At 71.0% G+C, this 230,686-nt stretch carries 180 protein-coding genes, 1 tRNA gene, 3 rRNA genes, 3 pseudogenes and 1 riboswitch (2 of these 188 cut by a window edge); of the genes and pseudogenes, 130 read left to right on the top strand and 57 right to left on the bottom strand.

The window, feature by feature from the left end; translation table 11 throughout:
• The 14 genes from rimM to OG521_10875 form a co-directional block, all read left to right on the top strand.
• A protein-coding gene (rimM, locus tag OG521_10940) for a ribosome maturation factor RimM (protein ID WUW21273.1) crosses the window boundary here: on the top strand, positions 1-344 show its 3' portion. 253 nt of this gene lie to the left of the window's left edge; the window shows 344 of its 597 coding nt (coding positions 254-597); its start codon lies off the left edge, out of view; its stop codon occupies positions 342-344.
• On the top strand, positions 344-1,165 hold the full coding sequence (trmD, locus tag OG521_10935) for a tRNA (guanosine(37)-N1)-methyltransferase TrmD (GenBank protein ID WUW21272.1): 822 nt from the start codon (positions 344-346) through the stop codon (positions 1,163-1,165). Before rimM ends, trmD begins: the two co-directional genes overlap by 1 nt.
• Before the next feature lie 126 nt (positions 1,166-1,291).
• Complete coding sequence (gene rplS / locus OG521_10930; GenBank protein WUW21271.1) at positions 1,292-1,642, top strand: 50S ribosomal protein L19; 351 nt, start codon at positions 1,292-1,294, stop codon at positions 1,640-1,642.
• 45 nt (positions 1,643-1,687) lie between these two features.
• Positions 1,688-2,458: a signal peptidase I gene (lepB, locus tag OG521_10925; protein ID WUW21270.1), complete on the top strand. Its 771-nt coding sequence runs from the start codon at positions 1,688-1,690 to the stop codon at positions 2,456-2,458.
• Positions 2,451-3,533, top strand: coding sequence for a signal peptidase I (lepB, locus tag OG521_10920; protein ID WUW21269.1), 1,083 nt, complete (start codon positions 2,451-2,453; stop codon positions 3,531-3,533). Before lepB (OG521_10925) ends, lepB (OG521_10920) begins: the two co-directional genes overlap by 8 nt.
• A complete protein-coding gene (lepB, locus tag OG521_10915; protein ID WUW26642.1) occupies positions 3,430-4,329 on the top strand; it encodes a signal peptidase I in 900 nt (299 codons plus the stop codon). The genes lepB (OG521_10920) and lepB (OG521_10915) overlap by 104 nt, the downstream gene beginning before the upstream one ends.
• A 49-nt stretch (positions 4,330-4,378) precedes the next feature.
• Positions 4,379-5,128 carry a signal peptidase I gene (gene lepB / locus OG521_10910; GenBank protein ID WUW21268.1) on the top strand — a complete coding sequence of 250 codons (750 nt, stop codon included), beginning with the start codon at positions 4,379-4,381 and terminating at the stop codon, positions 5,126-5,128.
• Positions 5,118-5,606: an NUDIX hydrolase gene (locus OG521_10905; protein ID WUW21267.1), complete on the top strand. Its 489-nt coding sequence runs from the start codon at positions 5,118-5,120 to the stop codon at positions 5,604-5,606. Before lepB (OG521_10910) ends, OG521_10905 begins: the two co-directional genes overlap by 11 nt.
• A gap of 63 nt (positions 5,607-5,669) precedes the next feature.
• Complete coding sequence (locus tag OG521_10900) at positions 5,670-5,978, top strand: DUF2469 domain-containing protein (GenBank protein WUW21266.1); 309 nt, start codon at positions 5,670-5,672, stop codon at positions 5,976-5,978.
• An 84-nt stretch (positions 5,979-6,062) separates the two neighbouring features.
• Positions 6,063-6,422, top strand: coding sequence for a YraN family protein (locus OG521_10895; protein WUW21265.1), 360 nt, complete (start codon positions 6,063-6,065; stop codon positions 6,420-6,422).
• Positions 6,422-8,047 (top strand): YifB family Mg chelatase-like AAA ATPase, encoded by a 1,626-nt coding sequence (locus OG521_10890; protein WUW21264.1) that lies wholly within the window; start codon positions 6,422-6,424, stop codon positions 8,045-8,047. The genes OG521_10895 and OG521_10890 overlap by 1 nt, the downstream gene beginning before the upstream one ends.
• Positions 8,044-9,321 carry a DNA-processing protein DprA gene (dprA, locus tag OG521_10885; GenBank protein ID WUW21263.1) on the top strand — a complete coding sequence of 426 codons (1,278 nt, stop codon included), beginning with the start codon at positions 8,044-8,046 and terminating at the stop codon, positions 9,319-9,321. The genes OG521_10890 and dprA overlap by 4 nt, the downstream gene beginning before the upstream one ends.
• A gap of 290 nt (positions 9,322-9,611) precedes the next feature.
• Complete coding sequence (whiG, locus tag OG521_10880) at positions 9,612-10,448, top strand: RNA polymerase sigma factor WhiG (GenBank protein WUW21262.1); 837 nt, start codon at positions 9,612-9,614, stop codon at positions 10,446-10,448.
• Between the two features lie 116 nt (positions 10,449-10,564).
• Positions 10,565-11,158: a TetR/AcrR family transcriptional regulator gene (locus OG521_10875; protein ID WUW26641.1), complete on the top strand. Its 594-nt coding sequence runs from the start codon at positions 10,565-10,567 to the stop codon at positions 11,156-11,158.
• A gap of 89 nt (positions 11,159-11,247) precedes the next feature.
• On the opposite strand, the pseudogene OG521_10870 reads toward OG521_10875, so the two are convergent.
• A pseudogene (locus OG521_10870) lies at positions 11,248-11,694 on the bottom strand (M23 family metallopeptidase).
• A gap of 570 nt (positions 11,695-12,264) precedes the next feature.
• Between OG521_10870 and rpsB the strand changes: the two are divergent.
• From rpsB to OG521_10845, 5 genes are all read left to right on the top strand, one after another.
• Positions 12,265-13,209, top strand: coding sequence for a 30S ribosomal protein S2 (rpsB, locus tag OG521_10865; protein WUW21261.1), 945 nt, complete (start codon positions 12,265-12,267; stop codon positions 13,207-13,209).
• A gap of 99 nt (positions 13,210-13,308) precedes the next feature.
• Entirely contained in the window at positions 13,309-14,145 is an 837-nt protein-coding gene (gene tsf, locus OG521_10860) for a translation elongation factor Ts (GenBank protein WUW21260.1), read from the top strand.
• A 158-nt stretch (positions 14,146-14,303) separates the two neighbouring features.
• On the top strand, positions 14,304-15,080 hold the full coding sequence (gene pyrH, locus OG521_10855; GenBank protein ID WUW21259.1) for a UMP kinase: 777 nt from the start codon (positions 14,304-14,306) through the stop codon (positions 15,078-15,080).
• Between the two features lie 168 nt (positions 15,081-15,248).
• Positions 15,249-15,806, top strand: a complete 558-nt coding sequence (gene frr / locus OG521_10850) for a ribosome recycling factor (protein WUW21258.1) — start codon at positions 15,249-15,251, stop codon at positions 15,804-15,806.
• A complete protein-coding gene (locus tag OG521_10845) occupies positions 15,806-16,891 on the top strand; it encodes a phosphatidate cytidylyltransferase (GenBank protein ID WUW21257.1) in 1,086 nt (361 codons plus the stop codon). The genes frr and OG521_10845 overlap by 1 nt, the downstream gene beginning before the upstream one ends.
• Before the next feature lie 104 nt (positions 16,892-16,995).
• On the opposite strand, the gene OG521_10840 is transcribed toward OG521_10845, so the two are convergent.
• The gene (locus tag OG521_10840; protein WUW21256.1) at positions 16,996-17,613 is read right to left on the bottom strand and encodes a hypothetical protein; all 618 of its coding nucleotides are present in this window, start codon (positions 17,611-17,613) and stop codon (positions 16,996-16,998) included.
• Positions 17,614-17,872: 259 nt separating this feature from the next.
• Here OG521_10840 and rlmN point away from each other — a divergent pair, with 259 nt between their 5' ends.
• The 4 genes from rlmN (at position 17,873) to OG521_10820 (ending at position 23,075) form a co-directional block, all read left to right on the top strand.
• Complete coding sequence (gene rlmN, locus OG521_10835; GenBank protein WUW21255.1) at positions 17,873-18,979, top strand: 23S rRNA (adenine(2503)-C(2))-methyltransferase RlmN; 1,107 nt, start codon at positions 17,873-17,875, stop codon at positions 18,977-18,979.
• A gap of 61 nt (positions 18,980-19,040) precedes the next feature.
• Positions 19,041-19,157: riboswitch (TPP riboswitch) on the top strand.
• Between the two features lie 80 nt (positions 19,158-19,237).
• Positions 19,238-20,347 (top strand): thiamine ABC transporter substrate-binding protein, encoded by a 1,110-nt coding sequence (locus OG521_10830; GenBank protein WUW21254.1) that lies wholly within the window; start codon positions 19,238-19,240, stop codon positions 20,345-20,347.
• A gap of 86 nt (positions 20,348-20,433) precedes the next feature.
• Positions 20,434-22,047: an iron ABC transporter permease gene (locus OG521_10825; protein WUW26640.1), complete on the top strand. Its 1,614-nt coding sequence runs from the start codon at positions 20,434-20,436 to the stop codon at positions 22,045-22,047.
• A 2-nt stretch (positions 22,048-22,049) separates the two neighbouring features.
• Positions 22,050-23,075, top strand: a complete 1,026-nt coding sequence (locus OG521_10820) for an ABC transporter ATP-binding protein (GenBank protein ID WUW21253.1) — start codon at positions 22,050-22,052, stop codon at positions 23,073-23,075.
• A 13-nt stretch (positions 23,076-23,088) separates the two neighbouring features.
• Here the strand turns inward: OG521_10820 and OG521_10815 are convergent, their stop codons facing one another.
• The 5 genes from OG521_10815 to OG521_10795 form a co-directional block, all read right to left on the bottom strand.
• The gene (locus OG521_10815; GenBank protein ID WUW21252.1) at positions 23,089-24,216 is read right to left on the bottom strand and encodes an LOG family protein; all 1,128 of its coding nucleotides are present in this window, start codon (positions 24,214-24,216) and stop codon (positions 23,089-23,091) included.
• A gap of 46 nt (positions 24,217-24,262) precedes the next feature.
• Positions 24,263-25,447, bottom strand: coding sequence for a hypothetical protein (locus tag OG521_10810; protein ID WUW21251.1), 1,185 nt, complete (start codon positions 25,445-25,447; stop codon positions 24,263-24,265).
• A complete protein-coding gene (locus OG521_10805) occupies positions 25,429-26,166 on the bottom strand; it encodes an ATP-binding cassette domain-containing protein (protein WUW21250.1) in 738 nt (245 codons plus the stop codon). Before OG521_10805 ends, OG521_10810 begins: the two co-directional genes overlap by 19 nt.
• 279 nt (positions 26,167-26,445) lie before the next feature.
• On the bottom strand, positions 26,446-27,825 hold the full coding sequence (locus OG521_10800) for an aspartate aminotransferase family protein (protein ID WUW21249.1): 1,380 nt from the start codon (positions 27,823-27,825) through the stop codon (positions 26,446-26,448).
• Complete coding sequence (locus tag OG521_10795) at positions 27,810-28,301, bottom strand: Lrp/AsnC family transcriptional regulator (protein ID WUW21248.1); 492 nt, start codon at positions 28,299-28,301, stop codon at positions 27,810-27,812. The genes OG521_10800 and OG521_10795 overlap by 16 nt, the downstream gene beginning before the upstream one ends.
• A 178-nt stretch (positions 28,302-28,479) precedes the next feature.
• Between OG521_10795 and OG521_10790 the strand changes: the two genes are divergently transcribed.
• From OG521_10790 to OG521_10770, 5 genes and pseudogenes are all read left to right on the top strand, one after another.
• Positions 28,480-29,919, top strand: coding sequence for a gamma-aminobutyraldehyde dehydrogenase (locus tag OG521_10790; protein WUW21247.1), 1,440 nt, complete (start codon positions 28,480-28,482; stop codon positions 29,917-29,919).
• Positions 29,920-30,149: 230 nt separating this feature from the next.
• On the top strand, positions 30,150-31,313 hold the full coding sequence (locus OG521_10785; protein ID WUW26639.1) for a spermidine/putrescine ABC transporter substrate-binding protein: 1,164 nt from the start codon (positions 30,150-30,152) through the stop codon (positions 31,311-31,313).
• A gap of 336 nt (positions 31,314-31,649) precedes the next feature.
• Positions 31,650-33,422: pseudogene (locus OG521_10780) on the top strand (mycodextranase).
• A gap of 488 nt (positions 33,423-33,910) precedes the next feature.
• Positions 33,911-35,668: pseudogene (locus OG521_10775) on the top strand (hypothetical protein).
• Positions 35,669-35,820: 152 nt separating this feature from the next.
• Positions 35,821-36,366 (top strand): hypothetical protein, encoded by a 546-nt coding sequence (locus tag OG521_10770; GenBank protein WUW21246.1) that lies wholly within the window; start codon positions 35,821-35,823, stop codon positions 36,364-36,366.
• A 20-nt stretch (positions 36,367-36,386) separates the two neighbouring features.
• Here the strand turns inward: OG521_10770 and OG521_10765 are convergent, their stop codons facing one another.
• From OG521_10765 to OG521_10740, 6 genes are all read right to left on the bottom strand, one after another.
• Positions 36,387-37,604: a beta-lactamase family protein gene (locus OG521_10765; GenBank protein ID WUW26638.1), complete on the bottom strand. Its 1,218-nt coding sequence runs from the start codon at positions 37,602-37,604 to the stop codon at positions 36,387-36,389.
• Positions 37,605-37,756: 152 nt separating this feature from the next.
• Positions 37,757-38,485 carry a response regulator transcription factor gene (locus OG521_10760; protein WUW21245.1) on the bottom strand — a complete coding sequence of 243 codons (729 nt, stop codon included), beginning with the start codon at positions 38,483-38,485 and terminating at the stop codon, positions 37,757-37,759.
• Positions 38,482-39,717, bottom strand: coding sequence for a histidine kinase (locus OG521_10755; GenBank protein WUW21244.1), 1,236 nt, complete (start codon positions 39,715-39,717; stop codon positions 38,482-38,484). The genes OG521_10760 and OG521_10755 overlap by 4 nt, the downstream gene beginning before the upstream one ends.
• Entirely contained in the window at positions 39,717-40,523 is an 807-nt protein-coding gene (locus OG521_10750) for an SAM-dependent methyltransferase (GenBank protein WUW21243.1), read from the bottom strand. The genes OG521_10755 and OG521_10750 overlap by 1 nt, the downstream gene beginning before the upstream one ends.
• A 63-nt stretch (positions 40,524-40,586) precedes the next feature.
• On the bottom strand, positions 40,587-41,291 hold the full coding sequence (locus tag OG521_10745; protein ID WUW21242.1) for a glycerophosphodiester phosphodiesterase: 705 nt from the start codon (positions 41,289-41,291) through the stop codon (positions 40,587-40,589).
• A 23-nt stretch (positions 41,292-41,314) separates the two neighbouring features.
• Positions 41,315-42,349 (bottom strand): adenosine deaminase, encoded by a 1,035-nt coding sequence (locus OG521_10740; GenBank protein ID WUW21241.1) that lies wholly within the window; start codon positions 42,347-42,349, stop codon positions 41,315-41,317.
• Between the two features lie 123 nt (positions 42,350-42,472).
• On the opposite strand from OG521_10740, the gene OG521_10735 reads away from it, so the two are divergent.
• Entirely contained in the window at positions 42,473-43,255 is a 783-nt protein-coding gene (locus OG521_10735; protein ID WUW21240.1) for a DUF4190 domain-containing protein, read from the top strand.
• Positions 43,256-43,357: 102 nt separating this feature from the next.
• Here the strand turns inward: OG521_10735 and OG521_10730 are convergent, their stop codons facing one another.
• The gene (locus tag OG521_10730) at positions 43,358-43,963 is read right to left on the bottom strand and encodes an NADAR family protein (protein ID WUW21239.1); all 606 of its coding nucleotides are present in this window, start codon (positions 43,961-43,963) and stop codon (positions 43,358-43,360) included.
• 207 nt (positions 43,964-44,170) lie between these two features.
• Here OG521_10730 and OG521_10725 point away from each other — a divergent pair, with 207 nt between their 5' ends.
• The 8 genes from OG521_10725 to OG521_10690 all read left to right on the top strand — a co-directional run bounded on the left by OG521_10725 (position 44,171) and on the right by OG521_10690 (position 53,850).
• Positions 44,171-45,685 (top strand): gamma-aminobutyraldehyde dehydrogenase, encoded by a 1,515-nt coding sequence (locus tag OG521_10725; protein WUW21238.1) that lies wholly within the window; start codon positions 44,171-44,173, stop codon positions 45,683-45,685.
• A gap of 43 nt (positions 45,686-45,728) precedes the next feature.
• On the top strand, positions 45,729-46,979 hold the full coding sequence (locus OG521_10720) for a spermidine/putrescine ABC transporter substrate-binding protein (GenBank protein WUW21237.1): 1,251 nt from the start codon (positions 45,729-45,731) through the stop codon (positions 46,977-46,979).
• Between the two features lie 57 nt (positions 46,980-47,036).
• Positions 47,037-48,185 (top strand): ABC transporter ATP-binding protein, encoded by a 1,149-nt coding sequence (locus OG521_10715; GenBank protein ID WUW21236.1) that lies wholly within the window; start codon positions 47,037-47,039, stop codon positions 48,183-48,185.
• A complete protein-coding gene (locus OG521_10710) occupies positions 48,182-49,108 on the top strand; it encodes an ABC transporter permease (protein WUW21235.1) in 927 nt (308 codons plus the stop codon). Before OG521_10715 ends, OG521_10710 begins: the two co-directional genes overlap by 4 nt.
• Positions 49,108-49,908, top strand: a complete 801-nt coding sequence (locus OG521_10705) for an ABC transporter permease (protein WUW21234.1) — start codon at positions 49,108-49,110, stop codon at positions 49,906-49,908. Before OG521_10710 ends, OG521_10705 begins: the two co-directional genes overlap by 1 nt.
• A 23-nt stretch (positions 49,909-49,931) precedes the next feature.
• A complete protein-coding gene (locus OG521_10700; GenBank protein ID WUW21233.1) occupies positions 49,932-51,347 on the top strand; it encodes an FAD-binding oxidoreductase in 1,416 nt (471 codons plus the stop codon).
• Between the two features lie 136 nt (positions 51,348-51,483).
• A complete protein-coding gene (locus tag OG521_10695) occupies positions 51,484-51,933 on the top strand; it encodes a hypothetical protein (protein ID WUW21232.1) in 450 nt (149 codons plus the stop codon).
• Between the two features lie 87 nt (positions 51,934-52,020).
• A complete protein-coding gene (locus tag OG521_10690) occupies positions 52,021-53,850 on the top strand; it encodes a glycoside hydrolase family 18 protein (GenBank protein WUW21231.1) in 1,830 nt (609 codons plus the stop codon).
• Here the strand turns inward: OG521_10690 and OG521_10685 are convergent.
• A complete protein-coding gene (locus OG521_10685) occupies positions 53,801-54,619 on the bottom strand; it encodes a phosphatase PAP2 family protein (GenBank protein WUW21230.1) in 819 nt (272 codons plus the stop codon). The genes OG521_10690 and OG521_10685 overlap by 50 nt on opposite strands.
• Before the next feature lie 148 nt (positions 54,620-54,767).
• A complete protein-coding gene (gene gabT / locus OG521_10680) occupies positions 54,768-56,108 on the bottom strand; it encodes a 4-aminobutyrate--2-oxoglutarate transaminase (protein ID WUW21229.1) in 1,341 nt (446 codons plus the stop codon).
• Positions 56,109-56,354: 246 nt separating this feature from the next.
• Between gabT and OG521_10675 the strand changes: the two genes are divergently transcribed.
• The 13 genes from OG521_10675 to OG521_10615 all read left to right on the top strand — a co-directional run bounded on the left by OG521_10675 (position 56,355) and on the right by OG521_10615 (position 74,371).
• Positions 56,355-58,814 (top strand): ATP/GTP-binding protein, encoded by a 2,460-nt coding sequence (locus OG521_10675; GenBank protein WUW21228.1) that lies wholly within the window; start codon positions 56,355-56,357, stop codon positions 58,812-58,814.
• 130 nt (positions 58,815-58,944) lie between these two features.
• Positions 58,945-60,513 (top strand): PucR family transcriptional regulator, encoded by a 1,569-nt coding sequence (locus OG521_10670; protein WUW21227.1) that lies wholly within the window; start codon positions 58,945-58,947, stop codon positions 60,511-60,513.
• Positions 60,514-60,656: 143 nt separating this feature from the next.
• Entirely contained in the window at positions 60,657-62,102 is a 1,446-nt protein-coding gene (locus OG521_10665) for an aldehyde dehydrogenase family protein (GenBank protein WUW21226.1), read from the top strand.
• Between the two features lie 232 nt (positions 62,103-62,334).
• On the top strand, positions 62,335-64,296 hold the full coding sequence (locus tag OG521_10660) for an acyl-CoA dehydrogenase family protein (protein ID WUW21225.1): 1,962 nt from the start codon (positions 62,335-62,337) through the stop codon (positions 64,294-64,296).
• Positions 64,297-64,380: 84 nt separating this feature from the next.
• Positions 64,381-65,652: a 3-phosphoshikimate 1-carboxyvinyltransferase gene (gene aroA / locus OG521_10655; GenBank protein ID WUW21224.1), complete on the top strand. Its 1,272-nt coding sequence runs from the start codon at positions 64,381-64,383 to the stop codon at positions 65,650-65,652.
• A 10-nt stretch (positions 65,653-65,662) separates the two neighbouring features.
• Positions 65,663-66,157 (top strand): nucleotidyltransferase family protein, encoded by a 495-nt coding sequence (locus OG521_10650; protein WUW21223.1) that lies wholly within the window; start codon positions 65,663-65,665, stop codon positions 66,155-66,157.
• Positions 66,158-66,196: 39 nt separating this feature from the next.
• The gene (locus OG521_10645; protein WUW21222.1) at positions 66,197-66,964 is read left to right on the top strand and encodes a hypothetical protein; all 768 of its coding nucleotides are present in this window, start codon (positions 66,197-66,199) and stop codon (positions 66,962-66,964) included.
• Positions 66,965-67,046: 82 nt separating this feature from the next.
• Complete coding sequence (gene dxr, locus OG521_10640; GenBank protein ID WUW21221.1) at positions 67,047-68,300, top strand: 1-deoxy-D-xylulose-5-phosphate reductoisomerase; 1,254 nt, start codon at positions 67,047-67,049, stop codon at positions 68,298-68,300.
• Positions 68,297-69,607, top strand: a complete 1,311-nt coding sequence (locus OG521_10635) for a site-2 protease family protein (GenBank protein WUW21220.1) — start codon at positions 68,297-68,299, stop codon at positions 69,605-69,607. Before dxr ends, OG521_10635 begins: the two co-directional genes overlap by 4 nt.
• 184 nt (positions 69,608-69,791) lie before the next feature.
• A complete protein-coding gene (ispG, locus tag OG521_10630) occupies positions 69,792-70,946 on the top strand; it encodes a flavodoxin-dependent (E)-4-hydroxy-3-methylbut-2-enyl-diphosphate synthase (protein WUW21219.1) in 1,155 nt (384 codons plus the stop codon).
• A gap of 171 nt (positions 70,947-71,117) precedes the next feature.
• The gene (locus tag OG521_10625) at positions 71,118-71,960 is read left to right on the top strand and encodes a GNAT family N-acetyltransferase (GenBank protein WUW26637.1); all 843 of its coding nucleotides are present in this window, start codon (positions 71,118-71,120) and stop codon (positions 71,958-71,960) included.
• Between the two features lie 61 nt (positions 71,961-72,021).
• The gene (locus tag OG521_10620; GenBank protein ID WUW21218.1) at positions 72,022-72,597 is read left to right on the top strand and encodes a GNAT family N-acetyltransferase; all 576 of its coding nucleotides are present in this window, start codon (positions 72,022-72,024) and stop codon (positions 72,595-72,597) included.
• Positions 72,598-72,670: 73 nt separating this feature from the next.
• Positions 72,671-74,371, top strand: a complete 1,701-nt coding sequence (locus OG521_10615; protein WUW21217.1) for a proline--tRNA ligase — start codon at positions 72,671-72,673, stop codon at positions 74,369-74,371.
• A gap of 67 nt (positions 74,372-74,438) precedes the next feature.
• Here the strand turns inward: OG521_10615 and OG521_10610 are convergent, their stop codons facing one another.
• The 3 genes from OG521_10610 to OG521_10600 are packed head-to-tail and all read right to left on the bottom strand — an operon-like array spanning position 74,439 to position 76,458.
• On the bottom strand, positions 74,439-75,359 hold the full coding sequence (locus OG521_10610) for an aminoglycoside phosphotransferase family protein (protein WUW21216.1): 921 nt from the start codon (positions 75,357-75,359) through the stop codon (positions 74,439-74,441).
• Between the two features lie 29 nt (positions 75,360-75,388).
• The gene (locus tag OG521_10605; GenBank protein WUW21215.1) at positions 75,389-75,916 is read right to left on the bottom strand and encodes a ferritin-like domain-containing protein; all 528 of its coding nucleotides are present in this window, start codon (positions 75,914-75,916) and stop codon (positions 75,389-75,391) included.
• Positions 75,913-76,458, bottom strand: a complete 546-nt coding sequence (locus OG521_10600) for a hypothetical protein (protein WUW21214.1) — start codon at positions 76,456-76,458, stop codon at positions 75,913-75,915. Before OG521_10600 ends, OG521_10605 begins: the two co-directional genes overlap by 4 nt.
• 177 nt (positions 76,459-76,635) lie before the next feature.
• On the opposite strand from OG521_10600, the gene rimP reads away from it, so the two are divergent.
• The 9 genes from rimP (at position 76,636) to OG521_10555 (ending at position 88,628) form a co-directional block, all read left to right on the top strand.
• Positions 76,636-77,133 carry a ribosome maturation factor RimP gene (rimP, locus tag OG521_10595; protein ID WUW21213.1) on the top strand — a complete coding sequence of 166 codons (498 nt, stop codon included), beginning with the start codon at positions 76,636-76,638 and terminating at the stop codon, positions 77,131-77,133.
• Between the two features lie 2 nt (positions 77,134-77,135).
• A complete protein-coding gene (gene nusA, locus OG521_10590; GenBank protein WUW21212.1) occupies positions 77,136-78,176 on the top strand; it encodes a transcription termination factor NusA in 1,041 nt (346 codons plus the stop codon).
• Positions 78,177-78,358: 182 nt separating this feature from the next.
• Positions 78,359-78,637, top strand: coding sequence for a YlxR family protein (locus OG521_10585; GenBank protein WUW21211.1), 279 nt, complete (start codon positions 78,359-78,361; stop codon positions 78,635-78,637).
• A gap of 147 nt (positions 78,638-78,784) precedes the next feature.
• A complete protein-coding gene (gene infB, locus OG521_10580) occupies positions 78,785-81,928 on the top strand; it encodes a translation initiation factor IF-2 (GenBank protein ID WUW21210.1) in 3,144 nt (1,047 codons plus the stop codon).
• Between the two features lie 137 nt (positions 81,929-82,065).
• Positions 82,066-82,362 (top strand): DUF503 domain-containing protein, encoded by a 297-nt coding sequence (locus OG521_10575; protein ID WUW21209.1) that lies wholly within the window; start codon positions 82,066-82,068, stop codon positions 82,360-82,362.
• Between the two features lie 78 nt (positions 82,363-82,440).
• Positions 82,441-82,890 carry a 30S ribosome-binding factor RbfA gene (rbfA, locus tag OG521_10570; protein WUW21208.1) on the top strand — a complete coding sequence of 150 codons (450 nt, stop codon included), beginning with the start codon at positions 82,441-82,443 and terminating at the stop codon, positions 82,888-82,890.
• A complete protein-coding gene (gene truB / locus OG521_10565; GenBank protein ID WUW21207.1) occupies positions 82,887-83,783 on the top strand; it encodes a tRNA pseudouridine(55) synthase TruB in 897 nt (298 codons plus the stop codon). Before rbfA ends, truB begins: the two co-directional genes overlap by 4 nt.
• 191 nt (positions 83,784-83,974) lie before the next feature.
• Positions 83,975-87,631: a serine protease gene (locus OG521_10560; GenBank protein ID WUW21206.1), complete on the top strand. Its 3,657-nt coding sequence runs from the start codon at positions 83,975-83,977 to the stop codon at positions 87,629-87,631.
• Positions 87,632-87,674: 43 nt separating this feature from the next.
• Positions 87,675-88,628, top strand: coding sequence for a bifunctional riboflavin kinase/FAD synthetase (locus OG521_10555; protein WUW21205.1), 954 nt, complete (start codon positions 87,675-87,677; stop codon positions 88,626-88,628).
• Between the two features lie 88 nt (positions 88,629-88,716).
• Here OG521_10555 and OG521_10550 read toward each other — a convergent pair whose 3' ends face one another.
• Entirely contained in the window at positions 88,717-90,081 is a 1,365-nt protein-coding gene (locus tag OG521_10550) for an MFS transporter (GenBank protein WUW21204.1), read from the bottom strand.
• A gap of 226 nt (positions 90,082-90,307) precedes the next feature.
• Between OG521_10550 and OG521_10545 the strand changes: the two genes are divergently transcribed.
• A complete protein-coding gene (locus OG521_10545) occupies positions 90,308-90,886 on the top strand; it encodes a MarR family transcriptional regulator (protein ID WUW21203.1) in 579 nt (192 codons plus the stop codon).
• Between the two features lie 81 nt (positions 90,887-90,967).
• A complete protein-coding gene (locus OG521_10540; protein WUW21202.1) occupies positions 90,968-92,080 on the top strand; it encodes an XdhC family protein in 1,113 nt (370 codons plus the stop codon).
• 41 nt (positions 92,081-92,121) lie between these two features.
• Here OG521_10540 and OG521_10535 read toward each other — a convergent pair whose 3' ends face one another.
• The 8 genes from OG521_10535 to eccE all read right to left on the bottom strand — a co-directional run bounded on the left by OG521_10535 (position 92,122) and on the right by eccE (position 103,762).
• Positions 92,122-93,117 carry an ABC transporter ATP-binding protein gene (locus tag OG521_10535; protein ID WUW21201.1) on the bottom strand — a complete coding sequence of 332 codons (996 nt, stop codon included), beginning with the start codon at positions 93,115-93,117 and terminating at the stop codon, positions 92,122-92,124.
• Positions 93,114-94,142, bottom strand: coding sequence for an ABC transporter ATP-binding protein (locus OG521_10530; GenBank protein WUW21200.1), 1,029 nt, complete (start codon positions 94,140-94,142; stop codon positions 93,114-93,116). Before OG521_10530 ends, OG521_10535 begins: the two co-directional genes overlap by 4 nt.
• The gene (locus OG521_10525) at positions 94,139-95,092 is read right to left on the bottom strand and encodes an ABC transporter permease (GenBank protein ID WUW26636.1); all 954 of its coding nucleotides are present in this window, start codon (positions 95,090-95,092) and stop codon (positions 94,139-94,141) included. The genes OG521_10530 and OG521_10525 overlap by 4 nt, the downstream gene beginning before the upstream one ends.
• Positions 95,093-95,103: 11 nt before the next feature.
• Entirely contained in the window at positions 95,104-96,189 is a 1,086-nt protein-coding gene (locus OG521_10520) for an ABC transporter permease (GenBank protein WUW21199.1), read from the bottom strand.
• A 117-nt stretch (positions 96,190-96,306) separates the two neighbouring features.
• Entirely contained in the window at positions 96,307-98,187 is a 1,881-nt protein-coding gene (locus OG521_10515; GenBank protein ID WUW21198.1) for an ABC transporter substrate-binding protein, read from the bottom strand.
• A gap of 197 nt (positions 98,188-98,384) precedes the next feature.
• Positions 98,385-101,438 (bottom strand): SCO5717 family growth-regulating ATPase, encoded by a 3,054-nt coding sequence (locus OG521_10510; GenBank protein ID WUW21197.1) that lies wholly within the window; start codon positions 101,436-101,438, stop codon positions 98,385-98,387.
• Positions 101,439-101,750: 312 nt separating this feature from the next.
• Positions 101,751-102,473, bottom strand: a complete 723-nt coding sequence (locus OG521_10505; protein ID WUW21196.1) for a hypothetical protein — start codon at positions 102,471-102,473, stop codon at positions 101,751-101,753.
• A complete protein-coding gene (gene eccE / locus OG521_10500; GenBank protein ID WUW21195.1) occupies positions 102,473-103,762 on the bottom strand; it encodes a type VII secretion protein EccE in 1,290 nt (429 codons plus the stop codon). The genes OG521_10505 and eccE overlap by 1 nt, the downstream gene beginning before the upstream one ends.
• 220 nt (positions 103,763-103,982) lie before the next feature.
• Here eccE and eccB point away from each other — a divergent pair, with 220 nt between their 5' ends.
• From eccB to OG521_10480, 4 genes are all read left to right on the top strand, one after another.
• Positions 103,983-105,533 (top strand): type VII secretion protein EccB, encoded by a 1,551-nt coding sequence (gene eccB / locus OG521_10495; protein WUW21194.1) that lies wholly within the window; start codon positions 103,983-103,985, stop codon positions 105,531-105,533.
• A 60-nt stretch (positions 105,534-105,593) separates the two neighbouring features.
• Entirely contained in the window at positions 105,594-106,811 is a 1,218-nt protein-coding gene (gene mycP / locus OG521_10490) for a type VII secretion-associated serine protease mycosin (protein WUW21193.1), read from the top strand.
• Positions 106,812-106,988: 177 nt separating this feature from the next.
• Positions 106,989-107,339 carry a hypothetical protein gene (locus OG521_10485; GenBank protein WUW21192.1) on the top strand — a complete coding sequence of 117 codons (351 nt, stop codon included), beginning with the start codon at positions 106,989-106,991 and terminating at the stop codon, positions 107,337-107,339.
• Between the two features lie 40 nt (positions 107,340-107,379).
• Positions 107,380-107,685 carry a WXG100 family type VII secretion target gene (locus OG521_10480; protein ID WUW21191.1) on the top strand — a complete coding sequence of 102 codons (306 nt, stop codon included), beginning with the start codon at positions 107,380-107,382 and terminating at the stop codon, positions 107,683-107,685.
• 77 nt (positions 107,686-107,762) lie between these two features.
• On the opposite strand, the gene OG521_10475 is transcribed toward OG521_10480, so the two are convergent.
• Positions 107,763-107,996 (bottom strand): DUF397 domain-containing protein, encoded by a 234-nt coding sequence (locus tag OG521_10475; protein ID WUW21190.1) that lies wholly within the window; start codon positions 107,994-107,996, stop codon positions 107,763-107,765.
• Between the two features lie 140 nt (positions 107,997-108,136).
• Positions 108,137-112,102: a type VII secretion protein EccCa gene (gene eccCa / locus OG521_10470; protein ID WUW21189.1), complete on the bottom strand. Its 3,966-nt coding sequence runs from the start codon at positions 112,100-112,102 to the stop codon at positions 108,137-108,139.
• Positions 112,103-112,306: 204 nt separating this feature from the next.
• Here eccCa and eccD point away from each other — a divergent pair, with 204 nt between their 5' ends.
• The 6 genes from eccD to OG521_10440 all read left to right on the top strand — a co-directional run bounded on the left by eccD (position 112,307) and on the right by OG521_10440 (position 119,365).
• Positions 112,307-113,773, top strand: a complete 1,467-nt coding sequence (gene eccD, locus OG521_10465) for a type VII secretion integral membrane protein EccD (GenBank protein ID WUW21188.1) — start codon at positions 112,307-112,309, stop codon at positions 113,771-113,773.
• 176 nt (positions 113,774-113,949) lie between these two features.
• Positions 113,950-114,240, top strand: a complete 291-nt coding sequence (gene rpsO, locus OG521_10460) for a 30S ribosomal protein S15 (GenBank protein ID WUW21187.1) — start codon at positions 113,950-113,952, stop codon at positions 114,238-114,240.
• Between the two features lie 269 nt (positions 114,241-114,509).
• Positions 114,510-116,723, top strand: a complete 2,214-nt coding sequence (locus tag OG521_10455) for a polyribonucleotide nucleotidyltransferase (GenBank protein ID WUW26635.1) — start codon at positions 114,510-114,512, stop codon at positions 116,721-116,723.
• Entirely contained in the window at positions 116,720-118,099 is a 1,380-nt protein-coding gene (locus OG521_10450) for an insulinase family protein (protein WUW21186.1), read from the top strand. The genes OG521_10455 and OG521_10450 overlap by 4 nt, the downstream gene beginning before the upstream one ends.
• 33 nt (positions 118,100-118,132) lie before the next feature.
• On the top strand, positions 118,133-118,885 hold the full coding sequence (gene dapB / locus OG521_10445) for a 4-hydroxy-tetrahydrodipicolinate reductase (GenBank protein WUW21185.1): 753 nt from the start codon (positions 118,133-118,135) through the stop codon (positions 118,883-118,885).
• Between the two features lie 12 nt (positions 118,886-118,897).
• Complete coding sequence (locus OG521_10440) at positions 118,898-119,365, top strand: tetratricopeptide repeat protein (GenBank protein WUW21184.1); 468 nt, start codon at positions 118,898-118,900, stop codon at positions 119,363-119,365.
• Positions 119,366-119,508: 143 nt separating this feature from the next.
• Here the strand turns inward: OG521_10440 and OG521_10435 are convergent, their stop codons facing one another.
• Together OG521_10435 and OG521_10430 are read right to left on the bottom strand one after the other, a co-directional pair.
• Entirely contained in the window at positions 119,509-120,060 is a 552-nt protein-coding gene (locus tag OG521_10435; GenBank protein WUW21183.1) for a hypothetical protein, read from the bottom strand.
• A 94-nt stretch (positions 120,061-120,154) separates the two neighbouring features.
• A complete protein-coding gene (locus tag OG521_10430) occupies positions 120,155-120,394 on the bottom strand; it encodes a hypothetical protein (protein ID WUW21182.1) in 240 nt (79 codons plus the stop codon).
• 187 nt (positions 120,395-120,581) lie between these two features.
• On the opposite strand from OG521_10430, the gene thyX reads away from it, so the two are divergent.
• From thyX to OG521_10395, 7 genes are all read left to right on the top strand, one after another.
• Positions 120,582-121,319 (top strand): FAD-dependent thymidylate synthase, encoded by a 738-nt coding sequence (thyX, locus tag OG521_10425; protein WUW21181.1) that lies wholly within the window; start codon positions 120,582-120,584, stop codon positions 121,317-121,319.
• Between the two features lie 152 nt (positions 121,320-121,471).
• Positions 121,472-122,371, top strand: coding sequence for a 4-hydroxy-tetrahydrodipicolinate synthase (gene dapA / locus OG521_10420; protein ID WUW21180.1), 900 nt, complete (start codon positions 121,472-121,474; stop codon positions 122,369-122,371).
• A gap of 130 nt (positions 122,372-122,501) precedes the next feature.
• Entirely contained in the window at positions 122,502-124,187 is a 1,686-nt protein-coding gene (locus OG521_10415) for a ribonuclease J (GenBank protein ID WUW21179.1), read from the top strand.
• Between the two features lie 638 nt (positions 124,188-124,825).
• Positions 124,826-126,351: ribosomal RNA gene (locus tag OG521_10410) — 16S ribosomal RNA — on the top strand.
• Positions 126,352-126,651: 300 nt separating this feature from the next.
• Positions 126,652-129,776: ribosomal RNA gene (locus tag OG521_10405) — 23S ribosomal RNA — on the top strand.
• A 79-nt stretch (positions 129,777-129,855) separates the two neighbouring features.
• Positions 129,856-129,972, top strand: a 5S ribosomal RNA gene (gene rrf, locus OG521_10400).
• Together the 16S, 23S and 5S rRNA genes with 1 tRNA gene alongside form the textbook arrangement of a ribosomal RNA operon.
• Positions 129,973-130,204: 232 nt before the next feature.
• Positions 130,205-130,277: transfer RNA gene (locus tag OG521_10395), tRNA-Thr, on the top strand.
• A gap of 83 nt (positions 130,278-130,360) precedes the next feature.
• Here the strand turns inward: OG521_10395 and OG521_10390 are convergent.
• Positions 130,361-132,979, bottom strand: coding sequence for a SpoIIE family protein phosphatase (locus OG521_10390; GenBank protein ID WUW21178.1), 2,619 nt, complete (start codon positions 132,977-132,979; stop codon positions 130,361-130,363).
• Positions 132,980-133,402: 423 nt separating this feature from the next.
• On the opposite strand from OG521_10390, the gene OG521_10385 reads away from it, so the two are divergent.
• The 11 genes from OG521_10385 to OG521_10335 all read left to right on the top strand — a co-directional run bounded on the left by OG521_10385 (position 133,403) and on the right by OG521_10335 (position 148,850).
• The gene (locus OG521_10385) at positions 133,403-138,874 is read left to right on the top strand and encodes a HAMP domain-containing protein (protein WUW21177.1); all 5,472 of its coding nucleotides are present in this window, start codon (positions 133,403-133,405) and stop codon (positions 138,872-138,874) included.
• Between the two features lie 245 nt (positions 138,875-139,119).
• Positions 139,120-139,797, top strand: a complete 678-nt coding sequence (locus OG521_10380) for a response regulator (GenBank protein ID WUW21176.1) — start codon at positions 139,120-139,122, stop codon at positions 139,795-139,797.
• Positions 139,798-140,058: 261 nt separating this feature from the next.
• On the top strand, positions 140,059-142,839 hold the full coding sequence (locus OG521_10375) for a DNA translocase FtsK (protein WUW21175.1): 2,781 nt from the start codon (positions 140,059-140,061) through the stop codon (positions 142,837-142,839).
• 204 nt (positions 142,840-143,043) lie between these two features.
• Positions 143,044-143,844 carry a helix-turn-helix domain-containing protein gene (locus tag OG521_10370; protein ID WUW21174.1) on the top strand — a complete coding sequence of 267 codons (801 nt, stop codon included), beginning with the start codon at positions 143,044-143,046 and terminating at the stop codon, positions 143,842-143,844.
• Between the two features lie 135 nt (positions 143,845-143,979).
• On the top strand, positions 143,980-145,458 hold the full coding sequence (gene rimO, locus OG521_10365) for a 30S ribosomal protein S12 methylthiotransferase RimO (protein WUW21173.1): 1,479 nt from the start codon (positions 143,980-143,982) through the stop codon (positions 145,456-145,458).
• A complete protein-coding gene (pgsA, locus tag OG521_10360) occupies positions 145,455-146,246 on the top strand; it encodes a CDP-diacylglycerol--glycerol-3-phosphate 3-phosphatidyltransferase (GenBank protein WUW21172.1) in 792 nt (263 codons plus the stop codon). The genes rimO and pgsA overlap by 4 nt, the downstream gene beginning before the upstream one ends.
• On the top strand, positions 146,243-146,752 hold the full coding sequence (locus OG521_10355; GenBank protein ID WUW21171.1) for a nicotinamide-nucleotide amidohydrolase family protein: 510 nt from the start codon (positions 146,243-146,245) through the stop codon (positions 146,750-146,752). The genes pgsA and OG521_10355 overlap by 4 nt, the downstream gene beginning before the upstream one ends.
• A gap of 109 nt (positions 146,753-146,861) precedes the next feature.
• Complete coding sequence (locus OG521_10350) at positions 146,862-147,245, top strand: helix-turn-helix transcriptional regulator (GenBank protein WUW21170.1); 384 nt, start codon at positions 146,862-146,864, stop codon at positions 147,243-147,245.
• Positions 147,246-147,517: 272 nt separating this feature from the next.
• Positions 147,518-147,988: a DNA starvation/stationary phase protection protein gene (locus OG521_10345; GenBank protein WUW21169.1), complete on the top strand. Its 471-nt coding sequence runs from the start codon at positions 147,518-147,520 to the stop codon at positions 147,986-147,988.
• A gap of 111 nt (positions 147,989-148,099) precedes the next feature.
• Positions 148,100-148,294 (top strand): CsbD family protein, encoded by a 195-nt coding sequence (locus tag OG521_10340; protein ID WUW21168.1) that lies wholly within the window; start codon positions 148,100-148,102, stop codon positions 148,292-148,294.
• 193 nt (positions 148,295-148,487) lie between these two features.
• Positions 148,488-148,850, top strand: coding sequence for a hypothetical protein (locus OG521_10335; GenBank protein WUW21167.1), 363 nt, complete (start codon positions 148,488-148,490; stop codon positions 148,848-148,850).
• Here OG521_10335 and OG521_10330 read toward each other — a convergent pair.
• From OG521_10330 to OG521_10320, 3 genes are all read right to left on the bottom strand, one after another.
• On the bottom strand, positions 148,798-149,562 hold the full coding sequence (locus OG521_10330; protein ID WUW21166.1) for an SDR family oxidoreductase: 765 nt from the start codon (positions 149,560-149,562) through the stop codon (positions 148,798-148,800). The two genes, OG521_10335 and OG521_10330, sit on opposite strands and share 53 nt — an antisense overlap.
• 36 nt (positions 149,563-149,598) lie before the next feature.
• The gene (locus tag OG521_10325; protein WUW21165.1) at positions 149,599-150,426 is read right to left on the bottom strand and encodes a DNA glycosylase; all 828 of its coding nucleotides are present in this window, start codon (positions 150,424-150,426) and stop codon (positions 149,599-149,601) included.
• A gap of 153 nt (positions 150,427-150,579) precedes the next feature.
• Positions 150,580-155,247 carry a DEAD/DEAH box helicase gene (locus OG521_10320; protein WUW21164.1) on the bottom strand — a complete coding sequence of 1,556 codons (4,668 nt, stop codon included), beginning with the start codon at positions 155,245-155,247 and terminating at the stop codon, positions 150,580-150,582.
• 100 nt (positions 155,248-155,347) lie between these two features.
• Here OG521_10320 and OG521_10315 point away from each other — a divergent pair, with 100 nt between their 5' ends.
• Genes OG521_10315 through OG521_10305 form a run of 3 tightly spaced genes read left to right on the top strand, consistent with a single transcriptional unit; the run spans position 155,348 to position 157,360 of the window.
• Positions 155,348-156,211, top strand: a complete 864-nt coding sequence (locus tag OG521_10315; protein WUW21163.1) for an AraC family transcriptional regulator — start codon at positions 155,348-155,350, stop codon at positions 156,209-156,211.
• 10 nt (positions 156,212-156,221) lie between these two features.
• The gene (locus tag OG521_10310) at positions 156,222-157,058 is read left to right on the top strand and encodes an AzlC family ABC transporter permease (GenBank protein WUW21162.1); all 837 of its coding nucleotides are present in this window, start codon (positions 156,222-156,224) and stop codon (positions 157,056-157,058) included.
• On the top strand, positions 157,055-157,360 hold the full coding sequence (locus OG521_10305) for an AzlD domain-containing protein (GenBank protein ID WUW21161.1): 306 nt from the start codon (positions 157,055-157,057) through the stop codon (positions 157,358-157,360). The genes OG521_10310 and OG521_10305 overlap by 4 nt, the downstream gene beginning before the upstream one ends.
• An 87-nt stretch (positions 157,361-157,447) precedes the next feature.
• Here the strand turns inward: OG521_10305 and OG521_10300 are convergent, their stop codons facing one another.
• A complete protein-coding gene (locus tag OG521_10300; protein ID WUW21160.1) occupies positions 157,448-158,791 on the bottom strand; it encodes an MFS transporter in 1,344 nt (447 codons plus the stop codon).
• The gene (locus tag OG521_10295) at positions 158,788-160,188 is read right to left on the bottom strand and encodes an MBL fold metallo-hydrolase (protein WUW21159.1); all 1,401 of its coding nucleotides are present in this window, start codon (positions 160,186-160,188) and stop codon (positions 158,788-158,790) included. Before OG521_10295 ends, OG521_10300 begins: the two co-directional genes overlap by 4 nt.
• 149 nt (positions 160,189-160,337) lie before the next feature.
• Here OG521_10295 and OG521_10290 point away from each other — a divergent pair, with 149 nt between their 5' ends.
• On the top strand, positions 160,338-161,570 hold the full coding sequence (locus tag OG521_10290) for a helix-turn-helix domain-containing protein (protein ID WUW21158.1): 1,233 nt from the start codon (positions 160,338-160,340) through the stop codon (positions 161,568-161,570).
• Between the two features lie 54 nt (positions 161,571-161,624).
• Here the strand turns inward: OG521_10290 and OG521_10285 are convergent, their stop codons facing one another.
• Positions 161,625-162,539, bottom strand: coding sequence for a hypothetical protein (locus tag OG521_10285; protein WUW21157.1), 915 nt, complete (start codon positions 162,537-162,539; stop codon positions 161,625-161,627).
• A gap of 79 nt (positions 162,540-162,618) precedes the next feature.
• On the opposite strand from OG521_10285, the gene OG521_10280 reads away from it, so the two are divergent.
• From OG521_10280 to recX, 4 genes are all read left to right on the top strand, one after another.
• Complete coding sequence (locus OG521_10280) at positions 162,619-162,813, top strand: DUF3046 domain-containing protein (GenBank protein ID WUW21156.1); 195 nt, start codon at positions 162,619-162,621, stop codon at positions 162,811-162,813.
• Between the two features lie 172 nt (positions 162,814-162,985).
• A complete protein-coding gene (locus tag OG521_10275; GenBank protein WUW26634.1) occupies positions 162,986-164,212 on the top strand; it encodes an AI-2E family transporter in 1,227 nt (408 codons plus the stop codon).
• 304 nt (positions 164,213-164,516) lie between these two features.
• Complete coding sequence (recA, locus tag OG521_10270; GenBank protein WUW21155.1) at positions 164,517-165,653, top strand: recombinase RecA; 1,137 nt, start codon at positions 164,517-164,519, stop codon at positions 165,651-165,653.
• Between the two features lie 3 nt (positions 165,654-165,656).
• On the top strand, positions 165,657-166,406 hold the full coding sequence (recX, locus tag OG521_10265) for a recombination regulator RecX (protein WUW21154.1): 750 nt from the start codon (positions 165,657-165,659) through the stop codon (positions 166,404-166,406).
• Between the two features lie 118 nt (positions 166,407-166,524).
• Here recX and OG521_10260 read toward each other — a convergent pair whose 3' ends face one another.
• Positions 166,525-167,160, bottom strand: a complete 636-nt coding sequence (locus OG521_10260) for a hypothetical protein (GenBank protein ID WUW21153.1) — start codon at positions 167,158-167,160, stop codon at positions 166,525-166,527.
• Between the two features lie 275 nt (positions 167,161-167,435).
• On the opposite strand from OG521_10260, the gene OG521_10255 reads away from it, so the two are divergent.
• A complete protein-coding gene (locus OG521_10255; GenBank protein WUW21152.1) occupies positions 167,436-168,179 on the top strand; it encodes a helix-turn-helix domain-containing protein in 744 nt (247 codons plus the stop codon).
• Complete coding sequence (locus OG521_10250) at positions 168,176-170,734, top strand: FtsX-like permease family protein (protein ID WUW21151.1); 2,559 nt, start codon at positions 168,176-168,178, stop codon at positions 170,732-170,734. Before OG521_10255 ends, OG521_10250 begins: the two co-directional genes overlap by 4 nt.
• Before the next feature lie 30 nt (positions 170,735-170,764).
• On the opposite strand, the gene OG521_10245 is transcribed toward OG521_10250, so the two are convergent.
• The 7 genes from OG521_10245 to OG521_10215 form a co-directional block, all read right to left on the bottom strand.
• Positions 170,765-171,187 carry a rhodanese-like domain-containing protein gene (locus OG521_10245; protein ID WUW21150.1) on the bottom strand — a complete coding sequence of 141 codons (423 nt, stop codon included), beginning with the start codon at positions 171,185-171,187 and terminating at the stop codon, positions 170,765-170,767.
• On the bottom strand, positions 171,184-171,717 hold the full coding sequence (locus OG521_10240) for a cysteine dioxygenase (protein WUW21149.1): 534 nt from the start codon (positions 171,715-171,717) through the stop codon (positions 171,184-171,186). Before OG521_10240 ends, OG521_10245 begins: the two co-directional genes overlap by 4 nt.
• Positions 171,718-171,910: 193 nt before the next feature.
• Entirely contained in the window at positions 171,911-173,524 is a 1,614-nt protein-coding gene (locus OG521_10235; GenBank protein WUW21148.1) for an FAD-dependent monooxygenase, read from the bottom strand.
• 239 nt (positions 173,525-173,763) lie between these two features.
• Positions 173,764-174,675, bottom strand: coding sequence for an amino acid ABC transporter permease (locus tag OG521_10230; GenBank protein ID WUW21147.1), 912 nt, complete (start codon positions 174,673-174,675; stop codon positions 173,764-173,766).
• Positions 174,672-175,337, bottom strand: coding sequence for an amino acid ABC transporter permease (locus OG521_10225; protein ID WUW21146.1), 666 nt, complete (start codon positions 175,335-175,337; stop codon positions 174,672-174,674). The genes OG521_10230 and OG521_10225 overlap by 4 nt, the downstream gene beginning before the upstream one ends.
• A gap of 74 nt (positions 175,338-175,411) precedes the next feature.
• Positions 175,412-176,254, bottom strand: coding sequence for a glutamate ABC transporter substrate-binding protein (locus OG521_10220; GenBank protein WUW21145.1), 843 nt, complete (start codon positions 176,252-176,254; stop codon positions 175,412-175,414).
• A gap of 69 nt (positions 176,255-176,323) precedes the next feature.
• Entirely contained in the window at positions 176,324-177,109 is a 786-nt protein-coding gene (locus OG521_10215; protein WUW21144.1) for an amino acid ABC transporter ATP-binding protein, read from the bottom strand.
• Positions 177,110-177,441: 332 nt separating this feature from the next.
• On the opposite strand from OG521_10215, the gene OG521_10210 reads away from it, so the two are divergent.
• Together OG521_10210 and OG521_10205 are read left to right on the top strand one after the other, a co-directional pair.
• Positions 177,442-178,134: a response regulator transcription factor gene (locus OG521_10210; protein ID WUW21143.1), complete on the top strand. Its 693-nt coding sequence runs from the start codon at positions 177,442-177,444 to the stop codon at positions 178,132-178,134.
• Positions 178,135-178,150: 16 nt separating this feature from the next.
• Positions 178,151-179,545, top strand: a complete 1,395-nt coding sequence (locus tag OG521_10205) for a HAMP domain-containing histidine kinase (GenBank protein ID WUW21142.1) — start codon at positions 178,151-178,153, stop codon at positions 179,543-179,545.
• Positions 179,546-179,570: 25 nt separating this feature from the next.
• Here the strand turns inward: OG521_10205 and OG521_10200 are convergent, their stop codons facing one another.
• On the bottom strand, positions 179,571-180,569 hold the full coding sequence (locus OG521_10200) for a TAXI family TRAP transporter solute-binding subunit (GenBank protein ID WUW21141.1): 999 nt from the start codon (positions 180,567-180,569) through the stop codon (positions 179,571-179,573).
• Positions 180,570-180,703: 134 nt separating this feature from the next.
• Between OG521_10200 and miaB the strand changes: the two genes are divergently transcribed.
• Together miaB and OG521_10190 are read left to right on the top strand one after the other, a co-directional pair.
• Positions 180,704-182,224: a tRNA (N6-isopentenyl adenosine(37)-C2)-methylthiotransferase MiaB gene (gene miaB / locus OG521_10195; GenBank protein ID WUW21140.1), complete on the top strand. Its 1,521-nt coding sequence runs from the start codon at positions 180,704-180,706 to the stop codon at positions 182,222-182,224.
• Positions 182,225-182,274: 50 nt separating this feature from the next.
• The gene (locus tag OG521_10190) at positions 182,275-182,988 is read left to right on the top strand and encodes a class III extradiol dioxygenase subunit B-like domain-containing protein (protein WUW21139.1); all 714 of its coding nucleotides are present in this window, start codon (positions 182,275-182,277) and stop codon (positions 182,986-182,988) included.
• A gap of 89 nt (positions 182,989-183,077) precedes the next feature.
• Here the strand turns inward: OG521_10190 and OG521_10185 are convergent, their stop codons facing one another.
• Positions 183,078-183,347, bottom strand: coding sequence for an antitoxin (locus tag OG521_10185; GenBank protein ID WUW21138.1), 270 nt, complete (start codon positions 183,345-183,347; stop codon positions 183,078-183,080).
• 280 nt (positions 183,348-183,627) lie between these two features.
• On the opposite strand from OG521_10185, the gene miaA reads away from it, so the two are divergent.
• The 6 genes from miaA (at position 183,628) to hflX (ending at position 191,613) form a co-directional block, all read left to right on the top strand.
• Complete coding sequence (gene miaA / locus OG521_10180; protein ID WUW21137.1) at positions 183,628-184,566, top strand: tRNA (adenosine(37)-N6)-dimethylallyltransferase MiaA; 939 nt, start codon at positions 183,628-183,630, stop codon at positions 184,564-184,566.
• A 107-nt stretch (positions 184,567-184,673) separates the two neighbouring features.
• Positions 184,674-185,114: a hypothetical protein gene (locus tag OG521_10175; GenBank protein ID WUW26633.1), complete on the top strand. Its 441-nt coding sequence runs from the start codon at positions 184,674-184,676 to the stop codon at positions 185,112-185,114.
• Positions 185,115-185,202: 88 nt separating this feature from the next.
• Positions 185,203-186,075, top strand: coding sequence for a diaminopimelate epimerase (gene dapF / locus OG521_10170; GenBank protein ID WUW21136.1), 873 nt, complete (start codon positions 185,203-185,205; stop codon positions 186,073-186,075).
• Between the two features lie 215 nt (positions 186,076-186,290).
• On the top strand, positions 186,291-188,402 hold the full coding sequence (locus tag OG521_10165; GenBank protein WUW21135.1) for an HD domain-containing protein: 2,112 nt from the start codon (positions 186,291-186,293) through the stop codon (positions 188,400-188,402).
• Between the two features lie 92 nt (positions 188,403-188,494).
• Positions 188,495-189,949: a M1 family metallopeptidase gene (locus OG521_10160; GenBank protein ID WUW21134.1), complete on the top strand. Its 1,455-nt coding sequence runs from the start codon at positions 188,495-188,497 to the stop codon at positions 189,947-189,949.
• Between the two features lie 143 nt (positions 189,950-190,092).
• Complete coding sequence (gene hflX, locus OG521_10155) at positions 190,093-191,613, top strand: GTPase HflX (GenBank protein WUW21133.1); 1,521 nt, start codon at positions 190,093-190,095, stop codon at positions 191,611-191,613.
• A 66-nt stretch (positions 191,614-191,679) separates the two neighbouring features.
• Here the strand turns inward: hflX and OG521_10150 are convergent, their stop codons facing one another.
• A complete protein-coding gene (locus OG521_10150; GenBank protein ID WUW21132.1) occupies positions 191,680-192,849 on the bottom strand; it encodes a hypothetical protein in 1,170 nt (389 codons plus the stop codon).
• 329 nt (positions 192,850-193,178) lie between these two features.
• On the bottom strand, positions 193,179-194,408 hold the full coding sequence (locus OG521_10145) for a hypothetical protein (protein ID WUW21131.1): 1,230 nt from the start codon (positions 194,406-194,408) through the stop codon (positions 193,179-193,181).
• Positions 194,409-194,767: 359 nt separating this feature from the next.
• Between OG521_10145 and OG521_10140 the strand changes: the two genes are divergently transcribed.
• The 5 genes from OG521_10140 to OG521_10120 are packed head-to-tail and all read left to right on the top strand — an operon-like array spanning position 194,768 to position 202,804.
• The gene (locus tag OG521_10140; GenBank protein ID WUW21130.1) at positions 194,768-196,147 is read left to right on the top strand and encodes a diaminobutyrate--2-oxoglutarate transaminase family protein; all 1,380 of its coding nucleotides are present in this window, start codon (positions 194,768-194,770) and stop codon (positions 196,145-196,147) included.
• Between the two features lie 29 nt (positions 196,148-196,176).
• Complete coding sequence (locus tag OG521_10135; GenBank protein ID WUW21129.1) at positions 196,177-198,087, top strand: iron transporter; 1,911 nt, start codon at positions 196,177-196,179, stop codon at positions 198,085-198,087.
• Positions 198,088-198,143: 56 nt separating this feature from the next.
• Positions 198,144-198,845, top strand: a complete 702-nt coding sequence (locus tag OG521_10130) for an acetyltransferase (GenBank protein WUW21128.1) — start codon at positions 198,144-198,146, stop codon at positions 198,843-198,845.
• Positions 198,846-198,905: 60 nt separating this feature from the next.
• Positions 198,906-200,783, top strand: a complete 1,878-nt coding sequence (locus tag OG521_10125; GenBank protein WUW21127.1) for an IucA/IucC family siderophore biosynthesis protein — start codon at positions 198,906-198,908, stop codon at positions 200,781-200,783.
• 50 nt (positions 200,784-200,833) lie between these two features.
• Positions 200,834-202,804, top strand: a complete 1,971-nt coding sequence (locus tag OG521_10120; protein WUW21126.1) for an ATP-dependent DNA helicase — start codon at positions 200,834-200,836, stop codon at positions 202,802-202,804.
• A gap of 104 nt (positions 202,805-202,908) precedes the next feature.
• Here OG521_10120 and lexA read toward each other — a convergent pair whose 3' ends face one another.
• Positions 202,909-203,703: a transcriptional repressor LexA gene (gene lexA, locus OG521_10115; GenBank protein ID WUW21125.1), complete on the bottom strand. Its 795-nt coding sequence runs from the start codon at positions 203,701-203,703 to the stop codon at positions 202,909-202,911.
• A 555-nt stretch (positions 203,704-204,258) separates the two neighbouring features.
• Between lexA and nrdR the strand changes: the two genes are divergently transcribed.
• Positions 204,259-204,771 carry a transcriptional regulator NrdR gene (nrdR, locus tag OG521_10110; protein WUW21124.1) on the top strand — a complete coding sequence of 171 codons (513 nt, stop codon included), beginning with the start codon at positions 204,259-204,261 and terminating at the stop codon, positions 204,769-204,771.
• Between the two features lie 158 nt (positions 204,772-204,929).
• The gene (locus tag OG521_10105) at positions 204,930-207,836 is read left to right on the top strand and encodes a vitamin B12-dependent ribonucleotide reductase (GenBank protein ID WUW21123.1); all 2,907 of its coding nucleotides are present in this window, start codon (positions 204,930-204,932) and stop codon (positions 207,834-207,836) included.
• A 196-nt stretch (positions 207,837-208,032) separates the two neighbouring features.
• Here the strand turns inward: OG521_10105 and OG521_10100 are convergent, their stop codons facing one another.
• The 3 genes from OG521_10100 to OG521_10090 form a co-directional block, all read right to left on the bottom strand.
• Positions 208,033-209,538: a serine/threonine protein kinase gene (locus OG521_10100; GenBank protein WUW21122.1), complete on the bottom strand. Its 1,506-nt coding sequence runs from the start codon at positions 209,536-209,538 to the stop codon at positions 208,033-208,035.
• Between the two features lie 67 nt (positions 209,539-209,605).
• Positions 209,606-210,142 (bottom strand): TerD family protein, encoded by a 537-nt coding sequence (locus OG521_10095; GenBank protein ID WUW21121.1) that lies wholly within the window; start codon positions 210,140-210,142, stop codon positions 209,606-209,608.
• 126 nt (positions 210,143-210,268) lie between these two features.
• Positions 210,269-211,225 (bottom strand): DUF1152 domain-containing protein, encoded by a 957-nt coding sequence (locus tag OG521_10090; protein ID WUW21120.1) that lies wholly within the window; start codon positions 211,223-211,225, stop codon positions 210,269-210,271.
• 90 nt (positions 211,226-211,315) lie between these two features.
• Between OG521_10090 and OG521_10085 the strand changes: the two genes are divergently transcribed.
• The 4 genes from OG521_10085 to OG521_10070 all read left to right on the top strand — a co-directional run bounded on the left by OG521_10085 (position 211,316) and on the right by OG521_10070 (position 215,512).
• Positions 211,316-211,921 carry a YdbC family protein gene (locus OG521_10085; protein ID WUW21119.1) on the top strand — a complete coding sequence of 202 codons (606 nt, stop codon included), beginning with the start codon at positions 211,316-211,318 and terminating at the stop codon, positions 211,919-211,921.
• Between the two features lie 83 nt (positions 211,922-212,004).
• The gene (locus OG521_10080) at positions 212,005-212,664 is read left to right on the top strand and encodes a histidine phosphatase family protein (protein ID WUW21118.1); all 660 of its coding nucleotides are present in this window, start codon (positions 212,005-212,007) and stop codon (positions 212,662-212,664) included.
• 10 nt (positions 212,665-212,674) lie between these two features.
• Positions 212,675-213,571 carry an ADP-ribosylglycohydrolase family protein gene (locus OG521_10075; GenBank protein ID WUW21117.1) on the top strand — a complete coding sequence of 299 codons (897 nt, stop codon included), beginning with the start codon at positions 212,675-212,677 and terminating at the stop codon, positions 213,569-213,571.
• A gap of 213 nt (positions 213,572-213,784) precedes the next feature.
• Positions 213,785-215,512, top strand: coding sequence for a DUF4173 domain-containing protein (locus OG521_10070; GenBank protein ID WUW21116.1), 1,728 nt, complete (start codon positions 213,785-213,787; stop codon positions 215,510-215,512).
• A gap of 83 nt (positions 215,513-215,595) precedes the next feature.
• On the opposite strand, the gene OG521_10065 is transcribed toward OG521_10070, so the two are convergent.
• Positions 215,596-217,149 carry an MFS transporter gene (locus OG521_10065; GenBank protein ID WUW26632.1) on the bottom strand — a complete coding sequence of 518 codons (1,554 nt, stop codon included), beginning with the start codon at positions 217,147-217,149 and terminating at the stop codon, positions 215,596-215,598.
• A gap of 204 nt (positions 217,150-217,353) precedes the next feature.
• Here OG521_10065 and OG521_10060 point away from each other — a divergent pair, with 204 nt between their 5' ends.
• From OG521_10060 to OG521_10050, 3 genes are all read left to right on the top strand, one after another.
• The gene (locus OG521_10060; GenBank protein ID WUW21115.1) at positions 217,354-217,992 is read left to right on the top strand and encodes a TetR/AcrR family transcriptional regulator; all 639 of its coding nucleotides are present in this window, start codon (positions 217,354-217,356) and stop codon (positions 217,990-217,992) included.
• A 140-nt stretch (positions 217,993-218,132) separates the two neighbouring features.
• Entirely contained in the window at positions 218,133-218,843 is a 711-nt protein-coding gene (locus OG521_10055; protein WUW21114.1) for a ribonuclease HII, read from the top strand.
• 60 nt (positions 218,844-218,903) lie between these two features.
• Positions 218,904-219,524 (top strand): hypothetical protein, encoded by a 621-nt coding sequence (locus tag OG521_10050; protein WUW21113.1) that lies wholly within the window; start codon positions 218,904-218,906, stop codon positions 219,522-219,524.
• A 69-nt stretch (positions 219,525-219,593) separates the two neighbouring features.
• Here OG521_10050 and OG521_10045 read toward each other — a convergent pair whose 3' ends face one another.
• Positions 219,594-220,223 (bottom strand): hypothetical protein, encoded by a 630-nt coding sequence (locus OG521_10045; protein WUW21112.1) that lies wholly within the window; start codon positions 220,221-220,223, stop codon positions 219,594-219,596.
• Between the two features lie 340 nt (positions 220,224-220,563).
• Here OG521_10045 and OG521_10040 point away from each other — a divergent pair, with 340 nt between their 5' ends.
• The 7 genes from OG521_10040 to OG521_10010 form a co-directional block, all read left to right on the top strand.
• On the top strand, positions 220,564-222,723 hold the full coding sequence (locus tag OG521_10040; GenBank protein ID WUW21111.1) for a RecQ family ATP-dependent DNA helicase: 2,160 nt from the start codon (positions 220,564-220,566) through the stop codon (positions 222,721-222,723).
• A 114-nt stretch (positions 222,724-222,837) separates the two neighbouring features.
• Positions 222,838-224,193, top strand: coding sequence for a DUF4192 domain-containing protein (locus tag OG521_10035; protein WUW21110.1), 1,356 nt, complete (start codon positions 222,838-222,840; stop codon positions 224,191-224,193).
• A gap of 177 nt (positions 224,194-224,370) precedes the next feature.
• A complete protein-coding gene (locus tag OG521_10030) occupies positions 224,371-225,135 on the top strand; it encodes an NUDIX hydrolase (protein WUW21109.1) in 765 nt (254 codons plus the stop codon).
• Positions 225,136-225,438: 303 nt separating this feature from the next.
• Positions 225,439-227,247, top strand: coding sequence for an ABC transporter ATP-binding protein (locus OG521_10025; GenBank protein ID WUW21108.1), 1,809 nt, complete (start codon positions 225,439-225,441; stop codon positions 227,245-227,247).
• Between the two features lie 160 nt (positions 227,248-227,407).
• Entirely contained in the window at positions 227,408-228,286 is an 879-nt protein-coding gene (locus OG521_10020; protein WUW21107.1) for a FadR family transcriptional regulator, read from the top strand.
• Positions 228,287-228,609: 323 nt separating this feature from the next.
• A complete protein-coding gene (locus tag OG521_10015; GenBank protein ID WUW21106.1) occupies positions 228,610-230,157 on the top strand; it encodes an RNA polymerase sigma factor in 1,548 nt (515 codons plus the stop codon).
• A 167-nt stretch (positions 230,158-230,324) separates the two neighbouring features.
• Positions 230,325-230,686, top strand: the 5' portion of a protein-coding gene (locus tag OG521_10010) for a serine protease (GenBank protein ID WUW21105.1). Its footprint extends 469 nt past the window's final position; only the first 362 of its 831 coding nucleotides appear in the window; its start codon is at positions 230,325-230,327; its stop codon lies beyond the right edge, outside the window.

Here is a 230,686-nt window from a genome sequence, read left to right as displayed (position 1 = left end):
ACCCGGCGGAGCTCCCGGAGGACCCCGAGGAGTTCTACGACCATCAGCTGATGGACCTCGACGTGGTGCTCGCCGACGGCACCGAGATCGGCCGGATCACCGAGATCACACATCTGCCGTCCCAGGACCTCTTCATCGTGGAGCGTCCCGACGGCACCGAGGTGATGATCCCGTTCGTCGAGGAGATCGTCACCGAGATCGACCTGGAGGAGCAGCGCGCGGTGATCAACCCGCCGCCGGGTCTGATCGACGAGAGCCAGGCGGTCGTGGTGTCCACGCGCGACGAGGAGGCCGCCGCCGGTTCCGCGCGGGACGGCTCCGACGAAGCCGGGAAAGACGCCTGATGCGCCTCGACGTCGTCACGATCTTCCCCGAGTACCTGGAACCGCTGAACGTCTCGCTCGTCGGCAAGGCCCGCGCCCGCGGCCGCCTCGGCGTGCATGTGCACGATCTGCGGGAGTGGACGTACGACCGCCACAACACGGTCGACGACACCCCCTACGGCGGCGGTCCCGGCATGGTCATGAAGACCGAGCCGTGGGGCGACGCGCTGGACGAGGCCCTGGCCGACGGATACGAGTCCGGGGCGCACTCCCCGGTGCTCGTGGTGCCCACGCCGAGCGGCCGGCCGTTCACCCAGGAGCTCGCCGTCGAGCTGTCCGAGCGGCCCTGGCTGATCTTCACCCCGGCCCGCTACGAGGGCATCGACCGGCGGGTGACGGAGGAGTACGCCACCCGGATGCCGGTCGTCGAGGTGTCCATCGGCGACTACGTGCTCGCCGGCGGCGAGGCCGCGGTGCTGGTGATCACGGAGGCGGTGGCACGGCTGCTGCCCGGCGTGCTCGGCAACGCCGAGTCGCACCGGGACGACTCCTTCGCCCCCGGCGCGATGGCCAACCTCCTGGAGGGCCCCGTCTACACCAAGCCGCCCGAGTGGCGCGGCCGGGGCATTCCTGACGTGCTGCTCAGCGGCCACCACGGCCGGATCGCACGCTGGCGCCGGGACGAGGCCTTCCGCCGCACCGCGCTCAACCGGCCCGATCTGATCGAGCGCTGCGAGGCGGCGGCCTTCGACAAGAAGGACCGCGAGATGCTCTCCATCCTGGGCTGGTCCCCGGAGCCCGGCGGCCGATTTTGGCGCAGGCCCCAGGCCGTGGAAGAATAGGCCGCTGCTGTACGTCCGCGTGCGCCCCTGCCACAGGGGGAACGACGCCCGTCCGACGCGATCAGCACCCCGAACTCATCACTCTCCCGTCGATGACCTGTGGCATCGGCGAAGAAAGCAGACACCATGGCTTCCCTGCTCGATGACGTCAACGCCGCATCGCTGCGTACCGACGTCCCGGCGTTCCGCCCCGGCGACACCGTCAACGTCCACGTCCGCGTGATCGAGGGCAACCGCTCCCGTATCCAGCAGTTCAAGGGCATTGTCATCCGCCGCCAGGGCGCGGGCATCAGCGAGACCTTCACGGTCCGCAAGGTCTCCTTCCAGGTCGGCGTCGAGCGCACCTTCCCGGTGCACAGCCCGATCTTCGAGAAGATCGAGGTCGTCACCCGCGGTGACGTGCGTCGCGCCAAGCTGTACTTCCTCCGTGAGCTGCGCGGCAAGGCCGCGAAGATCAAGGAGAAGCGCGACCGCTGAGCTGATTCCCTGGTCCACAGGACGGCCGGATAAGCTCTGGCCCCGATGGACACGGAACCACAGCACATGGAGCGCGACCGCTCCTCCGCACCCGCTACGGGTCCGGAGGAGGGGTCGCGCTTCTCGCGTATCCCGAGCCGGTTCGCCACCTCGATGTCATGGCGGCGCACGCTGGCGCTCGGTGCCGTCTGCGCGGCCGCCGTGCTGCTCTTCAGCAACTTCGTGGTGCAGCCCTTCCTGATCCCGAGTGGCTCGATGGAGTCCACGCTGCAGGTCGGGGACCGGGTGCTCGTCAACAAATTGGCGTACCGTTTCGGCTCCGTACCCCAGCGCGGCGACGTGGTGGTCTTCGACGGCACCGGCTCCTTCGTCCAGGAGAGCCCGCCGGAGAACCCCGTCACCGGGCTGCTGCACGGAGCGGCGGCTTCCCTGGGGCTCGCGGAGCCCGCCGAGACCGACTTCGTGAAGCGGGTGGTGGGCGTGGGGGGTGACCGGGTGGTCTGCTGCGACAAACGCGGGAGGGTCGAGGTGAACGGCCTGCCGGTGGACGAGGACTACCTGTTCGCGGGCGACGTGCCGTCCCGGGTCCCCTTCGACATCGTCGTCCCCGACGGCACGCTGTGGATGATGGGTGACCACCGCTCCAACTCCCGCGACTCCCGCGACCACCTGGGCGAACCGGGCGGCGGCATGGTGCCCGTCGACAAGGTGATCGGCCGGGCCGACTGGCTCGGCTGGCCCCTCGGCAGGCTGGGGTCGGTGCCGGGCACCGGGGCCTTCGACGGCATACCGGCGCCGGGCGCCACCCATGGGTAACCGGGGGCGCGGCCACGGCGCCGCGGATCCCGCGATTCCGCTGCCCACCGGCACCCGGCCGACGGCCGCGCGCTCGCTGCCCACCCGGGCGGAGCGGCGCAAGCTCGCGCGCAAGGTCAAGCGGCGGCGGCGCAGGTCGGCGGTGAAGGAGATCCCCGTCCTGATCACCGTGGCGCTGCTGATCGCCCTGGTCCTCAAGACCTTCCTGGTGCAGGCCTTCGTGATCCCGTCTGGGTCCATGGAACAGACCATCCGGATCGGTGACCGGGTCCTCGTGGACAAGCTGACGCCCTGGTTCGGCTCCAGGCCGCAGCGCGGCGACGTCGTCGTGTTCAAGAACCCCTCGGACTGGCCGCCGCCCAATCCGGTGGATGCCGGCGGGTCGGACTCACCGGTGGTCATCAAGCAGGTGAAGGAAGCACTGACCTTCATCGGGCTGCTGCCGTCGGACGACGAGCAGGACCTGATCAAGCGCGTGGTCGCCGTCGGCGGCGACACGGTGAAGTGCTGCGAGAAGGACGGCCGGCTCATCGTCAACGGGGTGGCCGTCGACGAGCCGTACATCTATCCCGGCGATTCGCCCTCCACGATCAAATTCGAGGTAAAGGTTCCGGCCGGGCGAATCTTCGTCATGGGGGACCATCGTTCCAATTCCGCTGATTCGCGGTTCCATCTGGACAAGACGGCCGACGGCACGGTTTCCGAAGACGCGGTAGTGGGACGGGCTGTGGTGATCGCCTGGCCCTTCGGACACTGGAGCCGGCTGGAGGAACGTTCGGCGTTCTCCTCGGTCCCGGACGCGCGCGCCGGGACGGCTGCCGCCCCCGGACCGTCGAATAGTGTGTCCCAGGATCCCAACGGAATGATCCGGCTCCCGACCCCTGCGGAACTCCCGCTCGTTATGGGAGTGGTGGGCCTGCACCGGCTAGGGCGCAGGCGGTGGCACGGAATAAGGAGTGGATGTGGGGGATTTGGCGGTCGGCGCGCGATCCGGACACGACGAACCCGAGGACCGGCCGGACACTGTGGGGAATGCCGAGCCCGCCGGCACGACGGCGGACTCGACGGAGAGTGACGGCGGCTCCCCGGGCAGTGGCAGTACGGCACAGAAGAAGCCCCGCTCCTTCTGGAAGGAACTGCCCCTGCTCATCGGCATCGCGCTCATTCTCGCGCTGCTGATCAAGACATTCCTGGTGCAGGCGTTCTCGATCCCGTCGGACTCGATGCAGAACACGCTCCAGCGGGGCGACCGGGTGCTGGTCGACAAGCTGACGCCGTGGTTCGGCTCCGAGCCCGAGCGCGGCGAAGTGGTCGTCTTCCACGACCCGGGCGGCTGGCTGGAGGACACTCAGGCACCCGACCCGAACGTGGTGCAGAAGTTCCTGAGCTTCATCGGGCTGATGCCGTCGGCCGAGGAGAAGGACCTGATCAAGCGCGTCATCGCGGTCGGCGGTGACACGGTGCAGTGCAAGAAGAACGGACCGGTCACGGTCAACGGCAAGGCGCTGGACGACAAGTCGTTCATCTTCGAGGGCAACACCGCCTGCAACGACGAGCCGTTCGGACCGATCAAGGTGCCCAAGGGCCGTATCTGGGTGATGGGCGACCACCGCCAGAACTCCCTCGACTCCCGCTACCACCAGGAGCTGCCGGGCGGCGGCACCGTCTCCAACGACGAGGTGGTCGGCCGGGCCGTGGTCATCGCGTGGCCGGTCAACCGCTGGGCGACACTGCCGGTCCCCAAGACGTTCGACCAGCCGGGGATCAACGCCGCGATGGGCCTGGCTCCGGGAGCACTCGGTGTAGCCGGAGCGCTGCCCCTCGTGTTCTGGCGCCGGCGGAGGCTGACCGGCGGGCGTACCGCCGGGTAGGGTGCCGACTCGGATCAGCGATTGTCGATCTCCGATGGGGGACGCTGCGATGAGTGGATCAGGACGTACGGGTGACGGCCACGGCCGGCTCGGCAGCAAGCTGTCGGGGCTGGCCGTGGCCGTCGGCTGTGTGCTCTTCCTCGGTGGCTTCGCCTGGGGGGCCGTGGTGTACCGGCCGTACACGGTGCCGACCGAGTCGATGACCCCGACGGTGAACGCGGGTGACCGGGTCCTCGCGCAGCGCGTGGACGGCGACGAGGTGCGCCGGGGTGACGTGGTGGTCTTCACCGATCACGCCTGGGGCGACATGCCGATGGTGAAGCGGGTCGTCGGGATCGGCGGCGACAAGATCGCCTGCTGCGACAAGGGCGGCCGGCTCAAGGTCAACGGCATACCCGTGGCGGAATCGTATCTTCAGGCGGGGGACCCCGCCTCGGCGACAAACTTCACGGCCGAGGTGCCGCAGGGCAAGCTCTTCCTCCTGGGCGACGACCGCAGGTCCTCGCTGGACTCCCGGGTCCACCTGGAGGAAGGCGGACAGGGCTCGGTGCCGCGCAGCGCCGTGCAGGCCCGCGTGGACGCCGTCGCCTGGCCGCTGGGCGGCATGATCGGACGGCCGCAGGCCTTCGCCGCACTGCCCGGCGGGGTGTCCTCCGAAGGGCCGCTGAAGCTCCAGCTCTGGGCCATGGCCGCGGGTGTGGTGCTCATTCTGGGCGGCGCCGTGTACGGGCCTCTCGCGGCCCGGTCCGGCAGGTCGAAGCGGAACAAGCAGGGGAAGGTGCCGGCCGGTGTCCGTTGAGAAGCGGAAGGTCTCCCGCCTGGTGCTCCTCGATCCGGACGACCGGATTCTGCTGATGCACGGCTTCGAACCGGAGGACCCGTCGAGCACCTGGTGGTTCACCCCGGGCGGCGGTCTGGAGGGCGACGAGACACGGGAACAGGCCGCCCTGCGCGAGCTGGCCGAGGAAACCGGGATCACGGACGTGGAACTCGGTCCCGTGCTGTGGCAGCGGATGTGCTCCTTCCCGTTCGACGGGCGGCGCTGGGAACAGGACGAGTGGTACTTCCTGGCCCGCACGACACAGACCGCGACGGACACCAGCGGTCTGACCGGACTGGAACGCCGCAGTGTCGCGGGTCTGAGGTGGTGGACCTCCGCCGAACTGTCGGCGGCGCGTGAGACGGTGTACCCGACCAGACTCGCCGGGCTGCTGCGCACGCTGCTCGACGAGGGTCCTCCGCGTACGCCGCTGGTTCTCGCCCCCGAAATCGCCTGAGCGACCGGGCCGCCGGAGCCTGGCGCACAATGGGGGAACGCACGGCTGAAGGGGAACATGCCAATGAGCGCCGAGGACCTCGAGAAGTACGAGACCGAGATGGAGCTGAAGCTCTACCGGGAGTACCGCGATGTCGTCGGTCTGTTCAAATATGTGATCGAGACCGAACGGCGCTTCTACCTCACCAACGACTACGAGATGCAGGTGCACTCGGTCCAGGGCGAGGTGTTTTTCGAGGTGTCCATGGCGGACGCCTGGGTCTGGGACATGTACCGGCCCGCACGGTTCGTCAAGCAGGTACGGGTCCTGACGTTCAAGGACGTCAACATCGAGGAACTCAACAAGAGCGATCTCGAACTTCCGGGTGGCTGAGTTCTCCACAACGGCCGAGTTGTCCACCAAGATCCACTAGGGGAGGGCGGACGCGGCAGAGTCGGTGCCGGAGGTGGTGCCGATATGAACGCACGGGGGGCACTCGGGCGGTACGGCGAGGATCTGGCGGCACGGTTGCTGACGGACGCCGGAATGTCCGTGCTGGAACGGAACTGGCGCTGTCGCGCCGGTGAGATCGACATCGTCGCGAGGGACGGTGACGCGCTCGTCATCTGCGAGGTGAAGACCCGCAGGGCGGGCGCGTTCGAGCACCCGATGGCCGCGGTCACCCCGGCCAAGGCGGACCGCCTGCGGCGGCTGGCCGCACTCTGGCTGTCCCGGCACGGCGACCCGCCGCCCGGCGGGGTGCGGATCGACCTGGTCGGCGTGGTGCTCCCCAGGCGCGGGGCACCCCTGGCCGAGCACGCCCGGGGGGTGGCCTGATGGGGTTCGCGCGTGCCTGCTCGGTGGCACTGGTGGGTGTCGAGGGCGTGGTGGTGGAGGTCCAGGCGGACCTGGAGGCCGGGGTCGCGGCGTTCACCCTGGTGGGTCTGCCGGACAAGAGCCTGGTGGAGAGCCGGGACCGGGTCAGGGCGGCCGTGGTCAACTCCGGGGCGGAGTGGCCGCAGAAGAAGCTCACGGTGGGGCTGTCACCGGCCTCGGTCCCCAAAGGAGGTTCGGGTTTCGATCTCGCCGTCGCGTGTGCGGTGCTCGGCGCCGCCGAGCGGATCGATCCCGCGTCCATCGCCGACGTGGTGATGATCGGGGAGCTGGGACTGGACGGCCGGGTGCGGCCGGTGCGCGGGATCCTGCCCGCCGTCCTGGCCGCGGCGGAGGCCGGGTACCGGCAGGTGGTCGTGCCCGAGCAGACCGCAAGCGAGGCCGCCCTGGTGCCCGGGGTCTCCGTGCTCGGGGTGCGCAGCCTGCGGCAGCTGATCGCCGTGCTCTGCGACGAACCGGTGCCCGAGGAGACGGCGCCCCACGACCATGGCCGCCCCGACACGATGCTGGCCGGGCTGATGGTGCCCGGTGCCGGAATGGGAACGGGGATCGCCCGGGGCTCGGCGCACGGCGAGGGCGGCTGGCCGGACCTGGCGGACGTCGCAGGTCAGGAGCGGCCGCGCAAGGCACTGGAGGTCGCCGCCGCGGGCGGCCACCACCTGCTGCTGTCGGGACCACCGGGAGCGGGCAAGACCATGCTCGCCGAACGGCTGCCCGCCATCCTGCCGCCGCTCACCCAGCCGGAGTCCCTCGAAGTGACCGCGGTCCACTCGGTCGCGGGCATCCTGCCGCCCGGCGAACCCCTCGTCTCCCGGCCGCCCTACTGCGCGCCGCACCATTCGGCGACCATGCAGTCGCTGGTCGGCGGGGGCAACGGGCTGCCGCGCCCCGGCGCGGTCTCGCTGGCTCATCGAGGAATCCTCTTTCTGGACGAGGCGCCGGAGTTCTCCGTAAGGGCGCTGGACGCCCTGCGTCAGCCGCTGGAATCGGGTCACGTGGTGGTGGCGCGCAGCGCCGGGGTGGTGCGGCTGCCGGCCCGGTTCCTGATGGTGCTCGCCGCCAACCCCTGCCCGTGCGGGCGGCACACCCTGAGCGGGGCCGGGTGCGAGTGCCCGCCCTCGGCGGTCCGGCGCTACCAGGCCAGGCTCTCCGGGCCGTTGCTGGACCGGGTGGACCTGCGGGTGGTCGTCGACCCGGTCCGGCGCGAGGACCTGATGGGGCAGGGAGGCCGGGGCGAGTCGACCGCGGAGGTCGCCGCCCGGGTGCTCCGGGCCCGGGCGCGGGCCGCGGAGCGGCTTGCGGGCACCCCGTGGACGACCAACAGCGAGGTGCCGGGGCACGAGTTGCGGACCCGGCTGGTCGCGGCGCCGGGTGCGCTGATGGCGGCCGAGCGGGACATGGAACGGGGCATGCTCACGGCGCGCGGTCTGGACCGGGTGCTGCGGGTGGCGTGGACCGTCGCGGATCTGCGGGGCGCGGACCGGCCGGACGGCTCGGACGTCGCGGTGGCCCTGGAGATGCGGACCGGAATTCCGCGCGGGGTCGCGATGGAGGCGGGGAGTTCATGACGGGGCACGGGGCCGAAGGACGGGCGAACGCCCCTGGGGGAGCGGGGCGGACGGGAGGCCTGCCCGGCCGGACCGCGGTCCAACGGGGAACGGGGGCCCGCTCCGGCACCTGCGGCGGTGTGAGCGACCGGGAGCGGCTGGCCCGGGCGGCCCTGACCCGGGTGCTGGAACCGGGGGACGTGCGCGGCGGGCGCTGGCTGCGGGAGTGCGGCGGTGCGGAGCTGATGCGACGGATCATGGTCCCGGACGGCTCGGCCGAGCGGCTGAGCGGGATGACGGCGAAACGGCTGGCCGGGTACCGGCTGCGGGCCGAAGGGACCGAGCCCGAGAAGGACCTGGCGGCGGTCGCCGCGGCCGGCGGGCGCTTCGTCTGCCCGGGCGACCGGGAGTGGCCGAGCCAGCTGGACGATCTGGGCGACGCCAGGCCGACGGGACTCTGGGTGCGGGGCAAGCCCGATCTGAGGCTCTGGGCGCTGCGCTCGGTGGCCGTGGTCGGGGCCCGCGCCTGCACACCGTACGGGGCGCACATGGCCGCGACGCTGGGCGCCGGGCTCGCCGAGCGGGGGTGGGTGGTCGTCTCGGGAGCCGCCTTCGGGGTCGACGGTGCGGCCCACCGCGGCGCCCTCGCGGCCGGCGGCGCCACGATGGCGGTGCTGGCCTGCGGAGTGGACGTCGCCTACCCCCGCGGTCATGCCGAACTCATCGGACGCATGGCCGAACAGGGGCTCGTCATCGGTGAACTGCCACCGGCCGAACACCCCACCCGCAGCAGATTCATCCTCCGGAACAGGGTGATCGCCGCGTTGACGCGCGGAACGGTCGTCGTGGAGGCCGAGTACCGCAGTGGCTCCCTGGTCACGGCGCGCGCCGCCCAACGGCTCGGCCGCTTCACCATGGGTGTACCGGGACCCGCCACCAGCGGACTGTCGGCAGGCGTCCACGAACTCCTCCGAGGCGAGGGCGTGCTGGTCACGGACGCCGCCGAAGTGGCCGAACTGGTGGGGGACATCGGCGACCTGGCCCCGCCCCGGCGCGGCCCGTTGCTGCCCCGCGACCAGCTGGATCCCCTCTGCGGAAGGGTCCTTGACGCACTGCCGGCCCGCGGCTGCGTCAACGGACGCGAGGTGGCACGCAGCGCCGGAACGACCTCCGACGAGGCGCTCGGCAAGCTGTACGAACTGCACTCACTGGGGTTCGTCGAACGCGATGGCGAGGGATGGCGGTTGACGCGGAGGCCGATATGCAATGGCGACGCGCGGCGAGGCGGTTCTTGACCTGGAGCATTCGGGTGAAAAGGTGATGCCGATGACCTCGGCGGATCCTTCAGCGGCCTCTCCGGGGCCGGCGCACGAGGCGACGGCCCCGGACATCCGTCATGTCCTCGCTCAGGTGCGCTGTCATGTCCGCCGCCGCAGCCGGCTCCATGCCCGTGCGCCCGGAAGCGTGCGGCATCGATCCCTTATCCTGCGCGCACCGCGACCCTTCAGTCACGCTACGCTCACAAGGATTCCGGCCCAGACACTCGTCCCCCGGCACTTCACGGCAGAACGGCTCAAGGCACCACATGCCCCAGCACACCTCCGGGTCTGACCGCGCGGCAGTACCACCGGCTGCGCGTGGCACTGTGCGCCCTCCCGCCCCCTCCTCGCTCGACGAGTTGTGGCGTTCGTACAAGACCACGGGCGACGAGCGGCTGCGGGAACAGCTGATCCTGCACTACTCGCCCCTGGTGAAGTACGTCGCGGGCCGGGTGAGCGTGGGTCTGCCGTCCAACGTCGAGCAGGCCGACTTCGTCTCCTCGGGCGTCTTCGGGCTGATCGACGCCATCGAGAAGTTCGACATCGAGCGCGCGATCAAGTTCGAGACATACGCGATCACCCGCATCCGGGGCGCGATGATCGACGAACTCCGTGCCCTGGACTGGATCCCGCGCTCCGTACGCCAGAAGGCTCGGGCGGTGGAACGCGCCTACGCCACCCTGGAGGCCAAACTGCGGCGCACCCCGTCGGAGGCGGAGGTCGCCGCCGAGATGGGCATCGCACTGGAGGAACTGCACGCGGTTTTCAGCCAGTTGTCGCTGGCCAACGTTGTCGCGCTGGAGGAGCTGCTCCATGTGGGCGGCGAGGGCGGCGACCGGCTCAGCCTGATGGACACGCTGGAGGACACCGCCGCCGACAACCCGGTGGAGGTGGCCGAGGGCCGCGAGCTCCGAAGACTGCTCGCCCGCGCGATCAACACCCTCCCGGACCGGGAGAAGACGGTCGTCACGCTCTACTACTACGAGGGCCTCACCCTCGCCGAGATCGGCAACGTCCTCGGGGTCACCGAGAGCCGGGTCAGCCAGATCCACACCAAGTCGGTGCTGCAACTCCGCGCCAAGCTGGCCGACGCCGGACGCTGAGACCGCCCGCAGGGGCCGCCGGCAGGAGCGCTTCGGCCAGTGATCCGGGCCGCCCGCCCCCTCGCGAACACCGGCCGCCGTAGAGTGGAGCCGTGCCCAGGATTCGAGCGGCCTCCGTGGCCGAGCACCGGACCATGCAGCGCGGCGCCCTCCTGGACGCAGCGCGCTCCCTGCTGTCCGAGGGAGGCACGGAGGCCCTGACCTTCCCCGCCCTCGCCGAACGCACGGGCCTCGCCCGGTCCTCCGTCTACGAGTACTTCCGCTCCCGCGCCGCCGTCGTCGAAGAACTCTGCGCCGTCGACTTCCCCGTGTGGGCGGCCGAGGTCGAGGGCGCGATGGAACGGGCGGGGACGCCCGAGGAGAAGATCGAGGCGTACGTCAGGCGGCAGCTCGATCTCGTCGGGGACCGGCGGCACCGGGCCGTCGTGGCGATCTCGGCGAGCGAGCTGGACGCCGGTGCGCGCGAGAAGATCCGGGCGGCGCACGGCGGTCTGATCGCCATGATCGTGGAGGCGCTCGCCGATCTCGGACACGAGCAGCCGCGACTGGCGGCCATGCTGCTCCAGGGCTCGGTGGACGCCGCGGTCCGGCGGATCGAACTGAGCGTGGCGGAGGAGCCCGGCGTGATCGCGGACACCGCCGTCGCCATGATTCTCAACGGGGTCCGGGACGTCCGGACTGACGGGGCGGATCCGGCCGACCCGGCCTGAAGCCCCCGCGCGCCCGGCTGCGCCCGCGCGCCCGTGATTACGGGGGCTGGGACGGATCCGGGATCGCGCTCGGGCTCGCTCCCTGGTTCCGGTTCGGGCACCCCGGACACCGGCAGCAGCCGGGACGGTCCGCGCCGCAGCATCGAGGGCGGCAGCAGGGACAACGGGTCCAGATACGCCTCCGCACGGCGCAGGCCCCAGTGCAGACAGCCGGACGCACAGTGGAACGGTCCCGCCGCCATGACCGCCACCACCTGGCCCGCCCTGACCTCGTCGCCCTTCGCGACCAGCGGGCGCACCGGCTCGTAGGTGGTCCGCAACGGCGGATCGCCCGTCCCCGACAGCTCGATGGCGACCACCCCGCGCCCCGCCACGGCGCCCGCGAAGGACACCCGGCCCGACGCGGCGGCGAGCACCCGCGCACCCGGCCCGGCGGCGAGGTCCACCCCGCGGTGCCCGCGCCCGTAATCGGTGGCGGGCGGCTCCCATCCCCGCAGGACCGCCGGCCGCCCCTCCAGCGGCCAGCCACGCTCCCCGTCCGGATTCGCCGGGGCGGGAGCCGGAGCAGGCGGCGGGGCCTGTGCGCGGGCAGCTGCACGTACGGGGGCAGGGGAGGCCCCGGCTCCCGCCCCGCCTCCCACGGCGTCCGGTGGCGGTCGCTGCGCGGCCAGGGCCCAGAGTCCGCCGCACGCCGTCGCGAGCAGCCCGGCAACCAGCCCCGCCGCCAGCCTTGTCACCAGCCCCGTCACCCACCCCGCGGTGGGCGCCGGCACGTCACCGGCGCGGTTGCGGCGGGTCGGGGAACAGCCCCGGTCAGAAGTGATTCGCATGGCACAACCGTCCCCCGCGGCGCCGCTCCGCGGGGATCATGGACCGGATCTGTGGACTACCGGCCGGTTGTGGACAGCGCCGTCACCCGGCACCCGGCGGGTCCCGTACACTTCTTTTGGCGATCCGGGTCACCGGGTCGACTTCGCACGCCCCGCCATCTCCCTCTCTTCGGAGGTGGCCGCGCTCCTCGGTCCCTCGTGGCACGGCGCGTCGGGGCGTCAGGCGCGACAGCAATCCTGCGGTCGCGATAACCGAGTACCTCAAGGAGTACGGCCATGGCCGTCGTCACGATGCGGGAGCTGCTGGAAAGCGGCGTCCACTTCGGTCACCAGACCCGTCGTTGGAACCCGAAGATGAAGCGCTTCATCTTCACGGAGCGCAACGGCATCTACATCATCGACCTGCTCCAGTCGCTGTCGTACATCGACCGCGCCTACGAGTTCGTCAAGGAGACCGTCGCCCACGGCGGCTCCATCATGTTCGTGGGTACGAAGAAGCAGGCGCAGGAGGCCATCGCCGAGCAGGCGACGCGCGTCGGCATGCCGTACGTCAACCAGCGTTGGCTCGGTGGCATGCTCACCAACTTCTCCACCGTCTACAAGCGCCTTCAGCGTCTGAAGGAGCTCGAGCTCATCGACTTCGAGGACGTGGCCGCCTCCGGCCTCACCAAGAAGGAGCTCCTGGTTCTCTCCCGCGAGAAGGCCAAGCTGGAGAAGACCCTCGGTGGTATCCGCGAGATGCAGAAGGTGCCGAGCGCCGTCTGGATCGTCGACACCAAGAAGGAGCACATCGCCGTCGGTGAGGCGCGCAAGCTCCACATCCCGGTCGTCGCGATCCTCGACACCAACTGCGACCCCGACGAGGTCGACTACAAGATTCCGGGCAACGACGACGCGATCCGCTCCGTCACCCTGCTCACCCGCGTGATCGCCGACGCCGTCGCCGAGGGCCTCATCGCCCGCTCCGGCGCTGCGACCGGCGACTCGAAGCCGGGCGAGAAGGCTGCCGGCGAGCCCCTCGCCGAGTGGGAGCGTGACCTGCTCGAGGGCGACAAGAAGGCCGACGCCGAGGTCCAGACCTCCGCCGAGACCGAGAAGGTCGCCGACGCGGAGGCCGCTGAGGCTCCCGCCGAGGCCGCTGCCGCTGAGGCCCCCGTTGCCGAGGTGCCCGCCGCCGAGGCCGAGGCTCCGGCCGCCGACGCGGACGCCGAGCAGGCCTGACACCCGTCACGGCTGAAGACGGCGGGGGCCGGTGCCACAGGCACCGCCCCCGCCGTTCACCCGTAGATCTTTCAGACTTCGAGAGAGAAATACAGACTCATGGCGAACTACACCGCCGCTGACGTCAAGAAGCTCCGTGAGCTCACCGGCGCCGGCATGATGGACTGCAAGAAGGCCCTCGACGAGGCCGACGGCAACGTCGACGGAGCCGTCGAAGCCCTCCGTATCAAGGGCCAGAAGGGCGTCGCCAAGCGCGAAGGCCGTTCTGCCGAGAACGGCGCGGTCGTCTCCGTCGTCTCCGAGGACAAGACGTCCGGCGTCCTGCTCGAGCTGAAGTGCGAGACCGACTTCGTCGCCAAGGGTGACAAGTTCCAGGCCGTCGCCAACACGCTCGCCGCTCACGTCGCCGCGACTTCCCCGGCCGACATCGAGGCGCTTCTCGCCTCCGAGATCGAGCCCGGCAAGACCGTCCAGGCGTATGTGGACGAGGCCAACGCCAACCTCGGCGAGAAGATCGTCCTGGACCGCTTCGCGCAGTTCCAGGGTGCCTTCGTCTCCGTGTACATGCACCGCACCATGCCCGACCTGCCCCCGCAGATCGGTGTCCTGGTCGAGCTGGACAAGGCCGACGCCGACCTGGCGAAGGGCATTGCCCAGCACATCGCCGCCTTCGCGCCGAAGTACCTGTCCCGCGAGGACGTCCCGGCCGAGGTCGTCGAGGCCGAGCGCCGCGTCGCCGAGGAGACCACGCGCGCCGAGGGCAAGCCCGAGGCCGCGCTCCCGAAGATCGTCGAGGGTCGCGTCAACGGCTTCTTCAAGGAGGCCACCCTTCTTGGCCAGCCGTACGCGCTGGACAACAAGAAGTCCGTCCAGAAGGTCCTGGACGAGGCCGGTGTCACCCTGAAGCGCTTCTCGCGCATCAAGGTCGGCATCTGAGTCCGTCCGCGAAAAACGGTGGACCCCGATAGGGTCTGGTGCAGTCGACGGCCGCACACCGCCGTACGACCGCAGATCTGACGAGGAGGCCATTGCCGCTGAGGGACACCAGACCCACCGGCAATGGCCTTCTTCGTATGTGCACGAGGAGAATCTCCATGAACAAGGGCGCGGACGCCGCAACAGGTGACCACAAGCGCGACGACGGCAAGGTTCCCGGACGCTTCATGCTGAAGCTGTCCGGAGAGGCGTTCGCCGGCGGCGGGGGTCTCGGAGTCGACCCCGACGTCGTACACGCCATCGCCCGCGAGATCGCGGCAGTCGTCCGCGGGGGCGCGGAGATCGCGATCGTCATCGGCGGCGGCAACTTCTTCCGCGGTGCCGAGCTCCAGCAGCGCGGCATGGACCGGGCCCGGTCCGACTACATGGGCATGCTCGGCACCGTCATGAACTGCCTCGCGCTCCAGGACTTCCTGGAGAAGGAAGGCATCGACTCCCGCGTCCAGACGGCCATCACCATGGGCCAGGTCGCGGAGCCGTACATTCCGCTGCGTGCCGTACGGCACCTGGAGAAGGGCCGCGTCGTCATCTTCGGCGCCGGCATGGGCATGCCCTACTTCTCCACCGACACCACCGCGGCACAGCGCGCCCTGGAGATCGACGCCGCGGGGCTGCTGATGGGCAAGAACGGCGTGGACGGGGTCTACGACTCCGACCCGAAGACCAACCCCGGCGCGGTGAAGTTCGACGCACTGGAGTACAGCGAGGTGCTCGCCCGCGACCTCAAGGTCGCCGACGCCACCGCCATCACGCTCTGCCGTGACAACCAGCTGCCGATCCTCGTCTTCGAGCTGACCACCGCGGGCAATATCGCCCGCGCGGTCAAGGGTGAGAAGATCGGCACGCTCGTGAGTGACCAGGGCACCCGGGCCTGACAACCGGGGGACACGGCCGGGGAAGCCCGGCTGTGTCCCGGGGCCCACGGGACGGCCCCGAAGGATGGACAACGGCCTGCCGGTCGGACACCGTGCAGGTGAGGACGCGACGCAGGACCCGCCGGGCCCGAGCACGCCGGGCCCACTCAAGACACGCAGGAGCACGTGGTGATCGAAGAAACCCTCCTCGAGGCCGAGGAGAAGATGGAGAAGGCCGTCGTGGTCGCGAAAGAGGACTTCGCCGCGATCCGCACCGGCCGTGCGCACCCGGCGATGTTCAACAAGATCGTCGCCGACTACTACGGCGCGCTGACCCCGATCAACCAGCTGGCCTCGTTCTCGGTGCCGGAGCCCCGTATGGCCGTCGTGACGCCGTTCGACAAGAGCGCGCTGCGCAACATCGAGCAGGCCATCCGCGACTCGGACCTCGGCGTCAACCCGAGCAACGACGGCAATATCATCCGGGTGACCTTCCCCGACCTCACCGAAGAGCGCCGTCGCGACTACATCAAGGTCGCGAAGACCAAGGCCGAGGACTCCAAGATCTCGATCCGGGCCGTCCGCCGCAAGGCCAAGGAGATCCTGGACAAGCTGGTCAAGGACAAGGAGTCGGGCGAGGACGAGGTGCGCCGCGCCGAGAAGGAGCTCGACGACACCACCGCGAAGTACGTCGCGCAGGTGGACGAGCTGCTGAAGCACAAGGAAGCCGAGCTGCTCGAAGTCTGATGAACGACTCCTCCTGGGGCGCCCCGCAGGGCGCAGGCCACCGGGCCGCGCCCGAGATGCGGGCCGTTCCGGCGGGTCCTGCATACGATGTGCATGGCGCCCAGCACACTCGGCCCATGCCCATCGTGCCGGACGTTCCCGACGCAGGTAGAGACGCTGACGACCGTGATGACCGGGACCAGGGGGCCGGACGCCTGAACGGCGGCCCCCTGTTCCGCGACGAGAAGCCGCAGGAGCCCATGTCCACCGCGCCGCCGCCCCCGCAGAAGAAACGTGCGGGCCGTGATCTGGGAGCCGCCATAGGGGTCGGCGTGGGGCTCGGTGCCGTCGTCGTCGCCTCGCTCTTCATCGTCCAGGCCGTCTTCGTCGGCGTGATCGTCGTCGCCGTCGTCGTGGGCCTGTGGGAGCTGACCTCCCGGCTGGAGGAGCGCAAGGGCATCAAGGCGCCCCTCGTACCGCTCGCGATCGGTGGCGCGGCCATGGTCGTGGCCGGTTACGCGCGGGGCGCCGAGGGCGCGTGGATCGCCATGGCGCTGACCGCCCTCGCGGTGCTCGTCTGGCGGATGACCGAACCGCCGGAGGACTACCTCAAGGACGTCACGGCCGGCGTCTTCGCCGCGTTCTACGTGCCGTTCCTGGCCACCTTCGTCGCCATGATGCTGAAGGCCGACGACGGGCCGCAGCGGGTCCTGACCTTCCTGCTGCTGACCGTGGTCAGCGACACGGGCGCGTACGCCGTCGGCTGGCGCTTCGGCAAGCACAAGCTCGCCCCGCGCATCAGCCCCGGAAAGACCCGCGAGGGCCTGTTCGGAGCCGTGGCCTTCGCGATGGTGGCCGGCGCGCTGTGCATGCAGTTCCTGATCGACGACGGCACCTGGTGGCAGGGCCTGCTGCTCGGCCTCGCGGTCGCCGCCAGCGCCACCCTCGGCGACCTGGGCGAGTCCATGATCAAGCGGGACCTCGGCATCAAGGACATGGGCACGCTGCTGCCCGGTCACGGCGGAATCATGGACCGGCTGGACTCCCTGCTGCCGACCGCGCCGGTGGCGTGGCTGCTGCTGGTGATCTTCGTCGGCTCCAGCTGAGACGTACGTTCCGGATCTTCGGGAGTGAGGGTCCGCTGCCCACGGGGCAGCGGGCCCTCATTGCTGTGTGCGGCGCCCGGCCCCGTGCTCGGTGACCGGCTCAGTCAGTCGAACCAGACGACCAGGCGGACACCCTCGTCGCCGTGCAGTCCCGCCAGCGTGCGCATGACCGACCACACGGCCCCCCAGTCGCTGTCCGGAACGGCATCCTTCCGCCGGAGACGGCCGATACGGAAGAGCCGGTCGCCGTCCGGCCACTCGGTGCCCTCGGGGTGGATGCTGCCCGCCCGGTACAGGGCATGGGGGTCGTTGATGCCGGCCAGCTCGGCGAATCGGGTGAGGTCGGTGTTCTGACCGTGCATCTCCCAGCTCCCGTCGGACCTCCGGCGGTACTCGTGAACGCATGCATCGACCTCGTTCGCGGCCTCCTCCCAGTCCGCCGTCAGCAGCTCCGCCCAGGTGATCCACGACGCGCCGTGCAGGTCGGACCAGGGTTCGAAATCGGCGCGGGCCTCCTGGGATGCGTCGGGAGGCAGGCCTCGGTGATCGGCCAACGGACGGAACGAGGTGGTATCCCGGACACCGAACAGGGCGCCGAAGCCGACGTAGGAGCGCCCGTTGTAGAGGTGCGAGAGGCTGACGGCCGCCGTCCAGCGGCGGTCCTCCTCGTCCAGCCAGCGATCCCAGCGGCACTCGATGAATCCGTACATGTCACTCCCCATGCCTGGATTGTTCTCCGTGGATGCGCCGAAGGCGACGGCATTTCCCACGCATCGCGGCCTGGTGGACGGCCCGGAATTTGGGTCCGTTTCGGTGTGATCCATCACGAAAGCGCGGCCTGCCTCGACGGCCCTCGAGCGCGTCGGGGCAGGCCCGCGCAGGGCACTGCCGGCCTGTGACGGTGCGCGGCAGCGGTAGGGGCTCCGGCGGAGCAGGCGACGGCCACGAGGACCGTGGCGTGTCTGCGACACTGGAGGAACCATGCCTAAGCCCGGAGAACTCACTTTCGTCGCGCCCCGCGGAGCCAAGAAGCCGCCGCGGCACCTCGCCGACCTCACGCCCGCCGAGCGCAAGGAAGCGGTCGCCGCGATCGGCGAGAAGCCGTTCCGCGCCCAGCAGCTCTCGCAGCACTACTTCGCGCGGTACGCGCACGACCCGGCGGAGTGGACCAACATTCCGGCCGGATCGCGGGACAAGCTCGCCGAGGCGATGTTCCCCGATCTGATGTCCGTGGTGCGGCACATCAGCTGTGACGAGGACACCACCCGCAAGACGCTGTGGAAGCTGCACGACGGGACGCTCGTCGAGTCCGTGCTGATGCGCTACCCCGAGCGCGTCACGATGTGCATCTCCTCGCAGGCCGGCTGCGGGATGAACTGTCCGTTCTGCGCCACCGGGCAGGCCGGGCTCGACCGGAACCTGTCCACCGCGGAGATCGTCCACCAGATCGTGGACGGCATGCGGGCGCTGCGTGACGGCGAGGTCCCGGGCGGGCCGGCGCGGCTGTCCAACATCGTCTTCATGGGCATGGGCGAACCGCTCGCCAACTACAACCGGGTGGTCGGCGCGATCCGCCGGCTGACCGACCCCGAGCCGGACGGGCTGGGGCTCTCGCAGCGCGGGATCACCGTCTCCACCGTCGGCCTCGTGCCCGCGATGCTCCGTTTCGCGGACGAGGGCTTCAAGTGCCGGCTCGCCGTCTCGCTGCACGCCCCGGACGACGAGCTGCGCGACACGCTCGTGCCCGTGAACACCCGGTGGAACGTCAACGAGGTCCTGGACGCCGCATGGGAGTACGCGGAGAAGTCCGGCCGCCGCATCTCCATCGAGTACGCGCTGATCCGCGACATCAACGACCAGGCCTGGCGGGGTGACCGGCTCGGCCGGCTCCTCAAGGGCAAGCGGGTCCACGTCAACCTCATCCCGCTGAACCCGACGCCCGGCTCGAAGTGGACCGCCTCGCGGCCCGAGGACGAGAAGGCGTTCGTCGAGGCGATCGCCGCCCACGGGGTGCCGGTGACCGTCCGGGACACCCGGGGCCAGGAGATCGACGGGGCCTGCGGACAGCTGGCGGCATCCGAGCGCTGAGGCCGAAATCGGGCGTGTAGCCTGGGCTGGAAAGACAGGTTCACCGCTCGAAACCAACTTCATATTCCGACAGGGGAGCGCCACAGCGCTGAGAGTGCGGCACCAAGGACAGGTTGGCCGCAGACCCTCTGAACCTCGCCCGGGTCATTCCGGGTAGGAAGTTCGGACCTTACTCAAGCTGTTGCGCCCTGCCCGCATCCGGTTTCCACCGGCGCGGGCAGGGCCGCGTCTCTTCCTGGTCATCCCAGGAGGAATCACATGAGCACCACCAGGAAGATCGCGGTGACGGCCGTCGCCGCCGCGCTCGGAGCCACCGCGCTCGCCGGATGCGGAAGCTCCGACGACTCGGCCGCCGGCACCGGCTCGGGCGGCACCAAGGGCTCCGGCTCCAAGACCGTCACCCTCGTCAGCCACGACTCCTTCAACGCCTCCAAGGGCGTACTGAAGGAGTTCACCCGGGAGACCGGCTACACCGTCAAGGTGCTGAAGAGCGGGGACGCCGGCGCCGCCCTCAACCAGGAGATCCTCACCAAGGGCTCGCCCCGCGGTGACGTGTTCTTCGGCGTCGACAACACCCTGCTCTCCCGCGCCCTCGACAACGGCCTGTTCACGCCGTACGCCGCCAAGGGCATCGGCCAGGTCGCGGCCGATGTGCAGCTGGACGCCGAGAAGCACCGGGTGACGCCCGTCGACACCGGCGACATCTGCGTCAACTACGACAAGAAGTACTTCGCCGACAAGAAGCTCGCGCCGCCGAAGACCTTCGACGACCTCGCGAAGCCCGCGTACAAGAACCTCCTCGTCACCGAGAACGCCGCGACCTCCTCGCCCGGCCTCGGCTTCCTCCTCGGCACCGTCGCCACCTACGGCGAGGACGGCTACCAGGACTACTGGAAGAAGCTGAAGGACAACGGCGTCAAGGTCGTCGACGGCTGGGAGCAGGCGTACAACGAGGAGTTCTCCGGCTCCGCGGGCGGCAAGAAGGCCAAGGCCGACCGGCCGCTCGTCGTCAGCTACGCGTCCAGCCCGCCCGTCGAGGTGCTGTACGCGGACCCGCAGCCGAAGACCGCCCCGACCGGCGTCGCGACCGGGACGTGCTTCCGGCAGATCGAGTTCGCCGGTCTGCTCGACGGGGCGAAGAACGAGGCGGGCGGCAAGGCCCTGCTGGACTTCCTGATCGGCAAGAAGTTCCAGGAGGACATGCCGCTCAACATGTTCGTCAGCCCGGTCACCAAGGGCGCGAAGGTGCCTGACCTCTTCACGGAGTTCGGCGCCACGGTCGACCGGCCGACGACCGTCGCCCCGGACACGATCGCCAAGAACCGTGAGCAGTGGGTCCAGTCATGGTCCTCGCTCGTAGTGAAGTAGCGAAGACTCCCGTACGCGGACCGGGCGCGCGCGGGAAGGCCGCGCGCGCCCGGTCGCTGCGCGGGGGCGCGCTGCGGCTCGGTCTCATGGCCGTGCCCGTCGCGTTCTTCGCGCTGTTCTTCGCCTACCCCGTCGTCGCGATCGTCGGACGCGGGCTCAAGGACGGCGGGGTGTGGCAGTTCGGACGGATCGGCGAGGTGCTGAGCCGGTCCGACATCCAGGACGTCCTCTGGTTCACCCTCTGGCAGGCGCTCGCCTCGACCGCGCTGACCCTGCTGATCGCCCTGCCGGGCGCGTACGTCTTCGCCCGGTTCGACTTCCCCGGGAAGCAGCTGCTCCGGGCCGTCGTCACCGTGCCGTTCGTCCTGCCGACCGTCGTCGTCGGCACCGCGTTCCTCGCGCTGCTGGGCCGTGGCGGCTTCCTCGACGAGCTGTGGGGGGTCCGGCTCGACACCACGGTGTGGGCGATCCTGCTGGCCCATGGCTTCTTCAACTACGCGGTCGTCGTCCGTACCGTCGGCGGCCTCTGGTCGCAGCTCGACCCGCGGCAGGAGGAGGCCGCGCGGGTCCTGGGCGCCGGACGGTTCGCCGCCTGGTGCCGGGTCACCCTCCCCGCGCTCGGCCCCGCCGTGGCCGCCGCCGCGCTGATGGTCTTCCTCTTCACCTTCACGTCCTTCGGAGTCGTACAGATCCTCGGCGGCCCCGGCTTCTCCACGCTGGAAGTGGAGATCTACCGGCAGACCGCGCAACTGCTCGCCCTGCCGACGGCCGCCGTGCTGACCCTGGTGCAGTTCGTCGCCGTGGGCGCCGTCCTCGCCGTGCACGCGTGGACCGTACGGCGCCGGGAGACCGCGCTGAAGCTCGTCGACCCGGCGCAGACCGCCCGCAGGCCCCGCGGCGCGGGCCAGTGGGCGCTGCTCGGCGGCGTCCTGCTGACCGTCCTGGTGCTGATCCTGCTGCCGCTCGCCGTCCTGGTGGAGCGGTCGCTCGACGTGTCCGGCGGCCACGGATTCGCGTACTACCGTGCGCTCGGATCGGCGGAGGCCAACAGCGGTACGTTCCTGGTCGCGCCCCTCGAAGCGATCGGGAACTCGCTGCGTTACGCCGTGGTCGCCACCCTCATCGCGCTGGTCGTCGGGGGACTGGCCGCGGCGGCCCTGACCCGGAAGGCGGGCCGGCTCGTCCGGGGCTTCGACGCACTGCTGATGCTGCCGCTCGGGGTCTCCGCCGTCACCGTCGGCTTCGGCTTCCTGATCACCCTCGACAAACCGCCGCTGGACCTGCGGACCTCCTGGATCCTGGTGCCGCTCGCCCAGGCGCTCGTCGGCGTGCCCTTCGTCGTACGCACCATGCTGCCGGTCCTCAGAGCGGTGGACGGCCGGCTGCGCGAGGCGGCCGCGGTCCTCGGCGCCTCGCCGCTGCGGGCCTGGCGCGAGGTGGACCTGCCGCTGGTGCGCCGGGCACTGCTGGTCGCGGCGGGCTTCGCGTTCGCCGTGTCACTCGGCGAGTTCGGCGCCACGGTGTTCATCGCACGGCCCGACAACCCCACGCTCCCGGTCGCCGTCGCCCGGCTGCTGGGACGGTCCGGGGAGCTCAACTACGGGCAGGCGATGGCCCTCAGCACCATTCTGATGCTCGTGTGCGCGGTGTCGCTGCTGCTGCTCGAACGTATCCGCACCGACCGATCCGGGGAGTTCTAGGGATGCTGACACTCGAATCGGTCACCGTGCGCTTCGGTGACCGCCCGGCGCTCGACGCGGTGGACCTGGAGGTCGCCGAGCACGAGATCGTCTGCGTGCTGGGGCCGAGCGGCAGTGGCAAGTCCACTCTGCTGAGGGCGGTCGCGGGCCTTCAGCAGACCGACGCCGGACGGGTGCTGCTCGACGGCGCCGACCAGGACGGGGTGCCGGTGCACCGGCGCGGACTCGGCCTGATGTTCCAGGACCACCAGCTGTTCCCGCACCGGGACGTCGGGGCCAACGTCGCCTTCGGGCTGCGGATGCACGGCGTGAGCCGGAGCGAGCAGCAGCACAAGGTCGCCGAACTCCTGGACCTGGTGGGACTTCCCGGCGCCGGACGCCGCGCCGTGGCCGCGCTCTCGGGCGGTGAGCAGCAGCGCGTCGCCCTCGCCCGGGCGCTGGCCCCCCGGCCCAAGCTGCTGATGCTGGACGAACCGCTCGGCCAGCTCGACCGCAGCCTGCGCGAACGCCTCGTCGTCGAACTGCGCACCCTCTTCGCCCGCCTGGGCACGACCGTGCTCGCCGTCACCCACGACCAGGGCGAGGCCTTCGCACTGGCCGACCGGGTCGTCGTGATGCGCGACGGACGCATCGCCCAGGTGGGCACCCCCCTGGAGGTCTGGCAGCGTCCCGCCTCGGCGTTCGTCGCCCGCTTCCTCGGCTTCGACAACGTGGTGGAGGCGACGGTCACCGGCGAGGCCGCCGACACGGACTGGGGCAAGGTGCCGGTACCCGCCGGATCGCCGCAGGGGGCCTGCGATCTGCTGGTGCGCCCGGTGGGCGTCCGGATCGGCGCCCCGGAGGACGGCCTGCGCTGCACCGTGGGCGCCCGGACCTTCCGCGGCAACCACGTCGCCGTGAAGCTCCACCCCGAGCACGGCCCGGTCCTGGACGCGGAGTGCCCGCTGAACGGCACGCCGGACGAGGGCGCGCGAGTCGGGGTCACCTTCGACGCGGCGGAGAGCGTCGTGCTGCCTGCCGTCTTCTGACGGGTCGAGGGCGCTACGCCCCCGACATCCGCGCGAGCGCCTCCGGCGCCTCCTCCACCGAGTCGACGAGCGCGATACGGGACTCCATCGGCCTGCCCGCGGCGAGTGCCCGGAGCAGGGGCCATGCGGGCAGCTCGTGTGTCCAGTGGTCGCGTCCCACCAGCACCATCGGGGACGGTTCGCCGCGCGATCCGTAGTAGTTCGGGGTGGTGCTGTCGAAGATCTCCTGCACCGTGCCGGCCGCTCCCGGCAGGAATATCACGCCCGCGGTCGAGCGGGCCAGCAGGCCGTCCTCCCGCAGGGCGTTGGCGAAGTACTTGGCGATGTGGTCGGCGAACGGGTTCGGCGGCTCGTGGCCGTAGAACCAGGTGGGGATCGCCACGGACCCGCCGCCGTCCGGCCACCGCTCGCGCACCGCGAACGCGGCCAGCGCCCAGTCGGAGACCGAAGGGGTGAACGAGGGGACCGCGGCCAGGAGTTCGCAGGCCTTGTCCAGCATCGGGTCGGGGTGCGGAGCCGCGTAGGCGCCCAGGTTGGCCGCCTCCATCGCGCCCGGGCCGCCGCCCGTGGCCACCGTCAGGCCGCTGCGGGCCAGGGTCCTGCCGAGGCGGGCAGCGGCGGCGTACGAGTCGCTGCCGCGGAGTGTCGCGTGGCCGCCCATGACGCCGACCACCCGGGCGCCGGTGAGGAGTTCGTCCAGCGCGTCCGAGACCGCGTCGTCGTGGAGTGCGCGCAGCATCGAGGCGAACGCGTCGCCGTCCGAGCGCGTCCGCTGGAACCAGCGGTAGGCGCGGGCGTCGGGCGTCGTCTCGTAACCGCCCCGCGTCAGCCCGTCGTAGAGCGTGTCGGGGGAGTAGAGCCGGCCGCGGTACGGGTCGAAGGGGAGACCCGGCACCGGGGGGAAGACGAACGCGCCTTCGGCCCGCACCTTCTCGGCCGCTGCGGGTTCCATCCGGCAGCCGAAGAAGACGGCGCCTGACGCGTCGGTGGCCAGCAGGGCCGCGCTGCGTTCCGTCAGGTCGACGGACTGGACGCGCTGTCCGGCCAGCGGACCGGCGGCGACCGCCGCGTCGAACTCGGCGAGCGACTCGATCTCGGTGCCGGGTGCGGGGGTGATGTCGGTGTCGTCGGAGGTCTCCACGCCGTCATGCTACGGACCGGCCGGGGACACCCCTCGGCCGGTCCGTTCAGGCGGTCAGCGGGAGTGCGGCCAGCTCGGCGATCACCCAGGTCAGCGGGGCGAACACGAGCAGCAGCGCGGCCGCGCGCAGGGCGGTCGCCGCACGCAGCGCCGAGGCCGGTGCGCCGAGCCGCAGCAGCGCCCGCGCCGTCTCGGCGCGGGCCTGCTTCGCCTCCAGGGCGGAGGTCAGCAGCGTCGCGGTGGTGCAGCCGATGACGAGCAGCGCGCCGAGTGCGGTGAGCGGGCCGAAGGGCCGCGGCCCGGTCCCGTACAGCGCGAAGACGGCGATGACCGCGGAGAGGACCGCGCAGACGACCCCCAGTGGGCGGCCGATCCGGCGTGCCTCGTCCATCAGGACCCGGCCCGCCAGCAGGCGTACGGCGCCGGGGCGCACCACCTGGAGCAGCCGTCCGGACAGGTGGGTCAGGCCGGGTCCTGCCATGGCCAGGCCGACCGCGGTCAGGGTCCATCCGACGAGCACCCAGGCGGGTGTGGAGTCGAGCTTGCCGGGGAGCGGGAAGGGGCTGCCGGGTGCGCCCCGACTGGCGTACGCCTCGACCGCGAGACCGGCGGCCGTCAGGGCGACGCCCCACGGCAGCCCGGTCGGCGGCGCCGCCGGGGCCGGGATCCGCTCCTCGGGCACCAGGTCGTCGGCGTCCTCCGAGGTGCCGGCGGCCCGCACCGGCCTGGTGCGCAGCGCCAGCGCGCTCGCGATCGCCGCGGCCGCGGGCACCAGGGTCAGCAGGACGAGGACGGCGGCCAGGGGCAGGGGTGCCTCGGCGCCCAGCAGCCCGGCCGCCGCGCCGTCGAACGGCATTCCGGACAGGTCGCCGCGCAGATGCAGGAAGAAGAGCAGCGCCACCATCGAGCCGAGCGTGCAGGACACGGCGGTGGAGACGGCGGCGAGCACACTGAGCCGCACCGGGCCGAGGCCCACGGCGGACAGCCCCGAGCGCGGCCGGGTGCTGGGGTCCGTACGCGCCACCGCGACCGCGAACTGCACGGTGGCGGCCAGCGGCACGAAGCACCACAGCAGCCGCAGCACGGAACCCGTGGAGTGCGCCGGGTGCCCCGAGGCGTAGCCGAGCGTGCAGAGCAGGAGGAAGCCGACCCCGGCGGATGCGGCCGCGACCAGCAGCCGCCGCATCAGGACCAGTGGATGGGAACCGCGGGCTAGACGGAGAGCGAGCACGCCGCGCGGCCCTCCGTATCGGCCTCGGCGGGCAGGGCGACGGTGGCGACCCGGCGTCCGTCCAGCAGCGGCACCACGCGGTCGGCGAGTGCGGCGATCTCCGCGTCGTGGGTGGCGAGCACCACCGTGATGCCGTGCGAGCGGGCCGCGCTGGTCAGGGTGCGCAGCACATGGGCGCGGTCGGTGCGGTGCAGTGTCGCGGTCGGCTCGTCGGCGAAGATCACCGCGGGGGCGGCTGCCAGGGCGCGGGCCACCGAGATCCGCTGCCGCTGGCTCTGCTGCAGGGTGTGCGGACGCTTGCGGGCGCACATGCCGATGTCGAGGCGCTCCAGCCACTCCATGGCGGCCTTCTTGGCCTCCCGGTGCGAGGAGCCGCGCAGCAGCAGCGGCAGGGCGGTGTTCTCCCAGGTGTTCAACTCGGGGACGAGCTGGGGCTCGGGGGCGATCCAGCCGAACTTGTCCCGGCGCAGCCGTTCGCGCAGCCGCGGGCCCATGGTGTGGACGGGGACGCTGTTGAACCACACCTCGCCCTGCTGGGGCACGAGCTGGCCGGAGAGGCAGTGCAGCAGGGTCGTCTTGCCACTGCCGCGGGGGCCGGTCACCGCGAGGATCTCGCCGTCGCGGATGCCCAGGGAGACCCCGCCGAGTGCGGGTGAGCCGTTGTGGGAGTGCTGCAGGGAACGCGCCCAGATCACGTCGTTGTCCGGCGGGGCCACCATGGCGTACACCTCGGTTCAGATCAGATATCCCGTTCCCCCGTACGGGGGAACGAAGGCGGGGCCGATCGGTCACTCGGCACCGTAAGGATTCCGGTCACGGTGTGCGCACAGCACGCGGCCCGGGTGCGCTTCTTCCCACTCGAATGGGCGCATCCGGGCCGCGTGGACCGTATGAAATGACCGCTGGAGGGGTCCCTCGGGATTCCTCCCGGGACGGTCAAGCGGTGGTCAAGCCTGGGCCGAACGGGCGTCCCGTTCGGAACCTGCCCGGGCCTGGGGTCAGAGCTTCGTCCAGGCCTCCGTGAGGACGGACCGCAGGATGCCCTCGATCTCGTCGAACGTGGACTGGTCGGAGACCAGCGGCGGGGCGAGCTGGACGACCGGGTCGCCGCGGTCGTCGGCCCGGCAGTACAGGCCGTTGTCGTACAGCGCCTTGGAGAGGAAGCCGTACAGGACGCGCTCGGTCTCCTCGTCGGTGAACGTCTCCTTGGTGACCTTGTCCTTCACCAGCTCGATGCCGTAGAAGAAGCCGTTGCCGCGGACGTCGCCGACGATCGGCAGGTCGTGGAGCTTCTGGAGTGTGGTGAAGAAGGCGTTCTCGTTGTCGAGCACGTGCTGGTTGAGGCCCTCGCGCTCGAAGATGTCGAGGTTGGCGAGGCCGACCGCCGCGGAGACCGGGTGGCCGCCGAAGGTGTAGCCGTGCAGGAAGGTGTTGTCGCCCTCGTAGAACGGCTCGGCGAGCCTGTCCGAGATGATGCAGGCACCGATGGGGGAGTAGCCCGAGGTCATGCCCTTGGCGCAGGTGATCATGTCCGGCACGTAGCCGAACTTGTCGCAGGCGAACATCGTGCCGAGGCGGCCGAAGGCGCAGATGACCTCGTCGGAGACGAGCAGCACGTCGTACTGGTCGCAGATCTCGCGGACCCGCTGGAAGTACCCGGGCGGCGGCGGGAAGCAGCCGCCGGCGTTCTGCACCGGCTCCAGGAAGACGGCGGCGACGGTGTCCGCGCCCTCGAAGAGGATCTCCTGCTCGATCTGGTCGGCGGCCCAGCGGCCGAAGGCCTCCGGGTCGTCGCCGTGGATCGGGGCGCGGTAGATGTTGGTGTTCGGCACCTTGTGCGCGCCGGGGACCAGCGGCTCGAAGGGGGCCTTGAGGGCCGGCAGGCCGGTGATGGACAGGGCGCCCTGCGGGGTGCCGTGGTAGGCGACCGCGCGCGAGATGACCTTGTACTTGGTCGGCTTGCCCTTGAGCTTGAAGTACTGCTTGGCCAGCTTCCAGGCGGTCTCGACGGCCTCGCCGCCACCGGTGGTGAAGAAGACCTTGTTGAGGTCGCCCGGGGCGTAGTCGGCGAGGCGCTCGGCCAGCTCGACGGCCTTCGGGTGGGCGTAGGACCACACCGGGAAGAAGGCGAGCTCCTGGGCCTGCTTGTAAGCGGCCTCGGCGAGCTCGTGGCGGCCGTGGCCGGCGTTGACCACGAACAGGCCGGACAGGCCGTCGAGGTAGCGCTTGCCCTGGTCGTCGTAGATGTAGGTGCCCTCGCCACGCACGATGGTGGGAACGGGCGCGTTCTCGTAGTCCGACATGCGGGTGAAATGCATCCACAGGTGGTCGTACGCGGTCCGGCTGAGGTCCTTGCTCACGGCTATCGGGTTCCCCACATATAGGTCTGCTTCTTGAGCTTGAGGTAGACGAAGCTCTCGGTGGAGCGCACACCGGGAATGGCCCGGATGCGTTTGTTGATCGTCTCCAGCAGGTGGTCGTCGTCCTCGCAGACGATCTCCACCATCAGGTCGAAGGAGCCCGCGGTCATCACCACGTACTCGCATTCGGCCATGGCCGACAGGGCTTCCGCGACGGGGTCGAGGTCGCCCTCGACGTTGATCCCGACCATCGCCTGCCGCCGGAACCCCACGGTGAGCGGGTCCGTGACGGCGACGATCTGCATCACGCCCTGGTCGAGCAGCTTCTGTACGCGCTGGCGCACGGCCGCCTCGGAGAGGCCCACGGCCTTGCCGATCGCGGCGTACGGACGGCGCCCGTCCTCCTGGAGCTGCTCGATGATTGCGAGGGACACGGCATCGACCGCTGGGGACGATCCGTTCCCGGTCCTGGAGTCTGCGCTGCGACTGGCCACGGAGCCACTCTGCACCGGGACTCGTCCGTCTCGCAACCCTCAATCGATGAAATTCGTTGTTGAAGGGCTCTAATCTCACCGAATCCGAAGTTGACGGCGGTTGGGTATGTCGAAACCGTTACCCATGCGACTAGGCTGGATGTCTCACCCATTGGACGTGTCGACAGGAGGGGTGGTTGTGACCACCGAGGTGCGCCGTCTGCGCAACTACATCAACGGAGAGTTCCGGGACGCCGCCGACGGGCGGACCATCGACGTGGTCAACCCGGTGACGGAGGAGGTCTACGCGACCTCGCCGCTCTCGGGCGAGGCCGATGTCGATGCCGCCATGGACGCCGCCGCCGCTGCCTTCCCCGCCTGGCGCGACGCCACGCCCGCCGAGCGGCAGCGCGCCCTGCTGAAGATCGCGGACGCCTTCGAGGAGCGCGCCGAGGACCTCATCGCGGCCGAGTCCGAGAACACCGGCAAACCGGTCGGGCTGACCCGCAGCGAAGAGCTTCCGCCGATGGTGGACCAGATCCGCTTCTTCGCGGGCGCCGCCCGGCTGCTGGAGGGCCGCTCGGCCGGCGAGTACATGGAGGGTCTGACCTCCATCGTCCGCCGCGAGCCGGTCGGGGTCTGCGCGCAGGTCGCGCCGTGGAACTACCCGATGATGATGGCCGTCTGGAAGTTCGCCCCGGCCCTCGCCGCGGGCAACACCGTCGTCATCAAGCCGTCCGACACCACCCCGGCGTCGACCGTGCTGATCGCCGAGATCATCGGGCAGATCCTGCCCAAGGGCGTCTTCAACGTCATCTGCGGCGACCGTGACACCGGCCGCGCGATGGTCGAGCACCGGACGCCGGCGATGGCCTCCATCACCGGTTCGGTCCGGGCGGGCATGCAGGTGGCCGAGTCCGCGGCCAAGGACGTCAAGCGGGTCCACCTGGAGCTCGGCGGCAAGGCGCCCGTCGTCGTCTTCGAGGACACCGACATCGCGAAGGCCGTCGAGGACATCTCGGTCGCCGGGTACTTCAACGCCGGACAGGACTGTACGGCCGCGACCCGCGTCCTGGTCCACGAGTCGATCCACGACGAGTTCGTCACCGCGCTCGCCAAGGCGGCGGCCGACACGAAGACCGGGCAGCCGGACGACGAGGACGTGCTCTACGGCCCGCTCAACAACGCGAACCAGCTCGCCCAGGTCAGCGGCTTCGTCGAGCGGCTCCCGGCCCACGCCAAGGTCGAGGCGGGCGGCCACCGGGTCGGTGACAAGGGCTACTTCTACGCCCCGACTGTCGTCTCCGGCCTCAAACAGGACGACGAGATCATCCAGAACGAGGTGTTCGGTCCGGTCATCACCGTCCAGTCGTTCACCGACGAGGCCCAGGCGCTGGAGTGGGCGAACGGCGTCGACTACGCCCTCGCCTCCTCGGTGTGGACCAAGGACCACGCACGCGCCATGCGGATGTCCAAGAACCTCGACTTCGGCTGCGTGTGGATCAACACCCACATCCCGCTCGTCGCCGAGATGCCGCACGGCGGATTCAAGAAGTCCGGCTACGGCAAGGACCTCTCCGCCTACGGCTTCGAGGACTACACCCGCATCAAGCACGTCATGACCTCGCTCGACGGCTGAAACCCGTCGGCGGAGCCTCGCTCCATGGACACGGATACGGCCCCCGGGCGCACTGTGCGAGTGCCCGGGGGCCGTATCCGTGTCTCCGGGAGCGGTGTCCGCGCCCGGAGGGTCCGTCCGCCCTCGACAGGGTGTGCGCGGCGGGCGGGCACCGCTGGACGGTTGGTCCATTGCCCGCCGCACCGGCGGACCGGCATCCTGCGCAGGTGCGAGCGATCCCGAACCACCCCATGTCCCGCCGGTCCCTGCTCCGCGCCCTCGGGGCGGGAGCGGCCGGTGCCACGCTGGCCGGCTGCGGAGTGCCCGCCGCCTTCGTGGAGCCGGGTGACCGGGCCGGACGCGACTACTCCGCCGGCGACCACACCCTGCACTTCGCCAACTGGCCGCTGTACATCGACACCGACGACGAGGACGAGTCGAAGCGGCCCACCCTCGACGCGTTCAGCAAGCGGACCGGGATCTCCGTCACGTACACCGAGGAGATCAACGACAACGACGAGTTCTTCGGGAAGATCAGCCCGGCCCTGATGAACCACCAGCAGACCGGCCGCGATCTGATCGTCATGAGCGACTGGATGGCGGCGCGGTTCGTCCGGCTCGGCTGGGTCCAGGAGATGGACCGGGCCAAGCAGCCCAACGTGGCGAAGTACCTCGACCCGCAACTGCGCTCGCCCGCCTTCGACAAGGGCCGGACGCACAGCGTGCCCTGGCAGTCCGGGATCACCGGCATCGCATACAACCGCAAGAGGCTCGGCCGCGAGATCAAGCACACGAGCGATCTGTGGGCGGACGATCTGCGCGGCAAGGTGACGCTGTTGTCGGGGCTCGACGAGTCGTTCGCGCTGCTGATGCAGGGCAACGGCGTCGACATCACCCGCTGGACGGCCGACGACTTCCACGAGATCTGCGACCAGGTGGAGAAGCTGGTGAGGTCGAAGCACATCCGCCGCTTCACCGGCAACGACTACATCAAGGACCTCTCCACCGGCGACGTGCTCGCCTGCCAGGCCTACTCCGGCGATGTCATCCAGCTCCAGGCGGACAACCCCGAGATCGAGTTCGTGGTGCCGGAGGAGGGTGCCGAGCTCTGGGCGGAATCGCTCATGATCCCCAACCTCGCCCGCCACAAGCGCAATGCGGAGAAGCTCGTCGACTTCTACTACGAGCCCGAGGTCGCCGCCGAGCTCGCCACCTGGGTCAACTACGTCTGCCCGGTGCCGGCCGCGCGCGAGGTGCTCGCCTCCTCCAAGGACGAGGAGACCGCCGCGCTCGCCGAGGACCCGCTGATCTTCCCCGACGACGCCATGCGCAAGCGGCTGGCGATCGCCCGTGACATCACCTCCGAGGAGCGCGCCGGGTTCGCCAAGAAGTGGAATTCCATCGTCGGACTGTGAGCACCTGCCCCTGTCGTCCGTGACGAGGGCTTTCGACGGAGACCGAAGAGGACAGCCGGCACCACGCGGAACGCGCGGGGTGCCGGTTTTTCGTGGCCGGTACGGCCCTTCCCGGCGCCGCCGCTGTCCTGAGTCCTCCGGTGCGGAGGGGTGCGGCGCCAGGTTCCGTTCGGCCTGCGTCTCCGCACCAGTTGGTTGTTTCACCTTGCTGTCGAAAATTTTCAATATCTGAGCGACATCTTGTGTTCATGTGTTCGTGATGCTTGAGTGTCAGGCGCTTCCCTCTCCCCCCACCTCCCCCACGAGGAAGCGCAGTCCCACAAGAATCGGAGTGTCATGCGCATGTCAGCCCCCACGCGTCATTCGTACGTCCTCGCCGTCGCGATCGCCCTCGTGGGCACGGTCGTCGGCGTCACCGGTCAGGCCTCCGCCCGGCCGGCTCCGGCCCCGGCAGCGGCCGAGGCGGCCGCCGTATCGGGCGCCACCCTTCCCTTCACCTCCGCCGAGGCGGAGTCCGCCGCCACCACCGGCCAGAAGATCGGCCCCGACCACACCCAGGGCACCCTCGCCTCCGAGGCGTCCGGCCGGCAGGCGGTACGCCTGAGCAGCGGGCAGAGCGTGGAGTTCACCCTCGACGGCGCGGCCAACGCCGTGAACGTCGCGTACAGCGTGCCCGACGGGCAGAGCGGTTCACTCGCCGTCTACGTCAACGGCACGAAGCTCGACGCGTCCCTGCCGGTCACCTCCAAGTACAGCTACGTCGACACCCCCTGGATCGTCGGCGCCAAGACGCACCACCTCTTCGACAACGCACGCCTCCTGCTGGGCCGCGACCTGGCGGCGGGTGACAAGGTGAGGCTGGAGGCCGCCGCCACCGAGGTCACCGTCGACGTCGCCGACTTCGAGCAGGTCGCCGCGCCCGCCGCCGCACCGTCCGGCGCGGTCTCCGTCGTCGACAAGGGCGCCGACGCCACCGGTCAGCAGGACTCCACGCAGGCCTTCCGCGAGGCGATCACCGAGGCGAAGGCGGCCGGCGGCACGGTGTGGATCCCGGCGGGTGACTTCAAACTGGACTCCGAGCTGAGCGGGGTCGAGAACGTCACGATCCAGGGCGCCGGCAGCTGGCACTCGGTCGTGCACGCCTCGCGGTTCATCAACCAGAGCAACTCCGCCGGCCAGGTCACCATCAAGGACTTCGCGGTCATCGGCGAGGTCACCGAGCGGGTCGACAGCAACCCGGACAACTTCGTCAACGGCTCCCTCGGACCCGGCTCCCTGGTCAGCGGCATGTGGCTGCAGCACCTCAAGGTCGGGCTCTGGCTGACCGGCAACAACGACAACCTGGTCGTCGAGAACAACCGGATCCTCGACACCACCGCCGACGGCCTCAACCTCAACGGCAACGCCCACGGCGTGCAGGTGCGCGGCAACTTCCTGCGCAACCAGGGCGACGACTCCCTCGCGATGTGGTCGCTGAACGCCGCCGACACCGGCTCCACCTTCGCGAACAACACCATCTCCCAGCCCAACCTGGCGAACGGCATCGCCATCTACGGCGGCAGCGACATCACCGTCAAGGACAACCTGATCAGCGACACCAACGCGCTGGGCAGCGGCATCGCCATCTCCAACCAGAAGTTCGCCGACCCGTTCTTCCCGCTGGGCGGCACCATCACGGTCTCCGGGAACACCCTCGTACGCACGGGAGCCCTCAACCCCAACTGGGGCCACCCGATGGGTGCGCTGCGCGTGGACGCCTACGACAGTGCCATCGAGGCGAACGTCAACATCACCGGCACCACCATCAAGGACAGCCCCTACGGCGCCTACGAGTTCGTCTCGGGCGGCGGTACGGGCAACGCCGTCAAGAACGTCACCGTCGACGGTTCGGCCGTGGACGGGGTCGGCACGGTCGTCGTCCAGGCCGAGACGCCCGGAGCCGTGACGATGTCGAACGTCACCGCTACCGGGGTCGGCGCGGCCGGTGTCTACAACTGCGCCTACCCCGAGGGCTCGGGCACCTTCACGCTCACCGACGGCGGCGGCAACTCCGGCTGGGACAGCACCTGGGACGACTGCTCGGCATGGCCCGAGCCGGGCAGCGGCAACTAGGGCCTCTCGTTCGGATCATGCCGGGCTCGCGGGGTCCGGTGCGCGCTCCCCCAAGCTCTCGACTTCGCTCGAGCAGGGAGGGGCCCCCTCCCGCGTTGTCGTCGGTCGCCCATGCTCCTTCCGCAAGCTCTCGGCTTCGCTCGAGCAGGGAGACCCCATCCGACTCCCTCCTCCGCCTTGCAGCCGCACGCACCGGACCCCGCTCCCTGATCCGGCCTGATCCAAACGAAAGACCCTGGCGGGAGCGAGCGGGCCAGGCGCATTCCCCGGGCCCCCTCTGCGCCTCATCCACTTCCTGCACCCTTCTGTATCCCCCCATGGATCCCACATCCCCCCACATCGAGAGGAACGCTGTGACAAGGAGAGACTGGAGCCGGCGGAGCATCGCCCTCACGCTCGGCGCCGCACTGACCGCCACCTGGCTGCTGCCGGCCGCCGCCCACGCGGGACCGGTGGTCCCCGAGACGTCCGCCGCCGCGGCCGACCGGGGCGCCGCCACCCCGTACGCCGAGTACGAGGCGGAGGCCGGCACGTACGACGGCACCCTGCTGGAGACGGACGCCACGCGCACCTTCGGGCACACCAACTTCGCCACCGAGTCCTCGGGGCGCAAGTCGGTACGCCTCGACTCCACGGGCCAGTACGTGGAGTTCACCTCGACCGGCAGCACCAACTCCATCGTCGTCCGCAACTCCATCCCCGACGCTCCGGGCGGCGGCGGCCAGGAGAAGACCCTGAGCCTCTACGCCGACGGTGCCTTCGTGCAGAAGCTGGACCTGTCGTCCAGGCACAGCTGGCTGTACGGCAACACGGACCAGCCGGAAGGCCTGACGAACAGCCCCGGCGGTGACGCGCGGCGGCTGTTCGACGAGTCGCACGCACTGCTCGACAAGACCTACCCCGAGGGGACCACCTTCCGGCTCCAGCGCGACGCCGGTGACGACGCCGCGTACTACGTCGTCGACCTGGTCGACCTGGAGCAGGTGGCGCCGCCCGCGAGCAAGCCCGCCGAGTGCACCTCGATCACCGAGTACGGCGCGGTCCCGGACGACGGGAACGACGACACGGACGCGATCCAGGACGCCGTCACCGCCGACCAGAACGGTGAGATCGACTGTGTGTGGATCCCTGCCGGGCAGTGGCGGCAGGAGCAGAAGATCCTCACCGACGACCCGCAGGACCGCGGGCAGTACAACCAGGTCGGGATCCGCGACGTCACGATCCGCGGCGCCGGCATGTGGCACTCGCAGCTCTACACCCTCACCGCGCCGCAGGACGCGGGCGGCATCAACCACCCGCACGAGGGCAACTTCGGCTTCGACATCGACGACAACACCCAGATCTCGGACATCGCGATCTTCGGCTCCGGCACCATCCGGGGCGGTGACGGCAACGCCGAGGGCGGCGTCGGTCTCAACGGCCGCTTCGGCAAGAACACCAAGATCAGCAACGTGTGGATCGAGCACGCCAACGTCGCCACCTGGGTCGGCCGCGACTACAGCAACATCCCGGAGCTGTGGGGGCCGGGTGACGGACTCGAGTTCACCGGGATGCGCATCCGCAACACCTACGCGGACGGCATCAACTTCACCAACGGCACCCACAACTCCTCCGTCACCGACTCGTCCTTCCGCAACACCGGGGACGACGCACTGGCGGTGTGGGCGAGCAAGTACGTCAAGGACCCCGCCGCGGACATCGGCCACGACAACGTCTTCAGCAACAACACCGTGCAGCTGCCCTGGCGGGCCAACGGCATCGCCGTCTACGGCGGTTACGGCAACAAGATCGAGAACAACCTGGTGTACGACACCATGAACTACCCCGGCATCATGCTGGCCACCGACCACGACCCGGTGCCCTTCTCCGGGGAGACCCTGATCGCGAACAACGGGCTCTACCGCACCGGCGGAGCGTTCTGGAACGAGGACCAGGAGTTCGGCGCCATCACCCTGTTCGCGCAGGGCTCCGACATCCCCGGCGTCACGATCCGTGACACCGACATCCAGGACTCGACGTACGACGGGATCCAGTTCAAGACCGGCGGCGGCGCGATGCCGGACGTGCAGGTCAGCAATGTGACGATCTCCGGATCCACCAACGGCTCGGGCATTCTCGCCATGGGCGGCGCACGGGGCAGTGCGACGCTCACCGGCGTGACCATCAGCGGTTCGCGCGACGGAGACGTCCTGGTCGAGCCCGGATCGCAGTTCGTGATCAACACGGGTGCGGCACGGCAGTGATCTGCTGAGTGCCTTCTGCGCACCGCCGCTTCTGCGGGCCGCCCGGATCCGTGTCCCGGATCCGGGCGGCCCTTCCGCCGTGCGCGGAGGCTTCCGGACGCCGCCCTCGGGCCGGTGTAAAGAGCCCGTAAACCCCGGCGTACGCTGCCGATATGAGCGAGCGACGCGCCTTGCGAAGGCGTATACGCGTGTGGTTGGTCGTCTTCATCGTCTGTCTGGTTCTGAGCGGGCTCACCGCCTTCCCGCTCGTCCATGAACTGCGCTGGGCCGAGGACCTGCTGAGTTCCCCGGCCTCGCCCGTCCCCGAACACTTCCCCGCCCTGATGGAGTGGATCACCCGGGTCCGGACCGGCATCGACACGGCCGACGCCGAGTACCCCTTCGTCCTCTACGGCACCGACTGGCTGGCCTTCGCGCACCTCGTGATCGCGGTCGCCTTCTACGGCCCCTACCGCGACCCGGTCCGCAACATCTGGGTCATCGAATTCGGCATGATCGCCTGTGCCGGGATCATCCCGCTCGCCCTGATCTGCGGACCCATCCGTGACATCCCCTTCTGGTGGTCGGTCATCGACATGTCGTTCGGTGTCTTCGGCGTGATCCCGCTGCTGATCGTGCACCGCAAGATCAAGCGGCTCGAGGCCATGGAGCGGACCCCGGAACCGGTGCCCGCGCCGGAGGCCGCCCCGGCGGTCTGAGCCGGCCGCCGGACTCCGGGTCAGCCGGCGGACGGGGCGCCGAAGGCGGCCACCACGATGCCCATCGCCGTGGGGTTCATGTCCTTCCCCTTCGCGTCCGTCGCGTTGACGTTGTAGACCAGGGTCCTGGAGAGATCACGGGTGGCCGCGACGGCCGTGTTGTAGCCCCAGCGGCCACCCGTCTTGCCCCAGACCTCGCGTCCGCCGAGCGTCATCACCGAGAGACCCGCGCTGTAGGCGGCGGGCGCGCCCGTCCCGTACTCCCGTACCGACGCGTCGGGCAGTGTGAACATCTCCTCCAGCAGCGGGCCGCGCACCACCCGTCCGCCGAACAGCGCCCGGGTGAAACGCTCCAGATCGGCGGTGGTCGATATCAGGTCACCCGCCGCCCACGCGTCGCTCGCCCCCCACACCGTCACGTCGCGCAGCTCACCGGCCGTGCCGAAGAGCTGGTAGCCGTGGTTGTGCGGCCCCCGGATCGTGGGGTCGGTGCCCGGGAAGCCGGTGTCCCTCAGGCGCAGGGGCTCCAGAATGCGCCGCGAGACCTGCGAGGCGTACGTGTCGCCGGTGACGCGCTCGATCAGCAGGCCCGCCACGGTGTAGCCGATGTTGGCGTAGTGCTGCTGGGTGCCCGGCGCGAAGTCCGGCCTGTGCGCCGTGGCTTCGCGCACGACGTCCGCCGGGTCGATCAGGTCGAAGCGGTGCGCGTACGCACCCTCCGGCGTGTCGGTGCCGGCCGGTCCGACGGAAGGGAGGCCGCTCGTGTGGTTCAGCAGCTGGCGCACCGTGACCCGCCGGTACGCCGCCGGGATCAGGTCCGGCAGATAGTGCCGGGCCGGCCGGTCCAGGCTGATCCTGCCCTCGCCGGCCAGCTGGAGCACGACGGCCGCCGTGAAGACCTTGGTCACCGAACCGGCCCGGAATCGTCCGTCCGGGTCGGCCGGACGCCCGGACACCAGATCGTGCACACCGGCGCTGCCCCGCCAGCCTCCCGCGGTGCCCGAGACGCGCACCAGCGCTGCCGTGGCGTCGTCCTTCGGCAGGCCGCCGATCGCGGCCCGCAGCGCCGCGGCGTCCGGCGCCCCGGTGTCCGGTGTCTCCTGAGCGGGGGACCGCTGTGCGGCCGGGGCCGCCGCCACCGGGGATGCGGTCGCCGCCAGAGCCGGTGGGACGGGGCCCGCGGCGATCCCGAGGAGCAGGACGGCTGCGAGGACGGTGCGGTGCGTACGGGCGTTCATGTCCGGTGCCTCCTGGGCGTGGAATCCGGTGAGATCCATGAGATCCGTTGGATCAGCAAGATCCAGCGAGATCCAGTGAGATCCGGTTGGGATCGGGTGAGGAACTCAACTGCTGTCGGATTCCATCCTGTTGATCCACGCGCCCGGACGGATCACCCGAGCGGGGGTTTCCCCGGGGGAGGCTTCCTCCCCTGAGCGGGGGAGGCGGCGACCGGTCCTCCCTCCGCGGAGGGAGAGACGACACCGCACTCGTACGCGCAGATCACCGCCTGGATCCGGTCGCGCAGGCCCAGCTTGGACAGCACGTTGCCGACATGGGTCTTCACCGTGTGCTCGCTGACGACCAGCGCTGCCGCGATCTCCGCGTTCGACAGTCCGCGCGCCAGATGCAGCAGCGTCTCGTGCTCCCGCACCGTCAGCACGTTCAGGCGCGTCGACGGTTCCACGGCCGCAGCGGGCGGGCGCGAGGTGTACTCGGCGATCAGCCGGCGGGCCACCGAAGGCGCCAGCAGCGAGTCCCCGGCCGCCACCACCCGTACCGCGTGCACCAGATCGTCCCGGCGGACGTCCTTGAGCAGGAAGCCGCTCGCGCCCGCGTGCAGTGCCTCGTATACGTACTCGTCCGAGTCGAACGTCGTCAGCATCACCGTCCGGCAGTCGCTCCCGGCCGTGATGGTGCGGCAGGCCTCGATGCCGTCCGTGCCGGGCATCCGGATGTCGAGCAGCGCCACCTCGGGCGCCAGCCGCCGCACCGCGTCGACCGCCGCGCCCCCGTCGCCCGCCTCGGCAACCACCTCGATGTCCGGCTGCGCGTCCAGGATCATCGCGAAGCCGCTGCGCACCAGCTCCTGGTCGTCGGCCACCACCACGCGGATCGTCACTGTCCCACCCCTGTCCGTTGTCCCGGTTCCGGTTCCGGTTCCCGTTCCGCTTCCGGCCGGGGGCGCGGGTGCGGGATCGTCACCCCGACCCGGAAGCCCCGGCCGTCGGGGCCGGGCCCCGTGCGGGCCGTGCCGCCGTGCGCGGCTGCGCGTTCCCGGATTCCGGTGAGCCCCAGTCCCGATCCGCCCCCGGGGCCGCGCCCGTCGTCGGTGACCGTCAGTGTCAGCGCGTCGGGCCCGTGCTCCAGCCGCACCCGGACCGAGGCCGCCTCCGCATGCCTCACCACATTCGTCAGGGCCTCCTGCACGATCCGGTAGACCGTGGCCTCGACCGCCAGTCCCGGCGACCCGGCCTCGCCCGTGACCTCGTACGAGACGTCGGGACCGCCCGCACGGACCCGCTCCACCAGGCCGGGCAGCCCGTCCAGCGAGGGCTGCGGTTCCCTCGGAGCGCCCGAGCCGCCCCCGTCCTCGCGCAGCACACCGAGCATCCGCCGCAGCTGCACCATCGCGTCGCGGCCCGTCTCCGAGATCGCGTCGAAGGCCGCCTCGGCACGTTCGGGAGCCGTACGGACCGCCACCGGGCCGGCCTCCGCCTGCACGATCATCAGGCTGACCGCGTGGGACAGGATGTCGTGCATCTCCCGGGCGATCCGGGCCCGTTCCCGCGCGGCCGCCTGCTCGGCCTCGATGCGGTGCGTCAGCTCCAGCTGGCGGGCCCGGTCCTCCACCGCCCGCAGATAGGCCTTGCGCGTCACGGCCAGCCGGCCGAAGGCGTAGGCGGCGGCGAACACGAAGACGGAGAAGAGCAGTTCCCGCATCGCGTCGCTGTCCAGGCCGACCGAGACCAGCACGCCGAGCGCGGTGAGCACCGAGACCCCGATCCGCTTCGGCGCGGAGGAGAGTTCGGCCACCGTGTAGAACGCCACGAGTCCGGTGTACGGGAGCGGCTGGCCCGGTCCGTCGATGGTGAAGCGGTACAGGCCGCCGGCCGCGAGCACGGCGAGGAGGACGGCCACCGGCGCCCTGCGGCGGGCCACCAGCGGCACCGTCATCAGGGTGGTGATGCCGTATGCCGTCCAGGTCGCGTCCGGCAGATCCGGGGCGCGCGGCACGACGAACGGCATGGTCACGGCCGCCTGGACCAGCAGCGCGATGAGGAGGTCGACGGTGCGCGGGCCGGCCCCGAGCGCCTTCGCCGTCACGTCCCGCAGACGCGTCGGACGGCGCATCAGGGCTTCCGCGCCACCGCGCCGAACTGGGCGACCTCGACACCCGCCGGCCCGGGCGCGGGACGCCAGCGCGCGCACGAGACGATGCCCGGATCGAGGATGTCCAGCCCGTCCAGGAACGCGGCGACCTCGAAGCGCCCGCGGGCGGTGATCGCAGGCGTGGCGTTCTCGTTCCAGAACCGCATCGCCGCCTCGTTGCCCTCGCCGCCCAGTTCCAGCGTGGGGTGGGTGAGGACCAGATGGCTGCCGGACGGCACCGCGTCCATCAGCTGCCGCACGATGTGCAGCGCCTCATCGGTGTCGGGGACGAAGTTCAGGATGCCCAGCAGCATGACCGCGACCGGCCGTTCCAGATCGAGGGTCGGCTGCGCGGCCCGCAGGATCCTCTCCGGGTTCCGGGCGTCCGCGTCGATGTACTCGGTCGCGCCCTCCGGGGAGCTGGTGAGAAGCGAACGGGCGTGCGCCAGGACAATCGGGTCGTTGTCGACGTACACGACGCGGGCGTCGGGCGCGGTGTGCTGGGCGACCTCATGAGTGTTGTCCCCGGTCGGCAGGCCGGTGCCTATGTCCAGGAACTGGCCGATGCCGGCGTCACCGGCCAGGTACCGCACCGCCCGCCCCAGGAACTCCCGGTCGGCCCTGGCCACTTCACCGATGCTCGGATACATGCCGGTGACCTGGTCGCCGACGGCGCGGTCCACCGGGAAGTGGTCCTTGCCGCCGAGCCAGTAGTTCCAGACCCGGGCGTTGTGGGCGACGTCGGAACGGATGCGGGCGGGGAGGGCGTTGTTGCGGGGGACGGTCACGTCTGCTCCTTGGCGCCGGCCTGGCGTCGAAACGATGAGGTGCCGTCCATGATGCCGGACCGATCAAGAGCCGTCGCGGGCGCTGGAGTTCACGGCCAGCTTGTGCAGTACGTCGATCCGGTTGGTGGTGATCGAGTCCACCCCGTCCCGGATCAGCCGGCGCATCGTGCGCCCGGTGTCCGCGGTCCACGCCGACACCAGCAGCCCGTCCCGGTGGTTGCGGTCCGTCAGCTCCCTGCTGACCAGCCCGAAGCGGTAGTTCAGCCAGCGCGGCCGCACCGCCTCCAGCAGTCCCGCCCGGGGCGGCGCGAGCGTCGTCCAGGTCATCGCGATCTCGGCGGCCGGGTCGGCGGCCCGCACCCGCAGCATGGCCTCGGGCCCCGCGCAGTAGTAGGTGCGCTCGCCGGCCCCGCACTCCCGCACCACGCCGACGATCCTGCGGACCGATGCGTCGGTGGAGCCGGGCAGGTCGACCATGAGGCGGTGTGCCCCCGCGGCGAGCAGGGCCTCGCGCAGGGTCGGCACACCGCCCTCGGTCAGCTCGGTCAGCTCCTGATGGCTGAGCCGGTCGAGCCGCAGGTCATGGCCCCACAGCCGGTCCAGCGTGGCGTCGTGCAGCAGGACCGGGACGTCGTCGCGGGTGACCCGGACGTCGACCTCGACCGCGTCCGCCCCCCGTTCGAGGGCGGAGCGGATCGAGGGGAGGGTGTTCTCGCGGACACGGTACGGATCGCCGCGATGGGCGACTGCGGTGACAGGGGTGGCCATGGGGCCATTGTCACCGCGAGAGGTCACCGGCCGGTGCGTGCCAGCCAGTCCGTCGTGTACGTGTCGATCTCGGCGGCGAGCGTGCGCTTGCCGGCCGGGTCGAGGAAGGAGGCCTCGACGGCGTTCTTCGCGAGCGCGGCGAGACCGCGCTCGTCGAGGTCCAGGAGGCGGGCCGCCACTCCGTACTCGTTGTTGAGGTCGGTGCCGAACATGGGCGGGTCGTCGCTGTTGATGGTGACCAGGACACCGGCCCGGACCATCTCGCGGACGGGGTGCTGCTCGATGTCCTTCACCGCCCGGGTCGCGATGTTGGAGGTGGGGCAGACCTCCAGCGCGATGCGGTGCTCGGCGAGGTGCTCCAGGAGCTTCGGGTCCTGCACCGAGCTGGTGCCGTGGCCGATGCGCTCGGCGCGCAGCGAGGTCAGGGCGTCCCAGACCGTCTGCGGGCCCGTGGTCTCCCCGGCGTGCGGCACGGAGTGCAGGCCCTCGGCGATCGCCCGGTCGAAGTAGGGCTTGAACTGCGGCCGGTCCACACCGATCTCCGGGCCGCCGAGCCCGAACGAGACGAGCCCCTCCGGCCGCAGGTCCACGGCGAGCCGGGTGGTCTCCTCGGCGGCCTCCAGACCTGCCTCGCCCGGAATGTCGAAGCACCAGCGCAGCACGACTCCGAGCTCGGACTCGGCGGACTTGCGGGCGTCCTCGATGGCCTCCATGAAGGCCTGGTCGGGGATGCCGCGGCGGGTGGACGAGAAGGGGGTGACGGTCAGTTCCGCGTAGCGGATGTTCTGCCGCGCCATGTCGCGGGCAACCTCGAACGTGAGCAGCCGGACGTCCTCCGGGGTGCGGATCAGGTCCACGACCGAGAGGTACACGTCGATGAAGTGGCCGAAGTCGGTGAAGGAGAAGTAGTCGGCCAGCGCCTCGGGGGCGGTGGGGACCTTGGAGTCGGGGTGGTGCGCGGCCAGTTCCGCGACGATGCGGGGCGAGGCCGAGCCGACATGGTGGACATGGAGCTCGGCCTTGGGCAGCCCCGCGATGAAGGGGTGCAGATCGGTCATCGGATCCTCCGGGGGCAGGGGTGGTGCGGGGCCCGGGTATGTCGGGGAACCGGGCAGGGGACGGGAGTCATCGTAGGACGGGAGCGGCCCGTAGCATGACGGGCATCACGATGGGGGAGGCCCATGTCAGACAACACAGAACGGCCCGCGGACGGGGCCGCGCCGCGCGATCCGTGGGCTCCGCCGGACACCAGGGTGCCGCTGGACAAGAACACCGGGGACCCTCGCCCGCAGCCGGACGCGGACCAGGGGAATCCCGGGCCGCCGCCCGTGCACGACCAGCAGACGGTCACGTCGATGCCGGGCGTCGGAACGGGCCCGGTTCCCACGGCCGGTTTCGGAGCCCCCGACCAGGGGCAGCACGGCGCCGGTGACTGGCACGGCTCCGGGTCGGTGCCGCCACCGCCCGTCGGACCGAACGGTCCGGGGCAGGCGACCCCGCCGCCCATGGGGCAGTACGGCTACCCGGCCCAGGCCCCGCCTGCGCAGTACGGCTACCCGGCGCCGGGACAGCCGCCGCAGTACGGCGACTACGCGGGCTATCCCGGCTACGGCCAGAGCGCCTGGGGCGGGCCCGGACCCGCGAACGGGATGGGTATCGCCTCCCTGGTGCTCGGCATCATCTCGGTGGCCCTCTTCTGCATGTACGGACTCGGCGTCATCCTCGGCGTCCTCGCGCTGATCTTCGGTCTGATAGGCCGCGGCCGGGTCAAGCGGGGCGAGGCCAACAACTCCGGGGTGGCGCTGGCCGGGGTCATCCTCGGCTCGATCGGCATCGCCATCAGCGCGGCGTTCCTGGGATTCATCATCTGGGCCATCACCACCGACGAGTTCGACGACGACACCTCGGTCTACGAGCCGGCCTCGTTGTCCCTGGTCGTCGAGGGGGCGCACGCGCACCCGTAGCACCCGGCCCCGGCGACGACGGCCGGCCACGGCCGCCTGCCCGGCGTCATGCACATCCGGCCCGTGGGGCGACGGGAACCTCCCGCCGCCCCACGGGCCGTTTCATATGCCCTCCGTGCCGTCCGCACCGTGTGCGCCGACCGTGCCGTCCCGCAGCGCGGCCCGCGCCTCCATCAGTGCGAAGCCGAGCAGATTCAGGCCCCGCCAGGCCGCCGGGTCCTCCGCGCGCGGATCGTCCGCCGCCAGCCCGATGCCCCAGATCCGGTCCATCGGGCTCGCCTCGACCAGCACCCGGTCGCCCGTGCCCAGCAGGAAGCGACCCAGCCCCGGGTTCTGGCCGAACTTGTGGACGCTGCCCGCCACGACCAGGCCGAACCGCTCGCGCTCCCAGACGGTGCCGTCGAAATCGCGGACCAGCCGGCCCACCTTCTTCGCCTCGGCCGGGGTCCTGGCCGCCACCGCACGCTCCGCGGCCTCGGCGTCACCGAACAGCCGCGCCTTGCCGGCCATCATCCAGTGCTCGGCCGACGCATAGGTGACCCCGTCGGCCGTGAAGGGCGCGGGCCACCACTGGCTGAGACAGCTCGCACCGATCCGGCCGTCCGGACGCGGCCGGTGCCCCCAGAAGAGCAGGTACTTCACTCGGTCGCCCCGATCGCCCCGCGACACGAGCCCTCGTACATCCCGGATGTCCCCGATGTCTTCCATGACACGCGAGTCTGGCATCCGCCACTGACACTACGTACGGGGAATTCCGCACCGACGCGACACATGGTCGACAGATTCCGTCGCGTAACCAAAAGGCAACAACGGAATCACTTGTTGGGATGGGTCCCCTCTGTCAGGATCGGCACTCAAATCGAGCAGAAGCTACGCCGCCCCCGGTCTGCGGGGACAGCGGCGGAGGAGAGCGTGATGGGCAACAGCTTCCAGGTGCAGGACCGCTTCGCGGACGGCGCGCAGTACATCGGCGGAAGGCTGCGGCCAGGAACCTCGGGGCGCACGCACGAGGTCGTGAACCCGGCGACCGGCGCCACCGTCTACACGTACGAGCTGGCCGGCACGGCCGATGTCGACGCGGCCGTCGCCGCGGCGCGCGAGGCCTTCCCCGGCTGGTCCGGGGCCACCCCCGGCGAGCGGTCCGATGCGATGCACCGCTTCGCCGCCGTCCTCGCCGAGCAGGCGGACGACTTCGCGTACGCGGAGTCCCTCCAGTGCGGCAAGCCCGTCAAGCTCTCCACCGAGTTCGACGTCCCGGGCACGGTCGACAACACCTCCTTCTTCGCCGGCGCCGCCCGCCATTTGGAGGGGAAGTCCGCCGGTGAGTACTCCGGCGACCACACCTCGCACGTACGGCGTGAGGCGATCGGTGTCATCGGCTCCATCGCACCCTGGAACTACCCGCTCCAGATGGCCGCCTGGAAGGTCCTCCCGGCCGTCGCCGCGGGCAACACCATCGTGCTCAAGCCCGCCGAGATCACCCCGCTGACCTCGCTGATGTTCGCGCAGGCGGCCACCGAGGCGGGCATCCCGGACGGTGTGATCAACATCGTCACCGGCGCGGGCAAGGACGCCGGCGAGCACCTCGTCGGCCACCCGGACGTCGTGATGACCTCCTTCACCGGCTCCACCGCCGTCGGCAAGCGCGTCGCGGAGATCGCCACCTCCACCGTCAAGCGGCTCCACCTCGAACTCGGCGGCAAGGCCCCCTTCCTCGTCTTCGACGACGCCGACCTGGAGGCCGCGGTCAACGGAGCCGTCGCGGGCTCCCTGATCAACACCGGCCAGGACTGCACGGCGGCCACCCGCGCCTACGTCCAGCGCCCGCTGTACGACGCCTTCGTGCAGGGCGTCGCCGCGCTGATGGAGACCGTCCGGCTCGGCGACCCGTTCGACCCGAAGACCGACCTCGGCCCGCTGATCAGCCACGCCCAGCGCGACCGGGTCGCCGGTTTCGTCGAGCGCGCCCGCGCCTACGCCACCGTCGTCACCGGCGGCGAGGCCCCCGGCGGCGAGCTGGCGGACGGCGCCTACTACCGGCCGACCCTGGTCGCCGGTGCCGCCCAGGACAGCGAGATCGTCCAGTCCGAGATCTTCGGCCCGGTCCTGGTCGTGCTGCCCTTCGACACCGACGACGAGGGCATCGCGCTGGCCAACGACACCCCGTACGGACTCGCCGCCTCCGCCTGGACCCGCGACCTGTACCGGGCGGGCCGCGCCACCCGCGAGATCAAGGCGGGCTGCGTGTGGGTGAACGACCACATTCCGATCATCAGCGAGATGCCGCACGGCGGATACAAGGCCAGCGGCTTCGGCAAGGACATGTCGTCGTACTCCTTCGAGGAGTACACGCAGGTCAAGCACGTGATGTACGACAACACCGCGGTCGCCCGGAAGGACTGGCACCGCACGATCTTCGGGGACCGATAACCAGGCCGGACCGGCCGCATACCCACCCGAAAGGGCAACGCGTATGGAGCAGTACGAGCCCGAGCGTCTCTCCGCGGCCCAGCTGGCCGCGATGCGCCGGAGTCTGACCAACGGCAGGGGAGCCCTCACCCGCCGGTCGCTGTTGCGCGCCTCAGGTCTCGGCGCGCTCGCGGCCGGCGGCCTGGGGACACTGAGCGCGTGCGGCATCCCGCCCGCCAAACGGGAGGGTGACGCGGCGGCGGCCTCGGACGACCACTCGGCCAAGGAGAAGCGGGTCAACTTCTCCAACTGGACCGAGTACATGGACGTCAGCGAGGACGAGAAGCACCGGCCCACCCTGGACGCGTTCACCGAACGCACCGGGATCAAGGTCAAGTACACCGAGGACATCAACGACAACGTCGAGTTCTTCGGGAAGATAAAACCGCAGCTCGCGGCCGGCCAGGACACCGGCCGTGACCTGATCATCGTCACCGACTGGCTGGCCGCCCGCATCATCCGGCTCGGCTGGGCCCAGAAGCTCGACCCGTCGAACCTGCCGCACGCCTTCGCCAACCTCTCGGCCCAGTTCCGCACCCCCGACTGGGACCCCGGCCGCGCCTACTCCTACCCCTGGACCGGCATCCCGACCGTCATCGCCTACAACTCCAAGGCGACCGGCGGCCGCAAGGTCGACTCGGTGACCCAGCTGCTCGACGACCCCACCCTCAAGGGCCGGGTCGGTTTCCTCTCCGAGATGCGCGACTCCGTCGGGATGACCCTGCTCGACATGGGCAAGGACCCGGGGAAGTTCACCGACGCCGACTACGACGCGGCGATAGGCCGGCTCCAGAAGGGCGTCGACAAGAACCAGATACGCCGCTTCACCGGCAACGACTACACCGCCGACCTCGACAAGGGCGACATCGCCGCCTGCGTCGCCTGGGCCGGCGACATCATCCAGCTCCAGGCCGGGAACCCGGACATCAAGTTCGCCATCCCGGCCGCCGGATACATCACCTCCAGCGACAACATGCTGGTCCCGGCCAAGGCCCGGCACAAGACCAACGCCGAGAAGCTCATGGACTACTACTACGAGCCCCCGGTCGCCGCCCAGCTCGCCGCGTACATCAACTACGTCTGCCCGGTCGACGGGGTACGCGCGGAACTCGCCAGGATCGACAAGGCGATGGCCGCCAACACGCTGATCCTCCCGGACAAGGCGATGGCCGCCAGGTCGCACGCCTTCCGCTCCCTCACCTCCAAGGAAGAGACGGCGTACGAGGAGAAGTTCGCCAAGCTCATCGGCGCCTGACGACGCCACGCCCTTCCTCTCCCTGATCTCCCTCTGACACCACTGGGACTGCGATCCATGACACAGCAGCAGACAGGCGGCGACGTCCGCCTCACCGGGATCAGCAAGACGTACGGCTCCTTCGCCGCCGTCCGACCGCTCGATCTGACCGTCCCGCAGGGCTCCTTCTTCGCGCTGCTCGGCGCGTCCGGCTGCGGCAAGACAACCACCCTGCGGATGATCGCGGGGCTGGAGGAGGCCACCACCGGCACCGTCACCCTCGGCGGCCGCGACATCACCGGCCTGCCGCCGTACAAGCGGCCCGTCAACACGGTCTTCCAGAGCTACGCGCTCTTCCCGCACCTGGACATCACCGAGAACGTCGCCTTCGGTCTGCGCCGGCGAGGCATCAAGTCGGTGAAGAAGCAGGTCGACGACATGCTGGAGCTCGTCCAGCTCGGCGACTTCGCCAAGCGCAAGCCCCATCAGCTCTCCGGCGGCCAGCAGCAGCGAGTCGCCGTCGCCCGCGCCCTGATCAACCACCCGCAGGTCCTGCTGCTGGACGAACCGCTCGGCGCCCTCGACCTCAAGCTGCGCCGCCAGATGCAGCTCGAACTCAAGCGCATCCAGACCGAGGTCGGCATCACGTTCATCCACGTCACCCACGACCAGGAGGAGGCCATGACCATGGCCGACACCGTCGCGGTGATGAACGCGGGCCGGGTCGAACAGCTCGGTGCCCCCGCCGATCTGTACGAGAACCCGCGGACCACCTTCGTCGCCAACTTCCTCGGCACCTCGAACCTGATCGAGGGCGAGGTCGTCTCCGCGGGCACCGACATCGTCGTGGCGGCCGGCGGCGGCAAGCTCCGGCTGCCCGCCGACCGGTGCGCGGGCCCCACCGACAACGGCGGCAAGCTGCTGCTCGGCATCCGCCCGGAGAAGATATCGCTCGCGCGCGCCGACGACGCCGACGCGATAGCGGACGGACGCAACCGCGTCACCGGCCGGATCGTCGACTCCAGCTTCATCGGCGTCTCCACGCAGTACGTGGTCGAGAGCCCGGCAGGCAAGGCGCTGCACGTCTACGAGCAGAACGTCGAGTCCCGCACCGGCCTCACCCCGGGAGCCGAGGTCGTCCTGCACTGGAACCCGGCGCACACCTTCGGCCTGGATGCCTCCCAGGACATCGACGCCGGTGTGGAGACGGTGGAGGACGCGGCGTGAGCCTCACCAAGGAGGCACCACCGGCCCCCGCCACCGAGCCGGTCCTGCGCAAGCCCTCCACCCGCAAGCGCCTCGTCCCCTACTGGCTGCTGCTCCCCGGCATCCTGTGGCTCGTCGTCTTCTTCGCGCTCCCGCTCGTCTACCAGGCCTCGACCTCCGTACAGACCGGGTCCCTGGAGAAGGGGTTCGAGGTCACCTGGCACTTCCAGACGTACTGGGACGCGCTGACCGACTACTACCCGCAGTTCATCCGGTCCCTGCTGTACGCGGGCACCGCGACGATCCTGTGCCTGCTGCTCGGCTACCCGCTCGCCTACCTCATCGCGTTCAAGGCGGGCCGCTGGCGCAACCTGGTGCTGGTGCTGGTCATCGCCCCGTTCTTCACCAGCTTCCTGATCCGTACGCTCGCCTGGAAGACGATCCTCGCGGACGGCGGCGCGGTCGTCGACGTACTGAACACGCTGCACGTCCTGGACGTCACCAGCTGGCTCGGCTGGACCGAGAACAACCGGGTGCTGGCCACCCCCATGGCGGTCGTCTGCGGCCTCACGTACAACTTCCTGCCGTTCATGATCCTGCCGCTCTACACCTCGCTGGAGCGGATCGACGGCCGGCTGCACGAGGCGGCCGGGGATCTGTACGCCACCCCCGCCACCACCTTCCGCAAGGTCACGTTCCCGCTGTCCATGCCGGGTGTCGTCTCCGGGACACTGCTCACCTTCATCCCGGCCAGCGGTGACTACGTCAACGCGGAACTGCTGGGCTCCACCGACACCAAGATGGTCGGCAGCGTCATCCAGACCCAGTTCCTGCGCGTCCTCGACTATCCGACGGCGGCCGCGCTCTCCTTCATCCTCATGGCGGTCGTCCTGATCATGGTCACCGTCTACATCCGCCGCTCCGGGACGGAGGACCTGGTCTGATGCCCGTACTGCGCTGGCTGCGACGCCATCTGATCGTCATCGCGGGTCTGCTGACCCTCGCCTACATGATCCTGCCGAACATCGTCGTGATGGTGTTCTCCTTCAACAAGCCCAACGGCCGCTTCAACTACTCCTGGCAGCGCTTCTCGGTGGATGCCTGGAAGGACCCCTGCGGCGTCGCCGACATGTGCGGCTCCCTCTCGCTCTCCCTCCAGATCGCCGTCTGGGCCACGGTCGGCGCCACCGTGCTCGGCACGATGATCGCGTTCGCCCTGGTCCGCTACCGCTTCCGGGCGCGCGGCGCGATCAACTCGCTGATCTTCCTGCCGATGGCGATGCCCGAGGTCGTCATGGCCGCCTCGCTGCTCACCCTGTTCCTCAACATGGGCGCACAGCTCGGCTTCTGGACGATCCTCATCGCGCACATCATGTTCTGCCTCAGCTTCGTCGTGACGGCCGTCAAGGCGCGCGTCATGTCGATGGACCCGAGGCTGGAGGAGGCGGCGCGCGATCTGTACGCGGGACCGGTGCAGACCTTCGTGCGGGTGACCCTGCCGATCGCCGCCCCCGGAATCGCCGCGGGAGCGCTGCTGGCCTTCGCGCTCTCCTTCGACGATTTCATCATCACCAATTTCAACGCGGGCTCCACGGTGACCTTCCCCATGTTCGTCTGGGGTTCGGCACAGCGCGGCACTCCCGTGCAGATCAACGTCATCGGTACGGCGATGTTCATCATTGCGGTACTGGTGGTTCTCGCCGGCCAGCTGATCGCGAACCGGCGGAAGAACGCACGACCCTGAAAGTCCCGAAGGAGTTGGAAACCATGGCCCCAGGTGCCATGCGTACTGCCGCACAATCACTCTCCGACGCGAAGCCGGTGTCGTTCTGGCTGGACGACCCCGGCCGGCCCGACGCGCTGCCCGCGCTCACCGGCGACGAGCACTGCGATCTCCTCGTCATCGGCGGCGGCTACAGCGGACTGTGGACCGCTCTGCTCGCCAAGGAACGCGAACCGGAACGCGATGTCGTCCTGATCGAGGGGCACGAGACGGGCTGGGCCGCCTCGGGCCGCAACGGCGGATTCTGCGCCGCCTCCCTCACCCACGGACTGCCCAACGGGCTGGAGCGCTGGCCCGACGAGATCCGGAAGCTGGAGGAGCTCGGCGCGCGCAACCTCGACGCCATCGAGGAGGCCGTGGCCCGCTACTCCATCGACTGCGAGTTCGAGCGCACCGGCGAGATCGATGTCGCCACCCAGCCCCACCAGCTCGAAGAGCTGCGGGAATGGCACCGGGAAGCCGAGGGGCACGGCTTCGGCGGGGTCGAGTTCCTGGACCGGGACGCGCTGCGCGCAGAAGTCGACTCACCGACATTCCTGGGCGGCCTCTGGGACCGCCGCGGTGTCGCGATGCTGCACCCCGCCAAGCTGGTCTGGGGTCTGAAGCAGGCCTGCCTCGACCTGGGGGTGCGGATCTACGAGCACACCCGGGGCCTGGAGCTGGCCCGAACCGGAACCGGAATGGCGGTCCGGACGCCGTACGGCAAGATCCTCGCGCGCCGGGTCGCGCTCGGCACGAACATCTTCCCCTCCCTCGTGAAGCGGGTGCGTCCGTACACCGTCCCGGTCTACGACTACGCCCTGATGACCGAGCCGCTGACCGCTGACCAGCTCGCCGCCATCGGCTGGAAGAACCGGCAGGGACTGGGCGACAGCGCCAATCAGTTCCACTACTTCCGGCTTTCCGCGGACAACCGGATTCTGTGGGGCGGATACGACGCGATCTATCCGTACGGGGGCCGGCTGAGTGCCGATCTCGACCAGCGTCCCGAGACGTTCCTGAAACTCGCCGGGCAGTTCTTCGAGTGTTTCCCGCAATTGGCGGGCGTGCGGTTCAGCCATGCCTGGGGCGGTGCCATCGACACCTGTTCCCGGTTCTCCGCATTCTTCGGAACGGCCCATCAGGGCCGGGTCGCCTATGCCGCCGGATTCACCGGGCTCGGCGTCGGGGCCACCCGGTTCGGGGCCGATGTGATGCTCGACCTCCTCGCGGGCGAGCGGACCGGGCGCACCGCGCTGGAGATGGTGCGCAGCAAGCCGATGCCGTTCCCGCCCGAGCCGTTCGCCTGGGCCGGGATCGAGCTGACGAAGCGGTCGCTGGCCAGGGCCGACGACAACGGCGGCCACCGCAATCTGTGGCTGCGGACCATGGACCGGATGGGCCTCGGCTTCGACAGCTGAACCGTCCGGCGCGGGGCGTGACCCAGTTCACTACCGATTGGTAGCCGAACCCGCGTAATGGATCGGCCCCACCCCGCTCTCTCCCGTGAACGCCCCGGCAACTCCCTGCCGGGGCGACACGGAATGGAGGCCGGCCATGACTGGCTCGGGGGTCAAGGCAGCAGTCGAGTGGCTCGCATCGGTGGCACCGGATCCCGACGCCTGCCGGTGGGAGTGGGAGCGCAATCCGCGGGGGATCGCGCTCCTGCCCGCCGGCCGGCGCTGGGACGTGCTGATCCTTCCGGGTCGGCTGGGCTATCCGACGCTCGACGTGCTCACCCGTCTCATCGACCGGCCCGGGCCGGTCCTCTCCGACTTCGGTGACGCCCGCATGGGCTTCTTCGTGCCGCCGGGCACCGTCACCCGCTGGATCGGGACGGGGGTGCGGGGGGCGGGCCAGGGCACCTGGATCGTGGTGCCCCACCCCGGGCGGGCGGCAACCGGCGGGGTCCGCTGGCTGATTCCGCCGGACGGCTCGGGCACGCTCACCGACGCCACGCTGCTGGAACTGGCGATGCACGAGGCCGCGGCGGGGAGCCGGGAATAGCGAGGTGGCTGCCAGAGGTCTTGACAACCTGATTGGTCTGGACCATGTTGTGCGCCACACTCAATTCCCCCCTGCACGGAGGCCGTTGTGGAACGCACGGGACCCCCCGCCCGCATGACCGGACTTCTGGCCGCTTTCTCGGCCGCCCTGCTGGCCGTCGGCGGTCTGGCGGCCACGGCGCCCGGCGCCGCCGCGGCCGACGCCGATCTGGCGCGCAACGGCACCTTCGAGGCCGGCCTGACCGGCTGGAACTGTTCGGGCGGCAGCGGAGCCGCCGTCAGCACCCCCGTACACGGCGGCACTTCGGCGCTGAAGGCGACCCCGGCCGGCAGCGACTACGCCAAGTGCTCCCAGACCGTGACGGTCAAGCCCGGCTCCGCGTACACGCTCAGCTCCTGGGTGCAGGGCGACTACGTCTACCTGGGAGCGGAGGGCACCGGCACGACCGACGTGTCCACCTGGGCACAGTCCTCCGGGGCCTGGAAGCAGCTCTCCACCTCGTTCAGGACGGGCGCGTCCACCACGTCCGTCACCGTGTACACGCACGGCTGGTACGGCACCCCCGCCTACTACGCCGACGACCTCACCCTGGTCGGACCCGGCGGCGACCCGGTCGCGCTCCCCGCGGTCCCCGCGGGGCTCAAGGCCGGCACGGCCACCGCCTCCTCGGTCGCCCTGTCCTGGACCGGTTCCGCGGGCGCCACCGGCTACAACGTCTACCGGGGCGGTACGAAGGTCCTCTCCGCCACCGGCACCTCGGCGACCGTGACGGGCCTGACCGCGTCGACCGCGTACAGCTTCCAGGTCAGCGCCACCAACTCCGCCGGCGAGTCCGCGAAGTCGGCTGCCGTCTCCGCCACCACCACGACGGGCGGCAGCGGGGGAGAGGGCGGCTCGGAGCTGCCGGCCCACGCCCTGGTCGGCTATCTGCACTCCAGCTTCGCCAACGGCTCCGGCTACACCCGGATGGCGGACGTGCCCGACTCCTGGGACGTCATCGACCTGGCCTTCGGCGAGCCGACCTCCGTCACCTCCGGCGACATCCGGTTCTCGCTCTGCCCGGTGACCGAGTGCCCGAACGTCGAGTCCGTCGCCGAGTTCAAGGCGGCGATCAAGGCCAAGCAGGCCGCGGGCAAGAAGGTGCTGATCTCCATCGGCGGCCAGAACGGACAGGTGCAGCTCGCCACCACCGCGGCCCGTGACACCTTCGTCTCCTCGGTCAGCAAGATCATCGACGAGTACGGTCTGGACGGCCTGGACATCGACTTCGAGGGCCACTCGCTGTCGCTGAACACCGGAGACACCGACTTCCGCAGCCCCACCACACCGGTGATCGTCAACCTGATCTCCGCGGTGAAGACGCTCAAGGCCAAGTACGGCGCAAAGTTCGTCCTCACCATGGCCCCCGAGACCTTCTTCGTGCAGCTCGGCTACCAGTACTACGGATCGGGTCCGTGGGGCGGCCAGGACCCGCGCGCCGGGGCCTACCTGCCGGTGATCCACGCCCTGCGCGACGACCTCACCCTGCTGCACGTCCAGGACTACAACTCGGGCTCCATCATGGGTCTGGACAACCAGTACCACTCGATGGGCGGCGCCGACTTCCACATCGCGATGACCGACATGATGCTGACCGGCTTTCCGGTGGCGGGTGACCAGACCAAGGTCTTCCCGGCCCTGCGGCCCGACCAGATCGCGATCGGCCTGCCGGCCTCCACCCAGGCGGGCAACGGCCACACCTCACCGGCCGAGGTCACCAAGGCGCTGAACTGCCTCACCAAGAAGACCGACTGCGGCTCCTACGCCACCCACGGCACCTGGCCGGGGCTGCGCGGACTGATGACGTGGTCCATCAACTGGGACCGCTTCAACAACGGGGAGTTCTCGAAGAACTTCGACGCCTACTTCGGCGGCTGACCGACCGGAGCACCACCAGCAGCACTCCGCACAGAAACCAGCTGCCGGCCACGTCGAGCGGCCAGTGGTAACCGCGGAGCACCAGACCGATGCCCGTCGCCGCCGTCATCAGGACAGCGGCGACGGGCATCATCCACGCACGCGCGAGGTACGGGGCCAGCAGCATCGCCGCCGCCCCGTACGCCACGGCGGCGGTCGCCGCATGGCCCGACGGGTAGTAGCCGGTGGCATCGGTGAGCGGCCCCGGGCGGGCGATCCAGTCCTTGAGCGGCACGACCAGCAACGGCACCGCCGCCATGGCCGCGGCCGCGGCGAGCGGCGCCCGGCGCTCCCCGCGCAGCAGGCACCACACGAGCGCGCAGCCGAGAACGGGGAGCGCGACCTGCATGTTGCCGAGATCGGCGAGGAATTCGGTGAACCGGTCCGGGCCGTGCCCGACCAGGGCCCGGCCGACGCGCTCGTCGAGGCGGCGCAGCGGCCCGTCGGCGGCGATCTGCCACGTGGTGAGCGCGAACAGGGCCGACAGGCCCGACACCACGGAGAGGAAAAGGGCCGTCCGCCCCGGAACAGGGGGGGTTGTTCCGGGGCGGACGGTGGGACCGGTTTGCCGCGCGCCCCGGGGGGTGTGGGGCGGGCGGCCATCCGATCGGTGAGGAGTTCCGGAGCCGGAGGCTCCAGTGGTGTGCGCGAAGGCACAACCAGGACGGCGCTGGGGAAGCTCCGACCCGGTATCGCCCGCAGTCCCCTGCGGGCGGGGTGTTTCTCTCATCTGCGGAAACCGTACGTCAGGCAGTGGGGGGCCGACAACGGGAACGGAGACCCGCCATCGCCCCCGCACACCTTCTTCACAGGCCCTCACGCGGGCACCGGGCATCCCCGGAGAAAACGCCGTGCGCCGTCCCCGGGGCCGCACGGGGTCAGACCCCGGCGAACGCCTGCTCGATCACGTCGAGGCCCTCGTTCAGCAGGTCCTCACCGATCACCAGCGGCGGCAGGAAGCGCAGCACGTTGCCGTACGTGCCGCAGGTGAGGACGAGGACGCCCTCGGCGTGGCAGGCCTTCGCGAGCTGTGCGGCGGCCTCCGGGTTCGGGTCCTTCGTGCCCGCCTTCACCAGCTCGATCGCGATCATCGCGCCACGGCCGCGGATGTCCCCGATGAGGTCTCCGTTGGGCAGCTTCGACTGCATCTCGGCGAGCCGGCCCTTCATGACCTCCTCGATGCGCTTCGCCTTCCCGTTCAGGTCCAGCTCGCGCATCGTCTCGATGGATCCGAGAGCGCCCGCGCAGGCGACCGGGTTTCCGCCGTACGTGCCGCCGAGGCCGCCGGCGTGCGCCGCGTCCATGATCTCGGCGCGGCCGGTCACGGCGGAGAGCGGAAGGCCGCCCGCGATGCCCTTGGCGGTCGTGATCAGGTCCGGGACGATGCCCTCGTCCTCGCAGGCGAACCACTGGCCGGTTCGGCAGAAGCCGGACTGGATCTCGTCGGCGACGAACACGATGCCGTTGTCCTTGGCGAACTGCGCGATCGCCGGCAGGAAGCCCTTGGCCGGCTCGATGAAGCCGCCCTCGCCGAGGACCGGCTCGATGATGATCGCGGCGACGTTGTCCGCGCCGATCTGCTTGGTGATCTCGTCGATGGCCTGGGCGGACGCCTCGGCACCGGCGTTCTCGGCACCGGTCGGCCAGCGGTAGCCGTACGCCACCGGTACGCGGTAGACCTCGGGCGCGAACGGGCCGAAGCCCTGCTTGTACGGCATGTTCTTCGCCGTCAGCGCCATCGTGAGGTTGGTCCGGCCGTGGTAGCCGTGGTCGAAGACGACGACGGCGGTGCGCTTGGTGTAGGCGCGGGCGATCTTCACCGCGTTCTCGACGGCCTCGGCGCCCGAGTTGAACAGCGCGGACTTCTTGGCGTGGTCGCCCGGGGTGAGCTCGGCGAGCTGCTCGCAGACCTCGACGTAGCCCTCGTACGGCGTGACCATGAAACAGGTGTGGGTGAAGTCGGCGAGCTGCGCGGAGGCGCGGCGCACGACGGCCTCGGCGGAGGCGCCGACGGACGTCACGGCGATGCCGGAACCGAAGTCGATCAGACGGTTCCCGTCCACGTCCTCGATGATCCCGCCACCGGCGCGCGCGGTGAACACCGGCAGGGTGGAGCCCACCCCTGCGGCGACCGTCGCCAGCCGGCGGGCCTGCAGCTCCACGGACTTCGGGCCGGGGATGGCAGTGACGACGCGGCGCTCCTGCGGAATAGCGGTCATGCGGGGCTCCTGGGGGTGTTTCGGACGCTTCCTCTTTCTGCAGGCTAGGGGCGGGGACGGGGCGCGGGCATGCTCCGATCGGGAGTGGTGGAGGGCGTGTCCTTGTCCGCGAAGGACAGAAGGGGCTGCCGGGGCGGTGCGGTGCCGGGCCCGTCACTATCCGGGCGCCTTGCTGAACTCACCGTGTCCGCGCACTAGATTGACCGGTGCAGTGGTCGGACCTGGCTGGTCAGGGGGCAACGGTTCATGGACAACGAAGGCACGCACGGCACCCGGGGCACGTGGGGTGCGCAGCCGCCCGACGGCCGGCCCGGGAGCTCCGTGCCCCATCCGGCCGGACCGCCGCCCGCACAGCCGCCGGCGTTTCCTCCCCCTGCCGTGCCGCCGCCCGCCGCCCCGCCCACCGTCCCGAAGCCGCTCACGGCCACCCCCGGGCAGCCCCGCACGGCGGGTGCGCCGCCGGCCCTGGCCGAATGGCTGAACGCACCACGGCCCGAAACCGGCCCGGGCATCTGGCGGTACGCCCATGTGCCCCGGGCCGCCGAGCGCCCGCCGCGCCCCTCACTGGTGGGGCCGGCCGCCACGCTCGTCCTGTGGCTCCTGCTGTGGCTGCTGCTCTCCGAGCGCGCCGTCCCCTACGTGTTCAAGCCGATCGAGATCATCACCGGGCCGCAGTGGTGGTCCTTCGGCGGTCTCCGGAGCGACGCGCCGGACCTGGTGGTCAACTCGACCACGCTCTACTACCAGGTCCTGGTGCTGATCCTGGGCTTCTGGGCCGCCCGGATCGGCGGCTGGGCCCAAGTCGTCCACTATTTCGCCGGCGCGCGGCTGGAACGCATCCGGCTGACTCTCTCCGCGGCCGCCGCACTGGTGCTGCTCTGGCTGGCCTGGACCCCGAAGGTGCCGCTGCTGCTGGTGCTCATGGGATCGGCGGACGGGTGGTTGCGCAGCGGGAACCAACTGAAAGCCACAGTGGCCGCCTACGGCTGCTACGCGCTGACCGTCGCCATCGTCGTATGGCCCATCGCCCGGGCCGCGCGCTGGGAGACCGCCCTCCGGGCCCTGCGGCCCCGGAGCGCGCGGGGCCCGTCGACGGCGCCCGCGCAGCCCGGCGCCACCCCCGCCGCGGCGGCCGGCCCCCTGCGCGCCCAGTGGCCCGACCTGCGCGCCGCCGGCAGCACCGACGCCGCCGACGCGCTGACCGCCGCCGTGCACGCGGGCCGGCTGAACGACGTGGACTGCGTACGGCTGCGCCACGCCTGGGGTGCCGCCCGTACCCGCCCCGACCGGCGCGCCTCCTTCACCGAGACCGTGCTGCGCAAGGGCGCCGACGCCTACCTGCACCCCTCCGGCCGCCGGGATCTGCCCCTGCGCACCGCCCTGCACGACCCGCTCACCGGTCAGGTCCGGATCGGCGACTGCGCCGACGACCCGCGCAACCCCTACGCCCGCCGCGGCTCGGGCATGGCGCTGGAGCCCGCCTCGCTCGGCACCTCGCTGCTCGTCGTCGGACCGCCCGGCTCGGGCAAGACGGAACGGGTGGTCCGGCCCGTCGTCGAGTCCCTCGCCCTGCGGGCGCTCACCGGCCAGGCCGCCGTCCTCGCCGTCGGCGGCGCGGGCGACCGGCTCGGCCCGGACAGCGCCTACGACGTCGTCGTCAGGATCGGCGACCCCGCGTCCGTGCACGACTTCGACCTGTACGGAGGCACCACCGACCCCGACGAGGCGGCGGCCGCCCTCGCGGAGGGTCTGGCCGGCGACCTCCCCGCCCTGGACACCCGGCGCGCGGCGACCGCGCTCGGCCAGCTGCTCGGCCCCTACCGCGCCGTCCACGGCACGTTCCCCCCCGTACCCGAGCTCCGCGAACTCCTCGAAGGCTCCGCCGCCGTGCTGGAGGGCCTGCGCCAGGCGCTGGAGAGCGCCGGCCACCACGCGATGCTGCGGGAACTGGAGGCCCGGCGTCGCCAGGCGCAGAGCGCCGGTGATCCCGCCGCCGTCCTCGCCGACCGGATCGCCGTGCTCGACCGGCCCGCCTTCGCCGGCTTCTTCGCCACCGGCCCCGAGGCCCGCCCGTTCTCGCTGCGGTCCCTGGAGCAGCACCCGCTGCGGGTGCGCGTCGACCTGCCGGAGCGTGCCCATGCCGAGGCGTCCCGGGTGCTGGCCCGCTTGATCCTCGCCCAGTTCAACGCGGTCGCCGCGGCCCGCGCCGACCGCTCCCTCTTCGTCTGCCTGGTCCTGGACGACGCCACCCACACCGTCACCGCCGACACCGTCCGGGGTATCCGCAGGCTGCGCTCCGTCAACGCCGGGGCGGTCCTCGCCCTGCGGACCCTGGACGACGTGCCCGAGGAACTGCACACCCCGCTGCTCGGCGCCGTCGGCTGCACCATGGCCTTCCCCGGCGTCACCACCTGGGACGGCAAACGCTTCGCCGAGGCCTGGGGCAAGGAGTGGGTGGAGGTCCGCGAGGTCGCCCAGCACGGCGTCTTCGCCGACCAGCCGCTCACCCGCGCACTGCACGCCCTGCGGAAGATGGCCACCGGCAAGGCCGTCACCACGGACGCGGTCACCGTGCGCCAGGTGGAACGGGAACGCTGGTCGGCCTCCGGGCTCGCGTACGAACTGCCGGCCGGTCACGCGGTGCTCTCCGTCACCACGGTCGACGGCGAGCACGCGCCGCCGCTCCTGGTCCGGCTGGGGGCGTGAGGGTTACCCCGAAGTAGCGGTGCGGGCGGTCCGCCCGCGGTGACGGGGAATCTGCCACCCTGGCAGAATCGATGCGAGCCGTTCATACGGGACGGCGAAATCGCCCCCTCCCAAAGGTCCCCCGATCCCCATGCCCCCCACTCTCGCCTCGCTCGTCCAGCACTCGGCGCTCAAACTCACGGTGCGTGCGGGGGCGGACCGGCTCGACGCGCCCGTGCGCTGGGCGCACGCCAGCGAGCTGGCCGATCCCGTCCCCTACATGGAGGGCGGTGAGCTGCTGCTGATCACCGCGACCAATCTCGACGCCGAGAACCCGGAGGCCATGCAGCGGTACGTGCGACGGCTGGCCGGGGCCGGAGTCGTCGGGGTCGGCTTCGCGGTCGGCGTCACCTACGACGACGTACCGCAGCCCCTGGTCGACGCCGCCGAGGAGGCCGGGCTGCCGCTGCTCGAAGTGCCGCGCCGCACCCCCTTCATCGCCATCGCCAAGGCCGTCTCCTCGGAGATCGCCGCCGATCAGTACCGGGCGGTCACCGCGGGCTTCGAAGCCCAGCGGGAGCTCACCCGGGCGGCGCTCGCCGGCGACGGACCCGGCGAACTCCTCACCCGGCTCGCCGCGCACGTCGACGGCTGGGCCGCGCTGTACGACACCTCCGGCGCCGTCGTCGCCGCCGCACCGGACTGGGCCGCGCGCCGCGCCGCCCGGCTCACGCCCGACGTGGAACGGCTGCGGGAGCGCCCGGCACCGGCCAGCGTCGTCGTCGGCGACACCGAGGACCGGGTCGAGCTCCAGTCCCTGGGCACCGGCCGAAGGGTCCGCGGCGCACTGGCCGTGGGCACCGGTTCCGCGCTCGGCACCGCGGAGCGGTACGCGGTGCACTCGGCGGTCGCCCTGCTCACCCTCACCACGGCCCGCTCCCGCTCGCTCCAGGGCGCCGAACAGCGGCTCGGCGCCGCGGTGCTGCGCATGCTGCTGGCCGGCCAGCCCGACCACGCGCGCGGCGTCGCCGGAGATCTGTACGGCGGGCTGCTCGACGCGCCCTTCCGGCTGCTCATCGCCGAGGCCGCCGAACCCTCGACCACGGCGCAGCTGGCCGAGGCCATGGAGACCGCGGCCGCCCGCTCCGGCGAGACGCTCCTGATGGTGCCCGAGGGCGAACGCCTCGTGGTGCTGGCCGCCGACGGCGGGGCCGCGGTCGCCGCCTGCGCCGCCTACGCCGACGCGCAGGAGGACGCACCGCCGCGCGAGGCGGCCGCGGAGGAGAGCGACGTGGTCGTGGGTCTCTCCGCCCCCGCCGGGCCGATCGCCGTCTCCGCCGCGTACAAGCAGGCCGAGCAGTCCCTCTCGGTGGCCCGCCGCCGCGGCAGGGCCCTGGTCGAACACGAGGAACTGGCCTCCGGCTCCGTACTGCCGCTGCTCGCGGACGACGCGGTGAGAGCCTTCGCCGACGGCATGCTGCGCGCCCTCTACGAGCACGACGCCAAGGGCCGCGGCGACCTCGTCGCCTCGCTGCGGGCGTGGCTCGCGCACCACGGCCAGTGGGACGCGGCCGCCGCCGACCTGGGCGTCCACCGGCACACCCTGCGCTACCGCATGCGCCGGGTGGAGGAGATCCTCGGCCGCTCGCTGGACGACCCGGACGTCCGCATGGAGCTGTGGCTGGCCCTCAAGGTCGCGAACCCGCCGACGGCGTCCTGAGGGCTGTCCCGCACACGTCACCCGCATCCGACAAACCGGCGTACCCCGGCACGCCTCTGCTCCATGCCGGACAAACGCCGGGCGGAGGGTGCGGCCCTACGGTGGGGACGGAACACCCACGACATCGAAGGGCCGGAACCTCCATGACCTCCACCCACGCCTTCTGGCTGGCCGGCCGCGAGGCCACCGGCGAGGAAAGCTTCGACGTCACCAACTCCTGGGACGGCCGCCTCGTCGGCACCGTCAGCGTGCCCACCGAGGCCCAGGTCGAGGAGGCCGTCGCCGCCGCTCACGCCGTGCGCGACGAGTTCGCCGCGACCCCGGCCCACGTCCGCGCCGCCGCGCTCGACCACGTGGCACGGCGCCTGACGGAGCGCACCGAGGAGATCGCCCAGGTCATCTCCGCCGAGAACGGCAAGCCCATCAAGTGGGCGCGCGGCGAGGTCGGCCGGGCCGTCTCGGTGTTCCGCTTCGCCTCCGAGGAGGCCCGTCGCTTCAACAGCGGTGACGCCCAGCGCCTGGACACCGACGCCGGCGGCACCGGCCGCCTCGGCCTGACCCGCCGCTTCCCGCGCGGCACGGTCCTCGGCATCGCACCCTTCAACTTCCCGCTGAACCTGAGCGCCCACAAGGTCGCCCCGGCCATCGCCGTCGGCGCCCCGATCATCCTGAAGCCGGCCCCGGCCACCCCGATCTCGTCCCTGATCCTGGGCGAGCTGCTGGCCGAGACCGACCTGCCGGCCGGATCCTGGTCCGTGCTGACGGTCCCCAACGACCGGATGCCCGCCCTCGTCCAGGACGAGCGGCTGCCCGTGATCTCGTTCACCGGCTCCGCCCCGGTCGGCTACTCGATCATGGACTCGGTGCCGCGCAAGCACTGCACCCTGGAGCTCGGCGGCAACGGCGCCGCGGTCGTCCTCGGCGACTACGCCTCCGAGAAGGACCTGGACTGGGCCGCGACCCGCATCGCGACCTTCTCCAACTACCAGGGCGGCCAGTCCTGCATCTCGGTGCAGCGCGTCATCGCGGACGCCGCGGTCTACGACCGGCTGCTGCCGAAGATCGTCGCCGCCGTCGAGGCCCAGGTCACCGGCGACCCGTCCGACGCCACCACCGACGTCGGCCCGCTCGTCGACGAGAACGCCGCCAAGCGCGTCGAGTCCTGGGTCGACGAGGCCGTGCAGGCCGGCGCCCAGCTGCTCGCCGGCGGCAAGCGTGACGGGGCGACCTACGCGCCGACCGTCCTCGCCGACCTCCCCGACGGCGTCACCCTCTCCCACGAGGAGGTCTTCGGACCGGTCCTCTCGGTGCAGAAGGTGGACGGCGAGGCCGCGGCCTTCGCCTCCGTCAACTCCTCCAAGTACGGCCTCCAGGCAGGCGTGTTCACCCACGACCTGCAGACCGCCTTCCGCGCCCACCGCGCCCTGGAGGTCGGCGGCGTGATCATCGGCGACGTCCCCTCGTACCGCGCGGACCAGATGCCGTACGGCGGCGCCAAGCAGTCCGGCGTCGGCCGCGAGGGCGTGCGCTACGCCATGGACGACTACACCTACGAGCGCGTCCTGGTCCTCACCGGCCTCGCGCTGTAGGACGCGGACGAACGGCTGGGGCCCCACTGTGCGGGGGGCTCCAGCCGTTTCCGCATGCCGCACGCGACAGCGGGCACTGGAGTGGTGGCCGACCCGATCGGCGCCCCGGGGCTGGTGAGGGCGACCGGAATCGGGTACATACGGACGAGTAGAGCCGACAGGTGCACAAGGGCCCAACGCCCCCGGACCTGCCGGATCCGCCCATCCGACGAAGCGGCGAGGTGAGCTCCTCATGTCCGCACCATCCGCACAACGACCGTCCGCACCGCGGACCACGCCCAAGGTCACCGAGCGCGAAGCGCGACAGGTGGCCGAGGAGGCGCGCGAGCAGGACTGGCGCAAACCCAGTTTCGCCAAGGAACTCTTCCTGGGCCGCTTCCGGCTCGACCTGATCCACCCGCACCCGCTGCCCGCCGCCGAGGACGTCCGGCGCGGCGAGGAGTTCCTCGCCCGGCTCCGCGCGTTCTGCGAGACCAGCATCGACAGCGCCCTGATCGAGCGCGAGGCCAGGATCCCCGACGAGGTGGTCAACGGCCTCAAGGAGCTCGGCGCGCTGGGCATGAAGATCGACGTGAAGTACGGCGGCCTCGGGCTGACGCAGGTCTACTACAACAAGGCCCTCGCCCTGGTCGGCTCCGCCAGCCCGTCGATCGGCGCCCTCCTCTCCGCGCACCAGTCCATCGGGGTCCCGCAGCCCCTGAAGATCTTCGGCAGCCAGGAGCAGAAGGACACCTTCCTGCCCCGGCTGGCCCGTACCGACATCTCCGCGTTCCTGCTCACCGAGCCGGACGTCGGCTCCGACCCGGCCCGGCTCGCCACCACGGCCGTCCCGGACGGGGACGACTACGTCCTCGACGGCGTGAAGCTGTGGACGACCAACGGCGTCGTCGCGGACCTCCTGGTCGTCATGGCGCGGGTACCGAAGGCGGAGGGCCGCAAGGGCGGCATCACGGCCTTCGTCGTCGAGGCCGACGCCCCGGGCATCACCGTGGAACACCGCAACGCGTTCATGGGCCTGCGCGGGCTGGAGAACGGCGTCACCCGCTTCCACCAGGTGCGCGTCCCCGCCGCGAACCGCATCGGCCCCGAGGGCGCCGGTCTCAAGATCGCACTCACCACCCTCAACACCGGCCGGCTCTCCCTGCCCGCCATGTGCGTCGGCTCCGGGAAATGGTGTCTGAAGATCGCCCGCGAGTGGTCGGCCGTCCGCGAGCAGTGGGGCCGCCCCGTCGCCCGGCACGAGGCGGTCGGCGCCAAGATCTCCTTCATCGCCGCGACCACCTTCGCCCTCGAAGCCGTCGTCGACCTCTCCTCCCAGATGGCCGACGAGGACCGCAACGACATCAGGATCGAGGCGGCGCTCGCCAAGCTGTACGGCTCCGAGATGGGCTGCCTGATGGCCGACGAACTGGTCCAGATCCGCGGCGGCCGCGGCTTCGAGACCGCGGAGTCCCTCGCCGCCCGCGGCGAACGGGCCGTCCCCGCCGAGCAGATGCTCCGCGACATGCGGATCAACCGGATCTTCGAGGGCTCGACGGAGATCATGCACCTGCTGATCGCCCGCGAGGCCGTCGACGCCCACCTCAAGGTCGCCGGCGACATCATCGACCCCGACAAGCCGCTCTCCGCCAAGGCCAGGGCCGGTGCGAACGCGGCCGGGTTCTACGCGAAGTGGCTGCCGAAACTGGTCGCCGGACCCGGGCAGCTCCCGCGCACCTACGGGGAGTTCCACCCCGCGGGCCACCCCGACCTCTCCGCCCACCTGCGCTACGCCGAACGATCCTCCCGCAAGCTGGCCCGCTCCACCTTCTACGCCATGTCCCGGTGGCAGGGCCGGATGGAGACCAAGCAGGGCTTCCTCGGCAGGATCGTCGACATCGGCGCGGAACTCTTCGCGATGAGTGCCGCCTGCGTCCGGGCCGAACTCCTGCGCGGCGAGGGCGACCACGGCCGCGAGGCGTACCAGCTCGCCGACACCTTCTGCCGCCAGTCCCGCATCCGGGTCGAGGAACTCTTCACCCGGCTCTGGTCCAACACCGACGACCTCGACCGCAAGGTGGTCGACGGTGTCCTCTCGGGCACGTACACCTGGCTGGAGGAGGGCATCGTCGACCCGAGCGGCGACGGCCCGTGGATCGCCGACGCCACCCCCGGCCCCTCGGACCGGGAGAACGTCCACCGGCCGATCCGCTGAGCCCGTGAAGCCGGAACGGCGGGGCGCGTCCACCCGGTGGACGCGCCCCGCCGCCGCGCGGACGGCACGGCAGGATGAGGACTCGTGACCGTCATCCATGTCCCCGGTTCCAAGTCCGTCACCGCGCGCGCCCTGTTCCTGGCCGCCGCCGCGCACGGCACCAGCACCCTCGTACGTCCGCTGCGCTCGGACGACACCGAGGGCTTCGCCGAAGGGCTCACCGCCCTGGGCTACGAGGTGGTGCGGGAGGCGGACGCCTGGCACCTCACGGGCCGGCCCTCCGGGCCCGGCGCCGCCGAGGCCGACGTCTACTGCCGGGACGGCGCGACGACCGCCCGGTTCCTGCCGACCCTCGCGGCGGCCGGCGCCCGCGGCAGCTTCCGCTTCGACGCCTCCGCCCAGATGCGCCGCCGCCCGCTCGCCCCGCTCACCGAGGCGCTGCGCACCCTCGGTGTCGACCTCGTCCACGAGGACGCCGAGGGCCACCACCCGCTGCGCATCGAGGCCGCCGGCATCAAGGGCGGCGAACTGACCCTGGACGCCGGGCAGTCCAGCCAGTACCTCACCGCGCTGCTGATGCTCGGACCGCTGACCGCGGAAGGGCTCCGGATCACCGTCACCGATCTGGTGTCGGCGCCGTACATCGAGATCACCCTGGCGATGATGCGCAGCTTCGGCGCCGAGGTCACCCGCGAGGGCCCCGACGGCACCGTCTTCTCGGTGCCGCCCGGCGGCTACCGGGCCACCTCCTACCCCGTCGAGCCCGACGCCTCCACCGCGAGCTACTTCTTCGCCGCGGCCGCCCTCACCGGTCGCGAGGTCACCGTTCCCGGCCTCGGACAGGGCGCCCTCCAGGGCGATCTGCGGTTCACCGACGTCCTGCGCCGCATGGGCGCCGAGGTGCGCACCACGGCCGACGCCACCACGGTCCGCTCCACCGGCCGCCTCACCGGCATCACGGTCAACATGCGCGACATCTCCGACACCATGCCGACGCTGGCCGGCATCGCCCCCTTCGCCTCGGGCCCGGTCCGCATCGAGGACGTCGGCAACACCCGCGTGAAGGAGTGCGACCGGCTGGAGGCGTGCGCGCGGAACCTGCGCCGGATGGGCGTCACGGTCACCACCGGACCCGACTGGATCGAGATCCTGCCGGGCACCCCGGAGCCCGTCGAGATCGAGACCCACGGCGACCACCGCATCGTCATGTCGTTCGCCGTCACCGGCCTGCGCACCCCCGGCATCACCTTCGACGACCCGGGCTGCGTACGGAAGACCTTCCCCGGCTTCCACGAGGCGTTCGCCGGATTCGCCGGTCTCCCCGACGGACGGACCCCGGCCGGTACGGGGCGATAGGCTCCGCGGCATGATCTCCGCCGCCGACGTGCTGTCCGTCCTCACGCTCCTGCGCGAGGCCGGCGCCGACGTCGTGATCGCCGGCGGCTGGGGCATCGACGCCCTGACCGGCGAGGAGACCCGCGCCCACGGGGATCTCGATCTGCTGCACCGCGAAGAGCAGGAACCGGCCGTGGTCGCCGCGCTGACGGCGGCCGGCTGGGCCCAGACCCTGGACCGGCGTCCCGTGCGCTTCGTCCTCAGCCACCCCTCCGGGTCCGACCTCGACCTGCATCCGCTGCGGTTCGCCCCCGACGGGTCGGCGGTCCAGTCGTCGCCCGACCCGCGGGAGCCGTTCCACTACCCGGCGGAGTGCTTCGTCACCGGCACCATCGGCGGGACACCGGTGCGCTGTCTCTCGGCGCGGCAGCAGATCGACTTCCACCAGGGGTACGAGCCCCGCCCGCAGGACCTGCACGACATGGCGCAGCTCCGGCGGGCGTTCGGCGTGACCACGCACTTCTGACCACCAGCACATCGGCACACCAGGGGATTGGGGACAGGCATGCACGGGGTGAGGTACCAGCGGCGCCGATGGCGCGGGATCGCGGCCACCGGGATCGCGGCCGCGACGCTCCTGGGCGCGACCGCCTGCGGCGGTGACGACGGCGGCCGGGCCGCGGCGGACCAGGACGCCAAGGCGTCCGCGGCGCCCTCGGCGAAGCCCGCTCCCGGGGCCCTCGACGAGGCCCGGCTCAAGGCCGCCTCGTTCACCGACGGTGAGAAGGTCGGCCCGTACACGGCCTCCGAGTACGTACTCGACGGGCCGCTCGGCGACGCGTACACCGCCGCCCCGACCGGCTGCCAGCCGCTCGTCAGCCTCGCCGGCGAGGTCAGCGACCCCGACCCGGCCGCCCAGGTGCAGCGCAAGGTCGACGTCCCGGACGAGATGCTCGGCCTCACCGTCGACGTCACCCTGCGCAGCTACGGGAACGGCGGCGCGGCCACCGTCATGAAGGCCCTCGGCACGGCGGGGCGGGACTGCGCCGGCGGATTCACCGAGGAGCGGGCCGTGGCCCGCGCGAAGTACCTCAAGGCCGAACCCGCCGAGGCACCCGCCTTCGCCGCCGAAGCCGACGAGTCGAAGGCGTACCGCTTCACCATCCTCGACGTGAAGGGGAAGGAGAAGCTGTACGAGTACCTCACCGTGGTCCGCTCCGGCTCCACCACCCTCGCCTTCCGTGCGGAGATCACCGGCACGAAGGACATCGGCGGAGTGCCGCCGGAGGTCATGGCCGCCCAGTGGGCGAAGTTCCGTGCGGCGAAGGGCTGAGACCGTGATGAGCGAACAGTCGGCACGCGGCGCGAGGGACGCCCTGTCCACACGCACAGCGGATGCGGCAACAATGGGGGGCATGAGCGAAAGCCCCGCCCCACTCGCCGACCCGCACCTCGTCTTCGACGCCGTGGAAGGCCGCCGGGATCTCGTCATCCTCGGCTCCACCGGGTCCATCGGCACCCAGGCCATCGACCTGGTGCTGCGCAACCCCGACCGCTTCCGCGTCACCGCGCTCTCCGCGGCGGGCGGCCGGGTCGCCCTCCTCGCCGAGCAGGCCCGCCGTCTCGGCGTGCGCACGGTCGCCGTCGCCTCTCCCGAGGCGGTGCCCGCCCTGCGCGAGGCGCTGCGCGCGGAGTACGGGGCGGGGGAGCAGCCGCCCGAGATCCTGGCCGGACCCGACGCCGCCACGGAACTGGCCGGCAGCGACTGCCACACCGTGCTGAACGGGATCACCGGCTCGATCGGCCTCGCCCCCACCCTGGCCGCGCTCAAGGCGGGCCGCACCCTGGCGCTGGCCAACAAGGAGTCGCTGATCGTCGGCGGGCCGCTGGTCAAGGCGCTCGCCGCCCCCGGGCAGATCATCCCGGTCGACTCCGAGCACGCCGCGCTGTTCCAGGCGCTCGCGTCCGGCAAGCGCGCCGACGTGCGCAAGCTCGTCGTCACCGCGTCGGGCGGCCCGTTCCGGGGACGTACCAGGAGCGAGCTCGCGGACGTCACGAAGGACCAGGCGCTCGCGCACCCGACCTGGGCGATGGGCCCGGTCATCACGATCAACTCGGCCACCCTGGTCAACAAGGGTCTCGAGGTCATCGAGGCGCACCTCCTCTACGACATCCCGTTCGACCGGATCGAGGTCGTGGTCCACCCCCAGTCGTACGTTCACTCCATGGTGGAGTTCACCGACGGGTCCACCCTCGCCCAGGCCACCCCGCCCGACATGCGCGGACCGATCGCCATCGGCCTCGGCTGGCCGCAGCGCGTCCCGGACGCGGCCCCCGCCTTCGACTGGTCGAAGGCCTCGGCCTGGGAGTTCTTCCCGCTCGACACCGAGGCCTTCCCGTCCGTCGGGCTCGCCCGGCACGTGGGCACGCTGGGCGGCACCGCACCGGCGGTGTTCAACGCGGCGAACGAGGAGTGCGTGGCGGCCTTCCTCGACGGACGGCTGGCGTTCAACGGCATCATGGACACGGTGACGGCCGTGGTCGCCGAACACGGAACGCCTCCGGCGGGAACTTCGCTGACGGTCGCGGACGTCCTTGAAGCGGAGGCCTGGGCACGGACCCGGGCCCGGGAACTCTCGGCCAAGGCCACCGCGGAGGCACGCGCATGAGCATGACGACGATCCTGCTGACGATTCTCGGCATCGCGGTCTTCGCCTTCGGCCTGCTGTTCTCGATCGCGTGGCACGAGCTGGGCCACCTGTCGACCGCCAAGCTCTTCGGCATCCGCGTCCCGCAGTACATGGTCGGCTTCGGCCCGACCATCTGGTCGCGGAAGAAGGGCGACACGGAGTACGGCATCAAGGCCATTCCGGCCGGCGGCTACATCCGCATGATCGGGATGTTCCCGCCGGGACCGGACGGACGGCTGGAGGCACGGTCCACCTCGCCGTGGCGCGGCATGATCGAGGACGCCAGGTCCGCCGCCTTCGAGGAGCTTGAGCCGGGCGACGAGAAGCGCCTCTTCTACACGCGCAAGCCGTGGAAGCGCGTGATCGTCATGTTCGCCGGACCGTTCATGAACCTGGTCCTGGCCGTGGCGATCTTCCTCGGTGTGGCCATGACCTTCGGATTCCAGACCCAGACGACCGATGTCGCCGGCGTCCAGAAGTGCGTGATCTCCCAGAGCGAGAAGCGGGAGACCTGCAAGGCGTCCGACCCGGTCTCGCCCGCGCAGGCCGCAGGCCTGAAGGTCGGCGACAAGATCGTCGCCTTCAACGGCCAGAAGATCGACGAGTGGTCCACCCTCTCCGACCGGATCCGCGACACCATCGGCCCCGCCACCATCACGGTCCAGCGCGACGGGCAGGAGAAGACCCTCCACGCCGTGCTCAAGAAGAACGCCGTGGCGCAGAAGGACTCCGACGGCGAGGTGGTCCCGGGGAAGTTCGTCTCCGCCGGCTACCTCGGCTTCGCGGCGCAGACGGAGATCGTCCCGCTCTCCTTCGGTGACTCGGTCGTCCGCATGGGCGACATGATCGAGAACGGCGTCGATTCGATCATCGCGCTGCCGTCCAAGATCCCGGCCCTGTGGGACGCGGCCTTCGACGGCGGCGAGCGCGCGGACGACTCCCCGGTGGGCGTCGTCGGCGCGGCCAGGATCGGCGGCGAGGTGATGACGCTGGACGTGCCGGCGCAGAACCAGATCGCGATGATGCTGTTCCTGCTGGCCGGCTTCAACCTCTCGCTGTTCCTCTTCAACATGCTGCCGCTGCTGCCGCTCGACGGCGGTCATATCGCGGGGGCCCTGTGGGAGGCGCTGCGGCGGAACGCGGCGCGGCTCTTCAAGCGCCCCGACCCGGGCCCGTTCGACGTGGCGAAGCTGATGCCGGTCGCCTACGTGGTCGCCGGTGTGTTCATCTGCTTCACCCTGCTCGTCCTGGTCGCCGACGTCGTCAACCCGGTCAAGATCTCCTGACCCGTCCCACACGAACGCCTTATGTACCCCGAGTGACGGCCGGTACGCACGATGCGTCCGGGAGCCCACATTTTGAGTGGGCCCCGGACGCGGTGTGCCCCACGCCGTGCTCGGTGCCGTAACCTCGAAGGCCGGAGCCCGCCGAACTCGGGACCTTGATCCACACCTTGGGGATGCTCAGCGCATGACTGCGATTTCTCTCGGAATGCCCACCGTTCCGACCCAGCTCGCCGTACGGCGGGTCAGCCGCAAGATCCAGGTCGGGTCGGTGGCGGTCGGTGGGGACGCGCCGGTCTCGGTGCAGTCGATGACGACGACGCGTACGTCGGACATCGGTGCGACGTTGCAGCAGATCGCGGAGCTGACGGCGTCGGGCTGTCAGATCGTGCGGGTGGCGTGTCCGACGCAGGACGACGCGGACGCGCTCGCGACGATCGCCTCGAAGTCGCAGATCCCGGTGATCGCGGACATCCACTTCCAGCCGAAGTACGTGTTCGCGGCGATCGATGCCGGGTGCGCGGCGGTGCGGGTGAACCCCGGGAACATCAAGCAGTTCGACGACAAGGTCAAGGAGATCGCGCGGGCGGCGAACGACGCCGGCACGCCGATCCGGATCGGCGTCAACGCCGGTTCGCTCGACGCGCGGCTGCTGAAGAAGTACGGCAAGGCGACGCCCGAGGCCCTGGTGGAGTCTGCGCTGTGGGAGGCGTCCCTCTTCGAGGAGCACGGCTTCCGGGACATCAAGATCTCCGTCAAGCACAACGACCCGGTCGTGATGGTGAACGCCTACCGGCAGCTCGCCGCGCAGTGCGACTACCCGCTGCACCTGGGCGTGACCGAGGCAGGCCCCGCCTTCCAGGGCACGATCAAGTCGGCCGTCGCCTTCGGCGCCCTGCTCAGCGAGGGCATCGGCGACACGATCCGCGTCTCGCTCTCCGCGCCGCCGGCCGAGGAGGTCAAGGTCGGACTCCAGATCCTGGAGTCGCTGAACCTGAAGCAGCGGCGGCTGGAGATCGTGTCCTGCCCGTCGTGCGGCCGTGCGCAGGTCGACGTGTACAAGCTCGCCGATCAGGTGAGCGCGGGCCTCGACGGCATGGAGGTGCCGCTGCGCGTCGCCGTGATGGGCTGTGTCGTCAACGGTCCCGGTGAGGCCCGTGAGGCCGACCTGGGTGTGGCGTCCGGCAACGGCAAGGGCCAGATCTTCGTCAAGGGCGAGATCATCAAGACGGTGCCCGAGTCGAAGATCGTCGAGACCCTCATCGAAGAAGCCCTCAAGATCGCCGAACAGATGGAGAAGGACGGCGTCGCCTCCGGCGAGCCCGAGGTCTCGATCAGCTGATCCCATGACACCCACGACAGCGCCCCGCCGGAGGAACACTCCCCGCGGGGCGCTGCTCGTGAGCGAGGTCACCGCCCTCCGCGGAAGCTGTTCACGGCCACGAGCGGCGCCTCCGGGCCTCTTTGGGTACAGTGCGGAAATCAGCAGACCGCATGGTGAGGCCCCCTCGTGTTGACGCAGACCACCACCCGGGTCCTCGAACCCAGCGACCTCGGCGCCGCCCTCGCGGTGCTGGAGAGCGAACCCGTAGCGAACGCCTTCGTGACCTCCAGGGTCCAGATCGCAGGCCTCGACCCCTGGCGCCTCGGCGGCGAGATGTGGGGCTGGTACGCGGACGGGCAGCTGCGCTCCCTCTGCTACTCGGGAGCCAATCTCGTCCCCATCTGCGCCACCCCCGAAGCCGTCCGGGCCTTCGCCGACCGCGCCCGCAGGGCCGGCCGCCGCTGTTCCTCGATCGTCGGCCCAGCCGAGCCCACCGCACAGCTGTGGCGGCTCCTCGAACCGGGCTGGGGGCCGGCCAGGGAGGTCCGCGCCAACCAGCCGCTCATGGTGACCGAGAGCCCCTCCGACACCGTGGCAGCCGACCCGCTGGTCCGCCGCGTCCGCAAGGACGAGATGGACGTCCTCATGCCGGCCTGCGTGGCCATGTTCACCGAGGAGGTCGGCATCTCCCCCCTCGCGGGCGACGGCGGACTCCTCTACCAGGCCCGCGTCGCCGAGCTCATCGGCGCCGGCCGCTCCTTCGCCCGGATCGAGGACGGCAAGGTCGTCTTCAAGGCGGAGATCGGCGCCACCACCGCCCAGGCCTGCCAGATCCAGGGCGTCTGGGTCGCCCCGGAGTTCCGCGGCCGCGGCCACTCCGAGACCGGCATGGCGGCCGTCCTGCGCTACGCGCTCGCCGATGTCGCGCCGATCGTCAGCCTGTACGTGAACGACTACAACACCCCCGCGCGCAAGGCCTACCGCCGCATCGGCTTCCGCGAGACCGGCGCGTTCATGAGCGTGCTGTTCTGACCCGGCAGCGGACAGTGCCGGCCCGTACCCCGCACCCCGCCACGGACAGTAGGGTCGGCTCATGGCAGCAGCTTCCGGGGACGGCCCCCACACCTCCAGCGTCCGGATCGGACCGATCGATCTCGCCGCCCGCGTGGACGAGGCGCTCGCCGTACAGGCCGTCGCCTTCGGTCTTGGCCCCGAAGAGATCGAAGTGCGCCGCCACATCGTCCTCAGACACCTCGACCACCCCTGCGCCCGCGCCCTCGGCGCCATGACCGCCGGCGGCGACCTCGTCGGCTTCGTCTACGGCATGCCCAACGAGCGCGGCCACTGGTGGTCCACCGTCGTCGAGCCCTGTCTGCGGGCCACCGGCTCGGAGGGCTGGCTCGACGACTCCTTCGTGATCACCGAGCTCCACGTCCTGCCGGAGTACCAGAACCGCGGCATCGGCCGCACCCTGATCACCACCATCACCGACGGCGTCGGGCAGCCCCGGTCCATCCTCTCGGCGATCGACACGGAGAGCCCGGCCCGCGGTCTGTACCGCTCGCTCGGCTACCGGGACCTGGCCCGCCAGGTGCATTTCCCCAGCGCGCCGATGCCGTACGCGGTCATGGGAGCACCACTTCCACTGCTCCGCCCCGGGCATCCCTGAGCGAATCGATTTCCGCCCGCCCCCGCCGCCCGGCTAACCTCCTGCACATCACCCTTCCGAGCAGGAGTTCATCATGGCCCAGGTCCAGCGCATGTCCCGATTGATGATCAAGACACTGCGCGACGACCCGGCGGACGCCGAGACGCTCAACCACAAGCTCCTCGTCCGCGCCGGTTACGTACGCCGCACCGCGGCCGGCATCTGGTCCTGGCTGCCGCTCGGCAAGAAGGTCCTGGAGAACATCACCCGCGTCGTCCGCGAGGAGATGGACGCCATCGGCGGCCAGGAGGTCCTGCTCCCCGCGCTGCTCCCCAAGGAGGCGTACGAGGCGAGCGGCCGCTACGACGAGTACGGCGACCTGCTCTTCCGGCTCCAGGACCGCAAGGGCGCCGACTACCTCCTCGGCCCGACGCACGAAGAGGTCTTCACCCAGGTCGTCAAGGACATGTGCTCGTCCTACAAGGACCTGCCCGTGATCCTCTACCAGATCCAGACCAAGTACCGCGACGAGGCCCGCCCCCGCGCCGGCGTGCTGCGCGGCCGCGAGTTCCAGATGAAGGACTCGTACTCCTTCGACACCACCGACGAGGGTCTCGCCGAGGCGTACCAGCTGCACCGCGGCGCCTACATCCGGATCTTCGAGCGGCTCGGCCTCGACCACCGCATCGTCTCCGCGGTCTCCGGTGCCATGGGCGGCTCCGCGTCCGAGGAGTTCCTCGCCCCGGCGCCCGCCGGTGAGGACACCTTCGTCGACTGTCCGAACTGCGACTACGCCGCCAACACCGAGGCCGTGACGTTCAACGCCACCCCGGCCGACGGCTCGGCGACCGGCCCCGTCGAGGAGCTGGACACCCCCGACACCCCGACCATCGAGACCCTCGCCGCCCACCTCGGCGTCCCGGCCTCCGCCACCCTGAAGAACCTCCTGGTCAAGGTCGACGGCGAGATCGTGGCCGTGGGCGTGCCCGGCGACCGCGAGGTCGACCTCGGCAAGCTCGGCGAGCACCTCACCCCCGCCGTCGTCGAGCTCGTCACCGCCGAGGACTTCGTGGGCCGCCCCGACCTGGTCCGCGGCTACGTCGGCCCGCAGGGTCTGGAGAAGGTCCGCTACATCGCCGACCCCCGCGTCGCCGCCGGCACCGCCTGGATCACGGGTGCCAACAAGGAGGGCAAGCACGCGAAGAACGTCGTCGCGGGCCGCGACTTCGAGGTCGACGACTACCTCGACGTCGTCGTCGTCGAGGCGGGCGACCCCTGCCCCAAGTGCGGCACCGGCCTCCAGGTGGACCGCGCCATCGAGATCGGCCACATCTTCCAGCTCGGCCGCAAGTACGCCGACATCTTCTCCCTCGACGTCCTCGGCCAGCAGGGCAAGCCGGTCCGCGTCACGATGGGCTCCTACGGCATCGGCGTCTCCCGCGCGGTGGCCGCCCTCGCCGAGCAGACCGCCGACGACAAGGGCCTGTGCTGGCCCCGCGAGATCGCCCCGGCCGATGTGCACGTCGTCGCCGCGGGCAAGGCGCTCCAGACCGAGCTGGCCCTCGACGTCTCCGAGAAGCTGAACGCGGCCGGCCTGCGCGTCCTGGTCGACGACCGCCCGGGCATCTCGCCCGGCGTCAAGTTCACCGACTCCGAGCTCATCGGCGTCCCGAAGATCCTGGTCGCCGGCCGCCGCTCGGCCGAGGGCGTCCTGGAGCTGAAGGACCGTCGCACCGGCGAGCGCGAGGAGCTCACGGTCGACGAGGCGATCGCCCGCCTCACCGAGCAGGGCTGACCGCCCGGCCACATGCCGAAGGGCCCCGCACGGAGATCCGTGCGGGGCCCTTCGGCATGCGCGGCGGCTACAGCCAGCCGGCGAACTCCAGTGTCACTTCGCCCTCCTCGCGGCGCCCCGCCGCGAGCGCCCGGGTGCCCGACTCCACCGCGCGGAACAGCGTCCAGCCGTGCAGCCGGTCGTGGTTCACGTCCAGCGCCTCCGCGAGCTTCTTGACCCGGCGCCGGGCCGTCACCGCACCGCCGGGCGAGGCGATCAGGTCCTCGACCCGGTCCCGCACCAGCCGCGCCAGATCGTAGGCGCGTTCGCCGACGACCGGCTCGGGACCGACCGTCAGCCAGGGCGCGCGCTCGCCCGAGAGCACCTTGCTCTGGCGGAAGTTGCCGTGCAGCAGCAGGGTCTCCGGGGAGTCCGCGAGGAGCTCCTCGCGCGCCGCCAGAGCCGCTGAGACCAGGGGCTCCAGCACCGGATCGGCCGCCGCGGCGGCCTGCATCGGGGCGGTCCGCAGCCCGGTCCGCCCGGCGACCGTCTCGAACGCGTGCCCCTCGGGCGGATCGACCCAGAGCCGCCGCACCGTCCCGGCCGCCTCCAGCAGCGCCTTCGCCTCCGGCAGCGAACGCAGCGACACCTCCGGGTGCAGCCGCTCCAGCAGCAGCGCCTCACCGGAGTCCGCCCCGTCCGGGGGGCTGGCCAGCCGCACCGCACCCCAGCCGTTCCAGTGCGCCAGCGCCGCACGCTCCAGCTCCGGCGCCGCCCCGGCCGGGGAGAGCTTCAGCGCCGCCGGGGTGCCGTCGGCGTCCCGGACCAGCAGGACCAGGCTGCTGCGCCCGCCCGGGGCGGCGACCCGTTCCACGGTCAGCTCCCGGCCGGCCGCGGTGAGCGCCCGCTCGGTCAGTCCGGGGAGCCGCGCGAGCCATTCCCCGGCGGCCGTATCCCCGTACGACTCGCCGAGCGCTCGCACCAGACGCTGCGGCGGTTCAAAACCCATACGTGCCGTGTTCCCTTTCAGAGCTTCTCTCAGTGCGTCGCGCCGGTACCGGCCTTCGCATCGGACCCGGCCTTCGCGCCGGCCCCGGCCGTCTCGTCCTTCCCGGCCGTCCCGCCGACGAGCGACCCGTCGGCGGCCCGCTCGGCGAGCCCGGGAAAGGGTACGCCGCTGCCGCGCCACCGGACGGCCCGCACCGCGGCCTCCCGCAGCGCGTCCGCCGCCGACCGCCGCAACGGCCCCTCCGAGGCCCGTACGAGGTCGGAGTAGACGTCCGCGACCCGGTCCTCCAGCACCGCGGCGAGCCGCACGGCCGCGGCCGCGTCCGGTACCGCGAACGGCAGAGCGTACGCGGGACCCGATGCCACCGGTTCACCGCCCAGGTCACGCACCGTCCGCACCAGCGCGTCGCGCCGGGCCCGGTGCGCGTGGTGCGCCGCGGTGGCCTCGGCACGGCGGGCTGCGGCGACCCGGCCGCCGGCGACCCCGTACCCGTACACGGCGGCGTGTTCGGCGGCCAGCGCCGCCTGTGCGGCCTTCAGCGTTGCGTCGTCGCTCATGCCCGCGTCTCCTTGGCCAGTTCGGTCAGCAGATAGGCGTGGGCGGAGGCGGCCGCGGCGACCGAGGCGAGCAGCCGGGCGAGTTCGGGCGGGGCCTTCAGCAGCGCCTCGGTGTGCGAGGCCGCGGCACGCCGCTCCGCGGCCGCCAGCTCCCGGACCGCCGCGGCGGCGTCCCCGGTGCCGGGGCGCGTGCGGACGAAGCCGAGCGAGCCGCCGCCGCCCTTGCCTAGAGCGGTGAGGTGGGCGCGGACGGCGTCACGCAGCGGAGCGAGTCCGGCCGCGGTCGCCGGATGGTCCCGGGCCACCTGCTCGTACCCGGCGAACAGTGAGGCGCTCACTCCCGCGGCCGCCGACCGCAGTGAGGCCTCCGCCCGGTCGGCCGACGAGCGGTCGGCCGCGGTCCGTGCGCCGGCCCGGGCGGAACCCCGGCTTCCGGAGCTCTCGTCATCGCCACCGCTCCCGCAGCCGGCCAGCACCGCCCCCATGGCGATCGCTCCCGTCGCGGTGAGCGCGCCCCTGCGCGTCGTCCCCGTGCGCCGCACTTGTTCTCCTTCGGGCCTGGACCTGTTGTGACTGGATCTGTCCGGAAGTGATCACCGTTGGCGAGCGTACCCGCGCCCAGGGGGCCGGCGGACAGCAACACCCCTTGGGACCGGATACCCTTTGACCAGACACGCGACGATCCCCACAACAGCACACGCGGCCGAGGAGTCACCCGGATGAGCACCACCCAGAGCGAGAGGCTGCGCGGGCTGGTAGAACCGCTCGTCAGCGCCGAGCAGCTGGATCTGGAAGAGATCGAGGTGTCCCGGGCAGGCCGTCGCCGGGTGCTGCGGATCATCGTGGATTCCGAGGAGGGCGTGGAGCTCGACGCCTGTGCGGATCTGAGCCGCGCGATCTCCGCCAGGCTCGACGAGACCGACGCGATGGGCGAGGACGAGTACGTCCTGGAGGTCAGCTCTCCCGGTGCCGACCGTCCGCTGACGGAGCACCGCCACTACGTACGTGCCACGGGCCGGCTGGCCAGGATCACGCCGAACGAGGGCGCCGAGCTGGTGGCCCGCATCATCGCGGTCGACGAAGAGGGCCTCGATCTCGAGGTGCCGGGCGTCAAGGGCCGCAAGCCCACCTCCCGCCGGATCGCCTTCGCCGACATCGCCAAGGCGCGCGTGGAGCTGGAATTCAACCGCAAGGACAAGAAGGAAGAGGAGGCGTAGCCGTGGACATCGATGTGAAGCTTCTGAAGGGCTTGGCGCAGGACAAGGAGATCCCGTTCGACGTGCTCGTCGAGGCGATCGAGTCGGCCCTCCTCATCGCGTACCACCGCACCGACGGCAGCCACCGCAGGGCCCGCGTGGAGCTGGACGAGCGCGGCCACGTGACGGTGTGGGCGAAGGAGGACCCGGCCGATCTGGAGGAGGGCCAGGAGCCCAAGGAGTTCGACGACACCCCGTCGGGCTTCGGCCGGATCGCCGCGACCACCGCCAAGCAGGTCATCCTCCAGCGTCTGCGCGACGCCGAGGACGACCGGACGTTCGGCGAGTACGCGGGCCACGAGGGCGATGTCGTCACCGGCGTCGTCCAGCAGGGCAAGGACCCGAAGAACGTCCTGGTCGACATCGGCAAGCTGGAAGCCATCCTGCCGGTGCAGGAGCAGGTGCCCGGCGAGGAGTACACGCACGGCCTGCGGCTGCGCACCTACGTCGTCCGCGTCGCCAAGGGTGTCCGCGGCCCGTCCGTGACGCTGTCGCGGACCCACCCCAGCCTCGTGAAGAAGCTCTTCGCGCTGGAGGTCCCGGAGATCGCCGACGGTTCCGTCGAGATCTGCGCGATCGCCCGCGAGGCCGGCCACCGCACCAAGATCGCGGTCCGCTCCACCCGTTCCGGTCTCAACGCCAAGGGCGCCTGCATCGGTCCGATGGGCGGACGTGTGCGCAATGTCATGGCCGAGCTGCACGGCGAGAAGATCGACATCGTGGACTGGTCGGACGACCCGGCCGAGATGGTCGCCAACGCGCTGTCCCCCGCACGGGTGAGCGAGGTCGAGGTCGTTGACCTCGGAGCGCGCTCCGCCCGGGTCACCGTGCCCGACTACCAGCTGTCGCTGGCGATCGGCAAGGAGGGCCAGAACGCCCGCCTGGCCGCCCGCCTGACGGGCTGGCGCATCGACATCCGCCCGGACACCGAGACCGACGCCGAGCGCGATGTCGCGGACCGCGAGCGGGCCGAGCGGGCCCGGGAGCGCTCCGAGCGGCGCTGACCCGACGGGGGATCGCGGCGCGGATCGCACTGCGCCGCGGACCTGGGCCGGAGCACTCCGGCCACCGGTCCGGCAGGGCCGACCAGGAATAGATCGAGGCGGCGCGCCGCTGAGATCACGACAACATCCGTTCGATTTTTGCCCCAAAGGGGTGAGGTCGGTACGGGGAGGTAGACTTAAACGTGTCTGGCCGGACGCAAGCCCGCGCTTGCCCCGAGCGCACCTGTGTGGGATGCCGGGAGCGGGCGGTCAAGAGCGAGCTGCTGCGCATCGTGGCGGACGGGGACGCATGCGTCCCCGATCCACGCGGTACGCTGCCCGGCCGGGGTGCCTATGTACACCCCGTCTCCGTCTGTCTGGACCTGGCGGTTCGCCGCCGGGCATTCCCCCGGGCCTTCAAGGCCAAGGGGCCGTTCGACCCCGCCGCGGTAGAGCGGTTCGTCGGACGGGCGACACCGTAAGAAATGAACGGCACGGGACCCCGTGCGGTCAGGTACCTCGCGAGTTGGAAGTAGGTCGAGATTGCGATGAGCACTCGATGAGTACGCGATGAGTACGCCCATGAAGTAGCGACGGTCCGGCGGTAACCCGGACCTAAAAGGAGCGAAGTGGCTAAGGTCCGGGTATACGAACTCGCCAAGGAGTTCGGGGTTGAGAGCAAGGTCGTCATGGCCAAGCTCCAAGAACTCGGTGAATTCGTACGTTCGGCGTCCTCGACGATCGAGGCGCCGGTTGTACGCAAGTTGACTGACGCACTGCAGGGGCCCGGCGGCAACGCCGGCAAGTCCGCTGCCAAGCCCGGCGCGCCCCGCAAGGCCGCGCCCGTGAAGCCCGCAGCGCCCTCCCCGGCCGCTGCGGCACGTCCTGCTGCCCCGAAGCCCGGCGTTCCGGCCCCCAAGCCGGCCGCTGCCGAGGCCCCGGCGAGCAGCACCCCCACTGCACCCTCCGCGCCGTCCGCCGGCCCGCGTCCGGGCCCCAAGCCCGCGCCGAAGGCCGCTCCGGTCACCCCGGTGCCCGCAGCCGAGTTCTCGGCTCCGGCCCCGGCCCAGCCGGCAGCGCCGCAGCAGCAGCAGGCCCCGCGTCCCGCGGGAGCCACCCCGGGACCGCGTCCTGCCGGTGGCCCTGCCCGTCCGGCTCCGGCCGGCGGTCAGCGTGACGGTGGCCGCGACGGTGGTCAGCGCGACGGCGGCCGCGGTGGAGAGCGTGGCGCCGAGCGCCCCGCACGCCCCGCGGGCCAGGGTGCCCCGCGCCCCGGCGGCGCCCGTCCGGCCGGTCCCCGTCCGGGCAACAACCCCTTCACCTCCGGTGGCTCGACGGGCATGGCCCGTCCGCAGTCGCCCCGTCCCGGCGGCGCCCCGCGTCCCGGTGGCGGTCAGGAGCGCCCCGGCGCCCCGCGTCCGCAGGGCGGCCCCGGCGGCGCCCCGCGCCCGCAGGGTCAGGGCGGCGCACGTCCGTCTCCGGGCGGCATGCCGCGCCCGCAGGCTCCTCGTCCCGGCGGCGCCCCCGGCGCCGGCGGTGGTAACCGTCCCAACCCGGGCATGATGCCGCAGCGTCCCGCTGCCGGCCCGCGTCCCGGTGGTGGCCCCGGCGGTGGCCGTGGTCCCGGTGGCGGCGGCGGCCGTCCCGGCGGCGGTGGCGGCGCAGGCCGTCCCGGTGGCGGCGGCTTCGCAGGCCGTCCGGCCGGTCCCGGTGGCGGTGGCGGCGGTTTCGCCGGTCGTCCCGGTGGCGGCAGCGGTGGCGGCGCAGGCCGTCCCGGCGGTGGCGGCGGCTTCGGCGGTCGTCCCGGCTTCGGTGGCCGTCCCGGCGGTCCCGGTGGCCGCGGTGGCACACAGGGCGCCTTCGGCCGTCCCGGTGGTCCCGCGCGTCGTGGTCGCAAGTCGAAGCGGCAGAGGCGCCAGGAGTACGAGGCCATGCAGGCCCCGTCGGTCGGCGGCGTCATGCTGCCTCGCGGCAACGGACAGGCTGTCCGGCTGTCGCGCGGTGCCTCGCTCACCGACTTCGCCGAGAAGATCAACGCCAACCCGGCGTCGCTCGTCGGCGTGATGATGAACCTCGGCGAGATGGTCACTGCCACGCAGTCCGTCTCCGACGAGACGCTGAAGCTCCTCGCGGACGAGATGAACTTCGTCCTCGAGATCGTCAGCCCCGAGGAGGAGGACCGCGAGCTGCTCGAGTCCTTCGACATCGAGTTCGGCGAGGACGAGGGCGGCGAAGAGGCCCTGGTCTCCCGTCCGCCGGTCGTGACCGTCATGGGTCACGTCGACCACGGTAAGACCCGACTGCTGGACGCGATCCGCAAGACGAACGTCATCGCGGGCGAGGCCGGCGGCATCACGCAGCACATCGGTGCCTACCAGGTCGGTGCCGAGGTCAACGGCGAGGACCGCCGCATCACCTTCATCGACACCCCGGGTCACGAGGCGTTCACCGCCATGCGTGCACGTGGTGCGAAGTCCACCGACATCGCGATCCTCGTGGTGGCGGCGAACGACGGTGTGATGCCCCAGACGATCGAGGCGCTGAACCACGCCAAGGCGGCCGACGTGCCGATCGTGGTCGCGGTCAACAAGATCGACGTCGAGGGCGCGGACCCGACCAAGGTGCGCGGTCAGCTCACCGAGTTCGGTCTGGTGGCCGAGGAGTACGGCGGCGACACGATGTTCGTCGACATCTCCGCCAAGCAGGGCCTCAACATCGAGGCTCTTCTGGAGGCCGTCGTCCTCACCGCCGACGCCTCGCTCGACCTGCGGGCCAACCCGGAGCAGGACGCGCAGGGTATTGCGATCGAGTCCCACCTCGACCGCGGCCGCGGTGCTGTTGCGACCGTCCTGGTCCAGCGAGGCACACTGCGGGTCGGCGACACGATGGTGGTCGGCGACGCGTACGGCCGAGTCCGCGCGATGCTCGACGACAAGGGCGAGAACGTCGAGGAAGCGGGTCCCTCGACCCCCGTCCTCGTGCTGGGTCTCACCAACGTCCCGGGTGCCGGCGACAACTTCCTGGTCGTCGACGAGGACCGTACGGCCCGTCAGATCGCCGAGAAGCGTGCCGCTCGTGAGCGCAACGCCAACTTCGCCCGCAAGGGTGTCCGGTTCTCCCTGGAGAACCTGGACGAGGCGCTCAAGGCCGGTCTGGTCCAGGAGCTCAACCTCATCATCAAGGGCGACGCGTCCGGTTCGGTGGAGGCTCTCGAGTCCTCGCTGCTCCAGCTCGACGTCGGTGAAGAGGTCGACATCCGGGTCCTGCACCGCGGTGTGGGTGCGGTCACCGAGTCGGACATCGACCTGGCGACCGGCTCCGACGCCATCGTGATCGGCTTCAACGTGCGCGCCGCAGGGCGTGCCGCGCAGATGGCCGACCGCGAAGGTGTGGACGTCCGGTACTACTCGGTCATCTACCAGGCGATCGAAGAGATCGAAGCGGCCCTCAAGGGCATGCTCAAGCCGGAGTACGAAGAGGTCGAGCTCGGTACGGCGGAGATCCGCGAGATCTTCCGCTCGTCCAAGCTGGGCAACATCGCCGGTGTGCTGGTCCGGTCCGGCGAGGTCAAGCGCAACACCAAGGCGCGCCTGCTGCGCGATGGCAAGGTCATCGCGGAGAACCTCAACATCTCCGGTCTGCGCCGCTTCAAGGACGACGTCACCGAGATCCGCGAAGGCTTCGAGGGCGGTATCAACCTCGGAAACTTCAACGACATCAAGATCGACGACGTCATCGCGACGTACGAGATGCGCGAGAAGCCGCGAGGCTGACCCGTACCTCAACAGTCGGGGCCGGTCGACGGGACGTATATCCGTCGATCGGCCCCGGCCGTTCCGTGTACGGTTCTTGTGTCCCTGCCAATCACCGGCGGGGCGCGAACCCGAACCGGCGGGACATCCGGACACACATGTATGTGGGGACACTGTCCTTCGATCTGCTTCTCGGCGACGTACGGTCGCTGAAGGAGAAGCGCTCCATAGTCCGTCCGATCGTTGCCGAGCTCCAGCGCAAGTACGCGGTGAGCGTGGCGGAGACGGGCGGGCAGGACCTCCATCGCAGGGCCGAGATCGGCCTCGCCGTGGTCTCCGGGGAAACCGGGCACCTCACAGACGTACTCGACCGGTGCGAGCGGTTGGTCGCCGGCCGGCCGGAAGTGGAGCTGCTGTCCGTACGGCGGCGGCTGCACAGCGACGAAGACGATTGAGCAGGACCGGCCGGAACCGGTGGGCGGGCGACGCCGCCCCCGATTGCCGGCCGTTCAGAGCGAGAAGGAGACGGACCAGTGGCCGACAACGCGCGGGCTAAGAAGCTGGCGGACCTCATCCAGGAGGTGGTCGCCGAGAAACTGCAGCGTGGGATCAAGGACCCGCGCCTGGGTACGCACGTGACCATCACGGACACCCGCGTCACCGGCGACCTGCGGGAGGCCACGGTCTTCTACACGGTCTACGGCGACGACGAGGAGCGGGCGAGCGCGGCGGCCGGGCTGGAGAGCGCCAAGGGCATCCTGCGCTCGGCGGTCGGCTCCGCGGCGGGGACGAAGTTCACCCCGACCCTCGCCTTCGTGGCGGACGCGCTGCCCGAGAACGCCAAGGCGATCGAGGACCTCCTCGACCGGGCACGGGCCTCCGACGCCAAGGTGCGCGAGGCGTCCTCGGGCGCCGCGTACGCGGGCGACGCGGACCCGTACCGCAAGCCGGAGGACGAGGACGAGGACTCACCTTCCGCATGACGCAGAACAAAACGCCGGACGGCCTTGTCATCGTCGACAAGCCGTCCGGCTTCACGTCGCACGACGTCGTCGCCAAGATGCGCGGTATCGCCAGGACCCGCCGCGTCGGCCACGCCGGCACGCTGGACCCGATGGCGACCGGCGTGCTCGTGCTCGGCGTCGAGAAGGCCACCAAGCTGCTCGGTCATCTCGCACTGACCGAGAAGGAGTACCTCGGTACGATCCGGCTGGGCCAGGACACCGTCACGGACGACGCGGAGGGCGAGATCACCTCGTCCACCGACGCCTCCGGAGTGACCCGCGAGGGCATCGACGCGGGCGTCGCCGCACTGACCGGCCCGATCATGCAGGTGCCGTCCAAGGTCAGCGCCATCAAGATCGACGGCAAGCGGTCCTACGCGCGGGTGCGCGGCGGCGAGGAGTTCGAGATCCCGGCCCGGCCGGTGACCATCTCGTCCTTCCGCGTCTACGACGTCCGCGAGGCCGTCGCCGAGGACGGCACCCCGGTCGTCGACCTCGTCGTCTCGGTGGTCTGCTCCTCCGGTACGTACATCCGGGCCATCGCCCGTGACCTCGGCGCGGGACTCGGCGTGGGCGGGCATCTGACGGCCCTGCGGCGGACCCGGGTCGGTCCGTACGGGCTCGATGCCGCGCGGACGCTCGACCAGCACCAGGAGGAGCTGACCGTGATGCCGGTGGCCGACGCCGCCGCCTCGGCGTTCCCCCGCTGGGACGTCGACGACAAGCGGGCCAAGCTGCTGCTGAACGGCGTACGCCTCGACATGCCGGCGTACCCGCCGGGGCCGGTCGCGGTCTTCGGGCCCGACGGGCGGTTCCTGGTCCTCGTCGAGGAGCAGAAGGGCAAGGCCAAGAGCCTCGCCGTCTTCGCCTGAGCTTCGGGGAACCCTCGTGGAGCGGGCCGGACCCCCTCGGGCCCGCTCCACGACCCCCCGTCGGAGTCTGTCCGGTGAACACCCCTGATTCACCCCAACGGGCAGGCGCTCGGAGTGAATCAGGGGAGCAAATGGGGCGCTTTTACCCCGAGCGCTACGCGTACCGATCACCGTCGCCCTAACGTCGGATCATGGGATGCGGGGACCGGGCGACGCTGGTACGACTGTGCGATCCGGCGGGCCGGCCACGGGGGACCGGTTTCGTCGCGGACGACCGGGGCACCGTCGTGACCAGCCACGAGGCGGTCGACGGACTTCCGCATCTCCTCCTGCACGGCGCGGACGGCCGCGGCTGCCGCGTCGAGGCCCAGGACATCACCGCCCTGCCGGAGCTGGACCTCGCCCTCCTGCCCACCGGGGGACCCGACGCACTCGGTGTGCAGCCGCTGCCGATCTCCCTGCGGGAGCGGCTCGACCCCGGTACGTATGTCACGGTCGCCGCGCACGGCCTGCGCGAGGCCCGCGTCCTGGGCGCCACCCCGGTGACGTACACCTCCGGCGGCCGCACCCACCGGATCGACGGCGCGCTGGAGCTGGCCCTCGGCACGGACGGCAGCGATGCGCTGCGGCTCGGCGGCGCGGCCGTCGGCGGGCCCGTCCTCGATCCGGTGAGCGGCGCCGTCATCGCCGTGCTGGGCATCGCCCTGCGGGCCGGGCACGCCGCCGCCGGATGCGCGGTGCCGCTGGCCGGAGCGGACCGGGACGGACCCCTGGGCGCACTGCTGAGGCGCAACGCCCGGGGCGTGCCCGGCTACGGACTCGATCTGAACGCGGCGGGGGCGCTCCAGCTCACCGCCATGTCGGTCGGCTCCGCGGACGGCCCCACCGCCTGGCCCGATCCGGTCGAACGGCCCGAAGTCCTCGCGGAGTGCCAGGCCTTCGCCGCCGCCGGCCGCACCGAGGGCGCGGCGGAACCCGCGGTCGTCCTCGGCCTGGTCGGAACCCCCGGCACCGGCCGCACCACCGAACTCGCCGCCCTCGCCGCACGGCGCGCCCGGGGACCGGTGCCCGCACTCACGCTGTGGCTGCGCGGCGCCGACCTGCTGGCCGACGACACCTCCGTCGCCGACGCGATCGGCCGCACGCTGGGGCAGGCCGGCCGCATCGTCACCGCCGCCGGAGCCGTCGGGGACATGGAGTCGGCCACCCCGGAGCGGGTGGCCGGGCTGGCCGCCGAGGCCGGCAGCCCGCTGCTCGTCCTGCTGGACGGACCCGAGGAGATGCCGCCCGTCCTGGCGCACCACCTGGCCCGGTGGACGACGGGCACCGTCGCATGGCTGCGGGAGCACGGGGCGCGGCTCGTCGTCGCCTGCCGGCCCGAGCACTGGGAGACCGCGGGCGCACTCTGCCCGCCCGGCGCGCTGTACCACCCGGCCCGGCCCGCCAGGCGGCTCCCGTCCGCGGTCCGCATCGGGGACCTCACCGAGGCCCAGGCCGAGCGGGCCCGGGAGCGGTACGCGCTCCCGCCCGACGCCCTCGCCGCGGGCCACGACCGGCACCCGCTCACCCTGCGGCTGCTCGCGGAGGTCCGCGCGGCCCTGCCGCCGGACACCCCGGGCCGCCCCGACACCGAAGAGGTCTTCGCCGCCCACCTGGACCTCATGTGCCTGCGCATCGCGGTCCGGATCGCCGCCCAATGGCGTCCGGCACCGGACGGGAGGGCGGTGCGGCGGCTGGCGGCGCAGGTGGCGGGCCAGGTCCACGAAGCGGCCCGGCGGTGCCTGGGTCCCGGGCAGGGGGAGCTGGACCGGGCCACGTTCGAGGCGATCTTCCCGTGGCGGACGGGCTGGGCGTCCGCGGTGCTGACCGAGGGACTGCTCGTCCCGGCGGGCGCGGGCTACCGGTTCGCGCACGAGGAGCTGGGTGACTGGGTCCAGGGCGCGCATCTGGACCTGGACTCGGCGCTGCGGGCGCTGGTGCACCGCTGGCACGCGGACACCGCGGCGGGGGAGGGCGCCGAGCGGGTGCCGTACCCCCGCCGCCCGGACGCCCGCCCCGGACCGGAGGCCCCGTCCCGGCCGCACTCCCTGCCCGTACCGCGCCACCGCATCGGCCCGGTGATCCAGGCGCTCCTCCTGCTCGGCCGCCGCCAGGGCCCGGCCGCGCTGGCCCACCGGCTGGCCGATCTGATCGAGGCGCTGGACCGGCTGACGGCGGCGGGGCCCGTTGCCGTGGCGGAGTCCTCGGCCCCGGAGAGCGGGACGGCGGACGGCGGCGGCGCCCCGTTCCCGGACGCGCGCTGGTGGGCCGTGCACCTGCTGTCCGAGACGCTGCTGCGGGTGCCCGACGCCCGGCCGCACCTCGGGGTGCTCCGGCTGCTCGCCGGGCGTATCGTCCGCAGCTCCGCCGACGCCGGCGGGACCGGGCCGCGTGGTGCGTACGCCGGGTTCGGGCCGTGGTTCTGGCGCCGGCTGCGGCTGCCGGAGTCCGACCGGATGGATCTGTTCCGGCGGCTGGTCCCCGCCGACGGACCGCCGCGCGGTGACAGTGACGGCGGCGGCCGCTTCCTGGACGCCGTGGCCCGGCGGCTCGCCGCCCATCCGCGTACCCTCCAGCCGCTCCTGTGCGCCTGGTTCACCGACGAGCAGCCGCTCGCCGCCGCGGAGGGTGTGGCCCTGCGGCCCACCGTCGCGGCGGCCGCGCAGGCGCTCCTGCACGCCCGCCGCGATCTCGCCGTGGACGATCTGACCGACGCGCTCGTCTCCTGCGACCACCCCCGTGCCGACGAACTGCTCGCAGCCCTGGCCGAGGACGAACCGGCGGCGCTCTGCCGGGCCGTCGAACGGTGGTCGCGCGACGACGACCACCGCATCCGGCGGATCGCGGCGGTGTCGTACGCCGGGCTCCTCGCCCCGAGGCTGACCCGCGACCTGGACCGCGTCCTGCTGCGCCGGGCCGCGCTCGCCCTGCTGGCCCGGCCCGCCGACACCGATCTGCACGGGCCCGTGCTCGCCCTGCTGGTGGCCGACCCGCAGACCCGGGACCGCTATCTGCCCCAGGCGCTCCGGGCCTTCGCCGCGGACGGGCCGAAGATCTCGGCCGGCGCCCTCGCCGTCGCCCTGCCCACCCACCCGGAGCCGGTGCTGGCCGCGTACCGGGACCGGCTGACGCGGCCCGGGGAAGGCGCCGGTGAGGCGCTCCGCGCGCTCGCCGGCCTCGACGCTCCCGCGCTGGCGCTGCACGCGGCGGGACTCGTACGCGCCTACGTCGACAGCCACCCCGGGGACACCTCGCACACCGCCGCGTACCTCGACCGCAGGCTGGAGCACGGGCCCGCCGCCCGGGCGCTGCTGCCTCCCCTGCTGGCCGGTCTGCTCCGGGACCGTCCGGCGGCCGCGCCGGTCAGGGGTGCGCTCGCCGGGGTGCTGGCCTCGCCCGGCAGCCCCGCGTCACAAGCGTTGCGGGACAGCCTGCTGGAGGTGCTGCTGGAGTTCGAGCAGGGGCGTGCCTACCGGGACCCGGTGGTGCTGGACGCGCTGCTGCGGGCCGCCGCGGCCGGCTGCGCGGGGCGGTCGCCCGTCCGCACCCGGGCGCTGGTCCACCGCACCGGGATGCTGCTGGTCCGTACCCCCGAGGGGGCCGTCCTCTTCGACCGCAGGCTCGTCGCCCTCGCCCGTGACATGCCCGGATTCGGGGCGCTGGTCATCGGTTGGCTGGCCGACGCCCCGCAGGAGTGGGCGGCGGTCGTCGGCCCCAGCGCGCGGCGGACCATGGAAGCCCTGGGGGCCCCGATGACCATGCCGATGCAGGGCGCAGGGCGTGAGCATGGCAGTCTTAGACCTGCGTAAGAGACAAACCCACGTACACAGGTTCGGGCGAGGAGCGGTCAGAGTGCAGCGCTGGCGTGGCTTGGAGGACATCCCCCAGGACTGGGGACGCAGCGTCGTCACCATCGGCTCCTATGACGGGGTGCACCGCGGACACCAGCTGATCATCGGCCGGGCCGTCGAGCGGGCCCGTGAGCTGGGGGTGCCGTCGGTCGTCGTGACGTTCGATCCGCACCCCAGTGAGGTCGTCCGGCCCGGCAGCCACCCGCCGCTGCTCGCCCCGCACCACCGCCGTGCCGAGCTGATGGCCGAACTCGGTGTGGACGCGGTGCTGATCCTGCCGTTCACCACCGAGTTCTCGAAGCTCGCTCCGGCCGACTTCATCGTGAAGGTGCTCGTCGACAAGCTGCACGCGCAGCTCGTCATCGAGGGCCCCAACTTCCGCTTCGGCCACAAGGCCGCGGGGAACGTGCGGCTGCTCGCCGAGCTGGGCGAGACCTACGACTACCGCGTCGAGGTCATCGACCTCCGGGTGCGCGGCGAGGCGGGCGGCGGCGAGCCGTTCTCCTCCACGCTCACCCGGCGCCTCGTCGCCGAGGGGGACATGGCCGGCGCCGCCGAGATCCTGGGCCGCCCGCACCGCGTCGAGGGCATCGTCGTCCGCGGGGCGCAGCGCGGCCGCGAACTCGGCTTCCCCACCGCGAACGTGGAGACCCTGCCGCACACCGCGATCCCCGCCGACGGCGTGTACGCGGGCTGGCTGGAGGTGAACGGCGAGGCGATGCCCGCCGCGATCTCGGTCGGTACCAACCCGCAGTTCGACGGCACGGAGCGGACGGTGGAGGCGTACGCGATCGACCGCGTCGGCCTCGACCTGTACGGCCTGCACGTCGCCGTCGACTTCCTCGCGTACGTACGCGGCATGCTGAAGTTCGACTCGATCGACGATCTGCTGGTGGCGATGGCCGCGGACGTGAAGCGGTCCAGCGAGCTGGTCGCCGCGTACGACCGGGGCTGAACCGCTCCCTGAATCCGACGGCTCCGGCCGGGACCGCCGTCACGCGGTCCCGGCCGGAGCCGTATCCGTGCGCTGTGCCGTACGTGCCTCAGCTGTTGAGCTCCTCCAGCGTCCTGCCCTTGGTCTCCACGGCGAAGAGCGCGATGACCGCGCCCGCCGCGGCCACGCACCCCAGCTGGGTGAAGACCATGGTCAGACCGGCGCCCGAGCTGATGATCGCGCCGACGACGATCGGCCCGAGGATGACGCCGAGCCGGTTCCACACCCCGCCGAACGACGCCCCTCGGGCCCGGCTGCGGGTCGGGTAGAGCTCGGGTGTGTAGAGGTAGAGGCTCACGTTGGTGGCGAAGACGAAGAGCGTGGTGACCGAGGCCCACGCCGCGACCTGGCCGCCGGACGTGGCGCCGGAGACCGCCAGGGAGAACAGTGCGGCGGCCGCCCCGCCGAGTCCGACGGTCAGGGACACCCGGCGTCCCGCCCGGTCGATGACGAGCGCGACCAGCAGACAGCCGATCAGACCCGTCACATTGCTCAGCAGCGCGTAGTTGAGCGCGGTGCGCAGATCGAGTCCGAACTCCTTGGTGTAGAGCGAGGGCAGCCAGGTCGTGATGCCGTGGTTGACGTAGTACGCCACGAACCACAGCGCCGAGACCACGGCCGTGCGCCGCAGGTAGCGGCCCGTGAACAGGTCCCGCAGCCCGCCCCGCGAGGTCTCGACGGCGGTCGCGGGACCGGGGTCGGGGAGCTCGGCGCCGACCGACTTCGCCACGTCCTTCTCGATCCTGGCGATGACCTCTTCGGCCTCCGCGACCCGGCCCCGGGAGAGCAGCCAGCGCGGTGACTCGGGGACCTGGCGGCGCAGGACGACGACGAGCAGGACCGGCAGGGCGCCGATCAGGAACATCACCCGCCAGCCGAAGCTGGGCACCACCCAGCTCGCGACGAGCGTGGCCGTGGCGAGACCGGCCGGGAAGATGAGTTCGTAGAGCAGCACGAAACGGCCGCGGTGGTCCGCCCGGGCGATCTCGTTGATGTACGTGGCGGCGACCGGCACGACACCGCCGATGCCGAGACCCTGGACGAACCGGAAGAGGGTGAACAGGGCGAGGCCGGGGGAGAGGGCGACGGCGAGGCTGGCCAGCGCGGTCACGGCGACGCCCAGGGCGACGGTGTTCACCCGGCCGATCCGGTCGCCCAGCCAGCCCGCCACGAGCGCGCCGAGCAGCATCCCGACCGAGCCGCTGGTGACGATCATCGTGCCCTGACCGGTGCTCAGCTTCCACTGTTCGGTCAGGACGGGCAGCGCGGATGCGGTCAGCAGCTGGTCGAACGCCTCGAAGAACGTGACGGTGCCGATCAGGGTGCGGACCTTGATGTGCCAGCGAGAGCTCGGCAGGCGTTCGAGCCTGGCCGAGACGGAGCTCACGGCCGGGCCGTTGGCCACGATTGACATGGGGATCCTTCCGCGAACAGAGGAGTTGCGGTGACCCTAGAAAGAAGTCTCTTAGCGGTCAATAACTAAGCACTTAAATTTAATAACGAAGTGGAACCGGGGCCGAACCGCATCGAGGGCCCCGCGCCCGGCACCGGTTGTATCGTGAACACCGCACCGCGCGCCGTGCACGGTGTGCCCGGAAGGAGGCGCGGGGGCGCGGCAACGCACCGTCCTCCCATCGCACATGACTCGTAGAGCATCCGGCCGCCCCGACGCGGTCGACCTCGTCCTGGAGCAGTGGAAGCGCGAACTGCCCGGCCTCGACGCCTCCCCCATGGAGGTGCTAGGCCGTCTCCACCGCAGCTATCTGCGCTACCAGGGACTGCTGTCCGACCTCTTCGAATGCTTCGACCTGAACATGGCCGCCTTCGACGTGCTGGCGGCTCTGCGCAGGTCGGGGCCGCCCTACCGGCAGACCGCGGGACAGCTCGCGGACATCGCCCTGGTCACCACGGGCGGCATCACGCTGCGGCTCGACCGGCTGGAGAAGGCGGGCCTGGTGACCCGGGAGCGCGACGGGGCGGACCGCAGGATCGTCTACGCGTGCCTCACCGAACGCGGCATCGAGATCGCCGACGTGGTCGCCGTCGCCCACTTCGCCAACGAGGAACGGATGCTCGCCGAACTGTCCGCGGCCGAACGGCACCGGCTCGGCCTGCTGCTGGCCAAGCTCGAACGCTCGCTGGAGACGGCGGAACAGACCCCGCCCGACCGGGCCGCCCTCGCGGCGTCCATACGGCGGGAACCACCGCACCACACCTAGCACTCGTTATCCCAGCGCTCAGGCTCCGTCTATGGTGGCCGCACCAGGGCCGGGCGGACCGGGCCGGAGGAGGTCCGTACCGTGCGTGAACTGCTGTCGGAACTGCGGGCCTGGCACGACGCCGGCACGTCCTTCGCCCTGGCGACCGTCGTCTCCGTCCGCGGCAGCGCCCCCCGGGCACCCGGCGCCATGATGGCCGTGACCGCCGACGGGACGGTGGCCGGCAGCGTCTCCGGGGGCTGCGTCGAGGGCGCGGTCTACGAGGCGGCAGGCGAGGTGCTCGTCACCGGCACCCCGCAGCTGCACTCGTACGGGATCAGCGACGACGAGGCGTTCGGTGTCGGGCTGACCTGCGGCGGCACCATCGACGTCCTCGTCACCCCCTGCACCGACGCGGCCGACCGGAACTGGCTCCGGGAGGTGGGCGACACCGTCGCGCGCGGCGAACCGGTCGCCGTGGCCACCCTCCTCCCGGACGCCGGACGGGCCGGCGCGCGGCGGGTGGTCCGGCCGGACGGCACCGGGGGGACGCTGGGTGACGAAGGGCTCGACGCCGCCGTCACCGACGACGCCCGCGGCCTCCTCGCCCAGGGCGCGACCGGCCGCCAGTGGTACGGGACGCACGGCGAACGCCGGATGCAGGAGGTGTCCGTCTTCATCCAGACGTACGCGCCACCGCCCCGCATGATCGTCTTCGGCGCCATCGACCACGCGGCGGCGACCGCCCGCATCGGGTCCTTCCTCGGCTACCGGGTCACCGTCTGCGACGCCCGTCCGGCCTTCGCGACCCGCGAGCGCTTCCCCACCGCCGACGAGGTCGTCCGCGCCTGGCCGCACACCTATCTCTCGGCCACGGACGTCGACGCGCGGACCGTCCTGTGCGTGCTCACGCACGACCCCAAGTTCGACGTGCCGCTGCTGGTCGCCGCGCTGCGCACCCCGGCCGCCTACATCGGGGTGATGGGCAGCAGGCGCACCCACCTCGACCGGCTGGCCCGGCTGCGGGAGGAGGGCGTGAGCGAGGCCGAGCTGGCCCGGCTCGCCTCACCCGTCGGCCTCGACCTCGGCGCCCGGACACCCGAGGAGACGGCCGTCTCGATCGCCGCGGAGATCATCCAGCACCGGTGGGGCGGCAGCGGCCGGCCGCTCGGCGAACTGTCCGGCGCGATCCACCACCACGACGCCCGGAGGTAGCGGGCGGGCCCCTGCCCACGGGCCCGCCCGCCCGGTACTCCCTACGGCCGTGCGGCCACCGCCGCGTTCGCCCAGTGGCACGCCACCTGCGTCTCGCCGCCGCCCGCGAGCACCGGCAGATCCTTCGTACGGCAGGCGTCCGCGACACCCGCCCGCTCCGCCTCGCCCGACGCCAGGACCTGGCACCGCACATGGAAGCGGCAGCCCGACGGCACCTTGGACGGGTCCGGCGGCTCACCGGTCAGCACCACCGGATCGCCCTCGGCCTCCGGCAGCACCGACAACAGCGCCTGCGTGTACGGATGCTGCGGAGCCGTGAGGATCTGCTCGACGTCACCCGTCTCCACGATCCGGCCGAGATACATCACCGCCACCCGGTCCGCGATGTTCCACGCGAGACCGAGGTCGTGCGTCACCACCAGCGCGGACAGGCCCAGTTCGTCCCTCAGCCGCAGCAGCAGCGCCAGGATCTCGCCGCGCACCGAGGCGTCCAGCGAGGCCACCGGTTCGTCCGCCACGATGAGTTCCGGCTCCAGGACCAGCGCGCCCGCGATCACGACGCGCTGGCGCTGGCCGCCGGAGAGCTCGTGCGGGTAGCGCAGGAAGAACCGCTCCGGAGGCCGCAGCCCCGCCCGGGAGAGGGCGTTCGTCACCGCCTCCCGCTCGTCACCGCCGTACCGGTGGATCCGCAGGCCCTCGGCCACCGCGTCGTACACGGTGTGCCGAGGGTTCAGCGAACCGGAGGGGTCCTGCAGCACCAGCTGCACCCGCTTGCGGTACGCCTTCAGCGCACGGCTGCCGTAGTCGAGCGGCTTGCCGCCGAAGGTGACCTGGCCGCCCGTCGGGGGGACCAGGCCCAGCAGCGAGCGGGCCAGCGTCGTCTTGCCGCACCCCGACTCGCCGACCAGCGCGACGATCTCGCCCGGCCGGATGTCGAGGTCGACCCCGTCCACGGCACGCGCCGGGTCGGCCCCGTGCCTGCCGGGGAACGTGACCTGGAGCTCCCGCGCGCTGAGCAGGTCCGTGGTGGTGGTCATGATGTGCTCCTTGCTTCCTCGGCACCCGGCAGGACCGGGGCGGGTGCCCCTTCCGTACCCACCAGCACACACGCGGCCTCACGCCCCGGGCCCGCCACCCGCAGCACCTGGTCCTGCGTGGTGCAGGAGTCCAGGGCCACCGTGCAGCGCGGATGGAACGTGCAGCCGGCCGGCAGTGCCGACGGGTCCGGCGGATCGCCCGGCAGGCCCCGGGGCGCGAACCGCGAGGCCGGGTCGCCGATCCGCGGGAAGGCGCCGGACAGCGCCTTGCTGTACGGGTGGTGCGCCCGCTCGTAGACCTCGGACGCCGGACCCTGTTCCACGACCCGTCCCGCGTACATCACGGCGAGCCGGTCACAGGTGTCCGAGAGCACCGCGAGGTCATGGCTGATCATGATCAGACCGAGATCCTTCTCGGAGACCAGCTCCTCGATGAGCCGCAGGATCTGGGCCTGGATCATCACATCCAGGGCCGTCGTCGGCTCGTCGGCGATGATCAGGCCCGGATCGCAGGCGAGCGCCATCGCGATCATCACGCGCTGCCGCTGCCCGCCGGACAGCTCGTGCGGATAGGCGTCCGCCCGCGCGGCGGGCAGTCCCACCTGCTCCAGGAGCTCACCGGCCCGCTTCCGCGCGGCGGCCTGGCTCACCTTCTTGTGCAGCAGGATCGGCTCGGCGATCTGGTCCCCGATGCGGTGCACCGCGTTCAGCGAGTGCATCGCACCCTGGAAGACGATCGAGGCGCCCGCCCAGCGCACGGCCCTGACCTGGCCCCACTTCATGGCGAGGACGTCCTCGCCGTTCAGCAGGATCTCGCCGGTGACCTTCGTGCCCGCGGGCAGCAGCCGCAGCAGCGCGAGCGCCAGTGTGGACTTCCCGCAGCCCGACTCCCCGGCGATGCCGAGCTTCCGGCCCGCGTCGACCTCCAGGTTCACGCCGCGGACCGCCCGGGCCCCGCCGGCGTACGTCACCGTCAGATCGCGTACCTCGAGAAGAGGCGTCTTGCGGATGTTCGTCGTGCTCAACGGGCCACCCCCAGCTTGGGATTGAGGACGGACTCGATGGCGCGGCCGCACAGCGTGAACGCCAGGGCCACCAGGGCGATGGCGATACCGGGCGGTGCCAGGTACCACCAGTCGCCCGCGCTCACCGCACCGGCTTCGCGCGCGTCCTGGAGCATGCCGCCCCAGGAGGTGATGGTCGGGTCGCCGAGGCCCAGGAAGGCCAGCGTGGCCTCCGTCAGGATCGCACTGGAGATCACCAGCGTGGTCTGCGCGAGCACCAGCGGCATCACGTTCGGCAGCACGTGCCGGAGCATGATGTGGCCGTGCCCGCCGCCCAGCGCGCGGGCGCGCTCGATGTACGGACGGGACTCCACAGCGAGGGTCTGCGCCCGCACCAGACGGGCCGTCGTCGGCCAGGTGGTGACGCCGATCGCGATGATGACCGTCCACAGGGAGCGGTCCATCACGGTGGCCAGCGCGATCGCCAGGACCAGCGTCGGCATCACCAGGAACCAGTCGGTGACCCGCATCAGGACCGTCGAGTACCAGCCGCGGAAGTGCCCCGCGACGATCCCCACGACGGTGCCGATGGCCACGCAGAGGAAGGCCGCGAGCAGCCCCACCGTGAGCGAGACCCGGGCTCCCCACACCAGCAGCGCGAGGACACTGCGCCCGAACTGGTCGGTGCCGAGCGGGAACTCGGCGCTCGGTGACTCCAGGGCACCGCCCGGCGCCTCGGTGACGCTCTGCGCGTCCGCCCCGGTCAGTGCGGGGGCGAACACCGCGATCAGCGCGATCAGGACGAGCCCGGCCAGGCCCCACAGACCGCCGCGGTGACCGCGGTACTCCCGCCAGAACCTGGCGACGGAACGGCGCTTGCGGGCCCGGGCCAGGGCGCGCGGACTCTTGGCCGCGCCGGCGCCGGGATCTTCGGGCGCGGGCGCCTCGGTGTCCGGCGTGGACGCGGGCATGGATTCGGTCGTCATCGGCCCACCCGGGGATCGAGCAGCGGATACAGCAGATCGGCCAGGGTGTTCGCCAGGATCACCGCGGTGGCGAAGACGAAGAACAGCCCCTGGACGAGGGGAAGGTCGGGGACACTGAGCGCGGAGTAGAAGAGCCCGCCGAGTCCCGGCCAGGAGAACACCGTCTCGACCAGGATCTGTCCGGCGACCACGTGCCCCAGATTGACGAACATCAGCGTGAACGTCGGCAGCATCGCGTTGGGGACGGCGTGTCTGCGGCGCACCACGTCGTCGCGCAGCCCCTTGGCGCGGGCCGTCGTCAGGTAGTCGCTGCCCATCTCGTCGAGGAGCGATGAGCGCATCACCAGGAGGGTCTGCGCGTAACCGACCGCGACCAGGGTGATCACGGGGAGCACCATGTGGTGGGCGACGTCCATGATGTGCGCGAAGCCGGTCGCACCGTCGGTGGACGACAGACCGCCCGTCGGGAACATGCCGGGGATCGGGCCGACGCCCACCGCGAAGACGATGATCAGGAGCAGGCCGAGCCAGAACGACGGCACCGAGTAGAGCGTGAGCGCCAGCGCGGTGTTGAAGCGGTCGCTGTTCGACCCGTTGCGCCAGGCGGTACGGGTGCCGAGCCAGATGCCCAGCGCGCTGAAGAGGACGTACGCCGTGCCGGTGAGCAGCAGCGTCGCCGGGAGCGCCTCGATGATCTTGTCCATGACCGGGGCGTGGTACTGGAACGAGGTGCCGAAGTCGCCGGTGAGGGCGTCGCCCACGTAACTGGTGAACTGCTGCCACATCGGCTGGTCGAGGCCGAACTGGTGGCGCAGTGATTCGAGCTGTTCGGCCGAGACGCGCCGGCCGCCGGTCATCTGCTTCACCGGGTCGCTGGGGATGAGCCGGAAGAGGAAGAAGCTCGTGACCAGCACGGCGAACAGCGAGACCACCGCGCCGAAGATCTTCGCGGCCACGTACTTGAGATAGGCCTTGGTGTTGCGCGCCCGTGGGCCGCGGGCGGCCGGAGCGGCGGCCGGAGCCGGACCGTCCGTGTCCGCATCCGCCTGTTTCACGAGCGCCGGAGTGCTGTCAGCTGTCATGGGAACTCTCGTTACTCGTGCTGCACTTAGAGGGACCGGCCGGCGGGGCCCGGCTGCCCGGGCCCCGCCGCCGTTCGCTCTCATCCCGTCCGCGGGAACTACCCGCGGTCCGCGGAACTACTCGCGCTCGTCCGCTGTGGTGCGGCGGCGCCTGGAGATGAGGAACCCGCCGCCGGCGAGGACCACCACGGCGACCACGATGCCGATGACGAGCCCCGTGGAGCTCGAACCGGAGCCGCTGCTGTCACCGTTCGCGTCGTCGCTGCCGGCCGGAACGGCCGACCACCAGCTCCAGTACCCGTCCTGGCCGTAGATGTTGCCGGCCGCCTCGGGCATGGTCGTGATCGACTTGATCTGGTCGGTGCGGTAGGCCTCGACCGCGTTCGGGTACGCGATGACGTTCATGTACCCGGAGTCGTACAGCCAGGACTGCATCTGGCCGACGATGTCCGCCCGCTTGGCGGGGTCGTACTCGGCGAGCTGCTTCTTGTAGAGGCTGTCGAACGTCTTGTCGCAGATGAAGTTGTCCGTGGCCGCGCTCGCCTTGGCCTTGGTCGGCAGGGCGGCGCAGGTGTGGATGCCGAGGACGAAGTCCGGGTCCGGGTTGACGGACCAGCCGTCGAAGGCGAGGTCGTACTCACCGGCGTACCAGGGGACGGAGACGTCGTCGAGGCAGTCGACCTTGAGCCCGACGCCGAGCTTGCCCCACCACTCCTTGAGGTACTTGCCGATCGCCTTGTCGTTCGGGTCCGTCGCGTGGCACAGGATGCGCAGGTCGAGCGCCTTGCCGTCCTTGCCGACGCGCTTGCCGTCCTTGAGCGCGTAGCCCGCCTGGTCCAGGAGCTTGCCGGCCTTGGCCGGGTCGTAGGCCAGGCTCTGGCTCGCCGACGGCTTCCACTCGTACGCCGAGAAGCGCGGCGGGATGTACCCCTGGCCCTCGACGGCGTGGCCCTGGAAGACCTTGTCGATGATCGTCTTGCGGTCGATCGACAGGAACAGCGCCTGACGGACCTTCTGGTCGAGCAGCGCCTTGTTGCCGTTGCCGAACTTCTTGCCGTCCTTGGTCTGCGCACCCGGGTTGGTGGCCAGCGCGAAGAAGCGGCGGCCCGGACCCTCGTTGACCTTGATGTTCGCCTCGCCCTTGAGCGAAGCGGCCTGGGCGGGCGTCAGGGCCGGAGAGCCGGCGACGAAGGAGACCTCACCCTTGCGGAGCGCGGCGACGGCGGCGTCCTGGTCCTTGTACGTCTTGAAGACCAGCTCGTCGAACTTGGGCTTGCCGCGCCAGAAGTCCTTGTTGGCCTTGAGCTTCACGTACTGGTCGACCTTGTAGTCGCTCAGGACGAAGGGCCCGTTGCCGACGATCGGGAAGTCGGTGTCGTTGTTGAACTTCGAGAAGTCCTTGACCTTCTCCCAGACGTGCTTGGGGACGATCGGGACATCGAGCGCGGCCATCGTGGCCTGCGGTTCCTTGAGCTCGATGACCAGCTTCGTCGGGCTGGGGGCCGTGACCTTCTTGAAGTTGGTGACGAAGCTGCCGTTCGCCTGCGCGGCGCCCTCGTCGGTCATGATCTTGTTGAACGTCCAGGCCGCGTCCTCGGCGGTGGCCTGCTGACCGTCCGACCACTTGGAGTTGGACCGAATGGTGTACGTCCACGTCAGCTTGTCGGCCGACGGCTCCCACTTGGTGGCGAGACCCGGGACGGCGTGATTGTCCTTCGGGTCGTAGTTCGTCAGGAAGTCGTACATGAGCCGGGAGACGCTCGTGCTCAGCAGCTTCTGGGCGAGGAACGGGCTCAGTGAGTCGACGCTCTGCGCGACCGCGACGGTCAGCGTCTTGTTGCCGCTGTCGGCGGCCTGCGCCTGCTGGGGAGCGGCCCCGAGGGGCATGCCCGGTACGACGGACCCGGCTGCGAGCGCAAGGGCCGCGGCGCCGGACGCCAGGAGGATACGCAGACGTGAACGTGGCTGGGCGGAGGGCGGTGGAACTCTTTCGACCATGGTCAGGGACCTCGCGTCATGACTCGCACGGAGAAGGCGGGTTGATCTGTGGTTCGCCAGCTGGTGAAGCGAAGGTTTATCAGCGGTGGTCGAGCCACGTCAACGGTCACCGAAACCGCGTGTGGTCTGCGGGAATGCAATGAGGGTCCCCATCGCGGAAGCGATGTGGACCCTCATTGGTTCAGACCTCTGACGCCTTACTGCTGAGGCGCTGGCGGCGGCTGCGGAGGCTGCTGCTGCCACCCCGCGGGCGGAACCGGACCCTGGAGTTCCGGGTGTGCGGGCTGCCCCGGCTGACCTGGCTGTCCGCCCTGTTGCTGCGGCTGCGGCGGACCGGCCTGACCGGCCGCCGACTGGGCCTGCGAGGGCAGCGACTGCTGCCAGTTCTGCCCGGCGCCCGGTGCCGGCTGCGGGGGATAGGGCTGCTGCGGCTGTCCGCCGTAGGGCTGCCCCTGCTGGGGCGGGTACGGCTGGCCCGGCTGCTGTCCCTGCTGGGGCGGGTAGGGCTGCTGGGGTGCGTACGGCTGCTGCTGCGGGACCTGCTGACCGGGCATCTGCTGACCGGGCATCGGCGGGGCGTACTGCGGCGGCGGGCTGCTGCCGTCCGACGTCCACAGCCCCTGCTGCTGCTGGGCGCGCGCGAAGTCCTCGGCGACCAGGGCGGAGAGGTGGAAGTACGCGTCCCGGGTCTTCGGGCGCATCATGTCGAGGTCGACCTCGGCGCCGGCCGACAGGTGCTCGTCGAACGGGACGACGACCACGCCGCGGCAGCGCGTCTCGAAGTGCTGGACGATGTCATCGACCTTGATCATCTTCCCGGTCTCGCGAACTCCGGAGATGACCGTGAGGGACCGCTGGACCAGGTCCGCGTAGCCGTGCGCCGACAGCCAGTCCAGCGTGGTGGAGGCGCTTGACGCACCGTCGACCGACGGGGTGGAGATGATGATCAGCTGGTCGGCGAGGTCCAGCACTCCGCGCATGGCGCTGTACAGCAGCCCCGTGCCCGAGTCCGTGAGGATGATCGGGTACTGCTTGCCCAGCACCTCGATCGCCCGGCGGTAGTCCTCGTCGTTGAACGTGGTCGAGACCGCCGGGTCCACGTCGTTGGCGATGATCTCCAGGCCGGAGGGCGCCTGCGAGGTGAACCGCCGGATGTCCATGTACGAGTTGAGGTGCGGGATCGCGTGCACCAGGTCGCGGATGGTCGCGCCGGTCTCCCGGCGGACCCGGCGGCCCAGCGTGCCGGCGTCCGGGTTGGCGTCGATGGCGAGGATCTTGTCCTGCCGCTCGGTGGCCAGGGTCGCGCCGAGCGCGGTGGTCGTCGTGGTCTTGCCGACGCCGCCCTTGAGGCTGATCACCGCGATCCGGTAGCAGGAGAGCACCGGGGTGCGGATCAGCTCCAGCTTGCGCTGCCGCTCGATCTCCTCCTTCTTGCCGCCCAGCTTGAAGCGGGACGCACCGGACGGGTTGCGGCTGCTCTTCGTCTTCTGCTTGCCCCGGACCAGCCGGTCGGAGGACAGCTCGACGGCGGCCGTGTAGCCGATCGGGGCACCCGGCATCGAACGCTCGCGCTGGTCATGGGTGACCGGCATAGGCCAGGCGCTCCCGGCACGCGGATCGACGGGCGGCCCCTGCGGCGGGAGTTGCTGGGGCTGCTGCGCCTGCTGTGGCAGATGCTGCTGCGGAGAGATCTGCGCGGGCAGATTCGGCGTGGCCGGGGCGGGAGCCGGAACGGGCGGCTGGGTGCCTTGGGGGAAGCCGTACGCGCTCGGCGGCTGCGGCTGCTGAGGGGCCTGCGGGTGTTGAGGTGCCTGGGGCAGCTGCGGAGCCTGGGGTGTCTGCGCTGCCTGAGGCATCTGAGGCGATTGAGGCGTCTGAGGTGTCGCCGGGGGCAGCGCCGCGCTCGGCTGCTGCTGCCCGGGCCACTGGGGCGCCTGCGAGGCCTGGGGCGGCTGCGGTGCCTGCGGGGCGGCCGGCGGCGGGAGCTGGGCCGGGGCGCCGGCCGGGGGCAGGGCCTGCTGCGGATGCGGCTGCTGAGGGAAGCCGTATCCGGGCTGCGGTGCCGGAGCGCCCGGCTGGGGCTGCTGCGGCGCCGGGGGAGCCTGCTGGCCCTGCGGGGCCTGGGCCGCGGGCGCCTTCGGGAAGCCGTAGCCGCCGGGCGCCTCGTTGGCCGGAGTGGCCGGAGTGGCCGGAGTGGCCGGAGTGGCCGGAGTGGCCGGGGGCCAGTGGGACGCCGGCTGTGGCGCGGCGGGCTGCGGCGTCGCGGGCTGGAACGAGGGCGGCAGCGGCGGCAGTCCGCCCGGCGCCGGGGCCGGCGTCCAGGGGGCCGGCGACGCGTCCTGGGGCGTGTTGTCGAACGGTACGTCGAGAGGGGCGGCGTCCGCGACGGCGGCCGGGGGCACGGAGTCGGACGGTACGGAGTCGGAGGGCACGGCGTCGTTGGGCTCGTCGGACCGCGGGGCGCCGGAGGCGTCGGGGCCGGAGGCGTCGGCGGTCACGCCGTCCAGGGGCGGGGCGTCGGCAGGCTCGTCGCCGTCGGCCTCGGGGGCCTCGGCCTCCGCCTCCGCGGGAACGAAGTCGGCCGGAACGACGTCTGCCGGTACCGCGTCCGCCGGAACCGCATCGGACGGAACCGCATCGGACGGCGTCGCGTCGGACGAATCCTCGGCGGCGTCCGAGGCCGCGGCGTCATCGCCGGAGCCGTCGTGCGCGGCCTCCGCGTTCACGTCCGGGTCCACGGCCGCATCGGCACGTGAACCGGCGCCGTCGGCCGTGTCCGTACCGTCATCCGTTCCGTCCGCGCCGTCCGCCTCCGCCTCCGCAGCCGGGCCGTCCGCGTCGTCGCTCTCCGCCCGGGCGGCGGCCTCGCGCTCCGCGATCTCCCGCTTCAGTGCGGCGGACGAGAACCGCATCGTCGCGCCGCTCTCCACATCGCCGCTCCCGAAGGGGTCCGGCGAGGCGCCGGACTCGGCCGTGCCGTGTGCGGAGGCCGGCGGCGCCGGAGTCCAGTCGGGCTCGAACCCGCTCCCGGGCGGGAGCCCGGGCACGGACACCGGGGCGCCGCTGGGCGGCGGAGGCGCCAGATACGACCCGGCGCCGCCCGAGGAGTCGCCCGGCGCGTTCTGCGTGTACCAGGCGGGCGGGGTGTAGTCGATGGTGAACTCACCCGTCATCTCTGCGGGCTCCGCGTCGGACGACTCGTCGACGGGCTTGTTCCAGCCCCCGCGCATCTCGTCCCGATCGCCGTTCACTTTGCCTCCTGGTGTGGTCGAGCACCCTTGTGCCGTGGGGGGTGGGGGCCACCGTCTTCCGTCGTGCGAACCGCCCGGCTCTCCCCCTGGGACGCGCATCGCCTGCCCGCAGGTTCTTCTGCCGCGCCCGGACCCACCCTAATCGTCATCGGGGCCGCTACGGCAGGCCGTACAGCACCGCGGCAGCTGTCCCGTACGTCACGTACTGCCCTCAAGTGGACTGAGTACGACAGGCGATGACCCGCAAAGCGGTCAAACATGCACATCCGTGCAGGGGAATCTGAACAATTCGTACACGCTGCCCCTGCGCCGTCAGTCCATCCGGCGTGCGCTGCCGAGCAGTCCCGATTCCGCATCGGTCGGCAGGGTGCGCACGAACCGCCGGTCCCGCCGGGTGCACCAGAGGGTGACCCCGTCCGTCAGGGTGGACAGGGTCCTGGTCTCCTCGGCGTCGAGACCCATCAGCCGGCCGATCTGTGCGGCCTCGTCGGGGGACACCCGCTGGACGCCGGCCAGGGACGACTTCTCCATCAGCCCGGCCGCCGCCGGACTCAGATACGGAAGCAGCGTCACCACCGACTGCCAGGGGCCGGAGGTCACGCGCCCACGCGGTGGCCTTATGCCGCAGTCACGCACCACGACGACCGGGGACCCTGCGCAGGGGCCCTGCGGCGGGACCCGTCCCACCTCGTGCAGCGTGATGCCGCAGCCGTCACCGCCGGCCGCCCGCACCAGCTCCGCCCAGGCGGCGGCCCGACCCGTCTCCACCACGATCCGCGCGCCCGTCGCGGCCGCCCGCAGCGCGAGCACCTGCGCCGTCCACAGGCCGCCGATCAGCGTGACGTCGTACGGCGTGGGCCGGTTGAGGCCGAGCACGGCCGGGCTGCCCTCGCCGTCCACGCCGATCACCACGCCGTCGTCGCCGACCGGCAGGGCCAGCGACGCCAGCTGGTCGGGGCGGACCGTGTGCCGGGGCAGGCGCGGACGGGGCAGTACGAACCCCAGCAGCCCGCGGGCGCGTGCGGGTACGGACATCAGCGGGCACCTCCGAGCGGCAGTGTCGCGAGCAGTCCGGGCAGCTGTTCGCGGTCGAGCCGGACCAGCGAGGTCCCCACCCCGCGCGCCGTCCGCTCCAACTCGTGCCTGGCGGCCAGGAGTTCACGGTCGTCGCGGCCGGTGACCCGGAGGTGGCCGATGACCGAGGTCTCCTGCCGTTCGCCGTGTCCCAGCGTGAGGCTGAAGGTCGTGGCCAGGGCCGGGACCGAGGTGAGCAGCGCGACGAGCCGCGGCATCGGGGCACCGCCGCCGAACTCCGGCCAGCGGCGCACCCAGTACGTGGTGTGCGGCCGGCCGTCGCACCACCAGGCGCGCGAGGTCTCCCGGGTACGACGGGCGGGCGTCCCGCCCCGGCCGGCCCGCGCCGTGACCGCCGGGCTCGCGCAGGCGGACGTGGCCAGGGCGGCGCCGAGCTCCTGCTCAGCCAGCACCGTCGCGGTGAACCCGCCACCGGTCAGCCGGCCGGCCAGCTGGTCGGCCGCGCGCACCAGGCACTTCTGCGCACCGGCGAGACCGCCGCCGCGTGCCCGTACGGCCTCCGGGCAGAGCTCCGGAGCCAGCTTCAGCGCGATCCAGGTGATCCGGACCGCGGGGGAACCCGTGCGGGCCTGCAGGGGTGCGTAGTTGCGGGCCGCGACCGATTCCTCCGGCAGCTGCGGCGCGGGCGCCGGCTGGGTGTGCTGGACGATCTGCGCCGACTCCAGCCGGATGCCGTCGACGTCGAGCGCGTCCCGCACGAGGGTCAGGGGCAGCGGACGCGCGGACCGGTCCGGACGCAGCGCAGTCCCGTCCGCGTCGATCCGGATGACGGCCGTCAGATACGTACCGTCGCCGATCATGCCGACCGGCCGCCGGTCGCGGTCCCCGAACGCGTAGGTGCGCAGGGCCGGTTCGCACTCGGCCACGGGCGCGATGCCCGGATCCGTGCCCGCCGCCGGCACCCTCGACGCGGCCCCGCGGGTACGGGCCCGCAACGCGAGGACCGAGGACAGCAGCGCGGGAAGGGAGCGGCGGTGCCTGCGGACGACGGCGAGCACCACCAGCAGCCCGGCCGGCACCGCGGCCGGGGCCAGCAGCAGGGGGTCGGCCACCCAGGCGCAGAGCAGCAGCGCCGCCGCGATCTCGACCAGGACGAGCTGGTGCAGCCGGAACGGTCCGAACGGCCCGGCCCGCCCGCTCAGCCGCGCCAGGCCCGGCCCGCCGGCCCGGCGGACTGCGGGGGCCGGCGAGCCCCCGGCCGGAGCCGGCCGTGTCGCGGAAGCCGTCATCGCGGCACGCCCCCGTTCATCCGGCCCCGGGCCCCCGTTGCGACCCGTGCCACGCCCGTACCGCCGAGGTCTCCGGCGGGGTGAATCACCCTACCCGGCCCGCAACACCCCTGAATCGACAGGCATAGTAGGGGTCGGCCCGGCATCGGGGGTCCGTACGGGACGCCGGCCGCAGTCGTTCCCGGTGCCGTGCGGACGGACTCGGGGGACGGGCGGACTCATGGCATCGCGGCGCGACGAACTCAACGCGTACACCTTCGCGAAGCGGCGCATGGTGGCGGCGTTCCTGGGGCCCTCGCCCACCGGCACCGACGAGGGCGCCCCGCGTCCCCTGCGCGCCGTCGTTCCGGGACTCGTCGCCGGCGCCCTGATCCTCGCCGGCTTCGGCGCCTACGGGATGTTCAGACCGGCCGCCCCCAAGGACTGGGACGCCCCCGGCACCAAGGTGATCGTCGGCAAGACGTCGACCACCCGCTACGTGGTGCTCACCACCGGCAGGGGCGCGGACGCCAGGACGCTCCTGCACCCCGTGCTGAACCTCGCCTCGGCCAGGCTGCTGCTGACCCCGCAGAACTACGGCGTCGTCCAGGTCGACGACGACATCCTCGACGCGGGCAGGCCCGCGCGCGGTCCGGTCCTCGGCATCCCCTACGCCCCCGACCGGCTGCCCGAGAAGGAGGACGCGGGCACCGCCAAGCGCTGGGCCGTCTGCGTACAGCCCGGCGGCAGGGGCGACACCGTGCAGAAGGCCGCCTTCGTCCTCGCCGAACGCGACAAGGAACTGACCGAGGGCCCCGGCCGGCTCACCGGCGGCCAAATCCTCTACGTCAGGGGACAGGACGCGACCCGCTACCTCGTCGACGCCCGCGGCACCAAGTACCGCATCGACGAGACCGCCGCCGACCTCGGCCATCTGACCGACGCCCTGGTCGGCGCCGCCCAGCCGCAGCCCGTCACCGACGACTGGCTGGCCACCCTGCACGACGGCAGCCCGGTCGCCTTCCCGCACATCCCCGGCAAGGTCGGCGCCCCCGCACACATCGCGGGACACCTCTCCGCCCGGGAGAACCGTGTCGGCACGGTGCTGCGCACCAGGAACGGTGAGGGCACCGCTCATTACGTCGTTCTCGACGGCCGGGTCGAGAAGGTCTCCGAGTTCACCGCCTGGCTGCTGGTCAACTCCCCGCAGACCGCCGCGCTCGACCTGGCCGGAGAGGCGCGTGCCGCCGGACTCCAGGACTTCGTCCCCGAGTCCGGGACCTTCGCCGGGCAGGCGGCGCACTGGCCCGCGCACAAGGCCGTCCGGGCCAACACCGCCGGCGCCGGCGGCTCGGGCCGCGACACCGTCTGCAACGTGCTGCGCCGCACGGACGGCACGGGCCGCGCCACACTGAGCACCTGGGCGGGCCCGGCGTACCCCGCGCCCGTCGGCGCCGGCGGCACGAGCACGTACGTCACCCCGGGCAGCGGGCTCCTCTACACCCAGGTCCGCGAAGGACAGACGAGCCCGGACGGATCACTCTTCCTGGTGACCGACACCGGACTGCGGTACGCGGTTCAGGCGAACGGCGACAGCGACACCGCCCGCTCCGGGATCGGGGCCGGCGGTGCGGCGGCCGGCCAGGACGGGCGGCCCGAACCGAGCCAGGCGCAGATCAGGCTCGGCTACGGGACGGTGCGGCCCGTCCTGGTCCCCCTCGCCTGGTCGGAGTTCCTGGCCAAGGGTCCCCGGCTCGACACCAACAGCGCCCGCAGACCGCAGGGTTCCTGACGGAGCCAGGAGCGAAGCACCGGCGGGACACCAATGGACAGAAGCGGGGGAGAGAGCACGATGCCGTACCGGACGAGGGTTCTGCTGACGGCGGCCGCCGCCGCGCTGGCCGCCCTCGCGGGGCCGCAGGCCGCGTACGCCGCTGCCGGGCCCGACGGTCCGCACCTGGACGGAGGCGGCGAGTGCGCCTTCCCGATGACGAAGCAGTTCGAGGGCCGGCCCTGGCCGCTCCAGCGGGTGCTGCTGGACGAACTGTGGCAGGACACACGCGGCAAGGGAGTCCGCGTCGCCGTCATCGACACCGGGGTGGACGACGCCAACCCCCAACTGAGCACCGCCGTGGACGCCTCCGCGGGCATCGACTACACCGGCGGCGGCAGCGACGGCACCGTGGACGCGGTCGGCCACGGCACCAAGGTCGCCGGCATCATCGCCGCCCGCCCCCGCGGCGGCACCGGATTCGTCGGACTGGCCCCCGAGGCGACGATCATCCCGGTCCGCCAGAACGACGGGCGGCACAACGGCAAGGACTCCACGATGGCCGCCGCGATCGACCACGCGATCGCCGAGGGCGCCCGGGTCATCAACATCTCCCAGGACACCACCCGGCCGCTGGCCGACGACTCCGTGCTGGGCCGGGCGGTGGCGCGGGCGGTCGGCAAGGACGTCGTGGTGGTCGCCGCCGCGGGCAACGACGGCATGGACGGCAGGCTCCGCCGCACCTACCCCGCCGCCTTCGACGGCGTCCTCGCCGTCGCCGCGTCCGACCGCAACAACGAACGCGCCCCCTTCTCCCAGGCAGGGGAGTTCGTGGGGGTCGCCGCACCCGGGGTCGACATCGTGTCCACCGTGCCGGGCGACGGCCAGTGCACCGACAACGGCACCAGCTTCGCCGCGCCCTACGTCACCGGGGTCGCCGCCCTGATGCGCGCCAAGTACCCGCACTGGACGGCGCCGCAGGTCATCGCCCGTATCGAACAGACCGCGGAACGCTCCGTCAACGGCCGTGACGCCTTCGTCGGATGGGGTGTAGTCGATCCGGTCCGCGCGCTCTCGGGAGACGACGCCCCGCAGGACGCTCCGCATCCCGACACACCACCGGCCGGCGCTCTCGCACCGGAGCCCGCGCGCCTGTCGACGGGTGAGACCTCTCAGCAGCGCGCCAAGCGCTACGCGACCTCGGCACTGGCCGCGGCCGTCGTGCTGGTCGGTGTGGTGGCCGGCGTCGCGACCGTCGCGCGCGACCTCCGCAGACGCCGCGTCGCGCGCGGCCGGTGACCCGCTCCCGGCCGGTTCCACGCGCGCCGGGTGCGACGGGGAGGGGCGGCGAAATGGCTAGGGTGAACGCGCACTTCAGATGCGTGACGGGGGATCAGGAGCCGTCCGGGGAGCCCCCGGAGCCGGCGTGACCGCCCCCGGCCGTGCCTTCTTCACGACCCCAGGGAGGACCTCCGCATGACCAGCCCCGCGGGCGGTTTCGCACTCGCCGACGACCCGGTCGTCCAGGCCAAGAACAAGATCATCAACACGGCCGAGGCGGTCTCCAGACAGTCCAGGGAGCTCGCCGACCTGCTGGCGACGGCCGGGGCGGGGTGGACCGGTGTCGGCGCCTCGGGCTTCACCTCCGCCCAGCTGGTCATCAACGAGGACCACGACACGATCCGCCGCCTCCTCCAGGTGCTGCTCCACGCGGTCGGCAGCACGAAGAACCTCAGCAACGCCAACGACGAGGAGGTCCGCGCGGCCTTCAACGCCGTGAGGGAGCCGGCCGCACCGGCCAACACCTCCGGACTGAACGGCGTCTGAGCCGCCCGCATCCCCGCAGCCGAGCCAGAGGAGCACCCCGATGGGTCACGACCCGCACACCAAGGTCAGGTACGAGACCGTCCAGGAGATGGCGAACCGCATCCGTGCGGTGTCGCGGAACATCTGCCAGGACCTGGAGGAGATGGACGCCGCGCTCAAGGTCGTCACCGACACCTGGGACGGTGAGGCCCACGCCGAGTACGTCACGCTCCAGCACAAGTACCGCGGCAGGGCCGGCCACATGAAGGACCGCCTGGAACAGGTCGCGAAGCTCGTCGAGACGGGCAAGGACAACTACCGCGCCACGGACCTCAAGTCCTCACGCCTGTTCACCGAGGCCTACTGACCCCGGACGCCCGGCGTACGTACGGCACGAGGGGCACGTTCACCCGAACGTGCCCCTCGACTCCTGCCGCCCCGGCACTACGTCAGGTCGAACTCGCCGTCCCGGGCGCCCAGCACGAACGCGTTCCACTCGGCCTCCGTGTACCGCAGCACCGTCTCCGGATCCAGCGAGGACCTCATCGCCACCGCGCCGCCCGGCAGATGCGCGATCTCGACGCGCTCCTCGGCCTCCTCGGTCCCCGGCGCACTCAGCCATTCCACCCCCGAGATGTCGAGTGCGTACAGCTCGTCCTTCTCCGCCTGCGTGCCCATCGTCAAGGGTTCCTCTCCGTACGTGGCTCTGCACGGCACCGTACAGGCATCGCCGTACGCCGTGGCCGGGTCCGCGATTCGGCAGCGGACGCTGCCGATCTGTGCTCTCGCGGCCCCGCGCACCCTCCCCGCCGGGCCGGTCAGGGGCGCTCCGGCAGCCATCCGGTCTGCACCAGCGGAGTGCCCCGCCGGCGGGTCGCGAAGTAGCCGCGCCCCGGCGGCATCGGATGCCCGCGCACCGGCCCGATCAGGTCGCCCTCGGCCGGATCACCGGACAGCACCACACCCTGCGCGCCCAGCTCCCTGATCCGCTGCAGGAACGGCTCGTACAGGGCCCGCGAGGCCCCCGCCGAGCTGCGCGCGACGACGAAGCGCACCCCGGTGTCCCGGGCGAACGGCAGATACTCCGCCAGCGGGGCCAGCGGACTGCCCGCACCCGTCGCCACCAGGTCGTAGTCGTCGACGACGACGAAGATCCGCGGGCCCGTCCACCAGCTGCCCTCGCGCAACTGCGTCGGAGTGACGTCCGCCGGCGGCTGCCGCCGGGCGAACACCCCGGCCAGCGCCTCCATATGCGTCCGCAGCGCCCCCGCCGTCGGCGCGTACTCCAGCAGATGGGTCTCGGGCAGCCGCCCCAGCAGCCCCCGCCGGTAGTCCGCGACGACGAGCTTGGCCTCGTCGGGGGAGTGGCGCTCCGCGATCTGCTTGGCGATCAGCCGCAGCAGAGCGGTCTTCCCCGACTCGCTCTCGCCGAAGACCAGGAAGAACGGATCGGTGTCGAAGTCGACGAACACCGGCTCCAGATCCGTCTCGGCGATCCCGATCGCGACGCCCCGGTGCGGGAACTCGAACCCCTTCGGGAGCCGCTCGGCGGGCAGCTCGACCGGCAGCAGCCGAACGGCGGGGGCAGACGGGCCCGCCCGGTGCGCCCGGACCGTCTCGACGAACGCGGCGGTCGCCGCGGCGAGACCGTCCGCACCGGACACCGCGTCGATGCGCGGCAGCGCCGTCATGAAGTGCAGCTTCTCCGCCACCTGGCCACGGCCCGGCACCCCGGCCGGCACCCGGGCAGCGACCTTCCGGTCGAACTCGGAGTCCATGACGTCGCCGAGCCGCAGTTCGAGCCGCCCGAGGATCTGGTCCTTGAGCGCGGCCCGCACCTCCATGTAGCGGGCCGCCGAGAGGACCACATGGACTCCGTAGCCGAGACCGCGCGCGGCGATGTCCGTGACGACCGGCTCCAGACGCTCGTACTCGTTGCGGAAACCGCCCCAGCCGTCGATGACCAGGAAGACGTCGCCCCACTCCTCGCCCGGCAGCTCACCGAGGGCGCGCATGCGCCGGTAGGTGGCAACGGAGTCGATGCCCCGGGACCGGAACAGCTCCTCGCGCCGGCTCAGCACCCCCGCCACCTCGGCGACCGTGCGCCGCACCCGCTCAGGATCCAGCCGGGAGGCGATCTGTCCCACGTGCGGCAGCTCCGCGACCGGGGCGAGCCCGCCACCGCCGAAGTCGAGACCGTAGAACTGCACCTCCTGCGGGGTGTGGGTCAGCGCGAATGACGCGATCAGCGTCCGCAGCAGCGTCGACTTGCCCGACTGCGGACCGCCGACCACCATCAGGTGGCCCGCCGCCCCGGAGAAGTCGCGGTACAGCACCTCGCGCCGCTGCTCGAACGGCTTGTCGATCAGGCCGAGCGGGACCGTCAGCCCGCCGGGCCGGGTGTACCCCGTCGCGGTGAATCCGCGCTCCCCGGCGGGCGCCAGCCCCGGCAGCAGCTGATCCAGCGTCGGAGCCCGGTCCAGCGGCGGCAGCCACACCTGATGAGCGGGCACCCCCTGCCCCTCCAGCCGCCGCACCACCACGTCGAGCACGGTGTCGGCGAGCGCGTCCTGAGGCACCCGCGCCGGAGCCGCCGGCGGCGCGTCCCCGCCGGACCCGGACCCGGACTTCGGCACCGGCACCGGCATCGCACGGAACAGGGCGGCCCGCCGCACCGCCGGCACCTGCCCCGCCACCGGCCCGGGGCCGCCCCTGCGGTACGCCCCCGACACATACGCCGCCTTGAACCGCGTCATCTCCTCCGTACCCGACTTGAGGAAGCCCGAGCCCGGCACCGAAGGCAACTCGTAGGCGTCCGGCACCCCCAGCGCCGTCCGCGACTCCGCCGCCGAGAAGGTCCGCAGCCCGATCCGGTACGAGAGATACGTGTCCAGACCGCGCAGCTTCCCCTCCTCCAGCCGCTGCGAGGCCAGCAGCAGATGCACACCCAGCGAACGGCCGATGCGGCCGATCTGGAGGAACATGTCGATGAAGTCCGGCTTGGCGGTGAGCAGTTCGGAGAACTCGTCGATCACCAGCACCAAGGAGGCCAGCGGCTCCAGCGCCGCCCCCGCCGCCCGGGCCTTCTCGTAGTCGTGGACACCGGCGTATCCGCCCGCCGACCGCAGCAGCTCCTGCCGGCGCTGGAGCTCGCCGCGGATCGCGTCCCCCATCCGGTCGACCAGGGACAGGTCGTCGGACAGATTGGTGATGACCGCGGCCACGTGCGGCAGCTGCGCCATCCCGGCGAACGTCGCCCCGCCCTTGAAGTCCGCGAGCACGAAGTTCAGCGTCTCGGACGAGTGCGTGACCGCGAGCCCCAGCACCAGCGTCCGCAGCAGCTCCGACTTGCCCGAACCCGTCGCGCCCACGCACAGCCCGTGCGGCCCCATGCCGTCCTGCGCCGCCTCCTTGAGGTCCAGCATCACCGGCAGGCCGTCCTCACCGACCCCGATCGGCACCCGAAGCCGCTCCGAGACCGGCCGCGGCCGCCAGGTCCGCGCCACATCGACCGCACCCGCGTCCCCGAGGTTCAGCAGATCGGTGAAGTCCAGCTCGGCCAGCAGCGGTTCGTCGTCCTTGCCGCCGCCCGTCCGCAGCGGCGCCAGCTGCCGGGCCAGCGCCTCGGCCGCAGGGAGCGAAAGACCGTCCGGCACACCCTCGTACGCCGCACCGGCACCGGGCTCCACCCGCAGCCCGCCCGGCCGCACCCGCAGGACGAACCCACCGCGCCCCGGCGCCGGCTCACCCCGCGCCACCTCGACGACCGTCACACCCTGCAGCCCCTCCGCCCCCGCCAGCAGCGAGTCCGGCGCCACCCGGCCACCGTCCAGGACCACCACGACGTGCGGCTGGTCCGCCGGCGGCGCGCCCTCCCGGCCGAACCGGGGCCTCCCCTCCAGCCGGTTCGCCAGCAACGGCTCCACCGCGGCCGTGTCCGTCCCGAACAACCGCTTCGGACCGGCCCCGTCGGCCTGCCCCGGCACCTGCGCGTGCGGCAGCCACTTCGTCCAGTCCCAGCACGCCACCGCCTCCGGCGCCGCCACGACCGCGACCACCAGGTCATCGGGCGAGTGGAGCGTCACGGCCTGGGCCAGCAGCGCCCTCACAACCGAACGGGCCTGCTCCACCGGACCCGAGACCGTCACCCGGGGCGCCGCCCGCAGCGGCACCGCCACCGGCAGCCCGGCCGGCGAGGCGTGCACCGCCAGGAACCGCCGCAGCGCATGCGCGCAGACCGGCTCCGGATCGACCGCCGGATCGGTGTCCGGCGCCGAGAGGGGCGTCGTCAGCGGCTGCGCCCCGAGCCCGATCCTCACGTGCCCGAAGTCCCGGTCCCCGGAACGCCGTTCCCAGACCCGGCCGCCCTCGGCCACGACCGACCACAACTGATCGGGACCCGGGTGCAGATACCACTGCGCGTCACGCTGGGCGCGCGCCGTCCGCAGGACCATGCGCCGGATCTGCGCCAGGTACGCGAGATAGTCGCGCCGGGCGTCCGCCAACTGCCCCTGCGTACCGCGCCGGTGGCGCACCAGCTGGGCGACCACCATGGCGGCCGTCGACACCAGCATCAGCACACCCATGATCCGCATGAACGGCGGTGCCTGCGGCGAGAAGAAGAACACCACCGACGAACCCATGCCGAGCACCGGCAGGATCTGCATCAGCAGTCCCTCGCGCGGCCCGCGCGGCAGCCCCGGAGGGGCCTTCAACGCCAGCCCGTCCCCGGGGACTTCCGGCGGCAGGGCCCGCGGCGGTCGCTTCACGACGATCTGGCTCACCGGTGCATCAATCCCTCAGTGCGGACGGGCCGGAGGCCGGGGCGGACCCGCACCGGCGCCCCCGTGGCAGCCGCCGCCCACGGAACTGGCCTCCGCGCGACCGCGATCCTACGTGCCGCACTCCCGACGGCGTTCCGGGATTCACCCCTCCCGGTAGGGTTGCGCGCGCATCGTGCGCAACCACGAATCAGGGGGACCAGACACGTGAGTACGACCGCGGCGACCGGCTTCTGCCGCGTCACCGTCGTGGCGCCCGACAGCCGCATCGACGTCGCGCTGCCCCATGACCTCGCCGTCGCCGACGTCGCCCCGGAGATCCTCCGGCTCACCGGCCGGACCCAGGCCGTCGCCACCCCCACCGGCTACCACCTCGTCCGGCGAGACGGCACCGTCCTCGACGGCGCCCGCACCCTCGCGGACCAGCAGGTGCTCGACGGCGAGATCCTCAGCCTGCGCCCCTTCGCCGACTCGCTGCCGCCCGCCGTCTTCGACGACGTCACGGACGCCGTCGCCTCGGCGGTCGGACGCGACCGCCACCTGTGGAGCGAGGACCTGCTGCGCGGCACCGGCCCGGCGGGCGCCGCGCTGCTGCTCCTCCTGATGGGCCTCGTCCTCTGGTCCGCCGACCCGGACCGCCACGACATGCACAGCCTGCCCGGCGTCATCGCGGGCGCCGCCGGGGTACTGCTCACCGCCTTCGCGGCGGTACGCGCCCGGGTCTACGGGGACCGGACCACGGCCGTCGCACTCGGCCTCGCCGCCCAGCCGCTCCTGCTCGCCGCCGGCTCCGGCATCATCGGCCCGGACGCCGGCCAGGGCCCCGGCAGGCTCCAGCTGCTGCTCGGCTGCGTCGCCGTCCTGGTCGCCTCCGTCGTGCTGGTCGCCGTCACCCCGGGCGGCGACGCCCCGTTCGTCGCGACGGCCTTCCTCGCCACCGCGGGAACCCTGGCCGCCTTCGCCGCGATCCTCACCGAGTCCTCCGCCACCGCGGCGGCCGCCGTCTGCGCCCCGGCCGCCATCGGACTCGTCGCCTTCCTGCCCGGCCTCTCGGCCCGCTACGCCCGGCTCCCCGTCGACTACACCCCGCCGCGCACCGCCCGGACGGGCTACGCCGACCCCTTCGCCGATCCGGACACCGGCCACCACGACACCCCCGTCGACGCCGACGACCTCGCGGACCGGGCGCGGCGCGGCCACGAGATGCTGCTCGGCCTCGTCGGCGGCTGCGCGGCCGTCGTCGTCGCGGCCGCCGCCGTCCTCGGCTTCTCCGGCGACGTCCGGGGACAGCTCCTCGCCCTCGCCGCGGGAGGGGCCGTGCTGCTGCGCGCCCGGCTCTTCCGCTACACCTCGCAGGTCGTGTGCCTGCTCACGGCGGGGATCGGCGCACTCGCCCTGCTGATCCTCGGCCTCGCCCTGCACCCGCCCGCCGCCGCGTCCGCCGGCTACGGCGACCCCGGCGCCTCCGACATCCGTACGGTCTGGCTCTGCGCGGCCGTCGCCGCCGGCGCTGCCCTGCTGACCGCGGTCGGCCTCGTCGTCCCCCGCAAGGGGCTCTCCCCGTTCTGGGGCCGGGTCCTGGACCTGACAGAGAGCGCCCTCCTGCTGTCCCTGGTCCCGCTCTGCCTGGCGGTCCTCGACGTCTTCGCCCGGGCCAGGGCGCTCACCGGCTGAGGCCTGCGAGGGCCGCTCCGAACGGCTGGTAGTCTGGCTGTGGCCGTTTGTGTACGCGTTCCCGGTTGACTCTGGGGGCTGCGCTCATCGGACCTTCGCTCCCGAGTCATCCAAGCTCCCCTGAGATCCAGACCAGGGGCACTCGTGGGCGCATCGAAGACCAAGAGGAGTACCGCGTGCCGCTCGACGCCGCTACGAAGAAGCAGATCATGACCGAGTTCGCGCAGAAGGAGGGCGACACCGGTTCCCCCGAGGTTCAGGTCGCCATGCTTTCGCGCCGGATCTCGGACCTGACGGAGCACCTCAAGACGCACAAGCACGACCACCACTCCCGTCGTGGTCTGCTGATCCTGGTCGGCCAGCGTCGCCGCCTCCTGCAGTACCTGGCCAAGAAGGACATCCAGCGCTTCCGTGCGCTCGTCGACCGCCTCGGCATCCGCCGTGGCGCGGCCGGCGGCGCCAAGTAAGGACGCTGTGAAAGGGAGCGGTTCCCACTTCTAGGGGGCCGCTCCCTTTGCCGTACGTGCGGGACCGGGGGCAACCTCAGTAACCTGGACGTACAACAACAGACGAGGAGAGGCGCGCCACGGCCGCCGCCGGTCCTCGGTAGTGGCCCCCGGGACAACGCCCGGGAGCTTCGATCGAAGACCGGCCCCGCACACAGGTGCGCTTCTCCGCACCGTCCTGCGCCACACGGGCGCCAGGACGAAAGACGACGAGTATGGAGAAATCACTAGTGGAGAACGAGACCCACTACGCCGAGGCCGTTATCGACAACGGAACCTTCGGCACCCGCACCATCCGCTTCGAGACGGGCCGCCTGGCCAAGCAGGCCGCAGGCTCCGCCGTCGCGTACCTGGACGACGACACCATGGTGCTGTCGGCCACCACCGCTTCCAAGCGGCCCAAGGACCAGCTCGACTTCTTCCCCCTCACGGTGGACGTCGAGGAGCGGCAGTACGCCGCCGGCAAGATCCCCGGCTCCTTCTTCCGCCGGGAGGGCCGCCCCTCCGAGGACGCGATCCTCACCTGCCGCCTGATCGACCGCCCGCTGCGCCCCTCCTTCAAGAAGGGCCTGCGCAACGAGATCCAGATCGTCGAGACGATCATGGCGCTCAACCCCGACCACCTGTACGACGTGGTCGCGATCAACGCCGCCTCCGCCTCCACGATCCTGGCGGGCCTGCCCTTCTCCGGCCCGATCGGCGCCACCCGCGTCGCCCTGATCAAGGGCCAGTGGGTCGCGTTCCCGACGCACACCGAGCTCGAGGACGCCGTCTTCGACATGGTCGTCGCCGGTCGCGTCCTCGAGGACGGCGACGTCGCGATCATGATGGTCGAGGCCGAGGCCACCGAGAAGACCATCCAGCTCGTCCAGGACGGCGCCGAGGCCCCGACCGAAGAGGTCGTCGCCGCCGGTCTGGAAGCCGCGAAGCCCTTCATCAAGGCGCTCTGCAAGGCCCAGTCCGACCTCGCCGCCAAGGCCGCCAAGCCCACCGGTGAGTTCCCGGTCTTCCTCGACTACCAGGACGACGTCCTGGAGGCCCTCACCAAGGCCGTCAGCACCGAGCTCGCCAAGGCGCTCACCATCGCCGGCAAGCAGGACCGCGAGGCGGAGCTCGACCGCATCAAGGAGATCGCGGGCGAGAAGCTCCTCCCGGCCTTCGAGGGCCGCGAGAAGGAGATCTCGGGTGCCTACCGCGCGCTGACCAAGAAGCTGGTCCGCGAGCGCGTCATCAAGGACAAGGTCCGCATCGACGGCCGTGGCGTCACGGACATCCGTACGCTCGCCGCCGAGGTCGAGGCCATCCCGCGCGTGCACGGCTCGGCGCTCTTCGAGCGTGGCGAGACCCAGATCCTGGGCGTCACCACCCTCAACATGCTCCGCATGGAGCAGCAGCTGGACACCCTCTCCCCGGTGACCCGCAAGCGCTACATGCACAACTACAACTTCCCGCCGTACTCCGTCGGTGAGACCGGCCGCGTGGGCTCGCCCAAGCGCCGCGAGATCGGCCACGGCGCGCTCGCCGAGCGCGCCATCGTGCCGGTGCTGCCGTCGCGCGAGGAGTTCCCCTACGCGATCCGCCAGGTCTCCGAGGCGCTGGGCTCCAACGGCTCGACGTCCATGGGCTCGGTCTGCGCCTCCACCATGTCCCTGCTGAACGCCGGTGTGCCCCTCAAGGCCGCCGTCGCCGGTATCGCCATGGGCCTGATCTCGCAGGAGATCGACGGCAAGACCCACTACGTCGCCCTCACCGACATCCTCGGTGCCGAGGACGCGTTCGGTGACATGGACTTCAAGGTCGCCGGTACGAAGCAGTTCGTGACCGCGCTCCAGCTCGACACCAAGCTCGACGGCATCCCCGCCTCGGTCCTGGCCGCCGCGCTGAAGCAGGCCCGTGACGCCCGCCTCCACATCCTCGATGTGATGAACGAGGCCATCGACGTCCCGGACGAGATGTCCCCCAACGCCCCGCGGATCATCACCGTCAAGATCCCGGTGGACAAGATCGGTGAGGTCATCGGCCCCAAGGGCAAGATGATCAACCAGATCCAGGAGGACACCGGCGCCGACATCACGATCGAGGACGACGGCACCATCTACATCGGTGCCCAGCAGGGCTCGCAGGCCGAGGCCGCGCGCGCCACGATCAACGCGATCGCCAACCCGACCATGCCGGAGGTCGGCGAGCGCTACCTGGGTACGGTCGTCAAGACCACCACCTTCGGTGCGTTCGTCTCCCTGATGCCCGGCAAGGACGGCCTGCTGCACATCTCGCAGATCCGCAAGCTCGCCGGTGGCAAGCGCGTGGAGAACGTCGAGGACGTGCTCGGCGTCGGCGCCAAGGTCCAGGTCGAGATCGCGGAGATCGACTCCCGCGGCAAGCTCTCCCTCATCCCCGTCATCGAGGGCGAAGAGGACGAGAAGAAGGACGACACCGACAAGTGACGTCCCGTAGTTCCGTGACGACGGCCCGCCCCTCCTCGGAGGGGCGGGCCGTCGCCCGTACCCAAACGCTTCTCAAGGGCAGCAACGGCATCGGCACGGTCCGCCGCACGGTCCTCCCCGGCGGCCTGCGCATCGTCACCGAGACCCTGCCCTCCGTACGCTCCGCCACCTTCGGCATCTGGGCCAACGTCGGATCACGCGACGAGACCCCGACGCTGAACGGCGCGACGCACTACCTCGAACACCTCCTCTTCAAGGGCACCGGCAAGCGCAGCGCCCTCGACATCTCGTCCGCGATCGACGCGGTCGGCGGCGAGATGAACGCCTTCACGGCGAAGGAGTACACCTGCTACTACGCGCGGGTCCTCGACACGGACCTGCCGCTGGCCATCGATGTCGTCTGCGACATGCTGACCGGCTCCCTGATCGCCTCCGAGGACGTCGACGCCGAGCGCGGCGTCATCCTGGAGGAGATCGCGATGACGGAGGACGACCCGGGCGACTGCGTGCACGACCTGTTCGCGCACACCATGCTCGGCGACACCCCGCTCGGCCGCCCGGTCCTCGGCACCGTCGACACGATCAACGCCCTGAACCGGGGCCAGATCGCCCGCTTCTACAAGAAGCACTACGACCCCACGCACCTGGTCGTCGCCGCGGCGGGCAACGTCGACCACGCCACGGTCGTACGCCAGGTCCGCAAGGCATTCGAGCGCGCCGGTGCGCTCTCCCGCACCGACGCCGTCCCGATGGCGCCGCGCGAGGGCTCCCGCACGCTGCGCACCGCGGGCAGGGTCGAACTGCTGAACCGCAAGACCGAGCAGGCCCACGTGGTCCTCGGCATGCCGGGACTGGCCCGCACCGACGAGCGCCGCTGGGCGCTCGGCGTCCTCAACACCGCCCTCGGCGGCGGTATGAGCTCCCGCCTCTTCCAGGAGGTACGGGAGAAGCGCGGCCTCGCCTACAGCGTCTACTCGTACACCTCGGGCTTCGCGGACTGCGGACTCTTCGGCGTGTACGCGGGCTGCCGGCCCAGCCAGGTCCACGACGTGCTCAAGATCTGCCGCGACGAGCTGGACCGGGTCGCGTCGGACGGCCTGGACGACGAGGAGATCGGCCGTGCCATCGGCCAGCTCTCCGGCTCCACCGTCCTCGGCCTTGAGGACACCGGCGCGCTCATGAACCGCATCGGCAAGAGCGAACTGTGCTGGGGCGAGCAGATGTCGGTCGACGACATGCTGGCCCGCATCGCGCAGGTCACCCCGGACGACGTCCGGTCGGTGGCGGGCGAGGTCCTCGGACACCGCCCCTCCCTCTCCGTCATCGGCCCGCTCAAGGACAAGCAGGCCGACCGCCTGCACGAGTCGGTCTCCTAGCCACCAGTCACCCGTCACCCGAAAGAAGCAAGCATGAGCAAGCTGCGCGTGGCCGTTCTCGGTGCCCGGGGCCGTATCGGCTCCGAGGCGGTCCGAGCCGTCGAGGCCGCCGACGACATGGAGCTGGTGGCCGCACTCGGCCGCGGCGACAAGCTGGAGACCCTGGCGGACGCCGGTGCCCAGGTCGTCGTCGAGCTCACCACCCCCACGTCGGTGATGGAGAACCTCGAGTTCTGCACCGGGCACGGCATCCACGCCGTGGTCGGCACCACCGGCTGGACCGACGAACGGCTCGCGCAGCTGACCACCTGGCTCTCCGGCTCGCCGGGGACCGGCGTGCTCATCGCGCCGAACTTCTCCATCGGCGCGGTCCTCACCATGAAGTTCGCACAGCAGGCCGCGCGCTACTTCGAGTCGGTCGAGGTCATCGAGCTGCACCACCCCAACAAGGCGGACGCCCCCTCCGGCACCGCCGCGCGCACCGCCCAGCTGATCGCCGAGGCCCGCCGCGAGGCCGGCTGCGCACCCCAGCCGGACGCCACCGCGACGGCACTGGACGGGGCGCGCGGCGCGGACGTCGACGGGATCCCGGTCCACTCGGTCCGGCTCCGCGGCCTCCTGGCCCACCAGGAGGTGCTGCTCGGGGGCGAGGGCGAGACCCTCACCCTCCGGCACGACTCCCTGCACCACAGCAGCTTCATGCCGGGCATCCTGCTCGGCGCACGCCGCGTGACGACCACTCCGGGCCTCACGTTCGGCCTGGAAAACTTCCTCGACCTGAACTGACTGAGCCCCGCCATGCGCGCAAAGATCACTTACGTCGTCACCGCTGCCGTCCTGGTCTTCTACTTCGTCCTGGTCGGCAGCCGGGGTGTCCTGCTCATCGAGCACGGCTCGCTGGTCACGGTGACCTTCGGGGTCGCCGTGCTGATCCTGCCGGTCATCGGCATCTGGTTCCTCTGGAAGAACACCCAGTTCGTCCGGAGGGCCAACGCCCTGGCCGCCGAACTCGACGCCGAGGGCGGACTGCCGGTCGACGAACTGGTCCGTACCCCGAGCGGGCGAATCGACCGTGACTCGGCGGACGCGGTGTTCGCACGCCGCCGGGAGGAGACGGAGGACGCGCCGGACGACTGGCGCTGCTGGTTCCGCCTCGCCGTGGCCTACCAGGACGCCAGGGACACCCCCAGGGCCCGCAAGGCCATGCAACGAGCCATCGCCCTCCGCAACCGCCCGGCGTCCACTACGGCCCCGTCCAGCCCTTGAACCCCGCAAGCCCGCCCGGCAACTCAACCCGGACGGGCCACTTCGAGCCGGACGGGCATCGTTTCCAGCCCGTCCGGCGATGGAGTACAAGGTCCTTCAGCCCGTCCGGCGATTGAGGACGTACCGCCGGACGGCCGGCCCCGCTAGGGACGCCGGTACTCGTCCCCCCAGGCCTCAATCGTGTCCGCGGCCCGGTCGAACGCCTCACCCCGCGCCAGGAAGTCCGCGTTGGAGTCCGTGAGCAGCGGCGGCACCGCGTCCCCGCCCTTGCGTACGACGATCAGGGCCTGGCCCTGCACCGTGCGCGGGAACCCGAGCCACTTCACCGGCTGCTGCACGGTACGGACCGCCGCCGCACGGTTCCACGGCACCGTCGTCGTCCGGAAGAAGCCCACCCGGCGCACGCCGTGCCGGCTCACCCAGGCGCCGATCCGCAGCATCCGCAGGGCGCAGAGGATCACCGCGAGAGCCAGGGCGAGACAGGCGCCGGCCCCGGGCAGCGCCCCGGCGAACGCCGTGATCATCCCGGCGAACAGGATGAACGAGGCAAGCAGCAGCAGACCGGCCGCGGCCGCGACACGCCAGGGCCCGGGGCGGTAGGGACGCCGCCAGCTGTCGTGGTCGTCGAACGGCAGCGCGACATCCTCAGCGCTCGCGTCAAACGCGCGGTCGGCCGTCAGGAAGGGCAGGGGCACGACTGATCCTCACTCACAAGCACGCTCGATTGCTGTGCCCGGTGAGGCTACCGAGGAGGCTACCGGCCGGACCACCCCAGGGGGCCCGTCCGAGTCATCGCCCGTGTGCGGCCTCGGTCTGCTGACTGTGCTGCGGAGACTGCTCGGGCGCCAGGGCGGGCAGGCCGAGCAGCAGCGATCCGGCGAGCCCGGCGACCACGACGAGGCCGATCAGGATGCTGCCTGTCCGCTCGGAGAGGGAGGCACGCTCGCGCGGGGGCGGTGTGACGTTACTGCGGAATCGGTCGGCCTCGGCTACGAACGAGAACGGGACGGATTCACGCCGGCGGAACATGAGGTGGCTCTCCTTGAACTCTGATTCGGGTGGTGCCACTGAGTCAGACGCATGACAGGCCCGATCGGTGCCCCGAATCGCCGGATTGACCGAAGAAATCCCCGGACGGGCGGTGCCGACCGCGTTGTCGGTGGCGGCCCGTAGAGTGGGCGCCGCCCGAGCGACGCCATTGGAAGGACCCCCGCCGGTGACCGACACCCCCGAACCCGCAAAGCCCAGCTTCCGCAGCGATGTCACCGTTGACCTGGTGAAACATGCCGCAGGTGACTCCGATGTGCTCTTCGCCGCCCGTGTCTCCACGGCCGGTGAGCAGTCCCTCGAAGAGGTCACCAAGGATCCTGAGCGCTCCAAGGGGCTCATCAACTACCTGATGCGGGACCGGCACGGAAGCCCGTTCGAGCACAACTCGATGACCTTCTTCATCAGCGCCCCGATCTTCGTGTTCCGCGAGTTCATGCGGCACCGCGTGGGCTGGTCGTACAACGAGGAATCGGGCCGCTACAGGGAGCTGGAGCCGGTCTTCTACGTCCCGGGGGAGTCCCGCAAGCTGGTCCAGCAGGGCCGCCCCGGCAAGTACGAGTTCGTCGAGGGCACCGAGGCGCAGGCGGAGCTCACCGGCCGTGTCATGGAGGACTCGTACCGCCAGGCGTACGAGGCCTACCAGGAGATGCTCGCCGCGGGTGTGGCCCGTGAGGTCGCCCGTGCGGTCCTCCCGGTCGGCCTGTTCTCCTCGATGTACGCCACGTGCAACGCCCGCTCGCTGATGCACTTCCTCGGCCTGCGTACGCAGCACGAACTCGCGAAGGTCCCGTCCTTCCCGCAGCGCGAGATCGAGATGGTCGGCGAGCAGATGGAAGCGCACTGGGCACAGCTCATGCCGCTCACCCATGCAGCCTTCAACAAAAACGGACGCGTTGCCCCGTAAGCGGTGTCCGTATTGCGGCGTTTCGTGAAGTTCATCTAGGCTGATCAAACGGACCCGGCACTGCTTGAACCCCCGAGCAGGCAGTGCCGGGCTCCTCTTGCTTGTCCCCCCGAGGGGACACCGGGCGCCGAGCAACGAGTAGCGTGGTACCCATGGCTCCGATCTCCACTCCGCAGACCCCCTTCGGGCGGGTCCTCACCGCTATGGTCACGCCGTTCACGGCGGACGGCGCACTCGACATCGACGGTGCCCAGCGGCTCGCCACCCATCTGGTCGACTCAGGCAATGACGGCCTGATCATCAACGGCACCACCGGCGAGTCCCCGACCACCAGCGATGCGGAGAAAGACCAGCTCGTACGGGCTGTGCTGGAGGCGGTGGGGGACCGGGCGCACATCGTCGCCGGCATCGGCACCAACGACACCCGCCACAGCATCGAGCTCGCCCGCACGGCCGAGCGCTCCGGCGCCCACGGCCTCCTGGCGGTCACTCCGTACTACAACAAGCCGCCGCAGGAGGGCCTCCTCCGGCACTTCACGGCGATCGCGGACTCCACGGGTCTGCCGGTGATGCTCTACGACATTCCCGGCCGCAGTGGTGTGCCGATCGACACAGAGACCCTCGTCCGGCTGGCCGAGCACCCGCGCATCGTGGCCAACAAGGACGCCAAGGGCGACCTCGGCCGCGCCAGCTGGGCCATCGCCCAGTCCGGACTGGCCTGGTACTCCGGCGACGACATGCTGAACCTCCCGCTCCTCTCGGTGGGCGCGGTCGGGTTCGTCTCCGTCGTCGGCCACATCGTCACCCCGGACCTGCGGGCGCTCATCGAGGCCCACCTCGGGGGAGACGTCCAGAAGGCCACGGAGATCCACCAGAAGCTGCTGCCGGTCTTCACGGGCATGTTCCGCACCCAGGGCGTGATCACCACCAAGGCGGCACTGACCCTCCAGGGCCTCCCGGCAGGTCCGCTGCGGCTGCCCCTGGTGGAACTCTCCGCGCAGGAAACGGCACAGCTCAAGATCGATCTCGCCGCCGGTGGGGTACAGCTCTAACCACAGACTTCACAACTGAATACGCGAAGAACACTCGCAATGAGCAACACCAAAGACAACAGCAAGTGCACGAATGACATGCGCGCCACGTGCCCAAGCGGTACGTGGCGCGTGTGGTAAGGAGAGTCTTTTGAGTCATCCGCATCCTGAACTCGGCACCCCGCCGAAGCTCCCGAAGGGCGGCCTGCGGGTCACCCCCCTCGGCGGCCTCGGCGAAATCGGCCGCAACATGACGGTCTTCGAGTACGGCGGCCGCCTGCTCATCGTCGACTGCGGCGTCCTCTTCCCGGAGGAGGAGCAGCCGGGCATCGACCTGATCCTTCCGGACTTCACGACCATCCGGGACCGCCTCGACGACGTCGAGGGCATCGTCCTGACGCACGGCCACGAGGACCACATCGGTGGTGTCCCGTATCTGCTGCGTCTGAAGCCGGACATCCCGCTGATCGGCTCCAAGCTGACCCTCGCGCTCATCGAGGCCAAGCTCCAGGAGCACCGCATCCGCCCGTACACCCTTGAGGTCACGGAGGGACAGCGGGAGCGCATCGGAGTCTTCGACTGCGAGTTCATCGCGGTCAACCACTCCATCCCGGACGCGCTCGCGGTCGCCATCCGCACCCCCGCGGGCATGGCGGTCGCCACCGGCGACTTCAAGATGGACCAGCTGCCGCTGGACGGCCGCCTCACCGACCTGCACGCGTTCGCGCGGCTGAGCGAGGAGGGCATCGACCTTCTGCTCTCCGACTCGACGAACGCGGAGGTGCCCGGCTTCGTCCCGCCGGAGCGGGACATCCAGAACGTCCTGCGCACGGTCTTCGCCAACGCCCAGAAGCGCATCATCGTGGCGAGCTTCGCCAGCCACGTGCACCGCATCCAGCAGATCCTCGACACGGCCCACGAGTACGGCCGCCGGGTCGCCTTCGTCGGACGCTCGATGGTCCGGAACATGGGCATCGCCCGTGACCTGGGCTATCTGAAGGTTCCCGCGGGCCTGGTCGTCGACGTGAAGACCCTCGACGACCTGCCGGACGACGAGGTCGTGCTGGTCTGTACGGGCTCGCAGGGCGAGCCGATGGCGGCCCTGTCCCGGATGGCCAACCGCGACCACCAGATCCGCATCGTCCAGGGCGACACGGTCATCCTGGCGTCGTCGCTGATCCCGGGTAACGAGAACGCGGTCTACCGCGTGATCAACGGCCTGACCCGCTGGGGCGCCAACGTCGTCCACAAGGGCAACGCCAAGGTCCACGTCTCGGGCCACGCCTCGGCCGGCGAGCTGCTGTACTTCTACAACATCTGCAAGCCGAAGAACCTGATGCCGGTCCACGGCGAGTGGCGCCACCTGAGGGCCAACGCCGAACTGGGCGCCCTCACCGGCGTTCCGAAGGACCACATCGTCATCGCCGAGGACGGCGTGGTCGTCGACCTGATCGACGGCAAGGCCAAGATCGTCGGCAAGGTCCAGGCGGGATACGTGTACGTGGACGGCCTCTCGGTCGGCGACGTCACCGAGACGTCCCTCAAGGACCGCCGCATCCTGGGCGACGAGGGCATCATCTCCGTCTTCATCGTGGTCGACAGCTCCTCCGGCAAGATCGTGGGCGGCCCCCACATCCAGGCCAGGGGCTCCGGCATCGACGACTCGGCGTTCAGCGCGGTCGTACCGAAGGTCGAAGAGGCCCTCAACAAGTCGGCCCAGGACGGCGTCATGGAGCCGCACCAGCTCCAGCAGCTGGTCCGCCGCACGGTGGGCAAGTGGGTCTCCGACACCTACCGCCGGCGCCCGATGATCCTTCCCGTCGTCGTCGAGGTCTGACGCCGGCAGGGCTGAACAGGCGCGAACTCCGGAGCGGGGCCCCCGATTTGCATCGGGGCGCCCCGCTCCAGTACGTTTACGTCTCCACCTCGCCGGGAAGCACCGCGCACACACGTGCCCGTGAGCCTCCCGCAGAGGGTGGGAATTCCGACTCAGAAGTTCTGATAAAGTCGGATCCGCCGAAAGGCAAGGCCACTTCAACGGCCACCGGAATTCAAATTCGGACCGGAAACGGAACGAAATGAGTCTGGTAAGGTTGGAACCGCCGGAAAGGGAAACGCGAAAGCGAAGAACTGGAAAGCGGTAAATGCGAGGCCCGCTTCGACCGGGAATCGGACACGAAAGAGTCTGATAGAGTCGGAAACGCAAGACCGAAGGGAAGCGCCCGGAGGAAAGCCCGAGAGGGTGAGTACAAAGGAAGCGTCCGTTCCTTGAGAACTCAACAGCGTGCCAAAAGTCAACGCCAGATATGTTGATACCCCGACCTGCTTCGGCAGGTTCGAGGTTCCTTTGAAAGTCCTAACAGGCCTTTACCGGCCTGGTAGGCAATGAACACAGCGAGGACACAGTGAACGGTCGGTCTTATTCCGACCTGACCGTTCCGCTCTCGTGTGTGTCTACCCGATTACGGGAAAACATTCACGGAGAGTTTGATCCTGGCTCAGGACGAACGCTGGCGGCGTGCTTAACACATGCAAGTCGAACGATGAAGCCTTTCGGGGTGGATTAGTGGCGAACGGGTGAGTAACACGTGGGCAATCTGCCCTTCACTCTGGGACAAGCCCTGGAAACGGGGTCTAATACCGGATAATACTTTCTCTCTCATGGGGGAAGGTTAAAAGCTCCGGCGGTGAAGGATGAGCCCGCGGCCTATCAGCTAGTTGGTGGGGTAATGGCCTACCAAGGCGACGACGGGTAGCCGGCCTGAGAGGGCGACCGGCCACACTGGGACTGAGACACGGCCCAGACTCCTACGGGAGGCAGCAGTGGGGAATATTGCACAATGGGCGAAAGCCTGATGCAGCGACGCCGCGTGAGGGATGACGGCCTTCGGGTTGTAAACCTCTTTCAGCAGGGAAGAAGCGAAAGTGACGGTACCTGCAGAAGAAGCGCCGGCTAACTACGTGCCAGCAGCCGCGGTAATACGTAGGGCGCAAGCGTTGTCCGGAATTATTGGGCGTAAAGAGCTCGTAGGCGGCTTGTTGCGTCGGTTGTGAAAGCCCGGGGCTTAACCCCGGGTCTGCAGTCGATACGGGCAGGCTAGAGTGTGGTAGGGGAGATCGGAATTCCTGGTGTAGCGGTGAAATGCGCAGATATCAGGAGGAACACCGGTGGCGAAGGCGGATCTCTGGGCCATTACTGACGCTGAGGAGCGAAAGCGTGGGGAGCGAACAGGATTAGATACCCTGGTAGTCCACGCCGTAAACGTTGGGAACTAGGTGTTGGCGACATTCCACGTCGTCGGTGCCGCAGCTAACGCATTAAGTTCCCCGCCTGGGGAGTACGGCCGCAAGGCTAAAACTCAAAGGAATTGACGGGGGCCCGCACAAGCAGCGGAGCATGTGGCTTAATTCGACGCAACGCGAAGAACCTTACCAAGGCTTGACATCGCCCGGAAAGCCGTAGAGATACGGCCCCCCTTGTGGTCGGGTGACAGGTGGTGCATGGCTGTCGTCAGCTCGTGTCGTGAGATGTTGGGTTAAGTCCCGCAACGAGCGCAACCCTTGTTCTGTGTTGCCAGCATGCCCTTCGGGGTGATGGGGACTCACAGGAGACTGCCGGGGTCAACTCGGAGGAAGGTGGGGACGACGTCAAGTCATCATGCCCCTTATGTCTTGGGCTGCACACGTGCTACAATGGCCGGTACAATGAGCTGCGATGCCGCGAGGCGGAGCGAATCTCAAAAAGCCGGTCTCAGTTCGGATTGGGGTCTGCAACTCGACCCCATGAAGTCGGAGTTGCTAGTAATCGCAGATCAGCATTGCTGCGGTGAATACGTTCCCGGGCCTTGTACACACCGCCCGTCACGTCACGAAAGTCGGTAACACCCGAAGCCGGTGGCCCAACCCCTTGTGGGAGGGAGCTGTCGAAGGTGGGACTGGCGATTGGGACGAAGTCGTAACAAGGTAGCCGTACCGGAAGGTGCGGCTGGATCACCTCCTTTCTAAGGAGCACTTCTTACCGGACCTCGGTTCGGTCAGAGGCCAGTACACCGGCGAATGTTCGGTGCTGGTTGCTCATGGGTGGAACGTTGACTATTCGGCACGACAGGTTGTTTTCACTAGTACTGCTTCGGCGTGGAACGTGAGGGTGATCGGTCGGGTCGGGCACGCTGTTGGGTATCTGAAGGTACGGCCGTAAAGGTCGTCCTTCGGTTGCCGGCCCCAGTGAACTCGCCTGTAAGGGTGGGGTGATGGGTGGCTGGTCGTTGTTTGAGAACTGCACAGTGGACGCGAGCATCTGTGGCCAAGTTTTTAAGGGCGCACGGTGGATGCCTTGGCACCAGGAACCGATGAAGGACGTGGGAGGCCACGATAGGCCCCGGGGAGCTGTCAACCAAGCTTTGATCCGGGGGTGTCCGAATGGGGAAACCCGGCAGTCGTCATGGGCTGTCACCCGCTGCTGAACACATAGGCAGTGTGGAGGGAACGAGGGGAAGTGAAACATCTCAGTACCCTCAGGAAGAGAAAACAACCGTGATTCCGGGAGTAGTGGCGAGCGAAACTGGATCAGGCCAAACCGTATGCGTGTGATACCCGGCAGGGGTTGCGCATGCGGGGTTGTGGGATCTCTTTTTCATAGTCTGCCGGCTGTGAGACGAGTCAGAAACCGTTGATGTAGGCGAAGGACATGCGAAAGGTCCGGCGTAGAGGGTAAGACCCCCGTAGCTGAAACATTAACGGCTCGTTTAAGAGACACCCAAGTAGCACGGGGCCCGAGAAATCCCGTGTGAATCTGGCGGGACCACCCGTTAAGCCTAAATATTCCCTGGTGACCGATAGCGGATAGTACCGTGAGGGAATGGTGAAAAGTACCGCGGGAGCGGAGTGAAATAGTACCTGAAACCGTGTGCCTACAAGCCGTGGGAGCGTCGCGCATCGAGTTTACTCGGTGCGTCGTGACTGCGTGCCTTTTGAAGAATGAGCCTGCGAGTTTGCGGTGTGTTGCGAGGTTAACCCGTGTGGGGAAGCCGTAGCGAAAGCGAGTCCGAATAGGGCGATTTAGTAGCGCGCTCAAGACCCGAAGCGGAGTGATCTAGCCATGGGCAGGTTGAAGCGGAGGTAAGACTTCGTGGAGGACCGAACCCACCAGGGTTGAAAACCTGGGGGATGACCTGTGGTTAGGGGTGAAAGGCCAATCAAACTCCGTGATAGCTGGTTCTCCCCGAAATGCATTTAGGTGCAGCGTCGTGTGTTTCTTGCCGGAGGTAGAGCACTGGATAGGCGATGGGCCCTACCGGGTTACTGACCTTAGCCAAACTCCGAATGCCGGTAAGTGAGAGCACGGCAGTGAGACTGTGGGGGATAAGCTCCATGGTCGAGAGGGAAACAGCCCAGAGCATCGACTAAGGCCCCTAAGCGTACGCTAAGTGGGAAAGGATGTGGAGTCGCAGAGACAACCAGGAGGTTGGCTTAGAAGCAGCCACCCTTGAAAGAGTGCGTAATAGCTCACTGGTCAAGTGATTCCGCGCCGACAATGTAGCGGGGCTCAAGCGTACCGCCGAAGTCGTGTCATTCCAGCATTAAGGGCCAACGCCTGCTGGGATGGGTAGGGGAGCGTCGTGTGCCGGGTGAAGCAGCCGCGGAAGCGAGTTGTGGACGGTTCACGAGTGAGAATGCAGGCATGAGTAGCGATACACACGTGAGAAACGTGTGCGCCGATTGACTAAGGGTTCCTGGGTCAAGCTGATCTGCCCAGGGTAAGTCGGGACCTAAGGCGAGGCCGACAGGCGTAGTCGATGGACAACCGGTTGATATTCCGGTACCCGCTTTGAAACGCCCAATACTGAATCAGGCGATGCTAAGTCCGTGAAGCCGGCCCGATCTCTTCGGAGTTGAGGGTAGTGGTGGAGCCGACGAACCAGACTTGTACTAGGTAAGCGATGGGGTGACGCAGGAAGGTAGTCCAGCCCGGGCGGTGGTAGTCCCGGGGTAAGGGTGTAGGCCGTGTGGTAGGTAAATCCGTCACACATTAAGGCTGAGACCTGATGCCGAGCCGATTGTGGTGAAGTGGATGATCCTATGCTGTCGAGAAAAGCCTCTAGCGAGTTTCATGGCGGCCCGTACCCTAAACCGACTCAGGTAGTCAGGTAGAGAATACCGAGGCGTTCGGGTGAACTATGGTTAAGGAACTCGGCAAAATGCCCCCGTAACTTCGGGAGAAGGGGGGCCATCACTGGTGAGGGAACTTGCTTCCTGAGCTGGGGGTGGCCGCAGAGACCAGCGAGAAGCGACTGTTTACTAAAAACACAGGTCCGTGCGAAGCCGTAAGGCGATGTATACGGACTGACGCCTGCCCGGTGCTGGAACGTTAAGGGGACCGGTTAGCTGACTTTCGGGTCGGCGAAGCTGAGAACTTAAGCGCCAGTAAACGGCGGTGGTAACTATAACCATCCTAAGGTAGCGAAATTCCTTGTCGGGTAAGTTCCGACCTGCACGAATGGCGTAACGACTTCTCGACTGTCTCAACCATAGGCCCGGTGAAATTGCACTACGAGTAAAGATGCTCGTTTCGCGCAGCAGGACGGAAAGACCCCGGGACCTTTACTATAGTTTGATATTGGTGTTCGGTTCGGCTTGTGTAGGATAGGTGGGAGACTTTGAAGCGGCCACGCCAGTGGTTGTGGAGTCGTCGTTGAAATACCACTCTGGTCGTGCTGGATGTCTAACCTGGGTCCGTGATCCGGATCAGGGACAGTGTCTGATGGGTAGTTTAACTGGGGCGGTTGCCTCCTAAAGAGTAACGGAGGCGCCCAAAGGTTCCCTCAGCCTGGTTGGCAATCAGGTGTTGAGTGTAAGTGCACAAGGGAGCTTGACTGTGAGACCGACGGGTCGAGCAGGGACGAAAGTCGGGACTAGTGATCCGGCAGTGGCTTGTGGAAGCGCTGTCGCTCAACGGATAAAAGGTACCCCGGGGATAACAGGCTGATCTTCCCCAAGAGTCCATATCGACGGGATGGTTTGGCACCTCGATGTCGGCTCGTCGCATCCTGGGGCTGGAGTCGGTCCCAAGGGTTGGGCTGTTCGCCCATTAAAGCGGTACGCGAGCTGGGTTTAGAACGTCGTGAGACAGTTCGGTCCCTATCCGCTGTGCGCGTAGGAATATTGAGAAGGGCTGTCCCTAGTACGAGAGGACCGGGACGGACGAACCTCTGGTGTGCCAGTTGTCCTGCCAAGGGCATGGCTGGTTGGCTACGTTCGGAAAGGATAACCGCTGAAAGCATCTAAGCGGGAAGCCTGCTTCGAGATGAGTATTCCCACCAACTTGATTGGTTAAGGCTCCCAGTAGACGACTGGGTTGATAGGCCAGATGTGGAAGCCCGGTAACGGGTGGAGCTGACTGGTACTAATAGGCCGAGGGCTTGTCCTCAGTTGCTCGCGTCCACTGTGTTAGTTCTGAAATAACGAACGGCCGTGTTTTGTTCCGGTGTTGGTTAATTTCATAGTGTTTCGGTGGTCATTGCGTTAGGGAAACGCCCGGTTACATTCCGAACCCGGAAGCTAAGCCTTTCAGCGCCGATGGTACTGCAGGGGGGACCCTGTGGGAGAGTAGGACGCCGCCGAACTCCTTTTAAAATGGTTGAGCCCCGTGCCCTTGTGGCACGGGGCTTTTCCGCGTTTACAGGGTCTCTCGGCCGGCGAGCTGCGGCCGACCGCGGCGGCCTCGGGGGAGGCGTCGGCTGTTGCAACGCCTCTGCTGGAACGCCGCTGGTGGGCGGGCTGGTGACGGTGCGACAGGCGGTTTTGCACACCCCCTCGTTCAGGGTATGCTTTAGCTCGTTGCCGCAGGGCAGCAAGGCCCCAATAGCTCAGTCGGTAGAGCGTCTCCATGGTAAGGAGAAGGTCTGCGGTTCGATTCCGCATTGGGGCTCAGAACAGGGAAAGGCCCCCGCCAAGTGGCGGGGGCCTTTCGCGTATCCGGAGGCATCGGAAGCCATCCGGAGTCATCGGCCGTTACACGGCGGCCGGTGGCTCCGGGACGCGCATCGCGAGGATGGCCATGTCGTCCGATGCCGGCTCGGCGGCGAATCGCTCGACGGCCCGCAGAATGCGTGCCGCGACCGCTCCGGCCGTCAGGCCCGTGCAGTTGGCCAGGACGTCCGCCAGGCCGTCGTCACCGAGCATCCGCGTGCCTTCGCGGCGTTCGGTGACACCGTCGGTCACGCACAGCAGGACGTCGCCCGGTTCCAGGGTCACCGTCTGCTCGTACAGTTCCAGGTCCTCGATGACGCCCAGCAGGGGCTGCGGTTCGGCGGCTGCCTCGACCGAGCCGTCCTGGCGCAGGCGCAGGGGCAGCGGATGGCCGGCACAGACCACCTTCAGAAGGGCGCTGCCGTCCTCCTGGGGCCACAACTCCCCGTACAGCAGGGTCAGGAAGCGGCTGCGGGCGCCCTCGTCGAGGATCGCGGCGTTCAGCCGCTCCAGGACGGCGGGGCCGCCGAAGCCCTCGCGGGCGAGCAGGCGCAGTGCGTGCCGGGCCAGACCCGTGACCGCCGCCGCCTCCGGGCCCGTGCCGCAGACGTCGCCGATGGCGAAGCCGTAGGCGCCGTCACGGATCGGGAAGACGTCGTAGAAGTCGCCGCCCACCTCGTTGCCCTCACCGGCTGCCCGGTAGATGACCTCGATCTCGACATTGGGCACGTCGGGCAGCCCCGGCGGCAGCAGACTGCGCTGCAGGGACTGGCTGATCGCCATGCGCTCCGAGTAGAGGCGGGCGTTGTCCAGGGCGAGGGCTGCCCGGCGCGAGAGGTCCTCGGCGAGCTCCAGGATCTCCTGGCGGAAGTGGTCGTCGGACGGTTTGCCGAGCGTGAGCATGCCGATGACGCGGTTGCGGGCGACGAGTGGCAGGACCACGGTCTCCCCGCCCACCGCGGCCGCGGTGGCCAGCGTCGTACGGATACCCGCGCCGAGCCCGCCGGGGTCGCCGAGGCCGATGTTCCGCATCGACGTCCGGAGAGCCGCCTCGTGGGCGGCCTCGGAGGGTGCGGCCCAGACCCGGGCGCCCGGTGTCGGTACCGGGTCAGGCGGGGCGATCTTGGAGAGCAGGGCCTTGAGACCGTCGATCCGCTCCTCGTCCTCGTGCAGGACGTACGAGAGGTACGGGTCCGATGACTGGTCGGCGATCGTGTAGACCGCGCACCAGGTGGCCAGGGTGGGCACCGTCATCTGTGCCATCAGGGCGAGCGTCTGGTCGCGGTCGAGCGTGCCGGCCAGCAGGTCGGACGCCTCGACGAGGAAGGAGAGGGAGCCGCGGCGCAGCCGTTCCAGTTCGCCCAGGCGGGCGGACTCGACGGCCAGGGCGATGCGGTCCGCGGCGAACTGGAGGCGCAGGGCCTCCTCGTTCGAGTACCGGCCGGCGGCCTCCGCCGCGACGCCCAGGGAGCCCGTGAGCCGGCCCTCGACCTTCAGCGGAACCGTCACCACCGAGCGCATGCCCGTGTCGGTGAGCAGCGGGACGGCGCCGGGCACGGCGTCGAGGTCCTCGTGGACGGCCGGCATGCGCGCGGAGCCGTAGCGTCCGGTGCCGGCCTCGACGGGGACGCGGGCGAAGCGCTGGCGGGCCGAGGGCAGGCCGGTCGTGGCCCGGACCTCCAGCTCGGTCTCGTCGTCCGTCGCCAGCAGCAGGAACGCCGCGTCGGCGTCGAGCATGTCGCGGGCGCGCTCGACGGTGCGCTGGAGCAGGCCGTCGAGGTCGTCGGGGGCGGGGGAGCCGATGAAGACCTCGAAAGGGTCCGTCGACCGGCTCTCGGTGTTCGCGTCGGAGACCGGAGTGCGTACCGGTGACTGGAGCACCGCCCGCTCGTAGTCGCGCACCAGCAGGCACACGGTCGAGGGCTCGCCCTGGGTGTCCCGTACGCGCAGGTGGGAGCCGTAGACCGGGATCGTACGGCCGTCGGCGCCCCGGATGCCGTAGCTGCCCTCCCAGCGGGACAGGCGCAGCGCGTCCGCGATGCCGGTGTTGGTGCCGGGGGTCTGCGGCCAGGCGGTGAAGTCCGTGAGCTGCTTGCCGGTGACCTGTTCCGCCGTGTGTCCGAAGAGATACGTGGCGTCGTCGTTCCACGCGGCGATGGCCCCGGTGCTGTCGATCTGGACGACGGCCACCCTGACGCGTTCGTCGGTGACGGGGAGCAGGCCGACGGGGAGCAGCGGGCCCGCGGAGCGGATGCCCACCGGCCGGTCGGGGAGGTCGAGCTGGAACCAGACGTGTTTGTGCGTGGGGGAGTACTCGACGCCCCAGCGGGAGGCCAGGGCCGCGCACAGCAGCAGGCCGCGGCCGCTCTCCCGGTCGGGGCTGCCGAAGTCCAGGCCGGTGGACTGGAGCGGGATCTCCCGTTCCGGGTAGTGGTCGGAGACCTCGACCCGGACCCCGTCCTCCGTGCGCAGACACAGCACGTCCGCCGCGGTGCCCGCATGGACCACCGCGTTGGTGACGAGCTCGCTGGTCAGGACGACGGCGTCGTCGACCACGTCGGTGTATCCCCACCCCTGGAGGGTGTCCCGGACAAAGGCGCGGGCCGTCGCGACGGAGCGCCCGACCGGTTCGAAGGTGGCAGCCGCGCGCGCCGTGATCACAGCACTCCCCATATGGTGTGTCGTCGCTTCCCCGAGTCCTGTGCCCGTTTCTCGCCGCTTCGATTCGCTTGCCAGGCTAGACGCTCCCTCCACGTGCCGGGTACACGAGGGCCGGGTTCGGGCAGGTACCGGCAGGAACAGGGTGCTGAACGGACAAGTGTGGGCTTCCCCATGGAGGGATGTGGGACAACCATGGGAGGTTCCACCCCGACCGCTTCCGGCCTGGTACGTTTCAACGATTTGACGTCCGCATGGTCACCCGTCGACGGTGGGCTGTGGCGGTGAGCCATAGAGGATCTGGGCAAGCTCTCGGACAGGGCCCGACAAGGCCCGAGCGATTCGGTCAACCCCTGCGGGAGGGACACGGTGGAGTCTGACGTGGCGGCGCGGGGATCAGGTACGCGCAGTAAAGGCGGACAGTCCGTGAAGAAGCAGCGCAATGGAACCGTCGAGGTCGACGCCGCGGCACTCAACAGACTGCTGTCCGGTCTGGTGGCCATGCGGGACGGGAACTTCCGCAGGCGCGTGACCGTCTCCGGCGACGGCGTGATGGCGGAGCTCGCGGCCGTCTTCAACGAGGTCGCCGACCGCAATGTGCATCTCACCGGTGAGCTCGCCCGCGTGCGGCGTGTGGTCGGCCGGGAGGGCAAGCTCACCGAGCGGCTGGAGACGGGGGCCTGCGAGGGCTCCTGGGCGGCCGCGATCGACGCGTCCAACGAACTGGTCGACGATCTCGCGCGCCCGGTCTCGGAGGTCGGGCGGGTGCTGTCGGCGGTCGCCGACGGTGATCTCGAACAGCGGATGGAACTGCGGTCGCACACGGCGGACGAGACGGTACGGCCGCTGCGCGGCGAGTTCCTGAAGGTCGCGCGTACGGTCAACAACCTCGTCGACCAGCTGTCGGCGTTCACCGAGCAGGTGACGCGGGTCGCGGTCGAGGTGGGCACCGAGGGGAAGCTGGGCGGCCAGGCCCAGGTGCGCGGGATGTCCGGGTCCTGGAAGGACCTCACGGACTCCGTCAACACCATGGCGTTCCGGCTGACCGCGCAGGTGCGCGACATCGCCCTGGTGACGACGGCGGTCGCCAAGGGTGATCTGTCGCGGAAGGTCACCGTGCATGTGGCCGGTGAGATGGCCCAGCTGAAGAACACCGTCAACACGATGGTCGACCAGCTGTCCTCGTTCTCCTCCGAGGTGACCCGCGTCGCCCGTGAGGTGGGTACCGAGGGCGAGCTCGGCGGTCAGGCGACGGTGCCGGGCGTGGCCGGGGTCTGGAAGGACCTCACGGACTCCGTCAACACGATGGCGGGCAACCTCACCTCCCAGGTGCGCGGCATCGCCGAGGTGACGACGGCGGTCGCCAACGGTGACCTGTCGCAGAAGGTCCGGGTGAGCGCGCGCGGCGAGGTCGCCCAGCTCGCCGAGACCATCAACCAGATGACCGAGACGCTGCGCACCTTCGCGGACGAGGTCACCCGGGTGGCCAGCGAGGTCGGTGGCGAGGGCGTGCTCGGCGGCCAGGCACAGGTGCCGGGTGCCGCGGGTACGTGGAAGGACCTCACCGACTCGGTGAACACCGTCTTCCGCAATCTGACGACCCAGGTGCGGGACATCGCCCAGGTGACCACGGCGGTCGCCAGTGGTGACATGTCGCAGAAGGTCACCGTCGATGTGGCCGGCGAGATGCTGGAGCTGAAGAACACCGTCAACACGATGGTCGACCAGCTGCAGTCCTTCGGTTCGGAAGTGACCCGGGTGGCCCGGGAGGTCGGCGTCGAGGGCCGGCTGGGCGGCCAGGCCGAGGTGCCGGGCGCCGCCGGTACGTGGAAGGACCTCACGGACTCCGTCAACACGGCGTTCCGGAACCTGACGGGCCAGGTGCGCGACATCGCGCAGGTGACGACCGCGGTGGCCAACGGGGACCTGTCGCAGAAGGTCACCGTCGACGTGGCCGGCGAGATGCTGGAACTGAAGAACACCGTCAACACGATGGTGGCGCAGCTGTCCTCGTTCGCCGACCAGGTGACGCGGATGGCGCGGGACGTGGGCACGGAGGGCCGCCTCGGCGGTCAGGCGCGGGTCGACGGTGTCTCCGGTACGTGGAAGGAGCTCACCGACTCCGTCAACTTCATGGCGGGGAACCTGACCTCGCAGGTGCGCCAGATCGCGCAGGTGACCACGGCGGTGGCGCGGGGCGACCTGTCGCAGAAGATCGACGTGGACGCGCGCGGCGAGATCCTGGAGCTGAAGAACACCATCAACACGATGGTCGACCAGCTCTCCGCCTTCGCCGAGCAGGTGACCCGGGTGGCCCGCGAGGTGGGCACGGACGGGCGCCTCGGCGGTCAGGCGCAGGTGCCCGGCGTGGCCGGCGTGTGGCGTGATCTGACCGATTCGGTGAACGGCATGGCGGGGAACCTCACCGCCCAGGTCCGCAACATCGCGCAGGTCGCCACGGCGGTGGCGCGGGGCGACCTGTCGCAGAAGATCGACGTGGACGCGCGCGGCGAGATCCTGGAGCTGAAGAACACCCTCAACACGATGGTCGACCAGCTCTCGAACTTCGCGGAGCAGGTGACCCGGGTGGCCCGCGAGGTGGGTACCGAGGGCATTCTCGGCGGCCAGGCCGAGGTGCAGGGCGTGTCCGGTACGTGGAAGGACCTCACCCAGTCCGTCAACGGCATGGCGAACAACCTGACCCTCCAGGTCCGCAACATCGCCGAGGTCACCACCGCGGTCGCCAACGGGGATCTCTCCAAGAAGATCACCGTCGACGCCAAGGGCGAGATCCTGGAGCTGGTCACCACCGTCAACACGATGGTCGACCAGCTGATGAACTTCGGTGACGAGGTGACGCGGGTGGCCCGTGAGGTGGGCACCGAGGGCATCCTCGGCGGCCAGGCCCGGGTCCGCGGCGCCACGGGCATCTGGAAGGACCTCAGCGAGAACGTCAACCTGATGGCCAACAACCTGACCAGTCAGGTGCGGAACATCTCCCGGGTCTCGTCCGCGGTGGCCAACGGCGACCTGACGAAGAAGGTCACCGTCGAGGCGCGCGGCGAGGTCGCCGAGCTGGCCGACACCGTCAACACGATGGTGACGACCCTGTCCTCGTTCGCCGACGAGGTGACGCGAGTCGCCCGCGAGGTGGGCACGGAGGGCGAACTGGGCGGCCAGGCGCGCGTCCCGGGGGTCTCCGGCACGTGGAAGGACCTGACCGAGTCGGTGAACTCGATGGCGTCCAACCTGACCGGTCAGGTGCGCCAGATCGCGACCGTCACCACCGCCATCGCCAAGGGCGATCTCACCAAGAAGATCGACATCGATGCCCGGGGCGAGATCCTGGAGCTGAAGAACACCATCAACACGATGGTCGACCAGCTCTCGTCGTTCGCCGATCAGGTGACCAGGGTGGCCCGTGAGGTGGGCACCGAGGGGCAGCTGGGCGGCCAGGCGCGGGTGCGGGACGTGGACGGCACCTGGCGCGACCTCACCGAGTCGGTGAACGAGATGGCCGGGAACCTGACCCGTCAGGTGCGCGCCATCGCGGCCGTCGCCACCGCGGTGACCCGCGGCGACCTCAACCTCAAGATCGATGTGGATGCCGCGGGCGAGATCCAGGCCCTGCAGGACAACATCAACACGATGATCGCCAACCTGCGCGACACCACCGCCACCAACAAGGAGCAGGACTGGCTCAAGGGCAACCTCGCCCGGATCTCCGGTCTGATGCAGGGGCGGCGCGACCTGGACGACGTGGCTTCGCTGATCATGAGCGAGCTGACGCCGGTCGTCTCCGCGCAGCACGGCGCGTTCTTCCTCGCCATGGCGACCGGGGACGCCGACGCGCTGGGTGCGGACGCGGACAGGGAGGGCGCGTACGAGCTCCGGATGCGCGGCAGCTACGGCTACTCCGCGGGCTCCATGCCGACGTCCTTCCGGCCGGGCGAGACGCTCATCGGCACGGCCGCCGAGGAGAAGCGGACGATCCAGGTGGACAACGTGCCGCCGGGGTACCTGAAGATCTCCTCCGGCCTCGGCGAGGCACCGCCCGCGCACGTGATCGTGCTGCCGGTGCTCTTCGAGGGGAAGGTCCTCGGAGTGATCGAGCTGGCCTCGTTCCAGCCGTTCACGCACATCCAGCGGGACTTCCTCAACCAGCTCGCCGAGATGATCGCCACCAGCGTCAACACGATCAGCGTCAACACCACGACCGAGAAGCTGCTGGAGCAGTCGCAGGAGCTCACCGAGCAACTGCGGGACCGGTCGCAGGAGTTGGAGAACCGGCAGAAGGCCCTTCAGGCGTCCAACGCCGAACTGGAGGAGAAGGCCGAGCTGCTGGCCCAGCAGAACCGCGACATCGAGGTCAAGAACACCGAGATCGAGGAGGCGCGGCAGGTCCTGGAGGAGCGCGCCGAGCAGCTCGCCGTCTCGATGCGCTACAAGTCGGAGTTCCTGGCGAACATGTCCCACGAGTTGCGGACACCGCTCAACTCGCTGCTGATTCTGGCCAAACTGCTGGCGGACAACGCCGAGGGCAATCTGTCGCCGAAGCAGGTGGAATTCGCCGAGACGATCCACGGGGCCGGTTCCGATCTGCTCCAGCTGATCAACGACATCCTCGATCTGTCGAAGGTCGAGGCGGGCAAGATGGATGTCAGCCCGACCCGGATCGCGCTGGTCCAGCTGGTCGACTACGTGGAGGCGACCTTCCGGCCGCTCACCGCGGAAAAGGGGCTGGATTTCTCCGTACGGGTGTCGCCGGAACTCCCGGCCACGCTGCACACCGACGAGCAGCGGCTGCTCCAGGTGCTGCGCAATCTGCTCTCCAACGCGGTGAAGTTCACCGACAGCGGCGCCGTCGAGCTGGTGATCCGGCATGCGGGCGCCGAGGTGCCGAACGCGATCCGCGAGCAGTTGCTGGAGGCGGGTTCGCTGCGGGACGCCGACGCCGACCTGATCGCGTTCTCGGTGACCGACACGGGCATCGGGATCGCGTCCAGCAAGATGCTGGTGATCTTCGAGGCGTTCAAGCAGGCGGACGGCACGACCAGCCGCAAGTACGGCGGCACCGGGCTCGGCCTCTCGATCAGCCGGGAGATCGCCCGGCTGCTGGGTGGTGAGATCCACGCGGCGAGCGAGCCGGGCCGCGGCTCGACGTTCACGCTGTACCTGCCGCTGCACCCGAGCGAACTCCCGCCGCAGGGCTATCCGCAGATCGGCCCCGGCCCCATCGAGATGCACGGTGTCGTGGTCGAGAGCGGCCGGCAGCCCGTGGCGGGCCAGGGACCCGGTCAGGGCTTCCAGAGCTACGGGCAGGCCTCCGGGATGCCGGGCGACGGGAACGAGCAGGGCGGCGCGGCAGGGCTGTTGCGGCGCCGGCGCAAGGCGCTGGGCAGTGCGAAGCAGCAGCCCGCGCTGCCGCCCAGGGCGGCAGCACCGGCGGCCCAGCCGGTGCAGCAGGAGCCGTGGACGCTGGGGAGCCAGGAGGAGCCCGAGGTCCGCAGGACGTTCCGGTTCAGCGGCGAGAAGGTACTGATCGTCGACGACGACATCCGTAACGTCTTCGCGCTCACCAGCGTGCTGGAGCAGCACGGGCTGTCGGTCCTGTACGCGGAGAACGGGCGCGAGGGGATCGAAGTCCTGGAGCAGCACGATGATGTGACGGTCGTGCTGATGGACATCATGATGCCGGAGATGGACGGTTATGCCACGACTTCGGCGATCCGCAGGATGCCGCAGTTCGCCGGTCTGCCGATCGTCGCGCTCACCGCGAAGGCGATGAAGGGCGACCGGGAGAAGGCGATCGACTCCGGCGCATCGGACTATGTCACCAAGCCGGTCGACCCTGATCATCTTCTGTCGGTTATGGAGCAGTGGATGCGCGGAGAGTGATCGCAAATTGAGCGAATCAATCGTGATTTGTTGACCGACTGTGTGCGAAGGAGTGTGGGAGCGCGGTTTCCGGGGAACCTTCTGGTCTCCCACCGCGTTTTTCCTACGTGCACAGTGACATCGCGGTGACAGGGTGTGGTGACGGGCGGGGTGCGGCTACCATGACCGGCACAAGGACGGACGGCGTAAGGGAGTCGTCCCCTGGGGCGGCGCCCGGTGCAATTCCGGGGCGAGGAGGACGGGCCATGGTGCAGAAGGCCAAGATCCTCCTGGTCGATGACCGGCCGGAGAATCTGCTGGCGCTGGAGGCCATCCTCTCTGCGCTCGATCAGACACTGGTACGGGCATCGTCAGGGGAGGAAGCGCTCAAAGCGCTGCTCACGGACGACTTCGCAGTCATTTTGCTGGACGTCCAGATGCCGGGCATGGACGGTTTCGAAACCGCCGCGCACATCAAGCGGCGGGAACGGACCCGGGACATCCCGATCATCTTTCTCACCGCGATCAACCACGGTCCGCATCACACCTTCCGGGGCTATGCGGCCGGCGCGGTGGACTACATCTCGAAGCCGTTCGACCCGTGGGTGCTGCGGGCGAAGGTCTCGGTCTTCGTCGAGCTGTACATGAAGAACTGCCAGTTGCGTGAGCAGGCGGCGCTGCTGCGCCTCCAGCTCGAGGGCGGCGGGCACGTGGGCGTGAACCACGAGAAGGAGCCCGCCGGACTGCTCGCCGAGCTCTCCGCGCGGCTCGCCGCGGTCGAGGAGCAGGCCGAGGCGCTCTCCAAGCAGCTCGACGACGAGTCGGCGGACGCCGCGGCCGTCGCCACCGCCGCCCATCTGGAACGGAAGCTGACCGGGCTGCGCAGGGCGCTGGACGCCCTGGAGCCCGGCACCGGCGGCGGACCGGCCGCCCTTCCCTCGTAACAGCTCTGCGGGGCGCACCGCCCTTTCCCGCCGGGCCCCTTCGGGCCGGCGGGGGCTCAACTGGCCCGCGGACGTGGGTGTTCGGCGGAGGTGTCCCGGTTTCGGACCTTTCCGGCCCGGCGCCGCGGACGCCCGGCCCGGGGTGCCGGGCGTCCGGACCCGGTGAGTGCGCGTCAGTTTGCGGCCGCCGTACGGCGACACGGTCGGGTGAACCGGCACGCGCACGTGTTCACCGCCGCAGACACCGGTAACCTCGGCCCCATGGCCTCACGTACGTCCGGCAAGGGTTCCCAGGGCACAGCGGGCACCGCGAAGCGCGTCGGTGGCGGCTCGGGCCCGGTGAAGAAAGCCGCGCCCGCGAAGAAGGCCGCTGCCAAGAAGACCGCGCCCGCGAGGAAGGCTCCCGCCAAGAAGGCGGTGGCGAAGAAGGCGGCCGCGCCCCGGCCGGCGCCCTCACCCACCGGCGGTGTGTACCGCCTGGTGCGCGCCGTCTGGCTCGGTGCCGCCCACGGCGTCGGCGCTATGTTCCGCGGCATAGGGCGTGGCGCCAAGGGCCTCGACCCCGCACACCGCAAGGACGGCGTCGCGCTCCTGCTGCTCGGCCTCGCGCTGGTCGTCGCCGCCGGCACCTGGTCGAATCTGCGCGGCCCGGTCGGCGACCTCGTGGAGATGCTCGTCACCGGCGCCTTCGGGCGGCTCGACCTGCTCGTGCCGATACTGCTGGGCGCCGTCGCGGTGCGGCTGATCCTCTATCCCGAGAAGCCCGAGGCCAACGGCCGGATCGTCATCGGACTGTCCGCCCTGGTCATCGGGGTGCTCGGGCAGGTCCACATCGCGTGCGGATCACCGGGCCGCGAGGACGGCACCGGGGCCATGCAGGACGCCGGCGGACTGATCGGCTGGGCCGCCTCCAAGCCCCTGATCTTCACCATGGGCGAGGTGCTCGCCGTCCCCCTGCTCCTGCTGCTCACCGTCTTCGGGCTGCTGGTCGTCACGGCGACCCCGGTGAACGCCATTCCGCAGCGGCTGCGGCTGCTCGGTTCCAAGCTGGGGATCATCGACCCGGTGTACGACCCGGATGACCTGAACGAGGACTACGAGGACGACGAGCGGTACGACGAGCAGTGGCGCGAGGCGCTGCCGGCGCGCTCGCGCCGTTCCTCCGTACGCCGTTCCGAGGCGCCCGAGGACTTCGACCCCGACCGGGCGGAGACCGACGCGCTCTCCAAGCGCCGCAGGCCGCGCAGGCCCTCCGTGCAGCCGGCGATGAACCGGCCGATGGACGCCGTGGACGTCGCGGCGGCCGCCGCCGCGGCGCTCGACGGTGCGGTGCTCAACGGCATGCCGCCCTCGCCGGTCGTCGCCGACCTCACCCAGGGCGTCTCGGTGGACCGCGAGCGTGCGGGCACCCCGGTGCCGGGCGCCAGGGAGGCGGAGCCGGTCCGCAGGCCGGGGGAGAGGGCCTCCTCGCCCTCCGGGGGCGTGCCCGACCTGACCAAACCGGTCCCCGACCGCTCGGACTCGCAGCCGCTGCCGCCCCGCGCCGAGCAGCTCCAGCTCTCCGGCGACATCACCTACTCGCTTCCCTCGCTCGACCTCCTGGAGCGCGGCGGCCCCGGCAAGACCCGCAGCGCCGCCAACGACGCGATCGTCGCCTCCCTGACCAACGTCTTCACCGAGTTCAAGGTCGATGCCGCCGTCACCGGTTTCACCCGGGGGCCGACGGTCACGCGGTACGAGGTGGAGCTCGGCCCCGCCGTGAAGGTCGAGCGGATCACGGCGCTCGCCAAGAACATCGCGTACGCCGTCGCCAGTCCCGACGTCCGGATCATCTCGCCGATCCCGGGCAAGTCCGCGGTCGGCATTGAGATCCCCAACTCCGACCGCGAGATGGTCAACCTCGGAGACGTGCTGCGGCTCGCGGACGCGGCCGAGGACGACCACCCCATGCTGGTCGCGCTCGGCAAGAACGTCGAGGGCGGCTACGAGATGGCCAACCTCGCGAAGATGCCGCACGTCCTGGTGGCCGGTGCGACCGGCTCCGGAAAGTCCTCCTGCATCAACTGCCTGATCACCTCGGTGATGGTGCGGGCGACGCCGGAGGACGTCCGGATGGTGCTGGTCGACCCCAAGCGCGTCGAGCTGACCGCGTACGAGGGCATTCCGCACCTGATCACGCCGATCATCACCAACCCCAAGAAGGCCGCCGAGGCCCTCCAGTGGGTCGTGCGGGAGATGGACCTGCGCTACGACGACCTCGCCGCGTTCGGCTACCGGCACATCGACGACTTCAACCACGCCGTGCGCACCGGCAAGCTGAAGACGCCCGAGGGCAGCGAGCGGGAGCTCTCGCCGTACCCGTACCTGCTGGTGATCGTCGACGAGCTGGCCGACCTGATGATGGTGGCCCCCCGTGACGTCGAGGACTCGATCGTCCGCATCACCCAGCTGGCCCGCGCCGCCGGTATCCATCTGGTGCTCGCCACCCAGCGTCCCTCGGTGGACGTCGTGACCGGACTGATCAAGGCGAACGTGCCCTCCCGGCTCGCCTTCGCCACCTCCTCGCTCGCCGACAGCCGCGTCATCCTGGACCAGCCCGGCGCCGAGAAGCTCATCGGAAAGGGTGACGGACTGTTCCTGCCGATGGGGGCGAACAAGCCGACCCGTATGCAGGGCGCCTTCGTCACCGAGGCCGAGGTCGCGGCGGTCGTCCAGCACTGCAAGGACCAGATGGCACCCGTCTTCCGCGACGACGTAGTGGTCGGGACCAAGCAGAAGAAGGAGATCGACGAGGACATCGGCGACGATCTGGATCTGCTCTGCCAGGCCGCTGAGCTGGTCGTTTCCACCCAGTTCGGGTCCACGTCGATGCTCCAGCGCAAGCTGCGGGTGGGCTTCGCCAAGGCCGGGCGGCTGATGGACCTGATGGAGTCCCGGAACATCGTCGGGCCGAGCGAGGGCTCCAAGGCCCGCGACGTCATGGTGAAACCGGACGAACTCGACGGGGTGTTGGCGCTGATCCGCGGGGAAACGGGTTCGTAAGGGTTTTGCGGGCAACCGTTTCGCCGGGCCGTACGTCAAGTTGAAGGGAGGGACAGCAGGATGTCCTTCCCGGGGCGGTCCGGCGAATCCGACTCTGTTCGAATCTGGATGGCGTACAAAGTCGTCCCTCCCGGTTGCCCCACCCTTTCGTACCCCCCCTAGACTGAACACCCAGCAGGTGGCTCACGCTCGAAAGGCGCCCCCGTGTCCATCGGCAACTCCCCCGAAGACGACCGGCCTTCGATCGGTCGAGTGCTTCAGCAGGCTCGCATCGCCGCAGGTCTCACGGTCGAAGAGATCAGCACGTCCACCCGGGTGCGCATCCCCATCGTGCACGCGATCGAGGAGGACGACTTCTCCCGCTGCGGCGGCGACGTGTACGCCCGCGGCCATATCCGAACGCTGGCACGTGCCGTAGGCACCGATCCGGAACCGCTGGTTTCGCAGTACGACGCCGAGCACGGCGGCCGTCCCGCGCCCACGCCGGCGGCACCGCTGTTCGAGGCCGAGCGGATCCGTTCCGAACCCCGTCGGCCCAACTGGACCGCGGCCATGGTCGCGGCGATCGTCGCCGTGGTCGGTTTCGTCGGCTTCACCTTCTTCAAGGGCGGTGACGAGCCCTCGACCGCCGGCCGGGTCGCCGAAGGCCCGACCTCCGACAAGATCACCCCCAAGCCGGCCTCCAGCAAGCCCGTCGACCCCAAGCCGGCCCCCTCGGACAGTGCCATCGCGGCAGCGCCCCAGGACAAGGTGACGGTCAAGCTCAGCGCGAGCCAGGGCAAGAGCTGGATCTCCGCCAAGGACCACAACGGCCGTTCCCTCTTCGACGGAACCCTCCAGCAGGGCGAGACGAAGACCTTCCAGGACAAGGAGCGGGTCGACCTCGTCCTCGGTGACGCCGGTTCGATCGAGCTCTTCGTCAACGGCAAGAAGGTCGAGGACCAGTTCCAGCCGGGACAGGTCGAGCGGCTCTCGTACACCAAGGGCGACCCCGAGGTCGGCTGACCGCAGGACCTGCCCGTCCACACATCGCGGCGAGCGCCCGGCCATCGCGCCGGGCGCTCGCCGTCTTTGTCACTCGCTGTAACGGGCGAACCCTGCACGGCGGGGCCAGTGCCGGGACAAAGTAGTCTTGAGCCCATGCCCGAACGCCGTACCGTCGCCCTTGTCACTCTTGGCTGCGCCCGTAACGAGGTGGACTCGGAGGAGCTCGCAGGCCGCTTGGCAGCGGACGGCTGGGAGCTCGTCGAGGATGCCTCCGATGCCGATGTCGCCGTGGTCAACACCTGTGGATTCGTCGAGGCCGCCAAGAAGGACTCCGTCGATGCCCTGCTCGAAGCCAATGATCTGAAGGACCACGGCCGCACCCAGGCCGTCGTCGCCGTCGGCTGCATGGCCGAGCGCTACGGCAAGGACCTCGCCGAGGCCCTGCCGGAGGCGGACGGCGTCCTCGGATTCGACGACTACGCAGACATCTCCGACCGCCTCCAGACCATCCTCAACGGCGGCATCCACGCCTCCCACACCCCGAAGGACCGCCGCAAGCTGCTCCCGATCAGCCCGGCCGAGCGGCAGGACGCCGCCGTCGCGCTGCCCGGCCACGCGCAGGAGACCGCACCCGCCCCCGCCGACCTGCCGGACGGCGTCGCACCGGTCTCCGGTCCGCGGGCGCCCCTGCGCCGCCGTCTGGGCACCAGCCCCGTCGCCTCCGTGAAGCTGGCCTCCGGCTGCGACCGCCGCTGCTCCTTCTGCGCCATCCCGTCCTTCCGCGGCTCCTTCATCTCCCGGCGGCCCTCGGACGTCCTGGGCGAGACGCGCTGGCTGGCCGAGCAGGGCGTGAAGGAGGTCATGCTCGTCTCCGAGAACAACACCTCGTACGGCAAGGACCTCGGCGACATCCGCCTCCTGGAGACGCTGCTCCCGGAGCTCGCGGACGTCGAGGGGATCGAGCGCATCCGGGTCAGCTATCTGCAGCCCGCCGAGATGCGGCCCGGTCTGATCGACGTACTGACGTCGACGCCGAAGGTCGCGCCCTACTTCGACCTGTCCTTCCAGCACTCGGCCCCGGGCGTGCTGCGCGCGATGCGGCGCTTCGGTGACACCGACAGCTTCCTGGGGCTCCTCCACACCATCCGGAGCAAGGCACCGCAGGCCGGCGCCCGCTCCAACTTCATCGTGGGCTTCCCCGGCGAGACCGAGGACGACCTCGCGGAGCTGGAACGGTTCCTCACGGGAGCCCGCCTCGACGCCATCGGCGTCTTCGGCTACTCCGACGAGGACGGCACCGAGGCGGTCGGTTACGAGAACAAGCTGGACGCCGACACGATCGCCGAGCGCCTGGCGCACATCTCGCAGCTGGCCGAGGAACTGACCTCGCAGCGGGCCGAGGAGCGCGTCGGGGAGTCGCTCCAGGTGCTGGTCGAGTCGGTCGAGGCCACCGAGGACGAGTCGCGGGCGGTGGGCCGCGCCGCCCACCAGGCTCCCGAAACGGACGGCCAGGTGCTCTTCACGGCACGCGAGGGACTTGTCCCGGGCCGTATGGTCGAGGCAAAGGTAGTGGGCACCGAGGGCGTGGACCTGGTGGCCGAATGCTGTGAGCTTGCGGAGGTAGCCAGATGACCGGAGTCCCGGCATCCGCGGCAGGCGGTTCCGGCGCGACGCCGGTCCGCGGCGGAAAACTGGGTGCTGCGGCCGTCAATCAGGCCAGCCTGTGGAACATCGCCAATCTCCTCACCATGGCGCGGCTGGTGCTGGTCCCGGGGTTCGTCGTGCTGCTGCTTCACGACGGCGGGTACGACCCGGCCTGGCGTTCCATCGCCTGGGCCGCTTTCGCCGTCGCGATGATCACCGACGTGTTCGACGGGCATCTGGCGCGCAAGTACAACCTGGTCACCGACTTCGGCAAGATCGCCGACCCGATCGCCGACAAGGCGATCATGGGCGCGGCCCTGATCTGTCTGTCGTACCTCGGCGACCTGCCCTGGTGGGTCACCGGTGTGATCCTCTTCCGCGAGCTCGGCATCACGCTGATGCGCTTCTGGGTGATCCGGCACGGGGTGATCCCCGCCAGCCGCGGCGGGAAGATGAAGACGCTGGCGCAGGGGACCGCCGTCGGGATGTACGTCCTGGCGCTGACCGGTCCGCTGGCCACCCTGCGCTTCTGGGTGATGGCGGTGGCCGTCGTGCTGACGGTCGTCACCGGTCTGGACTACGTGCGCCAGGCGGTTGTGCTGCGACGCCAGGGAATCGCGGCGGACAGGGCGACTGCGGCCCAGGAGGCCGCCGAGGCGGCGCTGGAAGCCGTCGAGGGCGCCAGGAGCGCCGGGACGGTCCCTGAGGGCGCGGAGGCGGCGGAGCGGGTCTCCGGGGCTCCGGGGAACCGCGGCGCGGCGGAGGCCGAGCGGTGACAGCCGCGGCCCGGGTGCTGCGGCTGCTCGTCGAGCGGGGGGAGACCCTCGCCGTCGCCGAGTCGCTGACCGGCGGCCTGGTCGCGGCGGAGCTGACGTCCGTCCCCGGTGCCTCGCAAGCCTTCCGCGGGTCGGTGACGGCCTACGCGACCCCCCTCAAGAGTGAAGTCCTGGGAGTGGACGCGGACCTTCTGGCGGCGCGGGGAGCGGTTGACGCCGACGTCGCGCGCCAGATGGCGGCCGGCGTGCGCCGGGCGCTCGGCGCGGACTGGGGAGTGGCCACGACCGGTGTCGCGGGCCCCGAACCGCAGGACGGCCAACCGGTCGGAACGGTCTTCGTCGCAGTCTGCGGGCCCTCTGACGCCGGGAAAGTGACCGCCCTGCGGTTGAACGGCGGACGGGCGGACATCCGTATGGAGAGCGTACGGAGCGTGCTCGAACTGCTCTCCGGCGAACTCGACGGGTACGCGAGCGCACAGGATACGGAACACAACGGGGGGAATTGATGTTTGCAGCCCTGAGTGAACACGACATCGCTCCCCGCACGGCCGCAGCGCTAGGCGGTACGGTGGGGCGTGAAGGATGCGGCTACGCGGTCCGAGGAGGGAGCCACCGATGATTCTGCTCCGTCGCCTGCTTGGTGACGTGCTGCGTCGGCAGCGCCAGCGCCAAGGCCGTACTCTGCGCGAAGTCTCCTCGTCCGCCCGAGTCTCACTCGGCTATCTCTCCGAGGTGGAGCGGGGGCAGAAGGAGGCATCCTCCGAACTGCTCTCCGCCATTTGCGACGCGCTTGACGTACGGATGTCCGAGCTCATGCGTGAAGTGAGCGATGAGCTGTCCCTGGCCGAACTGGCCGAGTCGGCGGCAGCCAGCGATCCGGTCCCTGTACCGGTGCGCCCCATGCTCAATTCCGTCTCCGTTTCGTCGGTGGCGGGTGTGCCGTCGGGGCGGGTGACCATCAAGGCGCCTGCGGAAGCGGTGGATGTCGTCGCCGCCTGACCCGTTCGGTTCGGTGTGAAGCCGGAGCCCCGGTCCTCCCCTCAGGGGGCGGACCGGGGCTTCTGTGCGTTCCGGGTGCGGTGCGGAAGACGCGGATCCGTCCCGGATGCGTACGGGATGCGCCGATGGGGTGTCGGGCGGCTTCCGGCGGGCAGGCGGGTGGAGAAGGCCGGGGAACGATCCTTTCGGACAACTCCCCGGATGACCGTTTTGCTTCGTTTGTGCCATCGTGGTTGGTGCTGAGCGGAACGGATACCAGAACGGAGACGTGCATGTCTGTGGTGAAGAGCCCGCTGTCCGAGACCGACCTCAAGTCCGTGGGAGGCGCGCTCCAGGGCGCCCTGGTCGACCTCGTCGACCTCTCCCTGGTGGCCAAGCAGGTCCACTGGAACGTGGTGGGCCCCCGCTTCAGGTCCGTGCACCTCCAGCTGGACGAAGTCGTCGACACCGCCCGCCAGCACTCCGACACCGTGGCCGAACGGGCCTCCGCGCTGGGCGTCAACCCGGACGGGCGTTCGGGGACGATCGCGAAGACCACGGCCATCGACTCCGTGCCCGAGGGCTGGGTCAAGGACGTCGACGCCGTACGGACGCTGGTCGACGCCCTGGGCGTGGTGATCGGCCGGATGCGTGAGCGCATCGAGGTGACGGGCGACCCCGACCCGGTCAGCCAGGACATCCTGATCACGCTGACCGCGGATCTCGAGAAGCATGCCTGGATGTTCCAGGCGGAGAGCGCCTGACACGGCGTTTCCGCCGCCTCCCGGCCGGGCTGCCCAGCCCTGGCGGGGACCAGTCCAACCGGCCCGCCCCGCAGCGGGTGGAGGCCGGACCGCAAGATCCGAGGAGTTGCGATGACCGACGAGAGTGCGAAGGACAAGATGGCCGGCAAGGCCAAGGAAGCCATGGGCAAGATGACCGGCAACAAGCGCATGGAGTCCGAGGGCAAGGCGGACCAGGCGAAGGGCAAGGCCAAGGGTGCCGCGGGCGACGCCAAGGAGCGTGCCGAAGGCGTCAAGGACTCCCTGACCCCTGACGACAAGAACTGACCCTCGGTTTGCGGAGCCCCCACCGGAAGCGGTGGGGGCTCCGCTCTGGACCGGGCCCCCGGTGCGGTGGCGGAGCAGCCGCCGGCGGATGGGAGTGCGCAGGAGCGCGGCCGCGCCGCGCGCGCCGGTACTGCACCGGTGCGCTCTCCCATCGGGCGATCGGGCCGGATTAGGTTCGGTGAAGGAGGCGGCCATGGTACGGCGATGGGTGCCGGCGCTCGTGCTCGGCGGTGTGTGGTGGTGGGCCGTGCTGCGGCTGGTGCTGGAGCCGGCGCACGCGGGTCCGATCGAGGGAGCGGTGGCGGCGGGCGGATGGGGGCTCAGCCTGCTGCCCGTGCACGTGGCCGCCACGGCCCGGCCGACGGGGATATTCGACGCCGGGACGGGGCTGCTGCGACGGTGTGCCGAGAGCATCCGTGACATCGGCCGGTCCTGGCGTACGAACGACGAGGGGCTCTTGCGCGAGAGCGGCCCGTCCTGGTCCGTGACCGGGGCGCGGCGCGCTACCAGGGCATGGCGACGCCGCCGTTCGGGCGGAGGATCTGGCCGGTCATGAAGGCCGACGCGTCCGAGGCCAGGTGGAGCACCGTGTGTGCCACGTCATCGGGTTCCCCCACTCGGCCCAGCGGTGCGATGCGCGCCATCGTCGCCTCCGCGCGGTGCTGCTGCTCCGCGTCGTGGCGGGCGGTCATGGGGGTCCGGATCCAGCCGGGGGCGACCGCGTTCACCCGGATGCCGTGCGGTCCCAGCTCGGTCGCCAGGGTCTTGGTGAGCTGGACCACGGCCGCCTTCGCCGCGCTGTAGCAGAGCAGGCCCGGGCTTGCGGAGTCGACTGCGCCCGAGGCCATCGTGATCAGTGAGCCGGGGGAGCCGCGCGTGACCATGGTGCGCGCCACTTCCTGGCAGGCGTGGAGAACGCCCTTGAAATTCACGGAGAGCACCCGGTCGAGATCCTCGTCCGCGGTCTCCAGGACGCTGCTCGTGTGCATGATCCCGGCGACGGCGGCCAGGATGTCCAGCTCGCCGGAGGCCAGGACGGCGGCCCGGACCTGGTTGCGGTCGGTGACATCGAGCGGGTGGGTGTGGGCTTCGCCACCCGCGGCGGTGACCAGGTCGAGGGTCTCCAGGAGGCCCTTCTCGTCGAGATCGGCGCAGTGGACGGTGGCGCCCGCCTCCGCCAGCAGGACGGCGGTGGCGCGGCCGATGCCGCCGGCGGCGCCGGTGACGAACGCGGAGCGGCCGGTGAGGTCGTACGCGGCGAGAGGCATGACCGGACCGTACGACTGGATCTGACGGGTCGTCAACTACGGGGTGGGGCCCGATTGGCAGCGTGGGCACCAGTAGGTGGGGCGGGTGTCCTGCTCCGCGGTGCGGACGGGCGTCCCGCAGCGCAGGCAGGGGCGGTGGGTGCGGCCGTAGACCCAGAGGTTCTCGCTCGGGCGGCGGGCGCGGGGCGCCGGACCGGTACGGGAGACGGGACGGGCGCCGGCGGTGGTCACGCGGACCGGGCGGTCGCGGTTGGCTTCGAGGAGCTGCCTGGCCGTGCTGACCAGGAGGGCGGCCGTGGACGGGGGCAGTTCGCCGACGGGCAGCCAGGGGGTGGCGCGGGCCAGGAAGCAGAGCTCCGACTTGTAGATGTTGCCGATGCCCGCCAGGTTGCGCTGGTCCAGGAGCGCTTCGCCGAGGGGGCGGGAGGGGTCGGTGAGCAGATTGTGCAGCGCGGTGCCGGCGTCCCAGCCGGGTCCCAGCAGATCCGGTCCGAGGTGGCCGACCGCCTTCTCCTCGTCGACGGTGCGCAGGAGTTCGAGGACGGGGAGCCGGTAGCCGACAGCGGTGTGCGCGCCGTTGGCGAGGACGGCCCGGATCTGGTGGCCGGGGCCGCCCCGCCAGCGCTCGCCCGGGGCGTAGACGCGCCAGGCGCCGTCCATCCGCAGATGGCTGTGGAGGGTGAGTCCGCCCTCGATACGGGTTAGCAGGTGCTTGCCGCGCGCGGACACGTCGAGCACGGTCCGGCCGGTCAGATCGGCGGTGGCGAACCGCGGCACCCGCAGATCGGACCGGGTGAGGACCTCGCCGGCCAGGGCGCTGTGCAGCCGCTTCGCGGTCTGCAGGACGGTGTCTCCTTCGGGCATACGTCCATGATGCGCCGCGGATGGGCCGCGGGCCGGTGAGCCATGGCACGGCCCGGCAGGTGGACCGGGGGTACAGCCTGCGAGCCGGGGCTGCGCCGCGGGCTGAGGGGCCGCGGTTCCGGCGGGCGCCCGGCGACCGGGCCCCGGCGGTGTTCAGGAGCGGAGGCGGAGTCCTCTCGGGGTGGCGAGGAAACCGGCCGCCTCCAGGGTGCGGCCGAGCGGTGAGGTCAGGGACGAGGCGCCGTTGGTGCGCTCGACCGTGACCGTGCCCAGGGCGCCGGCACGGGCGGCGGCGGCCAGTGCCGCCGCGGCCGCCCGGAGCGCGGGATCGTCCGGCTCGGTCGGCCAGGCGAGGAGCGTCTTGCCGCCGCGCTCCATGTACAGCGTCAGCTCGCCGTCGACGAGGACCACGAGAGAGCCCGCCTTGCGGCCCGGTTTGTGCCCGGCCCCGGCAGGCGGCTCGGGCCACGGCAGGGCCGCACCGTACGCATTGGCCGGATCGGCCGCGGCGAGGACCAGTGCGCGGGGATCCGCGCCCGGCTCCGTGCGGTCGCGGGCGGTGGAGGCCGCGCGCAGCCGGTCGACCGCGCCGTCCATCGCGAACTGCGCCGCCCCCAGCCCCTCCACGACATAGCCGCGGCGCGCCTGCCCGTTGTCCTCGAAGGCGGACAGCACGCGGTACGCCGCGGAGAAGCCGCCCTCGACGCCCTCGGCCTGGACCGCGCCCCGGGTCACCACCCCGTGCCGGTCCAGGAGGGTGCGGGCCAGGGCGTGGGCCCGGTGCGTGGGCTCGGGTTCGGCGGGCGGCAGCAGCGACCAGCGGCCCGAGACGGTGGGCGGACCGGTGCGGGAAGCCGGGCGCGCCGAGGCGGTCAGTGAGCCGTAACGGCCGCGCGGAACGTTCCGCTTGGCGCGGTGCGCGGTCGATCCGGCCGTGCGCCCTGACCCGAGGAGCGCGCGCAGCGGAGCCAGTGTGTCGTTGGTGAGCCGCCCCGACCAGGCCAGGTCCCAGAGGGCGTCCGCCAGTTGGGGATCGGTGGCGTCCGGATGGGTGGTGGCGCGGACCTGATCGGCGATCTGGCGGAAGAACAGCCCGTACCCGCCGCTCAGCGTCGTGAGAACGGACTCGTGCAGCGCGCTGAGTTCGAGCGGGCGAGGGGGAGGCAGGAGCAGGGGTGCGCTGTCGGCCGGATAGAGGCTCAGCCAGCCGTCCTTGCCGGGGAGCGCCCCTGCTCCGGCCCACACGACCTCGCCGGTCGTGGTGAGTTCGTCCAGGAGCGCCGGGGAGTAGCCGGTGACCCGGCCGGGGAGGATCAGCTTCTCCAGCGCGGACGCGGGGACGGGCGCCCCCTGCAGCTGCTCGATGGCGCGGGCCAGTCCGTCGATCCCGCGCAGGCTGTTGCTGCCGAGATGCTGCCACTGCGGCAGGAACCCCGCCAGCGCGGCGGGCGGCACCGGCTCCAGCTCATGGCGGAGCGCGGCGAGCGAGCGGCGCCGCAGCCGCCGCAGCACGGTGGCGTCGCACCACTCCTGGCCGATGCCCGCGGGATGGAACTCGCCCTGGACGATCCGGCCCGAGGCCGCCAGCCGTTGCAGCGCCCCGTCGGTGACGGCGGTGCCGAGGCCGAAGCGGGCGGCCGCCGCGGTGGAGGTGAACGGGCCGTGCGTGCGGGCGTAGCGGGCGAGGAGGTCGCCGAGAGGGTCCTTGACCGGTTCGGTGAAGGCTTCGGGGACGCCGACCGGGAGCGCCGTGCCCAGCGCGTCGCGCAGCCGGCCGGCGTCCTCGATGGCAGCCCAGTGCTCGGCGCCGGCGATCCGGACCCGGATGGCCCGGCGGGCCGATGCCAGCTCCTGCGCCCACTGTGGCTCGGCCCCGCGCTCGGCCAGCTCCGTATCGGTGAGCGGGCCGAGGACCCGCAGCAGGTCGGCAACACCCTCGATGTCCTTGATCCGGCGGTCCTCGGCCAGCCACTGGAGCTCCTGCTCCAGCTCGGTCAGGACCTCGGCGTCGAGCAGCTCGCGCAGTTCCGCGCGGCCCAGCAGTTCGGCCAGGAGGCGGGAGTCGAGGGAGAGCGCGGCGGCCCGCCGCTCGGCGAGCGGTGAGTCGCCCTCGTACAGGAACTGCGCGACGTAGCCGAAGAGGAGCGAGCGGGCGAACGGGGAGGGTTCCTGGGTGGTCACCTCGACCAGGCGGATCCGGCGGGCTTCGAGGTCGCTCATCACCTCCGTGAGCCCGGGGACGTCGAAGACGTCCTGGAGGCATTCGCGGACCGCTTCGAGAACGATGGGGAACGAGCCGAACTCGGAGGCCACCTGGAGGAGCTGGGCGGCCCGCTGGCGCTGCTGCCACAGCGGTGTGCGCTTGCCGGGGCTGCGGCGCGGCAGCAGCAGCGCGCGGGCCGCACACTCACGGAAGCGGGACGCGAACAGCGCGGAGCCGCCGACCTGGTCCGTGACGATCTGCGCGATCTCGCCCTGGTCGAAGGCGACGTCTGCGGCACCGACCGGGGGCTGGTCGCTGTCGAGGCCGACGTTGGCCGGGGCGAGCGGCGCCGCTCCCGCGCCCGTCGCCGGGTCCTGCGCGGGGTCGAAGTCGAGGAGGTCCAGGCCCATCATGTCGGCGTCCGGCAGCCTCAGCACGATGCCGTCGTCGGCATGCATGACCTGGGCGTCCATGCCGTAGCGCTCGGCGAGACGGGCGCTGAGGGCGAGCGCCCACGGGGCGTGCACCTGGGCGCCGAACGGGGAGTGCACCACGACGCGCCAGTCACCCAGCTCGTCCCGGAACCGCTCGACGAGGATGGTCCGGTCGTCCGGCACATGGCCGCAGGCCCGGCGCTGCTCGTCGACGTACGACAGCACGTTGTCCACGGCCCAGGTGTCCAGGCCCGCCGCCAGCAGCCTCTCCCGGGCGTCCTCGGGGGACAGCCCGCCGAGCTCGCGCAGGAACGCGCCCAGCGCACGCCCCAGCTCCAGCGGACGGCCCAGCTGGTCGCCCTTCCAGAACGGCAGCCGGCCGGGGACGCCGGGCGCCGGTGACACCAGGACCCGGTCGCGGGTGATGTCCTCGATCCGCCAGGACGTGGTGCCCAGCGTGAAGACATCGCCGACCCGGGACTCGTACACCATCTCCTCGTCCAGCTCGCCGACCCGGCCGCCGCCCTTCTTGGGGTCGGCGCCCGCCAGGAAGACCCCGAAGAGTCCGCGGTCGGGGATGGTGCCGCCGGAGGTGACGGCGAGCCGCTGGGCACCGGGCCGGCCGGTGACCGTGCCGGCGACGCGGTCCCACACGACGCGCGGGCGCAGCTCGGCGAACGCGTCGGACGGGTAGCGGCCGGCGAGCATGTCGAGGACGGCGGTGAACGCCGACTCGGGGAGCGAGGCGAAGGGGGCGGCCCGCCGGGTCACCGCCAGCAGATCGTCCACCTGCCAGCTGTCCAGGGCGACCATCGCGACCAGCTGCTGGGCCAGCACGTCCAGCGGATTGGACGGGATCCGCAACGCCTCGATGGACCCCGTGCGCATCCGCTCGGTGACGACGGCCGCCTGCACCAGGTCGCCGCGGTACTTCGGGAAGACGACGCCGGTGGAGACCGCGCCCACCTGGTGTCCGGCCCGGCCGACCCGTTGCAGCCCGGAGGCGACCGACGGCGGTGACTCCACCTGGATCACCAGGTCGACCGCGCCCATGTCGATGCCCAGCTCCAGACTGGACGTGGCGACCACCGCCGGCAGCCGGCCCGCCTTGAGGTCCTCCTCGACCTGGGCGCGCTGCTCCTTGGAGACCGATCCGTGGTGAGCCCGGGCGAGCAGCGGGGGAGCGCCCTTGGCCGCACCGGACTCCGCCATGATCTCGGCGGGGGAGTGGGCCTCGGGCATCGTCTCGCCGGTGGCCCGCTCGTACGCGATCTCGTTGAGCCGGTTGCAGAGCCGCTCGGCGAGACGGCGGGAGTTGGCGAAGACGATGGTGGAGCGGTGGGCCTGGACGAGGTCGGCGATCCGCTCCTCCACATGCGGCCAGATCGACGGCTTGTCCGCCTGACCCGCGGAGTCCGGGTCGGTGGCGGGGGAGCCGCCGAGCTCGGCCAGGTCCTCGACCGGCACGACCACCGACAGATCGAACTGCTTGGTGGACGGCGGCTGGACGATCTCCACCTTCCGCTGCGGCGAGAGGAAACGCGCCACCTCGTCGACCGGCCGGACCGTGGCCGACAGGCCGATCCGTCGGGCGGGCCGGGGCAGCAGCTCGTCGAGCCGCTCCAGGGACAGCGCGAGATGGGCGCCCCGCTTGGTGCCCGCGACCGCGTGCACCTCGTCGAGGATCACCGTCTCGATCCCGGCCAGCGCCTCGCGGGCCGAGGACGTCAGCATCAGGAAGAGGGACTCGGGGGTGGTGATCAGGATGTCCGGCGGCCGTGTCGCCATCGAGCGGCGCTCGGCGGGCGGGGTGTCGCCCGAGCGGATGCCCACCCGCACCTCGGGCTCGGGCAGCCCCAGGCGCACCGACTCCTGGCGGATGCCGGTCAGCGGCGAGCGGAGATTGCGCTCCACGTCGACCGCGAGGGCCTTGAGCGGCGACACGTACAGCACACGGCAGCGCTTCTTCGCCTCGGCGGGCGGCGGGACCGCCGTCAGCTGGTCGAGGGCGGCGAGGAAGGCGGCCAGGGTCTTGCCCGATCCGGTCGGGGCGACGACCAGGACGTCCGACCCCTCGCCGATCGCCCGCCAGGCACCCTCCTGCGCGGCCGTCGGCGCGCTGAAGGCCCCCGTGAACCAGCTGCGGGTCGCGGGGGAGAACGAATCGAGTGCGGAGCCGGTCATGCCCCCATCGTGCACCCCGCCACTGACAACGGCTGCGACAAGCGGCGGGCCGGGCGGCGCACCGGCGGCCCTGGTCCCCGCGAGCTGCGAGAATTCGGGCATGGCAGGAGTGAAGGGCCCGACGGAGTGGGCGAGGTACTGGCAGTACGCGGAGCTGCCCGACCTCGACCTGCTGCGGGCCCGCTACGTCCGCCACACCTTCCCGCGCCACAGCCACGAGGGCTACGTCTTCGGCACCATCACCCAGGGCGTCGAGGACGTCGGACTGCCCGGCGGAACCGTCCACGCCGGACCCGGCACCGTCGTCATGATCAACCCCGAGGTTCCGCACACCGCACGCGCCGGAGTGCCCGAAGGATGGGTGTACGCGACGCTCTACCCGTCCGCCCAGGTGATCAACGACATCGCGGCCGACACGACGAACCTGCGCGGCACGGTCGGGTTCACGGAGTCCGGCGTGGTCGATCCGTACGCGGGCCGGCTGATCGGCGAGGTCCACCGGGCGGCGGAGGAGGGTAACGCCCTCGCCGCCGACAGCGTGCTGCGGGCCCTGGTCACGCGCCTGCTCACCCGGCACGGCAGCGCCCTGCCGGCCCGTACGGCCGGGGCCGCGGGCGCACGGGACGCGGCACGCGCCCGGGCCGTCCTGGAGAGCCGGATGGCCGAGCCGCCCACCCTGGAGGCCCTGGCCACGGAGCTCGGCACGAGCCCGTTCGCCCTGCTGCGGGCCTTCAAGAAGCAGTACGGAACGCCGCCGCACACCTGGCTCACCGACGCCCGGGTCCGGCGTGCGCGGCGGATGCTCGACGCGGGCGCGGCCCCCGCCGCTGCCGCCGCCGAGGTCGGCTTCACCGACCAGCCGCATCTCAACCGTCATTTCACCCGCATAGTCGGGGTGCCACCCGGCGCCTACCAGCGCGAACGCGCAAGAACGTACAAGACCGGCCCCGACCTGCCCGGGTAGCGTCCCGGGCGTGGCAGAACAGACAGCACCCCCTCAGAGCGTCGCCGGCCCGCCCGGCGGTGCGACCACCGCCGAGGCCAAGCCGGACGCGGCCGTCGTACGTGACGCGCTCGGCGTCGGCATAGCCGTCGGCCTCTCCGGCTTCGCCTTCGGCGTCACCTCGGCCGGCTCCGGACTCAGCCTGCAGCAGACCTGTGCGCTCAGCCTCCTCGTCTTCACCGGCGCCTCCCAGTTCGCCCTGGTGGGCGCCCTGGCCGCCGGCGGCAACCCGTACACCGCGGCCGCCGGCGCCTTCTTCCTCGGCGTACGTAACTCCTTCTACGGCCTGCGGCTGTCGCAGCTGCTCGCCCTGCCGCGCGCGCTGCGCCCCCTCGCCGCGCAATGGGTCATCGACGAGACGACCGCCGTGACGCTGCCCCAGCCCACCCGGCGGGCCGCCCGGATCGGCTTCACCGTCACCGGTCTCACGCTGTACGTGCTGTGGAACCTCACCACGCTGGTCGGAGCGCTGGGCGCAGAGGCGCTCGGCGACACCGCCGCCTGGGGGCTGGACGCGGCGGGCCCGGCCGTCTTCCTCGCGCTGCTCGCACCCATGCTGAAGAGCACGACCGAGCGGGTCACGGCCGCGCTCGCCGTCGTGCTCGCCCTCGGCCTGCTGCCCGTGCTGCCCGCCGGGGTGCCCGTCCTGCTGGCCGCGCTCGCGGCGCCCGCCGTCCTCTTCCTGATGGGGCGCGCCAAGGGCGGGACCGCAGGCGAACCGGCCGGGATGGCCGAGGGAGCGCACGCAGCGGAGCGGGCCCCGGAGGCCGGGGATCCGCGCACCACCACGCAGGAGGACGGCCGATGAACGTCTGGATCGCCATCGCACTGACCGCCGTCGGCTGTTACCTCGCCAAGCTCCTGGGACTCCTGGTGCCCGCCGGCGCCCTGGAGCGCCCGCTCGTGCAGCGCCTGGCAGCGCTGCTTCCGGTGGCCCTGCTCGCCGCCCTGACCGCGCAGCAGACCTTCGCCGAAGGATCGCACCTGGTGCTCGACGCCAGAGGTGCCGGACTCGCCGCCGCGGCCCTCGCCCTCGTGCTCCGGGCGCCCTTCCTCGTCGTCGTGGGGGTGGCCGTGGTCGTCACCGCCGGAGTACGCGCCCTCGGCTGACCGCGCGCGACGGCCGAGGACGGATGGGTAAGGGGCTCGGTCCAATGGACCGAGCCCCTTACACCTGGCCTGCGGGATGCGCCCGTCTCAGTGCACGGGCGGAGCGGCCGCCGGAGCCTCGGGAACGTCCAGGCGCAGGGCGTCCTTCTCGGGCCGCAGGAAGCAGACGGCGAGCACCCCGGCGACCGCGACCAGACCCGCCATCAGGAGATATGCGGAGTGGTAGCCCGCGGGCACCGATGCGGCCGCATCCACCATCCGGCCCGTGACCAGCGGGGACAGGACGCCCGCCAGGGCGTAGACGAACGCCAGAGCCCCCAGGGCCACCCCGCGCTGCCCGGCCGGGGTGATCCGCGCGACGGCCGTCTGCGACACCGTGAGGATCACGTTCGTCAGCGCCATCGGGCCGACCATCAGCGCGATCTTCACGCCCACCGCGTCCACCTCCGCGAACGCGGCGATCGACACGGCGGCCACACACATCACCAGCCCTCCGCCGAGCCCCGCGGGCAGCCGGGGCGCCGTCCCCTTCGACGAGGCCCGCCGGGCGAGCAGGCCCTGCGTCAGCAGCACCACCGCGTTGCCCACCGCGGTCGCCGTCACCACGGCACCCGATTGCTTCAGGCTCAGTCCGGACACCTCGTGCAGATAGTCCGGAGCCCAGGTCAGCCCGGCCGAGAGCAGCCAGTAGGCGGCGAACGCCCCGAAGGCGGCCGTCAGCCAGGTGCCGGAGAGCAGCAGCCGTCGGTAGGGAACGGACGGAGCCCCCTCGTCACGGGCGGCGGACCGCCCGGCGAGCGGTGGGGCAAGAGGGCCCTCCTCGCCACGGGCGTACCAGCACACCGCCCAGACCAGACCGATGAGCCCCACGGAGCCGAAGGCCCAGCGCCACCCCCACACGTCGATCACCACGGTGAGCAGCGGAGCGGACACCGCCACCCCGCCCGCCGCACCGACCATCAGCACCGCCGTCGGCAGAGTCCGCTCCCGCTGCCCGAACCAGCCGTGCAGGTGGTGCACCGCCACCGGCGCCGCCGGACCCTCCGCAGCGCCGAGCAGCACCCGGGTCGCCAGCAGCGTCCCGAAACCCGCGGCACCCAGCAGCATCGGCAGCTGCGCCGCCGACCACAGCAGCGCCATGCCGAGCAGCAGCACCGTCGTCCGGACGCGGCGGGTCAGGAAGGACACCCCGAGCGCGGCCAGGCTGAACAGGGCGAAGAACGCGGCCTGCGCCGTACCGAACTCACCGCGGGTCAGCCCCAGCTCCGCGCGGATCGGATCGGCGGCCAGCCCCATCACGGTCTTGTCGGCGAAGTTCACCAGCATGAAGGTGAGCAGCAGCCAGGTGGTGCCCCAGGCGCCCCGTCGCAGTCGCCGCGCCCCTTCCGTGTCAGCGGGCGGCGCGGTCGCCTCCCCGGTGCCGGCGCTCATCCGTCCTCCCCGGGCTCCCCGCCGCAGCCGCAGGCTTCGTCGTCCGTGACGCCGACGCTGATCATTCCGGCCGCACGCCTGCGGCCCTCGGGCGAGCGCGTCAGCTCCGTCTCCAGATCGGTGCCCTCGGCCACCGCCGCAGACTCGGCGGCCGCCCAGTTGAACACTCCGCGCGCCATCGTCGACGTCTCGGCCGTCGCCCTCCGTGCGTAGACCCGGGCCCGTGTCCGTGCCACGTCCACATCGGCCGGGGCCGCCAGCGCGGCGGTCTCCGCCAGGTGCGCGGCCAGTCGCAGTTCGCCCTTGTCCAGCAGTTCGGCCGCGCGCGCCGCCAGCACGGCCGCACCGCCCGCCGCGGCGGCGAACTCGGCCGCGACCGCCGCGTCCGGAGCCGGCTTGAGGTGCGCCGGGTTCTGGTCGTACCAGCCGCCCCACAGCCGCCACAGGTTCCGTACGACGAACTCCGGCTCGTCGTAGGCCGGATGCAGATAGGGCCTCGCCAGCAGTTCCTGAGGCACCTGGACGCCGTGCACCACCGCGTCGAGGCGGTGGCCCGCGTTCATCAGGGCCCTGGTCTGCTCGCACAGTGACTCCAGGAGACGCGCGGTGTCATCGAGCGCCCGGTGGACCCGGTCCCTGCCCACGATCGGCACGCCGTGCCCCGGGAGCAGCAGTTCGGCACCCAGCTCCTGCATGGCGCGCAGCGCCCTCGCCCATTCCTCCGGATAGCGCTGCACCTTCTGGGGGTTGCCCGCGTTCGGCGTGTTCCAGATGAACAGGTCGCCGGTGCACAGCGTCTTGAGCTCGGGGATCCACACATAGGTGCTGTCGTCGGTCTCGCCCTTGGCGTGCACCAGCTCGAAGGTCAGACCGCCACGCCGGACCGTCATCCGCTCGCGGTAGGTGGTGTCGGGGTAGCGGTAGGTGGACGGCCAGTTCAGTGACGGCACGCCGAACTGCCTGCGGTTGATCCAGGTGTTGTACCCCGCGGTGCTGACGTAGCGGTCGAAGCGGGCGGTGACGGCCTCGTGCGCGATGACCTCGGGCCGCTCCCGGCCCTCGCTGTCCGCCTGCGCGTCGAAGGGCGCAACCCCGAAGACGTGGTCGATGTGCCCGTGCGTGTAGACGACCGTGCTCACCGGCTGCTCGCTGTACGCGCGGACCGCCTCGTGCAGCGGCCCGGCGGTACGGATGTCGCCCGAGTCCACCAGGACCAGCCCGTCGCCCGTGTCGAAGACCGCCACATTGGCGAAGGCGGGCAGGAAGCCGACCCGCTCGCGCACGGTCACCAGCCCCGCGCCCGAATACGTCCCCGACAGATGGGCCAGCAGGGTGTCCTCGCCCTGCCACACCCGGTCGACATAGCTGAGATAGTCCGTCGGCTTGTGCTCGGTCATACCTGCGGCTCCTTCGGTCCTGTGCGGCGGATCGCCGGAATCCAGAGTCTCGGCCTCCCCGGTGACCTCCGACACCCACCCTCGTCACACCGCCGCGCGCCGCATACTGTGACGTGTCACAGCACCCACCGGAACGCGGGAGAACCGCCGTGCCCCTGTCCGACGCGGCGAGAGCCCTCGCCCTGCGCTGCGAGCCCCGGGTCAACGAGCTGGCCCGGCACATGGCCCGGGAGTCCTTCGAGCAGCTTCCCGGGTACGCGGACCTCCCCGGCGACGTGAAGGACCTGGAGATCGCCGCCACCGCCCGGCACGGGGTGCGGCTCTTCCTGCGACGGGTCAGCGATCCGCATCCCGGCGCCGGCGGGCTGCGGCTGTTTCGCGAGCGGGCCGCGCAGCGCGCCGAGGAGGGCGTGCCCCTGCACCTCCTGCTGCGCACCCACGCCCTCGGCGTGTACGTCCTGTGGCAGGCGCTGCGCGAGGCGGCGGAGCCGGGCGAGCAGGGCGCGCTCATCGAACTCGTCGACCTGCTGCTCCAGTCGCACCACCTGCTCCTGGGCGCCGTGGCCGAGACCTACATGGACGAGCGCTCCGCGCTGGAGGCGGAGCAGCGGGAGCGGCGCCGCTCCCTGGTCCGCGGCTTCCTGGACGGGACGCTGGAGCCGGTTCCGGCGCTGCTGGAGGAACTCGGTCTGGACGGGCCGGCACTGGTGCTCGCCGTCGCCCTGGAACCTGAGGACGGCCCGGGCGGGCCGGACGGCGGGCAGCCGGACGCCCCCGGCCCGGTGACGGTGCGGCGCGGCATGCGGCGGATCCAGACGGTCCTCGACCAGACCTTCGGTACGGAGCTGCTGTTCCTCTTCGACGCGGGTGCCGGCCACGCCGTCGTCCCGCGGGACTGCGAACCGCCGGACGATCTCGCCCGCCGGCTGTCCCGCGCCTGCGGGGCCGGGGTGCGGATCGCCGCGGCGCGGGCCGATTCACCCGCGGCGGTGCCCGAGGCGTCCCGCACGGCGACGGAGATCCTGCGGATCGCGCGGGTGTGCGGGCTGCCCCCGGGGGTGCACGGTCTCGACGACGTGCTCCTGGAATTCCACCTGTCGCGGCCCGGCCCCAGCGGCCGGCGCATCGCGGCCCTGCTGGACCCGGTCGCCGCCCGCCCCGAACTCCTGCGGACCCTGCGGACGTACCTGGCGCAGCAGCAGGACCGGCGCCTCACCGCCGTACTCCTCGGGCTGCACCCCAACACCGTCGACAACCGGCTCGCCCGGCTCGCGGAACTGACCGGGCTCGACCTCGGCTCACCGCGCGGCACCGCGCTCGCCATCGCCGCCCTGCTCCTGCGCGACACCGGGCAGGGGGACGAGGGGAGGGGCGGCGCGTGAGAGACCCCGGGCCGGTGGCGGCTGCCGAGCGCGGACCGCTGTCCGGTGCTCCGGTCAGTCCAGGCCGCGTCCGTGGGCCCGCAGCGTCTGCAGGGCCCTGAGCGTCACCAGGGGGCGCCCCTCCAGGGCGGTTCCCGGTGCCCACTGGCGCCAGGTCACCGGCCAGCCGCCGTCCGCCTCCTGCCCGGCCGCCAGATGGTCCAGGGCCCGGTCCATCTCCTCGTCGGTGAACCACCGGCGCGCGAGCGATTCGGGAGCGCGGGCGTAGTCGTACGGGAAGTGCTGCTCGCCCGGTGCGTACCCGGCCGCGACCGGGTACTCCGCGCGGCGTTCCGGGTGCAGCACCGCGAGCCGCTGGTCGCGCACCAGACGTCCCAGCCGGTCGGCGGCGGCCTCGGCCCGAGGCCGGTCCGGCGCACCGTCGAGGAAGGCGACCGCGGCCTCGATCTCGTAGGGATGCGACGCCTCCAGGGCGTCGACGGCGGCCCAGCAGAAGTCGGTGGCCCGGAACAGCCAGGCGTGCCACACCGAGTTGCGGTGCAGCAGCCCGACGACGGGACCGGTGGCCAGCAGCTCGGCCGGCGGGTCGTCGACGACGGGGATGAACGGAGCGGCCGGGTAGCCGCGTTGCGAGGGGAGCAGAGCGGGTAAGGCCCCTTCCTTGGTGGAGACGTCGGTCAGGTAGCGGCAGATGCGTTCCACCCGTAGCCCGCCGCAGCGGTCGATGGAGTCGAGGACGCTCAGCGCGTGTGCCGTGTGCAGCGGCTGACTGACGGGACCGCGCAGGTCGGGTTCGAGCGCATGGCCGTACCCGCCGTCCTCGTTGAGATAGGCGGCGAGTGCCGTCTCGACGGCGTCCGCGCTTCCCTTCAGGAAGTGATGCGCGAACCGCCGCTGTTCGAGGACACGGGCCGTGAGCCAGATGAACTGCTCGGCACGGTTGAGGGGACTTGTTCCGGTTCCAGCCATGGACCGACCGTAGGACGGTTGGCGCGCTCGGCGAGGCCTGGCGGCCCTGCTGCACTCTCAGGAGCGGGATACTGGTGGCATGCGGTTGACGATTTTCTGGGAACGGATGGCAGACCACTTCGGCGCGGGGTACGCCGACTCCTTCGCGCGTGATCACGTGATGGCGGAACTCGGCGGGCTCACGGTGCGGCAGGCACTGGACGCGGGCTGGGAGACCAAGGACGTGTGGCGAGGGGTCTGCACGGCGGTCGGCATCCCCGCGGACAAGCGCTGACACACGGTCCGGCGCGGTGCGGCGGAGGCTCGTCCTCCGGGGCGCGCGACCGTTTGCCCCGGCAGTAGGCGAGACTTGCCCCGTGGCACCGACAGACGAGACCGTTCAGACCCAGCCGCCCGCCGATCCGCCCGTCCCGCCGGTCGCGCCGTCCGGCACCGGGCCCGTCCGCATGCCGGCCTGGCTGCCGCGGGCCATGGTGCTCGCCCTGGCGCTCTACGGTTGCTTCCGGCTCGGCAGCTGGGCCTTCGACCAGCTCATCGGCCTGCTGATCAACGTGCTGATCGCCTTCTTCCTGGCGCTCGCGATCGAGCCCGCGGTGAGCCGTATGTCGTCCCGCGGCATGCGCCGGGGCTTCGCCACCTTCCTGGTCTTCCTCGGCGTGCTGATCGCCGGGGCCGGATTCGTCGTGCTTCTCGGCTCGATGCTCGCGGGCCAGATCGTCGACATGGTGGAGGACTTCCCGAAGTACCTCGACTCGGTGATCAACTGGGTCAACCAGACGTTCCACACCGAGCTCTCCCGGGTCGAGGTGCAGGACAGCCTGCTGCACTCCGACTGGCTGCAGAAGTACGTCCAGAACAGCGCGACCGGGGTGCTCGACGTGTCCACCACGGTTCTCGGCGGGCTGTTCCGGCTGCTGACGATCTTCCTGTTCTCGTTCTACTTCGCCGCCGACGGCCCACGGCTGCGCCGCGGACTGTGCTCCGTCCTGCCGCCGGCCCGCCAGGCAGAGGTGCTGCGGGCCTGGGAGATCGCGGTCGACAAGACCGGCGGCTACCTCTACTCGCGCGGCCTGATGGCGCTCATCTCCGGCATCGCGCACTACATCCTGCTGCTGGCCCTCGGCGTGCCGTACGCGCCGGCGCTCGCGGTCTGGGTGGGACTCGTCTCGCAGTTCATCCCCACGATCGGTACGTATCTGGCGGGCGCCCTGCCGATGCTGATCGCGTTCACCGTCAACCCCTGGTACGCGCTGTGGGTGCTCGGGTTCGTCGTCGTGTACCAGCAGTTCGAGAACTACGTGCTGCAGCCCAAGCTGACCTCGAAGACCGTCGACATCCACCCGGCGGTCGCCTTCGGTTCGGTCATCGCCGGTACGGCGCTGATGGGTGCCGTCGGCGCGCTCATCGCCATCCCGGCCGTGGCCACGCTCCAGGCCTTCCTCGGCGCGTACGTGAAGCGCTACGCCGTCACGGACGACCCCCGGGTGCACGGCCGCCACCAGTGGCAGCGCGGCGAGGCACTGTCCACGCGGCTGCGCCGGATCTGGCACGCCCCCGAGCCCGACGACGGGCAGGAGCCGGACCACGGGCAGGAGCCGGACCACGGGCAGGAGCCGGGAGCCGACGACGCCGACGACGGGCAGGATCCGGGGGGTCCGCAGCCGCGCTCCTGAGGGCGCGGTGTGCAGCGGTCCGGTGATGTTGTCCCCATACGGCCGGGATTCGGCATGACGTCGGACACATGATCTTGACTCCCTGAAACCCGGATGCTAGGCGCTATCCTGGGGGCGAGTCGGTGCGGCGTGGTGCGCTTGACACCAAAATCGAACATCCTTTCTCATGGGATTCCGGCCGGGTTTTGCCGGACTCGACCGTGGAGTTGTCCACAGGCCGGGAGGACGTCGAGGCCCATTGTCAGTGGCAGGGGTTAGCGTCTGAGACGTGAAGCGATCGACTCAAGCAAATCGGGTGGAACCCATGGCAGGAAACGACCGCGAGAAGGCGCTGGACGCCGCACTCGCACAGATTGAACGGCAATTCGGCAAGGGCGCGGTGATGCGCCTGGGCGAGCGGCCGAACGAGCCCATCGAAGTGATCCCCACCGGGTCCACCGCGCTCGACGTCGCGCTCGGCGTCGGCGGTCTGCCGCGCGGCCGTGTGGTGGAGGTGTACGGACCGGAGTCCTCCGGCAAGACGACGCTGACGCTGCACGCGGTGGCGAACGCGCAGAAGCTCGGCGGCTCGGTGGCCTTCATCGACGCGGAGCACGCGCTCGACCCCGAGTACGCGAAGAAGCTCGGCGTCGACATCGACAACCTCATCCTGTCCCAGCCGGACAACGGTGAGCAGGCCCTCGAGATCGTGGACATGCTGGTCCGCTCGGGCGCGCTCGACCTGATCGTCATCGACTCCGTCGCGGCGCTCGTGCCGCGAGCGGAGATCGAGGGCGAGATGGGCGACTCGCACGTGGGTCTGCAGGCCCGTCTGATGAGCCAGGCGCTCCGGAAGATCACCAGCGCGCTCAACCAGTCCAAGACCACCGCGATCTTCATCAACCAGCTCCGCGAGAAGATCGGCGTGATGTTCGGCTCGCCGGAGACCACCACCGGCGGCCGCGCGCTGAAGTTCTACGCCTCGGTGCGCCTCGACATCCGCCGGATCGAGACGCTCAAGGACGGCACCGACGCGGTCGGCAACCGCACCCGCGTCAAGGTCGTCAAGAACAAGGTCGCGCCGCCCTTCAAGCAGGCCGAGTTCGACATCCTCTACGGCCAGGGCATCAGCCGCGAGGGCGGTCTGATCGACATGGGCGTGGAGCACGGCTTCGTCCGCAAGGCCGGCGCCTGGTACACGTACGAGGGCGACCAGCTCGGCCAGGGCAAGGAGAACGCCCGCAACTTCCTCAAGGACAACCCCGACCTCGCCGACGAGATCGAGAAGAAGATCCTGGAGAAGCTGGGCGTCGGAGTCCGGCCCGAGGCCGAGCAGCCCGTCGCCGAAGCCGGTGCGGACGCGGCAGGCGTGGCGGCGGTTCCGGCCGACGGCGCGGCGAAGGCGGTACCCGCTCCGGCCGGCAAGGCCAAGCCGGCCAAGGCGGCGGCGGCCAAGAGCTAGACCGTGACGCGTCGTACGGAGTGGCCGGGCAGCGCCGCCGACCCCGGCGCGGGCCCCGGTCCCGAATTCGCCCCCGGGCACACGGCCGGATCCGACAACGAGCCCGATCCCTCCCACGAGCCGGCCACCAGGGCCGGCCGCGGCAGGGGTCCGGGCCCGGGGGCCGGATTCGGCGAGGGGGCGGGGCGCCGTTCCCGCTCCCGTTCCCGGGACAGCGGCTCCTCCTCCTCGTCGAGGGCCGAGAAGGAGGAGCCGCGAGATCCGGTCGAGCAGGCGCGCAACATCTGCCTGCGGCTGCTCACCGGGACTCCGCGCACCCGCAAGCAGCTCGCGGACGCCCTGCGCAAGCGGGAGATCCCGGACGAGGCGGCCGAGGAAGTGCTCTCGCGCTTCGAGGACGTCGGCCTGATCGACGACGCCGCGTTCGCCGGTGCCTGGGTGGAATCCCGGCACCACGGCCGCGGTCTGGCGCGCCGCGCCCTCGTCCGGGAGCTGCGGACCAAGGGGGTGGACTCCGCCGTGATCGACGAGGCCGTCGGTCGGCTCGACTCCGAGCAGGAGGAGGAGACCGCGCGTGAACTCGTCGCGCGCAAGCTCCGGTCCACCCGGGGCCTGGAGCGCGACAAACGGCTTCGCCGCCTTGCGGGCATGCTCGCCCGCAAGGGGTACGGGGAGGGAATGGCCCTGCGCGTGGTGCGCCGGGCACTTGAGGAAGAGGGCGAGGACACCGAGGGGCTGGACGACACCTTCTGAGTGCTGCCGGCGTTCGTTCGGGGCCGGCCCAAGGGTGCGGTCCGGTGACGGAGGCGCTGCGGGGCGTCGAGGGGCGCTGTGCGGTGCCGGTGCGTAGAGGTGGGGGCCGCCCCGGGCGCTACTGCCCGGCGCGGGCCGCGCGGCTGATGGTGGCGTCGATCAGGGCGAGGGCGTCCGCTGCGGTGCGTCCGGGGTAGCGGTTCCACGGCCCGATCAGCCCGGTCCAGCCCTGGGAACGGAGCTCGGCGATCAGCCAGGCACCGGCCCGGTCGACGGTGTGCACCGATCCGTGGCCCAGCCGGTGTGCGGTGAGCATGGCGCCGCAGATGCAGCGGGCGCCCCGCGCGTTGCGGAGCCGGTAGGGGGTGTTCTGCCAGCCCCACTCGGTCAGGATCTGCCGCGCATGGGCGAGATGGACGGAAGGCCGCACCTCCGGCTGTCCGATGCGCCGCCAGGCATGGAGCCGGTCCGGCAGCACCGCACCGAGCCGCCCGGGAAGGGGCCGCTCACGCGGCACGGCGGCGGGCAGGGTGCGCACGGTGTCGGCGATGAGCTGCTCCACCGGGACGGACAGCAGGGCGCGCCAGTCGTCCGAGGGCGCCGGCCGCCCCTGGGCGTCGCCGGGCGGGACGGGGCACAGGGTTTCGGGGACGGTGACGTCCCAGCCCGTGACGATCTGCTGCCAGGCCTCCGAGTCATGGAGGCGAGCGGCCTGGACGTCGACGTCGTCGGGGGTGAGAGAGGTGGTCGGCATGGGTGCGGGCTCCCCGTCGTAGCAGCGGCACAGCGTCGGGCACAGCCGTCGCCCCCGCCGTCACAGCGGTGGCGTCATGGCCGGGCCGTAGCGGTCCTTGGCGTTGAGGCGAATGTCCGTCGGGCCCGCGGTTCCCTCCACCGGAGCGAGGCCATACGGGTGTGTCGCGACGCATTCGGGGCCGGGGAGGCCTGTCGTACGGGGGACAGCCCCCGTACGAAGACGCCGGAATGCTCCAGTGCACAGACATCTGTGCACAGAGCAGTGTGTGACGCATGCCAGAACAGTCCGGCGGTACCGAGATCACGGAGCTGGCGGCCCTCAAGGCCCTCGCCCAGCCGCGACGCCAGCAGATCCTTCAGCACCTGACCCTGCACGGCCCGGCGACCTCCGCGATCCTGGCCCGCGCCCTGGGGCTGAACACCGGAGCCACCAGCTACCACCTGCGCGAACTCGCCCGGTACGGCTTCGTGGCCGACACCGCGCCGCCGCGCGCGCCGGGTGCGCGCCGGGCGCGGTGGTGGCGAGCCGTTCCCGGCGACCGCCGATTCCCGCCGCCGTCCCGCCGGACACCCGGGATGCGGCTGGTCATGGACGAGCTGAACCGGCATGCGTACGCCGCCGACCTCGCGCTCTTCGAGCGGCTCCAGCGCGAGAGCGGTGCGGCGGCGGAGGCACGGGGCACCGACGGACGTACCGCCACCGGACGTACCGCCACCGGACGTGCCTCTGACGGTCACACCGCTGACGGACGTGCTGACGAGTGGGCCGACGCGCACGCCTACTCGCGTGGCTCGCTGCGGCTCACGCTCGCCGAACTCCAGGAGTTCTTCGAGGAGTACATCGCCCTCATGAACCGCTACAAGCGCCCCGACGCCGAGACCCCGGCCGGCGCCCGTACGGTCCACACCCGCCTGCTCGCCTTCCCGGACCCCGGCCCGGACGCCCCCGGCCCTGACGGGTCCGCCCCCGACGACGCCTCCCAGGCCGACAACAGAAGAGAGACGGACGCATCATGATGCTGCGCTACGCCCTGCGAACGGTCCGCGACCGCAAGGGAGGATTCCTCGGAGCGCTGCTGGCCCTCATGTGCGCCGCCGCCCTCGTCACCGCCTGCGGCACCCTGCTGGAGACGGGCCTGCGCGGCCGGATCGCCACCGAGCGGTACGCCGCGACCCCGCTCGTCGTCTCCGCGGACCAGAACGTCCACCGGACCACCGTGAAGCACAGGGGCAACGGCAAGACGAAGGTCAAGCACAAGGCCAAACCGGTCGCCGAACGCGCCTGGCTGCCCGCCGGTACCGCCGACCGCCTCCGGAACCTGGAGGGCGTGCGCACGGTCGTGCCCGAACTGACCTTTCTCGCCGAGCCGTTGGGTCTGCCGTCCCGCGGTGAGGACGACGGGCCGCCCTCGTACGGCCACGCCTGGGACTCCGCGCCGCTCACCCCGTTCGCCCTCACCGCGGGCCGCGCCCCGGCCTCGGCCGACGACGTGGTGATCGACCGGGGACTCGCCGGACGGGCAGGTCTCACCGCCGGGGACCGCCTCACCGTGCAGTCCACCCGAGCACCGCGCACCTACCGCGTCAGCGGCATCGCAGCTCCCCGCGGACACGGTGAACTCCGGCAGCAGACCTCGCTGTTCTTCTCCACCGCGGAGGCGGAGCGCCTCGCCGCCCGCCCTGGACAGGTCTCCGCCCTGGGCGTGCTGCCGGTACCGGGTACGGACACCGGCCTGCTGAAGGAGCGGGTCGCGCACGCCCTCAAGGGCACCACGGCACAGGTCTCGACGGGCGACGGGCGCGGACCGGTCGAGTTCCTGGACGCCGCCGGAGCCCGGGTCAAGCTGGTCTCCATGGGAGGGGCCATGGGCGGCACCTCCCTGCTGGTCGCGGTCCTCGTGGTCGTCGGGACCTTCGCCCTCTCCATCCAGCAACGCCACCGGGAACTGGCCCTGTTGCGCACCATCGCGGCCACTTCGCGGCAGATCCGCCGGCTGCTCGGACGCGAGGCACTGCTGGTCGGCGCCGTGGCCGGAGTGCTGGGCGCCCTGGCCGGGCTGCCGCTCGCCCGATGGCTGCACGGTCGATTCATCGACATGGGTGTGATTCCGGCGACGCTGGAGCGGACGGCCGGAATCCTTCCCGCCTGTGCGGCCCTGGCCGTCACCCTCCTCGGCGCCTGGGCCGCCGCCCGGATCGCCGGCCGCCGCATCGCCCGTCTCCGTCCGGCCGAGGCGATGGCCGAGGCCGCGGTCGAGCGGCGCCGCCCCGCCCGGGGCCGGACCGTCGCGGGCCTGGCCCTGCTCATCGGCGGCGGGGTACTGATCGCGCTCCTCGGCATCCTGCACACCGAGGCCGCCTCCACGCCTGTCACCTTCCTGGCCGTGGTGGTCTGCGCCACGGCGGTCTCACTGCTCGGCCCGCTCCTGGTCCGCGCTGCCGCCGTCCTGCTGGCCGGGGTGCTCCGGATGACCGGCCATGTCGGCGCCCTGGCGGCCGCGAACATTCGCGGGAACTCCACCCGGATGGCCTCCGTCGTCACCCCCCTCACCCTGCTCATCGGCATGACCTGCACGGTTCTCTTCGTGCAGCCGACCCTCGGTGACGCCGCGCTCGCCCAGGCCCGTGAGGGCACCCACGCCACCTGGGTGCTGGGCGCGTCGAGGGGCCCCGGCGTCCCCCCGGCCGCCGCCGCGGCCGTCCGTGCGACGCCCGGAGTCACCGCCGCCACGGAGGTGGTCCGCACCACCGTCCGGGTCGGGCTCACCAAGTACCCGGCCCAGGGGGTCACGGCGGCCGGATTCGACCGCACCTGGGACCCCGGTGTGACGCGGGGTTCGCTCGCCGCGTTCACCGCGGGCACCCGTACCGCCGCCGTCAGCGAACTCGCCGCCGACCAGCTGGGGCTGCGCCCCGGCAGCGAGCTGAAGCTGCACCTGGGCGACGGCACCCCCGCCACCCTCACGGTCGCCGCCGTCTACCGCCGGGGCCTGGGCTTCGGCGACCTGACGCTGCCGCACGACCTGGTCGCCCGGCACATGGACAACCCCCTGGCCGCGACCGTCCTGGTCGCCGGTGACGCGAGCCGTAACGAACTGGCCGCCGCGGTACGCCCGTTCCCGGGGCTCACGCTCGTGGCCCCCGAGACCGCCGACCGGCTCCAGGCGGACCGCCAGCAGGAGAACGCCGAGGTGAACCTCCTCGCGATGGGGCTGGTCCTGGCCTTCACCGCCATCGCCGTCGTCAACACGCTCGCCATGTCGGTCTCCGAGCGGATCAAGGAGTTCGCGCTGCTCCGGCTGGCCGGGGCGACCCGCCGCCAGGTGCTGCGGATGCTGCGCATCGAGACGCTGTCGGTGCTGCTCGTCGCGACGGCCCTGGGCACCGGGATCGCGCTCGCCGTGCTGACCGCCTTCAGCATCGGCATGACGGGCGGTGCGGCGCCCGCCGTGGTGCCCCTGGTGTACGTGACCGTGGTGGGCGTCGCCGCCCTGCTCGCCCTGGTCGCCACGGCGCTGCCCGGCAGGCTGGCCCTGAAGGCCCGCCCGGTGGAGGCCGTCACGAGCAGATGAGCCGGAACCGAAGGGTTCCTGGGCTCCCGGTCACACCTCGACCGGGAGCCCCGCCGCACGCCAGGCCTGGAAACCGCCGGCCAGGTCCGTCGCCCGGTGCAGCCCGAGCCGGTGCAGCGATTCGGCGGCGAGGCTCGACGCGTACCCCTCGTTGCAGATCACCACCACCCGCAGGTCGTGGCTCACGGCCTGTGCCGCGCGATGGCTGCCCCGCGGGTCCAGCCGCCACTCCAGCTCGTTGCGCTCGACGACGAGGGCGCCCGGGATCAGCCCGTCCCGCGCCCGCAGTTCCGCGTAACGGATGTCCACGAGCAGCGCGCCCTCCTCGGCCGCCGCCCTCGCCTCCTCCGGGCCGAGCCGCTCGTATCCGGCCCTGACCCGCTCCAGGAGTTCGTCGATCCCGACCCGGCCGTCGTCGCTGTCGCTGCCGCTGTCGTCCCGTATGTCGCTCACTGCCAGTCCTCCGGACGTTCGGTGTGTTCGAGGCGCAGCACCGCGTCGGTGCGGCTGTAGCGCCGGATCTGCGGCAGCGGCGGATAGTACGCGTGGACGGAGACGGCGTGCTCCGTGACGGACTCGTTCAGCACCTCGTGGACGTGGTGGCGGCCGAACGCCCTGCCCTGACCTGCCGTCAACTCCCTGGTCCGGTCGATGTCCTCGGCCAGTTCGAGAGTCTTCCAGCCGTCGGTGGGCAGCCGCGCCGCGAGCGAGTGCTCCTTCAGCGTGCCGGCGGCGGTGAGGAAGGCGCCGATCGAGTCGGCGTGGTCGTGCCAGCCGGTGCCGGTGCCGGGCGGCCAGCCGATCAGCCAGGCCTCACTGCCGCCCGGTCCGTCGAGCCGGACCCAGGTACGGCCCTCGGGATCGAGGGGGAGCGAGGCGATGAGCGCGCTGTCCGCGGCGGTGCGGCGGACGAAGTCGAGGAGTTCCGCGGCGTTCGGACCGGAGGACGTACGTACGGAGACAGGGGAGGGTGAGGCAGACACAGGGACCGTCCTGAGAGTTCGCGTGGATGCCCCGGCCGCACGTCACAGGGCGCGGCGGAGCAGGAGAAGGCGAGTCAGCAGGACGGGCGACACACGCAGCCCGCATAGCGGAGCAGGTCCATATGGACCCTCCGCCACAGGCGCACATCGGTGTCGGTCATGTTCCGGAGTAGACCATGTGCGCCTGCGGGGGTCAATTGATGTCTGCGGTCCGGTCGGAGCGCACGGAGGTGAGAATCGCGCCGCCGCGCGCCGCGTCCGCCGCCGCGAGAAGCTCCGCCGGGTGTACCCCGCCGAACGACTCCACGAGATGGCCGTCCGGCCTCACCAGCAGCACGGTGTGCGCGGAGGCCCCCGGATAGCTCTCGGCGACCAGCAGCTCGGCCTTCACCGGCAGCCCGTCGACCGTCTCGACCAGCCGGGGCATCACTCCGGCCCGCATCCAGTGGCGCCGGTCCCAGACCCCGGTTCCCGGCGCCACGAGGACCACCAGCAGATGCCCCTGCCCCAGCCGGTCGCGAAGCCGTACGGGCGTTCCGTCCGGCGCGGTGACCCGCACATCGGCGACCGGCGCACCCGGGGGCGTACCCACGGCGGTGTGCGCCTCGGCACGAGCGGGCGCAAGGGGGGAATGGGAGTAGGACGGGGGCGCACCGAGCGGTCCGCACCCCAGATGCCCGTCGGTGAGCAGCGAATCGTGCCCCCGTGCGCTCCCCGGGACCAGGGTCCGCAGGCCTCCTCCGCCGCGCAGTATCGGCAGCGACTGGTCGGCGGCGCGCAGCCGCGAGGCCACCGCGGCCCGTCGTTCGGCCTGGTAGCTGTCGAGGAGTACGTCGGACGCGCCCTGATGCCAGGCCAGCGCCAGCTTCCACGCCAGGTTCTCGGCGTCCCGCAGTCCTTCGTCGAGCCCCTGGGTACCCAGCGCACCCAGCAGATGGGCGGCGTCCCCGGCCAGGAAGGCCCGCTTCACCCGCCACCGCCGGGCGAGCCGGTGATGGAGCGTGTAGACGCCGGTGTCCAGCAGTTCGTACGGGGGTGTCTCGCCGCACCAGCCCGCCAGGGTGTCCCGGACTCGGGTGACCAGGACGTCCGGTGTGACGAGCTCGCCGCGCGGCGGCAGCAGCCAGTCCAGCCGCCAGACCCCGTCCGGCAGCGGCCGCGCGGTGACCTCGGCGCCGCCGGTGCGCCAGGGCGGCAGCCGGTGCAGCACGGCTTCGCCGGGCCAGGGCAGCTCGGTGCGCAGTGCGGCGACGGCGTGCCGCTCCACCGCCGTACGCCCGGGGAAGCGGATGTCCAGGAGCTTGCGCACGGTGGACCGCGCCCCGTCGCAGCCGACCAGATAACTCCCGCGCCACCAGGTGGAACCGGGCTCCCGGGTGTGCACGGTCACCCCGTCCGGGTCCTGCTCCAGCGTGTCGATCCGGCTCAGCCGCGCCGTCTGCACGAGCTCGTGCGACGCCACCGCGTCCCGCAGCCCCCGCACCAGGGCGTGCTGCGGTACGTGAACGGGGGCGGCCGGCGGATCGCCGTCGGGCGAACCCTCGCCGAGCGGAAGCTCGCGCACCAGCTGCCTGCGCCGCATGGAACGCCAGCCGGACCAGCGCAGCCCCTCGTCCTGCAGCGTCTTGCAGCCGAGCCGTTCCACCAGGGCGGCGGTGTCCTCGCGCAGCACGACCGTGCGGGCCGGGCGCGTCTCGTCCCTGCCCGGGTCCTCGTCGAGGAGCACGGACGGCACCCCCTGCGCCGCGAGGGCGAGCGACAGCACCAGGCCGACCGGCCCGGCACCGACGACGATCACCGGGTCCACGGCGCGGCCTCCGCAACACCTGTGGTCGGACGCGGGAAGGCGCACGGGAGGAGCGATGAGTCCGGGCCGGCCCCTGGGGCGGAGGGCGGCGTCGAAGGAGATGCGGCGGCGGAGGCTCGGGGCGCGATCACAGAACGTATGCAACCTACTGCCGGTGCGTGCGTCAAGTGACACCGGAACGCGGCGAGGGGCGGTGGCGCATGCGCCACCGCCCCTCGCGGGTGTCTGTCGACGGGCCGTCAGACGGCGCGTCCGCCATCGATTTTGAGCGACGGCGCATCGATCGTCTCCAGGTCGCCCCCGGGACCGGTGCCCACGACGGCTCCTGTGCTCTTCTTCGCGCGCCGGAGCCGCTGCTCCAGCCAGCTCGCGAACGAGGTGAGGGCGTAGTTCAGCGCCAGGTAGATCACGGCGACGATCGTGAAGCACGCGATGGTGTTCGCGCCGTAGTTCGCGGCCATCGGCCGGACCGAGGCCAGCAGCTCCGGGAAGCTGAGCACCGCGCCCCCGAGGGCGGTGTCCTTCACGATCACCACGACCTGGCTGACGATCGCGGGCAGCATGGCGGTCACCGCCTGCGGCAGCAGCACGAAGACCATGGTCTGGCCCTTGCGCATGCCGATCGCCTTGGCCGCGTCCGTCTGCCCCGAGGGAAGCGTCAGGATGCCGGCCCGCACGATCTCGGCGAGCACCGAGGCGTTGTAGAGCACCAGGCCCGTGATCACGGCGTACAGCAGGCGGGTGTCCGGGGAGAGTTCGGTGTACTCGAAGTACGCCTGGTTCGCGATGAGCATCAGGATCAGGACCGGAATGGCCCGGAAGAACTCCACCACCACACCGGACGGTGCCCGCATCCACCGGTGGTCCGAGAGCCTGCCGATCCCGAACAGCGCGCCCAGCGGAAGCGCGATGATCAGCGCGAAGAACGCCGCCTTGAGGGTGTTCTGGAGCCCGGGCCAGATGTACGTCTCCCACGGCTGGGAGCTGGTGAAGAAGGGCTTCCACTTGATCCAGTCGAGCTGGTGCTTCGAGGCGAGACCGTCGTACACCCACCACACCACGGCTGCCGCGCCCAGCACGAACAGGACGGTGTAGAGGACGTTCCGGCGCTTGGCGCGCGGCCCCTGGGCGTCGTAGAGGACCGAGGTCATCGCTTCACCGCCACCTTCTTGCTCACCCAGCCGAGGATGAGGCCGGTCGGGAGGGTCAGAACGATGAACCCGAACGCGAAGACGGCCGAGATCAGAAGCAGCTGCGCTTCGTTCTCGATCATCTTCTTCATCAGGTAGGAGGCCTCCGCCACCCCGATCGCGGAAGCGACGGTGGTGTTCTTCGTCAGCGCGATCAGCACGTTCGAGAGCGGGTTGACGACCGAGCGGAAGGCCTGCGGGAGAACGATCAGCCGCAGTACCTGGGTGAAGCTCAGCCCGAGGGCGCGTGCCGCCTCGGCCTGACCGACCGGCACCGTGTTGATGCCGGACCGCACCGCCTCGCACACGAACGCGGCGGTGTAGGCGCTCAACGACAGGACGGCGAGCCGGAAGTTGATGCCCGTGATGTCCGTTGCGCCGAGACGGACGGCCAGCGTCGAGTACAGACCCAGCGAGGAGAACATAATGATCACGGTCAGGGGGATGTTCCTGACCACGTTGACGTAACCGGTCGCGAAACCGCGCATCAGGGGGACCGGGCTGACCTTCATGCCGGCCAGCAGCGTTCCCCATATGAGGGAGCCGAGGGCGGAGTAGACGGTGAGTTGCACCGTCACCCAGAAGGCCCCCAGCAGGTCGTAACCTTCAAGAAAGTCGAACACGATCTCCCGCGCTTCCGCGTGTAGGAGGGCACGGCGCGCCGCCCTCAGTGGCGGCGCGCCCGGTCAGCCCTGCTTCACTTGACGACGTTGCCGATCTTCGGGGCGGGCTCGTTCTTGTAGTTCGCCGGGCCGAAGTTGGCCTTCACGGCCTTGTCCCACGAACCGTCCGAGACCATCTTGGTCAGAGCGTCGTTGATCTTCTTCTTGAGGTCGGCGTCGCCCTTCTTCAGGCCGATGCCGTAGTTCTCGTTGGTCATCTTGAAGCCGGCCAGCTTGAACTTGCCCTTGTTGGCGTCCTGCGAGGCGTAGCCGGCCAGGATGCTGTCGTCCGTGGTCAGCGCGTCGACGACCTTGTTCTCCAGGCCGGTCAGGCACTCCGAGTAGCCGCCGTACTCCTGCAGCTCCGCCTTCGGGGCGAGCTTGTCGTGGACGTTCTGCGCCGAGGTCGAGCCGGTGACCGAGCAGAGGTTCTTGTTGTTCAGGTCCTCGGGCGCCTTGATGGAGGTGTCGTCCGCGCGGACCAGGATGTCCTGGTGGGCGAGGAGGTACGGACCGGCGAAGTCGACCTTCTTCAGCCGCTCGTCGTTGATCGAGTACGAGGCGGCGATGAACTTGACGTCACCGCGCTCGATCGACGTCTCACGGTCGGCGCTCTTGGTCTCCTTGAACTCGATGTCCTTGGCGTCGTAGCCGAGCTCCTTGGCCACGTACGTGGCGACATCGACGTCGAAGCCGGTGAACTTGCCGTCCGGGGTCTTCAGGCCGATACCCGGCTGGTCGATCTTGATGCCGATCGTGATCTTCTTGCCGCCGCCCGAACCGGACGCGTCGTCCTTGTCGTCGGAACCACAGGCGGTGGCGGTCAGGGCGAGGGCGAGCACGGCGGCCGAGGCGGCGGTGACCTTACGAAGCTGCATGGTGAAATTCCCTAGAGTTGACGCGATGTGAGTGATCGGCCGGTCCGGGGACCGGCGCTGAAAGCTCCATCAGTGGTGAAGGATCTTCGACAGGAAGTCCTTGGCCCGGTCACTGCGCGGGTTGCTGAAGAACTGGTCGGGCACGGCCTCTTCGACGATCTTCCCGTCCGCCATGAAGACGACCCGGTTCGCCGCGGAACGGGCGAAGCCCATCTCGTGGGTGACGACGACCATGGTCATGCCGTCGCGGGCGAGCTGCTGCATGACCTCCAGCACCTCGTTGATCATCTCCGGGTCGAGCGCGGAGGTCGGCTCGTCGAAGAGCATGACCTTCGGGTCCATCGCCAACGCCCGTGCGATCGCCACACGTTGCTGCTGACCGCCGGAAAGCTGGGAGGGGTACTTGTCGGCCTGGGTCGCGACGCCCACCCGGTCGAGCAGTGAACGCGCCTTGTCCTCGGCAGCCTTCTTGTCCGTTTTGCGGACCTTGAGCTGGCCGAGCGTCACGTTCTCCAGCACCGTCTTGTGCGCGAAGAGATTGAACGACTGGAAGACCATGCCGACATCGGCGCGCAGCCTCGCCAGCTCCTTGCCCTCCTCGGGAAGAGGCTTTCCGTCGATCGAGATCGCGCCCGAGTCGATCGTCTCCAAGCGGTTGATCGTGCGGCACAGCGTGGACTTCCCGGACCCGGAGGGCCCGATGACGACCACGACCTCGCCACGGGCGATCGTCAGGTCGATGTCCTGGAGCACATGCAGCGCGCCGAAGTGCTTGTTGACGTTGCTCAGCACAACCAGGTCGCCGGCCGCGGGTGCAGCGTCCTCGACGCCCTTGGTCACTGAAACTCCGCTCATCGGCTTCTTGCTCCGTCCTCCTCGGTTGGCAAGGACCTTAGTGACGCAGTGCGACCAGCGTCATTACATCTGAGCGGAAATTGAGCATAACGATCCGGCTGCAACCGGACACTCCGTGTGAACAGGACGCACTCCCGGACCCCCGGGGCGTACCGGGTGCATAACGGAAACCTCGATGCAACGGAAGGGGCCTTGACTGGCCCACCCGTCATCGGAGTGGATGCCCTAATACACCCTGACGTGAAACGCCCCGGTACGGGGAAGTAACCGGGGGTGTGCGCGACCGTACCGATCACCGCACCGACCGCTCAACACCTTCGGAGAGGGGGGCCATGAGACTGCTGCTCGTCGAGGACGACAACCACGTCGCCGCCGCCCTGTCCGCGATCCTCGCGCGGCACGGCTTCCAGGTGGTGCACGCCCGCAGCGGCGAGGAGGCCCTCCAGGCGCTCCTGCCGACCGAGACCGAACCCTTCGGCGTCGTGCTCCTCGACCTCGGTCTGCCCGACCAGGACGGCTACGAGGTGTGCGGGAAGATCCGCAAGCGCAGCTCCGTACCCGTGATCATGGTGACCGCGCGGGCCGACGTCCGCTCGCGGATCCACGGACTCAACCTCGGCGCCGACGACTACGTGACCAAGCCGTACGACACCGGCGAGCTCCTCGCCCGTATCCACGCCGTCAGCCGGCGCAAGCCGGTCAACGAGGACACCGCGCCCACGCCCGTCGCCGCGCTGCGTCTGGGGCATGTGCACATCGAGCTCCCGACCCGCCGGGTCAGCGTCGACGGAAGCGAAGTGCAGCTCACCCGGAAGGAGTTCGACCTCCTCGCGCTGCTCGCCCAGCGGCCCGGTGTGGTCTTCCGCCGGGAGCAGATCATCAGCGAGGTGTGGCGGACGAGCTGGGAGGGGACGGGACGCACGCTGGAGGTGCATGTCGCATCCCTGCGCTCCAAGCTGCGGCTGCCCGCCCTGATCGAGACCGTGCGCGGGGTCGGCTACCGACTCGTCGCCCCGTCCGCGTAGAAGGCGCACGCTCCCGTTGCGTACCCGGCTGCTTCCGCTGCTCATCGTCCTCATGGCGAGCGTCCTGCTCGCGCTCGGCTTCCCGCTGGCCGTCAGCGGGGCCGCCGCCGAGCAGCAGCGCGTGGTGATCGACCGCATCGACGACACGGCACGCTTCGCCGCACTCGCCCAGTTCATCACCGAACGCACCAGCGGCTACGACGAACGGCGCCGCACGCTCCAGACCGAGCTGGAGACGTACGACTCCGTGTACGGCATCCGGGCCGGCGTCTTCTACCGCGACGACACCGCCATGGCGAAGGCCCCGTCGAGCTGGCGGCTGCCGGTCGAGGGCGAGGGCCGGGAGGCGTTCAAGGAGGCGCTCCTCGGCCGCCGCAGCCACGATCCGCCGCAGGTCTGGCCCTGGCAGGACGGCCGCGTCGTCGTCGCCTCGCCCGTCGTGCGGGACGGCGACGTGATCGCCGTCGTCGTCATCGACTCTCCGACCGCCCAGATGCGCTCGGAAACGCTCCGCGGCTGGCTGCTGATCGCCGCGGGGGAGGTGGTCGCGATGCTGGTGGCCCTTGGCGCCGCGAACCGGCTCACGGGCTGGGTGCTGCTTCCCGTAAGGACGCTGGACGCCGCGGCCCACGACATCGCCAGCGGCCGGATGCGGTCCCGGGTGGCGGCCTCCGGCGGTCCTCCGGAACTGCGGCGGCTGGCCCGCTCGTTCAACGAGATGGCCGACAACGTGGAGGACGTGCTGGAGCAGCAGCGCGCCTTCGTCGCGGACGCCTCGCACCAGTTGCGCAACCCACTGGCCGCGCTGCTGCTGCGGATCGAGCTGCTCGCCCTCGAACTCCCCGAGGGCAACGAGGAGATCGCCTCGGTGCGCACGGAGGGCAAGCGCCTGGGGCAGGTGCTCGACGACCTGCTCGACCTGGCCCTCGCCGAGCACGCCGACGTCGATCTGCAGCTCACGGACATCGGCGCCCTCACCTCCGAACGGGTCGCGTCCTGGCGGCCGGTGGCCGAGGAGAAGGGCGTACGGCTCCGGGCGGACGGCATTCCCGCGGTCACCGCGTGGGCGGATCCCATCGCCCTGTCCAGCGCGCTCGACGCGATCATCGACAACGCGCTCAAGTTCACGCCCGCCGACGAGGAGGTCCGGGTCACGGTCGCCTCCGGCAGCGAGCGCGTCACGGTCGTCGTCGCGGACCACGGGCCCGGTCTCAGCGAGCAGGAGATGGAACGCGTCGGCGACCGGTTCTGGCGCAGCTCCCAGCATCAGAACGTACGGGGGTCGGGTCTGGGCCTCTCCATCTCCAAGGCGCTCCTCGCCGCGGGCGACGGTGCGCTGTCCTGCGCGCGCAACGAGCCGCACGGGCTGTGCGTGACCGTCTCGGTTCCGCGCGACGACCCGCGGAGCTGAGAGGTGAGACGCCGCGAGGCGCTTCTCAGGGCTTGACCGAGCGGTAGTAGCGCTTGGCCCCTTCGTGCAGCGGCAGCGGATCCGTGTAGATCGCCGTCCGCAGGTCCACCAGCTGCGCGGCGTGCACCTCGCGCCCGATCCGGTCCCTGCTGTCGATCACCGTGCGGGTGAACGCCTCCGTCATGGCCGGGTCGGTGCGGTCCGTCGTCACCAGCACGTTGGCGACGGCCACGGTGGGCACGGCCTGCCCCTGCTGCGCGTTCAGGTAGGCGTCGGCCGGCATCACGGCCGAGCGGTAGAAGCGGGTGGACCCGCCGGCCGCCTGGAGCTGCTTGATGAGCGGATCCTCCAGCGGGACCAGCCGGATCGAGAACCGGTCCGAGAGGTCCGCCACCGCGGTGGTCGGCAGCCCGCCGGACCAGAAGAACGCGTCGAGCCGGCCGTCCTCCAGCAGCTTCGGCATCGTGTCGATCCCGGCCGGCACCGCCGTCACATCGCCGACGGGGTCCAGCCCCGCGGCCCTCATCAGCCGGTCCGCGACCAGCCGCACCCCCGACCCCGGCTGTCCGACCGCGACCGTCTTGCCCCGCAGATCCGCCACTTCGTTGATGTCCGAGCCCCGCTTCACGACGAGCTGGATGTAGTCGTCGTACAGCCGGACGCAGCCCCGCAGCCGGTCGGCGCCCGGCTTGCCGTCCCGGAGGTAGGTGGCGAGGGCGTCGGTGGTGGCGATGGTGAAGTCGGCCTTGCCGGTCGCGACCCGGGCGATGTTCTGCTGCGAGCCCTCGCTGGTCTGCAGCTCTATCGACACCTCGGGCAGGTCCTTGGCGAGCGCGCCCCTGAGCCGCTCCCCGTAGCGCTCGTAGACGCCGCTGCGCACCCCGGTGCTGAACCGCAGCGTCCCGTTCGGCGCCGGTTCCCCGAGGGGGAGCAGCCACCACAGCAGCAGTCCGAGCACGACGACGAGGGCGGCGCCCGCCCGCAGCGAGCGACGCCGGCCGATTCGGGACAGAGCCGGGAGCATGGCGGCGATCCTGCCAGGTGGTTCCCGCCCCTGGCCAGGGGCGCCCGCCGATCTCACGTCCGCCCGGCGGCCGGGAACACCGTCCGGACACCGCCCGCGGCGGGAGGTGTCCGGGCAGCACCTACCCTTGTGGCATGAGCAGCGGCAACCGGAGCGAAGCAGTGGACGTCAGAAAAAGCTATGAGGTGCGCACCTACGGGTGCCAGATGAACGTCCACGACTCCGAGCGGCTGTCGGGTCTGCTGGAGGACGCCGGTTACGTACGGGCGCCCGAGGGCTCCGACGGTGACGCCGATGTCGTCGTCTTCAACACCTGCGCGGTGCGGGAGAACGCCGACAACAAGCTCTACGGCAACCTCGGCCGGCTCGCCCCGATGAAGACGAAGCGCCCCGGGATGCAGATCGCGGTCGGCGGCTGTCTCGCCCAGAAGGACCGCGACACCATCGTCCGGCGGGCCCCCTGGGTGGACGTCGTCTTCGGTACGCACAACATCGGCAAGCTGCCCGTGCTGCTGGAGCGCGCCCGGATCCAGGAGGAGGCGCAGATCGAGATCGCCGAGTCCCTGGAGGCGTTCCCCTCGACGCTGCCGACCCGCCGCGAGTCCGCGTACGCCGCCTGGGTCTCGATCTCCGTCGGCTGCAACAACACCTGCACCTTCTGCATCGTCCCGGCCCTGCGCGGCAAGGAGAAGGACCGCCGGACCGGCGACATCCTGGCCGAGATCGAGGCCCTGGTCGCCGAGGGCGTCTCCGAGATCACCCTGCTCGGCCAGAACGTGAACGCGTACGGCTCCGACATCGGCGACCGCGAGGCCTTCTCCAAGCTGCTGCGCGCCTGCGGGCGGATCGAGGGCCTGGAGCGGGTCCGCTTCACCTCGCCGCACCCGCGCGACTTCACCGACGACGTGATCGCCGCCATGGCCGAGACGCCGAACGTGATGCCGCAGCTGCACATGCCGATGCAGTCCGGCTCGGACACGATCCTGAAGGCGATGCGGCGCTCGTACCGGCAGGAACGCTTCCTCGGCATCATCGACAAGGTCCGGGCGGCGATGCCCGACGCCGCGATCTCCACCGACATCATCGTCGGCTTCCCCGGCGAGACCGAGGAGGACTTCGAGCAGACCATGCACGCGGTCCGCGAGGCGCGCTTCGCCAACGCCTTCACCTTCCAGTACTCCAAGCGGCCCGGGACCCCGGCCGCCGACATGGACGGGCAGATCCCCAAGGAGGTCGTCCAGGAGCGGTACATGCGCCTGTCCGCCCTCCAGGAGGAGATCTCCTGGTCGGAGAACAAGAAGCAGGTCGGCCGCACGCTGGACGTCATGGTCGCGGAGGGCGAGGGCCGCAAGGACGGCGCCACCCACCGGCTGTCCGGCCGCGCCCCCGACAACCGCCTGGTGCACTTCACCAAGCCGGACGAGGACGTGCGGCCGGGCGACGTGGTGACCGTCCAGATCAGCTACGCCGCCCCGCACCACCTGCTCGCCGAGGGCGCGCCCCTCGGCGTGCGGCGGACCCGCTCGGGCGACGCCTGGGAGAAGCGCAACGCCGTCGCGGCCGCCAAGCCCGCCGGCGTCATGCTCGGCCTGCCCGGCATCGGTGCCCCGGCCCCGCTGCCCGCCGCCGCGGCGCCCGGCTGCGGCTGCGACTGACGGCCGGACCGCTCCCCGGACGGCGGCGGACGGCCAGTACGCTGCCCACCATGCTTGTCGCCGCCGCTGTCTGCCCCTGCCCGCCGCTGCTGGTCCCCGACGTCGCCGCCGGTGCCGCGCCCGAACTCGATGCCGCGCGGACCGCGTGCACCGACGCGCTGGGCGTGCTCGCGGCCTCCCGGCCCGATCTGCTGCTCGTGATCGGCCCGGCGGACCTCGCGGGCCGCGGGCCGCACCCCGAGGGCGCCGTCGGCGGATTCCAGGAGTTCGGTGTCGACCTCGACGTACGGCTCGGCCGGGACCTCGGCCGGGCGGCCGACCGTCCGATCGCGCCCTCGCTCGCGGTCGGTGCATGGCTGCTGGCGCGCACCGGATGGGCGGGCACGCCCGTCGAGGCGCTCGGTGTGGGGGAGCCGCTGGAGACCGCGCGCTGCACGGAGACGGGCCGTGCGCTGGCCGCCAGGGCGGACCGCGTCGCGCTGCTGGTGATGGGCGACGGCAGCGCCTGCCGGACCCTGAAGGCCCCCGGATACCTCGACGAGCGGGCCGCCGGCTTCGACGCGGCCGCCTCGCGCGCGCTGGGTGCCGCGGACACCGCCGCGCTCATCGCGCTGGACGCGGCACTGGCGTACGAACTGAAGGCCGCGGGCCGCGCACCCTGGCAGGTGCTCGCGGGGGCGGCGGAGGGGGCCGGGCTGGACGGCCGGCTGCTCTACGACGACGCGCCGTACGGCGTGGGGTACATGGTCGCCGCCTGGTCCTGACGGCCGGGGGAGGCGTTCGCGCACAGCACGACGGCCGTGGAGCAACAGCGCTCCACGGCCGTCGTGCTGTCCTGTCGCGTCGCCCGGGCTCAGGAAGCGGGCGGCGGCGGTGTGCTGCCCGGAGGGGGCGGCGGCGGGGTGCCCACGTCCTTCTGGGCGGCCAGCCGGTCCACGGCTCCCTTGGCCTTCTGCGTGCCGGACACGATCTTGTCGCTGTACTTGCCCTTGGTCTTCGCGTCCACCGTCCGCGCGGCCTTGTCGAGCCCCTGGTCGATCTTGTCCCCGTGCTGCTGCGCGAGGTCGCTCACCTTGTCCTTCGCAGGGCTCAGCTTCGCCTTCAAATTGTCCATGAAGCCCATCGGACACCTTCTCTGCTGGGGGCTGCGTGCGCGTGCTCTCTCAAGATCCAGGTACCCACCGCGCTGTCGCCTACTCTCCCGGCCGCGACATCGGCACCGAAGAACGACAAAAGGCAGAACCATGAGAAAACACTCATATGTGCGTGCTATTTTACTCGGCTTTACCTGATTTCCTTCGACGCCACCCGCCTCGCCCCCGACGCCTCATGACAGGCCACCCGCCGCACGGCCCGGGAGCCGGCCGTTCGGGAAGGGCCCCGAGGTTTGCGAGACTGTCGCAGTGAGAAGTCCAGCTCCCGCACCGCGGGTCATCGCCGTCGTCGGTCCCACCGCAGCCGGAAAGTCCGACCTGGGGGTGTTCCTCGCCCAGCAGCTCGGGGGTGAAGTGGTCAATGCCGACTCCATGCAGCTCTACCGGGGGATGGACATCGGCACCGCCAAACTGACGGTCGGCGAGCGCGGAGCCGTCCCCCACCACCTGCTGGACATCTGGGACGTCACGGAGACCGCCAGCGTCGCGGAGTACCAGCGCCTGGCGCGCGTCGAGATCGACCGGCTGCTCGCCCAGGGCCGCACCCCCGTCCTGGTGGGCGGCTCCGGTCTCTACGTGAAGGGCGCCATCGACGCCCTGGAGTTCCCCGGTACGGACCCCGGCGTCCGGGCCGCGCTGGAGGCGGAGCTCGCCGAGCACGGCTCCGGAGCCCTGCACGAGCGGCTCGCCGCGGCCGACCCGGAGGCGGGCCGGGCCATCCTGCCGAGCAACGGCCGGCGGATCGTCCGGGCCCTGGAGGTCATCGAGATCACCGGAAAGCCCTTCACCGCCAACCTGCCGGGTAACGATGCGGTCTACGACGCCGTGCAGATCGGCGTCGACGTGGCCCGCCCCGAGCTCGACGAACGCATCGCCCGGCGCGTCGACCGGATGTGGGAGGCCGGGCTCGTGGACGAGGTGCGCGGCCTGGAGCGGCAGGGCCTGCGGGAGGGCCGGACGGCCGCCCGGGCACTGGGCTACCAGCAGGTGCTCGCCGCCCTGGCCGGGGAGTGCACCGAGGACGCCGCGCGGACCGAGACCGTGCGCGCCACCAAACGCTTCGCGCGCCGCCAGGACTCCTGGTTCCGCCGCGACCCGCGCGTCCAGTGGCTGGACGGCGGCGCGGACCACCGCGGGGAACTCCCGGGCCTGGCGCTGGCGTTGGTCGAACGAGCGGTTACAGCCTGATCACGTGATGGCATCGGGACGCCCTGCCCGTCAATTCGGCGACCCGCGACGTGCCATCATCGAGCATCGATCGACCAGTGGAGTCCGAGTTGGGAGGGCGCGTGGCGATGGAGGCCGGCCCTCGCGACACGGAACAAGACGCACCGGACACGCAGCACGAGGCAGGACGCTTGAGCCCCGACGGGCCCGATGAGCTCGTCGTGACCCCCGAGGTCGAGGTCGAGCTGCGTCCCGCCCGGCGGATGCGCATCTGGCAGCTCGCCCCCATCGTCATGCTCGCCGCGATGGGATCGCTGATGTTCGCCTTCCCGCTCGCCTTCGAGGTGGGCGACGGCGGACCCGTCGTCGCGATGCTCGGACTGCTGATCAGCTGCTGCGCCGCGGGCTGGGGCATGATGGCCGCCCGCCGCGTCGGTCACACCTGGCCCGGTCTGCCGTCCCGGGGCTCCGGGGAGCGCGCCGACTGGCGTGTGATCGCGCTGTACGTGGCGGTGTGCGGCGCCCTGGTCGCCCTGGCCATCTGGCGCGTGGCGCGCCTGCGGGGCTGACGGACCGGCCGTACCTCCCGCACCGGGCAGGGGACGATTGCCGTGACCGGTTTTCCGGACTGCCGGCGCGGCCTCGTACAGTTGTGACGTGACCATCTCGCAGACCGCCTTCCTCAAGGGCCACGGGACCGAGAACGACTTCGTGATCGTTCCCGACCCGGACAACGCGCTCGACCTGCCCGCGTCCGTCGTCGCCAGGCTGTGCGACCGGCGTGCCGGGATCGGCGGTGACGGGCTGCTGCACGTCGTGCGGTCCGCCGCGCACCCCGAGGCGAAGGCCATGGCCGGCGAGGCCGAGTGGTTCATGGACTACCGCAACGCCGACGGCTCGATCGCCGAGATGTGCGGCAACGGAGTGCGCGTGTTCGCCCGCTACCTGCAGCGCGCCGGAGCGGTGGAGGAGGGCGACCTCGCGGTCGCCACCCGCGGCGGTGTGAAGAAGGTGCACCTCGCGAAGAACGGCGACATCACCGTCTCGATGGGCCGCGCCCTGCTGCCCGCCGACGGCGTCACCGTCACTGTCGGCGACCGCAGCTGGGACGCCCGCAACGTGAACATGGGCAACCCGCACGCGGTCGCGTTCGTCGACGACCTGGCGCAGGCCGGGGACCTCTTCGCCGAGCCCGCGTACGGCCCGGCCGCGGTCTACCCCGACGGGGTCAACATCGAATTCGTCGTGGACCGCGGTCCCCGGCACGTCGCCATGCGGGTCCACGAACGCGGCTCGGGCGAGACCCGCTCCTGCGGAACCGGCGCCTGCGCGGTCGCGGTCGCGGCGGCCCGCCGGGACGCGGCGGACCCGGCGGTGACCGGTGCCCCCGTCACGTACACCGTCGATCTGCCGGGCGGCACCCTGGTGATCACCGAGCACCCGGACGGCGAGATCGAGATGACCGGAGCGGCCGTCATCGTCGCCGAGGGCGTGATCGATCCGGCCTGGCTCGAAGCGCGGAACGGATAGCGCGGCACGGACGGCGCCGCACGGACCGGGAGCGAAGCGCCCGCGCGGACAGAGATCGAAACGCTGAACGGGCAGCGCTTCGCTCGAATGGGTGATCCGTTTCACGCTGGGCGAGAGCGGGACTCCGCCACGTGGTGGGGTCGGTAGCATCAAGCACCGGCCCGGAGGCGCGACCGCACCTTCCCACCGCCGGTCGACGTTGCCGGAGGTGCCCCATGAGCGCAGAGGCCACCAACCCAGGTGCTCCCATCCGCAGGCGGGGCCGTCCCCGGATCGATCTCCGCAGGCTCGGCCGGGTCGCCCTGCTCGGCCCGGTCTCCCGTGACCGGCTGCCCGACGCCATCGGCCACGTCGCCGAGGCGCACCGGGCCCACCATCCCGACGCCGACCTCGCCGTGCTGCGCCGGGCCTACGTCCTCGCGGAGAGCTCGCACCGCGGGCAGATGCGCAAGAGCGGCGAGCCCTACATCACCCACCCGCTCGCCGTCACCCTCATCCTCGCCGAGCTCGGTGCCGAGACCACCACCCTGACCGCGTCCCTCCTCCACGACACGGTCGAGGACACCGAGGTGACCCTCGACCAGGTACGGGAGGAGTTCGGCGAGGAGGTCTGCTACCTCGTCGACGGCGTGACCAAGCTGGAGAAGGTCGACTACGGGGCGGCGGCCGAGCCCGAGACCTTCCGCAAGATGCTCGTCGCCACCGGGGACGACGTCCGGGTGATGTCGATCAAGCTCGCCGACCGGCTGCACAACATGCGCACCCTCGGTGTGATGCGGCCCGAGAAACAGGCCAGGATCGCCAAGGTCACCCGTGACGTGCTGATCCCCCTGGCCGAACGGCTCGGCGTCCAGGCGCTCAAGACCGAGCTGGAGGACCTGGTCTTCGCCATCCTCCATCCCGAGGAGTACGCCCACACCCACGCGGTGATCTCCGCCGCCACCGCCGCCGGGGACCCCCTCACCGCCATCGCCGGCCAGGTCGGCTCGGTGCTCCGCGAAGCCGGCATTCCCGCCGAAGTGGCCGTCAGACCACGCCACTTCGTCTCCGTGCACCGCGTCCGGATCAAACGCGGCGAACTGCGCGGCAGCGACTTCGGCCGGCTGCTGGTGCTCGTGGGCGAGGACGCCGACTGCTATGCCGTCCTCGGTGAACTCCACACCTGCTTCACCCCGGTGATCTCCGAGTTCAAGGACTTCATCGCCTCCCCGAAGTTCAACCTGTACCAGTCGCTGCACACCGCGGTGGTGGGACCGGACGGCGAGGTCGCCGAAGTCCTCATCCGCACCCACCGTATGCACAACGTCGCCGAGGCCGGCGTCATCGCGCTCGGCAATCCCTACGCCGCCGACGGCACGGCCCAGAGCGCCGAACCAGCCGACGGCGAACGGGCCGACCCGACCCGCCCCGGCTGGCTCTCCCGGCTCCTCCAGTGGCAGCAGTCCGCCCCGGACCCCGACACCTTCTGGACCACCCTGCGCGCCGACCTCGCCCAGGACCGGGAGATCACCGTCTTCCGCACCGACGGCGGCACGCTCGGTCTCCCCGCCGGCGCGAGTTGCGTGGACGCCGCCTACGCGCAGTACGGGGACGCCGCCCACAGCTGTATCGGGGCCCGGGTGAACGGTCGGCTGGCCACGCTGAGCACCGTCCTCGGCGACGGCGACACCGTCCAGCCGCTCCTCGCCGAGGACGCCGCGTCCGGGCCCTCGCCCGACTGGCTCGACCACGCCCGCACGCCCGCCGCCCGGATCGCCATCACCGGCTGGCTCGACGCCCATCCGCAGGACCCCGAGACCGCCGGGGGAGGGCCGAGCGCCGGCCGCAGGCCCGGCCCGCAGCCCGACAGGTCCGCACAGCCCGGATCGGCCCGCACCGCGAGTGCGCTGGTCGAGCAGCCCGACGCCACCGTGCGGCTGGCCGGCTGCTGCACCCCCGTACCCCCCGACGACGTCACCGGGTTCACGGTGCGCGGCGGCGCCGTCACCGTGCACCGGCTGGAGTGTCCGGCCGTGGCCAGGATGGAGGCCGTCGGCCGGGATCCGGTCACGGTGAGCTGGGGCGATGTCGCCGCCTGCCGGGTGACCCTGGTCGCGGAGTCCTTCGGCCGGCCCCGGCTGCTCGCCGACCTCACCGAAGCGATCGCCGGCGCGGACGCGGCGGTCGTCTCCGCCACCGTCGAACCCCCCACCGAACAGCGCGTGCGGCACACCTACACCCTGGAACTCCCCGACGCCGCCGGACTGCCCGCACTGATGCGCGCCATGCGCGACGTACCGGGGGTGTACGACGTGAGCCGCGCCCAGCACCCGGCCGCCGCGGTCTGACCCGGCGCACGCACCACCCGCCGCGGATCTCGTTCGGGTGGCGCGGCGCGCGCCGTCCCGTCCCGGCCGGGCGGCGCTGGTAGCCGTAGTCCATGCCGTTCCTCTCCCGCCGTCTGCGGGCCGCCCTGCTGGCCACCGCATCGGCCACCCTCGTCGCCGCTACCCTGCCCGCACCGGGGCCCCTCGGTATCGGGGACCCGCTCTTCCCGCACCTCGGCAACCCCGGATACGACGTACTCGCCTACGACATCGGGCTCAGTTACGAAGGCCGCAACAGCGAACCCCTGGACGCCGTCACCACGATCGACGCGCGGACCACCGAGCCGCTGGAGCGGATCAACCTCGACTTCACCCGCGGCACCGTGCGCTCCGTCGACGTGAACGGACTGCGCGCCGGCTTCTCGGCCGAGGACGAGGACCTGATCATCGAACCGCCCGGCAGCCTCCCGGCCGGAGTGCCCCTGCGGATCACCGTCCACCACACCAGCGACCCGTCCGGGGAGCGGGACAGCGGCGGCTGGGTGCGGACCGCCGACGGGCTCGCCATGGCCAACCAGGCCGACGCCGGGCACCGCGTCTTCCCCGGCAACGACCACCCCGCCGACAAGGCCTACTTCACCTTCCGGATCACCGCACCCGAGGACCTGACGGTGGTGGCCAACGGGCTGCGCACCGGAAGGAGCAGCCACGGCGGCCGCACCACCTGGACCTACCGCACCGAACACCCCATGGCCACCGAACTGGCCCAGGTCAGCATCGGCCGCTCCGCCGTCGTGCGGCGGACCGGACCGCACGGGCTGCCCGTGCGCGACGTCGTGCCGGCGGCCGACCGGAAGAAGCTGGAGCCCTGGCTGAAGAAGACCCCCGGCCAGCTGGAATGGATGGAACGGCAGGTCGGCCGCTACCCCTTCGAGAACTACGGCGTGCTCGTCGCCGACACCGAGACCGGCTTCGAGCTGGAGACCCAGACCCTCTCCCTCTTCGAGCGCCGCCTGTTCACCGACGGCGGCTTCCCCGAGTGGTACGTCGACGCGGTCATGGTCCACGAGCTCGCCCACCAGTGGTTCGGTGACAGCGTCTCCCCGCGGACCTGGTCCGACCTCTGGCTCAACGAGGGACACGCCAGCTGGTACGAGGCGCGCTACGCCGAGGAGCACGCCGACAAGCCGCTGGAGCGCCGGATGCGCGAGGCGTACGCCGACTCGGACGGGTGGCGCGCCGAGGGCGGACCGCCCGCCCGCCCCGCCGCGCCCGCGCCCGGCGAGAAGATCAGCCTCTTCCGGCCGGTGGTCTACGACGGCAGCGCACTGGTCCTGTACGCGCTCCGCCAGGAGATCGGCCACGACGCCTTCGGCCGGCTGGAGCGGCTCTGGGTGAGGAAGCACCGCGACTCCAACGCCGCCACCGCCGACTTCACCGCCCTGGCGTCCCGGGTGGCCGGACGCGACCTGACCGCGTTCTTCGACGGCTGGCTGTACGCGAAGAGGACACCGCCGATGCCGGGCCACCCGGACTGGCGCAGCACGACACCGGCGGCACAGCGGTAAACCCGCGTGACGGGCCGTGGCCGCCGTGCCACTATCGACGAGTCGCCGCGTCGGCCGGACCGGAGAATTCCCCCCGTGGGAATCATCCCGGGAGGTCACGCGTTGTGACTGATGTAACCGACTTCTACCGACGTAAGGATCCAATGACCTCCTCTTCTTCCCTTCCCCAGGACGCGCAGGACGCGCAGAGTGCCACGGAGAACGTCACCGAGAGCCTCACCGAAAGCCTTCGGGCGGACGCCCTGATGGAAGAGGACGTCGCCTGGAGCCACGAGATCGACGGAGCGCGGGACGGCGATCAGCTGGACCGCTCCGAGCGCGCCGCCCTGCGGCGCGTGGCGGGACTCTCCACCGAGCTCGAGGACGTCACCGAGGTCGAGTACCGGCAGCTGCGCCTTGAGCGCGTGGTGCTCGTCGGTGTCTGGACCTCGGGCACGGTGCAGGACGCGGAGCACTCGCTCGCCGAGCTGGCGGCGCTCGCGGAGACGGCCGGAGCCCAGGTGCTCGACGCCGTCTTCCAGCGCCGCGACAAGCCCGACCCGGCCACGTACATCGGCTCCGGCAAGGCGCTCGAACTGCGTGACATCGTTCTCGAATCAGGGGCGGACACCGTCGTGTGCGACGGTGAGCTCAGCCCCGGCCAGCTGATCCACCTGGAAGACGTCGTCAAGGTGAAGGTGGTCGACCGGACCGCCCTGATCCTCGACATCTTCGCCCAGCACGCCAAGTCCCGTGAGGGCAAGGCGCAGGTCTCGCTGGCACAGATGCAGTACATGCTGCCGCGGCTGCGCGGCTGGGGTCAGTCGCTGTCCCGTCAGATGGGCGGCGGCGGTTCCAGCGGCGGTGGCGGCATGGCCACCCGCGGTCCCGGTGAGACCAAGATCGAGACGGACCGGCGCCGGATCCGCGAGAAGATGGCGAAGATGCGCCGGGAGATCGCGGAGATGAAGACCGGCCGCGACATCAAGCGCCAGGAGCGCAAGCGCAACAAGGTGCCTTCGGTCGCCATCGCGGGCTACACCAACGCGGGCAAGTCCTCGCTGCTCAACCGGCTGACCGGCGCAGGTGTGCTGGTGGAGAACGCCCTGTTCGCCACCCTCGACCCGACCGTGCGCCGGGCCGAGACGCCGAGCGGACGGATCTACACGCTCGCCGACACGGTCGGGTTCGTCCGGCACCTGCCGCACCACCTGGTCGAGGCGTTCCGCTCCACGATGGAGGAGGTCGGCGAGTCCGATCTCATCCTGCACGTGGTGGACGGCTCGCACCCGGTGCCGGAGGAGCAGCTCGCCGCGGTGCGCGAGGTCATCCGCGAGGTGGGTGCGCTGGACGTGCCCGAGATCGTGGTGGTCAACAAGGCGGACGCGGCCGACCCGCTGGTCCTCCAGCGGCTCCTGCGCAACGAGAAGCACGCGATCGCCGTGTCGGCCCGGACCGGCGCCGGTATCGACGAGCTCCTCGCGCTCATCGACAGCGAGCTGCCGAGGCCGTCGGTCGGGATCGAGGCGCTCCTGCCGTACACCGAGGGCGGACTCGTCTCGCGGGTGCACGCCGAGGGCGAGGTGATCTCCGAGGAGCACACCTCGGAGGGCACGCTGCTCAAGGCACGGGTGCACGAGGAGCTCGCCTCGGACCTCGCGGCGTTCGTCCCCGCGGTGCACTGACCGCAGCACACAGCCGGAAGGCCCGCTCCCTCGCGAGGGAGCGGGCCTTCCGGCTGTCGTCCGGGGCTACTTGGCGCCGAACTTGTCGCTCATCATCGTGAAGATCTGCTGGGCGCCCTCGCCCAGGTGGGGTCCGGCGAGCCAGCCGGCCGTCACCGGGCCGATGGAGGTGTTGGAGACCAGCGCCAGCTTGCCGTCGCCGACGTTCCTGAACCAGCCGCCACCGGACGAACCGCCGGTCATCGTGCAGCCGATGCGGTACATCGTGGGGGTGGCGGGGCTGATCGACAGCCGGCCGGGACGGTCGACGCACTTGTGCATGATCAGACCGTCGTACGGCGGAGCGGCCGGGTAGCCCCACGCGCCCATCGCGCTGATCTGCGCGACCTCGGGGGCGTCGAAGTCGACCGGCAGGGCGTTGCCCACGGTCTCCTCCAGGGACTTGGTGCCGTGCTCCGGCTTCACGTGCAGGATCGCGTAGTCGTACGGGGCGCCCTCGCCGCCGGTGGGGCCGCCGTCGGCGAGCCACTCGCCGGAGGTGGAGGCCCAGTCGGCCCAGTAGGCGCCGTACGGGGTGATCTCCTGCTGCTGCGCGTTCTTCAGCGCCGCAGCGGACTTGCCCTTGTCGTTGTAGGCGGGCACGAAGACGATGTTGCGGTACCAGCCTCCCTTCGCACCGGCGTGGACGCAGTGGCCGGCCGTCCACACCAGGTTGGACCTGCCCGGGTTCTTCGGGTCCTTCACGACGGTGCCCGAGCAGACCATGGAGCCCTCGGGGGAGTCGAAGAAGACCTTCCCGACCGGGGCCGCGTAGTTGTGGTACGGCGTCTTCTCGCGCTCGGCCGTGACCGGCCTCGGCTCCGGGTCGCTGACGCCCTGGTCGCCGGAGAGGTCCCCGGTGGACATGGTCTTGGCCGGGTCCTTCGCGGACTTCATCCGGTCGGGCTTCCAGAGCCCCTCGATGACCGGGTTGACGAAGTCCTTGGCCTCACGCAGCCACTTGTCCTTGTCCCAGTTCTTCCATTCACCGCCCTTCCACTTCTCCGGGTCGACCCCGTGCTTCTTCAGGGTGTCGGCCAGACCGGAGGGCATGCCGCCGCTGGAGTCGGAGCCGGTGGATTCGGTGGTGGCGGGCTTGTCGGCCGCCTGGTCCTCGCTCGGACCGCAGGCCGTGGCCGTCAGCGCGAGTGCGGCGACGAGACCGGTCGCGGCGAGCAGCGGACGTATGGATCGCATGGAAAAGATTCCCCCTGAATCTTCAGAACAGATCGTTGTACCTGGAACGTCGAACCTGGATCGGCGAAGCCGAATGTGCTCAAAATGGCATGAGCGTGTCATGCCGTACGCCGGGGTGACCGGCTGTCGGCTTCGGTGCGGGACCACCCTATGACGGGCCGGGCGGTGACCGTTGCCACCGGCCGGCGGACGGACGGCGGGGCGGGCCCGCGACGGGCGCGGCCCGCCCGGATCAACGTCCGTGCGGATCGGGGGCCTTCGGCGACGAACGCCCGGCCGAAGGCCCCTGAGGGAACGTCATCCGCATCCGGGCGGACGACGATCCGCCGTCACTGGCCCGCGTACTTCTTGCTGACCGAGTCGTAGACGCCCTTGGCCTCCTTGCCGAGCCGGGGCCCGGCCAGCCAGCCCGCCGGCACCGGGCCGATGGAGGTGTTGGAGACGAGGGCGGGCTTGCCGTCCTGGCCCGCCGCGACCCAGCCGCCGCCGGAGGAACCGCCGGTCATGGTGCAGCCGATGCGGTACATCGTCGGGTCGTCGCTGGTGAGCGAGAGCCGGCCCGGCTTGTCCTTGCACTGGAAGAGCTTCTGGCCGTCGTACGGCGGAGCGGCAGGGAAGCCGGTCGCCGTCATGTCCGCGATCTTGGGAACCGCCGGGGCGTTGAACTCGACCGGCAGCGCCGAACCGACCGTCTCCTCCAGGGACTTGCCGGTCGAACCCTTCTCCGGCGTCACGTGCAGCACGGCGAAGTCGTACGGAGCGCCCAGCCCGCCGACCGAGGCACCCTGGTCGATCCACTGCTCGGAGGTCTGCGCCCACGAGCCCCACCACACGCCGTACGGGGCGACCTTCTCCTTGGGCGGGTTGTTCCGGAGCTCGTCGGTCGACAGACCGCTGTCGTTGTACGAGGGCACGAAGGCGATGTTGCGGTACCAGCCGCCCTTCTTGCCCGCGTGCACGCAGTGGCCCGCGGTCCACACCATGTTGGACTTGCCGGGGTGCGCCGGGTCCTTCACCACGGTCGCCGAGCAGACCATCGAGCCCTCGGGCCCGTCGAAGAACAGCTTCCCGGACTCCGGGGCGCTGTCGTGGTACGGCGTCTGCGCGCCGACGGCCCTGACCGGGACGGGGGTCCGGTCCGTCACGCCCTTGTCGCCGGAGATGTCGTTGTCGACCGGCTGCTCGGGCGCCTTGTCGGCGTCCCGCATCCGGTCCGGGTCCCAGAGGCCCTCGATGATCGGGTTGATGTAGTCCTTGGCCTCACGCAGCCACTTGTCCCTGTCCCAGTTCTTCCACTCGCCGTCCTTCCACTGGTCGAGGTCGATCCCGTGCTCCTTGAGCCGGCCCTTCAGATCATCCGGAATGGTGATCTTGTTGTCCGACGTCTGGCCCGCGGAACTGCTGCTCGGCTCGGTGCTCGCGTCGTCCTCGCCCGGCCCGCAGGCGGTCGCGGTGACGGCGAGAACGGCGGTGAACGCCGCCGTGGCGAGCACGGTCGCGGGGGTGCGGCGGGCGCTTCCCCTGCGGCGTGCGGTGGAACCCGGTCGAATGAGTCGCATCTGGTGATCCCCCTGGGACTTCGTAACTCAACGCTTCCGTACTGCACTTCTGGACTTCGGCACGGCACACGGACCGGCACCGCGGACGGCGGTCCGGTGCCTCGCGCGTATGCCGTGGCGGCCGGGAGGTTGTCCCGGAGCCCCGGCGCGGTCCCCCACTATGCCGGTGCCGCTGTGGACGGTGTGCGGCAGGGCCATGGTTCCGTTCCGCGAGGATCTTCGGATTTACCCGTGATCCTCGGCGCCCGGCGTCGTTGGTACGTACGGGGGACACGGAGACAGCGTTCACCCCCGCAGTCCGTCCTTGCGGAATCGTGCTGACGTGCAACGCAACTGTTACAGCGGGAGGATCAACAGCCGTGGCCGTGACCGAACCAGCTCCGGCACCACCCCTGGCGGCACACGAAGGCATCCTGCGCCGCCAGTCACTGCGTGAGTCGGCGGCCCGTACCTACGCGCGCTCGCTGCCGATCGTGCCGGTACGGGCGCGCGGGCTGACCATCGAGGGAGCCGACGGGCGGCGCTATCTCGACTGTCTGTCCGGAGCCGGGACGCTGGCCCTCGGGCACAACCACCCGGTGGTCCTGGAGGCGATCAAGAAGGTCATCGACTCGGGTGCGCCCCTGCACGTGCTCGATCTGGCCACACCGGTCAAGGACGCCTTCACCACGGAGCTGTTCGCCACGCTGCCGCGGGAGTTCGCCGACGACGCCCGGATCCAGTTCTGCGGTCCGGCGGGCACCGACGCGGTCGAGGCGGCGTTCACCCTGGTGCGCGCCGCGACCGGCCGCAGCGGTCTGCTCGCCTTCACCGGCGCCTACCACGGCATGACGGCGGGCGCCCTCGCCGCGTCCGGCGGCGCCGAGGACGTACGGGTGACCCGGCTCCCCTTCCCGCAGGACTACCGCTGCCCGTTCGGGACGGGCGGCGAGCGCGGCGCGGAACTCGCCGCGCGCTGGACCGAGAGCGTGCTGGACGACCCGAAGAGCGGCACCCCCGCTCCCGCCGGAATGATCCTCGAACCGGTGCAGGGCGAAGGCGGCGTCAACCCCGCGCCCGACGGCTGGATGCGCCGGATGCGGGAGATCACGGCGGCCCGGTCCATCCCCCTGATCGCCGACGAGGTCCAGACCGGCGTCGGCCGCACCGGCGCCTTCTGGGCCGTCGAGCACAGCGGCGTCGTGCCCGACGTGATGGTGCTGTCCAAGGCCATCGGCGGATCCCTGCCGCTCGCCGTCATCGTCTACCGCTCCGGGCTCGACACCTGGCAGCCGGGAGCCCACGCCGGCACCTTCCGCGGCAACCAGCTCGCGATGGCGGCCGGCACGGCCACCCTCGCGTACGTACGGGAGAACCGCCTCGCCGAGCGCGCCGGCGTACTCGGCGCCCGGATGCTCGCGCGGCTGCGGAGCCTGGCGGCAAGCCACCCGAGCATCGGTGACGTCCGTGGCCGGGGCCTGATGATCGGCGTGGAACTCGTCGACCCGGAAGCCGCCCCGGTGGGCGTGGGCGGCGAGGCGCCGCCCGACCCGGTCCTCGCCACCGCCGTCCAGCAGGAGTGCCTGCGCCGCGGCCTCATCGTCGAACTCGGCGGCCGCCACTCCACGGTCGTCCGCCTGCTCCCACCCCTCACGCTCACCGACGAACAGGCGACAGCGGTCGTCGACCGCCTCGCCGACGCCCTGGCAGCCGCTGAGCGCTCCCCGCACCGACGGACCGCGACCGGGTCGATCCGCTGACCCCGGAAACCATCACAGGAAAGACCGCCGTGAACCCCACCCCCGCGCCCGAGGCCGACGGCCCTCCCTCCAGCCACCACGGGGGAGAGGCCGCAACACTCGGCCACCTCGCCGTCGAACCGTCGACCGTGCCGCGCCAGAAAGAGGTGCCGCACGGTCAGTGGCCCGCCCCCAGGCCCACGGCCGCCGGTCCGGCACCGGCCGCCGATCCGCCGGACGGTCCGGACCCGCTGGACCACCCGGACCCGCTGTGCGCCGCCGACACGGCGGGCGTCGAGAACCTGCTGCGCTGCTGGGTCCGCGAGGGCGACCTGTCCCGCCCGGAGGGGGAGACCCTCCGCATCCCGCTCCCCGCGAGCGGCACCGCCCTCCTCGTCCCCGTCCGCCACTGGTCCGCCACGGGCTGGCACCGCTTCGGCCCGCCGCTCCTGGAAACGGCCCCCGACAACGCCCCCGCCGTCGACGCCGTCACCGTCGCCGCCCTCCTCGGCCGGGAGGCCGGCCACCACGAGAGCGCCGACATGGTGGGCCGGGTGGCCGACTCGGTGCGGCGGACCGCCGGATTCATCGAAGGACAACGGCACCGGCCCACCGCACCCGCCGGGGCGGACCTCTTCCTCACCGCGGAACAGTCGCTCCTCCTCGGTCATCCGCTGCACCCCTCGCCCAAGAGCAGGGAAGGCCTCTCCGACTCCGAGACCCGCCTCTACTCACCCGAGGCGCACGGCTCCTTCCCGCTGCACTGGATGGCCGCCCACCGGTCCGTCCTCGCCACCGACTCCGCGTGGACCGAACAGGGCCGCCCGGTCGGTGCCGCCGAACTCGTCGCCCGCCACGCCGAGGGCCTGCGGATCCCCGGGCACACCGTGGCGATTCCGCTGCACCCCTGGCAGGCCCGCGACCTGGCCAACCGGCCCGAGGTCGCGGCCCTGTTCGACTCCGGACTCCTGCACGACCTCGGACCGTACGGCGAGCGCTGGCACCCCACCTCCTCGGTGCGCACCGTCCAGCAGCCCGGCGCCGACCTCATGCTGAAGCTCTCCCTCGGCGTACGCATCACCAACTCCCGCCGGGAGAACCTCCGCAAGGAACTCCACCGCGGCGTGGAGGTCCACCGGCTGCTGCGCACCGGACTCGCCCGGCAGTGGCACTCCGCCCACCCCGGCTTCGACATCGTCCGGGACCCCGCGTGGCTGGCGGTCGACACCCCCGGGGGCGAACCCGTCCCCGGACTCGACGTCATGCTGCGCCACAACCCGTTCGGCCGGCACGACGACGCCGTCTGCATCGCCGGGCTCACCGCCCCGCGCCCCTGGCCGGACCGGCCGGAGATGCGCTCCCGCCTCGCCGACATCGTCCGCCGCCTCGCCGCCGCCACCGGGCGGACCACGACCGCCGTCGCCACCGAGTGGTTCCTGCGCTACCTGGACCGCGTGGTGCGGCCGGTGCTCTGGCTCGACGCCCACGCCGGAGTCGCCCTCGAAGCCCACCAGCAGAACACCCTGGTCCTGCTCGACGCCGAGGGCTGGCCGTCCGGCGGCCGCTACCGGGACAATCAGGGCTACTACTTCCGCGAGTCCCACCGCGCCGCCCTCGACCGCAGGCTCCCCGGCATCGGATCCGTCAGCGACACCTTCGTCTCCGACGCCGTCACCGACGAACGCTTCGCGTACTACCTCGGCATCAACAACGTGTTCGGACTGATCGGGGCGTTCGGCGCCCAGCGGCTCGCCGACGAGGACGTGCTCCTCGCCGCCTTCCGGCGGTTCCTGGGATCGGTCACCGCACTGGGCTCACCGCTCCCCGCCCACCTGCTGGAAACACCCCGGCTGCGCTGCAAGGCCAACATGCTGACGCGTCTGCACGGCCTCGACGAACTCGTCGGACCCGTGGACACCCAGTCCGTCTACGTCACCATCGCCAACCCCCTCCACGGCTGAAGGAACTCCGCCGAGCCGGGATCCGTCCGAACCGCTCAGAAGAGGAGAGCGTCACCGTGCCTCCCGCCGATGCGCACACCGTCCCCGGAACCGGCGCCGACGACACGCTGGACCTTCGGCTCACCGCCGAACTCCTGGCGCTGCTGGGGGAGGAGACCCCCGCACCGCGCCCGCGGCACGAGGACCCGGGGCTGCTCGACCGGCCGGCGGAGTGGAAGCCGGTCACGACCCCGGCCGGCGTGTTCCAGCTCGTCCCCGTGCGGCTGGAGCGCGATCTCGCGCTGATCAGCCGCTGGATGAACGACCCCGCCGTCGCGGCCTTCTGGGAGCTCGCCGGAGCCGAGACCGTCACCGCCGGGCACCTGATGCCCCAGCTCGACGGCGACGGACGCAGCGTGCCCTGCCTGGGCGTGCTCTCGGGCGTCCCGATGAGCTACTGGGAGATCTACCGGGCCGACCTCGACCCGCTCGCCCGGCACTGCCCGGTCCGCCCGCACGACACCGGGATCCACCTCCTCATCGGGGACGTGGACCACCGCGGCCGCGGGACCGGCACCACCCTGCTCCGGGCGGTCTCCGACCTCGTCCTCGACAACCGGCCCCGGTGCACCCGGGTCGTCGCCGAGCCCGATGTCCGCAACACCCCGTCCGTCTCCGCGTTCCTGAGCGCCGGATTCCGCTACTCCGCGGAGGTCGAACTCCCGGACAAGCGGGCCGCGCTGATGATCCGCGACCGAGCCCACCGTGCCCGGCTGTGAACGATCCGCTGCCCCCTCCCCACCGCTCGAACCCCGTCGGTTCCCTCCCGAGGAGTCTCCGTGCCGAAATATCCCGCGAGCCGTGATGCAGCCCCGTCGCCCGCGCTGCTCAGCACCCCGGAACTGAACCGGGCGGTCTGGGACCGAGCCGCCGCCCGGCTGCTCGCCAAGATGCTCGGCGAATTCGCCTACGAGGAAGTCATCCAGCCCGTTCCGCGCGCCGCCGGGGGCACCGCGTACACCCTGCTCCTCGACGACGGCGGAAGCCTGAGCTTCACCGCCCGGCGCGGGGTGTACGGCAGCTGGCGGGTCGCCCCCGACTCGATCCGGGCGGCGAGCAGCGCGGCGACGGAGGCCGACGCGGCCACCGGGGCACCGGCCGGGGACCAGGTCGCCGGCAGCGTCCCCTTCCGCGACCCGCTGCTCTTCCTCGCCCGGGCCCGCCGCCTCCTCGAACTGGACGGTGCCACGCTCGGCCATCTCGTCCGCGAGCTCACCACCACCCTCACCGCCGACGCCCGCCTCGACCACGGCGCGCTCACCGCCGCCGAACTCGCCGAACTCGACTACGCCGAACTCGAGGGCCACCAGACGGGCCACCCCTGGATCGTCGCCAACAAGGGACGGCTCGGCTTCTCCGCCACCGACGCGGCCCGCTTCACCCCCGAGGCCCGCACCCCGGTCACACTGCCCTGGATCGCCGTCTCCTCCCGGCTCGCCGCCTACCGGGGCGTGAACGCGCTCGCCCGCCCCGGCCGGCTCTACGACCAGGAGCTCGACCCCGAGGTCCGCGCGTCCTTCGCCGCCGCCCTGCACAGCAACGCCCTCGACCCGGAGGACTACCTCTTCCTGCCCGTCCACCCCTGGCAGTGGGACGAGTGGATCGTGCCGCTGTTCGCCCCGGCCATCGCCGCCGGCGACATCGTGCCCCTGCACGCCGATCCGGACCTGCGGCTCCCGCAGCAGTCCATCCGCACCTTCGCCAACCTGGACCGGCCCGACCGGCACACGGTCAAGCTCCCGCTGTCCATCCTCAACACGCTGGTCTGGCGCGGCCTGCCGACCGAACGCACCCTCGCCGCGCCCGCCGTCACCGGCTGGGTGCAGGGGCTGCGCGACAACGATCCGTTCCTGCGCGACACCTGCGGTGTCATCCTCCTCGGCGAGGTCGCCTCGGTCACGGTCGAGCACCCGCTCTACGACCACCTCCCCGAGACGCCGTACCAGTTCAAGGAGATCCTCGGCGCGATCTGGCGCGAACCCCTCCTCCCGCGCCTCGCACCCGGTGAGCGGGCCCGCACCCTCGCCTCCCTACTGCACACCGACCCGCAGGGCCGCGCCTTCACCGCCGAGCTGGTCGAGCGCTCCGGCCTGGCGCCCTCGGTCTGGCTGACCCGGCTCTTCGCCGCCCTGCTCCCGCCGCTGCTGCACTTCCTCTACCGCTACGGCACGGTCTTCTCCCCGCACGGCGAGAACGCCATCGTCGTCTTCGACGAGCGGGACGTCCCCGTGCGGCTGGCGATCAAGGACTTCGTCGACGACGTGAACGTCAGCGCCCGGCCGCTGCCCGAGCACGACACGATGCCGGCGGACGTGCGCCGCATCCTGCTCACCGAGGAACCGGCCTTCCTCACCCAGTTCATCCACTCCGGCCTCTTCACCGGAGTCTTCCGATTCCTGTCCCCGCTCTGCGAGGAACAGCTGGGCGTCCCGGAGAGCGAATTCTGGTCACTCGTCCGGGCGGAGATCCTGCGCCACCACGCCCGCTTCCCCGAGCTGAAGGACAGGTTCGAGATGTTCGACATGCTGACGCCCCGCATCGAGCGCCTCTGTCTGAACCGCAACCGCCTGCATCTGGACGGCTACCGCGACCGGCCCGAGCGACCGCACGCGGCGGTCCACGGCACGGTACCCAACCCGCTCCACCCCTCCGTGTGAGTCCGGGAGTGACCGCCGTTGTCAGTGGCGCCCCGTAGGCTGGTCCGGCTATGACGAAGCCATCCCTCCCCGAGCTCCTGCAGGCCGCCGTGACCGCCGTCGGCGGTACGGAGCGGCCCGGCCAGGCCGCCATGGCCGGTGCGGTCGCCGAGGCCGTAGACGACCACTCCCATCTGCTCGTGCAGGCGGGCACCGGTACGGGCAAATCGCTCGGCTACCTGGTGCCCGCCCTGGCACACGGCGAGCGCGTCGTGGTGGCCACGGCCACCCTGGCCCTGCAGCGGCAGCTCGTGGAGCGCGACCTTCCGCGTACGGTCGACGCCCTGCACCCGTTGCTGCGCCGCCGCCCGCAGTTCGCCATGCTGAAGGGCCGGTCGAACTACCTCTGCCTGCACCGCCTGCACGAGGGCGTGCCGCAGGAGGAGGAAGAGGGGCTCTTCGACCAGTTCGAGGCGGCGGCCCCGTCGAGCAAGCTCGGCCAGGACCTGCTGCGCATGCGGGACTGGGCCGACGAGACCGAGACGGGCGACCGGGACAACCTCACCCCCGGCGTCTCGGACCGGGCCTGGGCGCAGATCTCCGTCTCCTCCCGGGAGTGTCTGGGCGCCACCAAGTGCGCGTACGGCGCCGAGTGCTTCGCCGAGCAGGCCAGGGAGCGCGCCAAGCTCGCCGACGTGGTGGTGACGAACCACGCGCTGCTCGCCATCGACGCCATCGAGGGCGCCCCGGTGCTCCCGAGCCACGAGGTGCTGATCGTCGACGAGGCCCATGAGCTGGTCTCCCGGGTCACCGGGGTCGCCACGGGCGAGCTCACCCCCGGCCAGGTCAACCGCGCGGTCCGCCGCGCCGCGAAGCTGGTCAACGAGAAGGCCGCCGACGCCCTGCAGACCGCGTCGGAGGGGTTCGAGCGGGTGATGGAGCTGGCGCTGCCCGGCCGCCTGGAGGAGGTCCCGGAGGACCTCGGCTACGCGCTGATGGCGCTGCGCGACGCCGCGCGCACGGTGATCACCGCACTGGGCTCCACCCGCGACAAGTCCGTCCAGGACGAGGACGCGGTCCGCAAGCAGGCACTGGCCTCGGTCGAGACGATCCACGGCGTGGCCGAGCGCATCACCCAGGGCTCCGAGTACGACGTGGTCTGGTTCGAACGCCACGACCGGTTCGGCGCCTCGGTGCGGGTCGCACCCCTCTCCGTCTCCGGGCTGCTGCGCGAGAAGCTGTTCGCCGACCGCTCCGTCGTCCTCACCTCGGCCACGCTCAAGCTGGGCGGGGACTTCAACGGGGTGGGGGCCTCGCTCGGCCTCTCCCCGGAAGGCACCGCGGGCGATGACGTGCCGCAGTGGAAGGGGCTCGACGTCGGCTCGCCCTTCGACTATCCGAAGCAGGGAATCCTGTACGTCGCGCGGCATCTGGCCACCCCCGGCCGGGACAGCGCCCGCACCGACATGCTGGAGGAGCTCGCCGAGCTGGTGGAGGCGGCAGGCGGCCGCACGCTCGGACTGTTCTCCTCGATGCGGGCGGCCCAGGCCGCCGCCGAGGAGCTCCGGGGCCGGCTGGAGAAGCCGATCCTGCTCCAGGGCGAGGAGACCCTGGGCGAGCTGATCAAGAACTTCGCGGCCGATCCGGAGACCTGTCTCTTCGGCACGCTCTCGCTCTGGCAGGGCGTCGACGTGCCCGGTGCGAGCTGCCAGTTGGTGATCATGGACCGGATCCCGTTCCCGCGTCCCGACGATCCGCTGATGAGCGCGCGGCAGAAGGCGGTCGAGGACGCGGGGGGCAACGGCTTCATGGCCGTGGCCGCCACGCATGCCGCGCTGCTGATGGCTCAGGGCGCCGGCCGTCTCGTCCGCGCCACGGGGGACAAGGGTGTCGTCGCGGTGCTCGACCCGCGTCTGGCCAACGCCCGGTACGGCAGCTATCTGCGCGCCTCGCTCCCCGACTTCTGGTACACGACCGACCCCAACCAGGCACGCCGCTCGCTCGCCGCGATCGACGCCGCCGCCAAGGCCGACGACAAGTAGACGGGCGCCACGGGCGGCCCGTGGACACCGACGGCCCGCAGACAGCGGCAGGGCCCCGGAACCGCCGTGGCGGTTCCGGGGCCCTGTCGGGATGACGCGGGGCTTCACACCCGACGCAGCACCGCCACGACCTTGCCGAGGATCGTCGCCTCGTCGCCGGGAATCGGCTGGTACGCGGAGTTGTGGGGGAGCAGCCACACATGGCCGTCCTCCCGCTTGAAGCGCTTGACCGTGGCCTCGCCGTCCAGCATCGCGGCCACGATGTCGCCGTTCTCCGCCACGGGCTGGCGGCGCACGGTGACCCAGTCCCCGTCACAGATCGCCGCTTCGATCATCGAGTCGCCGACGACCTTCAGCACGAAGAGCTCGCCGTCCCCGACCAGCTGGCGGGGGAGCGGGAAGACGTCCTCGACGGACTCCTCGGCGAGGATCGGACCACCGGCCGCGATCCGGCCGACCAGCGGCACGTACGACGCCGCGGGCTTGCCGGTCGTGTCCGTGGGCTGCGTGCTGGGCTGGTCCGAACCGCGCACCTCGTACGCCCGGGGGCGATGGGGGTCGCGGCGCAGGAAGCCCTTGCGCTCCAGGGCCATCAGCTGATGTGCGACGGAGGACGTGCTGGAAAGGCCCACCGCCTGACCGATCTCCCGCATCGACGGGGGGTATCCCCGGCGTTGTACGGAGTCCCGGATGACCTCGATCACTCGCCGCTGCCGGTCCGTGAGCCCCGAGCTGTCCGCCCGGATTCCAGGAGGTCGTCCGGGCAGCGAGCGCGCTGGGCGCGCGGGCTCCGGCCCCTCCGTGTTCGTGACTGAGTCATTCATGGCATGCACCGGCTCGAGTCGGCTCTGGGAGCGGTCCTGGGCAGTGATGATGGCACTGTCTGCGGTGGTGGTCACGTCGGCCCCTCTCGAATGGTCTCCCTAGCTGGACAACGGTAGTAGCTTTCGAAAGGTTGCGCCAAACACACGTTCGAGTGAAAAACGAATAAAAGGCTGTCGGCTGTTCAATGGCAGGTGTATGAGCGAAGCCGGGAGGGCTGTTTCGCCACCGGCCCGGACCCCGCGCCTCGCGCGCGGGTCCACCGGCAATTCGGACTATTACGGTAGCGGCCGCGCCCGCGGCGCCGGCGCGCGGGGTGGTCCCGGGTGCGCGTGTCCGCCCGTTCGGGCGGTCCGCCGACGGCCGCCCCGCAATCGGCGGCGCCGCTCGCTTCCCGTACCCTCGTGGTCGGCCGTACGCTGCCTTCCGGCCGCCCGGAACGCGCGACACGCGCTAGGGCCGAATGCGCGGCCAAACCCAAGATCTAGTGGTTGGATTGTCACGACCGCCCAGAAGTTGTGGTCCCCGTCCATCGGGGGTGTGGTCATCGCCTATGCTTGAGACTGCTTCGAGGGCCCGTAACCGGGCCTGAAGAGGCTATTCAGTCGTGCTGTGAAGGAGGGTTGGGAGCCATGCACTGCCCCTTCTGCAGGCACCCCGACAGCCGGGTCGTCGACAGTCGCACCACCGACGACGGGACCTCGATCCGCCGCCGTCGCCAGTGCCCCGACTGCTCCCGCCGTTTCACGACGGTGGAGACCTGCTCGCTCATGGTGGTCAAGCGCAGCGGCGTCACCGAGCCCTTCAGCCGCACCAAGGTCATCTCAGGCGTGCGCAAGGCGTGCCAGGGGCGGCCGGTCACCGAGGACGCCCTCGCCAAGCTCGGCCAGCGGGTCGAGGAGGCGGTGCGCGCCACCGGCAGCGCCGAGCTGACCACTCACGACGTGGGTCTGGCCATCCTCGGCCCCCTGCAGGAACTCGACCTCGTCGCGTACCTGCGGTTCGCGTCCGTCTACCGGGCCTTCAACAGCCTCGAGGACTTCGAGGCCGCCATCGTGGAACTCCGCGAGCGACGGCCTCCCGTACAAGGATGCGGGACCGGCGAGACCCCCGAGGTCCCCGTTCCCGCCGTCGCCGCCGACTAGCGGCACCCGCCGGCCGGCACCGATCCGAGGATCGGCACCGGCGCGGCACGCAGACCTGCTCCGGACGCCGTGCGCGGCGCCCGAGGCATCAGACACAGACTGTGCCCGGGGAAGTTCTCGGCACTTCAGGGCGTTTTTGCCCACATATGGGAGGCGGCATGACAGAGACGGCGAGCGGCCCGGCACGAGGTTCCCGCAACAAGGGAGCCAAGTCGACTGCGACCAAGCAGGGCCTGCGTATCGAGCGCATCCACACCACCCCCGGCGTGCATCCGTACGACGAGGTGGCGTGGGAGCGCCGTGACGTCGTCATGACCAACTGGCGCGACGGCTCGATCAACTTCGAGCAGCGTGGCGTCGAGTTCCCCGGCTTCTGGTCGGTGAACGCGGTCAACATCGTCACCAGCAAGTACTTCCGCGGGGCTGTCGGCACCCCCCAGCGCGAGACCGGTCTGCGACAGCTGATCGACCGGATCGTGAAGACGTACCGGAAGGCCGGCGAGGACTACAACTACTTCGCCTCTCCCGCGGATGCCGAGATCTTCGAGCACGAGCTGGCGTACGCCCTCCTGCACCAGATCTTCAGCTTCAACTCCCCGGTCTGGTTCAACGTCGGCACGCCCCAGCCGCAGCAGGTCTCGGCCTGCTTCATCCTGGCCGTCGACGACTCCATGGAGTCGATCCTCGACTGGTACAAGGAAGAGGGGATGATCTTCAAGGGCGGCTCCGGTGCCGGCCTGAACCTCTCCCGTATCCGCTCCTCCAAGGAGCTCCTCTCCTCCGGCGGCAACGCCTCCGGTCCGGTCTCCTTCATGCGCGGCGCCGACGCGTCCGCCGGAACGATCAAGTCCGGTGGCGCCACCCGCCGTGCGGCCAAGATGGTCATCCTCGACGTCGACCACCCCGACATCGAGAACTTCATCGAGACCAAGGTGAAGGAGGAGGAGAAGATCCGCGCCCTGCGCGACGCGGGCTTCGACATGGATCTGGGCGGCGACGACATCACGTCGGTCCAGTACCAGAACGCCAACAACTCGGTCCGCGTGAACGACGAGTTCATGAAGGCCGTCGAGTCCGGCGGGAAGTTCGGGCTGCGCGCCCGCATGACCGGCGACGTCATCGAAGAGGTCGAGGCCAAGTCCCTCTTCCGCAAGATGGCCGAGGCGGCCTGGGCCTGCGCCGACCCGGGCATCCAGTACGACGACACCATCAACGCCTGGCACACCTGCCCGGAGTCCGGCCGGATCAACGGCTCGAACCCGTGCAGCGAGTACATGCACCTGGACAACACCTCGTGCAACCTCGCCTCGCTGAACCTGATGAAGTTCCTCAAGGACGACGGCCTGGGCAACCAGTCCTTCGAGTCCGAGCGCTTCGCCAAGGTCGTCGAGCTGGTCATCACCGCTATGGACATCTCGATCTGCTTCGCGGACTTCCCCACCGAGAAGATCGGTGAGAACACCCGCGCCTTCCGCCAGCTGGGCATCGGCTACGCCAACCTCGGCGCCCTGCTGATGGCGACCGGCCACGCGTACGACAGCGACGGCGGCCGCGCGCTCGCCGGCGCCATCACCTCGCTGATGACCGGCACCTCGTACAAGCGTTCCGCCGAGCTGGCCGCGGTCGTCGGCCCGTACGACGGCTACGCCCGCAACGCCGAGCCGCACCAGCGCGTCATGAAGCAGCACGCCGACGCCAACGCGGTGGCCGTGCACGCCGACGACCTGGACAACCCGGTCTGGGCCGCCGCGACGGAGGCCTGGCAGGACGTGATCCGCCTCGGCGCGAAGAACGGTTTCCGTAACGCGCAGGCCTCGGTCATCGCGCCCACCGGAACCATCGGTCTCGCGATGTCCTGCGACACCACCGGCCTCGAGCCCGACCTCGCCCTGGTCAAGTTCAAGAAGCTGGTCGGCGGCGGCTCGATGCAGATCGTCAACGGCACCGTCCCGCAGGCCCTGCGCCGCCTGGGCTACCAGGAGGAGCAGATCGAGGCGATCGTCGACCACATCGCCGAGAACGGCAACGTGATCGACGCTCCCGGTCTGAAGACCGAGCACTACGAGGTCTTCGACTGCGCGATGGGCGAGCGTTCCATCTCCGCGATGGGCCACGTGCGCATGATGGCGGCCATCCAGCCGTGGATCTCCGGCGCGCTCTCCAAGACGGTGAACCTGCCGGAGACGGCCACCGTCGAGGACGTCGAGGAGGTCTACTTCGAGGCGTGGAAGATGGGCGTCAAGGCGCTCGCGATCTACCGCGACAACTGCAAGGTCGGCCAGCCCCTCTCCGCGAAGACCAAGGAGAAGGAGAAGGAGGCCGTCACGGCCAAGGCCGAGGACACGATCCGTACCGCGGTCGAGAAGGTCATCGAGTACCGCCCGGTCCGCAAGCGTCTGCCCAAGGGCCGTCCCGGCATCACCACCTCCTTCACGGTGGGCGGCGCCGAGGGCTACATGACCGCCAACTCCTACCCGGACGACGGTCTCGGTGAGGTCTTCCTGAAGATGTCCAAGCAGGGCTCGACCCTCGCGGGCATGATGGACGCCTTCTCCATCGCCGTCTCGGTGGGTCTGCAGTACGGCGTCCCGCTGGAGACGTACGTCTCGAAGTTCACCAACATGCGCTTCGAGCCGGCCGGCATGACGGACGACCCGGACGTGCGGATGGCGCAGTCGATCGTCGACTACATCTTCCGCCGCCTGGCGCTGGACTTCCTGCCCTTCGAGACCCGCTCGGCCCTCGGCATCCACTCCGCCGAGGAGCGTCAGCGCCACCTCGACACCGGCTCCTACGAGCCGACGTTCGAGGAGGAGCAGCTGGAGGCCGAGAACCTGGCCCAGTCCGCCCCCGTGCGGCAGCCGGAGCCGCTGAAGGCCGTGGCGCCGGTGCAGGAGGCCGGTACGCCGGCCCCGAAGACGGCGCACACCTCGGCCGAACTGGTCGAGATGCAGCTCGGCATCAGCGCGGACGCCCCGCTCTGCTTCTCCTGCGGTACGAAGATGCAGCGCGCCGGCTCCTGCTACATCTGCGAGGGCTGCGGCTCGACCAGCGGCTGCAGCTGATCCGCTGGGCCGGGCCGCACCCGATGCGGCGACCGGCCTGATCGGCGAGACGCCGTAGTGCCTGGTGAGGAGGGGGTTCCGGAACTTTCCGGAACCCCCTCCTCGGCTCTCCGGCCACCATTGCTCTCCGTCGCGGGTCCCGGGTCCGGCGGTCATATGGGCTCAGCCGTGGTGACCGGCACCCGCACCGGGAACGTCAGCCGCGCTGGATACCGGTCGTGTCCTGCAGCACGCCGCGCCGTCCGTCCTCGGTCTGGGCGACGAGGCCCCGTTCGTGGTGTTCGAGCGCGAGGTACCAGACACCCGTCGCCAGTTCGGCGATCTGCCTCTGCGAACCGTCGACTCCGTACAGCGGCCGGGGCACCGGCACCGCGAACCAGAACGGCGTGAAGTCCTCAGCCGGCCCGGCACCACCCCTTGCGCTCCGCCAGCCGCCGGATGATTCTTCGCCCGCTTGCCGCTTCGCTCGGCTGCCTGCCCGCGCGAGGATGGCATCAGCCTCCCGGCGCGCGTCCTCGACTGTGCGCCGGGCACGGCGCTCCGCATCCGCACGCAAGCTCTCGGCTTCCGCACGCAGCTGCTCGGCCCTCTTCTCTATTTCGTCGAGGCGCGTCAGCGCCATCTGCTGACGAGCGGCCAGGTCCCGTTCGGACTGTTCACGCCGCTTGGCGAGGTTCGTCTCGAAGGCGGCAGCGGCCTGGGCAGCCTTCGCCCGGGTCTCCTCGAAGAGCGCGTCCGCTTCTTCGCGCTTCGCGTGAGCGTGCCGTCGCGCCTGCTCCAGGAGGTCCGCCGCTTCGGCCCCGGCCTCTTCTCCGGCGCGAGGGCGCACTGCTTCGGTGCTCACGTCGCGAGGGACCCTGTCACGCAGAGCGTCCAGTTCGGCGAGGACTTCCCGTGCCGAACCCGGCCGGTCGTCCGGCCGATGTGCGAGCAGACGCATCACGAGTCCGCTGACCTCGGCCGGTATCCCGTCGACCAGGGTGTGCGGCGGCGCCGGCTGCTCGTGGGTCTGGAGATGGATCAACGCCAGGACGTTGTCCGCGACGATCGGCGGACGGCCGGTGAGCATGAAGTACAGCAGACAGCCGAGCGAGTAGATGTCCGTCCGGTGGTCGATGCCGGCCTCGCCCCGTGACTGCTCGGGCGACATGTAGAGAAGGCTCCCCAACGCCACACCGGTGCCGGTCAGGTCGTTGACCCGTACGGTGTCCCCGAGGAACTTCGCGATTCCGAAGTCAAGAACCTTCAGGTCGCCGTCCGCGGCGAACATGACGTTCTCCGGTTTGATGTCCCGGTGCACGATCCGCTGCCTGTGCGCGGCAGCGAGCGCCACTGCCACCTGCCGCCCCCACCGGGTGGCGACCGTCCAGTGGGGGCGTTCGTCCGCGACGGTCTGCCGCAGCGTGCGGCCCGACAGCCGTTCCATCACCAGGTAGAGCACGCGCTCACCGTCGATCAGCGCCTCACCGCAGTCGTAGGCGGACACCGTGTGCCGCCCCGGCAGACCGGCGGCCGACCGTATCTCCCTGCGGAACCGGAGGAACGTCTCCTGCTCACCCACCTGCGGGATCGATGTGACCAGCTTGACCGCGACATCGCGGTCCATCCGGGAGTCCCGCGCGCTCCAGACCTGCCCCATGCCGCCTCGGCCCAGTCGTTCTCCGAGCTCGTAGCGTCCGTCCAGCACACTGCCCCGCAACATCTTCCCCCTGGTCCCGCGGCCGGACACCCGGCAAGCTGGCCGCCCCTTCAGCCGTCCGCCCGCACCGTCACGCTCCCGGCGGACGGTTTCCCATCGCCGTGGCGAACGAGTCGGCGTCCCCGTCGAACCCCCGCACCGTGCCGTGGAACTGCCAGACACCCGAGGAGTCCCGCACGAATTCGGCGACCACGGCCGCCGTCGCCGCGCCGACCGACGAGAAGTCGTCCTCGGCCATGGTGGTGTACCCCTCGCGGATCTGGACTCCGGTGTTCTCTATCGAGGCGAACGTCTTGTGGCCGTCGCGCTGCTGGATCGCGACGCCGACGACCACCCGGGAGTACGTCTCCGAGAGCCGGTCCAGCTCCAGCGTCATGACCTCGTCGTATCCCAGGCCCTGACCGGTCCTGCTGTCGCGGTTGAGCGTGATCGTGCCGTCGGGCGCGCGGCTGTCGAAGTGCACGAGATAGCCGGGGCTGCCGTACGGATCGTCGGCCGGATAGGTCGCCGCGATGATGTCGAGGTCGTGGCCGGGCTCGCCCTGGGGACTGGGGTCCCACTTGAGCCTGACCTCCACCTTCTCGATGTCCTTGTTGGGAGTGCTCATCGGAGTTCGCTCCTTCGCGCGGGGCCGTCGCACCGGTTCTATCACCGGATGATGTCCGTAACTGTCCGTGGAACCAACCGCCTTGGGACGAGGGGCGTAATCGAGCCACCACGGATCCCGGTGCCGTCAGTGCGGTATCCGGCGCGGCGGACGCTGCCGGACCCCGTCCCGGAACGCCTCGATCGCGCTGCTGACCTGACGCAGGAGGTGGGTGTCCTCGATGCGGTCGAGGTAGAGGCAGTTGCGGGCGATCCCCTCCAGCTCGAAGGCGAAGTACAGCGACATCAGCGGGTTGATGAAGAGCTCACTGCCGCTGGTGCGCGAGGTGAACCGTACGTCGCCGAACTCTCCGCGCACCGCCGCGGCGATCGATCCGTTGACGATGCTCGGATGATCGGGCGTGTGTTCCTGGGCATGGGCCACCGCGTCGAGGAACAGCGCGCCCTCGCGCGTCGTACGGGGTACGGAGAACGCCCCCAGGTACGCGCCGTCGCGTTCGAGCGCGGCGATGTTCTCCAGGACGAGGCCGTGGCTCACCCCGTGGTAGGCGTCGACGCCGAAGCCGATGGAGACGACGAAGCACTCCGGGCCGTCGATCCCGGCGAGCGCCGCGACGCTCGTCATGTCCTCCTCCGGGGTGCCCAGACCGGATTCGTCGCCCCGCATCAGGATGTCCGTACCGCCGTCGACCAGGACGACCGCGTCGATGTCGTACCGCTCGATCAACGCGCGGTAGGCGTCGCGCAGCGGCTGGACACCCGTGCGGGACAGGGCGTGGACGGTGTCCGGGTAGCCGTGCAGGGCGAGCCACTGAGCGAGGGTCCGCTCCGGGAAGTACACCTGGTGGAGGGAGGTTTCGGGGGTGATGACCGCGAGGTCGGGGGCGAGCCAGGAGTCCAGGGGGAGCCCTTCGAGCGCGCTGAAGGACAGATTGGCGAGCCGCACCTGCTTGTTCCGGTGGATCAGGGAGAGCGCGAGGGGGAGCCCGGCGTAGATGTCGAAGCCTCCGCCGGCACCGGCGACGAGGATCCTCTCCGCCGAATCGAGACGGTCGAACAGCTGGTTGGTGTGCAGCGAGGTCATGGCGATCATTGTGTGATCACCCGTGACCGGTTCTGACGCACTCCGACGGAGCGTGACCCACGCCACGTCCGTCACCCGTACGATGGCGCAGTGCTGGTCAAGTGGATTCGCTGCAGTGTGGTGGACCGTCGGGGATTCGAGCGGGGGCAGCGGAAGTGGGCGGGGCTGCTGGGTGAGCCGGGATTCAGGGGGCAGGGCGGCGGCTGGAGCCGTGGCCGGCCGGAGGTGGCCCATGTCTTCGCGTTCTGGGAGAACCGGGTCTTCTACGACTCGTTCATGGCGCGTGGACACGACGCCCTCGCCGCCGCGCAGACCGGCACGTGCAACGACATCCAGGTCAAGCTGTTCGAGTACCGCTTCGACGTGAAGACCGGCTTCGAGCCCCGCTTCACCGACGCGGACGTGGTCAGGGTGGCGCACAGCAGGGTGCACGAGGACCGCGTCGAGCACTTCGCGCTGATGCAGCAGCGGGTGTGGAACCCGGCGATGGCCGGATCGCCCGGCATGCTGCGCGGTGTCTTCGGAGAGGCCCCCGGGCACGAGTTCCTGGTCCTGTCGATGTGGCAGTCGAGCGCCGAACGCGGCAAGTACCGGCCGGGGAGCGTGGAACGGCTCTCGCAGCGGGCGCAGACCGAGGAGGACGTGGCCTCGCTCACCGGCGACGTCGTCCAGCTCGAACCCTCGTGGACCGTGTGACCCGCCGGGGATTCACCGCCGACATGGAGCGTCGGGTTCCGGACAACTGCTCGAACGGCGGCGACTCGATCTAGGGTCGGTACATGGCAAGACCGCAACGCATCGTCCTCATCAGGCACGGCGAGTCCGAGGGCAACGCCGACGACACGGTGTACGAGCGCGAGCCCGACCACGCGCTGAGGCTCACCCCGGCCGGACTGCGGCAGGCCCGCGAGGCCGGGGTGCGGCTGCGCGAGCTCTTCGACGGGGAGCGGGTCAGTGTGTACGTCTCGCCCTACCGCCGTACGCACCAGACGTTCACCTCCCTCGGGCTGGACCTCGGGCGGGTCCGGGTGCGCGAGGAGCCCCGGCTGCGCGAGCAGGACTGGGGGAACTGGCAGGACCGGGACGACGTACGCCTCCAGAAGGCGTACCGGGACGCGTACGGGCACTTCTTCTACCGCTTCGCGCAGGGTGAGTCGGGCGCGGACGTGTACGACCGGGTGGGCGCGTTCCTGGAGAGCCTGTACCGGAGCTTCGAGGACCCCGACCACCCGCAGAACGTCCTGCTGGTCACGCACGGGCTGACCATGCGGCTCTTCTGCATGCGCTGGTTCCACTGGTCCGTGGCCGAATTCGAGTCGCTCTCCAACCCCGGCAACGGGGAGTCCCGGACGCTGGTGCTCGGGAAGGACGGGCGCTACACGCTGGACAGGCCGTTCGAGCGCTGGCGGACCCCTGAGCCGTACGGCATCACCGGATAGAGTGGAAGCGATGACCGAATCCGCTTCCGACCAGCGCTTCGACCGCGCCCTTGGCAGCCTGCGCGGCCTCTCCGTGGGAGACGCCCTGGGCTCCCAGTTCTTCGTGCCCGCGAACTATCCGCTGCTGAAGGACCGCGCCCTGCCGCCCGGCCCCTGGCAGTGGACCGACGACACCGAGATGGCCGCCTCGGTGCTGGCCGTGCTCCGGCAGCACGGCCGGATCGACCAGGACGCCCTCGCCCGCTCCTTCGCGGTGCACCACGACTTCGACCGGGGATACGGCCCCGCCGTGAACCGCCTGCTGAGGCTGGTCCGGGAGGGCGGGGACTGGCGGGAGCTGGCCTCCGCGCTGTTCAAGGGCCAGGGCTCGTGGGGCAACGGCTCCTCGATGCGCATCGCACCGCTCGGCGCCTGGTACGCGGACGACCCCGAGCAGGCCACGCACCAGGCCGAGATCTCCTCGTACACCACGCATCAGCACCGGGAGGCCGTCGTCGGCGCGATGGCCGTCGCCGCGGCCGCCTCGCTCGCCGCCGCGCCCGGCGGGCCGCCGAAGCCGGCCGAACTCCTGGACGGCGTGATCGCGCTCGTACCCCGCAGCGCGGTCGGAGCCGGGCTGCGCCGGGCCCGCGACATGCTGGACTACGAGGACGCGGGCACGGTCGCCGCGGTCCTCGGCAACGGGCGCCGCACGAGCGCGCACGACACCGTGCCCTTCGCGCTCTGGTCGGCGGCCCGCAGCCTCGGTGACTTCGAGACCGCCTTCTGGGTGACCGCGCAGGCGGGCGGCGACGTCGACACGACCTGCGCGATCGTCGGCGGAGTCGTCGCCGCGGGCACCGCGGGCGCGCCGCCGGCCGACTGGACGCAGCGGACCGAAGCGCTGCCCGACTGGACGGCCGGGTAGCGACCCCCGGGCCGTCGGGCACCCGACTGTCACGGTACTGCCACAGCGCCGCCCAGTACGGCTCACGACCGTCACCCGGGGTTACTCTTTCGGCCACGCCGCCCCCGGTGATCATCCCTCGGTGATCATCACGACGGGTGTGCACCGAATGAGACGCCGGGGGGCCGCGCTGCCCAGGGCTCGCGTGAGCGGACCCCGGTGGGGAGGGGTCCCGTGTCAGATCACACAGCAGAACCGTCCCGGCCGGAGAACGGCTCGGATCCGGCCACGGCGGAGCCTGCGGCGGCCGAGGTCCCGCCGCCCCGCGACACCGCACAGCAGACGATGCCGGCCGGGGTGCCGGAGCCCCCGAAGGTGCCCTCGTACGCGCAGCAGGCGCGTCCGACACGGGCCGATCCGTGGGGGCAGGGCCGGACGGCCCCCAAAGAGCTCTCGCTGCTGCGCCCGGCCAGGCCGGGAGACATACCCGTGGCCACCCTCTGGTCCGTCCTCGCGACCGGCCTGCTCAGCGCGCTGCTGCTCGGTGACGGCATCGGCCTGAACCTGCTTCTCGTGGCGCTCCCGGCGGCGCTCGCCGCGTACTTCGCCGCCCGCTCGGCCGCTCGCCGGCTGCGCCCGTGGACGGCGGTCTGGGCGGTCGGCGGACTGGCCCTGCTCGTCGTCCCCGCACTCCGGGACGCCGGCTGGCCGAGCTTCCTGGCCATCGTGTCCGCCTTCGCGCTCGGCTCGCTCGCGCTGCACGGCAGCCGCAGCTGGCTCGGGGTCTTCCTCGGTTCGCTGGGACTGCTCACGTCCGTCGCCGAGTCGCTCGGCTGGGCGGTGCGGGGGCTGCGCGACCGGATGGCGGGCTCCCGCGGCCGCTGGGGTGTCGTCGTGCGCTCCGGCGCCGTGGCGATCGTCCTGCTCATCGTGTTCGGGGCGCTCTTCGCGAGTGCCGACGCCGCGTTCGCCGACGTGCTCGGCGACCTGATCCCCGATGTGTCGATCGGCGACGGCCCGTGGCGGCTCTTCCTCGCCGTGCTCGGACTCGTCGGCGCGCTCGCCGCCGCGTACACCGCCGCCGCTCCGGTGCGCTGGGACCAGCTGCCGGTACGCCCGGGCAAGGCGCGCGGACGGCTGGAATGGGCGCTGCCGCTGATCGTCCTGAACCTGCTCTTCGCCGGCTTCCTCGCCATTCAGCTCACGGTGCTGCTCGGCGGGTACGACAAGGTGATGGCCGAGACCGACCTCAGCTACTCCCAGTACGCCCGGGAGGGATTCTGGCAGCTGCTGTGGGCCACCCTGCTCACCCTGCTGGTGATCGCGCTCGCCCTGCGCTGGGCCCCGCGCGGCGGAGCCCGCGACCGTACGCTCGTGCACGGCGTCCTCGGCACGCTCTGCCTGCTGACGCTCGTCGTCGTCGCCTCCGCGCTGCGGCGCATGGACCTCTACGTCGACGCCTACGGCCTGACCAGGCTGCGCATCTCGGTGGCGGCGGTCGAACTGTGGCTGGGTGCCGTCCTCGTGCTGATCATGGCGGCCGGTGTCTTCGGCGCGCGGCTGCTGCCGCGCGCCGTCGCGGCGAGCGCGGCGGCCGGCGTCCTGGCGTTCGGACTGCTGTCGCCCGACGGCCTGATCGCGGAGCAGAACGTGCAGCGCTACCGCAGCGACCACTCCATCGACATCGAGTACCTCCAGGGCCTCTCGGCCGACGCCGTACCGGCCCTGGACACCCTGCCGGAGCCGTTGCGCTCCTGCGCGCTGGAGGAGATCCAGCGGACCCTGCGGAGTTCGGACGAGCCGTGGTACGCCACGAGCTGGGGCGAGTCGAGGGCCCGGGACATTCTCGGGGACTGGGATCCCGGCGCCCGTACCCGTGACTGCCGGGGCCTGGGGTCCGGGGACAACGGGAGCGAGCGCGGCGGCTCGGACGACCAGTACGACCCCTACGACCCGTACTGATCCCCGTACGCACTGGACCGGTTGCGGGCCGCCCCACTCGGGGCGGCCCGCAACCGTGCCTTCCGGCTCCGTGCGCGCGGCCGCTAGGCGACCGGCCCCCCGGCCGACGCCTTTCCGCTCAGCGCCTCCAGATCGCTCTTGCGCACCCGGATCACCAGCAGCGCGGTCAGCAGGGCGAGGCCCGCCATGGCCACCGCCGCGAGGAACGCGGTGGAGATGCCCTGCGCGAGCACCGCGTGGCCCCAGCTTCCCGGCAGCTCCCGGGTCTTGGCGAACTCCGCCTTCTGCTCGGGCGACGCCTGGGCGAGGAACCGTGGGACCTGCTTCTCCGCCTCGTTGCGGCTCGCCGTGCCGAAGACCGTGACCAGGATGGAGAGTCCCAGCGAACCGCCCACCTGCTGGCTGGCGTTGAGCAGGCTGGAGGCCGCTCCGGCCTCGTGCTGGGCGACTCCGGAGACGGCCGTCAGCGTGAGCGTGACGAAGTTCAGCCCCATGCCGAAGCCGAAGACGAGCATCGGGCCCAGGACTCCGGACAGGTAGGAGCTGTCCGGCGAGATGAACGTGAGCCAGATCAGACCCACGCCGCTGAACGCCGAACCCGTGACCATGAACGGCTTGGGTCCGAGCACCGGCAGGAACCGCTGCGAGAGCCCCGCTCCCACGATGATCGCGACGGTCACCGGCAGGAACGCCAGGCCCGACTCGATGGGGCTGTAGGCCAGTACGTTCTGCACGAACAGCACGATGAAGAAGAACATGCCGAACATGGCAGCGGCCAGGCTGAGCATGATCACGTACGTACCCGAACGGTTGCGGTCGGCGAACATCCGCAGCGGAGTGATCGGTTCCCTGGCCCGCATCTCGATGAGGACGAACGAGGCGAGCAGGATCACCGCGGCACCGAACGAACCCAGGGTGAGCGAGTCCCGCCAGCCCTCCTCGGAGGCCCGGATGAACCCGTACACGAGCGAGGCCATGCCGAGCGTCGAGGTCAGCGCGCCCGAGATGTCGAAGCGGCCGGGATGCTTCTCGGACTCGTTGATGTACAGCGGCGCCAGGACGGCGATCAGCACGCCGATCGGCACGTTGACGAAGAACACCCAGCGCCAGTCGAGCCATTCGGTGAGCAGTCCGCCCGCCAGCAGACCGATCGCGCCGCCGCCCGCCGAGACCGCGGCGAAGACACCGAAGGCGCGGTTGCGCTCGGGGCCCTCCGGGAACGTGGTGGTGATCAGGGCCAGCGAGGTCGGTGAGGCGATGGCGCCACCGATGCCCTGGAGAGCGCGCGCCGCCAGCAACTGCCAGGGCTCCTGGGCGAATCCGCCGAGCAGCGAGGCCAGGGTGAAGACCAGGATGCCCGTCATGAAGACCCGCCGGCGGCCCAGGATGTCCCCGGCCCTGCCGCCGAGCAGCAGGAGGCCGCCGAAGGTGAGCGTGTAGGCGCTGAGGACCCAGGAGAGATCGGTGGTCGAGAAGCTGAGCGCGTCCTGGATGTGCGGGAGGGCGATGTTGACGATCGTGGAGTCGAGCACAACCATCAACTGACAGGCGGCGATGACGGCCAGGGCGATCCCCGGGCGCCCCTGCCGTCGTGCCGCGCCCGGTGCGCTTCGTTCGTTTAACTGAGAGGTTGTCACCATGGGTCCCCCACAAGTGAATTAGTGAACGGAACCGTTCACTGCGTCGTCAACGTTAGTGAGTCCCCTTCAGTGAACGCAAGCGTTCACTGAATCGCCGTTGTCGCGCCGCGTCCGGATCCGCCGTCCCGGCCGGGACCTGCTCAGCCCGGCGCGGGCGTACCGCCCCGCTGTGATCCGATCTGTTCCGATGGAGAGAAGCTCATGGTTACTTCGCGATCGGCCGCCGCCGCCCGGCAGCCGGTGGTGTCACTCAGGCGCCGCGGGCCCGTGCTGGAACGCGCGATCCTCGAAGCCGCCCTGGAGCGGCTGAGTACGGTCGGCTGGAGCGGGCTCACGATGGAGGGGGTCGCCGCCGGAGCCCAGACCGGCAAGGCCGCGATCTACCGGAGGTGGCCCTCCAAGGAGGACCTGGTCGCGGACGCGCTGCGCAGCGCGCTCCCGGCGATCGGGGAGGCGCCGGACCACGGGAACATCCGGGACGACCTCTATCAGCTGTGCTGCCGGCTCCGTGACGCGATGCTCTCCCAGTCGGGCTCGGCGCTGCGCGCGGTCCTTCACGAGTGCGATGCGGACACCGCCGAACGGTTCCAGTCGATGATCCTCAGTGGTGTCGTCGGGCCGACGACCAGCCTCATAAGAGAAGTGGTGAGCAGGGGTGTCGACCGCGGCGAGGTGCGCCCCGACGCCCTGCGCGGGCTGGCCTTCGACGTCATCCCCGCGATGATGATGTATCGCACCAAGGTGTGCGGCAGCGAATGGACGGACGGGGACATCGCCGACCTGATCGATCAGGTCGCCGTGCCGTTCTTCCGCGCCGCCCCCGCCGGCCCCCGGCGCTGAGCACTTCGTAACGTCCGCCCCTGAGGCCCCGCACGAGGCCCTGCCCCGGCCCGTCCGATGAGCCGGGGCCGGCCGGGGGGCGGCCGAGGGGCGCCCCGGGGTGTTCTCGGCGGACTCATCGGCGTACGCTGACTGGCGCCATGCCGTACGAACCACCCACGCACACCGTCGAGCGCTCACTGCGCGCCACCACCGGTGCCAAGACCGTCGCCGGTGTCGACGAGGTCGGACGCGGAGCGTGGGCGGGACCGGTCACCGTGTGTGCCGCGGTCACCGGCCTCCGCAAGCCTCCCGCCGGACTCACCGACTCCAAGCTGATCAGCCCCAAGCGCCGCGCGGAGCTCGCACCGCTGCTGGAGCGCTGGGTCACGGCCTACGGACTCGGCGACGCCTCCCCGCAGGAGATCGACGAACTCGGGATGACCGCCGCGCTCCGGCTCGCCGCCGTGCGGGCCCTGGAGGCGCTGCCGGTGCGGCCCGACGCGGTGATCCTGGACGGCAAGCACGACTACCTGGGCAGCCCCTGGCAGGTCCGTACCGTCATCAAGGGCGACCAGTCCTGCGTCGCGGTCGCGGCGGCCTCCGTGATCGCGAAGGTCCGCAGGGACACCGTGATGGCCGAACTCGGCGCGGAGACCGGCGAGTACGCGGACTTCGCCTTCGACGCCAACGCCGGCTACCCGTCCCCCGTGCACCGGGCCGCGCTGGAGGAGCGGGGGCCCACGGCCCACCACCGCCTCTCGTGGTCCTACCTCGACGCGCTGCCCAGGTGGCAGCACCTCAAGAAGGTCCGCTTCTCCGCCGAGGCGGCCGCACTGGAAAGCGGGGGCCAGCTCGGCTTCGACTTCTGATCGCGCACATGTACCCACCCGCCGACGCCCCGTGCGCCGGCGTTTGATAGACAACCACCCATGCCTCTCATCCCCGAGGAGCCTCAGATTCACGAGAGCGCCCAGGGTCCCCGCGCCACTCCGGCCACCGGCCGCACCGCGTCGACCCCTCGTCCCGTACCCGGTCCGCGTTCCGCGGCCATGCCGCGCCCCGGTCGTCCGGGTCCCGGCCCCGCGAGGCCCGCGCCCCCGGCGCCGCGCCCGCACTCCAGCTCCGACCGGCCCCAGGCGGCCCGGCCGGAGAATCGTTCCGCACCCCAGCTGCAGCTGATCCCCGCCTCGGCCGACGGTGCGCTCGACGCCGCCGACGAGGCGGTGGACCTGCTGCTCGACTCGGGCCGCGCGCCCGGCGACATCCTGGTGCTCACCACCGGTGAGCAGCACCCGTGGGCCACGCACGAGCTCTCCTTCGGCGAGGCCGCCTACTGGGCCCAGCACGAAGCGGGCGACGACGTGTTCTTCGCCGGTGCCGCGGCAGCGGAGCGGGTGACGTCCCGCCCGGTGGTGATCGTCGCGGTCAACGGTGCCGCCGACGACGCCGCCGCCCGCACGCTGTCGGCAGCGCAGCGCGGCGCCGGAACCCTGCTGATCGTCTGCGGTGACCCGCAGCGGATCAACGCGGTGCTCGGCGCCGGTGTCTGAGCCGCTGCACGCGGCGGCCCATGGCCGACCCGGCCGCCCGTAGGGGTGGCCGGGCGCCCGGGGGCCGGGTCAGCGGGCCGCGGTGCGGTGCAGTGCCTGCACGGCGCCGCCGCCGGTGCGCAGCGGCGCCGGATCCTGGTCCAGCGCGGTGTCGGCGAGGGCGGTCGGCTGTGACGTGGAACTGGGGCGACGGCCGCCCCGGCCCTCACCGAGCACCTGCCAGCCGCCCCGGGTCAGCGTGATGTACGCGCCGCACCGCAGCCCGTGCAGCGTGCAGGCGTCCCGCAGGCCCCACATCCAGGCCCCGTCCTCCTCCGTCCAACGCTCGTCCCCCTCGCGGCAGTAGAGCAGGACCGCGGTACGGACCGGAGTGCGGCGGCGGAGATCGTGCGGGATGACCCGGCGCAGATGCGCGAGCAGCGCGTTGCGGAACTCCCAGCCGTCCGCCGTCACCGAACGGCGGGCGAACGAAGCGCTGGCCGCCAGCCGTTCCTCGTGGTCGAGCACGGCGACGACGGCGGTCTCGGGCGTCGGCAGGTGCCTGGCGTGCAGCCCGCTCACCACCTCGCGCGGGCTGCGCAGCAGGGGTATGCCCGCTGCCGCCCACTCGGCCGGTTCGAGCATTCTGGCAAGGCGGTTGGCGGAGTCGGCGGTGGCCGACATCGAAGTGGCTGCGGACGGAGCGAATCCGAAGGTCACGGTCCTCCCTTCGCATACGCGCCCACGATGCGGGCAGGGTCGGGTGAGGGCGCGCCGCGGCACAGCCCTTCCGGGCCCGCGAAGAGACCGTGCGGGGAGCGAGACCAATTCTTCCTGGCGTATCGGCGGGCGGCAACGAGCAATTGGCGCAGCTGACGGTAATCAGCCGGAATGACACGGATATCCCTGCCCAGTCCAGCACCGGATGACGCCACCTGTCCCGCCTGAACGGCGAGGACCAGCGAAAACACCTGGCCCGTCCCGGCCCTCCCGCAGGTGAGCGGGTCCCCACGCGGGGTGAAGTCGTCGATTGTCGGTGTCATCGGGTTGCATGGGGGTCATGGACAACCTGGAACTCCGCACTGAAGCAGATGCCGTCCTCGCCGAGCTCGTCGGTGATCCCGGAGGCCCTGCCCGGCTGCGGGAGGACCAGTGGCAGGCGGTGTCCGCGCTGGTCCAGGAGCGACGGCGGGCCCTGGTGGTGCAGCGCACCGGCTGGGGGAAGTCGGCCGTCTACTTCGTGGCCACCGCTCTGCTGCGGCGGCGCGGCTCGGGTCCCACGGTGATCATCTCCCCGCTGCTGGCCCTGATGCGCAACCAGGTCGAGTCCGCGGCACGGGCCGGCATCCGGGCGCGGACGATCAACTCGGCCAACCCGGAGGAGTGGGAAACGATCTACGGGGAGGTGGAGCGCGGCGAGACCGACGTCCTCCTCGTCAGCCCGGAGCGCCTCAACTCCGTGGACTTCCGGGACCAGGTGCTGCCGAAGCTCGCGGCCACGACCGGTCTGCTGGTGGTCGACGAGGCGCACTGCATCTCCGACTGGGGACACGACTTCCGGCCCGACTACCGCCGGCTGCGCACGATGCTCGCGGAGCTGCCGGCGGGCGTCCCGGTGCTGGCCACCACGGCCACGGCGAACGCGCGGGTGACCGCGGACGTCGCGGAGCAGCTGGGCACGGGCAGTGGTGACGCCCTGGTCCTGCGCGGGCCGCTGGACCGCAAGAGCCTGCGGCTGGGGGTGCTGGAACTGCCGAACGCGGCGCACCGGCTGGCGTGGCTGGGGGAGCGGCTGGGGGATCTGCCGGGTTCGGGGATCATCTACACGCTGACGGTGGCGGCGGCCGAGGAGGTCGCGGCGTTCCTGCGTCAGCGCGGCTATCCGGTGGCGTCCTACACGGGGAAGACGGAGAACGCCGACCGGTTGCAGGCCGAGGAGGATCTGCTCGCGAACCGGGTGAAGGCGCTGGTGGCGACGTCGGCGCTGGGCATGGGCTTCGACAAGCCGGACCTGGGGTTCGTCGTGCACCTGGGCTCGCCCTCGTCCCCGATCGCCTACTACCAGCAGGTGGGGCGCGCGGGGCGCGGCGTGGACCACGCGGATGTGCTGCTGCTCCCGGGCAAGGAGGACGAGGCGATCTGGGCGTATTTCGCGTCGGTCGGCTTCCCGCCCGAGGAGCAGGTGCGCCGCACCCTGGACGTACTGGAACAGGCGGGCCGTCCGCTGTCGCTGCCCGCGCTGGAACCACTGGTGGACCTCCGGCGCTCGCGCCTGGAGACGATGCTGAAGGTGCTCGACGTCGACGGGGCGGTCAAGCGGGTGAAGGGGGGCTGGACCGCGACGGGGCAGCCGTGGGCGTACGACGCGCAGCGGTACGCCTGGGTGGCCAAGCAGCGGGAGACCGAGCAGCAGGCCATGCGGGACTACGTGGCGACCACGGGGTGCCGGATGGAGTTCCTGCAGCGGCAGCTCGATGACGAGAAGGCGACCCCGTGCGGCCGCTGCGACAACTGCGCCGGGCCCTGGCTCGATCCCGCGGTCTCCTCGGCGGCTCTCGCGGCGGCGACGGGCGAACTGGACCGGCCGGGAGTCGAGGTCGAGCCCCGCAAGATGTGGCCGACCGGGCTCGCCGCGGTCGGCATGGACCTCAAGGGCCGCATTCCCGCGGGCCAGCAGGCGGTCACCGGGCGGGCGCTGGGCAGGCTGTCGGACATCGGCTGGGGCAACCGGCTGCGCCCGCTCCTGGCGGAGCAGGCGGCGGACGGGCGGGTGCCGGACGACGTCCTGAACGCCGTCGTGACCGTGCTGGCGGACTGGGCCCGTTCGCCGGGCGGCTGGGCGAGCGGCTCTCCCGACGCGGTGGCGCGGCCGGTGGGGGTCGTCTCGATGCCGTCCCGCACCCGCCCCCAGCTGGTCGGCTCCCTGGCCGAGGGTGTGGCCAGGGTGGGCAGGCTCCCGCTGCTGGGCAGCCTGGTCCACACCCCGGAAGCCGGCGAGTTCGCGGCCCACCGCAGCAACTCCGCCCAGCGACTGCGTTCCCTGGCCGCCTCCTTCGCCGTGCCAGACGAACTGGCCGCCGCCCTGGCCGGGGCCGCCGGCCCGGTCCTGCTCGTCGACGACTACTCCGACTCCGGCTGGACCCTGGCCGTGGGCGCGCGCCTCCTGAGCCAGAGCGGATCGGGTCCGGTGCTGCCGCTCGTCCTGGCCCTGGCCGGCTGAGGACCGGCGCCGACCGCGGCTCCCGGCTCGGGGGCCCCGGACCGGTCTCACCCCCTGTGGACAAGTTATCCACAGGGGGTCGCGGAAACCGTCCCGACGCGGGACGGTCATCCCATGAACAAGCACCACGAATCCACCGGTCCGTCCGATGAGCAGCAGATCACTTTGCGCGGCCCCGCCGAGCTGGCCGACGCACTCCCGTATCTCATGGGGTTCCATCCGAACGACAGCGTGGTCATGGTCGCGCTGCACGGCGGCCGGGGCCGTTTCGGCGGGCGTCTCAGGCTCGGTATCCCGCAGTCCGAGCAGGAATGGCCGTCGGTCGCCGAGCAGCTGGCCGAGTGCCTGATCAAAGGGAGCGAGCGGCGCGGCGGGCGCCCCGACGCGATCGTCGTCTTCCTCTGCCAGGAACCCGCCGAAGGGGAGACCGGCAGCCGGACCATGGAGCGGCTGCGGCCCTTCGCCCAGGGGCTGCGTACCGCCTGCGGGGCTCTGGACGTCCCCGTGCTCGAAGCGCTCTGCATCTCCGGCAACAGGTTCTGGTCCTACGTCTGCCCCGACGCCCGCTGCTGCCCGGCGGAGGGGAACCCGATGGCCGTGCCCGGCACCTCGGTGATGGCGGCGGCAGCGACGTATGCCGGTATCCAGGTGCGCGGATCGCTGCGGGAGATGGAGGCCCGGCTGGCACCCCGCACCGGCGCGGCGGGCCGGGAGCAGGAACAGGCCCTGGACGCGGCGGGGTCGGCGCTGGTGCCGAAGCTCCTCGACGAGGAGAGCCGCAAGGAGGTCGGCGGCACCACGCTGGAACTGGCCGGACGGCTCATGAGGCGCCTCGGCCGGGCACCGGCGGCGACACCCTCACTGGCCGACCTCAACGACGACCGGCTGATCAGTCACGAGGAGGCCGCCGCGGTGATCCTCGGCCTCCAGGACCGGGAGACCCGGGACAGGGCCGCGGAATGGATGGAAGGGCCCGAAGCGGAGTCCGCGCTGCGGCTGTGGCGGGCACTGGCACGGCGCTGCGTCACGCCGTACGAGGAGCACGCGGCGGCGCCGCTCGCGCTGGCGGGGTGGGTCTCGTGGTCGACGGGCGACGAGCCGGGGGCGCGGGTGGCGCTGGGCCTCGCGCTCCGGCTGGATCCCCGGTACACCTTCGCCCAGCTTCTGCACGAGGCCTGCAACCAGGGCCTCGATCCGGAGACGCTGCGGCGCTGCCTGCGCGGTGAGCGCGACACCCGGACGGCGGCGCGCGACACGGCGCAGGACACGGGGGCCGTGCGGCGCGACACCCGGACGGTACGGCGTGGCCACGGTGCGGGACGGGTCGCGGGGGCCCGTTCCGCCCGGGCGCAGGCGGCCGGGCGGCGGCGGACGCGGCCCCGGGCCGTCCGGTCGGGCGCCGCCGCCGGCCGCCGCCGGGCCGGGCAGTCGCGGAACCAGGGCCGCCGCGCGACCCGGACCGGCCGATGAGAGCGGCGTGGCGCCGGACAGCCGGAGGTGGCCGGCGACCGGGGTACGGGTCGCCGGTGGCCACCCCGTCGCCGACCGGTCCGGGCCCGGGGGAAGCCTGTCCGGAAGGCGCCGGGACCCGTGAAGAGGCATCACGAAGGGAGTGTTTATCGTCAGGCAGACGACTATGATCACGGCATGCCGCCCTACGACCCGTCGACCTTCCCGCCCTTCGCTGTCACCGTCGACCTGGTTGTGCTCACGGTGCGCCGTCATGCGCTCTGTGCGCTGGTGGTACGCCGAGGTGAGACGCCGTTCCAGGGCAGGTGGGCGCTGCCCGGCGGCTTCGTCAAAGCCGATGAGGACCTCGGCGCCGCGGCGGCGCGCGAACTCGTCGAGGAGACCGGGCTGTGCGCGCACGACCCGGCGACCCCGTCGGTCGGCAACGGCGCACATCTCGAACAGCTCGCCACGTACGGAGCGCCCGAGCGCGATCCCCGGATGAGGGTCGTCAGCGTCGCCCATCTCGCGCTGGCGCCCGATCTGCCGGCTCCGCGTGCGGGCGGCGACGCGAACAGTGCGCGCTGGGCGCCTGTCGAGGACCTTCTCGGGCCGGAAGGGGGCTACGGGCGCGAGGGCGAGCGGCAGGCCCCGCTGGCCTTCGACCACGCCCAGATCCTCGCCGACGGTGTGGAGCGGGCCCGTTCCAAGATCGAGTACTCCTCGCTGGCCACCGCGTTCTGCCCGCCCTCGTTCACGGTCGGCGAGCTGCGCCGGGTGTACGAGGCGGTGTGGGGCGTGGTGCTCGACCCGAGGAACTTCCATCGCAAGGTGACGGGCACGCCCGGCTTCCTGGTGCCTGCCGGGGGGACGACCACCCGTCAGGGCGGCCGCCCCGCCCAGCTGTTCCGGTCGGGTTCGGCCACGGTGCTGAATCCGCCGATGCTGCGGCCCGAGGTCTGAGCCCGAGGTCCGAGCCCGAGGCCTGAGCCCGAGGTCTGGGCACCCGGGAGCGGCCGGCCGGCTGAGGGCGGTCGTCGACGCCCACACCGGGGCCGAGCCCGCTGATGCTGGGGGCTGAGGTCCGAGCCCGAGATCCGTGCTGCCTGGGATCCGGACCCGAGGTGGCGCTCCCGGTGCTCCTGACGCTCTGACAGATGTCCGGAACGCCGTAGGTTCGGCATTGCGCGAAAAGTCTGATATGTCGGGTTATCGTGCTGCGGTACCTTCTGCCGCCGAGCGGTCTCACCTTCTGCGAGAGAAGCGATGCTCCAGGCCATCGGACTCACCAGCGCCCGCCACCGCGGACTTCCGCCCGCCGTGGACGACCTCACGTTCGAAGCCGGATCCGGCTGCGTCACCGCCCTGCTGGGCCCGCCGGGTTCCGGCAAGACCGCGGCCCTGCGCCTCATGCTCGAACTCGAACCGGGGCGAGGTGTCACCTACTTCCGCGGCAGACCCCTGCACCGGGTGGCGCATCCGGCCCGGGAGGTGGGGGTGCTGCTCGGGGACGTACCGGGGCACCCCGCCCGCACCGCCCGCGGCCAGCTCCGCATGCTCTGCGCCGCGACCGGAATGCCCGCGTCCCGGGCCGACGAACTGCTCGACGCCGTCGGTCTCTCCGGGCTGGGGGACCAGCGCATCGGCACGCTCTCCCTGGGCATGGACCGCAGGCTGGCACTCGCCTGCGCACTGCTCGGCGATCCGCACACGCTGATCCTGGACGAACCCGCGGAGGGCCTCACCTCGCGGGAGGCCGACTGGCTGCACGGCATGCTCGGGTCCCATGCCGATCGGGGCGGCACCGTCCTGTACACCACGCACGACGCCAAGAGGGCGGCCCGGTCGGCCGGTCATGTGGTGACCATCGACGCCGGCCGTCTGGTCGCCGATCAGAGCGTCGCCGACTTCTCCCGCACCCGCCTGCGGCCCCGCGTCGCGGTCCGCTCCCCGCACGCCGCCCGCCTCGCCGCGATCGTCAGCCGTGAGGCGCGGGCCGACCGGCGCTCCGTCGAAGTGGTCACCGAGGCGAGCAGCAGCCGGCTCTCCGTCTACGGCAGCAGCTGCGCGGAGATCGGGGACACGGCATTCCGCCATGGGCTGCCCGTGCATCAGCTCGCCGACGAGATCGGTGACACGTCCCCCGAGGCGGGCCCCGGCCCCGGCCCCGACGCCGCCGCCCCCGCCCCCCGCCTCGAATCCTCCGCCGCGCCGCCTCCCTCACCCCTCTCCGAACCGCTCCCGGTGGCGGGGGCCGGCGAGGGCGAGGGGCAGCTGCCGCCGCGGATCCGGCGCCGTCCGGCCCGTGGCCCGCTGCGCCCGGTGCGTTACGAACTGCGCCGCCTCTTCGGTGTCAGGACCACGACGCTGATCATCGCCGTGGCTCTCGTCGCCTCGGCGGCGCTGTCCGTCCTGCTCGGCCGCAACGGCGGCACCCCGTTGCCGAACGTACTGGCCGCCTGGCCCTCGCTGCTGCCGCTGCCGCCCGCCGCGCTCGGCGCCGGACTGCTCGGTGCCCTCTCCTTCGGTGACGAGTTCCGCTACCCCGCGCTCGCCGCAGGGCGCGGCACCGTCCCCCGACGGCTCGGGCTGCTCCTCGCCAAGCTGGCGGTTTCGGCGGGCGTCGCGCTGGTGCTGGCGCTCCTGGTCGTGCTGGCGTCGGCGGAGTCCCTCCGCCTCGTGTACGGCGGGGACTTGGTCAAGGTCCCTTCGAACGCGGTTTCACTGGCCGTGAGTTGGTCGGGGCTGACCGTCGGCTGCGCCTGGGCCGGCCTGCTGGCCGCCGGGATCTTCCGTGTGACGGCGGCGGGTGTCGCCGCCGTACTCGCCGTTCCCGTCCTGATGGTCCCGCTCATCGAGTCGATGCCGAAGGCGCCGACCGCCCGTTCGATGAGCGGACTTCCGGGCCGGCTGAGGGAACTGGCCTGGCTGCAGTGGCCGCACGAGGCGGACCGGTGGGTGGCTGCCGCGGTGCGGGTCGTGGCGCACCCGGTGGGCGCGGCGCTGACGCTGTCGTTGTCGGTCCTTGTCTGCGCGTATCTGTTCATGACCCTTCGCGGCAGAGTGCGTTGGTGATCGCGGAAGGGAACTTGAGTACGCAGAGATCCACAACTCCATTGAAAATGCCCGCTTTGTACCAGTAAGTCGTCAATTGTGAGGCGGGTGCCGATCACCCTTTCGTGTGCTTTTCACCAAAGACCTCAAGGGGTGGCTGAGCCGCGCCGACAAAGGATGCGTGAGTACCCTTGCGCACACCACGATGACCGCCGCCCGCTCCGCCGACTCCGGCCTCGCCGGCCCGGGCGAACTCGACCGATATACCTACGCGGAGGCGCCGGCCGGCGAGCGTGCCGCCGCCCGGTCCTGGGGCGGTTCCGATACCGAGCTCGGCCGGGTGGGCCGACGGGGATCGGCCAGCCGGGGCCGCGGCCTGCACGGTCAACTTGTTCAGCAGCTCGGTCAGATGATCGTTTCCGGTGACCTCGGTGCCGACCGGCCCCTCGTGCCGGAGGAGATCGGTCAGCGATTCGAGGTCTCCCGCACCGTCGTCCGGGAGTCGTTGCGTGTCCTGGAGGCCAAGGGCCTGGTCAGCGCCCGGCCCAATGTGGGTACCCGGGTCAGGCCGGTCAGTGACTGGAACCTGCTCGATCCCGACATCATCGAATGGCGCGCCTTCGGCCCGCAGCGCGACGACCAGCGCCGCGAGCTCGGTGAGCTGCGCTGGACGATCGAGCCGCTGGCCGCCCGGCTGGCCGCGGGCCACGGGCGTGAGGACCTTCAGCAGCGGCTCGGCGACATGGTCGAGATCATGGGGCACGCGCTCGGGCAGGGCGACGTGATCACCTGCGCCCGGGCCGACGCGGAGTTCCACTCCCTGCTCATCCAGGCCGCGGGCAACCGCATGCTGGAGCACCTCTCCGGCATCGTCTCCGCCGCGCTCCAGGTCTCGGGCGCCCCGGTGACCGGTTGTGACCGTCCCAACGAGGCATCCCTCGGTCACCACGCGCGCATCGTCGAGGCCCTGGCGTCCGGCGACTCCGCGGGCGCCGAGGCTGCCATGCGTCAGCTGCTCGTGGCCCAGCCCGGAGTCGTACCGGCGCCGCGCGAGCACTGAGCGCGGCGCGGTCAGGGTGTACGAGCCATGTGTCGCCGGACCCTCGTGGTCCGGCGGCACAATTGTGGAGAGATGTCACCACTGATCTGGTTCGTCGCAAATGAGGTGTGACTCGGGCCACGCGGATTGGGCGTAACACTCCTCGAAACAGCGCGATGACTTAAGAGGTGACCGCCGCGGAAGGAATACAGCAGCCATTCAGTGCGCTGTGCAGTTCTGAGGCCTAGCCCGCGCCGTCGGTACATTCCCAGCCCGACGGTCGTCGGTTCCAGCCCTCTCAGGGCCGGGCCGGAAGCCGTTTCCATCGTTCCGAGAGGTTGTTCGTGTCGGCCAGCACATCCCGTACGCTCCCGCCGGAGATCGCCGAGTCCGAATCTGTCATGGCGCTCATCGAGCGGGGAAAGGCTGATGGGCAGATCGCCGGCGACGACGTGCGTCGGGCCTTCGAGGCTGACCAGATTCCGCCAACCCAGTGGAAGAACGTTCTGCGCAGCCTCAACCAGATCCTCGAGGAAGAGGGTGTGACGCTGATGGTCAGTGCCGCGGAGCCGTCGAAGCGCGCCCGCAAGAGCGTCGCAGCGAAGAGCCCGGTCAAGCGCACCGCCACCAAGACCGTCGCGGCCAAGACGACCGTGACGCGGACCGTCGCGGCCACCGCCGCCCCATCGGCCGAGACCGTGGACGCCGTGGCCGATGACGCCGCCGCGGCCGCGCCCGCCAAGAAGGCCGCAGCCAAGAAGACGGCTGCCAAGAAGACCGCCGTGAAGAAGACGGCGGCGAAGAAGACCGCGTCGAAGAAGGCCGGCAAGCAGGACGACGAGGTCCTCGACGGCGACGACGCGGCCGAGGAAGTCAAGTCCGGCAAGGGTGAGGAAGAGGAGGGCGAGGGCGAGAACAAGGGCTTCGTCCTCTCCGACGACGACGAGGACGACGCACCTGCGCAGCAGGTCGCCGTCGCCGGCGCCACGGCCGACCCGGTCAAGGACTACCTGAAGCAGATCGGCAAGGTCCCGCTCCTCAACGCCGAGCAGGAGGTCGAGCTCGCCAAGCGCATCGAGGCGGGCCTGTTCGCCGAGGACAAGCTGGCGAACGCCGACAAGCTCGCTCCCAAGCTCAAGCGTGAGCTGGAGATCATCGCCGAGGACGGCCGCCGCGCCAAGAACCACCTGCTGGAGGCCAACCTCCGTCTCGTGGTCTCGCTGGCCAAGCGCTACACCGGCCGCGGCATGCTCTTCCTGGACCTGATCCAGGAGGGCAACCTCGGTCTGATCCGCGCGGTCGAGAAGTTCGACTACACCAAGGGCTACAAGTTCTCCACGTACGCCACCTGGTGGATCCGTCAGGCGATCACCCGCGCCATGGCCGACCAGGCCCGCACCATCCGTATCCCGGTGCACATGGTCGAGGTCATCAACAAGCTCGCGCGTGTGCAGCGTCAGATGCTCCAGGACCTGGGCCGTGAGCCCACCCCGGAGGAGCTGGCCAAGGAACTCGACATGACCCCCGAGAAGGTCATCGAGGTCCAGAAGTACGGTCGCGAGCCGATCTCCCTCCACACCCCCCTGGGTGAGGACGGCGACAGCGAGTTCGGTGACCTGATCGAGGACTCCGAGGCGGTCGTCCCGGCGGACGCGGTCAGCTTCACGCTTCTGCAGGAGCAGCTGCACTCGGTGCTCGACACGCTGTCCGAGCGTGAGGCGGGCGTGGTCTCCATGCGCTTCGGCCTCACCGACGGACAGCCGAAGACGCTGGACGAGATCGGCAAGGTCTACGGCGTGACGCGTGAGCGCATCCGTCAGATCGAGTCGAAGACCATGTCGAAGCTGCGCCACCCGTCGCGTTCGCAGGTGCTGCGCGACTACCTCGACTAGGCCGCCGTCCCGACCGGCACATCGGCCGAGGGCCCGGATCCCCCAGGGGATCCGGGCCCTCGGCCGTTTCCGGTGCGGGCGGGCGCCGCCGATTTCGCGCGGGTGCGGGTTGGTGACAGCGGAATGACTCTGGGTAGGCAAGGTCCATCACAGAGTCAGGAGCACACATGTCCCGTACCGTCGTCCGCGCCATGACCGGGGCGCTCGCCCTCACTGCCGCAGCGGCAGTGATACCGCTCGGATCCCCTGCCGCGGCAGTCGCGGACAGCATCGTCATCGGAGGCCAGCCCGCGCACGTCAAGGACAGTCCCTGGGTGGTGGCCCTCTCCAGCCGTGACCGGTTCGGAGGTACCCGGGCCGGTCAGTTCTGCGGCGCCGTGGTGGTGGAGCCGAAGAAGGCGATCACGGCCGCGCACTGTCTGACCCGGGAGGCGCTGGGTGTCGATGTCGGCCAGGTCCGCGATCTGCGGATCATCTCCGGCCGCGACGAGCTGAACGGCACCGACGGCAAGGAGATCGCGGTGAGCGG

It is taken from the genome of Streptomyces sp. NBC_01463, from assembly GCA_036227345.1.
Lineage (GTDB): Bacteria > Actinomycetota > Actinomycetes > Streptomycetales > Streptomycetaceae > Streptomyces.
Note: the sequence above shows the minus strand (reverse complement) of the source record. Positions and strands in the feature narration are given on the sequence as shown.

Bases quoted from the DNA above. Each gene is read 5' to 3' on its own strand.
- OG521_10785 (WUW26639.1), top strand. From the start codon at position 30,150: ATGTCCCGCCGGTCCCTGCTCCGCGCCCTCGGGGCGGGAGCGGCCGGT.
- OG521_10285 (WUW21157.1), bottom strand. From the start codon at position 162,539: ATGGCTGGAACCGGAACAAGTCCCCTCAACCGTGCCGAGCAGTTCATC.
- OG521_10665 (WUW21226.1), top strand. From the start codon at position 60,657: ATGACCTCCACCCACGCCTTCTGGCTGGCCGGCCGCGAGGCCACCGGC.
- OG521_10185 (WUW21138.1), bottom strand. From the start codon at position 183,347: ATGGGCTTCATGGACAATTTGAAGGCGAAGCTGAGCCCTGCGAAGGAC.
- OG521_10900 (WUW21266.1), top strand. From the start codon at position 5,670: ATGAGCGCCGAGGACCTCGAGAAGTACGAGACCGAGATGGAGCTGAAG.
- OG521_10090 (WUW21120.1), bottom strand. From the start codon at position 211,225: ATGACCTCGCTGCACACCAACCAGCTGTTCGACCGTCTCGATTCGGCG.
- miaB (WUW21140.1), top strand. From the start codon at position 180,704: ATGAGCAGCGGCAACCGGAGCGAAGCAGTGGACGTCAGAAAAAGCTAT.
- lepB (WUW21270.1), top strand. From the start codon at position 1,688: ATGGACACGGAACCACAGCACATGGAGCGCGACCGCTCCTCCGCACCC.
- OG521_10220 (WUW21145.1), bottom strand. From the start codon at position 176,254: ATGCAGCTTCGTAAGGTCACCGCCGCCTCGGCCGCCGTGCTCGCCCTC.
- OG521_10025 (WUW21108.1), top strand. From the start codon at position 225,439: ATGCTCCAGGCCATCGGACTCACCAGCGCCCGCCACCGCGGACTTCCG.
- OG521_10820 (WUW21253.1), top strand. From the start codon at position 22,050: ATGCTGACACTCGAATCGGTCACCGTGCGCTTCGGTGACCGCCCGGCG.
- OG521_10840 (WUW21256.1), bottom strand. From the start codon at position 17,613: ATGGGGAGTGACATGTACGGATTCATCGAGTGCCGCTGGGATCGCTGG.
- OG521_10060 (WUW21115.1), top strand. From the start codon at position 217,354: ATGGTTACTTCGCGATCGGCCGCCGCCGCCCGGCAGCCGGTGGTGTCA.
- pyrH (WUW21259.1), top strand. From the start codon at position 14,304: ATGAACAAGGGCGCGGACGCCGCAACAGGTGACCACAAGCGCGACGAC.
- OG521_10485 (WUW21192.1), top strand. From the start codon at position 106,989: ATGACCAGCCCCGCGGGCGGTTTCGCACTCGCCGACGACCCGGTCGTC.
- OG521_10845 (WUW21257.1), top strand. From the start codon at position 15,806: ATGAACGACTCCTCCTGGGGCGCCCCGCAGGGCGCAGGCCACCGGGCC.
- rplS (WUW21271.1), top strand. From the start codon at position 1,292: ATGGCTTCCCTGCTCGATGACGTCAACGCCGCATCGCTGCGTACCGAC.
- OG521_10715 (WUW21236.1), top strand. From the start codon at position 47,037: ATGACACAGCAGCAGACAGGCGGCGACGTCCGCCTCACCGGGATCAGC.
- OG521_10260 (WUW21153.1), bottom strand. From the start codon at position 167,160: ATGCCGACCACCTCTCTCACCCCCGACGACGTCGACGTCCAGGCCGCT.
- OG521_10765 (WUW26638.1), bottom strand. From the start codon at position 37,604: ATGAACGCCCGTACGCACCGCACCGTCCTCGCAGCCGTCCTGCTCCTC.
- OG521_10375 (WUW21175.1), top strand. From the start codon at position 140,059: ATGGCCTCACGTACGTCCGGCAAGGGTTCCCAGGGCACAGCGGGCACC.
- OG521_10190 (WUW21139.1), top strand. From the start codon at position 182,275: ATGCTTGTCGCCGCCGCTGTCTGCCCCTGCCCGCCGCTGCTGGTCCCC.
- truB (WUW21207.1), top strand. From the start codon at position 82,887: ATGACGCAGAACAAAACGCCGGACGGCCTTGTCATCGTCGACAAGCCG.
- OG521_10120 (WUW21126.1), top strand. From the start codon at position 200,834: ATGACGAAGCCATCCCTCCCCGAGCTCCTGCAGGCCGCCGTGACCGCC.
- OG521_10160 (WUW21134.1), top strand. From the start codon at position 188,495: ATGCCGTTCCTCTCCCGCCGTCTGCGGGCCGCCCTGCTGGCCACCGCA.
- OG521_10150 (WUW21132.1), bottom strand. From the start codon at position 192,849: ATGCGATCCATACGTCCGCTGCTCGCCGCGACCGGTCTCGTCGCCGCA.
- OG521_10755 (WUW21244.1), bottom strand. From the start codon at position 39,717: ATGCGCCGTCCGACGCGTCTGCGGGACGTGACGGCGAAGGCGCTCGGG.
- OG521_10520 (WUW21199.1), bottom strand. From the start codon at position 96,189: ATGACAGCTGACAGCACTCCGGCGCTCGTGAAACAGGCGGATGCGGAC.
- OG521_10275 (WUW26634.1), top strand. From the start codon at position 162,986: ATGCCGGCCTGGCTGCCGCGGGCCATGGTGCTCGCCCTGGCGCTCTAC.
- OG521_10175 (WUW26633.1), top strand. From the start codon at position 184,674: ATGGAGGCCGGCCCTCGCGACACGGAACAAGACGCACCGGACACGCAG.
- OG521_10705 (WUW21234.1), top strand. From the start codon at position 49,108: ATGCCCGTACTGCGCTGGCTGCGACGCCATCTGATCGTCATCGCGGGT.
- OG521_10895 (WUW21265.1), top strand. From the start codon at position 6,063: ATGAACGCACGGGGGGCACTCGGGCGGTACGGCGAGGATCTGGCGGCA.
- OG521_10675 (WUW21228.1), top strand. From the start codon at position 56,355: ATGGACAACGAAGGCACGCACGGCACCCGGGGCACGTGGGGTGCGCAG.
- OG521_10230 (WUW21147.1), bottom strand. From the start codon at position 174,675: ATGACCTCGGTCCTCTACGACGCCCAGGGGCCGCGCGCCAAGCGCCGG.
- OG521_10515 (WUW21198.1), bottom strand. From the start codon at position 98,187: ATGGTCGAAAGAGTTCCACCGCCCTCCGCCCAGCCACGTTCACGTCTG.
- nrdR (WUW21124.1), top strand. From the start codon at position 204,259: ATGCACTGCCCCTTCTGCAGGCACCCCGACAGCCGGGTCGTCGACAGT.
- OG521_10525 (WUW26636.1), bottom strand. From the start codon at position 95,092: ATGCCCGCGTCCACGCCGGACACCGAGGCGCCCGCGCCCGAAGATCCC.
- OG521_10105 (WUW21123.1), top strand. From the start codon at position 204,930: ATGACAGAGACGGCGAGCGGCCCGGCACGAGGTTCCCGCAACAAGGGA.
- OG521_10075 (WUW21117.1), top strand. From the start codon at position 212,675: ATGACCGAATCCGCTTCCGACCAGCGCTTCGACCGCGCCCTTGGCAGC.
- OG521_10660 (WUW21225.1), top strand. From the start codon at position 62,335: ATGTCCGCACCATCCGCACAACGACCGTCCGCACCGCGGACCACGCCC.
- OG521_10645 (WUW21222.1), top strand. From the start codon at position 66,197: ATGCACGGGGTGAGGTACCAGCGGCGCCGATGGCGCGGGATCGCGGCC.
- OG521_10505 (WUW21196.1), bottom strand. From the start codon at position 102,473: ATGTCCGTACCCGCACGCGCCCGCGGGCTGCTGGGGTTCGTACTGCCC.
- OG521_10700 (WUW21233.1), top strand. From the start codon at position 49,932: ATGGCCCCAGGTGCCATGCGTACTGCCGCACAATCACTCTCCGACGCG.
- OG521_10215 (WUW21144.1), bottom strand. From the start codon at position 177,109: ATGAGCGGAGTTTCAGTGACCAAGGGCGTCGAGGACGCTGCACCCGCG.
- mycP (WUW21193.1), top strand. From the start codon at position 105,594: ATGCCGTACCGGACGAGGGTTCTGCTGACGGCGGCCGCCGCCGCGCTG.
- OG521_10145 (WUW21131.1), bottom strand. From the start codon at position 194,408: ATGCGACTCATTCGACCGGGTTCCACCGCACGCCGCAGGGGAAGCGCC.
- OG521_10605 (WUW21215.1), bottom strand. From the start codon at position 75,916: ATGAGCGACGACGCAACGCTGAAGGCCGCACAGGCGGCGCTGGCCGCC.
- ispG (WUW21219.1), top strand. From the start codon at position 69,792: ATGACTGCGATTTCTCTCGGAATGCCCACCGTTCCGACCCAGCTCGCC.
- OG521_10430 (WUW21182.1), bottom strand. From the start codon at position 120,394: ATGTTCCGCCGGCGTGAATCCGTCCCGTTCTCGTTCGTAGCCGAGGCC.
- OG521_10735 (WUW21240.1), top strand. From the start codon at position 42,473: ATGTCAGACAACACAGAACGGCCCGCGGACGGGGCCGCGCCGCGCGAT.
- OG521_10280 (WUW21156.1), top strand. From the start codon at position 162,619: ATGCGGTTGACGATTTTCTGGGAACGGATGGCAGACCACTTCGGCGCG.
- dapB (WUW21185.1), top strand. From the start codon at position 118,133: ATGAGCAAGCTGCGCGTGGCCGTTCTCGGTGCCCGGGGCCGTATCGGC.
- OG521_10095 (WUW21121.1), bottom strand. From the start codon at position 210,142: ATGAGCACTCCCAACAAGGACATCGAGAAGGTGGAGGTCAGGCTCAAG.
- rimP (WUW21213.1), top strand. From the start codon at position 76,636: ATGAGCACCACCCAGAGCGAGAGGCTGCGCGGGCTGGTAGAACCGCTC.
- OG521_10340 (WUW21168.1), top strand. From the start codon at position 148,100: ATGACCGACGAGAGTGCGAAGGACAAGATGGCCGGCAAGGCCAAGGAA.
- trmD (WUW21272.1), top strand. From the start codon at position 344: ATGCGCCTCGACGTCGTCACGATCTTCCCCGAGTACCTGGAACCGCTG.
- rimO (WUW21173.1), top strand. From the start codon at position 143,980: ATGCCCGAACGCCGTACCGTCGCCCTTGTCACTCTTGGCTGCGCCCGT.
- eccE (WUW21195.1), bottom strand. From the start codon at position 103,762: ATGACGGCTTCCGCGACACGGCCGGCTCCGGCCGGGGGCTCGCCGGCC.
- OG521_10635 (WUW21220.1), top strand. From the start codon at position 68,297: ATGAGCATGACGACGATCCTGCTGACGATTCTCGGCATCGCGGTCTTC.
- OG521_10050 (WUW21113.1), top strand. From the start codon at position 218,904: ATGCCTCTCATCCCCGAGGAGCCTCAGATTCACGAGAGCGCCCAGGGT.
- eccB (WUW21194.1), top strand. From the start codon at position 103,983: ATGGCATCGCGGCGCGACGAACTCAACGCGTACACCTTCGCGAAGCGG.
- dxr (WUW21221.1), top strand. From the start codon at position 67,047: ATGAGCGAAAGCCCCGCCCCACTCGCCGACCCGCACCTCGTCTTCGAC.
- OG521_10200 (WUW21141.1), bottom strand. From the start codon at position 180,569: ATGCTCCCGGCTCTGTCCCGAATCGGCCGGCGTCGCTCGCTGCGGGCG.
- OG521_10335 (WUW21167.1), top strand. From the start codon at position 148,488: ATGGTACGGCGATGGGTGCCGGCGCTCGTGCTCGGCGGTGTGTGGTGG.
- OG521_10575 (WUW21209.1), top strand. From the start codon at position 82,066: ATGTATGTGGGGACACTGTCCTTCGATCTGCTTCTCGGCGACGTACGG.
- OG521_10830 (WUW21254.1), top strand. From the start codon at position 19,238: ATGAGCACCACCAGGAAGATCGCGGTGACGGCCGTCGCCGCCGCGCTC.
- OG521_10380 (WUW21176.1), top strand. From the start codon at position 139,120: ATGGTGCAGAAGGCCAAGATCCTCCTGGTCGATGACCGGCCGGAGAAT.
- OG521_10350 (WUW21170.1), top strand. From the start codon at position 146,862: ATGATTCTGCTCCGTCGCCTGCTTGGTGACGTGCTGCGTCGGCAGCGC.
- OG521_10670 (WUW21227.1), top strand. From the start codon at position 58,945: ATGCCCCCCACTCTCGCCTCGCTCGTCCAGCACTCGGCGCTCAAACTC.
- dprA (WUW21263.1), top strand. From the start codon at position 8,044: ATGACGGGGCACGGGGCCGAAGGACGGGCGAACGCCCCTGGGGGAGCG.
- OG521_10890 (WUW21264.1), top strand. From the start codon at position 6,422: ATGGGGTTCGCGCGTGCCTGCTCGGTGGCACTGGTGGGTGTCGAGGGC.
- OG521_10805 (WUW21250.1), bottom strand. From the start codon at position 26,166: ATGGTGGCCCCGCCGGACAACGACGTGATCTGGGCGCGTTCCCTGCAG.
- OG521_10550 (WUW21204.1), bottom strand. From the start codon at position 90,081: ATGTCAATCGTGGCCAACGGCCCGGCCGTGAGCTCCGTCTCGGCCAGG.
- OG521_10030 (WUW21109.1), top strand. From the start codon at position 224,371: ATGCCGCCCTACGACCCGTCGACCTTCCCGCCCTTCGCTGTCACCGTC.
- OG521_10250 (WUW21151.1), top strand. From the start codon at position 168,176: ATGATGCTGCGCTACGCCCTGCGAACGGTCCGCGACCGCAAGGGAGGA.
- rlmN (WUW21255.1), top strand. From the start codon at position 17,873: ATGCCTAAGCCCGGAGAACTCACTTTCGTCGCGCCCCGCGGAGCCAAG.
- OG521_10745 (WUW21242.1), bottom strand. From the start codon at position 41,291: ATGGCCACCCCTGTCACCGCAGTCGCCCATCGCGGCGATCCGTACCGT.
- OG521_10210 (WUW21143.1), top strand. From the start codon at position 177,442: ATGAGACTGCTGCTCGTCGAGGACGACAACCACGTCGCCGCCGCCCTG.
- OG521_10685 (WUW21230.1), bottom strand. From the start codon at position 54,619: ATGAGAGAAACACCCCGCCCGCAGGGGACTGCGGGCGATACCGGGTCG.
- OG521_10770 (WUW21246.1), top strand. From the start codon at position 35,821: ATGAGCGAGCGACGCGCCTTGCGAAGGCGTATACGCGTGTGGTTGGTC.
- OG521_10440 (WUW21184.1), top strand. From the start codon at position 118,898: ATGCGCGCAAAGATCACTTACGTCGTCACCGCTGCCGTCCTGGTCTTC.
- OG521_10320 (WUW21164.1), bottom strand. From the start codon at position 155,247: ATGACCGGCTCCGCACTCGATTCGTTCTCCCCCGCGACCCGCAGCTGG.
- dapA (WUW21180.1), top strand. From the start codon at position 121,472: ATGGCTCCGATCTCCACTCCGCAGACCCCCTTCGGGCGGGTCCTCACC.
- OG521_10560 (WUW21206.1), top strand. From the start codon at position 83,975: ATGGGATGCGGGGACCGGGCGACGCTGGTACGACTGTGCGATCCGGCG.
- OG521_10315 (WUW21163.1), top strand. From the start codon at position 155,348: ATGGCAGGAGTGAAGGGCCCGACGGAGTGGGCGAGGTACTGGCAGTAC.
- rpsB (WUW21261.1), top strand. From the start codon at position 12,265: ATGGCCGTCGTCACGATGCGGGAGCTGCTGGAAAGCGGCGTCCACTTC.
- OG521_10100 (WUW21122.1), bottom strand. From the start codon at position 209,538: ATGTTGCGGGGCAGTGTGCTGGACGGACGCTACGAGCTCGGAGAACGA.
- OG521_10825 (WUW26640.1), top strand. From the start codon at position 20,434: ATGGCCGTGCCCGTCGCGTTCTTCGCGCTGTTCTTCGCCTACCCCGTC.
- OG521_10325 (WUW21165.1), bottom strand. From the start codon at position 150,426: ATGCCCGAAGGAGACACCGTCCTGCAGACCGCGAAGCGGCTGCACAGC.
- OG521_10330 (WUW21166.1), bottom strand. From the start codon at position 149,562: ATGCCTCTCGCCGCGTACGACCTCACCGGCCGCTCCGCGTTCGTCACC.
- OG521_10720 (WUW21237.1), top strand. From the start codon at position 45,729: ATGGAGCAGTACGAGCCCGAGCGTCTCTCCGCGGCCCAGCTGGCCGCG.
- OG521_10480 (WUW21191.1), top strand. From the start codon at position 107,380: ATGGGTCACGACCCGCACACCAAGGTCAGGTACGAGACCGTCCAGGAG.
- OG521_10610 (WUW21216.1), bottom strand. From the start codon at position 75,359: ATGGGTTTTGAACCGCCGCAGCGTCTGGTGCGAGCGCTCGGCGAGTCG.
- whiG (WUW21262.1), top strand. From the start codon at position 9,612: ATGCCCCAGCACACCTCCGGGTCTGACCGCGCGGCAGTACCACCGGCT.
- OG521_10620 (WUW21218.1), top strand. From the start codon at position 72,022: ATGGCAGCAGCTTCCGGGGACGGCCCCCACACCTCCAGCGTCCGGATC.
- OG521_10345 (WUW21169.1), top strand. From the start codon at position 147,518: ATGTCTGTGGTGAAGAGCCCGCTGTCCGAGACCGACCTCAAGTCCGTG.
- OG521_10080 (WUW21118.1), top strand. From the start codon at position 212,005: ATGGCAAGACCGCAACGCATCGTCCTCATCAGGCACGGCGAGTCCGAG.
- OG521_10295 (WUW21159.1), bottom strand. From the start codon at position 160,188: ATGACCGAGCACAAGCCGACGGACTATCTCAGCTATGTCGACCGGGTG.
- OG521_10695 (WUW21232.1), top strand. From the start codon at position 51,484: ATGACTGGCTCGGGGGTCAAGGCAGCAGTCGAGTGGCTCGCATCGGTG.
- OG521_10040 (WUW21111.1), top strand. From the start codon at position 220,564: ATGGACAACCTGGAACTCCGCACTGAAGCAGATGCCGTCCTCGCCGAG.
- OG521_10725 (WUW21238.1), top strand. From the start codon at position 44,171: ATGGGCAACAGCTTCCAGGTGCAGGACCGCTTCGCGGACGGCGCGCAG.
- OG521_10740 (WUW21241.1), bottom strand. From the start codon at position 42,349: ATGACCGATCTGCACCCCTTCATCGCGGGGCTGCCCAAGGCCGAGCTC.
- OG521_10305 (WUW21161.1), top strand. From the start codon at position 157,055: ATGAACGTCTGGATCGCCATCGCACTGACCGCCGTCGGCTGTTACCTC.
- hflX (WUW21133.1), top strand. From the start codon at position 190,093: ATGACCTCCTCTTCTTCCCTTCCCCAGGACGCGCAGGACGCGCAGAGT.
- OG521_10255 (WUW21152.1), top strand. From the start codon at position 167,436: ATGCCAGAACAGTCCGGCGGTACCGAGATCACGGAGCTGGCGGCCCTC.
- OG521_10545 (WUW21203.1), top strand. From the start codon at position 90,308: ATGACTCGTAGAGCATCCGGCCGCCCCGACGCGGTCGACCTCGTCCTG.
- gabT (WUW21229.1), bottom strand. From the start codon at position 56,108: ATGACCGCTATTCCGCAGGAGCGCCGCGTCGTCACTGCCATCCCCGGC.
- OG521_10535 (WUW21201.1), bottom strand. From the start codon at position 93,117: ATGACCACCACCACGGACCTGCTCAGCGCGCGGGAGCTCCAGGTCACG.
- OG521_10035 (WUW21110.1), top strand. From the start codon at position 222,838: ATGAACAAGCACCACGAATCCACCGGTCCGTCCGATGAGCAGCAGATC.
- OG521_10165 (WUW21135.1), top strand. From the start codon at position 186,291: ATGAGCGCAGAGGCCACCAACCCAGGTGCTCCCATCCGCAGGCGGGGC.
- tsf (WUW21260.1), top strand. From the start codon at position 13,309: ATGGCGAACTACACCGCCGCTGACGTCAAGAAGCTCCGTGAGCTCACC.
- OG521_10650 (WUW21223.1), top strand. From the start codon at position 65,663: ATGATCTCCGCCGCCGACGTGCTGTCCGTCCTCACGCTCCTGCGCGAG.
- lepB (WUW21269.1), top strand. From the start codon at position 2,451: ATGGGTAACCGGGGGCGCGGCCACGGCGCCGCGGATCCCGCGATTCCG.
- pgsA (WUW21172.1), top strand. From the start codon at position 145,455: ATGACCGGAGTCCCGGCATCCGCGGCAGGCGGTTCCGGCGCGACGCCG.
- OG521_10730 (WUW21239.1), bottom strand. From the start codon at position 43,963: ATGGAAGACATCGGGGACATCCGGGATGTACGAGGGCTCGTGTCGCGG.
- lepB (WUW21268.1), top strand. From the start codon at position 4,379: ATGAGTGGATCAGGACGTACGGGTGACGGCCACGGCCGGCTCGGCAGC.
- OG521_10615 (WUW21217.1), top strand. From the start codon at position 72,671: ATGGCCCAGGTCCAGCGCATGTCCCGATTGATGATCAAGACACTGCGC.
- OG521_10055 (WUW21114.1), top strand. From the start codon at position 218,133: ATGCCGTACGAACCACCCACGCACACCGTCGAGCGCTCACTGCGCGCC.
- OG521_10475 (WUW21190.1), bottom strand. From the start codon at position 107,996: ATGGGCACGCAGGCGGAGAAGGACGAGCTGTACGCACTCGACATCTCG.
- OG521_10300 (WUW21160.1), bottom strand. From the start codon at position 158,791: ATGAGCGCCGGCACCGGGGAGGCGACCGCGCCGCCCGCTGACACGGAA.
- recA (WUW21155.1), top strand. From the start codon at position 164,517: ATGGCAGGAAACGACCGCGAGAAGGCGCTGGACGCCGCACTCGCACAG.